174 protein-coding genes, 3 tRNA genes and 3 pseudogenes are annotated in these 216,196 nt (G+C 72.5%); 65 read left to right on the top strand and 115 right to left on the bottom strand.

From position 1 onward, the window contains the following. Positions 1 to 450 precede the first annotated feature (450 nt). Positions 451 to 1,098: an HAD family acid phosphatase gene (locus AB0F01_RS22745; RefSeq protein ID WP_362098644.1), complete on the top strand. Its 648-nt coding sequence runs from the start codon at positions 451 to 453 to the stop codon at positions 1,096 to 1,098. Positions 1,099 to 1,195: 97 nt separating this feature from the next. On the opposite strand, the gene AB0F01_RS22740 is transcribed toward AB0F01_RS22745, so the two are convergent. Further along, the gene (locus tag AB0F01_RS22740) at positions 1,196 to 3,721 is read right to left on the bottom strand and encodes an ATP-dependent Clp protease ATP-binding subunit (RefSeq protein WP_164332939.1); all 2,526 of its coding nucleotides are present in this window, start codon (positions 3,719 to 3,721) and stop codon (positions 1,196 to 1,198) included. 432 nt (positions 3,722 to 4,153) lie between these two features. On the opposite strand from AB0F01_RS22740, the gene AB0F01_RS22735 reads away from it, so the two are divergent. Beyond that, positions 4,154 to 4,786, top strand: a complete 633-nt coding sequence (locus tag AB0F01_RS22735) for an SCO3374 family protein (protein ID WP_362098641.1) — start codon at positions 4,154 to 4,156, stop codon at positions 4,784 to 4,786. A 69-nt stretch (positions 4,787 to 4,855) separates the two neighbouring features. Here the strand turns inward: AB0F01_RS22735 and AB0F01_RS22730 are convergent, their stop codons facing one another. The 10 genes from AB0F01_RS22730 to AB0F01_RS22685 all read right to left on the bottom strand — a co-directional run bounded on the left by AB0F01_RS22730 (position 4,856) and on the right by AB0F01_RS22685 (position 14,231). Then, positions 4,856 to 5,191: an Lsr2 family protein gene (locus tag AB0F01_RS22730; RefSeq protein ID WP_362098639.1), complete on the bottom strand. Its 336-nt coding sequence runs from the start codon at positions 5,189 to 5,191 to the stop codon at positions 4,856 to 4,858. 280 nt (positions 5,192 to 5,471) lie between these two features. Next, positions 5,472 to 6,020 carry an amino-acid N-acetyltransferase gene (locus AB0F01_RS22725; RefSeq protein ID WP_362098636.1) on the bottom strand — a complete coding sequence of 183 codons (549 nt, stop codon included), beginning with the start codon at positions 6,018 to 6,020 and terminating at the stop codon, positions 5,472 to 5,474. Between the two features lie 9 nt (positions 6,021 to 6,029). Continuing rightward, on the bottom strand, positions 6,030 to 6,563 hold the full coding sequence (locus AB0F01_RS22720; protein ID WP_362098633.1) for a BlaI/MecI/CopY family transcriptional regulator: 534 nt from the start codon (positions 6,561 to 6,563) through the stop codon (positions 6,030 to 6,032). A 225-nt stretch (positions 6,564 to 6,788) separates the two neighbouring features. Further along, on the bottom strand, positions 6,789 to 6,968 hold the full coding sequence (locus AB0F01_RS22715; RefSeq protein ID WP_362098630.1) for a hypothetical protein: 180 nt from the start codon (positions 6,966 to 6,968) through the stop codon (positions 6,789 to 6,791). Between the two features lie 64 nt (positions 6,969 to 7,032). Continuing rightward, the gene (locus AB0F01_RS22710; protein WP_362098675.1) at positions 7,033 to 7,677 is read right to left on the bottom strand and encodes a hypothetical protein; all 645 of its coding nucleotides are present in this window, start codon (positions 7,675 to 7,677) and stop codon (positions 7,033 to 7,035) included. 715 nt (positions 7,678 to 8,392) lie between these two features. Beyond that, positions 8,393 to 9,190 (bottom strand): type III pantothenate kinase, encoded by a 798-nt coding sequence (locus tag AB0F01_RS22705; RefSeq protein WP_362098627.1) that lies wholly within the window; start codon positions 9,188 to 9,190, stop codon positions 8,393 to 8,395. Between the two features lie 5 nt (positions 9,191 to 9,195). Further along, positions 9,196 to 10,167 (bottom strand): carboxylating nicotinate-nucleotide diphosphorylase, encoded by a 972-nt coding sequence (gene nadC / locus AB0F01_RS22700; protein ID WP_362098624.1) that lies wholly within the window; start codon positions 10,165 to 10,167, stop codon positions 9,196 to 9,198. A 5-nt stretch (positions 10,168 to 10,172) separates the two neighbouring features. Beyond that, positions 10,173 to 11,873, bottom strand: a complete 1,701-nt coding sequence (locus AB0F01_RS22695; protein WP_362098673.1) for an L-aspartate oxidase — start codon at positions 11,871 to 11,873, stop codon at positions 10,173 to 10,175. Between the two features lie 89 nt (positions 11,874 to 11,962). Continuing rightward, complete coding sequence (gene panC / locus AB0F01_RS22690; protein WP_362098622.1) at positions 11,963 to 12,961, bottom strand: pantoate--beta-alanine ligase; 999 nt, start codon at positions 12,959 to 12,961, stop codon at positions 11,963 to 11,965. 151 nt (positions 12,962 to 13,112) lie between these two features. Continuing rightward, a complete protein-coding gene (locus tag AB0F01_RS22685) occupies positions 13,113 to 14,231 on the bottom strand; it encodes a DUF2520 domain-containing protein (RefSeq protein ID WP_362098619.1) in 1,119 nt (372 codons plus the stop codon). A 427-nt stretch (positions 14,232 to 14,658) separates the two neighbouring features. Here AB0F01_RS22685 and AB0F01_RS22680 point away from each other — a divergent pair. Both AB0F01_RS22680 and AB0F01_RS22675 read left to right on the top strand, forming a co-directional pair. Further along, a pseudogene (locus AB0F01_RS22680) lies at positions 14,659 to 15,786 on the top strand (beta-eliminating lyase-related protein); the annotation flags it as partial. Positions 15,787 to 16,282: 496 nt separating this feature from the next. Beyond that, positions 16,283 to 17,389: a DUF5937 family protein gene (locus AB0F01_RS22675; protein WP_362098616.1), complete on the top strand. Its 1,107-nt coding sequence runs from the start codon at positions 16,283 to 16,285 to the stop codon at positions 17,387 to 17,389. A gap of 125 nt (positions 17,390 to 17,514) precedes the next feature. On the opposite strand, the gene AB0F01_RS22670 is transcribed toward AB0F01_RS22675, so the two are convergent. From AB0F01_RS22670 to AB0F01_RS22660, 3 genes are all read right to left on the bottom strand, one after another. After that, positions 17,515 to 18,147, bottom strand: a complete 633-nt coding sequence (locus AB0F01_RS22670) for an ATP-binding protein (protein ID WP_362098613.1) — start codon at positions 18,145 to 18,147, stop codon at positions 17,515 to 17,517. 115 nt (positions 18,148 to 18,262) lie between these two features. Continuing rightward, positions 18,263 to 18,934: a response regulator transcription factor gene (locus tag AB0F01_RS22665; RefSeq protein ID WP_362098610.1), complete on the bottom strand. Its 672-nt coding sequence runs from the start codon at positions 18,932 to 18,934 to the stop codon at positions 18,263 to 18,265. A gap of 220 nt (positions 18,935 to 19,154) precedes the next feature. Further along, positions 19,155 to 20,354, bottom strand: coding sequence for a sensor histidine kinase (locus AB0F01_RS22660; protein ID WP_362098607.1), 1,200 nt, complete (start codon positions 20,352 to 20,354; stop codon positions 19,155 to 19,157). A 151-nt stretch (positions 20,355 to 20,505) separates the two neighbouring features. On the opposite strand from AB0F01_RS22660, the gene AB0F01_RS22655 reads away from it, so the two are divergent. Beyond that, positions 20,506 to 21,663 (top strand): SAM-dependent methyltransferase, encoded by a 1,158-nt coding sequence (locus AB0F01_RS22655; protein ID WP_362098604.1) that lies wholly within the window; start codon positions 20,506 to 20,508, stop codon positions 21,661 to 21,663. Positions 21,664 to 21,772: 109 nt separating this feature from the next. Here the strand turns inward: AB0F01_RS22655 and AB0F01_RS22650 are convergent, their stop codons facing one another. Continuing rightward, positions 21,773 to 22,924 carry an NADH-quinone oxidoreductase subunit D gene (locus tag AB0F01_RS22650; RefSeq protein ID WP_362098601.1) on the bottom strand — a complete coding sequence of 384 codons (1,152 nt, stop codon included), beginning with the start codon at positions 22,922 to 22,924 and terminating at the stop codon, positions 21,773 to 21,775. A gap of 331 nt (positions 22,925 to 23,255) precedes the next feature. Here AB0F01_RS22650 and AB0F01_RS22645 point away from each other — a divergent pair, with 331 nt between their 5' ends. Together AB0F01_RS22645 and AB0F01_RS22640 are read left to right on the top strand one after the other, a co-directional pair. After that, the gene (locus AB0F01_RS22645; protein WP_362098670.1) at positions 23,256 to 23,756 is read left to right on the top strand and encodes a PH domain-containing protein; all 501 of its coding nucleotides are present in this window, start codon (positions 23,256 to 23,258) and stop codon (positions 23,754 to 23,756) included. Continuing rightward, positions 23,753 to 25,105, top strand: a complete 1,353-nt coding sequence (locus AB0F01_RS22640) for a PH domain-containing protein (RefSeq protein WP_362098599.1) — start codon at positions 23,753 to 23,755, stop codon at positions 25,103 to 25,105. The genes AB0F01_RS22645 and AB0F01_RS22640 overlap by 4 nt, the downstream gene beginning before the upstream one ends. 250 nt (positions 25,106 to 25,355) lie before the next feature. Here AB0F01_RS22640 and AB0F01_RS22635 read toward each other — a convergent pair whose 3' ends face one another. Both AB0F01_RS22635 and AB0F01_RS22630 read right to left on the bottom strand, forming a co-directional pair. Next, complete coding sequence (locus AB0F01_RS22635) at positions 25,356 to 26,888, bottom strand: hypothetical protein (protein WP_362098668.1); 1,533 nt, start codon at positions 26,886 to 26,888, stop codon at positions 25,356 to 25,358. 395 nt (positions 26,889 to 27,283) lie between these two features. Beyond that, positions 27,284 to 28,411 carry an alpha/beta hydrolase-fold protein gene (locus tag AB0F01_RS22630; protein ID WP_362098596.1) on the bottom strand — a complete coding sequence of 376 codons (1,128 nt, stop codon included), beginning with the start codon at positions 28,409 to 28,411 and terminating at the stop codon, positions 27,284 to 27,286. Between the two features lie 237 nt (positions 28,412 to 28,648). On the opposite strand from AB0F01_RS22630, the gene AB0F01_RS22625 reads away from it, so the two are divergent. The 6 genes from AB0F01_RS22625 (at position 28,649) to AB0F01_RS22600 (ending at position 34,271) form a co-directional block, all read left to right on the top strand. Next, the gene (locus tag AB0F01_RS22625; protein ID WP_362098593.1) at positions 28,649 to 30,640 is read left to right on the top strand and encodes a phosphatidylglycerol lysyltransferase domain-containing protein; all 1,992 of its coding nucleotides are present in this window, start codon (positions 28,649 to 28,651) and stop codon (positions 30,638 to 30,640) included. 218 nt (positions 30,641 to 30,858) lie between these two features. Further along, positions 30,859 to 31,767, top strand: a complete 909-nt coding sequence (folP, locus tag AB0F01_RS22620; RefSeq protein ID WP_362098590.1) for a dihydropteroate synthase — start codon at positions 30,859 to 30,861, stop codon at positions 31,765 to 31,767. Beyond that, positions 31,764 to 32,276, top strand: a complete 513-nt coding sequence (locus tag AB0F01_RS22615) for a nuclear transport factor 2 family protein (protein WP_362098587.1) — start codon at positions 31,764 to 31,766, stop codon at positions 32,274 to 32,276. The genes folP and AB0F01_RS22615 overlap by 4 nt, the downstream gene beginning before the upstream one ends. A gap of 474 nt (positions 32,277 to 32,750) precedes the next feature. Further along, complete coding sequence (folB, locus tag AB0F01_RS22610; RefSeq protein WP_362098584.1) at positions 32,751 to 33,110, top strand: dihydroneopterin aldolase; 360 nt, start codon at positions 32,751 to 32,753, stop codon at positions 33,108 to 33,110. Then, positions 33,107 to 33,718, top strand: coding sequence for a 2-amino-4-hydroxy-6-hydroxymethyldihydropteridine diphosphokinase (folK, locus tag AB0F01_RS22605; RefSeq protein WP_362098582.1), 612 nt, complete (start codon positions 33,107 to 33,109; stop codon positions 33,716 to 33,718). Before folB ends, folK begins: the two co-directional genes overlap by 4 nt. A 58-nt stretch (positions 33,719 to 33,776) precedes the next feature. Continuing rightward, complete coding sequence (locus AB0F01_RS22600) at positions 33,777 to 34,271, top strand: DUF3180 domain-containing protein (RefSeq protein ID WP_362098579.1); 495 nt, start codon at positions 33,777 to 33,779, stop codon at positions 34,269 to 34,271. Positions 34,272 to 34,622: 351 nt separating this feature from the next. On the opposite strand, the gene folE is transcribed toward AB0F01_RS22600, so the two are convergent. From folE to dacB, 6 genes are all read right to left on the bottom strand, one after another. After that, positions 34,623 to 35,228, bottom strand: a complete 606-nt coding sequence (gene folE / locus AB0F01_RS22595) for a GTP cyclohydrolase I FolE (protein WP_362098576.1) — start codon at positions 35,226 to 35,228, stop codon at positions 34,623 to 34,625. Positions 35,229 to 35,368: 140 nt separating this feature from the next. Continuing rightward, on the bottom strand, positions 35,369 to 37,408 hold the full coding sequence (gene ftsH / locus AB0F01_RS22590) for an ATP-dependent zinc metalloprotease FtsH (RefSeq protein WP_362098573.1): 2,040 nt from the start codon (positions 37,406 to 37,408) through the stop codon (positions 35,369 to 35,371). 189 nt (positions 37,409 to 37,597) lie between these two features. Beyond that, on the bottom strand, positions 37,598 to 38,158 hold the full coding sequence (hpt, locus tag AB0F01_RS22585; protein WP_362098571.1) for a hypoxanthine phosphoribosyltransferase: 561 nt from the start codon (positions 38,156 to 38,158) through the stop codon (positions 37,598 to 37,600). Positions 38,159 to 38,218: 60 nt separating this feature from the next. Next, a complete protein-coding gene (gene tilS / locus AB0F01_RS22580; protein ID WP_362098568.1) occupies positions 38,219 to 39,364 on the bottom strand; it encodes a tRNA lysidine(34) synthetase TilS in 1,146 nt (381 codons plus the stop codon). A gap of 183 nt (positions 39,365 to 39,547) precedes the next feature. Continuing rightward, positions 39,548 to 40,681: a zinc-dependent metalloprotease gene (locus AB0F01_RS22575; protein WP_362098565.1), complete on the bottom strand. Its 1,134-nt coding sequence runs from the start codon at positions 40,679 to 40,681 to the stop codon at positions 39,548 to 39,550. Positions 40,682 to 40,792: 111 nt separating this feature from the next. Continuing rightward, positions 40,793 to 42,418 carry a D-alanyl-D-alanine carboxypeptidase/D-alanyl-D-alanine-endopeptidase gene (dacB, locus tag AB0F01_RS22570; protein WP_362098562.1) on the bottom strand — a complete coding sequence of 542 codons (1,626 nt, stop codon included), beginning with the start codon at positions 42,416 to 42,418 and terminating at the stop codon, positions 40,793 to 40,795. 79 nt (positions 42,419 to 42,497) lie between these two features. Between dacB and AB0F01_RS22565 the strand changes: the two genes are divergently transcribed. Beyond that, a complete protein-coding gene (locus AB0F01_RS22565; RefSeq protein ID WP_145871991.1) occupies positions 42,498 to 42,989 on the top strand; it encodes an inorganic diphosphatase in 492 nt (163 codons plus the stop codon). 123 nt (positions 42,990 to 43,112) lie between these two features. Further along, positions 43,113 to 44,822, top strand: a complete 1,710-nt coding sequence (locus AB0F01_RS22560; protein ID WP_362098559.1) for a threonine/serine exporter family protein — start codon at positions 43,113 to 43,115, stop codon at positions 44,820 to 44,822. A 33-nt stretch (positions 44,823 to 44,855) separates the two neighbouring features. On the opposite strand, the gene AB0F01_RS22555 is transcribed toward AB0F01_RS22560, so the two are convergent. After that, positions 44,856 to 45,863 carry a VTT domain-containing protein gene (locus tag AB0F01_RS22555; RefSeq protein ID WP_362098557.1) on the bottom strand — a complete coding sequence of 336 codons (1,008 nt, stop codon included), beginning with the start codon at positions 45,861 to 45,863 and terminating at the stop codon, positions 44,856 to 44,858. Between the two features lie 331 nt (positions 45,864 to 46,194). Then, positions 46,195 to 46,953, bottom strand: a complete 759-nt coding sequence (locus AB0F01_RS22550; RefSeq protein WP_362098554.1) for a MerR family transcriptional regulator — start codon at positions 46,951 to 46,953, stop codon at positions 46,195 to 46,197. A 130-nt stretch (positions 46,954 to 47,083) separates the two neighbouring features. On the opposite strand from AB0F01_RS22550, the gene AB0F01_RS22545 reads away from it, so the two are divergent. Further along, entirely contained in the window at positions 47,084 to 48,370 is a 1,287-nt protein-coding gene (locus AB0F01_RS22545) for an ion channel protein (protein ID WP_362098552.1), read from the top strand. A gap of 217 nt (positions 48,371 to 48,587) precedes the next feature. Continuing rightward, the gene (locus AB0F01_RS22540; RefSeq protein WP_362098549.1) at positions 48,588 to 49,997 is read left to right on the top strand and encodes a glutamate decarboxylase; all 1,410 of its coding nucleotides are present in this window, start codon (positions 48,588 to 48,590) and stop codon (positions 49,995 to 49,997) included. A 260-nt stretch (positions 49,998 to 50,257) separates the two neighbouring features. Here the strand turns inward: AB0F01_RS22540 and AB0F01_RS22535 are convergent, their stop codons facing one another. From AB0F01_RS22535 to AB0F01_RS22510, 6 genes are all read right to left on the bottom strand, one after another. Next, positions 50,258 to 51,016: an ABC transporter permease gene (locus tag AB0F01_RS22535; protein WP_362098546.1), complete on the bottom strand. Its 759-nt coding sequence runs from the start codon at positions 51,014 to 51,016 to the stop codon at positions 50,258 to 50,260. Further along, positions 51,013 to 52,008 (bottom strand): ATP-binding cassette domain-containing protein, encoded by a 996-nt coding sequence (locus AB0F01_RS22530; RefSeq protein WP_362098544.1) that lies wholly within the window; start codon positions 52,006 to 52,008, stop codon positions 51,013 to 51,015. Before AB0F01_RS22530 ends, AB0F01_RS22535 begins: the two co-directional genes overlap by 4 nt. A 342-nt stretch (positions 52,009 to 52,350) precedes the next feature. Beyond that, positions 52,351 to 52,992, bottom strand: a complete 642-nt coding sequence (locus AB0F01_RS22525) for a PadR family transcriptional regulator (RefSeq protein WP_362098541.1) — start codon at positions 52,990 to 52,992, stop codon at positions 52,351 to 52,353. Positions 52,993 to 53,162: 170 nt separating this feature from the next. Continuing rightward, positions 53,163 to 53,723 (bottom strand): DinB family protein, encoded by a 561-nt coding sequence (locus AB0F01_RS22520; RefSeq protein WP_362098665.1) that lies wholly within the window; start codon positions 53,721 to 53,723, stop codon positions 53,163 to 53,165. A 280-nt stretch (positions 53,724 to 54,003) separates the two neighbouring features. After that, the gene (locus tag AB0F01_RS22515; RefSeq protein ID WP_362098539.1) at positions 54,004 to 55,464 is read right to left on the bottom strand and encodes an aldehyde dehydrogenase family protein; all 1,461 of its coding nucleotides are present in this window, start codon (positions 55,462 to 55,464) and stop codon (positions 54,004 to 54,006) included. A gap of 79 nt (positions 55,465 to 55,543) precedes the next feature. After that, positions 55,544 to 56,368, bottom strand: a complete 825-nt coding sequence (locus AB0F01_RS22510) for a helix-turn-helix transcriptional regulator (protein ID WP_362098662.1) — start codon at positions 56,366 to 56,368, stop codon at positions 55,544 to 55,546. Between the two features lie 364 nt (positions 56,369 to 56,732). Here AB0F01_RS22510 and AB0F01_RS22505 point away from each other — a divergent pair, with 364 nt between their 5' ends. After that, a complete protein-coding gene (locus AB0F01_RS22505; RefSeq protein WP_362098536.1) occupies positions 56,733 to 57,233 on the top strand; it encodes an ATP-binding protein in 501 nt (166 codons plus the stop codon). A gap of 368 nt (positions 57,234 to 57,601) precedes the next feature. On the opposite strand, the gene AB0F01_RS22500 is transcribed toward AB0F01_RS22505, so the two are convergent. Beyond that, positions 57,602 to 57,886: a DUF397 domain-containing protein gene (locus AB0F01_RS22500; RefSeq protein WP_362098534.1), complete on the bottom strand. Its 285-nt coding sequence runs from the start codon at positions 57,884 to 57,886 to the stop codon at positions 57,602 to 57,604. A gap of 698 nt (positions 57,887 to 58,584) precedes the next feature. Between AB0F01_RS22500 and AB0F01_RS22495 the strand changes: the two genes are divergently transcribed. Together AB0F01_RS22495 and AB0F01_RS22490 are read left to right on the top strand one after the other, a co-directional pair. Further along, a complete protein-coding gene (locus AB0F01_RS22495) occupies positions 58,585 to 59,070 on the top strand; it encodes a hypothetical protein (RefSeq protein ID WP_362098659.1) in 486 nt (161 codons plus the stop codon). Between the two features lie 264 nt (positions 59,071 to 59,334). Then, positions 59,335 to 59,865, top strand: coding sequence for a DUF4232 domain-containing protein (locus AB0F01_RS22490; protein ID WP_362098531.1), 531 nt, complete (start codon positions 59,335 to 59,337; stop codon positions 59,863 to 59,865). 79 nt (positions 59,866 to 59,944) lie between these two features. Here the strand turns inward: AB0F01_RS22490 and AB0F01_RS22485 are convergent, their stop codons facing one another. Continuing rightward, a complete protein-coding gene (locus AB0F01_RS22485) occupies positions 59,945 to 61,084 on the bottom strand; it encodes a DUF2786 domain-containing protein (RefSeq protein WP_362098528.1) in 1,140 nt (379 codons plus the stop codon). Positions 61,085 to 61,171: 87 nt separating this feature from the next. On the opposite strand from AB0F01_RS22485, the gene AB0F01_RS22480 reads away from it, so the two are divergent. Further along, positions 61,172 to 61,927, top strand: a complete 756-nt coding sequence (locus AB0F01_RS22480; RefSeq protein WP_362098525.1) for a Clp protease N-terminal domain-containing protein — start codon at positions 61,172 to 61,174, stop codon at positions 61,925 to 61,927. Between the two features lie 347 nt (positions 61,928 to 62,274). Then, positions 62,275 to 63,966, top strand: a complete 1,692-nt coding sequence (locus tag AB0F01_RS22475) for a bifunctional 3'-5' exonuclease/DNA polymerase (protein WP_362098522.1) — start codon at positions 62,275 to 62,277, stop codon at positions 63,964 to 63,966. Here the strand turns inward: AB0F01_RS22475 and AB0F01_RS22470 are convergent, their stop codons facing one another. Both AB0F01_RS22470 and AB0F01_RS22465 read right to left on the bottom strand, forming a co-directional pair. After that, the gene (locus AB0F01_RS22470) at positions 63,967 to 66,939 is read right to left on the bottom strand and encodes a BTAD domain-containing putative transcriptional regulator (protein WP_362098519.1); all 2,973 of its coding nucleotides are present in this window, start codon (positions 66,937 to 66,939) and stop codon (positions 63,967 to 63,969) included. It abuts the gene before it with no gap. Positions 66,940 to 67,490: 551 nt separating this feature from the next. Then, positions 67,491 to 67,718 (bottom strand): hypothetical protein, encoded by a 228-nt coding sequence (locus AB0F01_RS22465; RefSeq protein ID WP_362098516.1) that lies wholly within the window; start codon positions 67,716 to 67,718, stop codon positions 67,491 to 67,493. Between the two features lie 94 nt (positions 67,719 to 67,812). Here AB0F01_RS22465 and AB0F01_RS22460 point away from each other — a divergent pair, with 94 nt between their 5' ends. Continuing rightward, on the top strand, positions 67,813 to 68,397 hold the full coding sequence (locus tag AB0F01_RS22460) for a GNAT family N-acetyltransferase (protein ID WP_362098513.1): 585 nt from the start codon (positions 67,813 to 67,815) through the stop codon (positions 68,395 to 68,397). Positions 68,398 to 68,412: 15 nt separating this feature from the next. Here AB0F01_RS22460 and AB0F01_RS22455 read toward each other — a convergent pair whose 3' ends face one another. Then, a complete protein-coding gene (locus AB0F01_RS22455) occupies positions 68,413 to 68,778 on the bottom strand; it encodes an excalibur calcium-binding domain-containing protein (protein ID WP_362098510.1) in 366 nt (121 codons plus the stop codon). A gap of 585 nt (positions 68,779 to 69,363) precedes the next feature. On the opposite strand from AB0F01_RS22455, the gene AB0F01_RS22450 reads away from it, so the two are divergent. From AB0F01_RS22450 to AB0F01_RS22420, 7 genes are all read left to right on the top strand, one after another. Next, positions 69,364 to 69,840, top strand: a complete 477-nt coding sequence (locus AB0F01_RS22450; protein ID WP_362098507.1) for a hypothetical protein — start codon at positions 69,364 to 69,366, stop codon at positions 69,838 to 69,840. Between the two features lie 5 nt (positions 69,841 to 69,845). Further along, positions 69,846 to 71,966: a hypothetical protein gene (locus AB0F01_RS22445; protein WP_362098504.1), complete on the top strand. Its 2,121-nt coding sequence runs from the start codon at positions 69,846 to 69,848 to the stop codon at positions 71,964 to 71,966. Next, positions 71,963 to 72,490 carry a hypothetical protein gene (locus AB0F01_RS22440; protein ID WP_362098501.1) on the top strand — a complete coding sequence of 176 codons (528 nt, stop codon included), beginning with the start codon at positions 71,963 to 71,965 and terminating at the stop codon, positions 72,488 to 72,490. The genes AB0F01_RS22445 and AB0F01_RS22440 overlap by 4 nt, the downstream gene beginning before the upstream one ends. 505 nt (positions 72,491 to 72,995) lie before the next feature. Then, a complete protein-coding gene (locus tag AB0F01_RS22435; protein ID WP_362098498.1) occupies positions 72,996 to 73,526 on the top strand; it encodes a hypothetical protein in 531 nt (176 codons plus the stop codon). A 432-nt stretch (positions 73,527 to 73,958) separates the two neighbouring features. Next, positions 73,959 to 74,360 carry a hypothetical protein gene (locus AB0F01_RS22430; RefSeq protein WP_362098496.1) on the top strand — a complete coding sequence of 134 codons (402 nt, stop codon included), beginning with the start codon at positions 73,959 to 73,961 and terminating at the stop codon, positions 74,358 to 74,360. A gap of 55 nt (positions 74,361 to 74,415) precedes the next feature. Next, on the top strand, positions 74,416 to 74,934 hold the full coding sequence (locus AB0F01_RS22425) for a hypothetical protein (protein ID WP_362098494.1): 519 nt from the start codon (positions 74,416 to 74,418) through the stop codon (positions 74,932 to 74,934). Positions 74,935 to 75,018: 84 nt separating this feature from the next. After that, a complete protein-coding gene (locus AB0F01_RS22420) occupies positions 75,019 to 75,597 on the top strand; it encodes a hypothetical protein (RefSeq protein WP_362098491.1) in 579 nt (192 codons plus the stop codon). A 312-nt stretch (positions 75,598 to 75,909) separates the two neighbouring features. On the opposite strand, the gene AB0F01_RS22415 is transcribed toward AB0F01_RS22420, so the two are convergent. From AB0F01_RS22415 to bldG, 11 genes are all read right to left on the bottom strand, one after another. Beyond that, positions 75,910 to 75,986, bottom strand: a tRNA-Thr gene (locus tag AB0F01_RS22415). Between the two features lie 112 nt (positions 75,987 to 76,098). Then, positions 76,099 to 77,802 (bottom strand): alpha/beta hydrolase, encoded by a 1,704-nt coding sequence (locus AB0F01_RS22410; RefSeq protein ID WP_362098488.1) that lies wholly within the window; start codon positions 77,800 to 77,802, stop codon positions 76,099 to 76,101. Between the two features lie 133 nt (positions 77,803 to 77,935). After that, positions 77,936 to 79,141, bottom strand: a complete 1,206-nt coding sequence (locus AB0F01_RS22405) for a DNA polymerase III subunit delta' (protein ID WP_362098485.1) — start codon at positions 79,139 to 79,141, stop codon at positions 77,936 to 77,938. Between the two features lie 382 nt (positions 79,142 to 79,523). Continuing rightward, the gene (tmk, locus tag AB0F01_RS22400; RefSeq protein ID WP_362098482.1) at positions 79,524 to 82,775 is read right to left on the bottom strand and encodes a dTMP kinase; all 3,252 of its coding nucleotides are present in this window, start codon (positions 82,773 to 82,775) and stop codon (positions 79,524 to 79,526) included. A 321-nt stretch (positions 82,776 to 83,096) separates the two neighbouring features. Beyond that, entirely contained in the window at positions 83,097 to 85,955 is a 2,859-nt protein-coding gene (gene topA / locus AB0F01_RS22395; RefSeq protein ID WP_362098479.1) for a type I DNA topoisomerase, read from the bottom strand. 245 nt (positions 85,956 to 86,200) lie between these two features. Beyond that, a complete protein-coding gene (locus tag AB0F01_RS22390; RefSeq protein ID WP_362098476.1) occupies positions 86,201 to 86,398 on the bottom strand; it encodes a hypothetical protein in 198 nt (65 codons plus the stop codon). A gap of 556 nt (positions 86,399 to 86,954) precedes the next feature. After that, positions 86,955 to 88,502 (bottom strand): methyltransferase, encoded by a 1,548-nt coding sequence (locus tag AB0F01_RS22385; RefSeq protein WP_362098473.1) that lies wholly within the window; start codon positions 88,500 to 88,502, stop codon positions 86,955 to 86,957. Positions 88,503 to 89,185: 683 nt separating this feature from the next. Beyond that, positions 89,186 to 89,770 carry a small secreted protein gene (locus AB0F01_RS22380; protein ID WP_362098470.1) on the bottom strand — a complete coding sequence of 195 codons (585 nt, stop codon included), beginning with the start codon at positions 89,768 to 89,770 and terminating at the stop codon, positions 89,186 to 89,188. Positions 89,771 to 89,963: 193 nt separating this feature from the next. Then, a complete protein-coding gene (locus AB0F01_RS22375; protein ID WP_362098468.1) occupies positions 89,964 to 92,369 on the bottom strand; it encodes a sodium-translocating pyrophosphatase in 2,406 nt (801 codons plus the stop codon). A 578-nt stretch (positions 92,370 to 92,947) separates the two neighbouring features. Continuing rightward, on the bottom strand, positions 92,948 to 93,379 hold the full coding sequence (locus tag AB0F01_RS22370) for an ATP-binding protein (protein ID WP_362098465.1): 432 nt from the start codon (positions 93,377 to 93,379) through the stop codon (positions 92,948 to 92,950). 108 nt (positions 93,380 to 93,487) lie between these two features. After that, entirely contained in the window at positions 93,488 to 93,829 is a 342-nt protein-coding gene (gene bldG, locus AB0F01_RS22365; RefSeq protein WP_003991900.1) for an anti-sigma factor antagonist BldG, read from the bottom strand. A gap of 286 nt (positions 93,830 to 94,115) precedes the next feature. On the opposite strand from bldG, the gene AB0F01_RS22360 reads away from it, so the two are divergent. Further along, entirely contained in the window at positions 94,116 to 96,821 is a 2,706-nt protein-coding gene (locus tag AB0F01_RS22360; RefSeq protein WP_362098462.1) for a DEAD/DEAH box helicase, read from the top strand. An 80-nt stretch (positions 96,822 to 96,901) separates the two neighbouring features. On the opposite strand, the pseudogene AB0F01_RS22355 reads toward AB0F01_RS22360, so the two are convergent. The 7 genes and pseudogenes from AB0F01_RS22355 to ssd form a co-directional block, all read right to left on the bottom strand. Then, a pseudogene (locus AB0F01_RS22355) lies at positions 96,902 to 97,216 on the bottom strand (Rv3654c family TadE-like protein); the annotation flags it as partial. Positions 97,217 to 97,568: 352 nt separating this feature from the next. Then, positions 97,569 to 97,958: a TadE family type IV pilus minor pilin gene (locus tag AB0F01_RS22350; RefSeq protein ID WP_362098459.1), complete on the bottom strand. Its 390-nt coding sequence runs from the start codon at positions 97,956 to 97,958 to the stop codon at positions 97,569 to 97,571. Next, positions 97,945 to 98,154 (bottom strand): DUF4244 domain-containing protein, encoded by a 210-nt coding sequence (locus AB0F01_RS22345; protein ID WP_362098456.1) that lies wholly within the window; start codon positions 98,152 to 98,154, stop codon positions 97,945 to 97,947. Before AB0F01_RS22345 ends, AB0F01_RS22350 begins: the two co-directional genes overlap by 14 nt. Positions 98,155 to 98,371: 217 nt before the next feature. After that, positions 98,372 to 99,160 carry a type II secretion system F family protein gene (locus tag AB0F01_RS22340; protein WP_362098453.1) on the bottom strand — a complete coding sequence of 263 codons (789 nt, stop codon included), beginning with the start codon at positions 99,158 to 99,160 and terminating at the stop codon, positions 98,372 to 98,374. Next, positions 99,157 to 100,032, bottom strand: coding sequence for a type II secretion system F family protein (locus AB0F01_RS22335; protein ID WP_362098450.1), 876 nt, complete (start codon positions 100,030 to 100,032; stop codon positions 99,157 to 99,159). The genes AB0F01_RS22340 and AB0F01_RS22335 overlap by 4 nt, the downstream gene beginning before the upstream one ends. Before the next feature lie 388 nt (positions 100,033 to 100,420). Next, on the bottom strand, positions 100,421 to 101,584 hold the full coding sequence (locus AB0F01_RS22330) for a TadA family conjugal transfer-associated ATPase (protein ID WP_362098448.1): 1,164 nt from the start codon (positions 101,582 to 101,584) through the stop codon (positions 100,421 to 100,423). A gap of 530 nt (positions 101,585 to 102,114) precedes the next feature. Then, positions 102,115 to 103,221 (bottom strand): septum site-determining protein Ssd, encoded by a 1,107-nt coding sequence (gene ssd, locus AB0F01_RS22325; protein ID WP_362098445.1) that lies wholly within the window; start codon positions 103,219 to 103,221, stop codon positions 102,115 to 102,117. Between the two features lie 579 nt (positions 103,222 to 103,800). On the opposite strand from ssd, the gene AB0F01_RS22320 reads away from it, so the two are divergent. Next, positions 103,801 to 104,646, top strand: coding sequence for an HAD-IB family hydrolase (locus tag AB0F01_RS22320; RefSeq protein ID WP_362098443.1), 846 nt, complete (start codon positions 103,801 to 103,803; stop codon positions 104,644 to 104,646). A 473-nt stretch (positions 104,647 to 105,119) separates the two neighbouring features. Here the strand turns inward: AB0F01_RS22320 and AB0F01_RS22315 are convergent, their stop codons facing one another. Continuing rightward, positions 105,120 to 105,983, bottom strand: coding sequence for an oxidoreductase (locus AB0F01_RS22315; protein WP_362098441.1), 864 nt, complete (start codon positions 105,981 to 105,983; stop codon positions 105,120 to 105,122). 101 nt (positions 105,984 to 106,084) lie between these two features. On the opposite strand from AB0F01_RS22315, the gene AB0F01_RS22310 reads away from it, so the two are divergent. Continuing rightward, positions 106,085 to 107,065: an ATP-binding protein gene (locus AB0F01_RS22310; RefSeq protein ID WP_362098438.1), complete on the top strand. Its 981-nt coding sequence runs from the start codon at positions 106,085 to 106,087 to the stop codon at positions 107,063 to 107,065. 309 nt (positions 107,066 to 107,374) lie between these two features. Here the strand turns inward: AB0F01_RS22310 and AB0F01_RS22305 are convergent, their stop codons facing one another. Continuing rightward, positions 107,375 to 108,640 (bottom strand): hypothetical protein, encoded by a 1,266-nt coding sequence (locus tag AB0F01_RS22305; RefSeq protein WP_362098437.1) that lies wholly within the window; start codon positions 108,638 to 108,640, stop codon positions 107,375 to 107,377. A 359-nt stretch (positions 108,641 to 108,999) separates the two neighbouring features. On the opposite strand from AB0F01_RS22305, the gene AB0F01_RS22300 reads away from it, so the two are divergent. From AB0F01_RS22300 to AB0F01_RS22275, 6 genes are all read left to right on the top strand, one after another. After that, complete coding sequence (locus AB0F01_RS22300) at positions 109,000 to 111,435, top strand: bifunctional SulP family inorganic anion transporter/carbonic anhydrase (protein ID WP_362098434.1); 2,436 nt, start codon at positions 109,000 to 109,002, stop codon at positions 111,433 to 111,435. Positions 111,436 to 111,678: 243 nt separating this feature from the next. After that, the gene (gene acs / locus AB0F01_RS22295; RefSeq protein ID WP_362098432.1) at positions 111,679 to 113,637 is read left to right on the top strand and encodes an acetate--CoA ligase; all 1,959 of its coding nucleotides are present in this window, start codon (positions 111,679 to 111,681) and stop codon (positions 113,635 to 113,637) included. 761 nt (positions 113,638 to 114,398) lie between these two features. Next, complete coding sequence (gene nhaA, locus AB0F01_RS22290; RefSeq protein WP_362098429.1) at positions 114,399 to 115,835, top strand: Na+/H+ antiporter NhaA; 1,437 nt, start codon at positions 114,399 to 114,401, stop codon at positions 115,833 to 115,835. Between the two features lie 435 nt (positions 115,836 to 116,270). Beyond that, positions 116,271 to 116,759, top strand: a complete 489-nt coding sequence (locus tag AB0F01_RS22285) for a phage holin family protein (protein ID WP_362098427.1) — start codon at positions 116,271 to 116,273, stop codon at positions 116,757 to 116,759. Then, positions 116,756 to 117,721: an alpha/beta hydrolase gene (locus AB0F01_RS22280; RefSeq protein WP_362098424.1), complete on the top strand. Its 966-nt coding sequence runs from the start codon at positions 116,756 to 116,758 to the stop codon at positions 117,719 to 117,721. Before AB0F01_RS22285 ends, AB0F01_RS22280 begins: the two co-directional genes overlap by 4 nt. A gap of 127 nt (positions 117,722 to 117,848) precedes the next feature. After that, positions 117,849 to 118,049, top strand: coding sequence for a hypothetical protein (locus AB0F01_RS22275; RefSeq protein ID WP_362098421.1), 201 nt, complete (start codon positions 117,849 to 117,851; stop codon positions 118,047 to 118,049). Between the two features lie 680 nt (positions 118,050 to 118,729). On the opposite strand, the gene AB0F01_RS22270 is transcribed toward AB0F01_RS22275, so the two are convergent. The 3 genes from AB0F01_RS22270 to nth form a co-directional block, all read right to left on the bottom strand. Further along, the gene (locus AB0F01_RS22270; RefSeq protein ID WP_362098418.1) at positions 118,730 to 119,929 is read right to left on the bottom strand and encodes a MarP family serine protease; all 1,200 of its coding nucleotides are present in this window, start codon (positions 119,927 to 119,929) and stop codon (positions 118,730 to 118,732) included. 120 nt (positions 119,930 to 120,049) lie between these two features. Next, entirely contained in the window at positions 120,050 to 120,742 is a 693-nt protein-coding gene (locus AB0F01_RS22265; protein WP_362098656.1) for a CoA pyrophosphatase, read from the bottom strand. Between the two features lie 525 nt (positions 120,743 to 121,267). After that, a complete protein-coding gene (gene nth / locus AB0F01_RS22260; protein WP_362098415.1) occupies positions 121,268 to 122,299 on the bottom strand; it encodes an endonuclease III in 1,032 nt (343 codons plus the stop codon). A 344-nt stretch (positions 122,300 to 122,643) separates the two neighbouring features. On the opposite strand from nth, the gene AB0F01_RS22255 reads away from it, so the two are divergent. Further along, a complete protein-coding gene (locus AB0F01_RS22255; RefSeq protein ID WP_164334673.1) occupies positions 122,644 to 123,318 on the top strand; it encodes a Crp/Fnr family transcriptional regulator in 675 nt (224 codons plus the stop codon). Positions 123,319 to 123,604: 286 nt separating this feature from the next. Here AB0F01_RS22255 and AB0F01_RS22250 read toward each other — a convergent pair whose 3' ends face one another. The 4 genes from AB0F01_RS22250 to AB0F01_RS22235 all read right to left on the bottom strand — a co-directional run bounded on the left by AB0F01_RS22250 (position 123,605) and on the right by AB0F01_RS22235 (position 126,653). Next, on the bottom strand, positions 123,605 to 124,435 hold the full coding sequence (locus tag AB0F01_RS22250) for an MBL fold metallo-hydrolase (RefSeq protein ID WP_362098412.1): 831 nt from the start codon (positions 124,433 to 124,435) through the stop codon (positions 123,605 to 123,607). Next, the gene (locus tag AB0F01_RS22245; RefSeq protein ID WP_362098410.1) at positions 124,432 to 125,436 is read right to left on the bottom strand and encodes an NUDIX hydrolase; all 1,005 of its coding nucleotides are present in this window, start codon (positions 125,434 to 125,436) and stop codon (positions 124,432 to 124,434) included. The genes AB0F01_RS22250 and AB0F01_RS22245 overlap by 4 nt, the downstream gene beginning before the upstream one ends. Positions 125,437 to 126,027: 591 nt before the next feature. Continuing rightward, the gene (locus AB0F01_RS22240) at positions 126,028 to 126,495 is read right to left on the bottom strand and encodes a RidA family protein (RefSeq protein ID WP_362098407.1); all 468 of its coding nucleotides are present in this window, start codon (positions 126,493 to 126,495) and stop codon (positions 126,028 to 126,030) included. Further along, positions 126,492 to 126,653: a DUF4177 domain-containing protein gene (locus AB0F01_RS22235; protein WP_003975360.1), complete on the bottom strand. Its 162-nt coding sequence runs from the start codon at positions 126,651 to 126,653 to the stop codon at positions 126,492 to 126,494. Before AB0F01_RS22235 ends, AB0F01_RS22240 begins: the two co-directional genes overlap by 4 nt. Before the next feature lie 414 nt (positions 126,654 to 127,067). On the opposite strand from AB0F01_RS22235, the gene AB0F01_RS22230 reads away from it, so the two are divergent. Both AB0F01_RS22230 and AB0F01_RS22225 read left to right on the top strand, forming a co-directional pair. Then, positions 127,068 to 128,045 carry an ArsA-related P-loop ATPase gene (locus AB0F01_RS22230; RefSeq protein ID WP_362098405.1) on the top strand — a complete coding sequence of 326 codons (978 nt, stop codon included), beginning with the start codon at positions 127,068 to 127,070 and terminating at the stop codon, positions 128,043 to 128,045. Between the two features lie 271 nt (positions 128,046 to 128,316). After that, positions 128,317 to 129,900 (top strand): ArsA family ATPase, encoded by a 1,584-nt coding sequence (locus AB0F01_RS22225; RefSeq protein WP_362098403.1) that lies wholly within the window; start codon positions 128,317 to 128,319, stop codon positions 129,898 to 129,900. Between the two features lie 539 nt (positions 129,901 to 130,439). Here the strand turns inward: AB0F01_RS22225 and wblA are convergent. Continuing rightward, complete coding sequence (gene wblA / locus AB0F01_RS22220) at positions 130,440 to 130,778, bottom strand: transcriptional regulator WblA (RefSeq protein ID WP_362098401.1); 339 nt, start codon at positions 130,776 to 130,778, stop codon at positions 130,440 to 130,442. A gap of 746 nt (positions 130,779 to 131,524) precedes the next feature. On the opposite strand from wblA, the gene AB0F01_RS22215 reads away from it, so the two are divergent. Continuing rightward, on the top strand, positions 131,525 to 133,816 hold the full coding sequence (locus AB0F01_RS22215) for a transglycosylase domain-containing protein (RefSeq protein WP_362098398.1): 2,292 nt from the start codon (positions 131,525 to 131,527) through the stop codon (positions 133,814 to 133,816). A 236-nt stretch (positions 133,817 to 134,052) separates the two neighbouring features. Here AB0F01_RS22215 and AB0F01_RS22210 read toward each other — a convergent pair whose 3' ends face one another. Continuing rightward, on the bottom strand, positions 134,053 to 134,517 hold the full coding sequence (locus tag AB0F01_RS22210) for a GatB/YqeY domain-containing protein (protein ID WP_362098396.1): 465 nt from the start codon (positions 134,515 to 134,517) through the stop codon (positions 134,053 to 134,055). Between the two features lie 224 nt (positions 134,518 to 134,741). Between AB0F01_RS22210 and AB0F01_RS22205 the strand changes: the two genes are divergently transcribed. From AB0F01_RS22205 to AB0F01_RS22195, 3 genes are all read left to right on the top strand, one after another. Continuing rightward, complete coding sequence (locus AB0F01_RS22205; protein WP_362098393.1) at positions 134,742 to 135,665, top strand: metallophosphoesterase; 924 nt, start codon at positions 134,742 to 134,744, stop codon at positions 135,663 to 135,665. A gap of 326 nt (positions 135,666 to 135,991) precedes the next feature. Next, complete coding sequence (locus AB0F01_RS22200; protein ID WP_362098390.1) at positions 135,992 to 136,774, top strand: Pr6Pr family membrane protein; 783 nt, start codon at positions 135,992 to 135,994, stop codon at positions 136,772 to 136,774. 32 nt (positions 136,775 to 136,806) lie between these two features. Continuing rightward, positions 136,807 to 136,880, top strand: a tRNA-Pro gene (locus AB0F01_RS22195). A 188-nt stretch (positions 136,881 to 137,068) separates the two neighbouring features. Here the strand turns inward: AB0F01_RS22195 and AB0F01_RS22190 are convergent. Together AB0F01_RS22190 and AB0F01_RS22185 are read right to left on the bottom strand one after the other, a co-directional pair. Further along, a pseudogene (locus tag AB0F01_RS22190) lies at positions 137,069 to 137,726 on the bottom strand (HAD family hydrolase). A gap of 139 nt (positions 137,727 to 137,865) precedes the next feature. Then, positions 137,866 to 139,083: a LysR family transcriptional regulator gene (locus tag AB0F01_RS22185; RefSeq protein ID WP_362098387.1), complete on the bottom strand. Its 1,218-nt coding sequence runs from the start codon at positions 139,081 to 139,083 to the stop codon at positions 137,866 to 137,868. A 70-nt stretch (positions 139,084 to 139,153) separates the two neighbouring features. Between AB0F01_RS22185 and AB0F01_RS22180 the strand changes: the two genes are divergently transcribed. Continuing rightward, positions 139,154 to 140,083 carry a dihydrodipicolinate synthase family protein gene (locus AB0F01_RS22180; protein ID WP_362098384.1) on the top strand — a complete coding sequence of 310 codons (930 nt, stop codon included), beginning with the start codon at positions 139,154 to 139,156 and terminating at the stop codon, positions 140,081 to 140,083. An 88-nt stretch (positions 140,084 to 140,171) separates the two neighbouring features. On the opposite strand, the gene AB0F01_RS22175 is transcribed toward AB0F01_RS22180, so the two are convergent. Then, positions 140,172 to 140,711, bottom strand: coding sequence for a MarR family winged helix-turn-helix transcriptional regulator (locus AB0F01_RS22175; RefSeq protein ID WP_362098382.1), 540 nt, complete (start codon positions 140,709 to 140,711; stop codon positions 140,172 to 140,174). Positions 140,712 to 140,765: 54 nt separating this feature from the next. Between AB0F01_RS22175 and AB0F01_RS22170 the strand changes: the two genes are divergently transcribed. Then, on the top strand, positions 140,766 to 141,719 hold the full coding sequence (locus tag AB0F01_RS22170) for an alpha/beta hydrolase (RefSeq protein ID WP_362098380.1): 954 nt from the start codon (positions 140,766 to 140,768) through the stop codon (positions 141,717 to 141,719). A gap of 164 nt (positions 141,720 to 141,883) precedes the next feature. Here AB0F01_RS22170 and AB0F01_RS22165 read toward each other — a convergent pair whose 3' ends face one another. Continuing rightward, complete coding sequence (locus AB0F01_RS22165; RefSeq protein WP_362098378.1) at positions 141,884 to 143,494, bottom strand: PH domain-containing protein; 1,611 nt, start codon at positions 143,492 to 143,494, stop codon at positions 141,884 to 141,886. 272 nt (positions 143,495 to 143,766) lie between these two features. Between AB0F01_RS22165 and AB0F01_RS22160 the strand changes: the two genes are divergently transcribed. After that, positions 143,767 to 144,075: a zinc-ribbon domain-containing protein gene (locus AB0F01_RS22160; protein WP_362098375.1), complete on the top strand. Its 309-nt coding sequence runs from the start codon at positions 143,767 to 143,769 to the stop codon at positions 144,073 to 144,075. 245 nt (positions 144,076 to 144,320) lie between these two features. Here the strand turns inward: AB0F01_RS22160 and AB0F01_RS22155 are convergent, their stop codons facing one another. Both AB0F01_RS22155 and AB0F01_RS22150 read right to left on the bottom strand, forming a co-directional pair. After that, complete coding sequence (locus tag AB0F01_RS22155) at positions 144,321 to 145,253, bottom strand: M56 family metallopeptidase (RefSeq protein ID WP_362098372.1); 933 nt, start codon at positions 145,251 to 145,253, stop codon at positions 144,321 to 144,323. Between the two features lie 6 nt (positions 145,254 to 145,259). Next, complete coding sequence (locus AB0F01_RS22150) at positions 145,260 to 145,649, bottom strand: BlaI/MecI/CopY family transcriptional regulator (protein ID WP_362098369.1); 390 nt, start codon at positions 145,647 to 145,649, stop codon at positions 145,260 to 145,262. A 266-nt stretch (positions 145,650 to 145,915) separates the two neighbouring features. Between AB0F01_RS22150 and AB0F01_RS22145 the strand changes: the two genes are divergently transcribed. After that, positions 145,916 to 146,191: a twin-arginine translocase TatA/TatE family subunit gene (locus tag AB0F01_RS22145; RefSeq protein WP_362098367.1), complete on the top strand. Its 276-nt coding sequence runs from the start codon at positions 145,916 to 145,918 to the stop codon at positions 146,189 to 146,191. Between the two features lie 75 nt (positions 146,192 to 146,266). Here the strand turns inward: AB0F01_RS22145 and AB0F01_RS22140 are convergent, their stop codons facing one another. Both AB0F01_RS22140 and AB0F01_RS22135 read right to left on the bottom strand, forming a co-directional pair. Continuing rightward, positions 146,267 to 147,136: a TIGR03943 family protein gene (locus AB0F01_RS22140; protein ID WP_362098653.1), complete on the bottom strand. Its 870-nt coding sequence runs from the start codon at positions 147,134 to 147,136 to the stop codon at positions 146,267 to 146,269. Positions 147,137 to 147,282: 146 nt separating this feature from the next. After that, on the bottom strand, positions 147,283 to 148,278 hold the full coding sequence (locus tag AB0F01_RS22135) for a permease (RefSeq protein WP_362098365.1): 996 nt from the start codon (positions 148,276 to 148,278) through the stop codon (positions 147,283 to 147,285). 592 nt (positions 148,279 to 148,870) lie between these two features. Here AB0F01_RS22135 and AB0F01_RS22130 point away from each other — a divergent pair. Beyond that, positions 148,871 to 150,838: an NAD-binding protein gene (locus AB0F01_RS22130; protein ID WP_362098650.1), complete on the top strand. Its 1,968-nt coding sequence runs from the start codon at positions 148,871 to 148,873 to the stop codon at positions 150,836 to 150,838. Positions 150,839 to 151,249: 411 nt separating this feature from the next. On the opposite strand, the gene AB0F01_RS22125 is transcribed toward AB0F01_RS22130, so the two are convergent. After that, positions 151,250 to 153,094 carry a prolyl oligopeptidase family serine peptidase gene (locus AB0F01_RS22125; RefSeq protein ID WP_362098362.1) on the bottom strand — a complete coding sequence of 615 codons (1,845 nt, stop codon included), beginning with the start codon at positions 153,092 to 153,094 and terminating at the stop codon, positions 151,250 to 151,252. A gap of 445 nt (positions 153,095 to 153,539) precedes the next feature. On the opposite strand from AB0F01_RS22125, the gene AB0F01_RS22120 reads away from it, so the two are divergent. Continuing rightward, positions 153,540 to 154,478 carry an SURF1 family protein gene (locus AB0F01_RS22120; RefSeq protein WP_362098359.1) on the top strand — a complete coding sequence of 313 codons (939 nt, stop codon included), beginning with the start codon at positions 153,540 to 153,542 and terminating at the stop codon, positions 154,476 to 154,478. 86 nt (positions 154,479 to 154,564) lie between these two features. On the opposite strand, the gene AB0F01_RS22115 is transcribed toward AB0F01_RS22120, so the two are convergent. From AB0F01_RS22115 to AB0F01_RS22085, 7 genes are all read right to left on the bottom strand, one after another. Beyond that, positions 154,565 to 155,683 carry a hypothetical protein gene (locus AB0F01_RS22115; RefSeq protein WP_362098356.1) on the bottom strand — a complete coding sequence of 373 codons (1,119 nt, stop codon included), beginning with the start codon at positions 155,681 to 155,683 and terminating at the stop codon, positions 154,565 to 154,567. Positions 155,684 to 156,144: 461 nt separating this feature from the next. Then, positions 156,145 to 156,720, bottom strand: coding sequence for a SigE family RNA polymerase sigma factor (locus AB0F01_RS22110; protein WP_362098649.1), 576 nt, complete (start codon positions 156,718 to 156,720; stop codon positions 156,145 to 156,147). A 578-nt stretch (positions 156,721 to 157,298) separates the two neighbouring features. After that, positions 157,299 to 158,372 carry an aspartate-semialdehyde dehydrogenase gene (locus tag AB0F01_RS22105; RefSeq protein ID WP_362098353.1) on the bottom strand — a complete coding sequence of 358 codons (1,074 nt, stop codon included), beginning with the start codon at positions 158,370 to 158,372 and terminating at the stop codon, positions 157,299 to 157,301. Then, the gene (locus tag AB0F01_RS22100) at positions 158,372 to 159,649 is read right to left on the bottom strand and encodes an aspartate kinase (RefSeq protein WP_362098351.1); all 1,278 of its coding nucleotides are present in this window, start codon (positions 159,647 to 159,649) and stop codon (positions 158,372 to 158,374) included. Before AB0F01_RS22100 ends, AB0F01_RS22105 begins: the two co-directional genes overlap by 1 nt. 302 nt (positions 159,650 to 159,951) lie before the next feature. After that, the gene (locus AB0F01_RS22095; protein WP_362098348.1) at positions 159,952 to 160,614 is read right to left on the bottom strand and encodes a DUF5063 domain-containing protein; all 663 of its coding nucleotides are present in this window, start codon (positions 160,612 to 160,614) and stop codon (positions 159,952 to 159,954) included. Then, complete coding sequence (gene recR, locus AB0F01_RS22090; protein WP_362098345.1) at positions 160,607 to 161,206, bottom strand: recombination mediator RecR; 600 nt, start codon at positions 161,204 to 161,206, stop codon at positions 160,607 to 160,609. The genes AB0F01_RS22095 and recR overlap by 8 nt, the downstream gene beginning before the upstream one ends. A 59-nt stretch (positions 161,207 to 161,265) precedes the next feature. Beyond that, positions 161,266 to 161,607, bottom strand: a complete 342-nt coding sequence (locus tag AB0F01_RS22085) for a YbaB/EbfC family nucleoid-associated protein (RefSeq protein ID WP_362098342.1) — start codon at positions 161,605 to 161,607, stop codon at positions 161,266 to 161,268. A gap of 258 nt (positions 161,608 to 161,865) precedes the next feature. Here AB0F01_RS22085 and AB0F01_RS22080 point away from each other — a divergent pair, with 258 nt between their 5' ends. Then, on the top strand, positions 161,866 to 162,612 hold the full coding sequence (locus AB0F01_RS22080) for an SLATT domain-containing protein (RefSeq protein WP_362098340.1): 747 nt from the start codon (positions 161,866 to 161,868) through the stop codon (positions 162,610 to 162,612). A 433-nt stretch (positions 162,613 to 163,045) separates the two neighbouring features. Here AB0F01_RS22080 and AB0F01_RS22075 read toward each other — a convergent pair whose 3' ends face one another. Continuing rightward, positions 163,046 to 165,037, bottom strand: a complete 1,992-nt coding sequence (locus AB0F01_RS22075) for a serine/threonine-protein kinase (RefSeq protein WP_362098337.1) — start codon at positions 165,035 to 165,037, stop codon at positions 163,046 to 163,048. A 344-nt stretch (positions 165,038 to 165,381) separates the two neighbouring features. Between AB0F01_RS22075 and AB0F01_RS22070 the strand changes: the two genes are divergently transcribed. From AB0F01_RS22070 to AB0F01_RS22060, 3 genes are all read left to right on the top strand, one after another. Beyond that, positions 165,382 to 166,737: an aspartate aminotransferase family protein gene (locus AB0F01_RS22070; protein WP_362098334.1), complete on the top strand. Its 1,356-nt coding sequence runs from the start codon at positions 165,382 to 165,384 to the stop codon at positions 166,735 to 166,737. A 270-nt stretch (positions 166,738 to 167,007) separates the two neighbouring features. Next, positions 167,008 to 167,709, top strand: a complete 702-nt coding sequence (locus AB0F01_RS22065) for a GntR family transcriptional regulator (RefSeq protein WP_362098332.1) — start codon at positions 167,008 to 167,010, stop codon at positions 167,707 to 167,709. Positions 167,710 to 167,921: 212 nt separating this feature from the next. Beyond that, positions 167,922 to 168,572, top strand: coding sequence for a hypothetical protein (locus tag AB0F01_RS22060; protein ID WP_362098329.1), 651 nt, complete (start codon positions 167,922 to 167,924; stop codon positions 168,570 to 168,572). A gap of 315 nt (positions 168,573 to 168,887) precedes the next feature. Here the strand turns inward: AB0F01_RS22060 and AB0F01_RS22055 are convergent, their stop codons facing one another. Continuing rightward, on the bottom strand, positions 168,888 to 169,466 hold the full coding sequence (locus tag AB0F01_RS22055; RefSeq protein ID WP_362098327.1) for an isochorismatase family protein: 579 nt from the start codon (positions 169,464 to 169,466) through the stop codon (positions 168,888 to 168,890). A gap of 236 nt (positions 169,467 to 169,702) precedes the next feature. Next, on the bottom strand, positions 169,703 to 170,986 hold the full coding sequence (locus AB0F01_RS22050; RefSeq protein WP_362098325.1) for an adenylosuccinate synthase: 1,284 nt from the start codon (positions 170,984 to 170,986) through the stop codon (positions 169,703 to 169,705). 186 nt (positions 170,987 to 171,172) lie between these two features. On the opposite strand from AB0F01_RS22050, the gene AB0F01_RS22045 reads away from it, so the two are divergent. Together AB0F01_RS22045 and AB0F01_RS22040 are read left to right on the top strand one after the other, a co-directional pair. Then, a complete protein-coding gene (locus AB0F01_RS22045) occupies positions 171,173 to 172,027 on the top strand; it encodes a diacylglycerol kinase (RefSeq protein ID WP_362098322.1) in 855 nt (284 codons plus the stop codon). Positions 172,028 to 172,063: 36 nt separating this feature from the next. Continuing rightward, on the top strand, positions 172,064 to 172,228 hold the full coding sequence (locus tag AB0F01_RS22040) for a hypothetical protein (protein ID WP_362098319.1): 165 nt from the start codon (positions 172,064 to 172,066) through the stop codon (positions 172,226 to 172,228). A gap of 16 nt (positions 172,229 to 172,244) precedes the next feature. On the opposite strand, the gene AB0F01_RS22035 is transcribed toward AB0F01_RS22040, so the two are convergent. The 3 genes from AB0F01_RS22035 to AB0F01_RS22025 form a co-directional block, all read right to left on the bottom strand. Further along, positions 172,245 to 173,465, bottom strand: a complete 1,221-nt coding sequence (locus AB0F01_RS22035) for a cytochrome P450 (RefSeq protein WP_362098316.1) — start codon at positions 173,463 to 173,465, stop codon at positions 172,245 to 172,247. Positions 173,466 to 173,724: 259 nt separating this feature from the next. Beyond that, positions 173,725 to 173,901: a DUF397 domain-containing protein gene (locus AB0F01_RS22030; RefSeq protein WP_362098313.1), complete on the bottom strand. Its 177-nt coding sequence runs from the start codon at positions 173,899 to 173,901 to the stop codon at positions 173,725 to 173,727. Further along, entirely contained in the window at positions 173,901 to 174,752 is an 852-nt protein-coding gene (locus AB0F01_RS22025; RefSeq protein ID WP_362098310.1) for a helix-turn-helix transcriptional regulator, read from the bottom strand. Before AB0F01_RS22025 ends, AB0F01_RS22030 begins: the two co-directional genes overlap by 1 nt. A 236-nt stretch (positions 174,753 to 174,988) precedes the next feature. Between AB0F01_RS22025 and AB0F01_RS22020 the strand changes: the two genes are divergently transcribed. Beyond that, complete coding sequence (locus AB0F01_RS22020; protein ID WP_362098307.1) at positions 174,989 to 175,420, top strand: ATP-binding protein; 432 nt, start codon at positions 174,989 to 174,991, stop codon at positions 175,418 to 175,420. Here the strand turns inward: AB0F01_RS22020 and AB0F01_RS22015 are convergent. The 16 genes from AB0F01_RS22015 to AB0F01_RS21940 all read right to left on the bottom strand — a co-directional run bounded on the left by AB0F01_RS22015 (position 175,390) and on the right by AB0F01_RS21940 (position 192,858). Beyond that, positions 175,390 to 176,055, bottom strand: coding sequence for a response regulator transcription factor (locus AB0F01_RS22015; protein ID WP_362098305.1), 666 nt, complete (start codon positions 176,053 to 176,055; stop codon positions 175,390 to 175,392). The genes AB0F01_RS22020 and AB0F01_RS22015 overlap by 31 nt on opposite strands. Further along, positions 176,052 to 177,425 (bottom strand): histidine kinase, encoded by a 1,374-nt coding sequence (locus AB0F01_RS22010; protein ID WP_362098302.1) that lies wholly within the window; start codon positions 177,423 to 177,425, stop codon positions 176,052 to 176,054. Before AB0F01_RS22010 ends, AB0F01_RS22015 begins: the two co-directional genes overlap by 4 nt. A 123-nt stretch (positions 177,426 to 177,548) precedes the next feature. After that, entirely contained in the window at positions 177,549 to 178,211 is a 663-nt protein-coding gene (locus tag AB0F01_RS22005) for a response regulator transcription factor (protein ID WP_362098299.1), read from the bottom strand. Then, positions 178,208 to 179,551, bottom strand: a complete 1,344-nt coding sequence (locus AB0F01_RS22000; protein ID WP_362098296.1) for a sensor histidine kinase — start codon at positions 179,549 to 179,551, stop codon at positions 178,208 to 178,210. The genes AB0F01_RS22005 and AB0F01_RS22000 overlap by 4 nt, the downstream gene beginning before the upstream one ends. 331 nt (positions 179,552 to 179,882) lie before the next feature. Further along, on the bottom strand, positions 179,883 to 180,761 hold the full coding sequence (locus AB0F01_RS21995; RefSeq protein WP_362098293.1) for an alpha/beta hydrolase: 879 nt from the start codon (positions 180,759 to 180,761) through the stop codon (positions 179,883 to 179,885). 427 nt (positions 180,762 to 181,188) lie between these two features. Then, on the bottom strand, positions 181,189 to 182,433 hold the full coding sequence (kynU, locus tag AB0F01_RS21990; RefSeq protein ID WP_362098290.1) for a kynureninase: 1,245 nt from the start codon (positions 182,431 to 182,433) through the stop codon (positions 181,189 to 181,191). After that, positions 182,426 to 183,256: a tryptophan 2,3-dioxygenase family protein gene (locus AB0F01_RS21985; RefSeq protein WP_362098287.1), complete on the bottom strand. Its 831-nt coding sequence runs from the start codon at positions 183,254 to 183,256 to the stop codon at positions 182,426 to 182,428. Before AB0F01_RS21985 ends, kynU begins: the two co-directional genes overlap by 8 nt. Positions 183,257 to 183,407: 151 nt before the next feature. Continuing rightward, positions 183,408 to 183,821 (bottom strand): DUF3151 domain-containing protein, encoded by a 414-nt coding sequence (locus AB0F01_RS21980; protein WP_362098285.1) that lies wholly within the window; start codon positions 183,819 to 183,821, stop codon positions 183,408 to 183,410. A 187-nt stretch (positions 183,822 to 184,008) separates the two neighbouring features. Further along, positions 184,009 to 185,505, bottom strand: coding sequence for an MFS transporter (locus tag AB0F01_RS21975; RefSeq protein ID WP_362098282.1), 1,497 nt, complete (start codon positions 185,503 to 185,505; stop codon positions 184,009 to 184,011). A gap of 96 nt (positions 185,506 to 185,601) precedes the next feature. Beyond that, positions 185,602 to 186,633 carry a class II fructose-bisphosphate aldolase gene (gene fbaA, locus AB0F01_RS21970; protein ID WP_362098279.1) on the bottom strand — a complete coding sequence of 344 codons (1,032 nt, stop codon included), beginning with the start codon at positions 186,631 to 186,633 and terminating at the stop codon, positions 185,602 to 185,604. 298 nt (positions 186,634 to 186,931) lie between these two features. Next, entirely contained in the window at positions 186,932 to 187,480 is a 549-nt protein-coding gene (pyrE, locus tag AB0F01_RS21965; RefSeq protein WP_362098276.1) for an orotate phosphoribosyltransferase, read from the bottom strand. A 10-nt stretch (positions 187,481 to 187,490) separates the two neighbouring features. After that, positions 187,491 to 188,279, bottom strand: a complete 789-nt coding sequence (locus AB0F01_RS21960) for an aldose 1-epimerase (RefSeq protein ID WP_362098273.1) — start codon at positions 188,277 to 188,279, stop codon at positions 187,491 to 187,493. Positions 188,280 to 188,430: 151 nt separating this feature from the next. Continuing rightward, positions 188,431 to 189,465: an SRPBCC domain-containing protein gene (locus AB0F01_RS21955; protein ID WP_362098271.1), complete on the bottom strand. Its 1,035-nt coding sequence runs from the start codon at positions 189,463 to 189,465 to the stop codon at positions 188,431 to 188,433. A gap of 140 nt (positions 189,466 to 189,605) precedes the next feature. Continuing rightward, positions 189,606 to 191,276: a polyamine aminopropyltransferase gene (locus AB0F01_RS21950; protein WP_362098268.1), complete on the bottom strand. Its 1,671-nt coding sequence runs from the start codon at positions 191,274 to 191,276 to the stop codon at positions 189,606 to 189,608. A 323-nt stretch (positions 191,277 to 191,599) separates the two neighbouring features. Continuing rightward, positions 191,600 to 192,118 carry a DUF2617 family protein gene (locus AB0F01_RS21945; protein ID WP_362098266.1) on the bottom strand — a complete coding sequence of 173 codons (519 nt, stop codon included), beginning with the start codon at positions 192,116 to 192,118 and terminating at the stop codon, positions 191,600 to 191,602. A 482-nt stretch (positions 192,119 to 192,600) separates the two neighbouring features. Further along, the gene (locus tag AB0F01_RS21940; RefSeq protein WP_362098263.1) at positions 192,601 to 192,858 is read right to left on the bottom strand and encodes a hypothetical protein; all 258 of its coding nucleotides are present in this window, start codon (positions 192,856 to 192,858) and stop codon (positions 192,601 to 192,603) included. Between the two features lie 144 nt (positions 192,859 to 193,002). Here AB0F01_RS21940 and AB0F01_RS21935 point away from each other — a divergent pair, with 144 nt between their 5' ends. After that, positions 193,003 to 194,205: a pyridoxal phosphate-dependent aminotransferase gene (locus AB0F01_RS21935; protein ID WP_362098260.1), complete on the top strand. Its 1,203-nt coding sequence runs from the start codon at positions 193,003 to 193,005 to the stop codon at positions 194,203 to 194,205. Positions 194,206 to 194,301: 96 nt separating this feature from the next. On the opposite strand, the gene AB0F01_RS21930 is transcribed toward AB0F01_RS21935, so the two are convergent. The 4 genes from AB0F01_RS21930 to AB0F01_RS21915 form a co-directional block, all read right to left on the bottom strand. Beyond that, entirely contained in the window at positions 194,302 to 194,919 is a 618-nt protein-coding gene (locus AB0F01_RS21930) for a DUF1707 domain-containing protein (RefSeq protein ID WP_362098257.1), read from the bottom strand. Positions 194,920 to 195,131: 212 nt separating this feature from the next. Next, a complete protein-coding gene (locus AB0F01_RS21925; protein ID WP_362098254.1) occupies positions 195,132 to 195,656 on the bottom strand; it encodes a YbjN domain-containing protein in 525 nt (174 codons plus the stop codon). A gap of 259 nt (positions 195,657 to 195,915) precedes the next feature. After that, a complete protein-coding gene (gene clpB, locus AB0F01_RS21920) occupies positions 195,916 to 198,525 on the bottom strand; it encodes an ATP-dependent chaperone ClpB (RefSeq protein ID WP_362098251.1) in 2,610 nt (869 codons plus the stop codon). A 585-nt stretch (positions 198,526 to 199,110) separates the two neighbouring features. After that, on the bottom strand, positions 199,111 to 199,407 hold the full coding sequence (locus AB0F01_RS21915; protein WP_362098648.1) for a (2Fe-2S)-binding protein: 297 nt from the start codon (positions 199,405 to 199,407) through the stop codon (positions 199,111 to 199,113). Positions 199,408 to 199,788: 381 nt separating this feature from the next. Between AB0F01_RS21915 and AB0F01_RS21910 the strand changes: the two genes are divergently transcribed. After that, a complete protein-coding gene (locus AB0F01_RS21910) occupies positions 199,789 to 200,781 on the top strand; it encodes a helix-turn-helix transcriptional regulator (RefSeq protein WP_362098248.1) in 993 nt (330 codons plus the stop codon). After that, complete coding sequence (locus AB0F01_RS21905) at positions 200,778 to 201,767, top strand: LuxR C-terminal-related transcriptional regulator (protein WP_362098245.1); 990 nt, start codon at positions 200,778 to 200,780, stop codon at positions 201,765 to 201,767. Before AB0F01_RS21910 ends, AB0F01_RS21905 begins: the two co-directional genes overlap by 4 nt. Here the strand turns inward: AB0F01_RS21905 and AB0F01_RS21900 are convergent. The 6 genes from AB0F01_RS21900 to dnaK all read right to left on the bottom strand — a co-directional run bounded on the left by AB0F01_RS21900 (position 201,730) and on the right by dnaK (position 209,420). Beyond that, positions 201,730 to 202,764: a LuxR C-terminal-related transcriptional regulator gene (locus AB0F01_RS21900; RefSeq protein ID WP_362098243.1), complete on the bottom strand. Its 1,035-nt coding sequence runs from the start codon at positions 202,762 to 202,764 to the stop codon at positions 201,730 to 201,732. The genes AB0F01_RS21905 and AB0F01_RS21900 overlap by 38 nt on opposite strands. An 876-nt stretch (positions 202,765 to 203,640) precedes the next feature. Beyond that, positions 203,641 to 204,750, bottom strand: a complete 1,110-nt coding sequence (locus AB0F01_RS21895) for a substrate-binding domain-containing protein (protein ID WP_362098240.1) — start codon at positions 204,748 to 204,750, stop codon at positions 203,641 to 203,643. A 463-nt stretch (positions 204,751 to 205,213) separates the two neighbouring features. Further along, entirely contained in the window at positions 205,214 to 205,666 is a 453-nt protein-coding gene (locus AB0F01_RS21890; RefSeq protein ID WP_164345840.1) for a helix-turn-helix domain-containing protein, read from the bottom strand. Positions 205,667 to 205,671: 5 nt separating this feature from the next. After that, positions 205,672 to 206,856 carry a molecular chaperone DnaJ gene (dnaJ, locus tag AB0F01_RS21885; RefSeq protein WP_362098237.1) on the bottom strand — a complete coding sequence of 395 codons (1,185 nt, stop codon included), beginning with the start codon at positions 206,854 to 206,856 and terminating at the stop codon, positions 205,672 to 205,674. A 36-nt stretch (positions 206,857 to 206,892) separates the two neighbouring features. After that, complete coding sequence (gene grpE / locus AB0F01_RS21880; protein ID WP_362098235.1) at positions 206,893 to 207,570, bottom strand: nucleotide exchange factor GrpE; 678 nt, start codon at positions 207,568 to 207,570, stop codon at positions 206,893 to 206,895. Further along, positions 207,567 to 209,420 (bottom strand): molecular chaperone DnaK, encoded by a 1,854-nt coding sequence (dnaK, locus tag AB0F01_RS21875; protein ID WP_362098233.1) that lies wholly within the window; start codon positions 209,418 to 209,420, stop codon positions 207,567 to 207,569. The genes grpE and dnaK overlap by 4 nt, the downstream gene beginning before the upstream one ends. Positions 209,421 to 210,097: 677 nt before the next feature. Between dnaK and AB0F01_RS21870 the strand changes: the two genes are divergently transcribed. Together AB0F01_RS21870 and AB0F01_RS21865 are read left to right on the top strand one after the other, a co-directional pair. Further along, on the top strand, positions 210,098 to 212,380 hold the full coding sequence (locus tag AB0F01_RS21870; protein ID WP_362098230.1) for a heterodisulfide reductase-related iron-sulfur binding cluster: 2,283 nt from the start codon (positions 210,098 to 210,100) through the stop codon (positions 212,378 to 212,380). Between the two features lie 454 nt (positions 212,381 to 212,834). Beyond that, the gene (locus tag AB0F01_RS21865) at positions 212,835 to 213,884 is read left to right on the top strand and encodes a Yip1 family protein (RefSeq protein ID WP_362098226.1); all 1,050 of its coding nucleotides are present in this window, start codon (positions 212,835 to 212,837) and stop codon (positions 213,882 to 213,884) included. A gap of 246 nt (positions 213,885 to 214,130) precedes the next feature. Here the strand turns inward: AB0F01_RS21865 and AB0F01_RS21860 are convergent, their stop codons facing one another. Continuing rightward, complete coding sequence (locus AB0F01_RS21860; protein ID WP_362098647.1) at positions 214,131 to 214,619, bottom strand: phosphoribosyltransferase; 489 nt, start codon at positions 214,617 to 214,619, stop codon at positions 214,131 to 214,133. A gap of 41 nt (positions 214,620 to 214,660) precedes the next feature. Then, positions 214,661 to 215,236, bottom strand: a complete 576-nt coding sequence (gene dcd / locus AB0F01_RS21855; protein ID WP_362098223.1) for a dCTP deaminase — start codon at positions 215,234 to 215,236, stop codon at positions 214,661 to 214,663. A gap of 556 nt (positions 215,237 to 215,792) precedes the next feature. On the opposite strand from dcd, the gene AB0F01_RS21850 reads away from it, so the two are divergent. Then, positions 215,793 to 215,866: transfer RNA gene (locus AB0F01_RS21850), tRNA-Gly, on the top strand. Positions 215,867 to 216,196 lie beyond the last annotated feature (330 nt).

The following is a 216,196-nucleotide window of genomic DNA, read 5'->3' as shown; positions in this document are numbered from 1 at the left end:
CTGGGACATCGAAAACCTCACGGGGTGGGGACAGAGGAGAACCACCCGGAGCAAGGACCGCGCCGTGGTGGCCGTTCCTTGGTAACCGCCCCCGGTCAAAAGCTGCAAAGGTGTGACCTACGACGAAAGGCCGTAGATCCTGCGTGTAACCCACATCTCTTGACGGAGGGGTCAGAGCGGCGCGAAAGCCGCGTTTCAGGCTGATCCACCCCGACAGTGCACCAATTGTCCGATTTGAATTCCTCTGTCGGCTACTATTCCGTGTCGTACCGGCTTCACCCCTTGTGCGGCATGTCACCGGGGGCGCTCCCGCGCCATTTCACAAATGTGGCGCACGCCTCTAGGCACTTACCGTGCGGTAACCCTACGGTTCACCTCGCGTCACCCTCGCACACGAGCATGCACACGACATGTTGGCAGCGTCACGGACGTGAGAGGACCCCCCACCACATGAGAAGCCGACGCCCCTGGCTGCGCCGCGCATCGGTCACCGCCGTCTCCGCGGCCGCCCTGGTGGCCCTGGCCTCCCCGGCCCAGGCCACCGCCCCCGCCGCACCCGCCGCCCCGACGGCCGCCACAGCGGCCACGGCGACCGCAGCGGCGGACGTCGACTACGACACCTGGCAGCGGGACTGCCAGGAGGTCATGGACCAGGCCCTGCCCTATCTGAAGCAGCGGATCGACAACACCCGGCCGGGCGAGAAGCAGGCCCTCGTCCTCGACATCGACAACACCGCGCTGGAGACCGACTTCGGCTTCAGCTTCCCGCAGCCCGCCAACCGGCCCGTCCTGGAGGTCGCCCAGTACGCGGAGGAGCGCGGCGTCGACCTGTTCTTCGTGACGGCTCGCCCCGGCATCATCTGGGCGCCGACCGCGTTCAACCTCGACCACGCCGGCTACGAGTCCTCCGGACTGCACGTCCGCGGGTTCCTCGACCTGTTCAAGAACGTCGCCGACTACAAGACCGCCCAGCGCGTCGCCATCGAGGCGAAGGGCTACACGATCATCGCCAACATCGGCAACAGCGCCACCGACCTCTCCGGCGGCCACGCGGAGAAGACGTTCAAGCTGCCGGACTACGGCGGTCAGCTGTCCTGATCCGGGCGGAGCACCACCGGACGACACACAGGGGTCGGCCCCGGGACGGGAAGTCCCGGGGCCGACCCCTGTGTCGCGTCGCTGCCGAGCGCGAGCGCTACGCTTCCTTGCTCAGGTTCGGGCCGGTGCCGCCGGCCGCCTGCTCGATCGGCGGGACGTCGGGCAGCGCCGACTTCTCCTCACCGCGGAAGGTGAAGGTCTGCGACTCGCCCTCGCCCTCGGTGTCCACAACCACGATGTGACCGGGACGCAGCTCGCCGAAGAGGATCTTCTCCGACAGCGAGTCCTCGATCTCGCGCTGGATGGTCCGGCGCAGCGGCCGGGCGCCCAGCACGGGGTCGTAGCCCTTCTTGGACAGCAGTTCCTTCGCGGACGGGGAGAGCTCGATGCCCATGTCCCGGTCCTTCAGGCGCTCGTCCACCTTGCTGATCATCAGGTCGACGATCTTGAGGATGTCGTCCTGCGTCAGCTGCGGGAAGACCACCACGTCGTCGACACGGTTGAGGAACTCGGGCCGGAAGTGCTGCTTGAGCTCGTCCGAGACCTTGTTCTTCATGCGCTCGTAGTTGGTCTTCGTGTCGCCCTGGGCGGCGAAGCCCAGGTTGAAGCCCTTGGAGATGTCCCGGGTGCCGAGGTTGGTCGTCATGATGATGACCGTGTTCTTGAAGTCCACGACCCGGCCCTGGGAGTCGGTCAGGCGACCGTCCTCCAGGATCTGCAGCAGCGAGTTGAAGATGTCCGGGTGGGCCTTCTCGACCTCGTCGAAGAGGACCACCGAGAACGGCTTGCGCCGCACCTTCTCCGTCAGCTGGCCGCCCTCCTCGTAGCCCACGTAGCCGGGGGGCGAACCGAAGAGGCGGGAGACCGTGTGCTTCTCGCTGAACTCCGACATGTCGAGGGAGATCAGCGCGTCCTCGTCACCGAAGAGGAACTCCGCGAGCGCCTTGGACAGCTCCGTCTTACCGACACCGGACGGGCCGGCGAAGATGAACGAGCCACCGGGGCGCTTCGGGTCCTTCAGACCGGCGCGCGTACGGCGGATCGCCTTGGACAGCGCCTTGACGGCGTCGACCTGGCCGATGACCCGCTTGTGGAGCTCGTCCTCCATGCGCAGCAGGCGGGACGACTCCTCCTCGGTCAGCTTGAAGACCGGGATGCCCGTCGCGGTGGCGAGGACCTCGGCGATCAGGTCGCCGTCGACCTCGGCCACGACGTCCATGTCGCCGGCCTTCCACTCCTTCTCCCGCTTGGCCTTGGCGGCCAGGAGCTGCTTCTCCTTGTCCCGCAGGGAGGCGGCCTTCTCGAAGTCCTGCGAGTCGATCGCGGACTCCTTGTCGCGGCGGACACCGGCGATCTTCTCGTCGAACTCGCGCAGGTCCGGCGGCGCGGTCATCCGACGGATGCGCATCCGGGAACCGGCCTCGTCGATCAGGTCGATCGCCTTGTCCGGCAGGAAGCGGTCCGAGATGTACCGGTCGGCCAGGGTGGCGGCCTGGACCAGCGCCTCGTCGGTGATGGAGACGCGGTGGTGCGCCTCGTACCGGTCGCGCAGGCCCTTGAGGATCTCGATCGTGTGCGGCAGCGACGGCTCCGCGACCTGGATGGGCTGGAAGCGGCGCTCCAGGGCCGCGTCCTTCTCCAGGTGCTTGCGGTACTCGTCCAGCGTGGTCGCACCGATGGTCTGCAGCTCACCGCGGGCCAGCATCGGCTTGAGGATGGAGGCCGCGTCGATGGCGCCCTCGGCCGCTCCGGCACCGACCAGCGTGTGCAGCTCGTCGATGAACAGGATGATGTCGCCCCGGGTGCGGATCTCCTTGAGCACCTTCTTCAGGCGCTCCTCGAAGTCACCGCGGTAGCGGGAGCCGGCCACCAGCGCGCCGAGGTCCAGGGTGTAGAGGTGCTTGTCCTTGAGGGTCTCGGGCACCTCGCCCTTGACGATGGCCTGCGCGAGGCCCTCGACGACGGCCGTCTTGCCGACGCCGGGCTCACCGATCAGCACCGGGTTGTTCTTGGTACGGCGGGACAGCACCTGCATGACCCGCTCGATCTCCTTCTCGCGCCCGATGACCGGGTCGAGCTTGGACTCACGAGCGGCCTGGGTGAGGTTCCGGCCGAACTGGTCGAGGACCAGGGACGTGGAAGGCGTGCCCTCCGCAGGACCGCCGGCGGTGGCGGTCTCCTTGCCCTGGTAACCGGAGAGCAGCTGGATCACCTGCTGCCGCACCCGGTTGAGGTCTGCGCCCAGCTTGACCAGGACCTGGGCGGCGACGCCCTCGCCCTCACGGATCAGGCCGAGCAGGATGTGCTCCGTGCCGATGTAGTTGTGGCCCAGCTGAAGGGCCTCGCGGAGCGACAGCTCCAGGACCTTCTTGGCACGGGGGGTGAAGGGGATGTGCCCGGACGGGGCCTGCTGGCCCTGGCCGATGATCTCCTCCACCTGCTGGCGGACCGCCTCGAGCGAAATCCCGAGGCTCTCAAGGGCCTTGGCGGCGACACCCTCACCCTCGTGGATCAGGCCCAGGAGGATGTGCTCGGTGCCGATGTAGTTGTGGTTGAGCATCCGGGCTTCTTCCTGAGCCAGGACGACAACCCGCCGCGCGCGGTCGGTGAACCTCTCGAACATCGTTAATCGCTCCTCAGAGCGGTCAGGCAGTGGGGGGAACTTCCCCTCCCTGTCCTTCCGCAGCTTAGTCCCGCAAGCGGGGACCGCTCATTCCAACTGCCGTCACCGTCGATGGCCTCCTGACCCCGAACGTTCCGACATCTGCTCCAACCCGATGGTGCGAGACGATGTTCCCGCAGGCCAGGCAGTTACCCCCATCGCCAGTACGCCCGTGGCGAACGGAAGGCGTCCCGTTCTGCGTGTCGCCCTCTCCCACTAGGGATGTCTTACCCGCTGCGACGGACCGTCCATGCCGCGTACACGGGATCCCTCCGCTACGGGCGAACAACGTTGCGCCGCGCCCCACCCCCGTACGCCACCGAATCCGCCACCCGTCGCACTTCCCCGCGCACCGAGCGTAACCCCGGGGCCGCTCGTGCCGTTGCCCGGTACATGGTCGTCACCGTCTCCACCGGGGTGGGACTGCCGGGGCCCCGCCGGCCGCTCGGGTCCGGCGAGAGGATCCGGCACTGGTACGAGAACGAGCTGGGCTGGCCCACCGCGCCCGGCCCCCGGCCACGCCTGGTCGTGGGCGTGCGCTTCGACGTCCTGGACGTGCCGGCCGAGGCGGGGCACGCGGCCCTGGCGCACTTCGGCCGTGCGGGCGACGCCCCGGCGTTCCCGGTGGCCGCCCAGGGCGGCCGACTGCGGCTGCTGGTCGCCGCGGGCAGTGCGCAGGAGCTGCCGGGGCTGCTGGACTGGCTGGAGTGGGGCGGCCTGCCGCTCGGCCTGGCCGCGATCGGTACCGACGGCCTGATGGACGCGCCGCCGCCCCCGGGCCACCGCCCGACCGGTGCCCCGCGGGCCTGTCCGGGCCCCGTGACGTCGCCGGGGGCCGCCGTGTGGCTGCGGCCCCCCGAGCCGGGAGTCGAGGTCGAGTCCTCGCTGCCGACACTGTCGGCGATGGGGGGCCGTCGCCGCTCCGTCGACCTGGCGCGACTGGTGAACACGGTGGCCACCCAGTGCCACCGCGTCCGGCTGCGGCGCGCACGCACCGGGCCCGCCGCGGCCTCGCGGACCCCCTGAAGCCCCCCGACAGCCTCTCCGGAGCCCGTAAGAAGCCGGGGAGGGGTGCGGACCCCGCCGGACCCGACGTCAGCCGTTGGCCTTTTCGTACGCCTCGCGGATGGAGGCGGGAACACGGCCGCGGTCGTTGACCTCGTAGCCGTTCTCCTTCGCCCACGCGCGGATCGCCGCCGTGTCCTGGCTCCCACCGGAGGACGCGCGGGACTTTCCGCGCCCGCCGGAAGCACGGCCACCGGTACGCCGGCCGCCCTTCACGTAGGGCTCGAGAAGGCCGCGGAGCTTGTCCGCATTGGCGGTGGTGAGATCGATCTCGTACGTCTTGCCGTCCAGTGCGAACGTCACCGTCTCGTCCGCTTCGACGCCGTCGAGGTCGTCGACAAGAAGGACCTGAACCTTCTGTGCCACCGTAATTCCTTTCATCGATAACGTGAGGGTCCGGTGAGTCGGCGTCCGCCGTATCGCCGCCCCTTGTTATATGCAGTACTGCAGTACATCGGAAAGCAAACCGCTTTTGGCGAAAAAACACAAACCCCTGGCGCGGACCGATCGCCCTCCCACGGCCCGGAAACATGCGCGTTTCGGACATAGGGCACCGGCCGAAGAGGGCCCGTCCGCCGATCGGAAGGGCGGCGGAACGGGGTGCGGGAACGGGGCGGGGGAACAGTGGATCGGGAATCGGTGGCGATCACAGATGCAGAAGCATCCGGCTGTTGCCCAGGGTGTTCGGTTTCACTCGTTCGAGACCCAGGAACTCCGCGACGCCCTCGTCATAGGAACGCAGCAGCTCGGCGTACACATCGGCGTCGACAGGAGTCTCGCCGATCTCGACGAAGCCGTGCTTGCCGAAGAACTCGACTTCGAAGGTCAGACAGAAAACCCGGCGAACACCGAGCCAGCGGGCGGTCTGCAGCAACTTCTCCAGCACGTGGTGTCCGACACCGGCGCCCTTCAGCCCGGGCTTGACCGCGAGCGTGCGGACTTCGGCGAGGTCCTCCCACATCACGTGCAACGCCCCGCAGCCGACGACTTCGGCGTTGTCGTCCCGTTCGGCCACCCAGAACTCCTGGATGTCCTCGTAAAGGGTCACCGTCGCTTTGTCGAGCAGGATGCCCCCGCGGACGTAGGCGTCGAGGAGACCGCGCACGGCCGGCACATCGCCGGTGCGGGCTCGGCGGACGGTGATGGCTTTAACGGTCGCGGTCACTTCTGGACCATCCGGGCTGTCTGCTGACATGGACGGACGTTATCGCCCGGGACCGTCCCCGGCGGAGTCGGGGTTCTCGTTCCCGGCCGTCCCGGCGGCCGGAGGCCCGGGGGGTTCGGGGGGTTCGGCTTCCGCCCCTTCGCGTTCCGCGGGGGCCCCTTCCCGGGGTTCCGCGGGGGCGGGCTCGGCACTTCCGGACTGTTCCGCGGTATCCGGGATCCTGAGGATACGGACCGCGTCGGTGAGGGCCTGGCGCTGTTCCTCGCTCATCATCCCGAAGAAGGCGACGAGAGCCGCCGCCGGGTTGTCGCTCTGCGACCAGGCCTCGTTCATCAGCGCGGCGGCGTAGGCGGCTCGGTTGGAGACGGCCTCATATCGATAGGCCCGGCCTTCCGCCTCGCGGCGCACCCAGCCCTTCTGGTGGAGATTGTCGAGCACGGTCATCACGGTGGTGTACGCGATGGACCGCTCCTTCTGGAGGTCTTCCAGGACTTCTCGGACGGTCACCGGGCGGTTCCACTTCCACACCCGCGTCATGACCGCGTCTTCGAGTTCTCCCAAGGGGCGAGGCACAGCCAGAACAATAGTGGGAGATCCGGACAATGGCGTGCCGACGTGCTCCTTCACCGGGAAACGGGAGCAAAAAGGGCGGCGGAACGGCAGCATGAAGGGCGCACGGCTCCAGGCGGAGCCGTACGCCCTTCACGCCGGCCGTGAGGTCGGAATCGTGCGACGTCCGCCGCCGCCGATGGGCCCGGCAGGCGGTCCGGGCCCTGCGGCCCGGACGGTGTCCCCGGATCAGCCCTCGGTCGGGCGGGAGGACTGCCGGGCACCCTCGGCCCGGGCGAGCGCCGCGTCCACGGCGGCGTCCTCCTTGGTCTTGTTGGCGCCGCCCTGGGTCTTCACGATCACCCGGATCACGCCGATGAAGAGGGCGGCCATGACGGCCGGGGGCAGCAGCGCGGCAACGTAGTCCATGACTCCAGAGTAGCCAGCGGACGGTGGATCACCGGGCCCGGGTGTCCACGGCGGGTCACCCGGGTCAGCCGGCCGCGAGCCGCCGCCCCGCCGGGGGCGGGACGGGCTTGCGGCGGGGGAAGACCTCGCCGGGGGTGGGGATGGGACGGGACGGCTTCGGGGTGGCGGGGCCGGGTGCCGGGGCGGGTTTCGGCCGGGGAGCGGGGGTCCGCCCCGGGGTCTTCTCGGGCCGGCCCCTGCCGGGCGGCTCCTCGGCCGCCTGGCCGCCCGGCAGGGCGTGCAGGCGGGTGCGGGAGGCGGGCACCGTCGGGCGCCCGGTGGCGCCCGCCTGGACGGGCCGGCCTGCGAGCCGGGCGCGGACGTCCTGTTCCGCGAGCATCCGGCAGTGCTCCAGCAGGGCGGCGGCGACGGGGCTGCCGCGCAGCGCGCGCAGGGCGGCGAGGTCGTCCGGGACGGGACGGTATCCGGCGCCCAGCGCCTCCTCCAGGAGGGTGAGGTACCCGGCGGCCGTGCCGGGCAGGGCGGCGCGGTAGCGGCCGAGGTCGGCCACGAGGAAGGCGCGCAGCCGGGCGCCCTCCCTGGTCGCCTCGTCGACCGCCTCGGCAAGGCGGAGGCAGTCCTGGACGTCGTCGGCCGAGGCGGACGCTGGGTGCAGGGCGAGGGCGAGGGCACGGCGGAGCACACGCAGCTCCTCCGCACCGAACGCCAGACCGCCGCGGGATCCGTAGGGCGTGGGCATGCGGCGACGATACGCGCTAATCAGACAAACAACGCATAGCGGGTGGGTGTGGCGTCCGGGACCCACTCGCGTGGCGCTGGAGCCGGCCGGCCCCGGGCAGCGGCGGGGACCGCGTACGGGAGGGGCGGGCGGGGCGGCGGCCGGCCCGCACGGCGGGGGCAGACCGACGAGGCGGCCGGGGCCGGACACCGCCCCCGGCGCGGCCGGAGCGGGGTGCGGGCCCGGAGGGCATCCACAGCGTGCGGGGCGGAGCCGGGACAGGTCAGGCAGGGCCCGGAGGGCAGGCACGGCGTGCGGGGCGGAGCCGGGACAAGTCACGCAGGCCCGACAGGGGCGCCGGGACAGGTCACGCAGGCCCGGCAAGGGCGCCGGTGCCGCGCGGAGCCCCGTAGGAGCCGCCCGGGTCCGCCCGGACGCTTGACGCCACCGGTCGCCGGCCACGCGCCTCCTGGTACCGGCGGGCCGGCGGGCCGGCGCCGGGAAGCGGCACCCCGCCCGCCCGGCTCCCGGCGGGGCAGGGTCCCCCGCTCCGGGTCCCGACGCAGGACGAACCCCGCGGTACAGGCCCGCCCGGCGTCGCGGTCCGGCCGCTTCCGCCCGGCGCGGCGGAGGGCGGCGGGCGGACGGCGGACGGCCGCCGGCCGAGGGCGGCGGGCGGCGGGCGGAGAGGCCGCGGAGGGGGTGGTCAGCGCCGGGACATGTTCCGTTCGTAGACCAGGCGCAGGCCGATCAGGGTCAGCCAGGGCTCGTGCTCGTCGATGACCGAGGACTCGCCCAGCACCATCGGCGCGAGCCCGCCGGTGGCGATGACGGTGACGTCCTCGGGGTCGTCGGCGAGTTCGCGGGCCATGCGGCTGGCGACGCCGTCGACCTGGCCGGCGAAACCGTAGACGATGCCCGCCTGCATCGCCTCCACCGTGTTCTTGCCGATCACGCTGCGCGGGCGGGCCACCTCGATCTTGCGGAGCTGGGCGCCCCGCACGCCGAGCGCCTCCACGGAGATCTCGATGCCGGGCGCGATGACGCCGCCGATGTACTCGCCGCGCGCGCTGACCGCGTCGAAGGTCGTCGCGGTGCCGAAGTCGACGACGATGGCCGGGCCGCCGTAGAGGTCGACGGCGGCGACCGCGTTGATGATGCGGTCCGCGCCGACCTCCTTGGGGTGGTCGGTGAGGATCGGGACGCCGGTCTTGACGCCGGGTTCGACGAGGATGGCGGGGACGTCGCCGTAGTAGCGGCGGGTGACCTCGCGCAGCTCGTGCAGGACGGAGGGGACGGTCGCGCAGATGGCGATGCCGTCGATGCCGTCTCCCAGCTCCTCGCCGAGCAGCGGGTGCGCGCCCATAAGGCCCTGGAGGAGGACCGCGAGTTCGTCGGCGGTGCGGCGCGCGTCCGTGGAGATCCGCCAGTGCTCGACGATCTCCTCGCCGTCGAAGAGGCCCAGGACGGTGTGGGTGTTGCCCACGTCGATGGTCAGCAGCATGGGAGCTACTCCGCCTCGCGCAGGTCCAGGCCGATGTCCAGGATCGGCGAGGAGTGGGTCAGGGCTCCGACCGCCAGGTAGTCGACGCCGGTCGCGGCGTACGCCTTGGCGTTCTCCAGGGTCAGCCGGCCGGACGCCTCCAGGGCCGCGCGGCCGTCGACGAGGGCGACCGCCTCCTCGCACTCGCCCGGCGTGAAGTTGTCCAGCAGGATCAGGTCGGCGCCCGCGTCCAGCACCTCGCGGAGCTGGTGCAGGGTGTCGACCTCGACCTCGATGGGCACGTCCGGGAAGCGCTCGCGGACGGCGGTGAACGCCTGGGCGACCCCGCCCGCCGCGATCACGTGGTTGTCCTTGACCAGCGCCGCGTCCGAGAGGGACATGCGGTGGTTGACGCCCCCGCCGCAGCGCACCGCGAACTTCTCCAGGGCGCGCAGGCCGGGGGTGGTCTTGCGGGTGTCACGGACCTTGGCGCGGGTGCCGTCGAGGGCGTCCGCCCACCGGCGGGTGGCCGTGGCGATGCCGGACAGGCGGCACAGCAGGTTCAGCGCGCTGCGCTCCGCGGTGAGCAGGTCGCGGGTGCGGGTGGTGACGGACAGCAGCTTCTGGCCGGGTTCGACGCGGTCGCCGTCCTCGGTGTGCCGCTCGACCTCGAACTCGTCGGTGCACACGATCGACAGGACCGCTTCGGCGATCCGCAGGCCCGCGACGACGCCGGCCTCCCGGGCGGTGAAGTCGGCGGTGGCGACGGCGTCCTCGGGGATGGTCGCGACCGTCGTCACGTCCACGCCGTGCGCGAGGTCCTCCTGGAGGGCGACGTTGGCGATGTCCTCGACCTCCACGGGGTCGAGGCCCGCGTCGGCCAGGAGCTGGGCGAGCGCGGGGTCGAGGCCGCACTCCAGGTACTCCTCGTCACCACCGCAGCCGCAGCCGTCGCCGCAGCCGCCGGACGGAACGAGGGGAAGGTCGGGCGTGGTCACTGCTGTCACTGCTCCTGGGGTGCCTGGGGAGGGAGGGTCTCGGGGAAGTCTGTGCCGTCCGTGGGGTGCACGGCCAGTGTGCGGTCGGGGTTCAGCGTGACGACGAGGTGGCGGCGCCACCGGGTGTCGTCCCGCTCGGGGCGGTCCTCGCGCCAGTGGCAGCCGCGGGTCTCCTCGCGGCGGCGGGCGGCGGCGACCAGGACGCGGGCCACGCACAGGAGGTTGGTGGCCTCCCAGGTGTCGACGCCCGGTTCGGCGGTCTTGCCGTTCTCCTCCAGCGCGTCGCGCGCCTCGGTGTGCAGCGCGTCCAGGCCCGCGGCGGCCTGCGCGAGGGAGGCCTCCGAGCGCAGCACGCCCGCCCCCCGGGTCATGATCCGCTGGATGGCGAAGCGGGCCTCGGGGGCCAGCAGGGGGTGCCCGGGGCGGTCGGACTGCGGCAGCGGCCGGGGGACGCGGGTGTGCAGACCCTCCGCGCCGCCGTGCGCGGCGATGTCGGCGGCGATGCGCTCGGCGTAGACCAGGCCCTCCAGGAGGGAGTTGGAGGCCAGCCGGTTGGCGCCGTGCACACCGGTGCAGGCGACCTCGCCGCACGCGTACAGCCCGGGCACGGTGGTGCGGCCGCGGGAGTCGGTGCGGACGCCGCCGGAGGCGTAGTGGGCGGCCGGGGCGACCGGCACCGGCTCGGTGACCGGGTCGATCCCGTGGGCCCGGCAGGCCGCGAGGATGGTGGGGAAACGGCGCTCCCACATGGCGGCGCCGAAGTGCCGGGCGTCGAGGTACATGTGCTCGGCGTCCCGCTCCCGCATGCGGCGCATGATGCCCTTGGCGACGACGTCCCGCGGGGCGAGTTCGGCCAGCTCGTGCTGCCCCTGCATGAAGCGCACCCCGTCGGCGTCCACCAGGTGGGCGCCCTCGCCCCGCACCGCCTCGGAGACGAGCGGCTGCTGGCCCTCCGCGTCCGGCCCGAGGAAGAGGACCGTGGGGTGGAACTGCACGAACTCCAGGTCGGAGACCTCGGCGCCCGCCCGGAGCGCCAGGGCCACGCCGTCGCCGGTGGAGACGGCGGGGTTGGTGGTGGCGCTGAACACCTGGCCCATGCCGCCGGTGGCGAGGACCACCGCCGGGGCGTGGACGGCGCCCACCCCGTCGTGCCGGCCCTCGCCCATGACGTGCAGGGTGACGCCGGCGGCACGGCCCTCGGCGTCCGTGAGGAGGTCCAGGACCAGGGCGTTCTCGACGGTGCGCAGGCCGCGGGCGCGGACCGCGTCGACCAGGGCGCGGGAGATCTCCGCGCCGGTGGCGTCGCCGCCCGCGTGCGCGATGCGGCGGCGGTGGTGGCCGCCCTCGCGGGTGAGGGCCAGGCCGCCCTCGGCGGACTCGTCGAAGTGGGCGCCGGTCGCGATCAGCCGGCGCACCGCGTCGGGGCCCTCGGTGACGAGGATGCGCACGGCCTCCTCGTCGCACAGGCCCGCCCCGGCGACCAGCGTGTCGTCGAGGTGCTGCTCGGGGGTGTCGCCGTCGCCCAGGGCCGCCGCGATGCCGCCCTGCGCCCAGCGGGTGGAGCCGTCGTCGAGGCGGGCCTTGGTGACGACGACCGTGGTCAGGCCGGCCGCCTCGCAGCGCAGGGCGGCGGTGAGCCCGGCGACGCCGGAGCCGACGACCACCACGTCCGCCGCGATGGACCACCCGGGCGCGGGGGCGTGCAGCCTCGGGCGCTCGCGGGGGGAGCCCGTGGCGGGGAGCTGCGCTCCCGATCGAGGGTGGTGGGCGACGGGCGGGCGTATGCCTGTGCTGGTCACGAGGCGGCTCCGAACGTTCCGAAGGTCAGGGGGATGTTGTCGATCAGCCGCGTCGATCCGACCCGGGCCGCCACCGCCAGCACGGCCTCGCCGGTGAAGTCGTCGCCGATGTCGGTGAAGTCGTCGGGGTCGACGAGGGCCAGGTAGTCCAGAGTGAGGGGCGGGTCGAGGCGGGCGGCCTCGTCGAGGACCTGCCGGGCCGCGGCCCTGATGGCGGCCGGGCCGCCGACGGCGGTGGCGACGGCGTGCGCGTCGGCCGCCGCCCGGGACTCCCCCAGCGCGCTGAGCGCCTCGGCACGGGCGCGGCTGGACGGCACCTCGCGGGCCCGCGCGCGCAGCGCTTCTTCGGCGGCGTGCCGGTCACGGCCCGCGAAGAGTGCGGCGGACAGGGCGAGCGCGGTGCGGCGCTCCGTGGGCGAGAGGTAGCGGTTGCGGCTGGACAGGGCGAGCCCGTCCTCCTCGCGGACGGTGGGCACGCCGACGATCTCGATCCCGAAGTTCAGGTCCCGCACCATGCGGCGGATCAGCGCGAGTTGCTGGGCGTCCTTCTGACCGTAGAGGGCGATGTCGGGGCGGGTGAGGTGGAGCAGCTTGGCGACGACGGTGAGCACGCCGTCGAAGTGGCCGGGGCGGGCGGCGCCCTCCAGGCGGGCGCCCATGGGCCCGGCGCTGACGCGGACCTGCGGTTCGCCGCCCGGGTAGACCTCCTCCACCGAGGGGGCGAACACGACGTCGGCGCCCGACTGCCCGGCCAGCTTCAGGTCCGCGTCCAGGGTGCGGGGGTAGCGGTCGAGGTCCTCGCCCTGCCCGAACTGGAGCGGGTTGACGAAGACGGTGACGACGACCTCTCCGTCGGGTCCCGCGATCCTGCGCGCCGCTCGGATCAGGGTGGCGTGGCCCTCGTGGAGGGCGCCCATGGTCATCACGACGGCACGGCGGCCGGTCCGCGCGCGGGCCTGCAGTTCCCCGGCGGTGCGCAGCAGGGCGGTGGTCATCGGAGGGCTCCGTTCCGGGGCGCGCGCTCGGAGGTGCGGGAGGCGGGGATGCGGGGGGCTGGGGTGCGGCGGGTGGGGGTGCCGGTGCCGCCGGGGGCGGGCCCCGGGACGCTCGCCGCTGCCGTGCGGCGGGTGGTGGGGCCCGTGGACGTCATCGGGCGTCCCCCTCGGGGCCGGACGGGTCCGAGTCGGAGGGATCGGGACCGGACGGGTCCGAGTCGGAGGGGTCCGGGGCGGAGGAATCCGGGGCGGAGGGATCCGACTCTGAGGGGCCGGACGGGCCGGACGGGTCCGGCGACCCCGACGGTCCTGCCGGCCCTACCGGTCCTGCCGGCCCCGACGGCCCCTGTCCGCCGCCGGCCGGGCCGGTCCCGTCGGCGAGGACGCCGAGGAGGTCCTCGGCCAGTTCCGGCTTGAGCAGGCCGCCGGCCAGGGCGCGGTCGGCGGTCGCGCGGGCCATGGCCAGGTAGCCGGCGACGGTCGCGGGGGCGTGCCGGCGCAGCTCGGCGATGTGGGTGGCCACGGTGCCCGCGTCGCCGCGCGCCACCGGGCCGGTGAGGGCCGCGTCGCCGGACCGCAGGGCGTTGTCCAGGGCGGCGCCGAGCAGCGGGCCCAGCATCCGGTCGGGCGCCCCGACACCGGCGGCGCCCAGCAGTTCCAGGGACTGGGCGACCAGTGTGACCAGGTGGTTGGCGCCCAGGGCGAGGGCCGCGTGGTAGAGCGGGCGGTTCTCCTCGGCGATCCACTCCGGCTCGCCGCCCATCTCGATCACGAGGGCCTCGGCGGCCAGCCGCAGCTCCTCGGGCGCCGTGACGCCGAAGGAGCACCCGGCGAGGCGCTGCACGTCGACGGGCGTGCCGGTGAACGTCATCGCCGGGTGCAGGGCCAGCGGCAGGGCACCGGCCCGCAGGGCGGGATCCAGCACCCTGGCCCCGTACCGCCCGGAGGTGTGCACCAGCAGCTGCCCGGGGCGCACGGCACCGGTCTCGGCGAGGCCGGCCACCAGCTCCGGCAGGGCGTCGTCGGGGACGGTCAGCAGCACCAGCTCGGCGCGTGCCAGGACCTCGGCGGGCGGGACGACCGGCACGTCGGGGAGCATCTCGCCGGCGCGCCTGCGGGAGGCGTCGGAGACGGCGGAGACGGCCACCGGACGGTGTCCGGCCAGTTGCAGGGACGCGGCGAGCGCGGGGCCCACGCGTCCGGCGCCGACGACGCCTACGGTGAGCCGCGCGGGGCGGTCCCGGGGATCCGGCTGTGGGGTTGTGTTCACGCGACGGGGGCCTTCCCGTTCCAGTCCGCTCGGGGTACCGGACGATTTCTCGTCATGTTAACGCGATCGGTTCCGGCGGCGTCCGGTCGTCCACAGGCTGTGGGTTTCCGTGCGCCCGCGTGCCCCCGCGCGTGCGGACGTGCCGGTGTCCGCGCGATCCGCCGCGCGGGATGATCCCGCCATGAACGGTCCCGGCAAGAACGGTCGCGGCACGAACGGTCGCGGCGCAAGTGATCCCGGCACGAACGAATGCCGCGTGAACGGTCGCGGCTCGAGCGATCCCGACGCCGGCGATCCCGGCACGAACGATTCCCGCACGAACCCTTCCCGCACCAACGATCCCGACAGCAGCCCCCGCACCGGCGCGCCGCCCGAGGCGTCCGGCCCGTCGGCCGGTGCCTCGGATCCGTCCGACGGGCGTCCGGACCTCCGTGAACGGCGCGTCGCGGCCCACCGCAGGGCACCGCGCGTGCTCGCCCGCCCGGGTCACGTCCTGACCCTCCGCGAGCGGCTCGCCCTGCTGGACGGGGCGGACCGGTTCCACGACCTCGACGAACCGGCGGACACCTACGGCAGCGGGGTGGTGGAGACCCTGGAGGACCGGGTGGCCGCACTGCTCGGCCACGAGGCCGCCGTCTTCTTCCCGACCGGCACGATGGCCCAGCAGGTGGCCCTGCGCTGCTGGGCGGGGCGCGTCGGCGACCCGGCCGTCGCCCTGCACGGCCTCAGCCACCCCGAACTGCACGAGCGGAACGCCTTCAGCCAGGTCAGCGGCCTCCGCCCGGTCCGCGTCACGAGCGCGCCCCGGCAGCCGACCGCGGCCGAGGTGCGGGACCTGGAGGAGCCGTTCGGCACGCTGATGCTGGAACTCCCGCTGCGGGAGGCCGGTTTCCTGCTGCCCACCTGGGACGAGCTCACCGGACTCGTCGAGGCCGCGCGGGAGCGGGACGCGGTGGTCCACTTCGACGGCGCCCGGCTGTGGGAGTCGACCGTCCACTTCGGGCGGCCCCTGGACGAGATCGCGGGCCTGGCGGACAGCGTCTACGTGTCGTTCTACAAGTCCCTCAAGGGCTACGGCGGTGCGGCGCTCGCCGGCCCCCGGCAGCTGGTGGAGGAGGCGCGCGTCTGGCGGCACCGGTACGGCGGCACCGTCTTCCAGCAGTTCCCCACGGTGCTGTCGGCCCTGGCCGGGCTGGAGCGGGAGCTGCCCCGGCTGCCGGACTGCGTCATCCACGCGCGGACCGTCGCCGCCGCGCTGCGCGAGGGCCTGGCGGCGGCCGGGGTGCCGTGGGCCCGGGTCCACCCGCAGGTGCCGCACACCCACCAGTTCCACGTCTGGCTGCCCTGCGACGCCGATCTCGCCGCCGAGGCCGCGGTGCGGCAGGGCGAGGAGACCGGGACCCTGCTGTTCGCCCAGTCCTGGCAGGCGCCGGGCCCGGAGCTGGCGGTCACCGAGGTGACCGTGGAGGAGGCGGGTCTGGCGTGGACGGCACAGGACGTCCGGGCGGCGGCGGCCGGGTTCGCCGGCCGGGTCGCGGCGGCGGCCGGGTGGTGACCTCGCGCGCACCGTGCGGCGCCGGGGCCGACCGTGGCCCGGGACGGGCCGGGCGACCACCGTGGACCGGCTCCCGGAACGGGCCGGGGCCCACCGCGGACCAACGCCCGCAATGGACCGGGCCCCACCGCGGACCAACGCCCGGAACGGACCAGGACCCGCGGCCGACCGGGATCGGACCCCGGAGCCACCGTCCCGTACCGGACGCATGCCCACCGACCGGCGCGGGCCGCGGGGCCACCGACCCACGCCGGACACCGGAGCCACCGACCCGCGCCGGGCACCGGAGCCACCGACTCGCGCGGGACGTCGGGTGCCCGGCCCGCCCCGGACTCCGGTCCGCCCGGCAAGGCCCTCCCTGTCCGCAGAACGCCCGTCCCCCGTACCCGCGCCCCCTCTGCCCCGTGGACGGGGCGGGTGCCGCCGTGGTGCCGCCGTTTGACGGGCCTCGTCAATCGGCGGCGGCGCTGTCGGTGGGCCGGTGCACCATGTGGGCATGAGTGTGCGCATCGACATCGCCGGGCTGCGGCCGGAGAGGATCACCGCCGTGGTCTCCCCCCTGGCCGAACTCGGCATGGCGCTGCACGCGCTCGCCGAACCGGCCCACCACCCCGGGCTGCAGGGCTGGGTGACGGCGGTGACCGCCCGCCTCGACCCGCACCTGGCGGACCGGATGTGCGAGGCGGACTTCCTGTGGCGGACGACATTCTCCGACCTGTTCCTGCCGTGTGCGGCCTTCCCGGGCGAGGCCGGGCTGCCCGGGGCCACGCTCGCCGAGGAGCTGGACCTGCTGGACACGTTCTCCGACGAGCTGTTCGTCGACGCCGCCCTGGAGTTCACCTGCGCCCTGCCCTACGGCACGCCGGGGCCGGGCCCGCTCGCCGACCCGGAGCTGCGCCGCCGCGCGCTGGAGCTGGCCGCCGCACGCGGGCCGCAGCAGGTGAGGTTCGCCGAGCGGCTGCTGGCCGACCCGCCCCGCATCCGGGCCTGGCTGCGGCGGTTCCTGGAGGACTGCGACGAGGCGTTCTTCGCCGAGGCGTGGACCCGGCTGCGCCACCAGCTCGCCGCCGACACCCGGCACAAGACCGACCTGCTGCGCCACAAGGGCCTCGCCGAGGCGCTGGCCGCCGTCTCCCCGGCGATCACGCTGGACGAGGCGGCCGAGCGGATCACCGTGGACAAGCTGGGGGACGGCCGCACCGCCACCGCCGAGGGCGGTCTGCTGCTGATCCCCACCGGCCTGGGCCGGCCGCACCTGATCGTCCTGCACCGCCACGGCTGGCAGCCGGTGCTCCAGTACCCGGTCGGCTCGGCCGAGCTCGGCGCCCCGCCGACGGTCGACCAGCTGGTCCTGCGGATGACCGCGCTGTCCCACCCGGCGCGCATGCGCCTGTGCCGCCACCTCGCGCGCAGCACGTACACGACCAGTGAGCTGGCGCAGATGCACGGTCTGACGGCGCCGGAGGTCTCCCGGCACCTGGGCGTGCTGAAGAAGGCGGGCCTGGTCACCACCCGCCGGCGCGGACGGTACGTGCTGCACCAGCTGGACGTGACGGTGGTGGCCCGCCTCGGCAGCGACTTCCTGGAGGCCGTGCTGCGCTGAGCCCCCGCCGGGCCGCCGGGGCACGCTCCGGGACCGGCTCCGGCCCCGCCTGCGCCCCGGGCCTGCCCGCTCCGGGACGAACTCCTCCACAACGGGTCCCGGGCGCGACGCAGCGGGCGGTCCCGTCAGTCGAAGCGAATGTGCCGGAGCCCCACGCCCGCCTGACGCAGCCGGGTCCGCAGGGGACCGCCGCGGTGCGGGGTGAGGGTCAGTCCGGCGAGGACGGCGATGCGGTCGGCCGTCCTCGGGACGGTGGTGCGGTCGGTCCACAGGTGCTCGGCGAACTCCGGTCGGGCGAGCCGTTCGAGACAGTGGTCGAGCCGCTGCACCGCCCAGCTCTCCCGGCGCGGCATCCCCGTCCGGCGGCCCGCACCGGGCAGCAGGTGGAACGGGCCGCGCTCCCGCAGCCTGCGCAGCACGGTCGAACGCTCCGCCAGCAGCGTGAAGTGGCGTACGTCATGGCCGAGTTCGCCGAGCCGTCCGACGGTCTCGGCGAAGTACCCGGAGTCGGTGACCGTCATGGGGGCGATCACCACCCCGTCGTGCCGGGTGAGGGCGAGGTCGAGCACCTCCACGACGCCCCGGCGCCAGGCGGCCAGGTCCTGGAAGTCGCCGCGCAGACCGGGCGGGAGCATCCGGTTCAGGCCGAACCCGACGTGCTCCGGGTCGCAGACCACGCTGCCGGGCAGGCGGCTCCGTAGCTCGTACGCGGTCTGTGTCTTGCCGCCGCCGAAGGGGCCGTTGATCCACAGGAGCATGCGCGGCACCCTATCGGCGGCCCGCCCGCCACCGGGCCGGATCGGCGTCGTCCGCGACGGTCCCGCCGTGCCCCCGGCTCGGGACGGCTCAGCCGTGCCCCCGGCGCCGGACGGCTCAGCCGTGGCCCCCGGCCCGCACCAGGCCGGTCTCGTAGGCGAGGACGACGACCTGGACCCGGTCCCGCAGCCCCAGCTTGGTGAGGATGCGGCCCACGTGGGTCTTCACCGTCGCCTCGGACAGCACCAGCCGGGCCGCGATCTCCCCGTTGGACAGGCCCTGGGCGACCAGCACCATGACCTCGCGCTCCCGCTCGGTGAGCCGCTCCAGCGCCGCGTGCCGGGGCTGGTTGCCCGCGCTCGGCAGCATCGGCGCGAACCGGTCCAGAAGCCGCCGGGTGGTGGACGGGGCGACCACCGCGTCGCCGCTGTGGACGGACCGGATGGCGTTGAGCAGTTCGCCCGGCGGCACGTCCTTGAGCATGAAGCCCGAGGCGCCGGCCTTCAGACCGGAGAAGGCGTACTCGTCCAGGTCGAAGGTGGTCAGGATGAGCACCTTGGGCGGGTCGGCGTCCATGCAGATCCGCCGGGTCGTCTCCACCCCGTCCAGCTTCGGCATGCGGACGTCCATGAGCACCACGTCCACGGCGGTGGACCGCAGCGCCTCCAGCGCCTCCACGCCGTCGCCCGCCTCCGCCACGACCTCCATGTCCGGCTGGGCGGCGAGCACCATCCGGAACCCGGTGCGCAGCAGCACCTGGTCGTCGACGAGCATCACGCGGATCGTCATCGGTCCCTACTTCCGTCGTCCGTCGCTGGGCCTGGTCCCCGCCGGTGCGCGACTCGGTCGCCGGCGGGTCGTTGCGGGGCGGCCGCGGGGGTGCGGCCGGGTCCGCGGAGGCCGGCTGCCGGTGCCGGCGCTCCGTGCGCGGCTCCCCGTGCCGGTGCCGGCGGTGGTGCGCCGACGGCCGGTGCCGGGGAGCAGTGAGCGGGTCGCGGCGGGCGCGGGCTCAGTGCGCGGGTTTGAGGGGCAGCAGGGCGCTGATCCGGAATCCTCCGCCGGGCCGGGGCCCCGCGTCCAGGGTGCCGCCGACCATCCCGACCCGCTCGCGCATCCCGATCAGTCCGTGGCCCTGCCCGTCCAGACCGCCCTCCTCGTACAGCTCGTGCGGGGCGCCCTTGCCGTCGTCCTCCACGAGCAGGCCGAGCCCGTCGTCGAAGTAGACCAGGCGCACGCTGGCCCCGGTGTTGGGCCCCCCGTGCTTGCGGGTGTTGGTCAGCGCCTCCTGCACGATGCGGTACGCGGTCAGCTCGACCCCGCTGGGCAGCGGGCGCGGGGTGCCCTCGACCCGGAAGTCCACGGGCAGTCCGGAGGTGCGGCACTCCTCCACCAGGTCCTCTATCTGCCGCACGTCCGGCTGCGGCACGTACTCGCCGGCCTCCTGGTGCTCGCCGGTGCGCAGCACGCCGAGCAGGCGGCGCATCTCGGCGAGCGCCTGCCGACCGGTGGACGAGATCGTCTCCAGCGCCTTCTTGGCCTGGTCCGGCGCCGTTTCCAGGACGTAGGCGGCGCCGTCGGCCTGGACCACCATCACCGACACGTTGTGCGCGACGACGTCGTGCAGTTCGCGGGCGATGCGGGCGCGTTCGGCGGCGACCGCGACCTTCGCCTGCGCCTCCCGCTCCTTCTCCAGCCGGGCGGCGCGCTCCTCCAGCTGCGCGAAGTACGCGCGCCGGGTGCGGATGGAGTCGCCCAGCACCCAGGCGAGGGCGAAGGGCACGGTCTGGAATATCACCAGCGCGATGTTGCCCGCCGTGCTCGTCTCCGGGTTGGGCCAGCGCAGCTGCGCCAGCGGCGCCGCGCACAGGCCGGCGGTGAGCGCGAAACGGGACGCCCAGCGGGCCCCGACGGCGGCGACCGTGTAGACGATCACCAGCATGGCGAAGTTCGCGGGCATCGTCGGAACGTCCGTGACCAGCTGGAACGCGCCCACCACGGCCGCGAGGACCAGCATCTGCTCCGGCATCCGGCGCCGCAGCGCGACGACCAGGCTCAGCAGCGCCATGACCAGGACCAGCAGGCCCTCGTGAACCGGCCTCCGCGCCGGTTCGACGGCTCCGCCCACGACGGAGACCCCGAACAGGACCACGGCCCAGAAACCGTCGACCCAGGCCGGGTGTCTGCGGAGGAAGTCATAGAGACGCTGCACGTGACCCAGCGTAGGGAAGCAGAATGCGTGCATGGGTCAACCGGAGGGCCGATCCCCGGGCGGCGGGCATACTCCGCAAGGTGGAGGCCGGGCCGGCGTCCCCGTGTGGACCGGCCCGGTGACGGACGGGACGACGGACGAGGGAGCGCACGTGGAGGCCGCGGCACAGGCGGATCCGGGCACGAGCGGGCGGAACCGGCGGGGCTGGCGGGCGGCGGCGCAGGAGGCGCTGTACGGGCCGGACGGCTTCTACCGGCGCCCCGAGGGACCCGCGGGACACTTCCGCACCTCGGTGCACGCCTCCCCGCTGTTCGCGCGGGCGGTGGCCCGGCTGCTGTGCCGGGTCGACGAGGCTCTGGGCCGGCCCGGGGTGCTCGACTTCGTCGACCTGGGCGCCGGGCGCGGTGAGCTGGTCACCGGGGTGCTCGCGGCGCTGCCCGCCGAGGTCGCGGACCGCACCCGCGCGCACGCGGTCGAGATCGCCGACCGTCCCGCCGGGCTGGACGAGCGGATCGTCTGGCGTGACGGGCCGCCGCCCGGGATCACGGGGCTGCTGTTCGCCAACGAGTGGCTGGACAACGTGCCGCTGGACGTCGCCGAGGTGGACGGTGACGGCGTCCCGCGGCTGGTCCTGGTCGCCGAGGACGGCACGGAGCGGCTCGGGCCGCCGGTCACCGGGCCCCAGGCGCGGTGGCTCGCCCGGTGGTGGCCGCTGGGCGCCGGCGCGGGTCCCGCCGGGACGGAGGGCACCGGCGGGACGGACGGAACCTCCGCGTCGCCCGCCGGGACGGGAGAGGCGTCCGCGCCGCCCCCCGGCAGGGCCGGCTCGCCGGGCCCGGCGTCGGTGCGGGCGGAGGAGGGGTTGCGCGCCGAGATCGGGCTGCCCCGGGACCGGGCCTGGGCGTCGGCGGTGCGCACGGTCGCGCGCGGGCTCGCCGTGGCCGTGGACTACGGCCACACCCTCGGCAGCCGGCCGCCGTTCGGCACGCTCACCGGGTTCCGGGAGGGGCGGGAGACGGCCCCGGTGCCGGACGGCTCCTGCGACCTCACCGCGCACGTCGCCCTGGACGCGTGCGCGGCGGCCGTCCCCGGCCCGGGCGGGCGCCTGCTCACCCAGCGGGAGGCCCTGCGCGCCCTGGGGGTGTCGGCCGGACGCCCGCCGCTCTCCCTGGCCTCCACCGACCCCGCGGGCTACGTACGCGCTCTCGCGGGCGCGGGTCAGGCCGCGGAACTCCTCGCACCGGACGGGCTCGGCGCCTTCGGCTGGCTGGTGCACCCGGTGGACGTGCCGGACGTCCTCGCGGCCTGAGTCACCGGCCGCGCGCGGACGCCTCCGGCTCGCTCGCGCGGTGAGTCACTGGCCGCGCCCGGAGCCTCCGGCTCGCTCGCTCCCGGGGGCGGGCGGGCGACGCGGGCGGCTACTTGTCGATGTCGCCCACCACGAAGAACATCGACCCCAGGATCGCCACCATGTCCGAGACGAGGGTGCCCGGCAGCAGCTCGGTGAGCGCCTGGATGTTGTTGTACGACGCCGAGCGCAGCTTCAGCCGGTACGGCGTCTTCTCCCCCTTGCTGACCAGGTAGTAGCCATTGATGCCGAGCGGGTTCTCGGTCCAGGCGTAGGTGTGTCCCTCGGGCGCCTTCAGGACCTTGGGGAGCCGCTGGTTGACCGGCCCCGGCGGGAGCTCCGCCAGCCGGTCGAGGCAGGCGTCGGCGAGGTCCAGGGCGTTGTAGGTCTGCTCCAGGAGGCACTCGAAGCGGGCCAGGCAGTCGCCCTCCTCGCGCGTCACCACCTTCAGGACGTCGCCCAGTTCGCCGTAGGCGAGGTAGGGCTCGTCGCGGCGCAGGTCGAAGTCGACGCCGGAGGCTCGGGCGATCGGCCCGCTCACCCCGTAGGCGTGCACGGCCTCGGGCGACAGCACGCCCACGTCGCGGGTACGGCCCCGGAAGATCTCGTTGCCGAGGACCAGGTCGTCGAAGCGGCCCATGCGGGAGCGCACGTCGGCGACGGCGGCCCTCGCGCGCGTGGTCCAGCCGGCCGGGAGGTCCTCCTTGAGGCCGCCCACCCGGTTGAACATGTAGTGCATCCGCCCGCCGGAGACCTCCTCCATGACGTGCTGGAGCTCCTCCCGCTCCCGGAACGCGTAGAAGATCGGCGTGATGCCGCCGAGCTCCAGCGGATAGGAGCCGAGGAACATCAGGTGGTTGAGCACCCGGTTCAGCTCGGCCAGCAGCGTGCGCAGCCACACCGCGCGCTCGGGGACCTCCATGCCCAGCATGCGCTCCACGGCCAGCACCACGCCCAGCTCGTTGGAGAACGCCGACAGCCAGTCGTGGCGGTTGGCGAGCACGATGATCTGGCGGTAGTCCCGCGCCTCGAACAGCTTCTCCGCACCCCGGTGCATGTAGCCGATCACCGGCTCGGCGCGGGAGATGAGTTCGCCGTCCAGCACCAGCCTCAGACGCAGCACACCGTGCGTCGACGGGTGCTGGGGCCCGATGTTCAGCACCATGTCGGTGCTCTCCGCGGCGCCGCCGATACCGACCATGGTCTCCGTGGTGGGCGTCATGGTCCCAGTCTCCCCTACGTACGCTGGCTGCATGGAGACGGGGAGCCCCCACGAACAGGGGACGACGGGTACGACGGCGGACGCGCACGCGGTGACCGCCCCCCAGGGCGCGGACGCCCACGGCACCGACGGCACCGAGCGCACCGACGGCCCGGGCGGCACGGGGAGCGCGGGCGCCGCCGAGACGCACGCGGCGGCCGGCACGGCTGATGCCGGTACGGCCGACGCCGGTGCGCCCGATGCCGGTGCGCCCGATGCCGGTTCGGCCGCAGTGGACGCCGGCACGGCGCACGCGACCGGCGCCGGCGGCGAGGCAGGAACCGCGGCCGGGGTGGGGGCCGGAACCGGGGCCGGGGCCGGGGTGGGGGCCGACGCCGTGTGGATCGCGCTGCCGCCCGGACTGCTCAAGGTGCGGCGGCTGTTGCTGGTGGTGTGGCTGGGGCTGCTGACCCTGGCCACCGGGCTGGTCCCTGGTCTGCTGGCCGGTCCCGGCTGGGCCGCCTTCGCCGTGCTGCCGCTGGCCCTGCTGGTGTGGGGGTGGGTGATGCTGGAGCGCAACTGGCGTTCCTGGCGGTACGCCGAGCGCTCCGACGACCTGCTGATCAGCCGGGGTGTCCTGTGGCGGCAGGAGACGGTCGTGCCCTACGGCCGGATGCAACTCGTCGAGGTCACCTCGGGCCCGCTGGAACGGCACTTCGGCCTCGCCAGCGTGCAGCTCCACACCGCCGCGGCGGCCACCGACGCGACCATCCCCGGCCTCGACCCGGCCGAGGCGGAGCGGCTGCGCGACCGGCTCACCGAGCTGGGCGAGGCACGATCGGCGGGACTGTGACGGCCCCCGACGTCCAGCGGGACGTGACCGGACAGCGCCCGGTGATCGAGCGGCGGCTGCACCCCGTCACGCCGCTCCGGCGGGCCTGGGCGCCCGTCGCCGTGTTCATCGGGTGGGCGGTGCACGACCCCGACCAGGCCCAGCGCCAGCTCACCCGGCTGACCACCGGCACCCTGCTCATCGGCCTCGCCGTGCTCCTGCCGGCCGCCGCCCTCTACGGCTTCCTGAGCTGGTGGTTCACCCACTTCGCGGTGACCGACAGCGAGTTGCGCATCCGCACCGGGCTGCTGTTCCGCCGCACCGCGCACATCCGGCTGGAACGGGTCCAGGCCATCGACGTCACCCAGCCGCTGCTCGCCCGGGTGGTCGGCGTGGCGAAACTGAGACTGGACGTCATCGGCACCGACAAGAAGGACGAACTCGCCTTCCTGGGCGCCGACCACGCCCGTGCCCTGCGCGCCGAACTGCTCGCCCGCGCGGCCGGTTTCGCCCCGGAGACCGCGCACGAGGTCGGTGAGGCGCCGTCCCGGCAGCTGCTGCGGGTGCCGCCGGGGGTGCTCGCCGTCTCCCTGCTGCTGACCGGCGCGACCTGGGGCTGGCTGATCGCCGCGGTGGTCGTGGTGCCCCTGCTGTGGATGGCCACCCACAGCCTGTGGACGGTCCTCGCCGCCGCCCTGCCGCTGTTCGGCGCGGCGGGCGCGAGCAGCATCGGCCGGTTCGTCACCGAGTACGACTGGACGCTGGGCGAGTCGCCCGACGGGCTGCGCATCGACCACGGCCTGCTGGACCGGGCCCACGAGACGGTGCCGCCGGGGCGGGTCCAGACCGTACGGATCGTGGAGCCCCTGCTGTGGCGGCGGCGGGGCTGGGTCCGCGTGGAGCTCGACGTGGCCGGCTCCTCCAACTCCCTGCTGCTGCCGGTCGCGCCGCGCGAGATGGCCGAGTCGGTCGTCGCCCGCGTGCTGCCCGGCGTGCGCGTGCCGCCGCCGTCGGCGCTGTCCCGGCCGCCGCTCCGCGCCCGGTGGTGCCTGCCGGTGTGGTGGCGCGGCCACGGACTCGCCGTGACCGACACGGTCTTCGTGGCCCGCCGCGGCCTGCTGCGGCGCAGCACCGCCCTGGTGCCGCACGCGAAGGTGCAGAGCGTGCGGCTGGTCCAGGGGCCGTGGCAGCGCGTGCACGGTGTCGCCGACGTCCATGTGGACAACGGGGCGAACAGGTCGGTGTCGGCGCGCCTGCGGGACGCCGACGAGGCGGCCGAGCTGCTGCGGGCGCAGGCCGAACGCTCCCGCACGGGCCGCCGCGACGCCCGCCCGGACCGCTGGATGGCCGGGGCCGCGCAGCAGCGGTGACCTCCCGTGACCGTCCCCCGCCGCCGCCCCGCTGACGACGGGGGCCGACGGCACGGGGCGGTCACGGACCTGAGGCCGTCGCGGACACGAGGCCTCACGAACAGGTCGAAGGGTCCCGCACACCACGGTGTGCGGGACCCTTCCCGTCCTGCCTCGCGGGGGTCGGCGTACGACGTCCGGTACGAGGTGGCGTGACGGGACGTGACATGACGTGAGGCGTCGCGTCGAGTCGTGTCGCGTCAGCCGCCGTTCAGGACACCGCGCTGCGCAGGCCCTCGACGTCGATGTGCTCCGTCTCGTCGTGCTCCGTCAGGTCGATGACCTGTCCGACGGCGCGGGCCTCGTCGCCTGCCGCTTTGAATCCGGCTTCCGCCTCCGCCTTGTGCAGCGCGAGCGCCTCCGGTCCGACGACGTCGGCGAGGTCCTCGTTCTGCACGTCCTCCAGGGCGGATTCCTCCGAGCCCTTCTTGGTGCCGAAGAAGTCGAACCCGTCCCCGGAGACCGGGCGCCGGACCGGCACCGTCGGAGGGACGACCGCGACCGCCGTGGGCACCGTGAAGTGCCCCGAGGGCTGCCGCGCGGACGGGGAGCCGGACGGGGCCGGGGAGTCGGCGGGCCCGGTCGTCGGGGCGGGGGCGGCGGTCGCCCGGTCGTGCTCGGCCGCCGCCACGGGCTTCCCCTCGGCGTCGTCCTCCTGCGGGTCCTCGGGCCTGCGCCGCGCGGCGCCTTCGGGGCCGTCGTCCCGGGGGGAGCCGCCCAGCTTGCGGAAACCGTTTCCCTTGAGCCCTGTCCGGAGCGTGCGGGGCGTCACTCCGCCCTGCCCGCCCTGCGCGGGGCCCGTGGCTCCCTCAGCCGCCGTGGCCGCTCCTCCGGGCTTGTCCCCGGCGTGCACGCCGGGGTGCGTGTCACCGGGCTGCTCGGCCGTTCCGCCGACGGAGGTGTCGTCCGGCCCGGCGCCGGAGGGGCCGGGCGTCCCCCCGTCCGTGACGGCGTCCGTCCTCTCGGCGTCCGTCGTACCCGCCTTTGCCGTCTCTGCGTCCGCCTTCTCTGCGTCCGACTTCTCTGCGTCCGTGCCGGTGGCGGCGTCCGTGCCGGTGTCGGCGTCCGTGGCGGCTGCCGCTCGCTGCTTCTCGAAGCGGGCCAGCGCCGCCCCGGCGCGCAGGAACAGCCGGGAACCCTCCGGGGAGAACAGCCGGGTCTCGGTGGCCTCCTCGCTCCCCCGGGCGTCGTCCCCGGTCCGCGGGCCGGGCACGGTCCCCGCCGAGGCCCCGGCGTCCGCCGTCTCCGGCGCCCCGGCCGTTCCGCTGTGCTCCGCACGCTCGGTGCCGGCCGCCCCCGACGCGCCGGCGGGCAGCGCCCGGGCGGGCACCGCGGCCTCGATCTCCAGCACCCGGCGGTCCTCCAGGACACTCGCGCGGTCCGCCTCCGCCGCCGCGTAGCGGCGCAGCAGGGCCGCGTGCTCGTTGCGCAGGCCGGCCAGCTCCGCGCGCTTGGCCCGCAGCCGCTGCTCCAGCTTGACGCGCAGCTCGCGCGACTCCTCCAGGTCGGACTCCAGTTCGGCGGTCCGTTCCTCGTAACGCCACTCGTCGCTCGCCCGCGCGCGCGTCAGGTCGGCGACGCGCTTGCCCGCCTGGGCGTCCCAGCGCCTCATGACGACCGAACCGGCGATCGCCGTCGCCGCCGCGACCGCGGCCAGCAGGCGCAGTGCGGTCGGTTGCGTGAACACCCATGGCCCCAGGGCGCAGACGAGCGAGACGCCTGCGATCGCCGACGGGGGCAGCATCCTGTGCAAGGGCGGTGAATGGCGGTGACGTCCACGTGGCATGGCCAGAAACTTACCGCGCGTAGGGGAATGATGGGCCCCCGCCCCGTAAAAACAAAGCGATAACAAGGGTTTCACAGGGCGTCGGAGAACTCGCGTCGGCCGTGAATGGGCACAACTCCCGGAATTCGCCCGGAGATCGTTCCGCCGGACCACCCCGGCGGCCTCCCTCCCGCCCCGCTTCCCGCCCCGCTTCCCGCGCCCTTCCCGCGCCCATCCGCGGGCCGGACGGGCCACGGACGGCGTCCGTTTCCGGGCCGGCACGGTGTTCGTCCGCCCTTATTACCGCGCACCGCCGGCCCGATTTACGAGGCCCTCGCCAAGGGGCCGTGGCCGCGCACGGAGCGCGCGCCCGCTCAGCGGGCGGCCAAGCGCCCGCTCATCCACTCCAGGGTCGGCGGAATCTCCCGCCGCCAGGTGTTGAAGTTGTGTCCTCCGCTTTCCAGGATGATCGAGGAGACGCGTGTCCGGCGGGTGTCCTTCACCCGCTCGATGAAGCGGAGGGTGTCCCGGTAGTTGGTCTCGCCCGACTCACTGCTGGAGACGAGCAGCGACGTGTCGGCGGCCGGCCCGTGCCGGAGGTACCACCACAGGTTCGCGTGGTTCTGGCGCTCCACGTCGCCGTGGAAGAGATCCCCCGTCGTGGCGTCGACCGGCGCCTCGTAGTACGCCGACAGTCCCGCCCCGGCACCGAACACCTCCGGGTGGTGCAGGGCGAGTTTGAGGGCGCAGTAGCCGCCCGTGGAGTTGCCGACCACACCCCAGGCGCCCCGGCCGCCGGTCACCCGGTAGTGCGCGCCGACGGCCTCGGGCAGGTCCCGGGCGAAGAACGTCTCGGTCCGCGGCCCGTCCGGGACGTCCACGCACTCGGTGTCCCGGGGCGGCGCCACCGTGGGCCGCAGCATGACCAGGATCATCGGCTCCATCCGGCCCCGGGCGGCCAGGTCCCGTGCGGTGCGCGGGTAGTGCAGCTTGTCCACCAGCGCCCGCGCGGTGCCCGGATAGCCGGTGAGCACCACCGCCGCGCGGAAGCGGTGGGTGCGGTACTCGGGCCGGTGGTACTCCGGGGGCAGGTACACGTACGCGGGCGAGGCGATGCGGCTGGTCCGGCCCACCACCCGCACCTCCTCGACGGTTCCGCCGGCCGCACGGGCCCCGGGCGCACCGGCCAGGCGCTCACTGCCGACGACCTCCAGCCGGGCGCCGCCCGCTCCCCCGCCCGCCGCGTGGTCGACGACGACGCCCTGGTCCTTCTCCCGGCCGAACAGGTCGTCCCAGCTCGCGTAGAAGCCGAAGGACCGGTTCGCCGCGAGGCCGGCCGCGGCGAACAGGGCCAGTTGGACGGCGAGCAGCAGGCCCACCCGTCCGCACACCGCCCACAGGCCGCGCCGGGCCAGCCGCGGCCACAGCAGCACGGTGCCGACGAACAGCAGCACGGCGGCCGACACCGCCGCCCACAGCACCTTGTCGCTCGTCAGACCCATCGGGGACACCTGCCTGCACTCGTGGCCGGGACCGCCGGCACCCCGCCTCCACAGTGCGTCAGGAGGGCGGCGCCGGCCGGTCGTCGGCCGGGGGAACGGTTCGGGCGGGCGGAGTGAACCTCCCCGCCCGAGACACCGTCCTAGAGGGCGCAATGTCGCCGGATGCCCGAATCGGGACCGGATCCAGAGTCTCTCGCAGAACCACGGGATGCGATGTCTGTCAGGACAGATGAGGAAATGTCGGGCGAGGTTCCGCGACCCACGGGCCGCGGGGACGCCACGGACCGCCGCACGGTCCAGGAACCCGGGACCGACCGCACGGTCCAGGACCCCGGGGCGAGCCCCGCCGGCCCGGCCCGGTCGCCGCGCCGCACGCGCCTCGTGGGCGCCGTACGGCGGACGGCGGGCACCGCGCGCCGCCTGCTGCGGGGGCCGCGCCCCGAGGCCGTTCCCCTCCTGGTCGGCCGCGGGTGCGCCCTGGTCGGCCTCCTGGACGTCGCGGCGGGCGTCTTCCCCCGCTTCCGGCACAGCCGCATGCACGCCCTCGCGGAAGTACTCCCGGGCGCCCTCGGCCCGTTCGCCGCCGCGCTCGCCCTCAGCGCGGGCGTGCTGTTGCTGCTGCTCGCCCACGGACTCAAGCGGGGCAAGCGCCGCGCCTGGCGCGCCGCCGTCGCCCTGCTGCCGGCCGGCGCGGTCGCGCAGTTCGCCTACCGCCACTCCGTCCTGGGCGTCGTGCTCTCCCTCGCGCTGCTCGCGGTACTGTTGCGCCACCGCGCCCAGTTCGCCGCGCTGCCCGACCCGCGCAGCAGATGGCGGGCGCTCGCCAACTTCGTGCTGATGGGCACCGGTTCGCTGCTGCTGGGCCTGGTCGTCGTCAACGCCCACCCCCGCCTGCTGGTCGGCGACCCGAGCCTCGCCGACCGCCTCACCCACGTCGTGTACGGCCTGTTCGGCTTCGAGGGCCCGCTCGACTACCGGGGCGAGACCTCCTGGACGGTCGCCTTCTCCCTCGGCGCCCTCGGCCTGCTCACCGCCGTCACCACGCTCTACCTCGCTTTCCGCCCCGAGCATCCGGCCGCTCGCCTCACCGAGGACGACGAGGTACGACTGCGTGCCCTGCTCGCCCGGCACGGCGGGCGCGACTCCCTCGGCCACTTCGCGCTGCGCCGCGACAAGGCCGTGGTCTTCTCCCCGAGCGGCAAGGCGGCGGTCACCTATCGCGTGGTGTGCGGGGTGATGCTCGCCAGCGGCGACCCGATCGGTGACGTGGAGGCCTGGCCCGGCGCCATCGAGCGCTTCATGGACGAGGCCAGGGCCCACTCCTGGACGCCCGCCGTCATGGGCTGCTCGGAGACCGGCGGTCACGTCTGGACCCGGGAGACCGGCCTCGACGCCCTCGAACTCGGCGACGAGGCGGTGGTGGACGTCAAGGATTTCTCCCTGGCCGGGCGCGCGATGCGCAACGTGCGCCAGATGGTCAAGCGCATCGAGCGCGCCGGTTACGAGACCCGGGTCCGGCGCGTGGGTGACCTCGGGGAGGCCGAACTGGACCGCATCCGCCGCGCCGCCGACGCCTGGCGCGGCACGGACACCGAGCGCGGCTTCTCCATGGCCCTCGGCCGGGTCGGCGACCCGGCGGACGGCGACTGCCTGATCGCCACCGCGCACAAGGCGGACGACGACGCCGGCGGCCCCGGCTCACCGGGCGGGCACGGCGACCTCAAGGCGGTCCTGCACTTCGTGCCCTGGGGTGCCGACGGCGTCTCCCTCGACCTGATGCGCCGGGACCGCTCGGCCGACCCCGGCATGAACGAGATGCTGATCGTGGCCGCCCTCCAGGCCGCACCTGCCCTCGGCATCACGCGCGTCTCCCTCAACTTCGCGATGTTCCGGGCAGCCCTGGCCCGGGGCGAGCGGATCGGCGCCGGCCCGGTGCTGCGCGCCTGGCGGGGGCTGCTGGTCTTCCTCTCCCGGTGGTTCCAGATCGAGTCCCTGTACAAGTTCAACGCCAAGTTCCGGCCCCGCTGGGAGCCCCGGTTCGTGGTGTACCGGGCCCCGGGCGACCTGCCCCGCATCGGCGTCGCCGCCCTCCAGGCGGAAGGTTTCGTCAACCTCTCCCTGCCCCTGCCGCGCGCCCTGCGCCGCCGCAGACCCGCCCCGCTCCCCTGCGTCCACCGGACGCCCGAGCACACCCCGGCCACCGCGGACACCGCCGTCCGCGCCGCCTGACCGGCCGACGGTCCCGCCACCCCCGCCCCGGGGCGGCGCCCCTTCCGGCCGGCCACCGCTCCCGCCCGGGCGCACCGCACCCCGCCCGGGCGCGCACCGCTCCCCCGCCGCGCGCCCGGTCCGGGCCCGGGCGGAAGCCGTCCCGCCGCACGGTTTCCGCCCGGGCCACACCCTCCCCGCGCTCTCCCGGGCCCCCGCCCTGGGCCTACGCTGACCATATGAGCAATCGCAGCGGACGCCCTCACGTCGCGGGACTTCCACACTGGGACCGCTGTGCGGTCATGGGAGTCGTCAACGTGACGCCCGACTCCTTCTCCGACGGCGGCCGCTGGTTCGACACGAGTACCGCCGTCAAGCACGGCCTCGACCTGGTCGCCCAGGGTGCCGACCTCATCGACGTCGGCGGCGAGTCCACCCGCCCCGGTGCCACCCGGGTCGACGAGGCCGAGGAACTGCGGCGGGTCATCCCCGTGGTCCGCGGTCTCGCCTCGGAGGGCGTCACGATCTCCGTCGACACCATGCGCGCCTCCGTCGCCGAGCGGTCGCTCGCCGCCGGGGCCGCCCTCGTCAACGACGTCAGCGGCGGGCTCGCCGACCCGGCCATGATCCCCGTGGTCGCCGACTCCGGCGCGCCCTTCGTGGTGATGCACTGGCGCGGCCTGCTGGAGGGCGCCAACGTGCGCGGCACCTACGACGACGTGGTCACCGAGGTCGTCGACGAACTGCGGGCGCGCGTCGCGGCCGTCCTGGAGGGCGGGATCGCCGCCGACCGCGTGATCGTCGACCCGGGCCTCGGCTTCTCCAAGGGCGCCGACCACGACCTGGCCCTGCTGGCCCACCTGGACCGCGTCCTCGCCCTCGGGCACCCGCTGCTCGTCGCCGCGTCCCGCAAGCGGTTCCTCGGCCACGTCCTCGCCGGACCCGACGGCGCGCCACCGCCCGCCCGGGAGCGCGACGCGGCCACCGCCGCCGTCTCCGCCCTCGCCGCGCAGGCCGGCGCCTGGGCGGTCCGCGTCCACGAGGTGCGCGCCACCGCCGACGCCGTGCGCGTCGCCCACGCCGTCGCCCGGGCACACACCCCCGACGCCGCCCCGTCCGGCGCGCACGGCGCAGAAGGCACCCGGTGAGCGCACCCCACACCGACGTCGAGCAGGTGGAGGCCGCCAACACCGCCTACTACGAGGCGGTCGAGCGGGGCGACTTCGAAGCGGTGGCCTCGCTCTGGCTCACCCCGGCCGACCTCGGCGTCGACGAGAGCTACCACGATCCCGCCGACAGCGGCGTCGTCTCCTGCGTGCACCCCGGCTGGCCGGTGCTCACCGGACGCGCCGAGGTCCTGCGCTCCTACGCCCTGATCATGGCGAACACCGACTACATCCAGTTCTTCCTCACCGACGTGCACGTCTCCGTCACCGGCGACACCGCCGTGGTGACCTGCACCGAGAACATCCTCAGCGGCGGCCCCGCGCCCGCCGCGGGGGAGGAACTGGGCCCGCTCGTCGGCCAGCTCGTCGTCGCCTCGAACGTCTTCCGGCGCACCCCGGCCGGGTGGAAGATCTGGGCGCACCACGCCTCCCCGGTGCTCGCCGAGGCCGAGGACGACGACGAGGGCGAGGGCGACGACACCCCCGCGTGAGCGAGCCCCCGCCCCGCGTACGGGCCGCCGCCGCCCCGCCTGAACCGGCCACCGTCCGACGCCCGGGCGCGCCACGCCGACCGGACGCCCGGCGAGCACGGCCGGGCACGGGCAGGGCACGGCCGGGCACGGGCAGGGCACGGCCGGGCACGGGCAGGGCGGGCACCGGTGCGGGGCACGGGCATGGGCATGGGCATGAGCATGGGCGTGGGCGTGGGCCTGGGCGTGGGCATGACAGAACACGACCACGGCCGGGCACGTGGCGGGAATCACGACGGTGCGACGACGACGGCCCGCGACCCGTGAGGCCGGGCCCTCCGCTGGGCAGACGGTGGGTGAACCTTCCGCGCACCCGGCGGGGAGCGCCCCCGGCCGCCGGGGCCGGCCCGGGTCCGCGGGTAGATTCGACCGAGGCCGGCGTGCCGTCCGCACGCGACACCACCGGCCGGACCGACGACTGCAGGAGTGATTCGCGTGGATCGTGTCGCGCTGCGCGGCCTGAGGGCCCGTGGGCACCACGGTGTGTTCCCCGAGGAACGCGAGCAGGGCCAGACCTTCGTCGTGGACCTCGTCCTCGGGCTGGACACCCGGCCGGCCGCGGCCGACGACGACCTGACGAAGACCGTGCACTACGGCGTCGTGGCGGAGGAGGTCGTGGCCGTCGTCCGGGGCGAGCCCGTCGACCTCGTCGAGACCCTCGCCGAGCGGATCGCCCAGGTCTGCCTGAAGCACGAGGTGGTACGGGAGGTCGAGGTCTGCGTCCACAAGCCGGAAGCGCCGATCACCGTGCCCTTCGACGACGTGACCGTCACCATCAACCGGAGCCGCGCATGACCAGGCCGTCCAGCACGGGCCACACCGACCCGACCGTCCAGCCCGTCCCGGCCTCCGTGGTCGAACGGGTCGACGCCGCCGACACCACCCTGCAGAACCCGAAGCAGGCCGTCGTGTCCCTCGGCGCCAACCTGGGCAACCGCCTGGAGACCCTCCAGGGCGCCGTCGACGCGCTGGAGGACACCCCCGGCATCCGGGTCAAGGCCGTCTCCCCGGTGTACGAGACGCAGCCGTGGGGCGTCGAGCCGGGCAGCCAGCCCGCCTACTTCAACGCGGTCGTCGTCCTGCGGACCACGCTGCCGCCGTCCTCGCTGCTGGAGCGGGCGCACGCCGTCGAGGAGGCCTTCCACCGGGTCCGCGACGAGCGCTGGGGCCCGCGCACCCTGGACGTCGACATCGTCGCCTACGCGGACCGGCTCTCCGACGACCCGGTGCTCACCCTGCCCCACCCGCGGGCCCACGAGCGCGCCTTCGTCCTCGCCCCCTGGCACGACGTCGACCCCCACGCGGAGCTTCCCGGGCGCGGCCCGGTGACGGCCCTGCTCGACGCGGTCACCCGCGAGGGCGTGACACCGCGCCCGGACCTGGAACTCCGGCTGCCCGAGTAGCCGTTAAGGTCGACAGGACCCGTTCCGGGGCCACCACCGGGCACATCGAAGGGACACCGTGAGAGAGCTGCGCATCAGGGTGCTGGCCGGCGTGTTCGTCGTCGCCGGCATCCTGTCCTGGGCGGGCGCCCGCCTGTGGAACTCCTTCGGGACCCTGCCGAGCGTGCCGGTGGCCGCCCCCATCGTCCTGGCCCTGATCGCCGTGGTCCTCGCGGCCACGGCGCTCTCGCTCCGGTCCCGCCTGATCGCCCAGCGCGAGCGCCGTCCCGAGGCCAAGGGCGTCGACCCGATGATGGCGGCCCGGGCCGTCGTGTTCGGCCAGGCCAGCGCCCTGGTCGCCGCGCTCGTCGCGGGGATGTACGGGGGGACGGGCGTCTTCCTGCTGGAGTACCTCGACGTCCCGGCCCGCCGGGACCAGGCCATCTACGCCGGGGCCTCGGTCCTGGCGGGCATCGGCGTGATAGCGGCCGCCCTCTTCCTGGAGCGCGTCTGCAAGCTGCCGGAGGACGACGAGGACAACGGCGGCGGCCCGGGAGCCGCCCCGGCCGCCTGACCCGCGCCGCAGGGGCCCCGGCCAACGGGCGCCCCGCGCCGCCGGGCCGTGCGTCCCGCTCCGGCGTCACGGAACGGGACGGGACACCGCCGCAGAGCGGAACGGCGTCACGGAACGCGACGGGACCGCGTCACGCAACGGGACGACAGCACGGAACGGCGTGACGCAACGGGACAGGAAGCCTCAGCCCGGCCCGGCCCGCCCCACGCGGTACGCGCGGGCCCCCGCCCCACGCGATACGCGCCGACCCGGCCGGTGGTGCTGCGCCGGCACCCCGTAGCGGTCCGGGCGGCGCGGAGCCTGCCGTCGCGGCCGGCAGCGCGTGCGCCGTCCGGCTCCACGGGGCCTGCGTCAGCGCGCCATGATCAGGCTCATCGCCTCGTTACGGGTGGCGGGATCACGCAGCTGCCCCCGCACGGCCGAGGTGATGGTCTTCGCCCCCGGCTTCCGCACGCCCCGCATCGACATGCACATGTGCTCGCACTCGACGACGACGATCACTCCACGCGGCTCCAGGATCTCCATCAGGGAGTCGGCGACCTGGGTGGTGAGTCGTTCCTGCACCTGCGGGCGCCGTGCGTAGACGTCCACGAGACGGGCCAGCTTCGACAGGCCCGTGATCTTGCCGTCGACCGACGGGATGTAACCGACGTGGGCGACACCGACGAACGGCACCAGGTGGTGTTCGCAGCTGCTGAGCACCTCGATGTCCTTGACCAGCACCATCTCGTCGTGACCGAGGTCGAAGGTGGTCGTCAGCACGTCCTCGGGCTTCTGCCGCAGCCCCGCGAATATCTCCTTGTAGGACCGCGCCACCCGTGCCGGGGTCTCTCGCAGCCCCTCCCGGTCGGGGTCCTCGCCGACCGCGATCAACAGCTCGCGGATCGCGTTCTCGGCTCGCTTCTCGTCGAACTCGCCGATCGGGGCCTCGGTGCCCAGCGTCACGGGGTCGGTCATGGAGTGCCTCGTTCCTGTGCTTGCACGCGCGCCCGGCACGCGTCTCAACTGCGGGTACGCACAACACCGCGCCCCCCAGGCTAGAACCTGGGGGGCGCGGCATCCATTCCGGGCCCGGCGGGGAGCCGCCGGGGAGCGGGTCAGCTCTCGGGGCGTTCCTCGGGGGTCCGCTCCTGCGCCGGGGCGGGCTCCGCCACGGTGCTCTTGGCGGTCGAGATGGCCGGCGTCACGCCGTTCGCGCCGTTCGTCAGGGCCAGCTCCTTGGGGGAGAGGACCGGCGGACGGGTGGACGGCGTACGGCGGGAGGAACCGGTCCAGGCGGGCCGGGGCGGGCGCTTGACGATGGGGGCGAAGATCTCGGCGATCTCCTCCTTGCCCAGCGTCTCCCGCTCCAGCAGGGCCAGCACCAGGTTGTCGAGGACGTCGCGGTTCTCGACCAGGATCTCCCAGGCCTCGTTGTGCGCGGCCTCGATGAGCTTCTTGACCTCTTCGTCGACCAGCGCGGCGACCTCTTCCGAGTAGTCGCGCTGGTGATTCATCTCACGCCCGAGGAAGGGCTCGGTGTTGTCGCCGCCGAACTTGATCGCACCCAGGCGCTCGGTCATGCCGTACTGCGTGACCATCGCGCGGGCCAGACCGGTGGCCTTCTCGATGTCGTTGGCGGCACCCGTGGTCGGGTCGTGGAAGACGAGCTCCTCGGCCGCGCGGCCGCCCAGCATGTACGCCAGCTGGTCCAGCATCTCGTTGCGCGTGGTGGAGTACTTGTCCTCGTCCGGCAGCACCATCGTGTAGCCCAGCGCCCGGCCTCTGGAGAGGATGGTGATCTTGTGCACCGGGTCGGAGTTGGGTGAGGCCGCCGCGACCAGGGCGTGTCCGCCCTCGTGGTACGCGGTGATCTTCTTCTCCTTGTCCGACATGATCCGGGTCCGCTTCTGCGGGCCCGCGACCACCCGGTCGATCGCCTCGTCCAGCATGTGGTTGTCGATCAGCTTCTGATCGCTGCGGGCGGTCAGCAGCGCCGCCTCGTTGAGCACGTTCGCCAGGTCGGCGCCGGTCATGCCGGGGGTGCGGCGGGCCACGGCCGACAGGTCGACGTCCGGGGCGACCGGCTTGCCCTTTTGGTGGACCTTGAGGATCTCCAGACGGCCCTGCATGTCCGGGCGGTCGACCGCGATCTGCCGGTCGAAACGGCCGGGGCGCAGCAGCGCCGGGTCGAGGATGTCCGGGCGGTTCGTCGCGGCGATGAGGATCACGCCGCCCTTGACGTCGAAGCCGTCCATCTCGACGAGGAGCTGGTTCAGGGTCTGCTCGCGCTCGTCGTGCCCGCCGCCGAGGCCGGCGCCGCGGTGGCGGCCGACCGCGTCGATCTCGTCGACGAAGACGATCGCCGGCGCGTTGGCCTTGGCCTGCTCGAAGAGGTCACGGACCCGGGAGGCACCGACACCGACGAACATCTCGACGAAGTCGGAACCCGAGATCGAGTAGAAGGGGACGCCCGCCTCGCCCGCGACGGCCCGCGCGAGCAGGGTCTTGCCCGTACCGGGCGGGCCGTAGAGCAGGACGCCCTTGGGGATCTTGGCGCCGACGGCCTGGAACTTCGCCGGTTCCTGCAGGAACTCCTTGATCTCGTGGAGCTCCTCGACGGCCTCCTCGGAGCCCGCGACGTCGGAGAACGTCGTCTTCGGGGTGTCCTTGGTGATGAGCTTCGCCTTGGACTTGCCGAAGTTCATGACGCGGGAGCCGCCGCCCTGCATCTGATTCATCAGGAACAGGAAGACGACCACGATGAGGACGAAGGGCAGCAGCGACAGCAGAATGCTGACGAAGGGGTTCTGCTTCGACGGCGAGACCGTGTAGCCCTTCGGGATCTGCTTGTTCTGGAACTTGTCCTGCAGCGTGTTGGCGATGGTGACGCCCTGGTCACCGATGTAGCTCGCCTGGATCTTCGAGCTGCCCTTGATCTCGACGCCGTCCTTGAGCTCGGCCTTGATGGTCTGCTCGTCGCCCGTCGTCAGCTTGACCTGTTCGACCTTGTTCTCGTTGATCGCCTGGACGACCTGGCCCGTGTCCACCGTCTTGTAGCCGCCGGACGAACCGACGACCTGCATCAACACGACCACGGCAAGGACGGCCAGCACGATCCACATGACCGGCCCACGGAAGTATCGCTTCACGTCCATCCATACGGAGCGGTGCCGCCCCGTCCCTCCTGCCATAGTGAGTTTGATAAAGACTGTTCTTCGGACGGTACCCCAGCATTGTCCCCCGAAGCTGCGCGGGACGGCTGACAAACGCGTCTACGCATGCTCCAACGGCGCGGACACCGCCGGGGTTCCCGATCTTCTGTACGGCAACCCGCTCCGCGCGGTTCAGCCGCCGTAGACGTGGGGCGCGAGCGTACCGACGAACGGGAGGTTGCGGTACTTCTCGGCGTAGTCGAGGCCGTATCCGACGACGAATTCGTTGGGGATGTCGAATCCCACCCATTCGACGTCGATGGCGACCTTGGCGGCCTCGGGCTTGCGCAGCAGCGTGCACACCTTGAGGGAGGCGGGCTCGCGCGAACCGAGGTTGGAGATCAGCCAGGACAGCGTCAGCCCGGAGTCGATGATGTCCTCGACGATCAGGACGTGCTTGCCCTTGATGTCGGTGTCCAGGTCCTTCAGGATCCGCACCACGCCGGAGGACTGGGTGCCCGCCCCGTACGAGGACACGGCCATCCAGTCCATGGTGACGGGGGTGGACAGCGCCCGGGCGAGGTCGGCCATGACCATGACCGCGCCCTTGAGGACGCCGACGATCAACAGGTCCTTCCCCGCGTACTCCGCGTCGATCTTCGCCGCCAGTTCCGTCAGCTTGGCGTCGATCTCTTCCTTGCTGAGGAGCACCTTCTCGAGGTCGGCACCCATGTCTTTCGCGTCCACCCGCATCACTTTCGGTCGTCCCAGCGGCTGCTCCTCACCGTCGGCGGCGCTGCCGGGGGGAGGGATTCAGCCTTGCCGAATCACCAGTCTGCCACCCTGCCGGGTGGCGACGACCCGGCCGGGCAGGTTGATGGCTCCCTGGCCGCGCCAGCCGGTGATGAGCCGGTCGACCTCCTCGATGTGCCGCGCGAAGAGCGATCCGGCCGGCGCGCCCGCCTCGATCGCGGCCCGGCGCAGCACGCGGCGGCGCACGGCGGGCGGCAGGGCGTGCAGTCCGGCGCATTCCAGGCGGCCTTCGGGGTCCCGCACGCCGTCCTCGGCGCGGGAGGCCCAGGCGTCGAGGGCGTCGGCGTCGTCGCGGGAGAGCTGGGCCGTCCGGGCGAGGGCCTCGACGACGCCCTTGCCGAGTGCCTTCTCCAGCGCGGGCAGGCCCTCGTGGCGCAGCCGGGAGCGGGTGTAGGCGGGGTCGGCGTTGTGCGGGTCGTCCCAGACGGGCAGGGACTGGACCATGCAGGCCCGGCGGGCGGTCTGCCGGTCGAGCTGGAGGAAGGGGCGGCGGTAGCGGCCGTCGGCCCCCGAGACCGCGGCCATACCGGACAGGGAGCGGATGCCGGAGCCCCGGGCGAGGCCCAGCAGGACGGTCTCGGCCTGGTCGTCGCGGGTGTGGCCGAGCAGGACGGCGGCGGCGCCGTGCCGTTCGGCGGCGGCGTCGAGGGCGGCGTAGCGCGCGTCGCGGGCGGCGGCTTCGGGCCCGCCGTCGCGGCCGACGCGCACGGCGACCGACTCGGCGGGGTCGAGGCCGAGTTCGCGCATCCGGAGGACGACCTCGGCGGCGCGCCGGTCGGACCCGTCCTGCAGGCCGTGGTCGACGGTGATGCCGCCGGCGCGGACGCCGAGGCGGGGGGCTTCGAAGACGAGGGCGGAGGCGAGCGCCATGGAGTCGGCGCCGCCGGAGCAGGCCACCAGGACGAGGGGGGCGTCCGATGACGGGGACGCCGAGGGGGACGGGGACGGCGGGGGTGCCGAGGAGGAAGAGGAAGGGGAGGGAAGCGAGGAAGACGAGGAGGCCGAGGAAGACGAGGAGGCCGAGGAGGGGGCGTGCGCGGGCGCGTGCGCGGGTCGGCCGGACGCGCGGCCGTGCTCGGCGAGGACGTCGTTCAGGACGCGGCGGACCGCCAGGCGTATCGCCGCGACCGCAGGATGGGGACCCATGTCCGGTTCCCTTCAGGAAGGTTCGGGGGTGACCCCCGAGATCGGTCACTCAGAGTGTGTAGATGGTGACAGAACCGGGGCGTTCCCCGAGCATTGCACGCCTACGCATGACAGACGGTCCCTCGGACGGGTGATTGGACCGGCGTCCCCCTGCCGTCACCGTCGCCCCCGGTCGAACGGAACTCAGGCTTCCGGCTTGCGGTGCACCCGGGCGATCCAGTCCGCCGGGGCGGCGATCTCCGCTTTGGTCGGCAGGGTGTTGGGCGAGGTCCACACGTGGTTGAAGCCGTCCATGCCCACCTCCTCGACGACGGCGCGCACGAACCGCTCGCCGTCGCGGTACTGACGCAGCTTGGCGTCCAGGCCGAGCAGCTTGCGCAGCGCCAGGTCCAGGCGCGAGGCACCCTTGGCACGGCGCTGCTGGAACTTCTCCCGGATCTCCGCGACGCTCGGCACGACGTCGGGTCCGACGCCGTCCATCACGAAGTCGGCGTGCCCCTCCAGCAGGGACATCACCGCGGTGAGGCGCCCGAGGATCTCGCGCTGGGCCGGCGTCTGCACGATCTCGACCAGGGAGCGCCCGCCGTCGTCCTCCTCGCCCTCGGGCCGGCCGCCGACGAGGGTCTGGGCCGCGTCGCGCAGGCGCTCCAGCACGGTCATGGGGTCGACGTCGGTCTCCCCCAGGAACGACTGGATCTCGCCCTCCAGGTGGTCGCGCAGCCAGGGCACGGCGGTGAACTGGGTGCGGTGGGTCTCCTCGTGCAGGCACACCCAGAGGCGGAAGTCGTGCGGATCCACGTCGAGTTCGCGCTCCACGTGGACGACGTTGGGCGCGACGAGCAGCAGCCTGCCGCCGCCGTTCTCACCCGCCGGGAGGTCGCGGGAGGCGGGGGCGAAGGTCTCGTACTGGCCGAGGACGCGGGAGGCGAGGAACGACAGCAGCACGCCCAGCTCGACCCCGGTGACCTTGCCGCCGACGGCACCGAGCACCGCGTTGCCCGGGCTGGAGCCGCGCCGCTCCTCCATCTTGTCCAGGAGGGGCTTGAGCAGTTCGCGGAAGCCCGCCACGTTGGCCCGGACCCAGCCGGGCCGGTCGACGACGAGGACGGGGGTGTCGTGGGTCTCCTCCGTGCCGAGCCGGGTGAAGCCCCGGACGTGTTCCTCGGAGGACTTCGCGTGCCGGCGCAGCTCGGCGACGACGGCCCGGGCCTCGTCGCGGCTCACGTCGGGACCGGGCCGCATGAGCCTGGTCGCCGTCGCGACCGCGAGATTCCAGTCGACCATCCCGGAAGAGGCAGCACCACCGATGCTCGTCATGCGTCAACGGTACGTGAGGGGCGTCACGGACGGCAGGGCGGCGGGTCGGCGGGACGGCCGCCGCCGGGCGGACGAAGGGCGGGCGAAGGTCGGGCTAAGGGCGCGTGGCGGTCACCGGCAGCCGCAGGACGCCAGCACCGTGGCCGCCTTGTCGAGGGCCTCCTCGGCCGCGGCCTGGCCGGTGGTGCCGTCGGCCAGGAAGGCGAAGGCCAGCAGCCGCCCGTCGCGGTCCACGACGGTGCCCGCCAGCGCGTTCACGCCGGTCAGGGTGCCCGTCTTGGCGCGGACGACGCCGGCCGCACCGTCGGCGTAGCGGCTGGAGAGGGTGCCGGTGAAACCGGCCACGGGCAGCCCGGTGAGGGCGGGGCGCAGGTCGGGGTGGGCGGGGTCGCCCGCCTTCACCAGCAGGGCGGTCAGCAGGTCGGCGGTGAGCCGGTTGCGGCGGTCGAGTCCGCTGCCGTCCTTGATGGCGGCGCCCTTCACCGGCAGGCCCAGTTCCTTCAGCTGCGCGGTGATGGCCGCGCCGGCGCCCGCGAAGTCGGCGGGGCGGCCGGCGGCGATCGCGGTGTGGCGGGCGAGGGCCTCGGCGATGTCGTTGTCGCTCCGCGTCAGCATGCGCTCGACCAGGACGGACAGCGGGGGCGAGGAGACGGTGGCGAGGGTGGTGGCCCGGGTCGTCGCCTTCGAGGGGCCGGGCGGTGAGGCCTTGACGCCGTGGTCCGCGAGAAAGCCGCCGAACGTCCGCGCGGCGTCCGGGGCCGGGTCCGGGACGCGGCGCACCGGGCCGCTGGTGGAGTCGTCGGTGCGGGCCTCGTCGGCCATCAGCGGGGTCACCTCGGCGAGGTTGCCGTTGACGCCGATCGGGTGCCGCCCGGATCCGCGGTACAGGGTGGTGTCGTAGGAGAGGGTCACCTCGCGCACGCCGCGCTTGGCGAGGGCGGCGGCGGTGCGGGCGGCGAGGTCGCGCAGGCTCGCCGACCCCTTGGCGTCCTTGCGCGCGGTGAGGGTGGGGTCGCCGCCGCCGACCAGGACGACCTCTTTCGTGTCGGGTTCGTAGGCGGCGCGGGTGGTGAGGCGGTGGTCGGCGCCGAGCGCGGAGAGCGCGGCGACCGCGGTGGCGATCTTGGTCGTGGAGGCGGGTGTCAGGGCGTCGCCGGCGGCGGTGCCGTACAGGCGCTTGCCGGTGGCGGCGTCGACGACGGAGGCCGACTGCCGCCCGAGGACGGGGGACCGGAGGATCGGGTCGAGGAGGGCGGTCAGCGCCTTCCCGGTGGGCGCCGGGCGTCCGGTGGTGGCGGTGCCGCCGAGACCGGCGAGCACGGAGGCGGCACCGGGCGGCGCGTCGGGCCCGCGGGGCGGGGTGCCTGCGTTGCCGCGCGGGGCACCGTGATCTGTGCCACGCGCGGCTTCCAGGGCCACGGCCCGGTCCCGCTCCGCCGTACGCTGACCGGTGGAGTCCCAGGGACCGGCGGCGGTCACCACCCCGGCGGCCAGCGCCAGACCGGCGGTGGCGGCGGTCGCGGTGAACTGCCAGGTCTTCGGCCGGTTGACCCGTGTGACCTGCGGTGATTCCGGCCGGTCCGAGCGCGCCAGGCGTGATGTGGCGGCGGCGACGGCACGCGTGAGACGCGGTCGTACGGCGGCCGTCGCCCGTGCCGCCCGCGGTCGTACGGCGTCCGCGATCCGCACGACGTGCGGTCTCGCGGCCCGCCAAGGCCTCAGCTCTGGCACGACCACCAGCCCCTTTCGCGATCACACACCTGCGTGAGGGACACTTAACCACCAGAACTATGTGTTGATCATGGAGGAGCCACCGGTGGAGTTCGACGTCACGATCGAGATCCCGAAGGGTTCGCGGAACAAGTACGAGGTGGACCACGAGACGGGTCGGATCCGCCTGGACCGTCGACTCTTCACCTCGACCGCCTACCCGACCGACTACGGTTTCGTCGAGAACACCCTCGGCGAGGACGGCGACCCGCTGGACGCGCTGGTCATCCTGGACGAGCCGACGTTCCCGGGCTGCCTGATCCGCTGCCGCGCGATCGGCATGTTCCGGATGACGGACGAGGCGGGCGGCGACGACAAGCTGCTGTGCGTGCCGTCGACGGACCCGCGGGTGGAGCACCTGCGCGACATCCACCACGTCTCCGAATTCGACCGCCTGGAGATCCAGCACTTCTTCGAGGTCTACAAGGACCTGGAGCCCGGCAAGTCGGTCGAGGGGGCCAACTGGGTGGGCCGCGTCGACGCCGAGGCCGAGATCGAGCGGTCCTACAAGCGCTTCGAGGAGCAGGGCGGCCACTGAGTCCGCCCCACCCCTCCGACGGGCCGCACGCGCACGCGTGCGGCCCGTCGTGCTTCTCGGTGCGCATACTGAGGATCTACGGGGCAGGCTGAGGGACGGTGTCGTACAGGGAGCGCTGCACAGGTGAGGGACGCGGAGGACCGCAAACCGCAGTCGGACGAGGCGAGGAGTGGATTCGTCCCTCCCGCCGGGCGGGGGGTGCCGGCCGAACCGGAGTCGTCGACGACCTCCGAGTTCGCCCTCCCCGAGGGGCTGGCGGTCCCGAAGGCCGGCCGGACCGGGACCGAGTCGGAGACCACCTCCGAGTTCGCCCTGCCGTCCGGTCTGGACGTGACGCCGCAGCCGCCGCCGGACACCGAGGGGTCGGCGTTCAACCCGCCGAGCACCTACCAGGCCCGGCAGGCGCCGCCGGCCTTCACCCCGCCCGCCGGGATCCCGTCCGTCCGCCTCACCACGGACGTCCCCTGGCAGGACCGGATGCGCACCATGCTGCGCATGCCGGTGACCGAGCGTCCGGCCCCCGAGACCGCGCAGCGGCACGACGACGAGACCGGCCCGGCCGTGCCGCGCGTGCTCGACCTGACCCTGCGGATCGGGGAACTGCTGCTCGCCGGCGGTGAGGGCGCCGAGGACGTGGAGGCGGCGATGTTCGCCGTGTGCCGCTCCTACGGCCTGGACCGCTGCGAGCCGAACGTCACCTTCACGCTGTTGTCGATCTCCCACCAGCCGTCCCTGGTGGACGACCCGGTGACCGCCTCCCGCACGGTGCGCCGCCGGGGCACCGACTACACCCGGCTGGCCGCCGTCTACCAGCTGGTGGACGACCTCAGCGACGACGAGACGCACGTGTCGCTGGAGGAGGCCTACCGGCGGCTGGCGGAGATCCGACGCAACCGGCACCCCTACCCCGGCTGGGCCCTGACCGGGGCGAGCGGGCTGCTCGCGGGCTCCGCGTCGGTGCTCGTCGGCGGTGGGCTTCCGGTGTTCGTGGCCGCCGCCATCGGCGCGATGCTCGGCGACCGGCTGGCCTGGCTGTGCGCGGGGCGCGGGCTGCCGGAGTTCTACCAGTTCACCGTGGCCGCGATGCCCCCGGCCGCGATCGGGGTCGCGCTCACGCTCGCCCACGCGAACCTCAAGGCGTCCGCGGTGATCACCGGTGGGCTGTTCGCGCTGCTGCCCGGACGGGCGCTGGTGGCCGGCGTGCAGGACGGCCTGACCGGCTTCTACATCACGGCCTCCGCCCGGCTCCTGGAGGTCCTGTACTTCTTCGTCGGCATCGTCGCCGGGGTGCTGGTGGTGCTGTACTTCGGCGTCCAGCTGGGCGCCGAGCTGAATCCGGACGCGGCCCTGGGCCAGGAGGAACGGCCGCTGATCCAGATCGCCGCGTCGATGATGCTGTCGCTGGCCTTCGCCGTGCTGCTCCAGCAGGAGCGGGCGACGGTGCTGATGGTGACCCTCAACGGCGGGGTGGCCTGGGTGGTGTACGGCGCGATGCACTACGCGGGCGACATCTCCCCGGTGGCGTCCACGGCCGTGGCGGCGGGGGTGGTGGGGCTGTTCGGGCAGTTGCTGTCCCGGTACCGGTTCGCCTCCGCGCTGCCCTACACCACGGCGGCGATCGGCCCCCTGCTGCCCGGTTCCGCGACCTACTTCGGTCTGCTGAACATCGCGCAGAACGAGGTCGACACCGGGCTGGCGTACCTGACCAAGGCGGTGGCGCTCGCCATGGCCATCGCCATCGGGGTGAACCTCGGTGCCGAGATCTCCCGGATCACCCTGAAGATCGGCTCGGCCGAGAAGCGCCGTGCGGCGAAGCGGACGCGGGGTTTCTGACCCGGAACCCCGTGCCCGCGTCCCGTCACGGCCTCAGTAGCCCTGGTTGTACGGCTGCTGCGGGCGCTGTCCGTCGCCCGGCCAGGGCGCCTGGCCCGGGTGGCCCTGCGGCGGGTACGGCCCGTTGCCGTAGGGCTGCTGCGGCTGCTGCGGCTGCCGGCCGGGTCCGCCGCCGTTGCCGTGGGGCGGCTGGTTCCCGTAGGGGCCACCGCCGTACGGGTACGGGTCGCCGTGGGCCGGGCTCCCCTGGGCCGGGCCGCCGTACGGCTGGGGGGCGGCCTGCTGGGGACGCGGGGCCTGCGGGGCCATCGGGGCGGGGCCGCGGTCGTCGGGGGCGATGCGGCGCAGCTGGGTGGTCGCGTCGTCCATGAGCGGAGCGTGGGGCTGCTGCGGGGCGGCCGGGACGTCCTCGGCCTCGCCGCGCTTCTTCTTGGCCCGCTCGCGCAGGTACTCGATGATGATCGGGAGCACGGAGAGGAAGACGATCAGGAGGAGGATCGTCTCCAGGTTCTCCTTGATCAGGCCGATCTGGCCCAGCCAGTAGCCCGCCACGGTGACGCCGCATCCCCAGGCGATGCCGCCGACGATGTTGTACGTCAGGAAGGTGCGGTACCGCATGCGGCCGGCGCCGGCCACGATCGGGGCGAAGGTCCGCACGATCGGCACGAAGCGGGCCAGCACGATCGCCTTGGGGCCGTACTTCTCCATGAAGTCGTGTGCCTTCTCCAGGTTCTCCTGTTTGAAGAGCTTGGAGTTGGGGCGGTTGAACAGCTTCGGGCCGAAGGTCTTGCCGATCATGTAGCCGACCTGGTCACCGATGACCGCGGCCAGCACGATCAGGACGCAGACGAGCCACAGCGGCTGACTGATGTAGGTGCCCTCGGCTACGAAGAGGCCCGCCGTGAACAGCAGGGAGTCACCGGGCAGGAAGGCGAAGAGACCGGACTCGGCGAAGACGATCAGCAGGATGCCGGGCAGGCTGAACGTGCTGATCAGGTAGTCCGGGCTCAGCCACTCGGGGCCGAGCGCAAGGGTCGTCACGGGGCTGGGGCTCCTGGCTTATGGGATGAGGGGGCCGGGCGGCGCGCCCAAAGTACCAACGTTGTCTCAACGCGGGCGCCCTGCCCCGGGTTCCAGGAGCCCTCCCGCCCGTCCGACCCCGGGGCGTGCGGGACTTCCGCACGCCTGCCCGGCCGTGCCCGGGGCGGGTTCCGGCGCCCGGACCCGGGCCCCCCGGGAGAGATGCCGGGAAGCCGTTCGCCGGGCCCCGGAATCCGACCGCCGGCCCCCTCGGCCGGACCCGCCGCCCCGGCCCCGGCCCCCGCACCCCGTGTGTCCGCGCCAGGGCGTCCCGTGCGCCCGCGCCCCGCGGTCAGGAGTGCCGGACGGCGTTGGCGAGGATGGCGTCCCGCTCGTAGGCGGCGAGGCCGGGCCGCGCCTGGTCGATGGAGCGCGTGAACCGCTCGTCCGAGACGTACATCTCGCCGATGCAGGCGTGCATCTCGTGGTCGCAGTCGTAGTGGTTGCGCGACATCCACCGGCGGTGGTCCTCGGCCACGTCCATCGCGGCCTCGGAGTCCGCCGGTTCACCGGCCTCCATCAGAGCGACGAAGCGCCGGGTGAGCTCGTCGCCCTCGCGCTGGATGCGCTGCCAGTCCTCCTTGGTGTAGGACGCGGCCCGCTCCTTGGACTGGCGGTAGGCGTCGGTGGTGCCCCAGCGCTCGCGCACCTCCTCCTCGTACTGCTCCGGGTCGTGCTCCCCGAAGACCTCGAACTTCTCCTCCGGCGTCAGGTTGATGCCCATGCTGCGTGCCTCCATGGCGTGCTCCACGGCCGCCGCCATCTTCTGCAGCCTCTCGATCCGGGCGGTCAGCAGGTCGTGCTGACGGCGCAGGTGCGCGCGCGGGTCCGCGTCCGGGTCGTCGAGCAGGGTGGCGACCTCGTCGAGCGGGAAGCCCAGCTCCCGGTAGAACAGGATCTGCTGCAGCCGGTCGAGGTCGGCGTCGCTGTAGCGCCGGTGGCCCGCGTGGCTGCGCTCGCTCGGGGCGAGCAGGCCGATCTCGTCGTAGTGGTGCAGCGTGCGCACCGTGACTCCGGCGAATCCGGCGACCTGTCCCACGGAGTAGCTCACTTCCGCTCCCTTCTCGGTACGCACTCCACCCTGGGCCCTCACGTCACGTGAGGTGCAAGCCGGTACGTCCCCGCCTCACTGCCGACCGTTTCAGCACGTTTTGCCGCTTTCGCCCGTCTATCGTGTGCGCGTGGCCCAGGACAGCGCCCCCCGCACCCCCTCCACCGCCCCGGCGACGCCCGCACGCGCCCTGCTGCCGTCCGTCCTCCCGGCGCTGCTGGTCGGTGTGACGGCCAGTCTGCTCCTGGTCGGGGTCGACACCGGCGCCGAGGAACTCCAGGACGTGCTGTGGCGGACGGTGCCCGACGCGCTCGGCGTCGGACGGTACTCCGTGCTGTGGATGTCCGTCATGCTCGTCTCCACCGGCGTCGCCGTGGGCCTGGTGGTGTGGAAGGCCCCCGGTCACGCGGGCCCCGACCCCGCCACCACCGGACTCGACGCCCCCGTCCTGCCGCCGGCCGCCCTGCCGGGACTGCTGCTCGCGACCGCCCTGATGCTGGCGGGCGGCCCGAGCCTGGGCCCCGAGAACCCGATCATCGCTGTGAACGTCTCCCTGGCCGTCTGGGCCGGTGTGCGGGCGTTCCCGAGGGCACCGGAACGAAGCTGGGCGGCGCTGGCCGAGGCGGCGACGATCGGGGCGCTGTTCGGCACGCCGGTGGCCGCCGCGCTGATCATCTCCGAGGCACTGGCCGGGCAGCGGCTCAAGGGGCAGCTCTGGGACGGCGTCTTCGCACCGCTGACCGCGGCGGGCGCCGGCGCGCTCACCGTCACCCTGGTCTCCCGGCCCAACTTCGACCTGCACCTGCCGTCGTTCGGCCATCCGGGGTGGCCCGACCTGCTCGCGGCCCTCGTCATCGCCCCGGTGGCCGCGCTGCTCGGCATGGCCGCGGTGCGGGCCTTCCCGTACGTCCACCGCGCCTTCGGAAAACTGCGGCACCCGATGCTGATGCTGCCCGCGGGCGGTGTCGTCCTGGCCGCCCTGGCGGCGGTGGGCGGCCATCTGACGCTGTTCAAGGGACTGCACGAGATCGCGGAGCTGGCGGGCGACCCCGACGGCTGGACTGCCGGCGAGTTCGCCGTCATGGCGGTGGTGAAGCTGGCGGCCCTGTTGGTGGCCGCGTCCTGCGGTTTCCGGGGCGGGCGGATCTTCCCGGCGGTGTTCGTCGGCACCGCGCTCGGACTGTGCGCGCACGCCCTGGTGTCCGCCGTCCACCCGGCGGTGGGGGTCTCGGCAGCGGTCCTGGGCCTGCTGCTGGCCATCACCCGGCAGGGCTGGGTGAGCCTGTTCGTCGCCGCCGTCCTGGTCGCCTCACCGGGGATCCTCGCACTGCTGTGCATCGCCTCGCTGCCGGCCTGGCTGCTGGTGACGGGCCGTCCGCAGATGCAGCTCCGGCCGGACGGGACGGCGGTGCGGTGACCGTGCCCGTGGGTGCGAGCCGCATCGCGGGCGCGAGCCGCGGCCGGGACGTGGCCGGGCCCGTCCGGTGGCGGCCCCGTCCCCCCTGTCATTTCTCGTCCCCCTGTCCTTTCTCATCCCTTCTCGTCGCTTCTCGTCGCTTCTCATCCTTTCTCGCCCCTTCTCGTCGCTTCTCCTTCTTTCTCGTCCCCGTAGGCCCCACGCCCCGGAGGTGTTCATGCCGCTCCACGACCACCCGCAGCACGACGACCGCCCCCTGTCCGTCAACCCGTTCCTGGGGCCGGCGAACCCGGTGGGCGACATGACCCAGGCGCCGCCCAAGCACCGGCTGCCCGAGACCCCCATGGCCCCCAAGACGGCGTACCAGCTCGTGCACGACGAGCTGATGCTGGACGGCAACGCGCGGCTCAACCTGGCCACCTTCGTCACCACCTGGATGGAGCCCGAGGCCGGGCTGCTGATGGCGGAGTGCCGGGACAAGAACATGATCGACAAGGACGAGTACCCGCGCACCGCCGAGCTGGAACGGCGCTGTGTGTCGATGCTCGCCGACCTGTGGAACGCGCCCGATCCCTCGGCGGCCGTGGGCTGTTCGACGACCGGGTCGAGCGAGGCGTGCATGCTCGCGGGGATGGCCATGAAGCGCCGCTGGGCCCGGCGCAACACCGACCGCTACCCCTCCCGCGAGGCCCGCCCGAACCTCGTCATGGGCGTCAACGTCCAGGTCTGCTGGGAGAAGTTCTGCACGTTCTGGGAGGTGGAGGCCCGTCAGGTGCCCATGGAGGGCGACCGCTTCCACCTGGACCCGCAGGCGGCGGCCGAGCTGTGCGACGAGAACACCATCGGCGTCGTCGGCGTCATGGGATCCACCTTCGACGGGTCCTACGAGCCGATCGCGGACCTGTGCGCGGCGCTGGACGGCCTCCAGGAGCGCACCGGCCTGGACATCCCGGTGCACGTCGACGGGGCGTCCGGGGGGATGGTAGCGCCGTTCGTCGACGAGGACCTGGTGTGGGACTTCCGCCTGCCGCGCGTGGCGTCGATCAACACCTCCGGGCACAAGTACGGGCTGGTCTACCCCGGCGTCGGCTGGGCGCTGTGGAGGGACGCGGACGCCCTGCCGGAGGAGCTGGTGTTCCGGGTGAACTACCTGGGCGGCGACATGCCGACCTTCGCCCTGAACTTCTCCCGGCCCGGCGCCCAGGTCGTCGCGCAGTACTACACGTTCCTGCGGCTCGGCCGGAACGGCTACCGCGCGGTGCAGCAGGCCGCGCGGGACGTGGCCACGCGGCTCGCCGGGCGGATCGAGGCGTTCGGCGACTTCCGGCTGCTCACCCGGGGCGACGAGCTGCCCGTCTTCGCGTTCACCACCGCGCCGGACGTCACGGCGTTCGACGTCTTCGACGTGTCCCGGCGGATGCGGGAGAACGGTTGGCTGGTGCCCGCGTACACCTTCCCGGCGAACCGCCAGGACCTGTCGGTGCTGCGGGTGGTGTGCCGCAACGGCTTCTCCGAGGACCTCGCCGACCTGTTCGCCGACGATCTCGACCGACTGCTCCCGCAGTTGCGCCGGCAGCCGCAGCCCCTGGTGCAGGACAAGAACGAGGCCACCGGGTTCCACCACTAGAGGCGGTGCCGTCACATGCCCGTCGTCCGACCGAACGGCGGACGGGAAGGTGACGGCAGGACCCGGAACGGCCTGTCAGGCGGATCCTGCCGGACAGGCCCTGGCCGAGACGGGGCCGGAGGACCGTGCCGGACAGGCCGTGGCCGAGACGGGGCCGGAGGCCGGGGACCTGCCCGGCCTTCTCCTGCCCGGCCGCCTCCTGCCCGGGCGCCCCTCCCCGGGCAGGACGGCGAGGACCGCCACCCCCACGACAGCGCCCGTCAGCGGCTGAGCCGCGTGAACTTCCGTACCGCGAGCGGGAAGAAGACCGCGAGCAGGACGAGCGGCCAGAGGACCGCGGTCCCCACGTGGCCGGACTCCCCGGCCGGGCCGAACAGGTCCCGGGCGGCTTCGGCGGTGTGGGAGATCGGGTTCCACTGCACGACCGTGCCGAGCCAGTCGGGCATGGAGCGGGGGGACGCGAAGGCCGTGGAGAGGAACCCGACCGGCCACACCAGGATCTGCACGGCCTGCACCAGTTCGGGCTTCCCGGCCACCAGGGCCAGGTGGATGCCGATCCACAGCATGGCGAAGCGGAGCAGCAGGAGCAGCCCCACGGCGGTCAGGAAGGCCGCCGGGCCGCCCTGGGGGCGCCAGCCGAGCGCGGCGGCGACGGCCAGGAGGACGCCCAGACCGAGCACCGACTGGAGCATGTCGGCGGCCGAACGGCCCACCAGGACGGCCCCGTCGGTCATCGGCAGCGAGCGGAACCGGTCGACCACGCCCTTGTCGAGGTCCTGGGTGACGGCGACCATCGTGCCCTCCAGACCGAAGGCCATGGTGAGGGCGAGCATGCCGGGCAGCAGGAAGTCGAGGTAGCTGCCGCCGACGCCCCGGCCGCCGCCGACCAGATAGCCGAACATCAGGAGCAGCATCACCGGGAAGACCAGGTTCACCACGACCGTCACCGGCCGGCGTCCCCAACGGGCGAGTTCCCGGCGGGTCATGGTCCAGGAGTCGGTCAGTGCGTAGGTGATCACGCGGTCTCCTCCACTCGGTCGGCGGGCCCGGTCAGGTGCAGGAACACCTCGTCCAGCGTGGGCCTGCGCAGGGCGATGTCCTCGGCCTCGACACCCGCCTCCTCCAGGGCGCGGACGACTGCCGTCAGGGCCTCCATCCGGTCGGTGACGGGGGCGCTCAGCAGGCGACGGTCGGGGTCCACCGCGACCGCGCCCCGGGCCGCGGGGAGCAGGGCGGCGGCCGTGCCCAGTTGTCCGGCGTCGCGCAGGACGACGTCGATGCGGTCGCCGCCGACGGCCGCCTTCAGCTCGTCGGCCGTACCGTCGGCGATGACCCGCCCGGCGTCGACGACCGAGATGCGGTCCGCGAGCTGGTCGGCCTCCTCCAGGTACTGGGTGGTGAGCAGCACCGTGGTGCCCCCGCCCACCAGGGAGCGGACCGACTGCCACACCTCGGCCCGCCCGCGGGGGTCCAGCCCGGTCGTCGGCTCGTCCAGGAACAGCACCTCCGGCTCGGTGATCAGGGACGCGGCGAGGTCCAGGCGGCGCCGCATGCCCCCGCTGTACTGCCCTACCGCCTTGCGGCCGGTGCGGGTCAGGTCGAAGCGTTCGAGGAGTTCGTCGGCGCGGGCGCGGGCGCGGCGGGCGCCGAGGTGGTGCAGTCGGCCGAACATCTCCAGGTTCTGCCGTCCGCCGAGTTCCTCGTCCAGCGCCGCGTGCTGCCCGAGCAGCCCGATCCGCCGGCGCACGGCGTACGCGTCGCGCACCACGTCGTGTCCCGCCACCTCGACGCGGCCCGCGTCGGGACGCAGCAGGGTGGCCAGGATCCGCACCAGGGTGGTCTTGCCCGCGCCGTTCGGACCCAGCACGCCGTGCACCGTGCCCCGCGCCACCGTGAGGTCGAGGCCGTCCAGGGCGGGAACGGCGCTCCCCCGTCCGCTCCCGCCACCTCCCCTCCCGCTCCTGCCGTACGTCTTGCGCGCCTGTTCGACGGTGATCACCGCGTCGGCCACTGTCACTTTCCTTCCACTAGTCAAGTTTGACCATTGCGACTGAGCCGCCGACGGTAACTCGGGACCGAGCTACTGGTCAAAGTTGATTAGCTGTCTCGGTTGCTTCTGTTTCCGGTCCCGGCGATGCCGGGTGGCTGGTGATGGCGGGTGTCTGGCGATGGCGGGTGGCTGGCGATGCCGGGTGTCTGGTGATGGCGGGGTGCGGCACCGAGAGCCGCGGTTACTCAGCGGCGCCGGCTGCCGCCACGGCTCCGACGGCGGGTGCTGCTCCGGCGGCGGGCGCGACTCCGACGGCGGGTGCGGCGGCGGTGCGGCCGACGGTGCCGACCGGTGCCGGCTACGTCAGCGCGTGTCGCCCGGGTGCCGTTCCCCCGTCGCGTACGGGTTCTCCTCGCCGTCGGCCAGGACGCCTACGAACGGTTCGCCCTCCCCGCGGAACGTGTAGGCGCCGGACTCGATCTGCTCGATCAGCTCGCGGGTCCACACGGCCTCGGCGTCGGCCGTACGGTCCCAGAGCCGCATGATCTGGCCGATGTGGCCCAGCGCCTCGGGCCCGCCCTCCAGCAGGTAGTCCCCGGCGATCCTCGCCCGCCACTCCTCGATCCGCCGGATCCGCTCCCTCAGCAGCTCCGCGGCCTCCTGGCGCGGCAGGTCGACGATGAAGCCGACGGCGGCCGACTTCACGTCCATCTTCTGGTCGTAGTCGACCAGGGCCGCGCGCAGCAGCGCGTAGTACTCGGCGTCGCCCGCCTCGGTGATCTCGTACTCGGTGCGCGGCGGACCACCTGCCGTCGACGGGGCGATCTCGTGCGCGTACAGCAGCCCCTGCTTCGCCATCTGCTTGAGGGCGTGGTAGATCGAGCCCGGCTTGGCGTTGGACCACTCGTGCGCGCCCCAGTACTCGAGGTCGTTGCGGACCTGGTAGCCGTGGGCCCTCCCGTGCTGGCGCACCGCGCCGAGCACGAGGAGACGGATCGCTGACATGCGCCCAGCGTAGGACGCCCGGGCGTGCTCCCGGCCGCTGCCCCGGTCCCCGCGCCGCGGGCCCGGGGACCGGCACGGGGACCGGCACGGGGACCGGCGCGGGGACCGGCGCGGGGCTGCCGGACCCGCCGCCGGGGCTCACCCCCGGCCGTCACCTCCGCGCCCGCGCTTCACCCCTGCTCGCCACCCTGCTCACCGCCCTGCTCCCGCGCGACCAGCTCGAAGGCCGTCGCGCCGTCCAGGGACTCGCGGATGATGTCGGCGTGGCCCGCGTGCCGGGCCGTCTCGCGGATCAGGTGCAGACACAGCCACCGCATCGACAGCCACTCGTCCCTCGGGTTCCACGACGCCTTCGCCACCAGGAACGTGTCGTCGAGACTCGGGACCGAGCGGATGAACGCCTCCGTCTCCGCGGCCACCTTCTCGTAGTACGCGAGTTGGTCCGCCACCGTCTCGTCGCCGACCAGCCGGAAGCACTCGTGCCAGTTCGACTCGTCCCTGTGGACCGCCGGCGGCTCGGCCTTCGCCCGGGCGATCCACCCCTGTTCGACCTCGGCGACGTGCTTGAGCAGCCCCGCCAGGGACAGTTCGCTCGCGCTGGGCCGGGACGACGCCTGCTCGTCGGTCAGCCCCAGCAGGGCGCGCCGGATGCTGCCGCGCTGTTCGGCGAGGAAGGCCAGCAGTGCCCCTCGCTCGTCACCGGGCTCCTCGGGTCCCACATGCGTGACCATGACCGTCCGCCTTCCGTCGTTGGGGGGCAGGAGTTCCTGCAGGAGTTCCCTGCCGCCTGACACGAAGGACGCTACGGGCCATCGAGGTCAGTTTCTGTCCTCGATGGCCCGTGCGGGAAGAAGCGGTCCGGTCCGAGTCCGGTCGGGTCCGGTCGGTGTCCGGTCCGGTCCGGTTGCCCGGGCATCGGTATCCGGCATTCCGTATCCCGGTATGCGGTCCTCGGGGTTCGGTGTCGGGCGGTCGGTGTCCGGTGGGACGCCGGGACGGCCCGTCCGGCCGTCAGAACGGGAAGCCGCTCCGGCCGTGCTGCACCGAGATCCACTTCATGGTGGTGAAGGCGTCCAGCATGGTGTCGCCGTTGAGGCGGCCGATGCCCGAGTGCTTCTCGCCGCCGAAGGGGACGATCGGCTCGTCGTGCACGGTGCCGTCGTTCACGTGGAACATGCCGGTGTCGATCTGCTTGGCGAAGTTCACGCCCCGCTCGGTGTCCCCGGTGTGCACGGCACCGCTCAGGCCGTACGGGGAGTCGTTGACCAGGCGTACGGCCTCCTCCTCGCCGTCGAAGGGGACGAGGAAGACCACCGGGCCGAACACCTCCTGGCGCAGCAGCGCCGAGTCCGCCGGGACGTCGGTGAGCACGGACGGCTCGACGAGGTTGTCGGTCCGCCCGCCCCGCACGAGCGCCGTCGCGCCCTCGGCGAGCGCCTGCTCGACCACGCCCGACAGGGCGTCCGCCTGCTGGGAGTTGATCACCGGGCCGATGACGGTCGCGGGGTCGCTAGGGTCGCCGGCCTTCAGGGACTTCACCTTGGCGACGAACTTCTCGGTGAACTCGTCGGCCACCGCACGGTCCACCAGCACCCGGTTCGCGGCCATGCAGACCTGCCCCTGGTGCACGTACCGGCTGAAGACGGCCGCGTCCACCGCGTAGTCCACGTCGGCGTCGTCGAGGACCACCAGGGCGCTGTTCCCGCCCAGTTCGAGCACCGAGCGCTTGAAGAGGGAGGCACAGACGGTGGCGACGTGACGGCCGACCTTGTCGGAGCCGGTGAAGGAGATGACCTTCGGGACCGGGTGCTCCAGGAAGGCGTCACCGATCTCCGCGATGTCCGTGATGACGACGTTCAGCAGCCCGCCGGGCAGACCGGCGTCCTCGAAGATCTTCGCGATCAGGGAGCCGCCCACGATCGGCGTGTTCTGGTGCGGCTTGAGCACCACTCCGTTGCCGAGCGCCAGCGCCGGGGCGACCGACTTCAGCGACAGCAGGAAGGGGAAGTTGAACGGGCTGATCACACCGACCACGCCGACCGGCACGCGGTAGACGCGGTTCTCCTTGCCGTCCACGGGCGACGGGATGATCCGGCCCTCCGGACGCAGCGCCAGGTGCACCGCCTCCCGCAGGAACTCCTTGGCCAGGTGCAGTTCGAACGCGGCCTTCAGCCGCGTCCCGCCGAGCTCGGCGACGATCGCCTCGGAGATCTCCTCCTCGCGCTCCTCGACCAGCCGCAGCGCCTTCTCGAAGACCGCCCGGCGGGCGTACGGGTTGGTGGCCGCCCACTCCTTCTGCGCGCGCGCCGCCGACCGGTACGCCTGATCCACCTCGTCGACCGTGGCTATCGTGATCGAGGCCAGCTTCTCGTCGTCGTACGGATTGAAGTCGATGATGTCCCAGGAACCCGTGCCCGGGCGCCACTCACCGTCGATGTACTGCTGGGCCAGGTCGGTGAAGTACGACGACATGTGATCCCTCAATCCCTCGCTGCCGGAGCCGGCACCGGACCGACCCGCTGGTCTGATCGCACGTCATCGTACTTACGTTTCAAGAGAGTTGGAGCAGTCCTCGCAGAAGGTCCCGGCTCTCCGACGGGCCCGGGCAGTCGTGCTGGAGCTCCTTGAGCGCCGTCTCGTACTGCGCGACGTCCTCGGCCTTGTCCAGGTACAGGGCGCTGGTCAGCTGCTCCAGGTACACCACGTCCGAGAGGTCGGACTCGGGGAAGCTGAGGATCGTGAACGCGCCCGACTCCCCGGAGTGCCCGCCCATGCTGAACGGCATGACCTGCAACCGCACGTTGGGGTGCTCGGACACGTCGATCAGGTGCTGGAGCTGGCCGCGCATCACCTCGCGGTCGCCGTACGGCCGGCGCAGGGCGGCCTCGTCGAGGATCACGTGGAAGTCCGGGGCGTTCTCGGAGACCAGGTACTTCTGCCGCTCCAGCCGCAGCGCCACCCGGCGGTCCACGTCGGCCTCGCTCGCCCCCTTCATCCCGCGCCGGACGACGGCACGGGCGTACTGCTCCGTCTGCAGCAGGCCGTGGACGAACTGCACCTCGTACGCCCGGATCAGCGACGCCGCGCCCTCCAGACCCACGTAGGTCGGGAACCAGGTCGGCAGCACGTCCGAGTAACTGTGCCACCAGCCCGCGACGTTGGCCTCCTTGGCGAGGGAGAGCAACGAGGTGCGCTCCTGCTCGTCCGTGATGCCGTACAACGTCAACAGGTCCTCGACGTCCCTGGTCTTGAAGCTCACCCGGCCCAACTCCATCCGGCTGATCTTCGATTCGGAGGCGCGGATCGAGTAGCCCGCCGCCTCACGCGTGATCCCCCGAGCCTCACGCAGTCGCCTGAGTTGTGATCCGAGCAGCATGCGCCGCACCACCGATCCCGGCTCTCCCGCGCTCACGTTCGCCAGCCTCCCCAACGTCTTCAGACGCCGCAGTCTGCCACTAAAACACTCCGAGCTGTACTCGCCCGGTTACGGAAATGGATTCAAGCCAAGGAATCCGTTCAGGAAGGATCAACCGGGGGGCAAGAGGACAGCCGGAAGTGGACAGCGAGATGACGGAAAAATTGGCCAACAAGCGGTACGGGCAGGGCGATTTCGGTCAGCTGCACGTGCATCTGCCCTTGCATCTGCTGTTCGCATCCGAAACCATGGTCCCGCACCACCGCCGCCTCGCTTGGACCGCGAATTTCCGGGAGTGCCTCGCATGGGGACGAATGGATCGACCATGCTCGAGCCGTTACGGCAGGGCCTTCCGCCACTGGACCCCGCGGCCGTTTCCGACGCCGCCTCCTGCGCCCTCCCCGCCCGCTACGAAGCGGTGGGTGACGCCCGGAGGTTCACGCGGACGACCTTGGACCAGTGGGAGCTCGGCGACCGGTTCGACGACGTGTGCCTCGTGGTGTCCGAACTGGTCACCAACGCCCTGCGGCACGCCCTGCCGGCCGACGTGTCACGGCTCTGCGGCCAGGAGCCGCCGGTCCGGCTGCACCTGATGCGGTGGACCGAACGCCTGGTGTGCGCGGTGCGCGATCCCAGCCACGCCAGCCCCGTCGCCCGCGACTCGGAGGACTTCTCGGCCGAATCGGGGCGCGGACTGTTCCTGGTCGAGTCCTTCAGCGACGGCTGGGGCTGGCACCCCATGGCGGGCGCGCTGCACGGCAAGGTGGTCTGGGCCCTGTTCCGCCTGCCCTGTCCTGGCGGCGACCCGCGCGCCCTCCCCGGATGACGAACGCCCCCGCATCACGGCGTCGCGCTTCTACGCGCGTCACCGGCTCCTGGGCAACGGGATCAACGGGTGCGGCAGGGGCCACAGGGGCAAGCGGGGCAACAGGGGCATCGTCAGGCGGGTCCGTGGCACCAGGTGACGGCACCACGTGATCGCAGCAGACGACCGCAGCAGATGACCGCGTCAAGGGCTGGACGCGGGATCCGCCGTGGCGGACGACGACCGCCTGCTCCTGCCTCGCGCCTCGCGTGACTGCTTGCCGCCGACTCCGCCGGGCGGATGGTCGGCCGGGCGGGCGGACGGGTGGTCGACCGGACGAACGGGCGGCCATGTCGGCGTCGGGCGGTCGGCCGGGCGCGCGGTTCGGGTCAGCCCACGACCAGGTGGTCGAACTCGCCGTCCTTCACACCGAGGAGCATCGCCTCGATCTCCGCGCGGGTGTAGACGAGCGCGGGGCCGTCGGGGAAACGGGAGTTGCGCACCGCCACGTCACCGCCCGGCAACCGGGCGAACTCCACGCAGGAACCCTGCGAGTTGCTGTGCCGGCTCTTCTGCCAGGCCACGCCGTCCAGCGTGGTGGCCGCCATGCCGTTGTACGCGCCGGACGCGTCGGCACCGTCGTACACGTCACCGTCGTACACGTCGTGGTCCACAGGTCGCTCCCCGGTGGTGCACTGGCTGAAGTGGCCATTGATGCATCGGTCAACTGACCCGGATCATAGCTGTGTTTCACGTGCAGGTGCATGGGCAGATGCACGTGCACGGCGGGTGTTCCTGTGGTTACAGGCGCGACGGACCCGGTTCGAGCGTCTCCCGCGCCGGGCCGCTCCGTCCTCCGGACTCCCGCTTCCCCTGTGAGACGCATCCAAGGGCTCGCATGTTCCCTCGTGTTTCCTTATGTTCCGTCCTCACGCCTGTGCACGTGCCCAATTTTCCTTTCCGTGCGTTCCCGGCGGTCGGCGCGCGTGACAAGGCCCACTCGTGTCATGCGACCTGCGTCACTGCCTCTGGTGGGGTCCGGCGCGGGTCCTGTTAGCTGACTGCGTCGTGTCCGGCCGCACAGGCCACTACAGCTCAGGCCACTACAGCTAGGGGGCTCGCAGTGACGTCGGTGGCACCCGTGACAGCGTCCACATCAGCGGCCCCAGGGCCGGCGTCCCCGTCGACGACGGGGACGTCCGAGGTGTCGACGGGGATTTCGGCAACGGCAGCGGGGGTGTCGGCGGTGCCGGGAGTACCGCCGGTACCGGAGCCGGACACCGGTCCCCGTACGGCGGGCACCCGCCCCGCCACCACCGGCCGCGCCACCGGCACCCGGCGGCGCACGCGTCTCGCAGCGGCCGGCAGCGGCCTGGCGGCCGTACTCCTCCTCACCGCGTGCAGTTCCGACGGGGACTCCGGTGACGCCACCGGGCCCGACGCCACTGCGTCGGTGACCGCGAGCGCCGGCTCGGGCGCCGGCTCGGGCGGTGCGGACGCACCGGACGGCTCGGACAGCGCGAGCAGCGCCCCGGCCGGTGCGCTGGAGGGCAGTTGGTTCACCACGGCCGGGGGCAAGGCCGTCGCCCTCGTCGTCACCGGGGAGCAGGCGGGACTCTTCGCGACCGGCGGCACCGTCTGCAGCGGCACCGCACAGGAGGCCGACGGGACGTACACCGTCTCGCTGGACTGCGGCGACGGCAACGACGACCGGGCCGAGGGCACCGTCGACTCCGTGACCGGGTCGACCCTGAAGGTCACCTGGGACGGGCCGCTCGGCACCGAGACGTACACCAAGGCCGAAGGCGACAACCTGCCGACGGGGCTGCCGACGGAGGGGCTGGGGCTGGGCTCGTAGGCGGTGGGCGAGTCGGGGCCCGTAGGCGGGGCGGGGGCCTGTTGACGGGCGGGGCCTGTCGGCACGCGGGGGCCTGTTGGCGCGCGGGGCCCTGGGCGTGCGGGGCTCGCTCGTCCTACGGAGGCCCCGGTCCCGGGCAGTCGCGTCCGGATCCGCCCGCGGGGGCGGGACGCCGGTGGGGTGAGTTCGCCGGGTCGGGCGGCACACCGGGGACCGTATGCGTGATGATCGGTGCGCACCGCCACTGATCCCCGGGGGACCCTCATGCGCGCCATGCCCGTCACCGCCACCGCCGTCGCCGCTCTCCTCCTGCTGACCGCCTGCGGCGGCGACAGTGGTGAGGGGGCCGACAGCGGGGGCGACAGCAAGAGCACGGGGCGTGCCGCAGCCCCCTGCACGATCGGTCAGGTGCGCGTGGAGGCCGGTGCCGCGAGCGTCGCTCCGGTCGACGGCGACACCGGCGAGGTGCCCGTCACGGTCCTGAACCAGGGCGACCCCTGTGTCCTGCCCGGCACCCCCCAGGTGTTCCTGGCGGGCGCCGGCGACTCCGAGAGGACCGACGTGCCCTTGGTCGAGGGGGCCAAGCCCCGGGACGTCACCCTGGCCCGCGACGGGACGGCCTCCTTCGTCGTCACCTATGTGCGCGGGCCCTCCTTCGACCCCGGCGATCTGCACTTCGGCCTCTCCCCCGAGACGGCCACCGAGAAGGTCTCCTGGACCTACGGCAGGATCGCGGCCACCGAGGACGGCGAGCACCAGGTCTCGGTGAGCACGTACCAGCAGACGGGCGACTGACGGCCGTACGAAGCGGAGGCGGCCCCGGGACAACCTCGCGACCTGCCCGAAGCCGACGCCGTACGAAGCGGAGGCGGCCTCAGGGGAGCCGCGGGCGGGACCCGACCCGGGCGTCGTCCGCCGCCCGCACGCCCTCCTCCCAGCCCGCCGCGTCGTCCACTCCGCGCAGCCGGGTGGTCGTGGTCTCGGGGAAGAGGTCGTCCAACCGCTCGGTGACCGCAGCCTCCCGGGAGGCGAGCACCGGCAGCAGGTCGTCGGTGACCTGCGTGCCGGCGGCCTCCGTGAGGCGAGCGCCCACGCGGTGGACGTAGGCGGCGAGGAAGGACTGCCTGAACGTCTTGGTCCGCTTCCGTCCGCCCGCACGCTGGGCGGCCTCGGCCTTCGTCATGGCGGTGGTGGCCTGCACGAGCAGGGAGGTGTGGAGGAGCTCCACGGCCTCCAGGTCGGAGGCGAAGCCGACCACGGTGCTGAACCCGAGGGCCTCGTTCCACACCGCCCGGCAGTGGTTCGCGGTGGCCACCGCGTCCAGCAGGACCGCCTTGGTCTGCTCGTAGGGCGCCTCCACCCCGATGCGCCAGCCCACCGGCGCCTCCACCGCCGGCGCACCGGCCGCCAGCAGCGCCTCGTCGACGCTGTGGCGCGCCATCAGCTCCTGCGCCTTGGCGCTCAGCGCCTCCGCCTCCTCCGGGTAAGCGGTCGCCTCCGCCTTGGCCAGCAGCGCCCGGATGCGGGTGAGCATGCGGGACTCCGGCGCCGCCGCCGTGCCTCCCGCCCCACCCCGTGACGGGACGGTGCCCGCCGGGGGTGGCTCGTCGAGCGCCTCCAACGCCGGAAGCCGCAGCAACAGGCGGTAGAGCTCCAGTACGGCCGTGGCGTGCGAGAAGCGGTCGGTGCGGGGCGCGGGCTCGGCGGGCAGACCGTCGAGCTGGGCCTGCCAGCGCGGGCCGCGGGCCCGGTCCTGTGACGCCTGGTCGCGGATGAGGGCCGCCACCAGCCGCACGCACCGCTCGTCCAGCTCGCGCCGCACGATCCGTACGACATCGGCGGGCTGCCAGTTCCGCCGCCACGCCGTCGCCACGAACTCCTGGCCACGCCGGGCGAGTTCGACGTCCGCCGCGGGATCGGCGGCGAGCAGGGAGGCACCGGTGTCGAGCGCGGTTTCGGCCGGGTCGTAGAGGGCGGCGCGGAAGGCGCGGTCGACGGTGCTGGACGTACTCACGCTCCGATCGTGCCACGCCCCGCGCACCACCCGGCGAACTGTCAACTGACGGTTGACACCCCACCCCTGTCAACCTACAGTTGACACATGACGACGAACCCCACCATCAGGGCATCCGTGCGGCTCGACGACCTCATCTCGGCCATCAAGGAGGTGCACGAAGAGCCCCTCCAGCAGCTCCAGGACGCGGTGCTCGCGGGTGAGCACCTCGGTGACGTGGCCGACCATCTGATCGGGCACTTCGTGGACCAGGCACGACGGTCCGGCGCCTCCTGGACCGACATCGGCCGGAGCATGGGCGTCACGCGGCAGGCGGCGCAGAAGCGCTTCGTGCCGAAGGAGAGCGTCGACCTCGATCCGAACGAGGGCTTCAGCCGCTTCACGCCCCGCGCCCGTCGGACCGTCATGGCCGCGCACGAGGAGGCCCGGGCCCTGCACCACTCCGAGAGCCTGCCCGAGCACCTGGTCCTCGGCCTGCTCGCCGAGCCCGGGGGACTGGCCGCCAAGGCGCTCACCGAGCAGGGCGTCACCCTGGACGCGGTCCGCGAGGCCGCCCTGGCTGCGCTTCCCCCCGCCGCCGAGGAGGGGCCCGAGCTGATCCCGTACGGTCCGGCGGCCAAGAAGGTCCTGGAGCTCACGTTCCGCGAAGCCCTGCGGCTCGGCCACAACTACGTCGGCACCGAGCACGTGCTGCTCGCGCTGCTGGAACACGAGAACGGGACGGGCCCGCTCAGCGGCCTCGGCATCGAGAAGGCCACCGTCGAACGGTACGTCGTCGAACTGCTCGCCCAGTTCGTCGAGACGCGCGAGGAAGGAGTGGAAGAGGCAGGAGAGGGAGCGTAGGGAACGGGCGCGAGCAGGAGGCGGTCGAGCCCGGAGGCGTCCCGCCCCGGAGGCGGTCGAGCCCGGAAGCGCCCCGACCCGGAGGCGCTCTGCCCCGGAGACGATCGGACCCGGAGGCGATCGCCCCGGAGGCGCTTGGATCCCGAGGTGGTCGAGCCCAGAGGCGGTCGTGGCCGCGCACGTTCGTGGCCGCGCACGTTGGTGGCCGCGCACGGCCGGCGTCCCGGGATCAGTCCCGGCGCCGAAGGGCGTACCAGACGGCGGGGCAGCCCGCGCCCGGGTCCGCACTTCAGCACGCGATGCCGCCCGCATCCTCATTGTCAGACCCCCCTGTCAGACTGCGCAGCATGACCGGCCACTGGGCGCTCGCCCCGGCCGAGGACGGTGGCGTCGACGTCGCCCGCCTCGGTCCGGACGGGCTGCCCGACGGGCCGGTGCTGCGGGAGCCCGGTCCCGCCGAGGCCGTGCGGAGCCGTCCCGGTGTCACGCGGTGGGTGTGGCGGTCCACCGCAGAGGTCTACCCGCGCCTGCTCGCCACGGGGGTGCGAGTGGAGCGGTGCCACGACCTCGAGGTCGCCGAGACGCTGCTGCTCGGTCACGAGGGCCGGTACGGGGAACCCCGCTCCGCCGCGGCCGCCCTGGCCCGGCTGCGCGGTGGCCCCGTACCGCCCGACCCGCCGCAGCGCACGGCCGAGCCGGGCGCGCAGTCCTCACTGTTCGAGCCGCACGGCGTCCACGTCCCGCTGACCGACCTCCTCGCGGTGCACGCGGAGCAGCTGCGCCGCGCGGGGGCGACGGCGCACCCGGACCGGATGCGCCTGCTGGTGGCCGCCGAATCGGCGGGGACGCTCGTCGCGGCCGAGATGAACCAGGCCGGTCTGCCCTGGCGGGCGGATGTGCACCGCGCCCTGCTGCACGACCTGCTCGGCGACCGGTACGCGGGCGGCGGCGAGCCCCGCCGCCTCGCCGAACTGGCGCAGGAGGTGTCCGACGCCTTCGGCCACCGGGTCCGCCCCGACCTGCCGGCCGACGTGATCAAGGCGTTCTCCCGCGCCGGCGTCAAGGTCACCTCCACCCGGCGCTGGGAGCTGGAGTCCGTCGACCACCCGGCGGTGGAACCGCTGATCGCGTACAAGAAGCTGTACCGCATCTGGGTCGCCCATGGCTGGTCCTGGCTTCAGGACTGGGTACGGGACGGCCGGTTCCGGCCCGAGTTCCTCGCCGGCGGCACCGTCAGCGGACGCTGGGTGACCAACGGCGGGGGCGGCCTCCAGATCCCCAAGGTCATCCGCCGCGCCGTCGTCGCCGACCCCGGGTGGCGGCTCGTGGTCGCCGACGCCGACCAGATGGAGCCGCGCGTCCTCGCCGCGATCTCCCGCGACCCCGGGCTGATGGACGTCGCCGGCCGCGCGACCGACCTCTACCAGGAGGTGTCCGACCGGGCCTTCTCCGGAAACCGGGACCAGGCCAAGCTGGCCGTCCTCGGCGCGGTGTACGGCCAGACCTCCGGCGACGGCCTGAAGAACCTCGCCGCCCTCAGACGCCGCTTCCCGCGTGCCGTCGCCTACGTCGACGAGGCGGCCCGCGCCGGTGAGGAGGGCAGACTCGTGCGGACGTGGCTGGGCCGCACCTGCCCACCCGCGGCCCGTACGTCCGAGGACGCGGTGGAGGAGGCCGGCATCCCGGTCGCGGAGGACGAACCTGCCTCCGAGGCCCGCCCCTGGGTGCCCGGCTACGCCTCGACCGACGCCCGCGCCCGGGGCCGCTTCACCCGCAACTTCGTCGTCCAGGGCAGCGCCGCCGACTGGGCCCTGCTGCTCCTCGCCGCACTGCGGAAGGCCCTGACGGACAAGGCGGCCGAGCTGGTCTTCTTCCAGCACGACGAGGTGATCGTCCACTGCCCGGCCGAGGAGGCGGAGGCGGTGGTGGCCGCCATCCGGGAGGCGGCCGACCTGGCCGGCCGCCTGACCTTCGGGGAGACACCGGTGCGGTTCCCCTTCAGCACCGCCGTGGTGGAGTGCTACGCCGACGCCAAGTGATCAGCGGGAGCGGGGCCGGTCCCCGTCGCCGGCCTCGGGTGCGGAGGCGCCCGGCGCCCGGTCGGTGACGGCGCGGGAGGGGGCTCGACGCCCCCTGGGCGAGCGCGGATGGAGACGAACACGTCGCCCGGCCCGCTCCCCCGGCGCCGCGGGCGCCCGTCCGCAGTCGTCGTGATCGTGGTCATGACGTTGATCGGGGTCGTGGTCGTGGCGTTGGTCGGGGTCGTGGTCCTGGGCGCAAGGGCGCTCCGGGTCGCAGTGGGCGGTGCCCCGGGCCAGCTCTCGGGTGAAGTCGCGGACCAGGTCGTACGGCACGTACCGTCCGTACGCGGTCTCCTCCAGCAGTGCCACGTCGACGAGCCGTGCCAACGCGGCCTCGGCCCGCAGGGCGTCGGTGCCGAGGAGACGGGCCACCAGGGGCACGCCGTAGTCGGGCAGGTCGAGCGCCCCGATGCGGTACAGCACGAGCGCCGCGTCCCGGTCGGCTTCCCGCTCGGAGGCGGCGAGCGCGTCGTGGGCGACGGCAAGGGAGCGGCGGACGCTCAGGTCGTCGTGCTCGAGGTACGGCAACCGGCTCGAACCGCGCGCCAGTCGACCCGCCAGGGTGCCGGGTGTGAGCGCCTCACCGGCCCTCAGCCGGCCCGCGGCGATGCGCAGCGCCAGGGGCAGCCGACCGGTGAGTGCCACGAGAGGATGTCCGGCGTCGAACTCGTCCCGGCCGGAGACCTCGCGCAGCAGGGCCGCACCGTCCTCGTCCGACAGGGGGCCGAGGGGGAAGCGCGCGACCCCGTCGAGCGCGGTGAGCGGCGACCGGCTGGTGACGATCACCGCACACCCGGGGCCGACCGGAAGCAGGGGTCGGACCTGGGCGGCGTGCGCGGCATCGTCCAGGATCAGCAGCGTGCGGGTCGGTGCGAGCAACGAACGCAGCAACGCGGCGGCGGCCTCCGGGTGTTGGGGGACGTCACAGGGAGCGCATCCGAAGTCGCGGAGCAGGGCGGAGAGCGCCTCTGCCGGGGCGAGCGGTGCCGCGCCCGGGGTGTTCCCGCGCAGGTTGATGTAGAGCCGACCGCCGGGAAAACGTTTTTTCAGATCCTGCGCCACCCGCACCGCGAGTGCGCTCTTCCCGACCCCCGCCGTCCCGCTGACGACCGCCACCCGGGAGGCGTTCCAGGACGTCGGCGGGCCCACGGTCGTCCTTGCCGGAGGGGCAAGGACACGGCACAGCTCGTCCCGCGGCTCCACGCGCCCGACGAAGGGCACGGGTGCGGCCGGAAGGGGAACGGGCCGCGTCACGACCGGCACCGCCCCGAAGTCTGCGGCGGGGCGGCGTACGCCCTCGGCCGGGGAGGAGTCCGGGCGCGGAACACCGGACGGCGGTGGCACAGGCGGCACGGACGGCACGGACGGGGCCGAGGTCACGGGCACGGACGGCGAGGACGACGACCGCACAGGTGCCCCGCCCCGCCCGACGGTCCGGGACCCCGGCGCCACCTCAGTCCCGTTCTCCGGGCGAGTCGTCGCGCACAGCCCCGTCGACGCCGACGCCGACGCCGACGGGAAAGCTGACGCGGTCAGATGAACCGGAACGGCCGACCCTGCCGATCCTGCCGACCCGGCCGACTCGGCCGACCTTGTCGAAGAGGCCACGGCACCCGCCGACCCGGCACCGCCCGAAGTGGCCGAGGAACCGGCAGCGTCCGAGGCAGCCGAAGGAGCCGCGGCAGCCGACGCCTCGGCGACACCCGAGGTCGCGGAGAAACCGCCGGCACCCGACCCGGCCGGAAGAACCACCGCGCCCGCCACACCGGCAGCGTCCGAGGTTGCCGAGCGACCGGCAGCATCCGAGCCGACCGACGCACCGGAGGCACCCGCCCCTGCCACCGAACCGCACGCACCCGCCCCACCCACTGAACCGGCAGCGCCCGACCCCGCCGCCGAAGCTTCGGTGGGCCGGGCGGCCGACGAGGAGCGCGCGGTGGCCGGGGACGAGGCCAGGAAGGAGGCGACGAGCGGGGCGAGCGACGACCGACGCCGGGGAGCCGTCGTCGAGGCCGCAACTGCGGACGGCGGCCGGCCTCCACCGCCGGTCCCCGCGGCCTCGGCCCCCGGCCGCGCCCGGTCACCGGACCCGAGCCGGTCACCGGACCCAAGCCGGTCACCGCGGCTGTGACCGGACGGCGGTCGTCCTCCCCTGGTAGCCCCCCGGAGCGGCGGAGACACGTCCGCCGCCGGCGAAGCAGCCGCGGCGCCGGGCCGCCCTCCGGTCCGAACGGCGTCCGTCCCCTGCAACACCTCCACGTGGGCCTGGCGCACCCCCGGCCCCGGCTCGATGCCCAACTCCTCCACCAGGCGGGCCCGCAGGTCCCGGTGCACGGCCAGCGCCTCGGCCCGGCGGCCGGTGCGCTGCAGGGCGAGCATGAGCTGACGGTGGTACGTCTCGCGCAACGGGTACTCGGCGACCAGCGCGGTCAACTCCGGTACGAGGTCCGCCAGTCGGTCCCGGTCGTCCCCGAGGCCCAGCTCGGCGTCGTAACGCCACTCCAGGAGCAGCAGCCGCGCCTCGCTCAGCCGCCGGGCCAGGGCGTGGCCGCCCACCTCGGGCGGCAGCCCGGCCAGGGGGGCGCCCCGCCACAGCGCCAGGGCGTCGGTGCACGCGCGGACGACCTCGTCCCAGTGCCCCGCGGTGTGCGCGGCGCGGGCCGTGTCCGTGAGGGCGTCGAAGAGGTGGACGTCCAGTTCGCCCTCGCCGACCCGCAGCAGGTAACCGGTCGGCTCGGTGACCAGCCGGTCCGGCGCGTCCAGCATCCGCCGCAGCCGGGCCACGTGATTGTGGAGGGAGGGGTGTGCGGAGGGCGGCGGGGCCCCTCCCCACAGGGTGTCCTTCAGCGCGTCGACGGACACGACCCGGCCGGCGCCGAGCAACAGCGCGGCGAGCAGGATCCGCAGTTTGGGACTGCCGACCTCCCGCATGCTCGGCCCGGTCGCACCGGGGGCCGGACGGTGGAGCACCGGCGTCCCCAGGAGTCCGAACCGGAGTTCACGCCGCACCACCCCCTCGCACCCCTGCCTTCCCGCCCCGGCCACCGGGGCCCGTTCGCCTGCCCCGTCCCCTTCCGTGCCGGCCGACCGGCGCGGGATGGTGAGACGGTGTGCCCGACGCTGAACCATTGGCCTCATGTTAGCGATCCGTTGGCAAGATCTGATGTGATCACATCATCGGATCCCGGCCCAGGGGTGCGCGCGTAGTACGCGCAACTCGGGGGAGTGTCGCCGCTGCGGCCCGGTCCGGTCGCGAGGGTCCCCGGTCGGCAGAGGTGAACGACCGGGCCCCTCGTCCCCCGGCGTTCCACGCTCTCCGCCGACTCCGAAGCCTCCCCCCACACGCACCAGGCGTCCCACACGCCCCACGCGGCCCCGCCCGGCGTACCCTCCGGCACCGCACCGTCCCGGCCCGCCCGACCCCGCGACGACGGACTTCCTTCAGGGCGTCCGGGCCCGCGCCTCCCGTCGGACGCGACCGGTCACGCCCCGGAGGGCGTCCCCCAGCTCCCGGCGTCCCCGCCCCGCCACTCGATCACGGCGCTCTGCCGCACCCAGTCGTCGTCCACGTTCTCCAGTCCCGCGAGCCGCAGGAACTCGACGACGTCCAGCAGCCCGTACGCCATGCCCAGGAACCGCCCGCCCGCGCGGACCCGCCGCCCGCCGTCGGAGGCCGGGGGGTAGATCACGATCGTCGGTGCATCGGCCATGGGACCAGAGTGCGGCGTGATCAGCGGGTGCGCACGCGGGACGCCTGCGACGGAACCACCTGCCGCCGCGCCCGGACCGTGCCAAGCTGGTGCCATGACCACCGAGACGATCGAGGTGCGCCCGGCATCGGTGTTCGAGGACGTACGGGCCGTACTCGGCCCCAAGTCGCCGACGGCCAACGTCTGCTGGTGCCTGAGCTACCGCATCCCGTCCCGGCTCAACAACGCCCTGCGCGGTCCGGACCGCGGCGCGTACGTGGCCGACCTGTGCCGTGCCGATCCCCCGCCCGGAGTCATCGCCTACGCAGGTGACGAGCCGGTCGGCTGGGCGGCGGTCGCCCCGCGCGCGGACACCTCCTTCGCCCGCAACCGCAAGATCCCCCACGTCGACGACCTGCCCGTCTGGTCCCTGTGGTGCATCCGGGTCCGGCCCGGCCACCGCAAGCAGGGCATCTCCCACGCCCTCATCGACGGCGCCGTCGACTTCGCCCGCGCCCACGGCGCCCCCGTCGTCGAGGCGTACCCCCTGGACAACGGCGACGCCCGGGTCGACCTGACCATGGCCTACGCCGGCCTCCGCAGGAACTTCGAACGCGCCGGCTTCGTCCACACCGCCGACACCACCTCGGTCCTCGCCGGCCACCCCCGCATCCTCATGCGCCGGGACCTGCGGATCTGAGCCGACCGCCCCTGCTCACGGTCCCGCGTACGGCTCGCACCCCACGCCGTCCCCGTCCCGGTCGAGATGCGAGCCGTAGCCGGGCTCCCCCGCGTGCACGGGAGCCGCCCCGGCGTCCCGGGCCGCGTCGCAGTTCTCGTAGTACACCCCGGAGGCGTCGTCGTCCGGTGCCGGCGCCGTCGCCTCGTCCCTGGTACGCGTCCTCGTCTCGGTGACCTCCACGGTCTCCGTGGCCGTCACCGTGGGAGCCTCCGTCACCCGGACCTCGGCCGTCGGCCGCACCGAGCCGGCGGGCGACTCGGAGGCCGGGTCGTTGCTCGCCGCGGCAGGTGCGGACGGTGCGGGCTCGGAGGACTCGCCGACCCTGCCGGTCTCACGCACCGGCTCACGACTCCGCGACGGTGCCCGATCGGGCTCCCTCTCACTCCCACCGGGCCCCACGGTTTCCAGCACTGCGCCCACCAGACCGAAGAGCAAGAACACCCCCAGCACCCCCACCAGCAACGCCCCCGCACGCGCCGCACACCCCCCTCCCGCCCACCACCGCCGCACCCGCCACACAAGCCCGCGCCGTCTTCTGCCGTCGGTCATGGACATCACCTCAAGGGATCGACCAGCCCTGCTCCTCAGTGCAGCACCGCCCACTCCAAGCCGCACGTCCGGCGCGGCAGCCCCCGGAGGTCACACGCCTCGCCTCAGCCCCACGACGTGGCTCCCCACTCTCAACGGCCCCCGGAAGTCCTCCTCCGCGGGACTCCCGGACCCTCTCCCTCCGACGCGTCGCGCCTCCCGCCCGGAACGACCGTCTCCCGGACCGACTGACCCCTCCGAGCTGTGGAGATGCCGTGACCGAAGACCGCAAACAGGTGACCGTCCGCGCCACATGACAGAGTGTTCGAAGCCGGCTGGGGGCGCGCAGGCCCTCACCCGATGGAGTTGACACGCACGGGGAGGGGGTTCGTCCGCATGGCGTGGGACGAATGGGAACAGATCAAGGCCGAGGTCGCCCAGAAGCAGGCGACGTCCATGCAGTTGAACCGGGTCGCTCCCGATCCGGGCCAGGGCAGCGGGGGCGCAGCACCCGATCTCGTGGTGCACGACGACCAGTTGGGCAAGCTGGGCAACATGGCCTACGACCTGCGCGAGAGGTTGACGGTCGACGGCGACCTCGCGCGGCCGAGCACGTTCAAGGCCTCCATCGATCTCTTCAACGACGGCCTGGACATGGGCTCCGCGCTCACCGCACTGCACGACGCCTGGAACACCAAGTCGGGCACCCTCAAGGAAGCGTGCGCCCACATCTCGAACCACCTGGACTTCACGCGGGCCCAGCACGCCAAGGACGAGGAACACGTCGTCACCGGCATGCGCAACGCCACGGGTGACCTGATGACGGTGTCGCGGATCAACGACTACTACGCCCCCAAGTCCGCGGAGGCCTGATACAGGTGGCAACCGACATGCTGACGGTCGAAGAACTCAACAGCCTGCGCCTGGGCACCCTGAAGACCGCCGTGGACGACTGGCGGACCATGCTCGACCGACTGGAAAAGCTCGCCACGGGCGGCGACGGCCAGGTCAGCGCCAAGGACCTGCAGAAGAAGGCGGTCGCGGCGGACTGGGTGGGCGTCAACGCCACCGTCTCCCGGCAGTTCGTGACCAGGACGGCAGCGCAGTTCAGCGACGCGGCCGCCGAGGCGAAGAGCGTGCTGGGCATCCTGAGTGACGCCCACGCCGCGCTGACGCAGCACAAGCTGGACCTCCAGACCGCGCTCGACGATCTGGGGAAGCGGTACATCTACGTCGACGGCACGGGCCGGGCCGTAGCCTCGGTACCTCCTCCCATGGTCTCGGGAAAGAGCGACATCCCCAGGCCGTCGGATCAGGACCTGGAGATCGCGCAGCGCCGAGTCAAGAAGATCCTCTGGGCGGCGACGGAAACCGACCGGATCGCCGCCCGTGCCCTGCGCCAACTCGCCAAGGACAAGTACGACTTCACCGACCAGGGGTCGACCGGCCTGAAGGACGCCGACCAGGACCAGGGGAGGGCGGACGCCGAGTACTGGCGCAAGGAGATCGCCAAGGGCAACGTCCAGGACTGGAGCGAGGAAAAGCTGGCCCGCTTCAACGAGACGCTGAAGAACCACCGGGACAATCCCGCCTTCACCAACAACCTCGTCCTCGACCTGGGCCCCGACGGCACGCTCCAGTTCTGGCGCGACCTGGCCGACCCCAAGGAGACACCCGAGGGCGAGCGCGCGAAGCTCCTCGGCGACGTCCAGAAGAACCTCAGCATGTCCCTCGCCACCGCCTCCCACAGCACCTCACCGGAGATGGAGGCGTGGAAGAAGGACCTCATCGCCGCAGGTGGCAAGACGTACGGGCACGAAGGCATCATGACCAAGGCCTACGGCTTCCAGATCATGAGCAATCTCATGGTCAAGGGGAAGTTCGACGAGGGCTTCCTCGACGACTACTACAAGGGCCTGCGCGCCTTCGAGGAGAAGAAGGGGTTCAATCCCGCGTCGCTCTGGGGCAACCCCGGTATGGGAGGGACCCACCTCGACTACACGACCAAGGGCCCCGACGGTGAGTACGGAACGACCAGCAGCGACCCGATGGCCGGCTTCCTCCGCGCCGTGTCGCACAACCCCGACTACGCCACCGAGCTGTTCGGCCGCGAGGACGCGGCCGACTACCTCCTCAACGAACGCGAGTACTACGACGAGGACAGCCCGTACCACGAGGGCGACGGCACGATCCAGTCCCGCAACGCCCTCGGCAAGGCCCTGCTGGCAGCAGGCACCGGCCTGAACCCGGACCAGCCGCACATCATCACGTCCTACGACCACACGGACGAGCAGCGGCAGGCCTTCGACGGCATCCTGAGCCGCCTGGCCGCCAAGGGCGACGACTTCCCACCGGAACTACGGGACGACATGGCGGTCCTCCTGGGCAACTGGGGGGCAGACGTGCACCAGACCGCCAGTTCCATAGGTCCTGGCGACGGGCCACTCGACTACAAGGAGTTGTTGGGGGTGTCCAAGCAGATTTCGCGCGATCAGAATTCCTACGGCGCTTTGATGGAGCATATGAACCAGGCCATCATCGCTGACATCCACGCGGAACATGAGGGCGATCCGAGGGAGGAGCTCATCCGAGCCGGAAGCACCGTTGGTTTTATGGAGTCTGCCCGCTACCAAGCACTCGTGACGGATAAGGAAGACGCCTCTTGGCCTGCGAAGTGGGCCTATCACGGATTCGGTGGTGCAGCCAACTTCATACCAGTGGTCGGCGATGCGGTGCAGCGAGGAGTGGACGCGGCAGCCTACGCCTGGCAACAGGAAGAAGAAAGGCGAATCGACGACGAAATCAGGCTGGACGCGAGCGAGACCTTCTCCATACGCCAGACGCATTTGCAAGCGCTCAGCAAGGAGTGGGCTCAAGCCAACCCCGATCACGAGCTTTCTGCAGAGGCAGACGAACGAATTCTGCATGAGGCGATCGGAACTAGCGCTTCCAATGCAAACAAAACCGCCAACGGGGTGGCAGGTGTTATCCCGCAGTGAGTAACAAGATGTTGCGGGCGTCGCTTCTGCTGACGTCGACCCTTACCCTGCTCCTGACTACCACCGCCGGGTGCAACTCCTCCTCCGGGTACCAGATTCCCACAACCATCTGCGGAAGGAAAATCGATCAGTCTGCACTGCAGCCTCTACTACCCTCCGGGAAAACCTTCGAAGCCCGCCCGCAGATTTCCGACGACGACCAGTCGTCGTGCCTCGTACTCGTTGACAAGTCCCGCACGTTCCTCATAAGCGAAATTCGGGACCAGAACAGATTCGATGTCATGAAATTCGCGATGGAGAACCGTTCCTCCCAAAATCCGGAAAAATCTGAGGTCGGCGACGACACCGTGACATCCGACCGCTGGCTCATGTCCATGAACGCCTGCACAGGACACGGCAGAGGGGACTACTACATTCTGGATCTGGACATCCTTGACGAAGGACAGTCGAAACCCAAGGAACTCGCGCGATTTGCCCAGTCCTACTTGCCGGATGCGATGAAGGCGATGGGTTGCACAGAATGACCGGCAGGTAGGCCAGAGAGCCACAAGGCGAGGAGTTCCTCAGCGCTAACCGGTTTGGGGAATAGCAGCGCAGATTCGTCATACAGCCAGTCGCGGCTGGTCTGCTCCTGGCCGAGCCGTTCGGCCCTGTGGATCTCGACTTGGCTGGGACGACATGGCGATCCTCCTATCGGGCTCTATCGACCGACAAGGAAGACCCCCCTAGGAAGCAAAGTGCGCTTATCACCTGATCGGCGGTACTGTCAACTTCATCCCACTTCATCCCCGTGGCTGGACATGCGGCGTAGCGTTAAGTGGATACCGCAACCTACGCCCGGCAACAGGAAGAAGGGGGCCGCATCGATGCACCTGCGACACCTTAACGCATTGGGTGAGGAATGGTGCCGCGTGAACCCCGATCACGAATCTAGCCGAGAAGAAATCGAAAAGATCTGGAAGCACGAAATCGGCAGCAGCGTTTCAGCGGCAACCTCACTGCAAACAGAGTAGCAGGATTCACACCGGAATGAAGAACAAGACGGCCAATTCGACACTCATTCTGACATCGAGCCTCGCTCTCTTGTCACTCACCATCTCCGGGTGCAGTGCAGCTGGGTACGAAATCCCTTCCGAGATCTGCGGCCGGAAGATCGACCCCCCTTCACTCGGGCCTTTGCTGCCTTCGGGGGCGAAATTCGAGGCGGAGCACACGATAGATGACGATCTTGAGTCTGCGTGCCACATCTTCGTGGACAAGTCCGACACACTCGCCATCAGCGAGCTTCGCAACCAGAACAGATTCGACGTCATGGAATTTGTTATGGCGGATGCCCGTCTTTTCAATAACCCCAGAAAGTCAGCCGTGGGGGACGATACCGTAACTTCCGACGACTGGCTGATATCAATGAACGCATGCACGGGGCATGGAAAAATGGACTATTACGTCGTGGACGTGACCTTGGCAACAAAGGCCAGCGAGGAAACGTCAAGGCACCTTGAGCAGTTCATTCGATCATACCTTCCTGAAGGCATGAAGAAGATGGGTTGCACGGAGTGAGCCAGAACATCTGACCGGTCACTCTACTAGGAGCTCGCAACACCATTATGATCGGGCCTTCTGAGGCGTCGTCGGCAGATCAGACCGCAGGCAGGGAGAAAAACGCGACGTGCAGTTCGGTGCAGCGTTCGTTCCAGCGGCCAGCGAGGCATGTGAGCTGGTGGAGCAGGGCGGAGGTCTGCTCCACCAGCTCACACGCGCTTGCCAATGCCCTTTATGTTCGGTGGGCCTTGCGGGAGATAAGCGGCGGGGCCGGGCAACTGCGGAGTTCAGCGCGGTTGGGGGTTCCAGTCGTAGCCCTTGCCGCAGACGTGCACCAGACCGCCAGTGATGCGGACACCGACGAAGGGCCACTCAACTACGAAGACCTGCTGAAAGTATCCAAGCAGATTTCACGTGACCAACATGCCTACGGCATGCTGATGGAGAGCGTTGCTCAAGCCATTATTGCTGACATTCACGCCGAGCACCAAGGCAATCCAAAAGAGGAACTTGTCCGAGCCGGCGAAATGGGCCTATCACGGCTTCGGGGGCGCGGCCAACTTCATCCCGGTGGTCGGTGACGCCGTACAGCGAGGAGCGGATGCGGCGGCCTACGCCTGGCAACAAGACGAAGAAGAGCGCATCGAAGGCAAACGGGAACTGGACAATAGGAGCAACTTCAGCGTACGCGTAGAACAACTCAACGAGTTCTGCGCGGAATGGGCTCGCGCGAACCCCGATCACGAGTTGGCATTGGAGGGCGATTGGCGTTCACTGCAGGGCGAGATCGGGAACAGCGCCTTCAATGGGAATGACACCGCCAACAGAGTGGCCGGAATCACTCCCAAGTAAGTGCGACCGAGACGAGATCCGAAAACTGAGAGCACCCAACGGGAACGATTCACGAATGAAATGTGATGAACTAAGGACACCGATTCTGCTGACGTTGGGTCTCGCACCTCTCCTCGTCTTCCTCACCGGATGCGAAGCGGCCACCAATTACACGATCCCCGACGCCGTCTGCGGCAGGAAAGTAGACCCGTCCCTCCTGGCCCCCCTACTGCCCTCAGGTCAAAAGTTCGAGGCTCGCCAGGAGTCAACCAAGGAGAACGCATCAGAGTGCGTCATCTACGTGGACGACGCCATGGCACTCAGGATCAACGAGATGCGTGACCAGAATAAATTTGACATATGGAAATACTCCAGGAGATACAACAACCCGGTGAAGTCCGACGCCGGCGAGGTCGCCTTGAACTCTGACGACTGGCTCATTGCGATGAACCCCTGCCCCAGGCGGGGAAAGTATCACATTCTGGACGTCATCATATCCGCCGGTGCAGTCGACGAAGCGAAAACTCGCGAACTGGAGCGATTCGCCAAGGCCTACCTGCCGGAAGGAATGCTGAATATGGGATGCACGAAATGACATTCTCCGACGGCGGCACACATTGCACACATTTCACTGGACCAGCACAATGACGTGGGGGGCGCCCACCCACGGGGGAACAGCATGAAAAATACGCGTCAAGCAGACCAGCGTAGTCACGTCAGAACGCACACCAGATCCCGACGTTCCGCTTTTCTGCTGTCGCCGACTCTCGCATTGTCGCTCCTTTCCATAGCCGGATGCAGCAACTCTACCGCATACGAACTCCCCCATGAGATCTGCGGCAGACAAATTGATCCTGTCGCACTGCAACCACTGTTGCCTTCCGGTCAGCAATTCGAGGCCGTAGCCGGAAATGACGATCACGTGCAGTCCATGTGCCGCATATCCGTGGACAACGATACATCTCTCATACTCCAGGAGCACCGACGCCAGAATCGATTCGACGTCTGGGATTTCGTTGTCGATGACGATCCCGACAGCGCAAAAAACCCAAAGAAGGCTGCGGTCGGCGACGACACCGTAACCACCGATGACTGGCTCATCTCCATGAACGCCTGCACCGGATACGGAAAGCAAGATTACTACATCCTGGATGTGATCTTGGGCGTGAAAACGGACGAGCCAATGCATCAGGAACTCGAAGACTTTGCCAAGTCGTATCTACCGGAAGGAATGAAGAAAGCAGGATGCACGCTGTGAGTGCAAGCCAATAACGACTCGTCGGCCGAGTTTCACGCAGTTTGGGACGACGATCGACGCCGCCCCTCCCTGCTGTCCGGCTCAGCTTCTGCATCCGCCCGCTCTGTCGGTGGTCTGAACGACACGGCATCGGCAGGCACGGGTCGGCCGACAACACGGGAGCAACCTGTACCGGGAGCGCCAGCCGTGGCTCACGCCTCAGACTCTCCCCGCCGAGGAGGGGGCGCGTACCGTGCACCCGGTGAGGATGGCGTTGCCCGCTCCCCTCAACGAAGAAGCCCAGCTCAGAGATAATCCGAGCCGGGCTTCCGATGGAGCCGCCTTCGGGATTCGAACCCGAGACCTACGCATTACGAGTGCGTTGCTCTGGCCATCTGAGCTAAGGCGGCGCGCTGTCGGCACCATGGTGCGATCGACAACGACGGTAAGTCTACACAGTTCCGAGGGGTGCTTCGCACACGCCCTGGCGACGGGGTCAGGGCCCCCAGGGCGCAGGCGCGGCTACCGGCAGCGCTTGCCGTCGGCCGGCGGGGTGCCGTCGACGAGGTGGGCGTTGATCGCGGCGTCGATGCAGGCGCTGCCCCGGCCGTAGGCGGTGTGGCCGTCGCCGTCGTAGGTGAGGAGGCGGGCGGTGTCGAGCTGGGCGGCCAGGGCCTCGGACCAGCGGTAGGGAGTGGCCGGGTCGCGGGTGGTGCCGACGACGACGATGGGGGCGGCGCCCTTGGCCTCGATCCGCTGCGGCTGCCCGGTGGGCGCCACCGGCCAGTAGGCGCAGTTCAGGGCGGCCCAGGCGAAGCCCTCGCCGAAGACCGGGGACGCCTTTTCGAAGTCCGGCACCGCCTCGCGCACCTGCTCCGGGGTCTCGAAGGCCGGCGGGAGGTCCAGGCAGTTCACGGCCGCGTTGGCGAACATCAGGTTGGAGTACTTTCCGTCGGCGTCGCGCTCGTAGTAGCTGTCGGACAGGAAGAGGAGTCCGGCGCCGTCGTTCTCCTTCATGGCCGAGGTCAGCGATTCGCGCAGTTGCTGCCAGGCGCCCTCGTCGTACATCGCGGCGATCACGCCCATCGTGGCCAGCGACTCGGTGAGCCGGCGGCCGTCGGCGTCGCCGGTGGGCAGCGGCTTGGTGTCCAGCTCGTCGAAGAAGGCCTTGAGGTTCTTGCCGGCCTGCTCGGGGGTGGTGCCCCGGTCACCGAGCGGGCAGTCGGTCTGCCGGACGCAGTCCTCGGCGAAGGCGGTGAAGGCCGTGTCGAAGCCGGCCGTCTGCTCCTTGTTGAGCTGCCGGGCTGGTAGGGACGGGTCCATCGCGCCGTCGAGGACCAGGCGGCCCGTCCGGTGCGGGTACAACCCGGCGTACGTCGCGCCGAGGAAGGTCCCGTACGAGGCGCCGACGTAGTTCAGCTTCTCGTCGCCCAGCGCGGCGCGGACGATGTCCATGTCACGGGCCGCCTCCACGGTGGACAGGTGGCGCAGCAGCTTCGGGGCGTCCGCTCCGCAGCCCTCGGCGAACTTCTTGAAGGCCGTGACCAGGGCCTCCGTCTCCTTGTCGTCGTCGGGCGTCAGGTCGGTCTGCGTGTACGCGTCCATGCCGGGCCCGTCCAGGCACTCGACGGGTTCGCTGCGGGCGACGCCACGGGGGTCGACGGCGACCATGTCGTAGCGGGCGCGGACCTCGGCCGGGTAGCCGATGCCCGCGTACGCCTGGAGGTAGCCGATCGCCGAGCCGCCCGGTCCGCCGGGGTTCACCAGGAGGGAGCCGAGCCGCTCCCCCGGTCCGGTGGCCTTCTTGCGGGCGACGGCGAGGCGGATGTCACCGTCGGCCGGTTCGGCGTAGTCCCGCGGGGCCCGGACGGTGGCGCACTGGAAGCCGGGGACGCCACAGTCACGCCAGGCCGGCTTCTGCGCGTAGTACCGGGTGAGCGAGGCGGGAACGCTGCGCGGCAGCGGGGCCAGGGTGGGCGCCTCCTCCGCCGCCGACGCGCCGGCGCTCGTCGACGTCGCCCCGGCGGAACAGCCGGCCAGCAGCAGGGCGACGGCCGCGAGCACGGTCGCCCCGGTGCGCAGGCGGGCTCCGCCGGTGCGCCGGTCTTCGGGGGACCTGCCGGTCCTCCCCGTGCGGGGGCCGGGGCCGCGGCGGCCGGTCCGTCCGGTGTCGCCGCTGGTGCTGGGGGTCGGGCCGGTCGTGCGGGGGGTGCGCCGTGGGTCCATGCCGCGAGGGTAACGGTGTGCGACGGCGTGAGTGCTGTGTGTACGCGTCGTGCCTCGTACGAGTTACTGCCTGCCCGCCCCGGTGGGGTGGTGTGCGGTGCGTGCGCGGAGCTCCCCGGGGGGCGCCGCCTCGTCAGCCGGCTCTGAGGGCCATGGTCATCGCCTCCACCGCCAGCAGCGGCGCCACGTTGCGGTCGAGCGCCTCGCCGCAGGCGGCGATCGCCTCGATGCGGCGCAGGGTGGACTCCGGGGTGCTGGAGCGGGCGAGGCGTTGCAGGGCGTCCTCGCTGTCCGTGTTGGCGAGGGCGACGCGGGAGCCGAGCTGCAGGGCGAGCACGTCGCGGTAGAAACTCGTCAGGTCGGTCAGGGCGAGGTCGAGGCTGTCGCGCTGCGTCCGCGTTCTGCGGCGCTTCTGCATGTCCTCCAGTTCCTTGACGACACCGGCCGTACCCCGCGGGAGCCGGCCGCCCTGGGCCGCGCCGAGGGCGGCCTTCAGCTCGTCCGTCTCCTTGGTGTCCATCTCCTCGGCGAGCTGCTTCGCGTCCTCCGCCGCGGCGTCCACGAGTTCCTGGGCGGCCTTCAGCGCGCCGCCGACGTCCTCCACGCGCAGCGGCAGCTTCAGGACGGCGGCGCGGCGGGCGCGGGCCGCGGGGTCGGTGGCCAGGCGACGGGCCCGGTCGACGTGTCCCTGGGTGGCCCGGGCCGCCGCCGCGGCGACCTCCGGTTCGACGCCCTCCCGGCGCACGAGCATGTCGGCGACCGCGTCGACGGAAGGGGTGGTGAGGTTGAGGTGGCGGCAGCGGGAGCGGATGGTCGGCAGGACGTCCTCGACGGAGGGGGCGCAGAGCAGCCAGACCGTGCGGGGCGCGGGCTCCTCGACCGCCTTCAGGACGGCGTTGGCGGACTTCTCGTTCAGCCGCTCCGCGTCCTCGACGAGGATGACCTGCCAGCGGCCGTTCGCCGGGGCGGTGAAGGACTTCCGCACGGTGTCGCGCATGTCCTTGACCAGGATCTCCGAGCCGACGGCGGCCACCGTGCTCACGTCGGCGTGGGTGCCGACCAGCGCGGTGTGGCAGCCGTCGCAGAAGCCGCAGCCGGGAGACCCGCCGAGCGCGCGGTCGGGGCTGACGCACTGCAGGGCGGCGGCGAAGGCCCGCGCCGCCTGGTTGCGTCCGGCGCCGGGAGGGCCGGTGAACAGCCAGGCGTGCGTCATCTTCGACGCCTCGGGCGGCGGGGCGTCGGCCGCGGCGGCGGTGACGAGCGCGTCGGCGTCGCGGGCGGCCGCGTCGAGCTGTGCGCCGACCCGTTCCTGCCCGACGAGGTCGTCCCACACGGTCATGGGGTCACGCCGTCCTTCCGTTCCGACGCGTCACACCGCGTCCCTGCGTCTTCTGCAACTCGTGCGTCCACCGCATCCACGACGTCCGCTGCGTCCCCTGCGTGTACTGAGGGAACCCCGGCCACGCGCACGGTACGGCTGCTGCCTCGCACCGGCCGCACGGTCTACGGGGTCCATTGTGCGGGGCGGCACCGACAGCGAGGGCACGGGCAGCAACAGCGCAGGCACGGGCAGCGCAGGCACGGGCAGGGGGCCGCCCGCTTCGGGTGGCGTCCGACGCCCGTCGTGGCATGGTGCTCCGTGCTCCGTACCCCGTGGTCCGTGGTCCGTGCTCCGTGCTCCGTGCCGCGACGGGTGCCGTCGGCCGGCCGCCGCCACGCGCTCAGCGGCGTCGCCCGCGCCCTCTGCCGCCCTCGCCCTCGTCACCGGGGCCGTCGTCGTGCGGGCCCAGCAGTTCGTCGGCCAGCGTGGGGAGGTCGTCCAGCGGGGTCTCCTCGGCCCAGTCCGAACGCTTCCGTCGCCGCCTGGATGCCTTCTCGGCCTCCACCCGCGGCAGCTCGCGCGTGCTGTCGACGGCGCCGGCGGACGCATCGGGACCGTCCTGGGCGCGCTCGTCGCGGAAGCGGCCCAAAGGCGTCCGGTCGTCGCCGCCCGCACCACGCGCCGCCGGGCCGTCACCGGGCACCGGCGGCAGCACGGCCGTCTCGTCCGCGGCACCGGGCGGTACGGCGGGCAGGACCTCCGTCTCGTCGGCGGCGCCGGGCGGGGTCGGCGGGACCGGCGGCTTCGGCAGCTCGGCCGTCACCTCGGCCTCCCGCACCCCGGCACCGGGGCCCTCGTCGTCCCGCACACGGGGCAGCACCGCCGTCTCGTCGACCGGCCCGCCCGGGGTGTGCGCCGGTGCCGTCGGTGAGACCACCGGCGTCGGCACGGTCATCGCGTCCGCTCCCGCGTCGCGCGGCCAAGCGCCGGGGGTCTGCGGATCCGGAGCGGCGTCCGGCACCTGCTTCCTCGGGCCCGCCTCGGCCGCCGCAGCCGCCTGCTCGGCGAGCCGCCGGGCCTCCTCGGCGCGGCGCAGCGCCTCCTCGGCCTTGCGCTGCTTCTCCAGGCGCAGGGCCTCGGCCTCGGCGCGCAGCCGGGCCTCCTCCTCGGCCTCCTTGCGGCGGCGTTCCTCCTCGGCCTTGCGGCGGGCCTCCTCCTCGGCGCGCGCCTTCTCCTCCGCGAGGAGCCGCCGCCGCTCCTCCTCGGCGCGCCGCGCGGCTTCCTCGGCCCGGCGCCGGGCCTCCTCGGCCTGCCGCTCGGCCTCGCGCCGCTGGGCCTCCTCGAGTTCGCGCCGCTTGCGCTCCTCTTCCTCGGCGCGCAGCCGGGCGAGCTGCTCCTGGCGCTCGCGTTCGAGGCGCTCCTCCTCGGCCTTGCGCGCCGCTTCCTCCTCCGCCTTGCGGCGGGCCTCCTCCTCGGCCTTGCGCCGGGCCTCCTCGCGGGCCCGGATCTCCGCCTCGGACAGCGGCAGCACCTGGTCCAGCCGGTGCCGGACGACCGTGGTGACCGCCTCCGGCTCCTGACCGGCGTCGACCACCAGGTAGCGGCCGGGGTCGGCGGCGGCCAGGGTGAGGAACCCGGCGCGGACCCGGGCGTGGAACTCGGCGGGCTCCGACTCCAGCCGGTCCGGGGCCTCCGTGAACCGCTCGCGCGCGGTCTCCGGAGCCACGTCCAGCAGCACCGTGAGGTGGGGGACGAGCCCGTCGGTCGCCCAGCGGTTGATGCGGGCGATCTCGGTCGGGGAGAGGTCCCGTCCGGCGCCCTGGTAGGCCACCGACGAGTCGATGTAGCGGTCCGAGATGACGACCGCGCCGCGCTCCAGGGCGGGCCGTACGACGGTGTCGATGTGCTCGGCGCGGTCCGCCGCGTACAGCAGGGCCTCCGCGCGGTGGGAGAGTCCGGCGCTGGAGACGTCCAGGAGGATCGACCGCAGCCGCTTGCCGACCGGCGTCGCTCCCGGTTCGCGGGTGAGGACGACCTCGTGGCCCTTGCTCCTGATCCAGTCGGCGAGGGCTTCGGCCTGCGTGGACTTCCCGGCGCCGTCGCCGCCCTCCAGGGCGATGAAGAAGCCGCTCGTGGCGGGGGTCGGCGCGGGGTCGTCGCCGCCGAGCAGCGCGTCGCGCAGGTCCTGCCGCAGCGGCACGCCGGAGCGGTCGTCGACCTTGGCCAGGACCAGTGCGGCCACCGGCAGCAACAGCGCGCCCACCAGCATGAGGGTGAACGCGGCGCCGCCGTGGGCGAAGACGAAGCGGCCGTTCTCCAGACGGTGGGGGCCGATGAGGGCGGCCGTCACCGGGGCGACGACCGCGCCGAGCGCAAGGAGGACCCGGACCACCGCGTGCAGGTGCTCCGTCGTACGGGCTCGGCGCTGCTCCTCGGTCTCCTGGTCGAGCAGGGTGTGTCCGACGTTGGCCGCGGTGCCCGCGCCGGCCCCGGCGAGGACGAGGATCAGCAGCACCGTGGTGACGTCCGGCACGAGTCCGGCGGCCAGCAGGGCCAGGCCGGTGAAGGCGAGGGCCAGGGCGAGCAGCCGGCGCCGGGACAGCGACGGCAGGAGTGAGGGCGCCGTGCGGATGCCGGCCACCACACCGCCGGTCAGCGCGGCCACCATCAGGCCGAAGAGCACGGGGCCGCCGCCCAGGTCGACGGCGTGCAGCACGGCCACGGCGACGGCGGCCGACACGGCCGCGGCGACGGACCCGGAGGCGAGCACCAGCAGGGGCATCGCACCCGTGCGGCCCCTCTCGGAGCCGGCGGCGCTCTTCGGACGGCGGAGGCCTTCGAGCGGCGACCGCGGGCGCGGGGTGCGGCTCGCGGGCAGTTCGAGGAACGTCAGGACGGACAGCGACGCGGCGAACAGGCCGGCCGCGACGTACGAGGCGAGGGCCGCCTGGTGGGTGTCGAACCAGGCGATGCCGGTGCCCAGCAGGTTGTTGAACAGGCCGGCGACGACGAGCGCGACGGCCGCCAGCGGGACGGCGAGGAAGCCCGTGCGCAGCGACAGCCTGCGCAGGGCGTCCAGGTGGTCGGGGAGCGGTCGTATCGACGCGCCCTCGGGGGGCGGGGCGGGCAGCAGGGAGGGCGCGGCGCTCTCCCGGCACACGGTCCAGAACCGCTCGGCGACCCCGGTCACGAAGACGGTGACGAGGAGGGCGGCCAGGGCCTCGTCGGGCGTCCAGTCGATCCACAGGGGAGCCACGATGAGCGCCAGGGCCCTCAGGCCGTCCGCGCCGACCATGGTCCACCGGCGGTCCAGCGGGCCGTCCGGTGCGGTGAGCGACGTCAGCGGGCCCAGGAGGACGGCGCCGAACAGCAGCGTCGCGAGGATCCGCACGCCGAAAACGGTCGCCACTGCGAACGCCACGCCGCGGTAGCCGCCTCCGAAGGAGCCCTCGGCCACGGCTGCTTGGACGGCGAGGAGCACCAGCACCAGGAGGGCGAGGGTGTCGCCGACACCGCCCACGAGTTGCGCGCTCCAGAGGCGCTTCAACTGCGGTCGGCGCAGCAGGGCACGGACGGCGCGCTCGCGGGAGTCCGCGACCAGGGCGTCGTCGGGGGCCGGTTGAGGGGCCGTGGGCTGCTCGGCTCGCGTCATGCGTTCAGCCTATCGGCCCGCACCGACAGCCCGGAGGGCCCTCGTGACATGCGCACGCCCCGATGTCGCGGTGATGCCGGGGCGTTCGCATTCCGAACTCCACGGAGCGGTTTCCGTGGGACGGGACCCCGTTCCACACGGCGGAGGACTCGGACGACGCCCAGGGGACCACGCGCGACGCCGGGAGGACCTCGGGCGCCCCCGGACGACCACGAGCAGCGCCCGGAGGAGCAGGAGCGGCCCCCGGACGACCACGAGCGGCGCCCGGAGAAGCAGGAGCGGCGCGGGCCGGTGCGCCGCGCCGGCGCCCGCGCGCCCGCGTCAGTCCTCCGTCGTGGCCTTCTTCGCCGCCGCCGTCTTGGCGGTGGCGGTCGTCTTCTTCGCCGCCGTCTTCTTGGCGGTGGCGGTGGTCTTCTTCGCCGCGGTCTTCTTGGCGGCCGTGGCCTTCTTCGCCGGCGCCTTCTTGGCCGCCGTCTTCTTGGTGGTCTTCTTCGCCGCCTTCTTGGCGGGGCCCTTGGCCCGCTTCTCGGCGAGCAGTTCGAAACCGCGCTCGGGGGTGATCTCCTCGACGCTGTCGCCGGAGCGCAGGGTCGCGTTGGTCTCCCCGTCGGTGACGTACGGGCCGAAGCGGCCGTCCTTGACCACCACCGGCTTCTCGCTGACGGGGTCGGTGCCGAGCTCCTTCAGCGGCGGCTTGGCGGCCGCCCGGCCACGCTGCTTGGGCTGGGCGTAGATCGCCAGGGCCTCCTCCAGCGTGATCGTGAAGATCTGCTCCTCGCTCTGCAGCGACCGGGAGTCCGTGCCCTTCTTCAGGTACGGCCCGTAGCGGCCGTTCTGCGCGGTGATCTCCTGACCCTCGGGATCCGTGCCTACCACGCGGGGCAGCGACATCAGCTTGAGGGCGTCGTCGAGGGTCACCGTGTCCAGGGACATCGACTTGAACAGCGACGCCGTCCGCGGCTTCACCGCGTTCTTGCCGGTCTTCGGCGTGCCCTCGGGAAGGACCTCCGTCACGTACGGGCCGTAGCGGCCGTCCTTGGCGACGATGGTGCGGCCGGTCGCCGGGTCGGTGCCCAGCTCGAAGTCCCCGCTCGGCTTGGCGAGCAGTTCCTCGGCCAGCTCGACGGTCAGCTCGTCGGGCGCCAGGTCCTCGGGGATGTCGGCGCGCTGGTGCTGCTCGCTGTCCTTCTCCCCGCGCTCGATGTACGGGCCGTAGCGTCCGACCCGCAGCACGATGCCGTTGCCCACCGGGAACGACGACACCTCGCGTGCGTCGATCGCGCCCAGGTCGGTCACCAGCTCCTTGAGACCGCCGAGGTGGTCGCCGTCGCCGTTCCCGGCGTCGGCAGCGCCGCCCCCGCCGGTGCCCTCGCCGAAGTAGAAACGCCTCAGCCACGGCACCGCCTGGGCCTCACCGCGTGCGATGCGGTCGAGGTCGTCCTCCATCCGGGCGGTGAAGTCGTAGTCGACGAGCCGGCCGAAGTGCTTCTCCAGCAGGTTGACCACGGCGAAGGAGAGGAAGGACGGCACGAGCGCCGTGCCCTTCTTGAACACGTAGCCGCGGTCGAGGATCGTGCCGATGATCGACGCGTACGTCGACGGGCGGCCGATCTCCCGCTCCTCCAGCTCCTTGACCAGCGAGGCCTCGGTGTAGCGGGCCGGGGGCTTGGTGGCGTGACCGTCGACCGTGATCTGCTCGGCGGTCAGGGCGTCGCCCTCGCGCACCTCGGGCAGGCGGCGCTCGCGGTCGTCCAGCTCGGCGTTCGGGTCGTCCGCGCCCTCGACGTACGCCTTCAGGAAGCCGTGGAACGTGATCGTCTTGCCGGACGCGCTGAACTCGGCGTCCCGGCCGTCGGCCGCCGTGCCGCCGATCTTCACGGTGACGGAGTTGCCCGTCGCGTCCTTCATCTGGGAGGCGACGGTCCGCTTCCAGATCAGCTCGTACAGGCGGAACTGGTCGCCGGTCAGCCCGGTCTCGGCCGGCGTACGGAAACGGTCGCCCGACGGGCGGATCGCCTCGTGCGCCTCCTGCGCGTTCTTGACCTTGCCCGCGTAGGTGCGCGGCTGCGGGGGCAGGTAGTCGGCGCCGTACAGCTGCGTGACCTGGGCGCGGGCGGCGGCGACCGCCGTCTCGCTCAGCGTCGTCGAGTCCGTACGCATGTAGGTGATGTAGCCGTTCTCGTACAGCTTCTGCGCGATCTGCATGGTGGCCTTCGCGCCGAAGCCCAGCTTGCGGCTCGCCTCCTGCTGCAGCGTCGTCGTACGGAACGGCGCGTACGGCGAGCGGCGGTACGGCTTGGACTCGACGGAGCGCACGGCGAACCGCGTGTTCTCCAGGGCGGCGGCCAGCGCGCGGGCGTTCGCCTCGTCGAGGTGGAGCGTGTTGGCGTTCTTCAGCTGTCCCAGCGAGTCGAAGTCGCGCCCCTGTGCGACCCGTCGTCCGTCGACGCTCTGCAGGCGTGCGACCAGCGACGACGGGTCGGAGACGTCACCCGCGCGACCGGCCGGGCCCGCCCCCGCCGGGGAGAAGGTGCCGGTCAGGTCCCAGTACTCGGCCGAGCGGAACGCGATGCGCTCGCGCTCCCGCTCCACCACGAGCCGGGTGGCGACGGACTGCACGCGGCCGGCCGACAGCCGGGGCATGACCTTCTTCCACAGGACCGGCGAGACCTCGTAGCCGTAGAGGCGGTCGAGGATGCGCCGGGTCTCCTGGGCGTCGACCAGGCGCTGGTTCAGCTGGCGCGGGTTGGCCACGGCGGCCCGGATCGCGTCCTTGGTGATCTCGTGGAACACCATGCGCTTGACCGGGATCTTCGGCTTCAGCACTTCCTGCAGGTGCCAGGCGATGGCCTCGCCCTCGCGGTCCTCATCGGTGGCGAGGAAGAGTTCGTCCGACTCCTTCAGCAGGTCCTTGAGCTTCTTGACCTGAGCCCGCTTGTCCGCGTTGACCACATAGATCGGCTGGAAGTCGTGGTCGACGTCCACACCGAGCCGACGGACTTCACCGGTGTACTTCTCGGGGACCTCGGCAGCGCCGTTGGGAAGGTCACGGATGTGCCCGACGCTCGCCTCGACGGTGTAGCCAGGGCCGAGATAGCTCTTGATCGTCTTCGCCTTGGCAGGCGACTCGACGATGACGAGTCGGCGGCCGCCGTTCGCGGTCTCGCTGGTCGGGGACAACTTCGCTCTTCTCTCCGGTCGACGCTCAGCCTTCCCCAGGCGGTCTCCCGGGGGATCTGGTCATGGTGACGCTGCGGAGTGTGACGGTACATCCCGCCCCCGTGTCAAACGGGAAAAGCCCGCAACGGCCACTCGAACGGTAACCCGACTACCACCGTTCCTGCCGCCCGGACCGTTCAGAGCCCGCCGATCCCCATGCGGAGCGCCACCTGCCGGTTACTCGCGGCCACGGCCGGTTCCGGCCCTCAGAGGCGCGTGAGACACCATGCGCCGAGGGCCAGACAGACCACGGCGACGGTGGTGGCGACGGCGACCGAGGCCAGCGGACCGGCCCCGTGGGCCACCGGCCGGTGCTGCCGGGCGCGGGTCGCCGTCCACACCAGCAGGGCGGCTCCGAACAGGCAGAACACCAGTCCCGCGAAGATCGCCGGTCCGCTCTCCATGTTTCCCCGAGTCCCTCGTCCACGTCCGCCGAAGCCTGCCTCGGAGGGAGGCTGACACGCACGGACGGCGGACAGACGAACCCGAGATGAACGCGCGGCCGAGGCCAGGGAACGCCGACGGTCCGGGCCGGTTCTCGGCCGGCCGGCACGTGCGAAATTCGCCACGGGGTCGGCGGGAACCGTGGGTGACACAGGCAACTCCCACCCGACGGCACGGCAGGGCACGGCAGGGGGCGGCACGGCGCGGCACGGCGCGGCACGGCAGGGGGCGGCACGGCAGGGGGCGGCACGGCAGGGCGCGCCGCTCCCTCCCGGCCGGCCTCCCGGGGAGCCGCACCTCTGGAGAGCCGCGCTCCCGGACCTTCGGGATCTCGCTGAGCCGGGATCCCGGCAACGGGCATCTGCGGGAGACGGCACCGCAGTGAGCCGGCGCCTCAGGGAGCAGGCGCCTCAGGGAGCCGACGACCGATCGGGGCCGCCCCTCGACGGCCACCTGGTCGGGGCCGACGTCCGGGCACACCGGCCGGAGGCGCCACCGAAGCCACCGACCCTCCGGCTAACCCACCGGCTCCAGGAACCCCTGTTCCACCAGCAGCCGGATCTGCGCGGGCGTACGGTCCCGGAGCACGACCGGGTCCTCCCCCAGCAGCTGGGCGATGGCGTCCAGGATGCGGCCCGCGCTCATCGTGCCGTCGCACACCCCCGCGAAGCCGGCGCCGATCGTGTCCACCCGGGTGGCACGGCGCATGCCCCGGTTCTGGCGCAGCACGACGTGCTCGGGGTCCTCGGCGCCGGGCAGACCCACCTGCTCCTGCACCACCTCGGCGGCGAGCCGGAAGCGGTCCTCCAGCAGCGCCGCGTCGTCGTGCGATCGCAGGTAGTCGAGCCGGTCGAAATGGCCCAGGACCGTGTCGCCGAGCGGTTGCTCGACCGGGTGCGGCCACTCCTCCACCGTGATCGCGGGCACCGCCGATGCCGACTTCCGCAGGGTGATCCAGCCGAAGCCGACGGCCTTCACCTTGCGCGCCTCGAACTCGTCCAGCCACGCGTCGTACCGCGCCCGGTACTCCGCGCCGTCGCCCCGATGGTCGCCCGCGTCGCGCAGCCACAGCTCGGCGTACTGGGTGATGTCCTGCACCTCGCGCTGCACGATCCAGGCGTCGCACCCGCGGGGCACCCATGACCTGAGTCTGTCCTGCCAGTCCTCCCCCTCGACGTGCTGCCAGTTGGCGAGGAACTGCGCGAACCCTCCGTCGTTGAGCCGTTCCCCCGCCTGCTGAACGAGCGTGCGGCACAGATCGTCCCCGCCCATCCCGCCGTCCCGGTACGTCAGCCGGGCGCCCGGTGAGATGACGAACGGCGGGTTGGAGACGATCAGGTCGTACCTCTCGTCGTCACGGACCGGCGTGAACAGCGACCCCTCCCGCAGATCGGCCGCCGGCACACCGGAGAGGGCCAGGGTGAGGGCGGTGATGTGCAGCGCGCGCGGGTTGACGTCGGTGGCCGTCACCCGGGTGGCGTGCCGGGCGGTGTGCAGCGCCTGGATGCCGGATCCGGTGCCGAGGTCGAGCGCGGAGCCGACCGGCGTACGGACGGTGATGCCGGCCAGGGTCGTCGACGCGCCGCCGACGCCGAGGACGACGCCCTCGTCCCTGCTGCCGATGCCTCCGGCGCCGCCGACCGCGCAGCCGAGGTCGGACACGATGAACCAGTCCTCACCGTCCGGCCCGCCGTACGGCCGGATGTCGACGGTCGCGGCCAGCTCGTCCGCGGCGGCCGGTGCCTGCGCGTCCGTCCGCCGCAGCCAGCCGTTCTCCAGGCACAGGTCGACGGGCAGGACGGAGGCAACACGCGCGTGCGGGACGGGCTGTTGCAGCAGGAACAGCCGGACGAGCGTCTCCAGCGGGGTGTCCCCGCGGGTCGCCCGGAGAGCGGGCACGGTCTCGCTGCGGGCCAGGGCGGCGTAGGCGGGGGCGCCGAGCAGGTCGAGCAGGCCGTCCGCGGTGAAGGAGGCACCGAGGAGGGCGTCGCGCAGCCGTGCGGCGGCGTCGGGTCGGTCGGACGGGGGCAGGGGCGGCAGGCCGGCGTTAATCACGCACCCCATTGTGGCCGCCGCCCCGGCCCTGTCACCGCCGCCCGGCGCCAGTACGCCCCCGCGCGGCGGAGGAGGCGCGACGGACGACGCGGTTCCGCGCCGCGGAGGGCGGGGGCGCACCACGGGAGACGCGTTCCGGGAGGCGCATCCCAGGAGGCGCGCACCACAGGAGGCGCGTTCCCGAGGGCATCCCTGTGGCCCGTCCGCGCCTACCGGGAGGGTCGGCCGGGAGGTCGTCCGAGGAGGAACTCCCGGGCCCCGTTCGGCGATGCCCCTTCCCTCACCGGCGGGACGTGTCCTCCCGTCGCACGGGCCCGTCACCGTCCACAGTCGACCGCTCCCGGGCGGTCCGGCAGGGACCGCCCGCCGCACCACTCGCCGAAGGGCAACCCTTGCGATCGTCGGCTCGCCCTCCGGCAGAAGGGCCGACGCTCACCGGTCAGCTCACACCCGAAGGAGGGGCAACCCGGGCGCGGTCGTCGCCTCACCCGTCACCGGAGAGGCATGCTGCCGGTCCCCGGACCGCGGGAGAGCGACACGGTCATGACCGTGGCCGTGGCCGTGGCCATGACCCGGGCCAGGATCCCGACCCCGTACCCGGGCCACGGTCCCGACCCGGTCCCGGCCCCGGTCCCGATCCCGGTCGCGCGATCGACCGTCCGCCGCCGGGTCCCGGCCGAGCCGTCCGCAGGTCAGCTCTTCGCTGCGGGCGCGGTGGCCGTCTTGCAGCTGGGCTGGCGGGACATGGCCTCGCCAACCTCGCCCTCCTCCAGCGTCCGCAGGGCGTCGTTCCCGCTCTTGCTGAGCTTGTCCAGCTCGGTGGCGATGTCCTTCAGGCCGTCGGCGAACTTGGCCTGGTCGTCGGTGTCGAGCCCGTCCACCTGCTTCTTCAGGTCGGCGTAGGAGGTCGAGATGCCGTTCAGCTCCTTGACCGCGTCCTGCTGCTTCTTCTCGCCGTTCTCCACGTCCGGAGCACCGGCCTTGTTCACGGCGGAGCCGATGGCCTTGTAGGCGTCGGACATGTCCTGGAACGCCTTGGAGTCGGTCTTCTGGACCTCCTCGGGCGTGCTGTTGTCCGAGGTCTCCTTCTGGATCGCGGCGTTGGCGGACTCGATCTTCTTGGCCTGCGGCTGCACGGCGTCGCAGACCTCCTTCGCCCAGGCGTCCAGCTTCTCGTTGCCGTCGTCGCCGCCGCACCCCGTCAGCGCCAGTACCAGTACCGCACCGCCGGACAGTGCGGCCGCGAGCTTCTTGTTCACCGGATTGGTCCCTTCCATGGCTCTCGGCCCCGGAACATACACGCCATATGGACGACACCCACCCGCCGGGCGACCGGTACGACACTTTTGAAGCCGTTTGCACCAAGCGAGAGAAGGCTCACGACCCCGGCGCCCTCCGCACGGCGCGGGCGGGCGGCGCGTCAACGCGCGCCACCCGCCCGCACCTTGGGATCAGGACCGGCTGCAGCCCCTACGAAACCACCGCCGGGTCCGCCGACTTGGGTTCCGGTTCGGAGTCGTCCCCGTCCCCCATGGCGATCCCGCGCCGCTTCGACACGTAGACCGCGCCGACGATCACGGCCGCGGCGAGGACCGCGATCAACACCCGCACGCCGACGCTGCGGTCGGCTCCGTAGGAGAACTTGATGACCGCGGGCGCGATGAGCAGCGCGACGAGGTTCATCACCTTCAGCAGGGGGTTGATCGCGGGGCCGGCGGTGTCCTTGAAGGGATCGCCGACGGTGTCGCCGATGACCGTGGCCTCGTGCGCCTCGCTCCCCTTCCCGCCGTGGTGGCCGTCCTCGACGAGTTTCTTCGCGTTGTCCCACGCGCCACCGGAGTTGGCGAGGAAGACGGCCATCAGCGTGCCGGTGCCGATGGCGCCCGCGAGGAAGGCGCCGAGGGCCCCGACCCCGAGGGTGAAGCCGACGAGGATCGGCGCCATCACCGCCAGCAGGCCGGGGGTGGCGAGTTCCCGCAGGGCGTCCTTGGTGCAGATGTCGACGACCTTGCCGTATTCCGGTTTCTCCGTGTAGTCCATGATCCCGGGCTTCTCGCGGAACTGCCGCCGCACCTCGAAGACCACCGCGCCCGCCGACCGCGAGACCGCGTTGATCGCCAGTCCGGAGAAGAGGAAGACGACCGCCGCGCCCACGATCAGGCCGACGAGGTTGTTCGGCTGGGAGATGTCCATCATCAGACTCATCGGCGCGCCCTCGCCGCTGAGTCTCTCGCCCACGTCCCGGGCGCCGGTGGTGATGGCGTCACGGTACGAGCCGAAGAGTGCAGCCGCCGCGAGCACCGCCGTGGCGATGGCGATGCCCTTGGTGATGGCCTTGGTGGTGTTGCCGACCGCGTCCAGGTCGGTGAGGACCTGGGCGCCCGCGCCCTGGACGTCGCCCGACATCTCGGCGATGCCCTGGGCGTTGTCCGAGACCGGGCCGAAGGTGTCCATCGCGACGATCACACCGACCGTGGTGAGCAGTCCGGTACCGGCGAGCGCCACCGCGAACAGCGCCAGCATGATCGACGTACCGCCCAGCAGGAACGCCCCGTACACCCCGAGGCCGATCAGCAGTGCGGTGTAGACGGCGGACTCCAGGCCGAGGGAGATGCCGGCGAGCACCACGGTGGCCGGGCCGGTGAGCGAGGTCTTGCCGATGTCCCGCACGGGTCGCCGGGTGGTCTCCGTGAAGTACCCGGTGAGCTGCTGGATCAGGGCGGCGAGCACGATGCCGATCGCCACGGCGACCAGGGCGAGCACCCGGGGGTCGCCGTCCTTGCCCTGGATCGCGGTGTCGGTGACGCCGTCGAGGTCGGCGTAGGACGACGGGAGGTAGGTGTACACCGCGATCGCGACGAGCACGAGGGAGATCACCGCGGAGATGAAGAAGCCGCGGTTGATCGCGCTCATGCCGCTGCGGTCCGACCTCCGGGGAGCCACCGCGAAGACACCGATCATCGCGGTGAGCACGCCGATCGCCGGGACCATGAGCGGGAAGGCGAGCCCGGCGTCACCGAACGCGGCCGAGCCGAGGATCAGCGCGGCGACGAGGGTGACGGCATAGGACTCGAAGAGGTCGGCCGCCATGCCCGCGCAGTCGCCGACGTTGTCGCCCACGTTGTCGGCGATGGTCGCGGCATTGCGCGGATCGTCCTCCGGAATGCCCTGCTCGACCTTGCCGACCAGGTCGGCGCCGACGTCGGCGGCCTTGGTGAAGATGCCACCGCCGACCCTCATGAACATGGCGATGAGGGCGGCGCCGAGGCCGAACCCCTCGAGCACCTTCGGCGCGTCGGCCGCGTACACCAGCACCACGCAGGACGCGCCGAGCAGGCCGAGTCCGACGGTGAACATGCCGACGACGCCACCCGTACGAAAAGCGATCTTCATCGCTTTGTGGGAGACGGCGGTGAGGTCCTTTTCCGGTTCGCCTTCCGCCGGTGTCGCCTCCCGGGCCGCCGCGGCGACCCGCACATTACTGCGCACGGCGAGCCACATGCCGATGTATCCGGTGGCCGCCGAGAACGCCGCTCCGATCAAGAAGAACACCGACCGTCCGGCACGCTGATTCCAGTCGTCCGCGGGCAGCAGCATGAGCAGGAAGAACACGACCACGGCGAATACGCCCAGCGTGCGCAACTGGCGTCCCAGATAGGCGTTGGCGCCCTCCTGGACCGCTGCCGCGATCTTCTTCATGCTGTCGGTGCCCTCGCCGGCCGCGAGCACCTGGCGCACCAGGACTCCCGCGACCACGAGCGCTGCCAGGGCCACGAGCCCGATGACGACCACGAGCACGCGGTTGTCGTCGGTCAGCACGGCGGCCGCGAGGGATGTGGGTCGGCCCGACTGATATGAGATGGAAAGCCCCGCCATTCGTCCTCCTTGACGCTTGGGCTGAGCTCAAGATGTGGACGGGATTCTAGGTACCGGAACCTGATCAAAACAGAGTGCGTTAAATGTAAATGGCCGGTGCGCACTCTCACCTGAAGATCGAGAAACGGCCTGGGACCTGAAATCGGTAATGCCCTTGAGGCATTCGGTCGATCGTTTGTGCATTTCAGCCTGTGCCGCAGCCGGTCGTGAAGGAATTCACGCGATCAACGGCACAGGGATCACTGTAGGCGCGGGTACCGGCACCCGCACACGCTGAAGGGCCCCACGAGGGGGCCCTTCAGGAGCAACGATCACCCGGACGAGTGAAGCAGCGAGGCTGCGACGACAGTGGCCCGGCGGGCAGGTGCCCGAGGGGCACGGCCCGGTGGGACCAGACCGGCGGAAACAGCTTGGTGGGCGGCGGCCCGGCGGGCAGGTGCCCGATGGGCACGGCTCGGCGGACACGGCTTGGTGGGCGGCGGCCCGGCGGGCAGGTGCCCGATGGGCACGGCTCGGCGGACACGGCTTGGTGGGCGGCAGCCCGGCGGGCAGGTGCCCGATAGCCAGCGGCCCGGTGGTCAGCCGAGGTGGGTGGCCGGCGGCGCGGTGGGCCACCTCATGCGGATCGATCCGCCGTGCTCCCCGGCGCTGACCTCGACATCGTCGACGAGACCGCTGATGACCGCGAGGCCCATCTCGTCCTCCCCGGTCTCCACGCCCCCGTCACCGCCGTCGGCGAGCTCCTCGCCAGGAGCGGCATGGGGGATCTCGTCGCCGACCTCGATGGAGAACTGCTTCTCCTCCTCGATCAGCAGGACCTTCACGGGCGCGGAGATGCCCCCGTTCCGGTGGAGTCCCACAGCACGTGAGCACGCCTCGCCGACGGCCAGGCGCACCTCGTCGAGGACGGCCTCGTCCACCCCGGCCCTGCGCGCCACCGCCGCCGCCACCAGACGGGCGGTCCTGACGTGCTCGGGCAGCGCGCTGAAGCGGAGTTCAACGGTGGCCATGCATCCCCCTCGCGACTTCGGGCGTGCTGTGGAGAGACCGGACCGCCGAAGAGCCCGGTCCTCTCGGACTTCACTCCTGCCGCCCGGGCACGGGGCCCGGGCGGTCGGTCAGTCGGTCGCCGCCACCGCTTCCTCGACCGAGGTGTGGATGGGGAACACCTTGGTGAGACCGGTGATGCGGAAGATCTTGAGAATGCGCTCCTGGTTGCAGACCAGGCGCAGCGAGCCCTCATGGGCACGCACACGCTTCAGGCCGCCGACCAGCACGCCGAGTCCGGTGGAGTCGAGGAAGTCCACACCTTCCATGTCGACGACAAGGTGGAAACTGCCGTCGTTCACCAGCTCGACCAGCTGCTCGCGCAGCTTTGGCGCGGTATATACGTCGATTTCGCCACCGACCCTGACGATCGTGCGATCGCCCATGGTCTCGGTCGACAGGGACAGGTCCACGGATCCTCCAGCACCTAGCTATCGAGCGGTCGCCCTTGGGGCATCTCGGCTCAGCCCCCGGGACGGTTCGCCAGCCGCGATGGCATTCAATCACTTACCGGCAGGCGTGCACGACGCCTTGGCCCCATTGTCCGTCACGCCAGTGACACACTCGGTGCCGATGGCCAAGAATCACCGATCCGATCGACCCCCCGTGGACACCGCGTCCCGGCCCGCGCCGGACGCGGTCCTCGACCGGCTCGCGTCCGGTCCGAGCCGGGCTTCGCGCATTACTCATACGGAGCACTTGCCCCCGCGTGAGGGTCGCCATGCCGTCTGGCCGGACCGGATCCGCGCGGAGGTCGTCGCCGCCGTGCAGGCCGCGGGCATCGAGCATCCCTGGGCCCACCAGGCACGGGCCGCAGAGCACGCCCTGGACGGCGAGTCGGTCGTGGTCGCCACCGGCACGGCCTCCGGGAAGTCGCTCGCCTACCTCACCCCGGTCCTGTCGACCCTGCTGGACGGTGCCGAGGCCCCGAACGGCCGCGGTGCCACCGCCCTGTACCTCGCCCCCACCAAGGCGCTCGCCGCCGACCAGTGCCGGGCTGTGAAGGAACTTTCACGTCCGCTGGGCCATTCGGTGCGCGCCGTGGTGCACGACGGCGACACGCCGTTCGAGGAACGCGAGTGGATCCGCCAGTACGCGAACTACGTCCTGACCAACCCGGACATGCTGCACCGCGGCATCCTCCCGTCCCACTCCCGCTGGTCCTCCTTCCTGAAGGCCCTGAAGTACGTCGTCATCGACGAGTGCCACACCTACCGGGGCGTCTTCGGCTCCCACGTGGCCCAGGTGCTGCGCCGGCTGCGCCGCCTGTGCGCCCGCTACGGCGCCGCGCCGGTGTTCCTGCTCGCCTCCGCGACCGCCGCCGAGCCCGCCGTCGCGGCCCGCCGCCTCACCGGCCTGCCGGTGGTCGAGGTGGCCGACGACGCGTCACCGCGCGGTGAACTGGTGTTCGCGCTCTGGGAGCCTCCGCTGACCGAGCTGCACGGCGAGAAGGGCGCCCCCGTCCGCCGCACGGCCACCGCGGAGGCCGCCGACCTGCTGACCGACCTCACGGTGCAGGGCGTCCGTTCGGTCACCTTCGTGCGCAGCCGGCGGGGCGCGGAACTGATCTCCGTGATCGCGCAGGAACGCCTCGCCGAGGTCGACCGCTCCCTGACCGGGCGGGTCGCCGCCTACCGGGGCGGCTACCTCCCGGAGGAACGCCGCGCCCTGGAGCGTGCCCTGCACTCGGGCGAACTCCTCGGCCTCGCCGCCACCAACGCCCTGGAACTGGGCGTCGACGTCTCCGGCCTGGACGCCGTCGTCATCGCCGGATACCCCGGCACCCGGGCGTCCCTGTGGCAGCAGGCGGGACGCGCGGGACGGTCCGGGCAGGGCGCCCTCGCCGTGCTGGTCGCCCGCGACGACCCCCTGGACACCTTCCTGGTGCACCATCCCGAGGCGCTCTTCGACCAACCGGTGGAGTCCACCGTCCTCGACCCCGACAACCCCTACGTGCTCGCCCCGCACCTGTGCGCCGCGGCCGAGGAACACCCCCTGACGGACGACGACATCGACCTGTTCGGCCCGGCCACCACGGACCTCCTGCCGCAACTGGAGGCTGCCAAGCTGCTCCGCCGCCGGACACGGGCCTGGCACTGGACCCGCCGGGAGCGGGCCGCCGACCTGACCGACATCCGCGGGGCGGGCGGGCGGCCGGTCCAGGTCGTCGAGGCCGATACCGGCCGTCTGCTCGGCACCGTCGACGCGGGCGCCGCGCACACCACGGTGCACGAGGGCGCGGTCCATCTGCACCAGGGCCGGACCTACCTGGTCCGCTCCCTGGACCTGGAGGACTCCGTCGCCCTGGTGGAACAGGCGAGCCCTCCGTACACGACGGTCGCCCGTGACACGACGTCGATCTCCGTACTGGAGACCGACACCGAGATCCCCTGGGGCGAGGGACGCCTCTGCTTCGGCTCGGTCGAGGTCACCAACCAGGTGGTCTCCTTCCTGCGCCGGCGGGTGATGACCGGGGAGGTATTGGGCGAGACGAAGCTGGACCTGCCTCCCCGGACGCTGCGCACCCGGGCCGTCTGGTGGACCGTCACCGAGGACCAACTCGACCGGGCGCGGATCAACCCCGAGATCCTCGGCGGCGCCCTGCACGCCGCCGAGCACGCCTCGATCGGCATGCTGCCGCTCTTCGCGACCTGCGACCGCTGGGACATCGGCGGCGTCTCGGTGCCCCTCCACCCCGACACCCTGTTGCCGACCGTCTTCGTGTACGACGGCCACCCGGGCGGTGCCGGCTTCGCCGAGCGGGCCTTCCACACCGCCCGCTCCTGGCTGACGGCCACCCGGCAGGCCATCGCGTCCTGCGAGTGCGACGCCGGTTGCCCGTCCTGCATCCAGTCCCCCAAGTGCGGCAACGGCAACGAGCCCCTGCACAAGCGCGGTGCGGTGCGTCTCCTCACCGTCCTGCTGGCTGAGGCTCCGGGCGAGACGGATGCGGTGACGGCGGATCCGGGGACGACCGATCCGGGCGGGACCGATCCGGGCGGGACCGGGGAGACGGCTACGGCGGTGAGGGTGGGTGAGACGGCTATGGCGGCGGGGACCGGGGAGACGGCTGCTGCGGTGAGGGCGGTCGAGACAACCAGGACGGCCGGAACGGCCGGAACGGCTGGAACGGCTGGAACGGTGGGGCCGGCGGGGTTGGCGGAGCCTGCGTCGGCGCAAGCCCTGGAGTCGGCCGCTGCGGGTGACGCTGACCCGGAGGAGGCCGCTTCAGGGGAGGCTGTTCCACAGGACTCGGGGGCAAGGTCGGCGGGGGCAGAGGCGGCGGAGACGGCGGAGGCAGGGGCGAAGGTGTCGGAGGCGCCGGCGCCGGCGGGCGAGCAGAGCGGGCGGGTGTCTGCCGAAGAGCAGCCTGAACGCCTGCCTGCCGAGGAGGAGCGGGAGTAGGCCGAGCCCGTGCCCGGCGAGGATCGGGCCGGTTGCTGCCGAGAGGCAGAGTGCGCCGGTGGCGCCGACACCGGATCGGCGGGAGGTCCGGCGCGTGCCCTGACTTCCGCCGTCAACGGCCCCCTCCCCGATGCCACCGACACGTCGGCGACATCACCGTCGAGCACGCAGCGCGTCAGCCGGGTGCCCTGGGCCCTGGCCACCCGGTCCGCCCGGGCGCACGCTCCGGCGGCGCCGGCCGTCCAGTGGTCGGCGGCGGCGAGGGCCGCGAGATCGGCGCCTCCGGCCGCCCTGTGCCGCACCGCGACGGCCTCCCCGAGCCCGAGGACCACCCCCGACACCACACACAGCACGGCGATGGCCCCGACGCTCCAGACGGTGGCGGAGCCTCGGTCGCCTGCCTCGCGGCCACTCCGGCCGGGCGGACGGGCGCTGCCGTCGGCACCGCGGCCACCCCGGCCGGGCGGACGGGCGCTGCCATCGGCCCTGCGGCCACCCCGCCCCGTGAGCTTTCCGCTGCCCTCAGCGAGGAGTCGCCGGCCGTTGCCCCTGCCACGGGTCGGCTGTCGGATGCCACCTCCCCGACCCGGGGCCCACAGTCGCCCTTCGCGCCGTCCACCGCCATGGGCCCGGTGCCGCTGCCGCCGCTCATCCCCTTCGGTCCGGGGCAGTTGCGGCCGCCTCCCTCGGCGCACCGTGACGCGTTCGGCCGCCGCGCCCGGTCGAGCCGACGACGGCCCCCGCCTCTCACCCCTCAGACGCGACCTCACGTCCCCTCCCCACCGACTCCTCCACGGCCGCCACGGCCTCCTCCCGGATGTCGAAGGGCAACCCGTGCAGCAGCGGTGGCCGGGCCTCCACCACCACCCGGACGTGTTCCGGCTCCCGGCTGACCGTGACCTTCGCGTCGGCCGGTGCCGCCTCACGCGCCACCTCGACGACCTTTCCGGGAGGCTCCTGCCGGGCGGCAGCACGGGCACCCGCCCGAGCCGCGTCGACGCACTCGATCTGGGCCGCGACCACCAGCAACGCCCAGACCAGGGCCGTCACGAACAACACCAGCACCGGCAGCACCACGGCCGCCTCCGCCGTCACGAACCCGCGGTCCCGGTGCCTCCGCCGCTCACATCCGGCCATCGAGGGCCTGCTTCACGATCTTCGACAACGCCGAGGCCACCGGCCCACTCGTGACCACCTTGTAGAGCACCACGGCGAACGCCACCGCCGCCACGATGCCCATCGCGTACTCGGACGTGACCATTCCGGCGTCCTTGCGCACGGCGTGGATCCTGCGCACCACGGCACGCAGCCGCGCCTTCACCATCTGATACATCTCAACTCCCTTGAAGGTCTGGATGGGTGGGTCGTTCTCTCACTGGTCGGTCGTTCCTGCCGGTCGACATGCGGCTGTGCCCTTGCCGGGCTCACCGGCCGCTGTGGCGGCGCCGACCTGTCGCCGTCTCCACAGCCCGTACTCCGCGGTCCGCACGCCCGGTCCAGTCCGCACTCCCGGTCCGGTCCGCACTCCCGGTCCGGTCCGCACCGGTCCGCTATGCGCCGCCCCCTCCCAGGACTCCGCCCGCGAGCCCGATCACCACGGGGAGAACCCCCACGGCCACGAACGCGGGCAGGAAGCACAGCCCGACCGGGGCGGTGACCAGCACGGCCGCTCTGCGCGCCCGCGCCGTGCCGGCGCGGGCCCATTCCGCGCGAGTCCCGGCTGCGATGCGGGCGACCGGCCCGGCCATGGGGAGTCCCGAGACGTCGGCCCGTTCCAGGAGCCGTGCCAGCGCTCCGGCGCCCGGCAGAGCAGCCAGCCTCTGCCAGGCCACACCCGGTTCGCCGCCGAGCCGGATCTCCGCCGCGCCGTGGGCGAGGGCCTCGCCCACCGGGCCGCCCAGGGTTTCCCCGACCGCCCGGGCGGCCGTCACCGGTCCGGCGCCGGCCTCGATGCAGGCCGCCAGCAGGTCGGCGGCCAACGGAAGTTGCCGGGCCGCCACCGCCGTTTCGCGGGCCTTCGCCGGATCGAGGGAAACCGCCCGCCGACGATGCCACCACCAGAGCGCGAACCCGCCCGTCCCCCCGACGCCGACTCCGACGAGGCCTCCCACCAGCACCCAGCCGGCGCCCGCCACCGCGACGCAGGAAAGCCACCCCGGGGCCCGCTTCGGCACTGTGAACCCCCTACGGCCCGGTGACGCTTCCACGGCCAGCACCCCGGGCAGGCGCCTGCGTGTTCCGCGCGCGGCCCGGGCGTGCCCGAGGGACCGCGCCCAGCAGCCGGCGACCGTCACGACCCCCAGGGCCATCCCCAGCCTGTGGATGACGTCGCCGCTCATACGGCCGCCTCCTCGGCTCCGCGCGTGATCCGCAGCACCCACCACAGGCCCACGCCCTCCAGGAGCGCGCCCACCGCCAGGCAGCCCAGTCCTGACGCGGTGTGCAGCAGAACGTGCAGCGGGTCGGTTCCGAGGGCCGCTCCCAGACCCAGGCCGAGCACCGGGAGCCCTGCCAGCATCACCGCTGTGGCCCGGGCACCGGCCAACTGGGCGCGCAGGTCGGCACGCTGGTCCCGCTCGTTCCGCAGGGCGGCCTCCAGCCGGTCGAGTCCGGCCGCGAGCCCTGCTCCCTGGTCGACGGCCACCCGCCAGCACGCGGCCAGCCCACGCAGCCCTTCGGCACCGGGGCTGCGGGCGGCCACCGCGAGCGCGTCCGGTACGTCGCCGCCGAAGCGGGCGGCCGCGAGCACCGTGGCCCGGGCCGCACCGAGCCCGCACGAGTCCCGCGCGGCCCACTGCAGCGCCTCACCCGGCTGGCGTCCGGCTCGGACCTCCCCGGCGAGCGCCCCGCACAGTGCGATCACCGCGTCCCCGCGCCGCTCGTTCTCCCGGCGCTGCTCCGCGGCCAGCCTCGTGCGGCGCAGCAGCGGCACCCCGGCAGCCCCCACCACGGCGGGGAGCACGGACGCGCCGAGCGCCGCCACCACCAGGCCCGCGGCCAAGGACCACCACTCGTGGCGCAGGCGCCCACGGATCCGCCGCAGTTCCCCGAGGGCCCGCGACCACCCGGGCGGCCCGCACCCCACCGGTACCGCGTCACCGCCCGGCAGCCACGCGCCCCTGCTCCGAGTCCGTCCGGTGCCCAGCAGCCACAGTGCAGTACCCAGACAGGCGGTGGCCGCTCCCGCCGCGACCTCGGTCGAGTCGTACATCCTCACTTCCTCCTCACTCCCGTGTTCGCTTCACACCCAGTGGTTTTCGGGGACCGACCGCCGTGCCGCGCGACCGGAGCCCACGGCCCGGCGGCGGCCACCGCGAGACCGCATCCGACGGCCGGCCCGCGGGACTCAGCGCCCCCGTGTCCCGGCCCACATGCCCCAGCGACCCGCACGTCTCCGGCACTCGGCTTCTCTGCTTCCGGCCGTTCCCTCGTCAGCGGCCGCCTGGCCCCGCGCGGAGCGCCGGGGCACCGGCCGCCGAGCCACGCGCGGAGCGCCGGGGCACCGGCCGCCGGGCACTGCGCCTGACGCCGGCGTCAGGCCGACGACTCCGTCCGTCGAACCGTCCGCCCACACGCCGCGCCCGTACCGGCCGCCCGCCTCAGAGACAGAGGTCGGCATACGCGGCGCGGAGCAGCCCCCGCAGCCGCTCCCAGCCCTCCTCGCGGATGAAGGCCTCCGGCCCCCACCGCAGTGCCGGTACCGTCCGGACGAGCCCCGACGGGTCCCGCTGCAGCACATGCACCTCCGCGATCCGCCGCCGCCCGGCGCGGTCACGCACCAGGTGCAGCACCACCGACAGCGCGGCAGCCACCTGACTGTGCAGAGCCAGCCGGTCGAGCCCGGCCGCCGTACCGAGGGCTTCCAGACGGGCCGGCACATCGGCCGCGGCGTTGGCGTGCACCGTGCCCGAGCCGTCATGACCGGTGTTCAGGGCCGCCAGCAGATGGACCACTTCCGGGCCGCGCACCTCGCCCACCACCAGCCGGTCCGGCCGCATCCGCAGGGCCTGCCGCACCAGGTCCTCGAGGGTCACGAGGCCCGCACCCTCCTGGTTGGCGGGCCTGGTCTCCAGACGGACGACGTGCGGATGGTCGGGCCGCAGTTCCGCGGAGTCTTCGGCCAGGACGATCCGCTCGTGCGGCCCCGCGAGCCCGAGCAGGGCGCTGAGCAGCGTTGTCTTCCCCGAGCCCGTGCCCCCGCTCACCAGGAACGACAGCCGTGCCTCCAGCAGGGCCCGCAGGATCCGGTCACCGCCGGGCGGAACCGTCCCCGCCGCCACCAGCTCGTCGAGTGTGAAGGCCCGGGGGCGCGCCACCCGCAGGGACAGGCACGCACAGCCCACGGCGACGGGAGGCAGCACGGCGTGCAGGCGCGTGCCGTCGGGCAGCCGGGCGTCGACCCAGGGGCGGGCGTCGTCCAGGCGGCGGCCGGCCACGGCGGCGAGGCGTTGGGCCAGGCGCCGTACGCCCGTCGCGTCGGGGAAGCGGACTCCGGTCAGTTCCAGCCCCCCGCCCCGGTCCACCCAGACCCGGTCCGGTGCCGACACCAGCACGTCGGTCACCGACGGGTCGGCGAGCAGCGGTTCCAGCGGCCCGCTGCCGACCAGCTCGGACCGCAGCTGCTGTGCGGTCCGGAGCACTTCGGCATCGCCCAGGACCCGTCCCTGTTCGCGCAGTGCCTGCGCCACCCTTGCGGGCGTCGGCTCGGCCCCGCGCTCGGCCAGCCATCGCCGGACCCCGTCGAGCAGCCCGGGGACCAGCACCGTGTCGCCGTCCCGTCCGTCGTTCGCCCGGTGGACGGGCGTCCGTCCGTCGTCCGGCGGCGGTCCGGCCGGCCGACGCGGATGTGCCGTGGCCGGCGGTGGAGGCAGATGCGGTGCGGGCTGCCGCGGCGGGACCTGCGGCTGGGGTGACCGGCCGGACGCGAACCAGGCGGCCCACGGCCCGCGGCCGGTGGGCGGCTCGCCCCGTGCCTCGTCGTGCCGACGGGCGGCCGGACCCTTCCCTGCCGAGCTGTCCACGGACGCGGGGCCGACGCCCTCGGCCAACGTCCTCACGTGGACGACGCCTGCTGCTCGTTCCCCCTCCGCCGCCCCGGCCCGCGCAGCACCTCCGTCAGGAACCCGTGCCGCACGATCCGGTGTCGGCGGGAGCCTCACGTCACCCGTCCGCCCACCCGGCCCCCACGCCCTCGCGTCATCCCCCGGCCCGCCCTGTCCCCACGGCTGCCCACCCCGCGCACCGGGCTGCGTCGCAGCCGCGCCGCACGCCTCCGTACCCCGTTCCCGGTTCGTCACGACGCCCTCGCCTCCACCAGCGCCCGCTCCCAGAACTCCTTGCAGAAGCGGGCCAGCGGTCCGCGGGCCGATGCGGCGGGCGGGCGGCCCGCCGCGTGTCCGTGCCGCAGATCCGGGTCGACGGGCACGTCTCCCGCCAGGGGCAGCCCGAGCAGCCGGGCCACCTCGCGGTCGTTCAGGCCGGGCGCGTACGGTCCGCGGACCGCCACGCGGAGGTCGCGCACCACCATGCCGACGGCGGAGGCCACCCGCCCCGCCGCGGCGACGGCGCGCAGTTCGGCGGGGACCACGAGGACCCCGAGGTCGACCTGGGCGAGGGCCTCGGCGACCCCGTCGTCGACACGTCGCGGCAGGTCGACCACCACCGCGCCCCCGCCGCGGCGGGCGGCGGCGAGCACCGCGCGGACCGCCTGCGGCGGCACGGCCACGCAGTCGCCACGGTCCCAGCTGAGGACCCGCAGCGAGTGCAGTTCCGGCAAGGACTCCTCCAGGGCGCCGCCCCCGACCCGTCCGCGCGAGGCGGCGAACGCGGGCCAGCGCAGACCGTCGGCCGACTCGCCGCCCAGGACCACGTCGAGCCCGCCACCCAGCGGATCCGCGTCCACGAGCAGGGTGCGCAGCCCTTCCCGGGCGGCGGTGACGGCGAGGGCGCACGCGAGGGTGGACGCACCGGCCCCGCCCCGGCCGCCGATGACGCCCACGGTCAGGGCGGGGCGGCCGACGCCTTCGGCGACGTCGGCGATGCGGTCGACCAGCCACTGTTCCCCGTCGGGCAGCATCAGTACGTGGTCGGCGCCGATCTCGACGGCCCGCCGCCACACACCGGAGTCGTCCTGGTCGCGCCCCACCAGCACCACCCCCCGGCGACGCGCCGCACCCCGTACCCTCCGCGAGGCGTCGTCCCCGACGATGACGAGGGGGGCCGCCTCCCAGCGGCCCCGGCGTTCCGGCAGGCCGTGGTGGACCTCGGGCGTGGCACCTGCCGCCGCGCACAGGCGCAGCAGGTCGTCCAGGAGGCCGGCGTCCTCGGTGACGATCAGCGGGCGGCCCTGCCGGCCTCCCCCGGTCCTCGGCGGCGGGTCGTGCGCGACGGTTCCAGCCATGGTGGTACCCCTTGCTGCACAGGGCGCGCGGCCTGTCCGGCTGCGCGGTGTACGGACGTGTGGAGTGCCGGAAAGCGTCTTCTCATGCGGAGATCCGACGGAATCCGGCCAAACGCGACGCGACTTACCCGTCGGGCCGTGAACTCGCCTCGGACGGGTCGCGTCGGAAACACGGTGCAGCGCCGCGAGAAATAAAGTGGATCTTGCTTGAAAACTGTGGACAAAACGGAGGCTGTGAATACAGCCGTCACCCGAACCAGTGAGAACCGGCGGGCGGGGCGCACCGACTGTGCGACTTTCCACAGGGCGACCCGACGACTACACAGCGTATTAAGTCATAGCCATGACAAAAGACGTCCACTCCACGGCAGGCGGCACACAGGCTGCTGGGAGGGCGGGCCCCAAAAAGTATCCGGACATGCGACGACCCCCGCCGGGGGGGAGAGCGGGGGTCGTCCCCACGGCCGACTCGGGGGGGGAGGAGTCGGGCCGGGTTAGCACGGTCGCGAACGATCCGTGACTTCCATGGTGTACCCGAGGGCCCTCTCAAGCAAACCCACGCGCCGCACCTTACGCCGAATGGGCTGCGCCTATGCTCGGGGCGTGGAAAACCACTCCTTGCCCCGCACAGCGGCCTTCTTTGATCTGGACAAGACGGTCATTGCGAAGTCGAGCACGCTCACCTTCAGCAAGTCCTTCTACCAAGGCGGTCTGATCAACCGCCGGGCGGTCTTGCGCACCGCATATGCCCAGTTCGTCTTCCTGGCCGGCGGCGCCGATCACGATCAGATGGAACGCATGCGCAAGTACCTGTCCGCGCTGTGCCGCGGCTGGAACGTGCAGCAGGTCAAGGAGATCGTCGCGGAGACGCTGCACGATCTCATCGACCCGATCATCTACGACGAGGCCGCCACCCTCATCGAGCAGCACCACTCCGCGGGCCGGGACGTCGTGATCGTGTCCACCTCGGGCGCCGAGGTCGTCGAGCCGATCGGGGACATGCTGGGCGCGGACCGGGTCGTGGCCACCCGCATGGTCGTCGGCGACGACGGGTGCTTCACCGGGGAGGTGGAGTACTACGCCTACGGTCCGACGAAGGCGGAGGCCGTCCGGGAGCTGGCCGAGTCCGAGGGATACGACCTCGACCGCTGCTACGCCTACAGCGACTCGGTGACCGACGTCCCGATGTTGGAGTCCGTCGGCCACCCGCACGCCGTGAACCCCGACCGGGCCCTGCGCCGGGAAGCCCTCGCACGGGAGTGGCCGATCCTGGACTTCCACCGGCCCGTGCGGCTGAAGCAGCGTCTGCCCACCCTGTCCGTACCGCCGCGCCCCGCGCTCGTGGCCGCCGCAGCCATCGGGGCGGCAGCCGCCACCGCAGGACTGGTCTGGTACGCCAGCCGACGACGGACGTCCGTGGCCTGACCGCGGACCGGGCCACGCCCGCACCGCCGGGAAACGCACGCCCGTTTACTGCACCTTTGAACCCAAAAGTAAAGAAGCACGGCCGGGCCTTCCGCTTCCCCCGCACCTGGAGTACAAAGGATTTACGGCCCGCGAGACCAGGGACATCCGAGAGGATCCCCCGACAGACGCATCCAGGCCCCACGGACCGAGCATGGCCACCAGGCACCCACGCGACGTCGACCCGTCGATTACGGGCCAGCCACACCAGGTGACGGGCAAAGTCCCCGACCTGATGGGTACATATCGAGGACGCTTGGTAACCGGGTGGACATGCCAGCGGCGGTACGAATCCTCGTACCGCCGCATTTCCGTGCCGCCGCATTCTCGTGCCGCGCACCCTCACCTCTGGCCGCCGACCTCACCTCGGCCGCCCGCCCGGACCGCCGCCCACCAGGCGCCGCTCGTGCGACGGTCCGCAGGTCCGGCCGGCGTCAGGCCGCTCCGCGCTGCAGGGCCTCGCACACCGCCGTGGACTCGCGCGCCCCCAGCTCGACCGCCCGTCCGCAGTGGGCGATCCACGCGGCCACGCCCTCCGGGGTGCCCGACATGTAGCCCTCCAGGGCTGTCAGGTACGCCTCGTGGCCCAGCTCGGCATGCCCCACCTCGGCCGGACACACCGACTTCGGGTCCAGGCCGCTGCCGACCAGGACGATGCGTTCCGCGGTGCGGGCGACCAGGCCGTTGTGCGAGACGAACGGGCGCAGCGCGAGGAGTTCGCCGTGCACCACGGCGGCGGTGACCAGCGCCGGCGCGGACCCACCCGCGATGATCAGGTCGGACAGCCCCTCCAGGCGTCCGTGCGCCTCGGCGGCACCGGGCACGGGCAGCCCGATCCCCGGTTCGTCGACCCGTTCGCCCTGCTTGCGGGGGCGGCCGACGAACTCCGCCTTGTCCGCCGCGGCGACCAGGTGCAGCCGGGCCAGCACCCGAAGGGGTGACTGCCGCCAGATGGACAGCAACTGCCCCGCCTCGGCGGTCAGCCGCAGGGCCGCGCCCACGGTGCGCGCCTCGTCGTCACCGCTGAAGTCGGTACGCCGCCGCACCTCCTCCAGGGCCCAGTCGGCGCCGCCGAGCGCCGCCGAACCCCGCGCGCCGCGCAGGGCCGCCTCGGACGTGATCTCGTTGCTGCGCCGCCGCATGACCCGGTGCCCGTAGACCCGGTCCACTGCCTTGCGCACCGACTCCACGGAGTCGGCCACGCCGGGCAGCGAACCGAGGGCCGCCAAGGGATCTCCGCCACTCGGCGCCGGACGGGGGCCGGGCGGAGGGCCCGCGGACGCACCAGTCGTACTCATGGGTACGACCCTAGCCACCCCGGGGACCCCACCCACGGAGGAGTGGTCTTCTTCACGTCGGATTGCCACACACAGCCACCGCACCACTACGCTTGGTGAACATGAAAATTGCTTTCGTTGGGAAGGGAGGCAGCGGCAAGACGACGCTGTCATCCCTGTTCATCCGGCATCTCGCGGCCGAGGGAGCTCCGGTCCTGGCGGTCGACGCGGACATCAACCAGCATCTGGGGGCCGCCCTCGGGCTGGCCGAGGAGGAGGCCGCGGCGCTGCCCGCGATGGGTGAGCACCTGCCGCTCATCAAGGACTACCTGCGCGGCACCAACCCGCGCATCCCGTCGGCCGCCGCGATGATCAAGACGACGCCGCCCGGCGAGGGCTCCCGGCTGCTGCGGGTGTGCGAGGAGAACCCCGTCTACGACGCCTGCGCCCGCCCCGTGGAACTCGACGACGGTGCCGTCCGTTTGATGGCCACCGGCCCCTTCACCGACGCCGACCTGGGGGTCGCCTGCTACCACTCCAAGACGGGAGCGGTGGAGCTGTGCCTGAACCACCTCGTCGACGGCCCGGACGAGTACGTCGTGGTCGACATGACGGCGGGTTCGGACTCCTTCGCCTCCGGCATGTTCACCCGCTTCGACCTCACGTTCCTCGTGGCCGAGCCGACCCGGAAGGGGGTGTCCGTCTACCGGCAGTACAAGGAGTACGCCCGTGACTTCGGCATCGCCCTGAAGGTGATCGGCAACAAGGTGCAGGGCCCGGACGACCTCGACTTCCTGCGCGCCGAGACGGGGGACGACCTGCTGGTGACCGTCGGGCACTCCGACTGGGTCCGCGCACTGGAGAAGGGCCGCCCGCCCCGCTTCGAGCTCCTGGAGGAGTCCAACCGCGGAGCGTTGCGCCTGCTGCGCGAGGCCGTCGACGCCTCGTACCAACGGCGGGACCGGGAGCGCTACATGCGCCAGATGGTGCACTTCCACCTCAAGAACGCCCAGGCGTGGGGCAACGAGCGCACGGGCGCCGACCTCGCGGCGCAGGTCGACCCCTCCTTCGTCCTCGGGGAGGGCGTCACGACCACGGCGTGACGCCCTCCCCGGCCGCTCCGGCGGGAGGCAGTACGGACGCCCCTGGGGATGCGCCGTGCGGGTGTCTTGGGGAGCGCCGGTGGGGTTCCCGGGATCCGCTGGGCTGGACGCCCCCGAGCATGTGCCGCGTGGGGCGCCGGCGCAGGTGGTCGTTCGGCACCCCACGTCGCCGGCGCCCACGTCGTCGGCACCCACGTCATCGTTGCCCGCCACCGCCCCGTCACCCGGCGGGCCGCCGGCAGCGCCGACCGCCCGCCCTGCCACCCCGTCGGCGCAGGGCGGGCGGCTCCACGGCCCTCCGCAGGCCGGTCAGTCCTTGGCGGCCGGCGCCCCGGGGACGCCCTTGGGCGCCGGGGCCGGGGCGGCTGCCGCCAAGTAGGACTTCCAGTCCTTCTTCGGGGCCTCACCTACCCCGAGGCCGCGCAGCTTCTCCAGCGTCTTCGGGTCCTGCGCGTCCAGCCAGTCCACGAGTTGGCGGAAGGAGACGCAGCGCACCTCGGACTTGGTGCACACCGTCTCGACGACCTCCTCCACGGCCCGCATGTAGGTGCCGCCGTTCCAGGACTCGAAGTGGTTGCCGATGATCAGCGGGGCGCGGTTGCCGTTGTAGGCGCGGTCGAAGCCCTGCAGCAGGGAGTCCCGCATCTCGTCGCCCCACTGCTCGTGCTTGGCGGGGTCGCCCTGGGTGGTCGTGCCGGACTGGTTGACCATGTAGTTGTAGTCCATGCTCAGCGTCTCGAAGGACCGCCCGGGAAAGGGCACCAGCTGGAGCGAGAGGTCCCACAGGCCGTTCTTCTTCTTCGGCCAGACCTGGTTGTTGACGCCGCTGGTGTCGTAGCGGAAGCCCAGGTCCCGGGCCGCCTTCATGAAGTTCTCCTGGCCCTCCAGACACGGGGTCCGGGCACCGATGAGCTCCTTGTCGTAGTCGAAGGGGAGCGGGGCCGCGTTCTTGACCCCGGTGTTGGTCTTCCAGGTCTTGACGAACCACTTGGCCTGGGAGATCTCGTCCTTCCACTCCTCGGCCGACCACTCGCCGACGCCGCCGCCGTTGCCGCAGAAGTGGCCGTTGAAGTGGGTGCCGATCTCGTTGCCCTCGAGCCAGGCCAGGCGCAGTTGCTCGACGGTGTCGGTGATGCCCTGACGGTCGTTGAAGCCGATGTCGGAGCGGCCCGGCGAGTGCTGCGGCGGGCGGTAGAGGTCGCGCTTCTCCTCCGGCAGCATGTACACGCCGCTCAGGAAGTACGTCATGGTCGCGTTGTTGTCCTTGGCGACCTTGCGGAAGTGCGAGAAGAGCTTCTGGCTGTCCTCTCCCGCGCCGTCCCAGGAGAAGACGACGAACTGCGGGGGCTTCTCGCCCGGCTTCAGCCGCTCGGGCTCGGGCAGGTGCGGCTGGGCCCCGGTGTAGGCGGTCGAGCCGTCGCCGATCAGCTGCACCACGTTCTTCGGCGCCGGAGCCGGCTTGGCCTTCTCCCGCTCCTTCGCGGAGTTCTCGGTGTCGGTCCCGCAAGCGGCGAGTGAGGCGGCGCAGACCGCGACGATCACGGCGCCCGCTGCGATCCTGTGGGTGGCGGCCATCTTCCGCCCACCTTCTTCCTTCTCTCGGACGAACCCTGGCGAGGGCGATGTCAGGTGCTGCCGCAGCACGCCGACAGCGCCGCCAACGTCGCACGGCACAGAAGACCGGATTAGTACGACAAGCCGACGGAATGGGCACTTCACCCCCCTGGGTGATTCCTTGACCTGTATGCCGGGAAAGTCACGATCTGCCTTTTACTCCGAATTACGATTCGTTTACCGCCAGTTGGGAGTGCGTGCGCCTGCATCCCACCGTGGTGACGCCGTGCCGGCGCCGCGCCCCACCGCCGCGACCAGCCCGCCGCAGCGCGGAGCCCCACCCGTTCCGCGACCGCGCAGACCCGGAGGAGACGGGAAACATGTCAGCCTGCGTCCCCGCCCGCGCCGCCGACCTGAATCGGACCGAGCGCGCCCATCCGCCCCACAGTCCGCCGCCGACCGGACCGTGGCGCCCTCGCATCGCGGGCGCCGACGTGTCCGCCTCGGTGGCCGTCTTCCTGATCGCCCTCCCCCTGTCCCTGGGCATCGCCCTCGCCACCGGCGCCCCGCTCCAGGCCGGCCTGGTGGCCGCCGCCGTGGGCGGTCTCGTCGCCGGAATGCTCGGCGGATCCCCCCTCCAGGTCAGCGGCCCGGCTGCCGGCCTCACCGTGGTCACCGCCGACCTCATCCAGCGCTACGGCTGGCGTACGACCTGCGCCATCACCGTCCTGGCCGGTCTCGCCCAGCTCGGCCTGGGCTGTCTGCGGGTGGCCCGCGGCGCACTCGCCGTGAGCCCCGCGATCGTGCACGGCATGCTCGCCGGCATCGGGGTCACCATCGCCGTCGCCCAGGTGCACATCGTCCTCGGGGGCACCCCACAGAGCTCGGTGCCCGACAACCTGCGCGCCCTGCCCGCCCAGTTGGCCGACTTCGACCCCGCAGCGGTGTCCGCGAGCCTGCTGACCCTGGTGCTGCTGATGTTCTGGCCACGGCTTCCCGGCCGCGTCGGCCGCTTCCTGCGCAAGGTCCCGGCCGCCCTCGTCGCCGTCACCGGCGCCACCGCCGTGGCGTCCGCCGCGGGACTCGCCCTGGCCCAGGTCGACCTGCCGTCCTGGCGCAGCCACGCGCTGGCCGGGCTGCCCGAAGGCCCCGTACTCGGACTCGTCGCCGCCGTGCTGACGACCACGCTGGTGTGCAGTGTGCAGTCCCTGCTCGGCGCCGTCGCGGTCGACAAGCTGGCGTCGGCCCGCCCCGGCCCCCAGCACGTCACCCGCTCCGACCTGGATCGTGAGCTGCTCGGCCAGGGGGCCGCCAACATCGTCTCCGGCAGCCTCGGCGGCCTGCCCGTCGCCGGGGTCGCCGTGCGCAGTTCCGCGAATGTGCGCGCGGGTGCCGTGAGCCGGAACTCCACGATGCTGCACGGCGTTCTCGTAGTGATCGCCGCACTGCTGATGGTCCCTCTCCTCGAGCTCATCCCGCTCGCCTCGCTCGCCGCCCTGGTGATGGCCGTCGGCATCCAGATGGTGTCCCTGCACCACATCCGCACGGTGACCCGCCACCGTGAGGTCCTCGTCTACGCCGTCACCACCCTCGGGGTGGTGTCCCTGGGCGTTCTCGAGGGCGTCGTCCTCGGCATCGCCGTGGCCGTCGCCGTGGCTCTGCACCGTCTGACCCGCACCCGCATCACGCACACGGAGAAAGTAGGCACCCATCGGATCCACGTGAGAGGACAGTTGACGTTCCTCGCCGTACCGCGGCTCAGCCGGGCCCTGCACCTGGTACCCCCGGGCGCCGACACCGTCGTGACGCTGGACGGGTCGTTCATGGACCACGCGGCGTACGAGGCGCTGCACGACTGGCAGAGCACCCATCGCGCACGGGGCGGCACGGTGGAGATCACCGGCCGTCGCGCCGGCCTCCGACTCGCGGAGCCGGGGCACCTCACCGGGCAGCCCCCGGCCGACGAGGAGAGCGGCGCGCAGGCCGGCGGCTGCCGCTGCAAGCCCTGGACCGCCTGGCGCAACCACCAGTGCGAGCGTCCGTCCGCACCACCCCCGACCGGCGCTCCTCCCCCTGGGGAGGCCGGGACAGCACGCGTCGAGCCGCCGCGCGAGATCGGACGGGAGCTCGTACGGGGCATCAGCGCGTTCCAGCGGGACACCGCCCCGCTGGTGCGCGAGGAACTGGCCCGGCTGGCGCGCGACGGACAGCGACCGTCACAACTGTTCCTGACCTGCGCCGACTCGCGACTGGTCACCTCGATGATCACGTCCAGTGGTCCGGGAGACCTGTTCGTGGTGCGCAACGTGGGCAACCTCGTCCCGCCGCCCGGTGAGGAGAGCGGCGACGACTCGGTGGCGGCCGCCCTCGAGTACGCCGTGGAGGTCCTGGCGGTGCGGTCCATCACCGTGTGCGGCCATTCGGGCTGCGGTGCGATGCAGGCACTGCTCGACGCGCCCCCGGCGGACGCCTGCACCCCGCTGAGCCGCTGGCTGCGGCACGGCCGGCCCGCCCTGACGCGCTTGGAGGGCACGGACGCTCCGGCCGAGCGACTCGCCGGGGGCCCGCCCCGTGACGCCGTCGAGCGGCTCTGCCTGAGCAACGTGGTCCAGCAGTTGGACCACCTCAGGGCCCACACGTCGGTCGCCCGCGCCGTCCGGGAGGGGCGGCTCGACCTGCACGGGATGTACTTCGACGTGGCCGACGCGCAGGCGTACCTGCTGACGGAGAGGGAGGAGACACGGACCTTCGACCGCGTCCGCGCGGAGGAGCTGCCGACAGCGGACGTCCCAGGTGAGGGATCCGTTCCGGTGTGAAGGCGTTACACGATCTGAACCAGGAGCCGCCGGCGTCCGTGGGTACCGGTGACCCCTCGGCCGCGCAGCCGTCCGACACCGATCCGACACCGCGACAGGTCTAAACCACTTTGCCGTCACCCCTTGTCACGGCACCCTCGGTTCTGATGAGCTGTGGCCTGGGACACAACGGACACACCTGGGAAAGGCAGATGCCGTGAGCAACGAAAGCCTGGCCAACCTTTTGACGGAGGGGACGGGACGATGAGCGAGAGTTCTTCCCTCTCCAACCTGTTGAAGGAGGAGCGTCGCTTCGCGCCGCCCGCTGACCTGGCCGCCAACGCCAACGTCACGGCCGAGGCGTACGAGAGTGCCAAGGCTGACAGGGTTGGCTTCTGGGCCGAGCAGGCCCGTCGGCTGACCTGGGCCAAGGAGCCCACCGAGACGCTCGACTGGTCCAACCCGCCGTTCGCCAAGTGGTTCCAGGACGGCGAGCTGAACGTCGCCTACAACTGCGTCGACCGCCACGTGGAGGCCGGGCACGGCGACCGCGTCGCCATCCACTTCGAGGGCGAGCCCGGCGACAGCCGCACGATCACCTACGCCCAGCTCAAGGACGAGGTGTCCCAGGCCGCCAACGCCCTGACGGAACTGGGCGTGCAGAAGGGCGACCGGGTCGCCGTCTACCTGCCGATGATCCCCGAGGCCGTCGTGGCGATGCTGGCCTGCGCCCGCATCGGCGCCGCGCACTCCGTGGTCTTCGGCGGCTTCTCGTCGGATGCCCTCGCCACCCGCATCAAGGACGCGGACGCCCGAGTGGTCATCACGGCCGACGGCGGCTACCGGCGCGGCAAGCCGTCCGCCCTCAAGCCGGCGGTGGACGAGGCCGTCGGCCGTGCGGACATCGTGGAACACGTCCTCGTCGTCCGCCGCACCGGCCAGGACGTCGCCTGGACCGAGGGCCGCGACGTGTGGTGGCACGACCTCGTCGGCAGGCAGAGCAGCGAGCACACGCCGGAGGCCTTCGGCGCCGAGCACCCGCTGTTCATCCTGTACACGTCCGGCACCACGGGGAAGCCGAAGGGCATCCTGCACACCTCCGGCGGCTTCCTCACCCAGACGGCGTACACCCACTGGTCGGTCTTCGACCTCAAGCCGGAGACGGACGTGTTCTGGTGCACGGCCGACATCGGCTGGGTGACCGGCCACTCGTACATCGTCTACGGCCCGCTCGCCAACGGCGCGACCCAGGTCATGTACGAGGGCACCCCCGACACACCGCACCAGGGCCGCTTCTGGGAGATCGTCCAGAAGTACGGCGTCACCATCCTCTACACCGCGCCCACCGCGATCCGGACGTTCATGAAGTGGGGCGACGACATCCCCGCCAAGTTCGACCTGTCGTCGCTGCGCCTCCTCGGCTCCGTCGGTGAGCCGATCAACCCCGAGGCATGGGTCTGGTACCGCAAGAACATCGGCGGGGACCGCACCCCGGTGGTGGACACCTGGTGGCAGACGGAGACCGGCGGCATCATGATCTCGCCCCTGCCCGGCGTGACCGACGCCAAGCCCGGCTCCGCCCAGACGCCGCTGCCGGGCGTGGCCGCGACCGTCGTCGACGACGAGGGCAACGAGGTGCCCAGCGGAGGCGGCGGGTACCTGGTCGTCACCGAGCCCTGGCCGTCGATGCTGCGCACCATCTGGGGCGACGACCAGCGCTACATCGACACGTACTGGTCCCGGTTCGAGGGCAAGTACTTCGCGGGCGACGGCGCCAAGCGCGACGACGACGGCGACATCTGGCTGCTCGGCCGGGTCGACGACGTGATGCTGGTCTCGGGGCACAACATCTCCACCACCGAGGTCGAGTCGGCCCTCGTCTCCCACCCGTCGGTCGCCGAGGCGGCCGTCGTCGGCGCCGCCGACGAGACGACCGGCCAGGCGATCGTCGCCTTCGTCATCCTGCGCGGCACGGCGGCGGAGACCGAGGACCTGGTCGCCGAGCTGCGCAACCACGTCGGCGCCACCCTCGGTCCGATCGCCAAGCCCAAGCGGATCCTGCCGGTGGCCGAGCTGCCGAAGACCCGCTCGGGCAAGATCATGCGCCGTCTCCTCAGGGACGTCGCGGAGAACCGCCAGCTCGGCGACGTCACCACCCTGACCGACTCCACCGTCATGGACCTCATCCAGGCCAAGCTGCCGCAGTCGCCCAGCGAGGACTGAGCAAGGACTGACAGGGGCGTCCAGTACGACCGGCCCGCGACGCGCTGCCGGCACGGCTGACGCGACCGGCACGGCCGGCACGACCGGCAGGGGCACCCGGGATTCACCGCACCTGGTGCCCCTGCCGCGTTCGGCGAGCCTCGCCCCGCGTGGGCGTCGCTGCGTGGCGCCCACGCCGGGGCGCTGGCGGCGTCGCGCCCACGCCGGGGCGCAGGTGGCATCGCGCCCGCGCTGGGGACTGGTGCGTGGGGCACCCCTGTGTCGGGGCGTTGTTGTCGCGGGACGCCGGCGCCGGCGTGCCGGACGCTGCCGTCGGCGTGCGCGGGCCGCACTCGGTGCGCGCGGGCCGCAACCGGTGCGTGCGGGCCGCAACCGGCACGCGGACGCTCGTCAGTACGCGCGGACGCTTCTCGTCGCGCTCGGTGTACGGGCGCCCGCATCGAGTCCGGTGTCGGGCGAAAGGCGCCGGGGACGGGCGGATGCCCCGTGTCGGCCGGACCGCGCGTGGGTCCGCATCAGCCGCCTTGGAGACACGCCACCGGCCCGGGCAACCGGGGCTCCTCACCCCGCGGGACCTGCGACGGGACCCTGGCGGGAGCCCCCCAGGCCGGGCCGGGCCAGGCGCCCCACCACCCGCCGGTGCACCCGGTCGGCGCGTTGGTTACAGTAGCCAAAAAACCGCGCCAGAAGCGGTTCCATGGAGCGCCGGGAAGTCTGGTCGGCACACGATTCGTGCTGCCCATCAACCAGAGGACCACCCCGTGAACGCGCCCCGCACCCCCCGCCCCGGCAAGGCCTTCGGACGCCTCTCCCTGCCCGAGCGGACCTTCATCACGGACGCGCTGCGGACCGAGACCGTCGGCGGGGTCCTGCTGCTCCTCGCCGCCGTCGCCGCCCTGATCTGGGCGAACGTTCCGGCACTGAGTGACAGCTACACGAGCGTCAGCGACTTCCACTTCGGCCCGGAGGCGCTGGGTCTCGACCTCTCCGTCGCCCACTGGGCCGCCGACGGACTGCTCGCGATCTTCTTCTTCGTCGCCGGCGTCGAACTCAAACGGGAACTCGTCGCGGGCGACCTGCGCGACCCCCGGGCCGCCGCGCTCCCGGTCGTCGCCGCCCTCTGCGGCATGGCCGCACCGGCGATCGTCTACACGATCACCAGCTCGGCCGGCGGCGGATCGCTCGCCGGCTGGGCCGTGCCGACCGCCACCGACATCGCCTTCGCCCTCGCCGTCCTCGCGGTCATCGGCACGTCCCTGCCGAGCGCCCTGCGCGCCTTCCTGCTCACGCTCGCCGTCGTGGACGACCTGTTCGCGATCCTCATCATCGCGGTCTTCTTCACCGAGAGCCTCAACTTCGCCGCGCTCGGCGGCGCCGCCGTGAGCCTGGGCCTCTTCTGGTTCCTGCTCCGCAAGGGCGTGCGCGGGTGGTACGTGTACGTGCCCCTCGCGTTGGTCGTCTGGGGGCTGATGTACAACAGCGGCATCCACGCGACCATCGCCGGTGTCGCCATGGGTCTGATGCTGCGCTGTCACCGTCGCGAGGGTGAGGAGAGCTCTCCGGGGGAGCGCGTGGAGCACCTCGTCCGTCCCGTCTCGGCGGGCCTGGCGGTGCCGTTGTTCGCCCTGTTCAGCGCCGGAGTGACGGTCTCCGGCAGTGCGCTCGCCGAGGTGTTCACCACCCCGGAGACGCTCGGCGTGGTGCTCGGGCTCGTCGTCGGAAAGACGGTCGGCATCTTCGGCGGCACGTGGCTGACGGCCCGCTTCACCCGGGCCTCCCTCAGCGACGACCTCGCCTGGCCCGACGTCTTCGCCGTGGCCGCCCTGGCCGGGATCGGCTTCACCGTCTCCCTGCTCATCGGCGAACTCGCCTTCTCCGGCGACGCGTCCATGACGGACCGGGTCAAGGCCGCCGTCCTGACGGGCTCGCTCATCGCGACCGTCCTCGCCACCGTGCTGCTGAAGCTGCGCAACGCCAAGTACCGCAGGCTGGAGGAGGCGGAGAACCGCGACGACGACCTGAGCGGTGTACCGGACATCTACGAGGAGGACGATCCGGAGTACCACGTGCGCATGGCGGAGATCCACGAGCGGAAGGCCGCGGAGCACCGGCGACTCGCCGAGGAGAAGGCCGCGGCGCGCCACGGGCTTGCCGAAGTAGCGGGCGGGGCAGGCGAGGAGGACGACCGTCCGGCATGATCTGACGAGACGGTACAAAAGTCGGACGCACCTCGGTGCGGCAGCAAGCGGTCGGCCCTCGGGCCAGAACGCTCGCCGCCGGACAGGAACGGTCGGGGTGCGACGGACGCCGAACCGGTGGAACCGGGAACGCCCGGCCGCCCGGGACCGGAAGGCCCGGACCGGACAGACCGGACCGGAAGGACCAGACGGACTGGAAGGACCGGAAGGACCAGACGGACTGGAAGGACCGGAAGGACCACCGGGACGATCGGGCCGGACGGACTCACCGGTGCTGCGGCCCGGCGGGTCGGACGGACGACCGGTTCGCGGTGGCGGGCCGGACGGACGACCGGCCGACGTCGACCGGCTCGGCTCCACCCGGCACGGACCGTCGGACGGCAGACTGCACCGTGGCCACGGCACGCAGTACGTACGCAGGAGAGGGAGACCGCGATGAGCGCACCCGACGGCAGCCCGGTCGGCGCCGAACGCAGCGTCGGCCAGCTGTTCGCCTCGGCGACGGCGGAAATGTCGGCGCTGGTGCACGACGAGATCGCGCTGGCGAAGGCGCAGCTCAAGCAGGACGTGAAGCGGGGAGCAGCCAGCGGCGGGGCGATGTCGCTGGCCGGACTGATCCTCGTGTTCTCCCTGCCGATGCTGAATTTCGCACTGGCGTACGGCATCCACACCTGGAGCAAGTGGAACCTCGCTCTCTGCTTCCTGCTGTCGTTCGCGGCGAACGTGCTGGTCGCCCTGGTACTCGTCCTGATCGGCGTGGTCTTCGCGAAGAAGGCGAAAAAGGGCCGCGGACCGCAGAAGGTCGCCGCTTCGGTGAAGGAGACGGCAGGCGTGCTGCAGAAGGCCAAGCCGCACCCGCGTCCCGCCCTCCCCGAGAACCGGGGCCCCGAAGCCATCGAGGCTGTGGCACGCTCGTCCTCATGACGGGCCCTTCCACGCCACCGGCGCAGTCCCCCTCGACGCAACCCGCCTCGGTCGTCCGCATGGACGTTCCCGGCGGCCCCCGGGTGACCCACCGGGACGTCGCGGCCAACGGCGCGCGCTTCCACATCGCGGAAGTGGGTGACGGGCCGCTGGTGCTGCTGTTGCACGGCTTCCCCCAGTTCTGGTGGACCTGGCGGCACCAGTTGCCGGCGCTCGCTGACGCCGGCTTCCGGGCCGTCGCCATGGACCTGCGGGGCGTCGGCGGCAGCGACCGCACCCCGCGCGGCTACGACCCGGCCAACTTGGCGCTGGACATCACCGGGGTGATCCGTTCCCTGGGCGAGCCGGACGCCGCCCTGGTGGGGCACGACCTGGGCGGCTTCCTGGCGTGGACGGCGGCCGCGATGCGGCCCAAGCTGGTCCGGCGGCTCGCGGTCGCGTCCATGCCCCATCCACGGCGGTGGCGCTCGGCGCTGGTGGCCGACGTACGCCAGTCGGCCGCGCTGTCTCACATCTGGGGGTTCCAGCGGCCCTGGGTCCCCGAACGGCAGCTCACCGCCGACGACGGGGCCCTCGTCGCCCGGCTCATCCGCGAGTGGTCCGGACCGCGCCCGGCCGACGAGGAGGCGCTGGAGGTCTACCGCCGCGCCATGTGCATCCCCTCCACGGCGCACTGCTCCGTCGAGCCGTACCGCTGGATGGTGCGGTCGCTGGCCCGCCCGGACGGCATCCAGTTCAACCGCAGGATGAAGCGTCCGGTGCGGGTGCCCACCCTGCATCTCCACGGCTCGCTCGACCCGGTGGTGCGCACCAGGAGCGCGGCCGGTTCCGGGCAGTACGTCGAAGCTCCGTACCGATGGAGGTTGTTCGACGGGCTCGGACACTTCCCGCACGAAGAGGATCCGGTCGCCTTCTCCACCGAACTGATCAATTGGCTGAAGGATCCGGAACCGGATCGGTGACCGTACGGGCACTCCCCGCTCGTTTTCTTCAACACCTGCCCCACGGATGGCCACTTGCCCGGCGCATAGGCCAATTGGGCACGCGGGAAGCGGTTATCGACCATGGGGCGGGGGCAGACGTCCGGGTATGGGCTGGACGCACGACTACAGTGACGCAAGCCGCAAGCGCCGTTCGGCGAGCGGTGTGGGCTCTCACCAGCGAGGCGGTGCACCGCAGATGGCAGGTATGGCAGGTGTGGCAGGAACCGACCCTCAAGTGGGCATTCCACGCATCCTGCGCCGCCGGGCCCGCTGGGTCTCCGTCCGCCTCCGCCAACCACGCGGCTGACCGGCACCTCGATCGCCTGGATGCTCACACGTCACCCACCGCTGCGGGTTCCCTGAAGCGGGCGTCCAAGCGTTCAGGCGCCCGGGAGTACACGCACGGGGCCACACGCGGCCGGACGGCTCCGGGGCCTGACTCCCGCACACCCGCGGACAGCGCCCGGACGCGTTGGCCGTGTGCGCTAAACGGAATGCTCGGAACGCCCCACTGAAGGCCACGGCTCGCAAGGAGTCGTGGCGGGGCGCTTCCTCCTGGCTTCCGTCGCGGCATGATGCGGGACCGTGAGCAGGAGTCGGCCTGAGGGCGGGTCAGGAACCCCGGTACGCGCTGGATGTGGGCCCCGACCGCACGTCCGTCCCGGCAGGATGATCGCCGCGGGACGAGGCTCCGGGAGTCACTGTCCGAGCGAGCCCGGGCCCGGGCCGTCCGGTTCGAGCCCTCCCGATTCGAGTCGTCCCGGTCGAGTCATCCCGGTTCGGGTCGTCCCGGTTCGAGTCATCCCGGTTCGGGGCATGCGGCCCCCATCGGTCAGCCGGCCGTCAGGACGTCGAGACGTCGAGGAGTCGGTGCACCGTGGCGTCGAGACGGCGGGCCGTCAGGGCACGGGGCCGTCAGGGCGCCGGGCATCGAGCAGGCAGTCGGGGCATCGGGCAGTCAGGGCGCCGATACGTCCCTCCGGGAGGTCAGAGCGCGCAGTTGTCGCTGTCGACCTGCTGGTTCGCGGTGCGCCCCTTGGCGATGTCTTCCTCTATCTCGTCCACCGTCAGCGCGTAACCCGTCTCTGCGTCGTCCAGCGACTTCGCGAAGATCACGCCGTAGACCTCGCCCTCGGGCGTCAGCAGGGGACCGCCGGAGTTGCCCTGGCGCACGGTCGCGTACAGGGAGTAGACGTCGCGGCGCACGGTGCCCCGGTGGTAGATGTCCGGGCCGTTGGCCGTGATCCGGCCGCGCACCCGGGCCGACCGGACGTCGTACGCACCGTTCTCGGGGAACCCGGCGACGATCGCGCTGTCGCCGCTAGTCGCGTCCTCGGTCGTGAACCGCAGCGCGGGCGCCTTCAGATCGGGCACGTCGAGGACGGCGATGTCGCGCTCCCAGTCGTAGAGGACGACCGTCGCGTCGTACTTGCGGCCCTCGCCGCCTATCTGGACGGTGGGTTCGTCGACTCCCCCGACGACGTGCGCGTTGGTCATGACGCGGCGCTCGTCGAAGACGAAACCGGTGCCCTCCAGCACTTTGCCGCAACGCTCGGCGGTGCCCATGACCTTGACGATGGACCGCTGCGCGCGCTGCGCCACCGGACTGCCCGCGAGCGCCGGGTCGGGCGGACGGACGTTCTTGATCGGCTCGTTGGCGAACGGGCTGAAGACCTGCGGGAAGCCGTTCTGCGCGAGGACGGAGGAGAAGTCGGCGAACCAGGTGTCGGCCTGGTCGGGCAGCGCCCGTGAGACGCCGAGCAGCACCTTGGAGCTGCGGACCTCCTTGCCGAGCGTCGGCAGCGTGGTCCCCGCGAGGGCCGAGCCGATCAGCCAGGCCACCAGCAGCATCGCCACCACGTTGACCAGGGCGCCGCCGGTGGCGTCCAGCGCGCGGGCCGGGGACCAGGTGATGTAGCGGCGCAGCTTGTTGCCGAGATGGGTCGTCAGGGCCTGGCCGACGGAGGCGCAGACTATGACGACGACGATCGCCACGACGGCGGCCGTGGTGCTGACTTCGGCGTTGTCCGTCAGCGCGTCCCAGATGACCGGCAGGGCGTAGACGGCGACGAGACCGCCGCCCAGGAAACCGATCACCGACAGGATGCCGACGACGAACCCCTGGCGGTAGCCGACGACGGCGAACCACACGGCGGCGACCAGCAGCAGGATGTCCAGCACGTTCACCGATTCAAGCCTCGCCTCGTCATTCCGGTCGCTTCGGCACGGCCGGAATCCGGAAGCGAGGGCGGGGCGGACACACCACCGTCGCAGGCCCCCGAAGAGCACGGCACGGCGAACAGCCTGTCATGACCGCCAGTCCAGCGGGACCTGCTTCTCCCGGTTCCACGGGCGCTCCCACCCGGCGAAATGCAGCAGTCGGTCGATGATCCCGGCCGTGAAGCCCCACACCAGAGCCGATTCGACCAGAAATGCCGGACCGGTGTAGCCGCTGGGGTGGACCGTGGTGGCCCGGTTGTCCGGATCCGTGAGATCCGCCACGGGGACCGTGAAGACGCGTGCCGTCTCGTTCGGGTCGACGACGCCCACCGGGCTCGGGGACCGCCACCAGCCCAGCACGGGGGTGACCACGAAGCCGCTGACGGGGATGTACAGCTTCGGCAGCGCACCGAACAGCTGCACGCCGGCCGGGTCCAGCCCGGTCTCCTCCTCGGCCTCGCGCAGCGCGGCCCGCAACGGACCGTCGGCCTGCGGATCGCCGTCCTCGGGGTCGAGGGCACCGCCGGGGAAGGCGGGCTGGCCCGCATGGGACCGCAGAGAACTCGCACGTTCCATCAACAGCAGCTCGGGGCCGCGACGCCCCTCACCGAACAGGACCAGCACGGCGGACTGGCGGCCGGCGCCGTCCTCGGGCGGCAGGAATCGGCTGAGCTGTCTCGGCGCCACCGTCTCGGCCGCCCGCGCCACCGGGTCGAGCCAAGAAGGCAGCCCTGCCCTACGGAGCCCCACCCGGTCGTCCCGTGCCCCGCTCACCTGCATCTTCGCCACCCCCGTCGTCCGGGCCCGATCCGGTCCGGGCGTGCCCTCACCTGCGCTTCGCCGTGGGCGTACGACACCGAGCACCCTCGCGGGTGCGGTCGGCCGTACCGACGCGCGTGCTCCGGTACGGCTGCCTCGACGTGCCCGCGGTCGCATGGCCGTCGTGACCGTGACCCTTGTGGCCGTGACCCTCCTGAGCGTGCCGGGCCGAGCAGCGAGCCCGACGCGGGCCGCCGCGCGGCGGCCCGTGGCTGAGCGGGCTGCAACCACCCGAAGGCTTGCAAGTGGCCGGCGCCCGACGGGACCGGTCGCCGTCCCGGCGCGGCCGCCGGTCTGTGCTCCCGTGGGCGCCCGTCGCCGCCCACGTCGTCCACATCGTCCACGTCGCTCACGTCCACCTCCGTACCGATGCCCGCGTACGGCTCAGCGGCCGAGCCCGCGTCCGCGTCCGCGTTCCACGGGGTCAACGCCCGGCGCCCCCGCTTTCGTTCCTCGGACCACCCACCTGCCCACCCGGCTGCCACGTCACCCGGCGCCCAGCGGCGGAGCGGGACGGCCTCCCGCGTCCAGGTACGCCTGCGGTGGGTTCAGCCGTTGGCCCGGCAGGCCCGCCTTCTCGTACTTCAACAGCTTCCTGGCCTTCTCCGGGTCCGTCTCCCCCTCGCCGTACGCCGGGCAGAGCGGTGCGATCGGGCATGCCCCGCAGGCCGGCTTGCGGGCGTGGCAGATCCGGCGGCCGTGCCAGATCACGTGGTGGGAGAGGTTCGTCCAGTCGCTCTTGGGGAAGAGCGCGCCGACGGCCGCCTCGATCTTGTCCGGGTCCGTCTCGTCGGTCCACCGCCAGCGGCGCACCAGGCGCTGGAAGTGGGTGTCCACGGTGATGCCCGGGCGCCCGAAGGCGTTGCCGAGCACGACGAAAGCGGTCTTGCGGCCGACACCGGGCAGTTTGACCAGGTCCTCCAGCCGGCCCGGCACCTCCCCGCCGAACTCCTCCGCCAGGGCCTTCGACAGCCCTATGACCGACTTCGTCTTGGCACGGAAGAAGCCCGTGGGGCGCAGGATCTCCTCCACCTCCTCGGGATTGGCCGCGGCCAGGTCCTCGGGGGTGGGGTACTTCGCGAACAGCGCCGGGGTCGTCTGGTTGACGCGCAGGTCGGTGGTCTGGGCCGACAGCACCGTGGCGACGACGAGTTGGAAGGGGTTCTCGAAGTCCAGCTCCGGGTGGGCGTACGGGTAGACCTCGGCGAGCTCGCGGTTGATCCGCCGGGCGCGGCGGACCAGGGCGGTACGGGACTCGCCCCGGGGAGCGCCGGCGACGGTTCTGGTCTGCGCGCCCTTCACCGCCACGGCCGCCTTCTTCGGCGCCACGGCCGGCTTCTTCACGGCCGACGCCTTCTTCACGGGCGGTGCCTTCGCGGCGGGTGCCTTTTTGGCCGTGGGTGCCCTCTTGGCGGGTGCCTTCTTGGCCGCGGGTGCCGTTTTCGCGGCGGGTGCCTTCTTCTTCGCGGAAGGCGTCTTCTTCGGCGCCGGTGCCTTCCGGGCGCCGGAATTCTTCACCGGCGCGTTGCTGGTCGCTTCGACCGGTTCTGTGGATTTCCTTCCGCCATCGGGGCCCTGTTCGCCCACAGCGGAATCACGACGTTCCTCCACCCGCGCAGCCCCCTCGGCCTGTGCTCTCACCGGCTGTTTGGACACCCGGCCAGCCTACGACCCGGCACCGACATCCGCCCCGGACACCGAAGATCGGCGCCCAATCGGACCCCTGCCGCGTACCCCGACAGCACGGTGCGGCATCCTTGTGACAGATCACACTGTTTGGACTGTCCGGCAAAATGGGCACCACGGTCCCCTGGTACAAGGGGGAACATGATCCCCTGAGCAGGTCGACAAGGAGAGAACTCGTGGACGACGTTCTGCGGCGGAACCCGCTCTTCGCGGCGCTCGATGACGAGCAGGCCGCGGAGCTTCGCGCCTCCATGAGTGAGGTGACCCTGGCGAGGGGTGACTCACTGTTCCACGAAGGCGACCCGGGCGACCGCCTCTACGTGGTCACCGAGGGCAAGGTCAAGCTCCACCGCACCTCGCCCGACGGCCGCGAGAACATGCTGGCCGTCGTCGGCCCCGGCGAGCTGATCGGCGAGCTGTCGCTGTTCGATCCGGGACCGCGCACCGCTACGGCGACGGCACTGACCGAGGTCAAGCTGCTCGGCCTCGGTCACAACGACCTGACGCCCTGGCTGAGCGCCCGCCCCGAGGTCGCCACGGCACTGCTGCGGGCCGTCGCCCGTCGCCTGCGCAAGACCAACGACGCCATGTCGGACCTGGTCTTCTCGGACGTCCCGGGCCGTGTGGCGCGCGCCCTGCTGGACCTCTCCCGCCGCTTCGGCGTGCAGTCCGAGGAGGGCATCCACGTCGTGCACGACCTGACGCAGGAGGAGCTGGCCCAGCTGGTCGGCGCCTCGCGCGAGACGGTCAACAAGGCACTGGCGGACTTCGCCCAGCGCGGCTGGCTCCGTCTGGAGGCCCGTGCGGTGATCCTCCTGGACGTCGAGCGCCTCGCCAAGCGCTCGCGCTGACGTCTTCCGGGCGCTCGGCGGCCCCTGCTGCCCCAGCAGCTGCGGCCGCTGAGGCCGATGAGGCTCCGTCCGACGGGGCCAAGCCCGTCACCGTCGCGTCAGCGGCCACCGGCCACCGGCCACCGGCCACCGTCACGTCACCCGTCCGGCCTACAGGCCCGCCTCGGTTTCCCACGCGCCGCCCGACCACCGCGGTCGGGCGGCGCGTGTGCCGTTGTGCGCCCACCGCTCAGCTCCCCGGGGCCGCGACCTGCCGGTCCGTCCCGGTGGGGATCGGGTCCGGCCCTCAGATCAGACCGTGCTCCTGGAGGTACTCCAGCTGCGCCCGTACGGAGAGCTCCGCCGCGGGCCACAGCGAGCGGTCCACGTCGGCGTACACGTGGGCGACGACCTCGGACGGGGTGCGGTGGCCGTTCTCGACGGCCGTCTCCACCTGGGCGAGGCGGTTGGCGCGGTGCGCCAGGTAGAACTCCACGGCCCCCTGGGCGTCCTCCAGGACGGGGCCGTGCCCCGGCAGGACCGTGTGGACGCCGTCGTCCACGGTCAGTGAGCGCAGCCGGCGCAGCGAGTCCAGGTAGTCGCCGAGACGGCCGTCCGGATGGGCCACAACGGTCGTACCGCGGCCCAGGACGGTGTCGCCGGTCAGGACCGCGCGGTCGGCGGGCAGGTGGAAGCAGAGGGAGTCAGAGGTGTGCCCGGGCGTGGGGACGACGCGCAGTTCCAGGCCCCCCACCGTCACGACGTCCCCGGCGGCCAGGCCCTCGTCGCCCAGCCGCAGCGCCGGATCCAGCGCCCGCACGTCGGTGCCGGTCAGCTCGGCGAAGCGGGCGGCGCCCTCGGCGTGGTCGGGGTGGCCGTGCGTCAGCAGGGTGAGCGCGACGCGCTTGCCGGCCCGCTCGGCCGTACCGACGACGTGCCGCAGGTGGCCGTCGTCCAGCGGACCGGGGTCGACCACGACCGCCAGGTCGGAGTCGGGTTCGGACAGGATCCAGGTGTTGGTGCCGTCCAGCGTCATGGCCGAGGCGTTGGGGGCGAGCACGTTGACCGCGCGTGCGGTCGCCGGTCCGGAGAGGACTCCGCCGCGCGGCTGTCCGGGAAGGGCTGCGGCGTCCGTCATACGGCGGCTCCACCGTTCGGAACGTTCGAATCGTCAGGGACGTCCGGGACGACGGGACTGACCGCAGCGCTCGGAGTGCTGGGAGCGCTCGGAGTGCTGGGAGTGCTCGCAGCGCTGGGAGCGCTCGGAGTGTTCGGGATGTGCTGGGTGAACTCGTCGTGCCCGGGCCAGGAGAGCACGATCCGCCCCTCCTCCAGGCGCGCGGTGGCCAGCACCGGCGTGAGATCCCGTTCGGGCGCCCCCGCGAGCGCCTGCGCGACCGTGTCGTACTCCATGAGCTGGCGCAGGGTGGCGATGGTGGGGGGCATCATCAGCAGCTCGCCCCGGTCGTAACCGGCCGCCGCCTCCCGCGGGGTGATCCACACCGTGCGGTCGGCCTCCGTCGAGGCGTTGCGGGTCCGCTGGCCCTCGGGCAGCGCGGCCACGAAGAACCAGGTGTCGTAGCGGCGCGACTCGAACTCGGGGGTGATCCAGCGCGTCCAGGCGCCGAGCAGGTCCGAGCGGAGCACCAGCCCGCGGCGGTCCAGGAACTCCGCGAAGGACGTCTCCCTCGCGACCAGCGCCGCCCGGTCCGCCTCCCAGTCGTCGCCCGTGGTGTCCCCCACCACCGAGTCCGGAGTGGGACCGGCCAGCAGCACGCCGGCCTCCTCGTACGTCTCCCGCACGGCCGCGCACACGATCGCCTGGGCCACCGTCTCGTCGACGCCGAGCCGCTCCGCCCACCAGGTGCGCGACGGTCCGGCCCAGCTGACGTGACGGTCGTCGTCCCGCGGGTCGACCCCGCCGCCGGGGTAGGCGTAGGCGCCGCCCGCGAACGCCATGGAGGTGCGTCGGCGCAGCATGTGGACCACCGGGCCCGCGCCGGTGTCGGTGTCCTTGAGGAGCATGACGGTGGCCGCCCGCTTGGGCACGACCGGCGTGAGACTGCCGTCCGTGAGCGCACGGATCCGGTCCGGCCACTCAGGGGGGTACCACTGCCCGTCGGCCTGCACATTCGCCATGGGCGGAGGCTATCCCGTGGCGGGCGGATGTTCGAGTGCCTCTCGGGGCGGGGGTGCCTCGGGGGCCCGGCGCACCGGGGCGGCAGCGCGGCAGGAGCGCGGAACTCGGGTGCGAGGGGTTCGGGTGCGCGCAGCTCGGGTGCGAGGGGAGCGGGTACACGGGCAGGCGTCACATGGGCACGGACCAGGCGGGTCGGCAACGGGCAAGGACCAGCCCGGAAACGGGCAGCGCGCGGGCTGGGAGGGAGAAGCCCTCCCGGTGCGTTCCGGAGCGACGTGCCGGCCCGGGCACCGTGAGGGGACGGGCAGCCGTAGTACGGCGACGGGGGCGACGGCTCCGCCCTGCGGAGGCGGGCCGGGCCGGGCCGGTGACAACCGGGCCCGGTGGTCAGCCAGACACCACCGGAAGTAGCCCGGCTCGCGGACCGCCCGGCTCGCGGACCCGGCTCCGTGGGCCACCCAGCGCCATGGGCCACCCGGCTCCGTCATACGGGTCGCGCACCGGCGGCCACCACAGCCGCACCGAGGTGCGGGCGATGCGGCGGCCCTGGTGCCGCGGGCCGGCGCGGAGCCGGGCTTCCGGGGAGGGGTCTACGCCTCCGTCAGCTCCACCTGGACCTCGACCTCGACGGGCGCGTCCAGCGGCAGCACGGCGACGCCCACGGCGCTGCGGGCGTGCACGCCCTTGTCGCCGAGGACCTCGGCCAGCAGCTCGCTGGCACCGTTGATGACGCCGGGCTGGCCCGTGAAGTCCGGGGCGGAGGCGACGAAGCCCACCAGCTTCACCACCCGGGCGACGCGGTCCAGGTCACCGGCGACGGACTTCACGGCGGCGAGGGCGTTGAGCGCACAGGTGCGGGCCAGGCCCTTCGCCTCCTCCGGCGTCACCTCTCCGCCGACCTTGCCGGTGAGCGGGAGCTCACCGGCCACGATGGGGAGCTGGCCGGACGTGAAGACGTACCGTCCGGACACCACGGCAGGCTGGTACGCGGCGAGCGGAGGAACGACCTCCGGCAGGCTCAGGCCGAGCTCGGCCAGCTTGGCCTCGACCGCGCTCATGCCTGCTTCTCCCGCTTCAGATAGGCCACCAGCTGCTCGGGGTTGTTCGGCCCGGGCACGACCTGGACGAGCTCCCAGCCGTCCTCGCCCCAGGTGTCCAGAATCTGCTTCGTGGCATGGACGAGCAGCGGCACAGTCGCGTATTCCCACTTGGTCATGGCGCCGACTCTAGCCCCTGCCGCGTGCGCCCTCGCAGCGACGGGAGGGCGCACGCGGCAGCCGGCCTCCGGACACCACGGCCCGGACGGTGCCGGTCCGTGGTGTCCGAAGGCCGGTCCCTACGCCGAGCCGCCCCCGGGCCGACCCTGAGCCGACGCCGAACGCCGGGCCGACCCCGAGCCGGCATCCCGCCGACGCCGGACACCGATCGCGCCCGGCGATCGAGCGGCTGCTCGACGGAAACGCCCGCTGGCCGCGGCACCGCGCCCGACAGGTGCCCAGGGAGAACGCCCGGGCGGGCGCCCGGGCGGGCACTCAGCGAGGGCACCCGGGAGAGGCGAGGGAGGACGCATGGTGTGGCAACTGCCACCCGGAGCCGCCGGGGCGCGCGCGGAGCAATTAGGCTCGAAGGCGTGAGCAGGCTCCAGGTCGTCAGTGGCAAGGGCGGTACCGGCAAGACCACGGTGGCCGCGGCCCTCGCGCTGGCCCTGGCCACGGAGGGGAAGCGAACGCTCCTCGTCGAGGTCGAGGGCCGCCAGGGCATCGCACAGCTCTTCGAAACGGAGGCGTTGCCGTACGAGGAGCGGAAGATCGCCGTCGCACCCGGGGGCGGGGAGGTGTACGCACTCGCCATCGACGCGGAACGGGCCCTCCTGGACTACCTCCAGATGTTCTACAAGATGGGCAGCGCCGGGAGAGCCCTGAAGAAGCTCGGCGCGATCGACTTCGCGACCACCATCGCGCCCGGCGTGCGGGACGTGCTGCTGACCGGCAAGGCCTGTGAGGCGGTGCGGCGCAAGGACCGTGCCGGACGGTTCGTCTATGACTACGTCGTGATGGACGCTCCGCCGACCGGTCGCATCACCCGCTTCCTCAACGTCAACGACGAGGTGGCCGGGCTCGCCAAGATCGGACCGATACACCATCAGGCGCAGGCCGTGATGCGGGTGCTGAAGTCCTCCGAGACGGCCGTGCACCTGGTGACGCTGCTCGAGGAGATGCCGGTCCAGGAGACCGCGGACGGCATCGCAGAACTGCGGGCGGCGCGGCTGCCCGTGGGGCGGGTCATCGTGAACATGGTCCGGCCGCGGGTGCTGGAGGAGGCGGACCTGGAACTCGTCGAGACGGTCCCGCGTTCTTCCCTCGCACGGTCGTTGTCGTCCGCCGGCCTCGGCGGTGCGCGGCGCGGGGGACACGCCGAGCGGCTGGTGGACCCCCTGCTCGCCCAGGCGGAGGAGTACGCCGAGCGGTTCGCGCTGGAGACGGAACAGCGCGCCGTCCTGGCCGACCTCGGCCTGCCGCTGCACGAACTGCCTCTTCTCGCGGAGGGGATGGACCTGGCGGGCCTGTACCAGCTGGCCCGGAACCTGCGCGGACAGGGCGTGTCATGAGGCGTGCCCTCGGGAACGCGTGCCCGGCCGACGCGGGGTGCCCGGGTGCGGGCCGGAAGCGTGCCCTCGGGTACGTGTGCCCGGCCGGCGCGGGACGCCCGGATGCAGGGGATCCGAGTGCAGGGCACCCGGTACCGGGGCACCCGCGTGCGGGCCTCAGCGGCAGGTCGAAGGCGAGGGGTGCCCGAGGGGCCCGGGGCGCTGCCGGGCTGGGGAGAGGAACGGCGCCGGGACCGCAGTCAGCCGTACGTACCGGGAAGCAGAGGATGTCATGAGCCGTAGTCCGGAGCCGCCGCCCGGTCGCGCGGACGCGCACGCGCCCGATGCGGCCCGCCGCCACCTGTCGCCCACACGCACCCTCGACATCGATCCCCTGCTCGAGGACCCGGGCACGCGGATCGTGGTCTGCTGCGGTTCGGGCGGTGTCGGCAAGACGACGACGGCTGCCGCACTCGGTCTGCGCGCGGCGGAGCGGGGGCGCAAGGTCGTGGTGCTCACCATCGACCCGGCCCGTCGGCTCGCGCAGTCCATGGGCATCGACTCGCTCGACAACACCCCGCGCCGGGTCAAGGGGATCGACGACTCGGCCGGCGGCGAACTGCACGCGATGATGCTCGACATGAAGCGCACCTTCGACGAGATCGTCGAGGCGCACGCGGATCCGGAGCGGGCCGCCGCGATCCTGGGCAACCCCTTCTACCAGTCGCTCTCCGCAGGCTTCGCCGGCACGCAGGAGTACATGGCGATGGAGAAGCTGGGACAGCTGCGGTCCCGCGACGAGTGGGACCTGATCATCGTCGACACCCCGCCCTCCCGCTCCGCGCTGGACTTCCTGGACGCGCCGAAGCGGCTCGGGTCCTTCCTGGACGGCCGGCTCATCCGGGTGCTGCTGGCCCCGGCGAAGGTCGGCGGCCGGGCGGGCATGAAGTTCCTCAACGTCGGCATGTCGATGATGACCGGCGTGCTGGGCAAGCTGCTCGGCGGTCAGCTGCTGAAGGACGTCCAGACGTTCATCGCGGCCATGGACTCCATGTTCGGCGGGTTCCGCACGCGGGCGGACGCCACGTACAAGCTGCTCCAGGCACCTGGCACGGCCTTCCTGGTGGTGGCCGCGCCGGAGCGGGACGCGCTGCGCGAAGCCGCGTACTTCGTCGAACGGCTCGCCGCGGAGGACATGCCGCTCGCCGGTCTGGTCCTCAACCGGGTGCACGGCAGCGGCGCCGACACGCTGTCCGCGGAGCGGGCGCTGGCCGCCGCGGAAAATCTTGTGGACTCCGGCATTGTGGATCAGGAGGACGGGAAAGCCTCTCTTCGTAACTCCCCCGACCCGTACGACAGTTCAGCACACCCAGACCAATCGGCCAGTCCAGGGGCTCCGGTTTCCTCTCCCGCTACCGGAGCCGCAGCAGTGGATGCCGACCGCGCCTCAGGCTCCCCCGCCGACGCGGACGACACCCCGAACCACGCCGCACAGGACGAGGCGTTCGCCGCCGACGGCGGAGACGTGCGGACGACCGAGGAGCAGACGTCTCAGGGGCAGGACCCTGAGGAGCTGACTCCTGAGGAGCGGATCACTGACGAGCAGGCCTCAGGCCAGCAGGTGGCAGGCGAGCAGACATCCGGCGAGCAATCAGTCGACCGGCTCGCCGCCGGACTGCTGAGGCTGCACGCCGAGCGCATGCAGCTGCTCTCGCGTGAGCAGCGGACGCGTGACCGCTTCACCGCGCTCCACCCGGAAGTGGCGGTGACGGAGGTGGCCGCGCTGCCCGGCGACGTGCACGATCTCGCGGGGCTGCGGGACATCGGTGACCGCCTGGCGGCCGACCGGCCGGAGCTGCCCGGGACCCCGGCCTGACGTGCCCACACCCGACGAGTGAACGACCGAGTGAACGACCGAGCAACCGAGCGACCCGGCAGACTGCGGCCGACGACAGGCGTTCCGCGTGCTCCCGGGAGCAGAGAACCTGAAGGCCGTCCTGGCAGCCCGCCGAGAACGGCGCAACGGCACCTGACGGCCCCGCCGCACGCGGGCGGTCCATTGAGTGACGTCGACGGCGGCGGGCACGCCTACGGCCGCCGGGTCGGCGAACCCCCGTGCTCCCAGGGACGACCACCCTCCACCTACACGCAGAAGCGCCACCTGGACCCGCCCACAGGACCGCCCCCGCCCCGCAGGACCGACGTGTCGTACCGGCCCGCACGACCGGTGAAGGACGACCGGCGAGCGCGCCCCGACGGTCACCGTGCTCAACGGGAACCGGGGCCGGGGACCGGGGCCTGGGACGCGGGACCTGGGACCTGAAACCGCACTCTGTGCCACTCCCGCGATCGGCCCCGTCCGGGACCGCGACCGGGACGTACCGGGACCGAGAACCCCCCGAGGGTCCTCGTCCGTCAGCCCACCGCCGCGTAGTTCTCGTACACCTCTTCCTCACCGAGCGCCACGACGCCTGCGCCGCGCTCGTACTCCGTGCGCGCGGTCTCCAGCAGGCGGCGCCAGGAGGTCACGGTCGGACGCCGGCGCAGCAGCGCGCGGCGCTCACGTTCCGTCATGCCTCCCCACACGCCGAACTCGACGCGGTTGTCCAGCGCGTCGGCGAGGCACTCCGTGCGCACCGGACATCCGGTGCACACAGCCTTGGCCCTGTTCTGCGCTGCTCCCTGAACGAACAGTTCATCCGGATCAGTAGTGCGGCAGGCGGCCTGCGCACTCCAGTCGGTAACCCAGCCCATACCGGCGCCGTCCTCTCCCGAATCGAGGCTCCCCCACGGCGGCAGCGGCATATTCACCGCCGCCAGTTGAGGACGTTACGGAAGGCGGGCACAGCGCAACACCCCCAGCGGGCCCAATCTTGAATGGTCCGAACGGACTATGGGTAAGCGGCAGATCACCCGGGGGAGTGAGCTGGCGACATGCGCGGCATTCCAGGCAAACCAGGGCGGTTGTGGGGCGCCACAACGGGCACCAAGTGACACACGAGGCGGATCCGGACACACGCTCAACACGCCTCGACAGAGAAAGTCGAGCAGATCCGGAACGATTCGGGGTCGCCGGACGTATTGATACATGGCCTCACTGCTGTGACAGTTGAGAGCAGCTTAGGCCAACGCCTGTCCGGTTGTCCGGCGAATCAGAACGTAGACGCCTGACGTCGTCCTGCCGTCGAGCCGTCTGGCGCCGAACCGCGCGCCGAACGACGAGCACAGAGCCACGGGCAGGGGCCAGGGGCAGGGGCCACGGACAGTGAGCCACGGGCAGGGAGCAATCCCCACACGTACTCCTCACCACCTCGCCACGGCCAGCACACAAACCCGGCACACAAATCCGGCACCCGTCCCGTATGCCGGTCCGTCCGCGGACCCCGCGCCAGGTCACACGGTCCCCGCCACCCCAGCCGGATGTCACGGTCCGGTACGCGAACGCTCCGACGGACCCCAGCTCCTGCGGAATGCTTATCACTACGGATTAGGCTGCACTCATGCCAAAGAAGCGCTCGGGCGGTGGCCTGTCACCCACACAGCAGGCCGCCAAGTTCGTCGGTGTCAGTGTCCTCGCGGGAGCGGTCCTGGCCGGACTCGCGCTGCCCGCCGTCGGCGCACTCGGCCTCGCCGCCAAGGGATCGGTCGAGAGCTTCGACGAGCTCCCGGCCAACCTGAAGACGCCACCGCTGAGCCAGCGCACCACGATCCTCGACGCCAAGGGCGGCCAGATCGCGACCGTCTTCGAGCGTGACCGCACGGTGGTCGACCTCAAGGACATCTCGCCGTACATGCAGAAGGCGATCATCGCGATCGAGGACTCACGCTTCTACGAGCACGGCGCGGTCGACCTGAAGGGCGTGCTGCGCGCGCTCAACCGCAACGCGCAGACCGGCGGTGTCGCCGAGGGTGCGTCCACGCTGACGCAGCAGTACGTGAAGAACGTGTTCGTCGAGGAGGCCGGCGACGACCCGACGAAGGTCGCGCAGGCCACCCAGCAGACCCTGGGCCGCAAGATCCGCGAGCTGAAGTTCGCGATCCAGGTCGAGGAGGAGCTGGGCAAGAAGAAGATCCTCGAGAACTACCTGAACATCACCTTCTTCGGCCAGCAGGCCTACGGCGTGGAGGCCGCCAGCCAGCGGTACTTCTCGAAGTCCGCCAAGGACCTGGAACTGCACGAGGCCGCGCTGCTGGCCGGCATCGTCCAGTCGCCGAGCCGCTACGACCCGGTCAACGACGAGGCGGAGGCCACGAAGCGGCGCAACGTCGTCCTGCAGCGGATGGCCGAGGTCGGCGACGTCTCCCAGGAGGAGGCCGACAAGGCCGCCGAGGCCCCGCTGGGGCTCAAGGTCAGCAAGCCGAACAACGGCTGCATCACCGCGACCAAGGGCGCCGGCTTCTTCTGCGACTACGTGCGCGAGGTGTTCCTCAACGACCCGGTCTTCGGCAAGACCAAGGAGGACCGGGCCAAGATCTGGAACCGCGGCGGCCTGACCATCCGCACGACGATGGACCCGCAGGCGCAGGAGTCCGTCCAGGCGTCGGTCAAGAACCACGTCAACCAGAAGGACGAGGTGGCGACCGCCGCCACGATCGTCGAACCCGGCACCGGCAAGATCCTCGCGATGGGCCAGTCCCGGCCGTACGGCATCGACGTCAAGAAGAACGAGACGACGATCAACCTGTCGGTGGACGCTGCCATGGGCGGCGGCGCGGGCTACCAGCCCGGTTCGACGTTCAAGCCGATCGTGGCCGCGGCCGCGATCGAAGGCGGGATGGCCCCCACGAAGTCGTACGCCTCGCCGTACCAGATGGACTACCCGACGCCGGTCGCGGCGTGCGACGGCCGGACGTGGAACGAGAAGGGCGTCCCGGTCGAGAACGAGAACGAGTCGGAGGTCGGCCCCTACAGCATGAAGGAGGCCACCGCCAAGTCGGTCAACACGTACTACATCGAGTTGATCAGCGAGATCGGCATCTGCCCGGTCACGGAGATGTCCAAGAAGATGGGCGTCGAGCGCGCCGACGGCGGAAAGATGCAGCAGGCACCGTCGATCGCCCTCGGCACCCAGGAGATGTCCCCCCTGACCATGGCGAACGGCTACGCCACCTTCGCCTCCCGCGGTATGCACTGCACGCCGATCGCCATCGAGGCGATCAGCCAGCGGGTCGGCGAGAAGAGCAAGTCGCTTCCCGTCCCGAAGTCGACCTGCTCGCGCGCGATGTCGGAGAAGACGGCCGACACCATCAACACGCTGCTGCGCGGCGTCGTCGAGGACGGTACGGGTACGCAGGCCGGCCTCGGCAGCCGTCCCAGCGCGGGCAAGACCGGTACCACGGACTTCCGCTATGCCGCCTGGTTCGTGGGATACACCCCGAACATGGCCGGCGCCGTCTGGGTCGGCGACCCGGCGCACAAGCGCAAGATGGTCAACATCTCCATCGGCGGCACCTGGCACAGCAAGGTCTTCGGCGGCCAGGTCCCCGGCCCGATCTGGCGCGACATGATGAATGGCGCCCTGGAGGGCAAGGAGGCCCCCGACTTCACCGTCGTGGACATCCCGGACGACCGCAAGGACGACCGCGACCGGGACCGCGACGAGGACGACGACCGCCGGGACCGCGACGACGGCAACAACGGTGACAACGGCGGCTTCCTCGGCGGCCTGATCGGCGGCGACAACGGGGGGAACGGCGGCCCCAGGGGCAACGGCGGCGAGCCGGACCCGACCTTCTCCATCCCGGAGGGCTTCATCCAGGGCCCGGGCCAGGGCCCGGGAGGCCGACGCTGACCCTGCCGTGACCGGACCACGGATCCGGTGCGGACCTGTGCGGCCCGTCGCGCTCGAGCGCGGCGGGCCGCGGTGCTGGGACTGCGGTGGTAGAGCCGGTGCCGGCCGGTTGCCGGCGGCCTCCCACCCGCGCGGGCCGGCTCACCCCGCCGAGCCGACGGGCACCGGGCGGGGGTGAGACGGATATGCCGGGTCACCGAGCGGGCACCTGGCGGGAGGGAGAGGGAGACGCCCGGTCAGCCGGCGAGCAGCTTCTTCACCGCGGCCGCGACCCGTCCGCCCTCGGCCTGCCCGGCCACCTTCGGGTTCACGATCTTCATGACCGCGCCCATGGCCCGCGGCCCCTCGACACCCGCCGCCCTGGCCTCCTCGACGGCCTGGGCGACGATCGCGTTCAGCTCGTCGTCGGACAGCTGCTTCGGCAGGTACTGGGCCAGCACCTCGCCCTCCGCCCGCTCCCGCTCGGCCTGCTCGGCGCGACCACCCTGCGCGAAGGCCTCGGCCGCCTCGCGGCGCTTCTTCGCCTCGCGGGTGATCACCTTCTGCACCTCGTCGTCGGAGAGCTCGCGCTTCTCCTTGCCCGCGACCTCTTCCTTGGTGATCGCGGCGAGCGTCAGCCGGAGCGTCGAGGAGCGCAGCTCGTCGCGCCCCCTGATCGCGGCGTTGAGGTCTTCCTGCAGCTTCGACTTGAGCGTGGTCATGACCTGATTCTCGCAGGTACCCATGGGCACCCGCTCCCCGATTTCGGCCCGCCGACCGGAGCCTTGGCCACCGGCCGCTCGACCGGACCGCGCCACCCGGCACGGAACGGTCCTCCTCCAGCGTTATGGAGCAGCGGAGTCGGCTGCGGGGCCCAGGAGTTGGCAGGGCGGGCCGGGACGACCGGGCGGACGGGCGGCATCCGGCGTCTGACACGATGGGAGGCATGCGCGCGCGATACGGAATCCCCCTGGGAATCACGGCGGCCGGTGCCGCCGGGCTGGTGTACGCGGCGGGCTTCGAGGCCCGCTCGTTCCGCCTGCGGCGGGTGACGATCCCCGTCCTGCCGTCCGGGATGCGCCCGCTGCGCGTGCTGCAGGTCTCCGACATCCACCTGGTCAGCGGCCAACGCAAGAAGCAGCGGTGGCTACGGTCCCTGGCGGGCCTGCGCCCCGACTTCGTGATCAACACCGGCGACAACCTCTCCGACACCGAGGGCGTACCGGAGGTCCTGGACGCCCTCGGGCCGCTGATGGAGTTCCCGGGCGCCTACGTCTTCGGCTCCAACGACTACTACGGCCCGAAGCTGCGCAACCCCGCCCGCTACCTCATCGAGAGGGTCCAGGGACGCCACGGCCTCAACGGCAACGCCCCCGCCGTCGGCGCCATCCACAACCCGTGGGAAGACATGCGGGACGGCTTCGACGCCGCGGGCTGGCTCAACCTCACCAACACCCGGGGCACGCTGAAGATCGAGGGCATGTCGATCGAGCTGACCGGCCTGGACGACCCCCACATCAAACGGGACCGCTACGAGGAGGTCGCGGGCGGCCCGTCGGCCGGCGTGGACTTCTCGATGGGGGTCGTCCACGCCCCCTACCTGCGCGTCCTTGACTCCTTCACCGCCGACGGCTACCCCCTGATCCTGGCCGGCCACACCCACGGCGGCCAGCTCTGCATCCCCTTCTACGGCGCCCTGGTCACCAACTGCGACCTGGACACCGACCGCGTCAAGGGCCTGTGCACCCACACCTCCGGCGGCCACACCTCCTACCTGCACGTCTCGGCGGGCTGCGGCACCAACCGCTACACACCGGTCCGCGTCGCCTGCCCGCCGGAAGCGACGCTGATGACGCTGGTCGCCCGCTGACGCTGGTGACGCCGGTCGCACGGTGACCCCTCATGACGCCGGTCGCACGGTGACCCACCACGACGCCTGTCGCTCGTTGAGGCTCACGCAGCTGGTCGCGCGGTGGCGCTGACGACGACGGTCGCGCGGTGGCGCTGATGATGCCGGTCGCACGGTGACGCTCCCGACGACGGTCGCCCGCTGAGGCCGGGCGGCGGCGATCACAGGCGCCCGCCCGGCCGGCGCCGACCGCGCTCGCCCGGTGACCAGTCCCGCTCCCGCACACCCTTAACCCGACCGGTCCACCCCATATCGCCCCGACCGGACGATATGTCCACGCTGGGTGCATGACCGCACCGATACCCCGGGAGATACCGGGCCTCCCCGCCGTCCCCGTCAAGAGGCCCGCGCTCCTCCCCTCCCCGGTCCCGGCACGTGCCGTCATGGCTCCGGTCCGCCGTCCGTGGGCAGCGGCGTACCGCCTCACCCTGGCACTGGCGGCCACCGCGTCGGTGACCGTGCTGGTGCTCCTCGGCAGCCCCGCCCTGGCGCTCAGCCACTTCGCCACCCAGAGTGCCGCCCTGCTGGCCCTGGTCAGCTTCGCCTCCGCCCGCCGCTCCTGGACAGGCCGCCAGCCCCTCCCCGGCGCGGTGACCGGCGCGGCCCTGCTCTACGCGCTGATCACGGGGCTGGTACACCACCTGCTCCTGGCGGACACGAACCCGGCCTTCGCCTTCGCCCTTCCGGACAGCACCTCGGTTCCGGCCGTGATCGCCGCCCACACCCTGCACACCGCCCTGCCCGTGGCGGCACTCCTGGACTGGCTGATCCTCACCCCGCCGGCCCGCACCCACCTCCGCCAGACGGCCACCTGGATGCTCTACCCCCTGGCCTACCTCACCTTCTCCCTGGCCCGGGGCGAGCTCCTCCCCACCCACCCGGCCCGCTACCTCTACCCCTTCCTCGACGTCACCCAGCACGGCTACAAGGGCGTCCTCGGCAACGCCCTCCTCCTCGGCCTGGCCTTCTACGCCCTGGCCGTCCTCCTGGTCGCCGTGGACCACACCCGCCCGAACCCCGTCCGCCGCCGCCCCAAAACCGGATTTCGCCTCCGGGCACCAGTGGGCTAAAGTAAACGTCGTCGCCGCGACAGCAGCGACATCGGGGTGTGGCGCAGCTTGGCAGCGCGCTTCGTTCGGGACGAAGAGGTCGTGGGTTCAAATCCCGCCACCCCGACGCTGGTCAGAGGGCCTGGTGTGCAAGTGACACCAGGCCCTCTGCCATGATCGGGAGCCAAACAGGGGCCAAACGAAGTTGATCAGGCCACTGCGTCCCCCTCTGGCTTGCCGCTGTCTCCCCTTCCTGATCTCCGGCGAAGATGTCGTCCATCGCTTCGGCACCCATCGTGATCACGGGCCGAAGTGTCAACGCCCATCAGCGTTGAACTTGGCGATCTTCTCCGGCAGCTCCGCGAGTGAGTCGATGCGCATCGTCGTGATCGTGTCCGCGTCCGGGTCACGCTGCTGAATCGTCCCCCAGGGACCGCGCCGGATCAGGGCGGTCAGGAGCCCCGCCCGCACGGCCGGGCGGATGTCGTTGTCGAGCCGGTCGCCGACGTAGAGGATCTCGCCCGGCTCGGCGGGCGTCGCCTCGATGACGCTCTCAAAAAACTTCACATCCGGCTTCGACACCCCCAGTCATCGCTGGTGGCGATCATGTCGGAAGGGAGATCCAACCCCCGTAGCAAGCCGCCGGCCCGCACGGTCTGGTTCCCGGCGATGCCCACCCACAGCCCCGCCGCACGCAGGGCAGCCAGCGTGGGCCGCACGTCCGGGTACAGGTCATCCTCGCCAAACCACTCCGGTTGTCCGGCAGCCGCCCGCTTCTCTCGCTCCTCGGTCAGATCGAACCCGGGCCGGAACTCCTGAAACGTCTCGTGATAGTCGCGGCCCTGTGCGATGACCGCCCCGAACATGGCCGCGAAGGTGTGCCGTGGCACCCCCAGCCAGTCAGCCCACGCCCTTACTCCTGGGTCTCGTCAACAAGGCACTCACCCACGTCGAATACCACCGCACGCATCACGTTCCGTACGTTAGGCGGTCCGGCACGACGGGCGAAGCGGCCCTCTCGGACAACACAGACCTCGTACGCGGGGCGGAGGGATCACCCAGCGGCGGCCTACGGCAATGGGTGCCAGGCGGTCTGCGGCGGGGCAGGGCGCTCAACGGCCGTGTCTCGGGGGCGTTGCCGCCTGGTCGGTTGTCCTCACTGCCGTCCCTACCGCCGTCCGTGCCGCCGTCACGAAGGCTGCGATGGCCGGGTGGGCGCCGCCGCCGGCGCGGAAGGCGACCTTGGAGCGGCGGTAGAGGGGGAGTCGGGTCAGGACGACGCCCTCGGGGGGCTGTGCGGTGGCCATCTCGGGGACGAATCCGGCACCTTGCCCGTGGGCGGCCAGGGCCAGGACGGTGCGGAAGTCGTTGACCTGGTGACGGATGCGCGGCTGGAAGCCGGCCGCTTGGCAGGCCCGTACGGCCATGGCGTGGCCGGTCGTGCCGTCCCGGGCCGTGATCCAGGGGGCCGTGGCCCAGGGGCCGAGCAGGTCCGCGAGTGTGTGGCCGCGGGCGTCGACGTGTTGTGCGGCGATGTCCTGTGTGGCGCCGCCTCGAAGGGGCGCGGGCGCGGGACCAACACCTTCGACCCCGCCCTGGTCGTCCGGAGGCGCGGGCGTGGGGGCGGGAGGCGGAGTGTCGGCGGGGGAAGCTCCTGTGGAGGTTCCGGTCTGGGTGCCGATTCCCGGAGTCATGCCGGTTCCCGGGGTGGTACCGGCTCCGAGAGTGATGCCGGTTCCCGCGGTGGTACCGGCTCCCGGAGTGATGCCGGCTCCCAAGGTGCTGCCGGTGGCGGTGGTGGTGCCCGTGGCCAGGTACATGGGTTCTTCGAGCAGGGGGACCTGGTCGACTGCCGTGTCGGGGGGCGCCGGGACAAAGTCGTAGTCGTGGACGAGGGCCACGTCGAGTTCGCCGGCGCGCAGGCCGTCGGAGACGCGGGCCGAGTCGATCTCCTGAACCATCGGTTCCAGGGCGGGGTGCTGCCGGGCCAGTTCGGCCAGCGTGGCGGGGACGATCGCCGGGCCGCCCGAGGGGAAGGTGCCGATGCGCAGTGGGCCGCCGATGCCCTCGCGTGCGCCGGCGAGTTCGGCGACCGCCAGTTCGAGGCGTTCGAGGACGGCGTCGGCGTGGGTGACGAGGGTGCGTCCCGCGGGGGTGAGCGTGACCCGTCGTCCGCTGCGTTCGAGCAGGGGGACGCCCGCCTCCCGTTCCAGCACGCCGAGCTGCTGGGAGACGGCCGAGGCGGTGAAGGTCAGGGCCTCGGCGACGGCGGCGATGGTGCCCCGCCGGTGCAGTTCACGCAGCAGGCGGAGACGTCGGAGATCGAGCATAAGCTCAGCTTACGGAAGGGGGAAGAAACGTGAACTGGATCTACCGGGTGGGCTCGGTCAAGGTGGAGGCATGAAGCCCGATGTGAGCCTCAGCGGTCTGTTCGTCCCCCTGGTCACTCCGTTCACCGACGACTTGCGTCTCGCTCCGGACGCCCTGGCCCGCCTCGCCGACGAGGCGCTGACGGCCGGCGGGGCTCGCGGCCTCGTCGCCCTGGGCACCACGGCGGAGGCGGCGACGCTGACCGCCGAGGAGCGGCAGACCGTGGTCCGCATCTGCGCGGCGGCCTGCCGGGCGCACCGGGCTCCGCTGATCGTCGGGGTCGGAACGAACGACACCGCTTCCGCGCTGGCCACGGTGCGGGAGCTGGCCGGGCGGGGCGACGTCACCGCGGCGCTGGTGCCCGCGCCGCCCTACACCCGGCCCGGCGAGGCGGGGACTTTGGCGCACTTCACGGCGCTCGCCGAGCACGGAGGGCTGCCGCTGGTGGTCTACGACATCCCGTACCGGACGGGTCAGCCGATCGGTACCGGCCTGATGAACGCCCTCAGGCGCCTGCCGCAGGTCGTCGGGGTCAAGTACGCGACCGGTGCGATCGACGCGGCGGCGATGGAACTGCTCGGCTCGCCGACCCCCGGCTTCGCGGTGCTCGGCGGTGACGACGCCGTCATCTCCCCGTTGCTCGCGGCCGGTGCCGACGGCGGCATCCTGGCGTCGGCCAACGTCCGCACCGCCGACTACGCCGAGCTGATCGCACTGTGGCGGCGCGACGCCGCCGGGCCGGCGCGCCGGCTGGGGGCCGAGCTGGCCCGGATGTCCGCCGCGCTCTTCGCCGAGCCGAACCCCACCGTGATCAAGGGGGTACTGCACGCCCAGGGCCGCATTCCCAGCCCCGCCGTCCGGCTGCCCCTGCTGGCAGCCTCCGCCGAGTCGGTCCGGCGAGCAGTGGACCTGGCCGCCGTCCGCATGCAGGGCACCGCTCACGGCGCCGCGGCAGCCTGAACCGCGAGACCCCCGTGCCGACCCGGGGAACGAGTCCTCTCCTCGCCCGCGGCGCCCCGCGTACTCTGCGCCGCAGGTCCGCCGGAATCTACGCGGGCGGGGCTTCCCGGTTGACGTCGACGTCGTCGAAAAGGGCGAGCATCCGGGCGAGGACGCGCAGGCAGGCGTCGACGTCCTCGGCGGTGAGGTCGCCGCCCACCCCGCGGAGCGCGGCGTGTTCCCGGGCGTGCACCGCCTCGATGGCGGCCGTGCCGGTCGCGGTGAGCCGGATCAGCCGGGACCTGCGGTGGGCGGGGTTGGGCGCCGTGTCCACGAGGCCCTGTACCGCCGCGTCGTTGACCATGCGCTGCACGAACTGCCGGCTCAGGTCCTGGGCGCGCCCCAGCTGGGGCACCGTCATCGGGCCGTGCTTGTACAGCAGGTCGAGCACCGCCCGCACCCCCACCGACAGCCCCTCCAGCGGTGCGGTCAGTTCCACCTTGCGGTGCACCCGCCGGTACAGCGGGCCCACCAGGTCGAACACCTCGGTCAGCCGCCCGGCCAGCTGGTCCGGCGGCAAGGGGGCGGAAGGCGGTACGGGGGCCGGCCCGGTGCCGGACGGGGAGGGACTGTCGGGTGTCGTCACCATCCCAGGATGACACCTTGGTTGTCATAGCTTGGGCGACATGACACCTTGGTTGTCATGTCGGAATCCACGGACACATCCGCGACGCTGTCCTTCCGGTCGGCCGACGGCCCGCTCGCCTACGTCGAACAGGGCAGCGGACCGCCTCTGGTCTTCCTGCACGGCGGCTTCGTCGACCACACCATGTGGGACCCCCAGATCCCCGTGTTCGCCCGCGACTACCGGGTGATCGCGCCCGACGCACGCGGGCACGGCGCGTCCGCCAACGCGACACGGCCGTTCCGGTCCGCCGACGATCTCGCCGCGCTGCTGCGTCATCTGGACGCCGCGCCCGCGATCCTCGTCGGACTGTCCATGGGCGGCGGGATCGCCGTCGACACCGTGCTGGAGCACCCGGAGGTGGTCCGGGCGGTGGTAGTGAGCGGCGTGGGCACCAGCGAGCCGGTGTTCGAGGATCCGTGGACCCTCGACGCGTTCGCCGCGCAGCAACGGGCACTGGCCGCCGGTGACGTCGAGGGGTGGCTCGCCGCCTTCGCTCGGTTCGCCGTGGGGCCCCGGCGGGCAGCCGGCGACGTCGATCCGGACGTGATCCGCCGGCTGCGCGACATGGCGCTGCGGACCCTCTCCAAGCACACCGCAGACGAGCCGAACCACCTCGTTCCGGTCCGGAACACCTGGGAGCGCGCCCAGGACATCCGCGTCCCGGTTGTCGCGGTCAACGGCGAGGCGGACTCGCCGGATCACCTGCGGATGGCCGAGCGCCTGGTGAACGGGGTCCCCGGAGGCCGTGTCACGACGGTCGGCGGCGGCCACTACCCCAACATGGAGGATCCGCAGGGATTCAACGCCGCGTTGACGGCGTTCCTGAACTCCTTGGACTCCTTGGACTCCTTGGACTCCTTGGACGCCTTGGGCCCCATGAATCCCCTGGATCCCGCGGAGTCCTCGGAGTCCTCGGAGTCCTCGGAGTCCTCGGAGTGCTCGGAGTGCTCCGAGTCCGCGGATTCCTGAGGTTTTTCTGGGTTCCCGGGATTCCCTGGGTTCCCCAGGACGGCGGGGCCGCGACCGGGAGGCAGGCGGGAGGACCAGGGCCACCGCCGCCTCGGCGTACGGACGCGATGCCGTAGGAGCGCGTGCCCGGCCCCCGCGTCCGCGGCGTGAACCGGACGACAGGCCTACGTCCGGCGCGGGGCCTCGCCCGCAGCGTCGGGGCCGGCGGCGGTCGCAGCCGGGGCAGCGTGGCCGTCGGGCGGGGTCGCCGCCGAGGCCTCGGCCGGGGTCAGGTGGCGGAGGATGCGGGGCAGGTCAGCGGGGGCCGCCGTCAGGTGGACGGGGGTGCCGGCGTCGTCGAGTTCCGCGACGTGCCAGTTCTTGGGCACCGTCTCGCCGTCACCGCCGCGCGCCCTGCGGACGGTCTTCACGGTGAGGCGGTGGACCGGGATGGGGCGCGCCGCGAAGCGGCCGGGGCCGGGGTGCGGAGTGACGGCCGGGGGTTCTCCGCCGCCGATGACGACGTGGGTGCCGAAGTGGTGGGGGTTGTAGTCGGTGGCCTCCAGGAAGCGGGCTTGGAGGAACTCCTCCCGGTCCGCGTCCGGCGTCACGGGGGCTCCCGGCGTGCGGGCCCGGGTGGCTCGCCAAGCCCAGGTGAGGAGGGCCAGGGAGATGAGGCCGCCCGCACCGGCCCAGGCGAGCGCGGCCGGGGTGGTGATCATCGCCATGGTGCGGACGTAGCTGAGCGGGAGCAGCCACACGCCCGTCACCAGCAGGGCGACGACGAACGGGGTGGCCGACGGGAGCACCTCGTCGTCGGGACGGTGCCGGGCGCGCAGGCGGAGGACGATCCGGGCGGCGGGGTAGCCCGCGGCGAGGGCGAGGGCGCTCGCGAGAACCGCGACGTCACCGCCGCCGGTCACATGGCTCTGCCACACGTGGCGCTCGCCGGCGACCTTCATCACCGTGCCGCGCCACAGCGTCACTTCGACCCGGTCCCCGGCCCGGAACTCCTCGGCGGCCGTCTCCGACACCTGGACCCGGTCCGCCGGCCGGTCGTCGGCGAAGTAGAGGTAGCTGCCCTTCTTCGGGCGGTTGGGGTCGGTGCGCTCGATCACGGAGGTCAGCGTGTGCAGGCAGTCGTCGCCGTCCCGGGGCGTGTCCGCGGCGGCCGGGCAGGGGGCGGCCGACTGCCGGTCCCGGTGGTGCGACTGGGCCTGCGGCACGGCCCACACCGCCACTGCGGCCCCCGCGAGCAGCAGGACGCACAGGACGAGGGAGCCGACCCAGCCGCGGCCCGCGGTGCGGTAGGTGACGACGGGCAGGTGGTCCGGACCGGGCGGGCCGTAACGGCGGCGCAGAGCGCGGAGGGCGTCCAGGGTGTCGTCGAAGTACGGGTCCTGCTCCGACAGCCCGATGGGCAACGGGAGCACCCGGGTGCGGCCGTTCCGGTGGACCAGGACGGTGCGGCGCACGTCCTGCGTGCGGGGGTCCCTGGCGTACTTCAGGCGGACCCGCAGGTCGGCCACTTCGCTCCACGGGACGGTCCGGCCGCGCAGCAGACTGCCGACGTACAGGCCCCGGGCGTCGGCACGGACCTGCCCGGTGGCCCGGTGCACCGCCGAGACGCCCCCCGCCGCGCAGAGCAGGGCGGCGACCAGCCACGGCACCGTGGCCGTGCCGCCGGCCACCGCGAGGACCACGCCCGCCACCGTCCCGGCCGCGCCCAGCGCGGCCAGGAACCACAGCGCACCCGCCCAGCGGGGACGGCAGATCACTTCCCGCGGCTCGCTCATGCACCGCATAGTGTCAGGAGCCTGCCGACCGGCGCCGGGGTGCGGTACGGCAGTGTTCCGGCCCCGCACTTGCCGACCGCGGGCATGGGGGACGGACGGAGAAACGGACGGAGAAGGCCGGCGACCGGGGGCTTGTGCCCTGCGGGCGGTCCGGACCGGGGGCTCGTGCCCTGCGGGCGGTCCGGGTGGTTGCTCGGTCGACTTCACGGGATCCACAGCGGTGGCAGTGGCAGCATCGGGGTACGCGCAAGGGCGAGCGAAGGAGCGGTTCCATGATCATTTTCGGCACCAAGGGGTACCTGTACCAGCTCGCGATACTGACACTGGTGTGCGGGCAGTGCGGCAACCCCTCCGCGCACACGCTCAGGAAGCGGGTCACGAAGTTCACCCTGTTCTTCGTGCCGCTGTTCCCCGTCTCGACGAAGTACGCGACCCAGTGCACGTTCTGCGGGGCCGAGCAGCGGGTGAGCGGCGAACAGGCCGAGCAGCTCCAGGCACAGGCGCACGACGGCCGGGGTGGACCGGGCGGCCCGGGCGGGCAGGGGTACGGGCAGCCGCAGCAGCAGGGTTACCAGGGCTGACAGCGCTGGCCGGCGTTCCAGCGAGCCGGCATGCCGGGGCCGGGCGCTGAGGATCGACAGGGCGACAGGGGACAGGGTCGAGAGGCGCGGGGCGAACGCTGAGGGACGTGGGTCGAGCGCTAAAGGCCGTGGGCCGGGGGTTGCGGGCCGCGGGCCGCGGGCGAGCGGACTCGGTGGAGTCGGCGGAGTCGGCGCTACCGGGTCACCCGTGCCCGATCACGACAAGGTCAGCCACCGCCGTCCGATCACAACGGGGTCGCCGCGCGGAGCAGGGAGATGAGGATCAGGGCCGCGTTGGCGGAGGACATCGCCGACAGCGCGGTCCCGGCGGCGGCTCCCCAGGTGGCCAGACCCGCGGAGGTGAACACCGCCGGCCAGCGGGCCGGGGCCGGGGGCGGAGCCAGCAGGGCCGCGACCCGGCGGGGCACCGGGCCGGGCGCGGCGAAGGCCGGGAGCGGGGAACCGGACCGGGAGGCGAGGGCCGCCTTGCCGATGGCGGTGGCGACGGTGCGGCGGCTGCCGACGCGCTGCGCCGCCACCTCGTCGGCCCAGCGTTCCGTCGTGTAGGACACCGCGGTCTGCAAGGGGCGCAGGAACGGGTTCGCCCGGGCGGCCAGCCGCACGGCCAGCAGCAGCCGGTGGTGACCGTCGGACAGATGGGCCCGCTCGTGCGCGAACAGGGCACGGCGCTCGGCCGACGTCAGCCGCTCCAGCAGCTCGGTGGTGACCACCACCCGGCCGCGGCGCCGCCCGGTGCCCGGCAGCGCGTACGCGTACGGGGAGCCGTCGGGGAGCACCACCACCTCGGTGTCCGGCAGCCCGGCCAGCGCGCGGTGGGCCCGACGGCGGGTGCGGCCGTGCCGCCAGAGGGTCTGCGTGCAGGCCACCAGCACGGCGCACAGGGCAGGAATGGCCGCTTTCCCCACCACCTCGTCGTAGGGGACCGCCGCCCGCACCTCCGGGTCCGACCAGCCGTCGGGCAGCGGGTTGCCGGGCAGCTGCGCCGTGCCGACGACCATCACCAGCGCCAGGCAGACGGTGCTGCACACCGCCATCACCGCCGCGACGCCGGTCAGCATGCGGGTCGCGGTGCGCGGATGCAGATGCTGTGCCGCGAGGCGCGCGATCGGCCACGCGGTCAAGGGCAGCACGAGCGGCAGGAAGACGAACACCCCCATGAGGTTTCAGTCTTCCCCGTCGCTCCGCGGCTGGTCCAGCAGTTCGCGCAGCAGCCGTTCGTCGTCCGGGGCGAGTCCGGTGACGAAACTGGCCAGCACGGCCTCCCGGTCGCTCTCGGCGTCCAGCACCTTGCGCATCTTGTGCGCGGCGAGCCCGGCGTGGTCCGAGGCGGGCGTCCAGACGAACGACCGGCCCGCCCGCTCCCGGGTGACCGCGCCCTTCGCCAGCAGCCTGGTCAGGATCGTGATGACGGTGGTGTACGCGAGGTCCTCACCGAGTCGTTGCTGCACCCGGCCGGCCGTCGCCGGGCCCTCCGCCTCCCGCAGGGCCGACAGCACCAGCGACTCCAGTTCGCCCTGCCCCCGCCGCCGGGGACGCTGCCCGTGCTCCGACACGGCCTGTCTCCCTTCCGCCGTTCACCGTTCTCCCGGCGGACATCGTATAGATGAGCGGACGCCGTCAAATTATCTACATTGCTGTAGATTCTACGGGTCCCCGCTGCACCCGCGGCACTCGCAGCACCCCGCGACACCCCGAAGAACCCCCCGTGGCACCCCCGCCGCTCCCGCGCAAACGACCCGACGCCGCACCCGCACCCGCCCACGCACCGGCAGCCGCACCGGCAGCCGTCCGGTGCCGGCCCACGAGAGGAACGGACCCCATGTTCGGACTGAGCGAGCTCGCGATCATCCTCATCGTCGTCATCGCCGTCCTGGCCGCCAAGAAGCTGCCGGACCTGGCCCGTTCCGCCGGCAAGTCGGCCCGCATCCTCAAGGCCGAGGCCCGCGCCATCAAGGAGGCGGAGAACGCCGAGAAGGCCGCCGGCGACGGGAAGGGCGACGGGGGCGGGGAAGCCCCGGCGCCCAGGGTCATCCGGGGCGAGGCGGTCGTGCGGGACACCACCGGCGGCGGCGAGAGCGGCGGGCAGCGGGCCTGAGGCCCGGCCCTCCCGCCGTCTCCCCCGCGCCGGCGACCGCCGGGGGCTCCGGCACACCGCTGCTCGCGGGCCGGATCAGCCGTTCCAGGCGTCGTCGTACGGGTCGGCCGGCGGCTGCACCGGGCGGGAGGCGGTGACCTCCACGTACGGGACCGGGCCGTCGTTGACGGGGTCCTTGGTCCGGCGGGGCGTGTAGGTGCCGGTGATCTCCAGCCAGCTGTCCGGGCGGAGCACCGGCGGGACGTTCCCGGTGAGCGCGATCTTGACCGGCTGGGCGTCGGCGGCGCAGCAGTTGAGGGTCATGCGGACCAGGTGGGGAGCGCCGTCGCGGCCCAGGGTCACGAAACCGGTGATCCGCAGCGGGCGGTCGCGCAGGTGACGGCCGTCGTCGTAGACCGCGCGGGCCGCGTACTCGCCCACGCTGAGCCGGAGCGGCCCCCGGCCCTCCGGGACCTCCGGGAAGCCGAAGGGCTTCTGCAGGGCGGTGCCGGTGTGCGCGGCGGTGTACGAACCGAGGGCGGGCGGGGCGACCAGGATCAGGGCGACGAGCGGGAGCGCCAGCAGCCAGAAGACACGGGGTTCGCGGTGGTGACCCCCCGCGCCCGTGCCGGGGCCAACATCAGAGCCGGTGTCAGGGCCGGTCTCAGGGCCGGTGTCGGGGCCGCCGTACAGGTCACGGCCCGGTGCCTCCCCGGGCTCCGCCTCCGTGTCCCGGGTTCCGGGCTCACGGGGGCCACGGTGCCCGCGCTCCGGGTCCCCTTCCGGGACCGTCGGACGACTGCCCGGCCGGGTGCGGCGGCGCTCGTACAGCAGGGTGGCCGCCGCCGTCGCGATCAGTACGGCGCCGGCCAGCAGGAGCAGCGGGCGCAGACCCGCCTTGACGTAGCGCAGGTGCAGGTCGGTCAGACCCGCGTGCAGCACGGTCGCACCGAGCAGGAACAACAGGGCCGCCTGCGCATGGCTGTTGAGGTCGGTGAGGCTCCGGGAGGTGGCGGTGCGCCGGGAGGTGGCGGCGCTCCGGGGCGTGGCGGCGCTCCGGGAGGAGTCTGTGGTCCGGGCCGGGCCCGTGGTCCGCCGGAGGTTCCGGTCCGTCACAGCAGCACCGCTCCCGTCAGGACCGAGGCGAGCACCGCGAGGGCGAAGGTCGCCGGCGCGAAACGCAGCGCGAAGGCCCGGCCGAAGGTGCCCGCCTGCATGGCGAACAGCTTGAGGTCGATCATCGGACCGACGACCAGGAAGGTCAGCCGGGCCGTCAGCGAGAACTGGGTCAGCGACGCCGCCACGAACGCGTCCGCCTCCGAGCAGATCGACAACAGGACGGCCAGCGCGGCGAGTGCCAGCACCGACAGCACCGGGTCGTCGGCCGCCGCCCTCAGCCACTCGGCGGGCACCACGGCCTTCAGGGTGGCCGCCGCCATCGCGCCGATGACCAGGAACCCGCCCGCGTGCATCACGTCGTGCCGCACCGAACCCCAGAAGGCCGCGCCCCTGCCGAGCCCTTCGAAGGCCGAACGGGCGGGCGGGCGCAGCCAGTCGGCGCGGCCGAGACGGTGCCACAGCCAGCCCATCGCGCACGCGACGAACAGGCTCGCCACGAACCGGGCCAGGACCATCTCCGGGTTGCCGGGGAAGGCGACCGCGGTCGCCGTCAGGACGATCGGGTTGATCGCCGGCGCGGACAGCAGGAACGCCAGGGCCGCCGCGGGTGCCACTCCCCTGCGCACCAGCGCGCCCGCCACCGGTACGGACGCGCACTCGCAGCCGGGCAGCACCGCGCCCGCGGCACCCGCTACCGGCACCGCCAGCGCGGGGCGCCCGGGCAGGGCGCGGGCGAAGAAGGACGGCGGGACGAACACCGCGATCGCCGCGGACAGCAGGACGCCCAGGACCAGGAAGGGCAACGCCTGGAGCATCACGGCCACGAACACCGTCATCCAGCTCTGCATCACCGGGGCGGCCAGCGCACCGCGGATCGCGTCCTGGAACAGCAGGGCCGTCAGCAGGGACAGGGTGAGCAGGAGCGGGGCGTTGAGGTGGCGGGACTCGTCGACGTCGGGCGCCCGCGGGCCGTGGTCGACGCCGCGCACCCGCCCGCCGTGACCCGCGTCGGGCGTCCGCCCACCGGGGTCGGCGAGTGGTGGACGCCCGCCGTGGCCGGCGACTGGTGCCCGCCCGCCGCGGTCGGGTTCGCCGGGCTCCCTCTCGGAGAGGGACGGGGCGGACCTCGAGGAGACCGTCGAGGGCATCTCGGAAGAGGAGATCGCGGAAGAGGAGATCGCGGGAGCCGGACCGTCCGCAGTCCCCTGGCGCTCCACGGGCGCCGGGGATCCCGCGTCGCGGGACTCGTCGGAGTCCCGCGATGCTGACTCGGTGAGGGCCACGGGCCGGGTACCTCCGGTGCACGCCGGTTGTGATGGACGTACGGCTGAGCAGTTGGACAGGCGGACGGAACGGACACGAAACCGGGCGCCGGGCCGGGTTCCGGTGCGCGCGCGTGCACCGGACCGCGGGCACCGCACCCGCTTCTCCCTGGGGTACGCGACGCGGGGCCGTCCCGTTCAGGTGGGCACCGGCGAACCCGGCGTGATCATGTCTGGAACCGGCCGTCGCAATGAGGCAGTCTCATCCCCTGTGGTGAGCCTTCCGAATCAGGCCCTGTCGGGCGACCCCTCAGGGCACATGGTGGTCTGCGGCGACGACGGGCTGGCCCACCGCCTCGCCGCCGAACTGCGGGGCGTGTACGGCGAGCAGGTCGTCCTCGTCGTCCCGCCGTCCGAGACGCAGGCCAGGCAACCGGTCGTCGGGCGGGCGCGCGCGGCCTCCGCGGCCCTGCTCGACCGGGTGGTGAACGCGACCGTCAACCGGGGCGGCGGCGCCGGTACCGTGGGCGGCTCCGACACCGGATCCCACGCTCGCGAGGTGGAGGCCGCCGAACCCACCGAGAGCGTGCTGGCGGGAGTCGGCGTGGACCGGGCCGCCGCGCTGGCCCTGGTGTACGACGACGACGAGACCAACATCCGGGCCGCCCTCACCGCCCGCCGCCTCAATCCGCGACTGCGGCTCGTGCTGCGCCTCTACAACCGGCGGCTCGGTCGGCACATCGAGGAACTCCTCGACCAGGCCGCCGAGCTGGCGCTCGGTGACCGGCCGCACGGACGCCCGGGCCGGCTCGACGACCACTCCACCACCGTGCTTTCCGACGCCGACACCACCGCACCGGCGCTGGTCGCCACCGCGCTCGTCGGCACCAGCAAGGTCGTAGACGCCGACGGCCTGCTCCTGCGCGCGGTGGAACGGCAGCCGCCGGCCGCGGGCGAGGTGGCCGATCCGGGGCTGTGCACCCTGGCGTTGCTCTCCGCCACCAGCAACGACCCGGCCGGGGCGGAGGGTTCGGAGGACAGCGGCGAGCGGGGGCCCCAGCTCCTGCCCGACGGCGACGCGGTGTCGGCGGCCACGGGACGCGGCACCGTGGTGCTGGAGCAGGTCTCGTACTCCGGTCCGCCGCTGCCGCCGGTACGGGCGCGGGTGCCGCCCTTCGCCTCGCTGTTCTCCCGGCGGCTGCGCTGGTCGCTCGCCGGTCTCGTCGCGGCCACCGTCGCCCTCGCCGTGGCCCTGACCCTGGTGACCGGGGACAACGCGCTGCACGCCACCTACGTCACCCTGCTCGACCTCTTCGCCATCAACGAGCCCGCCCACAACGCGGCCATGGGCCGCCAGATACTGCAATTGCTGTCCGGGCTGGTCGGGTTGCTGCTGCTGCCGGTGCTGCTGGCCGCCGTCCTGGAAGCGCTGGGACTGTTCCGCAGCGCCTCCTCCCTGCGGAAGCCTCCCCGCGGGCTGAGCGGGCACGTGGTCCTGCTCGGGCTCGGCAAGATCGGCACCCGGGTGCTGACCCGGCTGCGCGAACTGCACATCCCGGTGGTGTGCGTGGAGGCGGACCCCGAGGCGCGGGGCATGGCGACGGCGCGGCGGCTCAGGGTGCCGGTGGTGCTCGGGGACGTCACCGAGGAGGGGGTACTGGAGGCCGCGAAGATCCACCGGGCGGACGCCCTGCTCGCGCTGACCAGTGTGGACACCACCAACCTGGAGGCCACCCTGTACGCGCGCTCGCTGCGGTCCGACCTGCGGACGGTCCTGCGGCTGTACGACGACGACTTCGCCCAGGCCGTGTACCGCACGCTGCGAGCCGCGCACCCCGATGCCGTGACGCGCAGTCGCAGCGTGTCCCACCTGGCGGCGCCCGCGTTCGCGGGGGCGATGATGGGCCGGCAGATCCTGGGCGCGATCCCGGTGGAGCGGCGGGTGCTGCTCTTCGCGGCGATCGAGGTGGGCGGGCACCCGCAGTTGGAGGGGAAGACGGTCGGCGAGGCGTTCCGGGCCGGCGCGTGGCGGGTGCTGGCCCTGGACACGGCGTCCACCGGAGGCGCCGCCGGGACCGGACCCGGCACGGGAGGCGTGACGGGAGCGGGCCCCGGACAGCACTCGGGAACACCCGCCGTCCGGGATTCGGGGCTGGTGTGGGACCTGCCCGACACGTATGTGCTCCGGCGCGAGGACCGGGTCGTCCTGGCGGCCACCCGGCGGGGCCTCGCCGAACTGCTCGGACGCCGGGGCCGGGAGCGGCGGGGCACCCCGGGCGGACGCTGAGACCGCCGAGACCGCATCAGGGCTCCCCGACAGGCCGCCGGGGCCGACGCCCGTGCCACGACGGCGCCGAGACCGACGCCCGCCCCGCGACGGCGCTGGGATCGATGCGGACCTCGCGAGAACGCCGGGACCGCCCCCACCGACGTCATCCCGCGCGAGGTCGCCGGGCCGACGCCCCTCCCGGCAGGTCGCCGAGACCGGCGCCGGCCCGGCCGCCGGGAGTGACCCTGCCCGGGAGTGGCCCCCGCGCGCCCGGGACGCCCCGGCCGGGACGCGTTCCGGCCGGGATGGTCGGCCCGGGACCGTCGGCCGGGGGCAGTCGGCCGGGGGCGGCGAGAAGGGCGGGGACAGCCGGCCCGTGCCGGGCTCGCGCTTCCCCGGCCCTCCCCCTCCCCCGGCTCCGCTTCCCCCTCAGCGGCCGATGTGGCGTTCCGCGAAGTCCAGCTCCAGCCGGACCTGCTTGATCCGCTCGTCCACCACCAGGGAGCCGTGCCCCGCGTCGTAGCGGTAGACCTCGTGGACGGCCCCGCGGGCCTCCAGCCGCTTGACGTAGTTCTCGATCTGGCGGATGGGACAACGCGGGTCGTTGACCCCGGCGGAGATGTAGACGGGGGCCTTGACCTCGTCGACGTACGTGATCGGCGAGGACACCTCGAAGCGGTCCGGGACCTCCTCGGGGGTGCCGCCGAACAACGTGCGGTCCATCGCCTTCAGCGCCTCCATCTCGTCGTGGTACGCCGTGACGTAGTCCGCGACCGGGACCGCCGCGATGCCCAGCGCCCAGGCGTCGGGCTGGGTGCCCAGGCCGAGCAGGGTGAGGTAGCCGCCCCAGGAGCCGCCGGTGAGGATCAGCCGGGCCGGGTCCGCCAGGCCCGAGGTGATCGCCCACTCGCGCACCGCGGCGATGTCCTCCAGCTCGATCAGCCCCACCCGGTGCTTCAACGCGTCGGTCCAGGCGCGCCCGTAGCCGGTCGAGCCGCGGTAGTTGACCCGGACCACCGCGTAGCCGTGGTCGATCCAGGCGGCCGGGCCGGCCGCGAAGGAGTCGCTGTCGTGCCAGGTCGGGCCGCCGTGGATGTCGAAGACGGTGGGGAGCGGACCGGTGGCCCCCGCGGGCCGCTGCACCAGCGCGTGGATGCGGCCTCCCGGGCCCTCCACCCACACGTCCTCCACCGGCACCGAACCGGGCGACTTCATGCCCGGCGGGTCCAGCACGACCCCGCCCGTCGTGGACCGGACGACCGGCGGTTCGGCCGCCGACGACCACAGGTACTCCACGCTGCCGTCGGGCCGGACCGTGGCGCCCGAGACCGCGCCGCGCGGGGTGGGGATCTTCTCCAGCCGGCCTTCGGTGAGGTCGTAGCGGAACAGCTCGCCGCGCGCCTCGAAGCCGTGCGCGATGAGCAGGCCCGAGCCGTCCGGGTACCACTCGGCGCTCACGTCGCCGGGGAGGTCCAGCGCGAGGTCGCTCTGCTCCCCCGTCGCCACGTCCCACACCAGGGGCTCCCACCGGCCACGGCGCTGGTGGCCGATCAGCAGCCGGGTGTCGCCGGCGACGGGGGCGAAGCCCAGCACGTCGAGGCCCAGCTCGCGGGTGCCGCCCTCGGTGTCGTCGAGCTCCGCGACCGTGCTGCCGTCGGGCCGCACCACGCGGAGCGCGGAGTGCATCGCGTCGCCGTGCTCGGTGTGCTCCACGGCGATCAGCGAACCGTCGTGGGAGAGGTCGCCGACGCCCGCCGACTCGCGGTGGCGGTAGATCTCCACCGGCTGCTCCCCGGTGCGCACCAGGTGGAGGGTGGTGCCGTCCTCGTCCGTGGAGCGGCCGACGACCGCCGTGCGGCCGTCCCGGCCCAGGGCGAGTCCCGCGGGGTAGGAGGGGTCGAGGCCCGGCGTGGCGAGCTCGTCCTCGCCGCCCTCGAAGCGCTGACGGCGCCAGACACCGAACTCGTCGCCGTCCTTGTCGTCGAACCACCAGATCCACTCACCGTCCGGCGAGAGCACGCCGTCCGTGGTGCCGTTGGGCCGATGGGTCACCTGTCGTTGCTCACCGGTCGCCCGGTCCCAGGCATACAGCTCGTACGTCCCCGTCGCGTTGGACACGAACAGGGAGCGGTCGGGTGCGTCCTCCGCCCAGTCGGGGAGGGACACGCGGGGCGCCCGGAAGCGCTTCTCCCAGGCAGGCATGTCCTCGCCCTGTTGCACACGCTCGGTCTGGTCCGCGCGATTCGGCACGTCGGACCCGTTGCTCTCAGTCATGGATCCATACTGCCCGTCCTGGCGGCCATCGTGCTCCCGAGGTCCCCAGCCTGTGGAAAACCTCGACCGGAACGTTCACCGGATGTCCCCGGACGACCCGGCGGGGACCGTTCCCGAAGGCCGTTGTCAGTGGCGGGGTGCAGACTGCCCGGCATGACCGATCTCCGACGGACCGCTACGAGCCCCCGGCGGGCCGCGAGCACCTCGCCGAGCGGTACGGGAGACAGGGGTGGGTGACGGGAGAAGGGGCTGAGTGAGGGCTGGGTGAGGGCTGAGTGACGGGACCCGCGCCGGGCTCCGTGCCCGCGTGCCGCCCGGCCCGTCCCCCTGCCGCCCGGCCAGTCCCGTCCCCCTGCCGCCCGGCCCTCCTCCGGCCCGCGACCGGGTGCGGCGGTCGTCCACCCCGCGCACGGGGACGGGCCGCGAGCCCCGTACCGTTGGGGGCGTGTACCGGTTTCTGCTGACGCCCCGATGGTGGGGGATCAACGTCTTCGTGCTGCTCTCCATCCCCTTCTGCATCTACATGGGCTCGTGGCAGCTGGGCCGGTTCGAGGACCGGGTGGAGAGCCATGAGGGCGCCCGGCAGCAGGCCGATTCCGCACAGCGCGAGGCCGCCGAACCGTTGGACGACCTGCTGCCGGTGACCAAGGCGACCTCCGGCAGACAGGCCACCGCGAGCGGGCGGTACGCCGAGCAGTTGCTCGTGCCCGAACGGGACCTGGACGGCAGGACCGGCACCTACGTGCTGACGCTGCTGCGCACCGACTCCGGCAAGGTCCTGCCCGTCGTGCGGGGATGGCTGCCCGGGTCGCCCGACCCGGCCGCGGTGCCCGCGCCGCCGTCCGGCGAGGTCACCGTGACCGGCGCGCTCCAGGCGTCCGAGACGCCCGGCAGCAACGGCGTCCCCACGCTCGTCGGCCTGCCCGAGGGCCGGACGGGCGCGATCAGTGCGGCTTCCCTGGTGAACCTGGTGCCGCACGACGTGTACGACGCCTGGATCACGCTCAACCGCGGGGACTCCGGGATGAAGGCGGTGCCGGCGACCGCGCCGAGCGGTACCGGGCTGGACCTCAAGGCGTTCCAGAACCTCGGCTACACCGCCGAATGGTTCGCCTTCGTGGGCTTCGTGATCTTCATGTGGTTCCGCCTGCTGCGCCGGGAGGCGGAGTCCGCCCGGGACGCGGAGCTGGGCCTCCTGCCCGACGAGAACGGAAGCGGGACCGGGGCCGGGGCCGGGGCCGGGGCCGGGGTGGGGGTCGAAACCGGCGGCACGCCCGGCAGCGCGACGGGAAGCGGGACCGAGGGCCGGGACGGGGACCAGGACGCGGACCAGGTGCGGGAACGGGAGCAGGACCCCGGGCGGCCCAGCCCGTCCGGGGTCTGAGGGCCCAGCCCCTCCTGGACCTCCCGGGTGTGAGGCACGGACCTCCCCGGAGTGACGCCCCGACCCGTCGGGCCCTCACCAGCCCCCTACGAGGCCGTCAGCACGCCCGTCCAGTAGACGGTGCCCGCGCAGGCATTGGGCACCGTCGCGCCCGCCTCGCCGGTCCCGGTCGCCGCCGTGTAGGTCACCGTCACGCTTCCCTCGACGGTGCCGTCCGCCCGCAGCGTCTGGGCGGTCGTGTCGCCGTCGCCCGTGGCGGCTCCCGTGGTGCTCGTACCGCCGGTGGGCGTCGGGTCGGGTGCGGGCTCACCGGTCCCACCGGTACCTCCGCCGGTCGTCGGGCAGGTCTCGCTCGGCACCCAGGCGAACTTCACCTCGTAGGCCGCGCCCGGCTTGAGCACCAGCCCCGAAGCGGCCTCCAGCGACGGGTCGGGCAGGCCGGCCGCGGCATCTCCGGCCGCGTGCCGCATCGTGCCCACCTTGGCCGGGTCGGCCGCGCCCTGCGTGGTGACGCGGATGGTGCCGGGAGCGCCGACCGTGCAGGTGTCGCCCGAGACGTTGGTGACCCGGAACGAGCCGTAGACGGCGCCCGAGGAGTCGGGGGCCGCGGTGCTCGCCACGGCCGGACCGAGCTGGTCGGCGCTGCACGCGGGCGCGCCCGCGTCGGCGCTGGACGAGGGTCCGGCCCCTTCCGTGGCACCGGCGCCGGTGCTGTCACCGGCGTCCTCGTCCTCGCCCCGCACGCCGCCCCCGCCGGTTCCCGGGACCTCGTCGGAGGAGCTTCCCGCGGTGCTCGCGTCGCTGTCCGGGCCCCTGCCCTGGCTGGTGCCGCCCTGCGCCTGCGAGGCGTGGCCGACGGCGGAGGGGTTGGCACCGGACCCCGAGGAGCTGGAGACGTGCACGACGGCAGGGACGGCGGTGCCGACGAACAGGGCGGCGGCGGCAACCCCGACCAGTGCCTGACGTTTGCGCGCCCGGCGGGCCGGAACGGCCCGGCGCAGGTGGTCCAGCGTGCCGTCGCTCGGTTGCACCTCGCGCACCGCCTGGTGCAGCAGGGCGCGCAGGGCGCGTTCCTCCGGGTCGAGGCCCTCGGTGCCCTGGCTCGCGGGGGCGGCGGAGGCGGCGAGGTGGTGCAGCGTTCCGTTCCTGGCGTGCGGAGGTGTCGGATCCTGACCGTCCGGCCCGGCCGGTGCACGCAGCGGCACGGCCGCCTCGCCCGGTGGCGACGACTCCTCCGCTGTGGGGTGGTCCGCGGGGTCCGTGGCATCGGCAGGGTCGGTGCGGTCCGCGGGTGCCGGGGCCGTGGCCCCGGTGGTGGCCCCCGCCGCTTCGGAGGGGTCGGACGCGAGGTCGGACGCGAGGTCGGTCCCGGAGTCGGACGCGAGGTCGGCCGCGGGGTCCGACGCAGGCTCGAAGGGCTCGCCGGACGGTGCGGACCCAGCAGTCCGTGATGCCTCGGCAGACCGTGCGGGCTCAGCAGACCCCGAAGGCTCAGCAGACCCCGAAGGCTCGGCGTCCGTCACGTCCGCGGCCTCCTGCCGGGGGGTCCCCTGGGTAGAGGCGGACCCCTCCGTCCCGCCGGACCGCCCCGCGTGGGCGGCGCCCTCCGTCGGCGCCGCCCCGTCGACGCCGCTCGGGCGGTCGTCGTGCGTCCCCGAACCGTTGCTCATGCCGGGGCCTCCATGGCCACCCGCAGCGCCGCGATGCCGCGCGAGCCGTAGGCCTTCACGGAGCCCAGCGATATGCCGAGCGATTCGGCGACCTGGGCCTCCGTCATGTCGGCGAAGTAGCGCAGCACCAGTACCTCGCGCTGGCGGCGCTGCAAGCCCTTCATCGCCTGGATGAGGGAGTCGCGTTCGAGCTGGTCGTAGGCGCCCTCCTCCGCGCTGGCCATGTCGGGCATCGGCTTGGACAGCAGCTTCAGTCCGAGGATGCGGCGGCGCAGCGCCGAGCGGGAAAGGTTGACCACGGTCTGACGCAGGTAGGCCAGGGTCTTCTCGGGGTCGCGGACGCGTTTGCGGGCCGAGTGGACGCGGATGAACGCCTCCTGGACTACGTCCTCGCAGGAGGCGGTGTCGTCGAGGAGGAGCGCGGCGAGGCCCAGCAGGGAACGGTAGTGGGCGCGGTAGGTCTCGGTGAGATGGTCGACGGTGGTACCGGCCGCGACGGCGTCGTCGGTGCCGTCGCGCTGATCGGGTATGCGGACCGGCCGCGCTGCGGGCATCGGCGCGATCACCGGCATGCCACCGGGCACACCGGCCATGCGCGGTCGGAGAGCCTGGCGGGGGGAACGGGGACGGAGTGCCGCCGTACCGCGCGCCGCTGTGAAGTCGAGTACCTCAGCCACGCCAGTTGGACACGCGTCCCCCCGGGAGGGTTGTACGCGCCGGGCATCACGTTTGCGCCGGCGGCCGTGGCGGGACGTGGTCCGGCGGGCGGTGTGGTGGCCCGCACGGCGGATCGCGCCCCGGGCGTCACCGCCTCGGCTCCGCTGGCGCGACTCCACGCGTCCGACCACGCACTCCATGACCTCATGCGTCCCGCTCTTCCCCTGTGTGCCATATGAACGGGCGTCCCCACCGCCCGGTTCCAGACGTCCCCACGTCTGCAGGACCCCGCCCTCACGCACCGGAAAGGGTGACCGCAAAGACGCTCCCCGCCCGCCGCACGGTTGCGGCGGGCGGGGAGGTGAATCCTGGGTTCCATCCTCGGCTCCCGGACCGGCCGGTTCAAGTGCTCCGGATCATCGACCCGAGCCGCTCGTCCGGGACATATCCCACGAACGGAACCTTCCGGACCCTCGGGGGGTTTCCCGTCCCGTCAGCTCTCGGCCGCGACCAGTTCGGCGATCTGGGCGGTGTTGAGCGCGGCGCCCTTGCGCAGGTTGTCGCCGCAGACGAACAGTTCGAGGGCGGTGGGATCGTCCAGGGCGCGGCGGACCCGGCCGACCCACGTCGGGTCGGTGCCGACGACGTCCGCCGGTGTGGGGAACTCGCCGGCGGCCGGGTTGTCGAAGAGCACCACACCGGGGGCGGTCGCGAGGATCTCGCGGGCCCGGTCCACGGTGACCTCGTCCTCGAAGCGGGCGTGCACGGTCAGGGAGTGCGTGGTGACGACGGGGACCCGGACGCAGGTCACGGCGACCGGCAGCCGGGGCAGGCCGAGGATCTTGCGGGACTCGTCGCGGACCTTCATCTCCTCCGACGACCAGCCGTCCTCCCGCAGCGAGCCGGCCCACGGCACGACGTTCAGCGCGACCGGTTCGGGGAACGGACCGGTGTGGTCCCCGACGGCGCGGCGGAGGTCGCCCGGGTGGGTGCCCAGTTCCGTGCCGGCGACCAGGGACAGCTGCTCGCGCAGCGTCCGCACGCCCGCGTGCCCGGCGCCGGAGACCGCCTGGTAGGAGGAGGCGACCAGTTCCCGCAGTCCGAACTCGGCGTGCAGCGCGCCCAGCGCGACGATCATCGACAGGGTGGTGCAGTTGGGGTTGGCGATGATGCCGCGCGGCCGCATCCTGGCGGCGTGCGGGTTGACCTCGGGGACGACCAGCGGCACCTCCGGGTCCATGCGGAAGGCGCCGGAGTTGTCGATCACCACCGCGCCCCGGGCGACGGCGAGCGGCGCCCACGCTGCGGACACCTCGTCGGGGACGTCGAACAGGGCGATGTCGACGCCGTCGAAGGCCTCCTCGGTGAGCGCGACGACCTCGACCTCCTCGCCGCGCACGGCCAGCTTGCGGCCGGCCGAGCGCGGGGAGGCGATCAGTCGGATCTCGCCCCAGACGTCCGCCCGTTGGGACAGGATCTGGAGCAGGACCGTGCCGACGGCGCCGGTGGCTCCGACGACGGCCAGTGTCGGCCGCCCGGAGCGGCCGGACCCTGTGGTGGCGGCCATCAGCGGCCGGTGCCTCCGTAGACGACGGCCTCGTCGCTGTCGGAGTCCAGCCCGAAGGCGGAGTGCACGGCGCGCACGGCCTCGTCCACGTCGTCCTTGCGGGTGACGACCGAGATGCGGATCTCGGAGGTCGAGATCAGCTCGATGTTCACCCCGGCGTCGCTGAGCGCGGTGAAGAAGTCGGCCGTGACGCCCGGGTTGGTCTTCATGCCCGCGCCGACCAGGGAGATCTTGCCGATCTGGTCGTCGTAGCGCAGGGACTCGAAGCCGATGGCGCCCTTGTTGCGCTCCAGGGCTTCGATGGCCTTGTGGCCCTCGCTCTCGGGGAGCGTGAAGGAGATGTCCGTCAGGCCCGTGGACGCGGCGGACACGTTCTGCACGACCATGTCGATGTTGATCTCGGCGTCGGCGATCGTGCGGAAGATCGAGGCCGCCTCGCCCGGCTTGTCCGGCACACCGACGACCGTGACCTTGGCCTCGGAGGTGTCGTGCGCGACACCGGAGATGAGAGCCTGCTCCACCTGCTTGTCCCCTTGCTTGATCGGCTCGCTGCTGACCCACGTGCCCTGCAGGCCGCTGAACGACGAGCGGACGTGGATCGGGATGTTGTACCGGCGGGCGTACTCCACGCAGCGGTGGAGCAGCACCTTGGAACCGGAGGCCGCCAGTTCGAGCATGTCCTCGAACGAGATCCAGTCGATCTTCTTGGCCTTGGTCACCACGCGCGGGTCGGCGGTGAACACGCCGTCCACGTCGGTGTAGATCTCGCACACCTCGGCGTCGAGCGCCGCGGCCAGCGCGACGGCGGTGGTGTCGGAGCCGCCCCGGCCGAGCGTGGTGATGTTCTTGCCCTGCTGGCTGACGCCCTGGAACCCGGCGACGATGGCGATGTTGCCCTCGTCCACCGAGGCCTGGATGCGGCCCGGCGTGACATCGATGATGCGGGCTTTGTTGTGGACGGAGTCGGTGATGACACCTGCCTGGCTGCCGGTGAAGCTCTGGGCGTTGTGGCCCAGGTTCTTGATCGCCATGGCCAGCAGGGCCATGGAGATCCGCTCTCCGGCGGTCAGCAGCATGTCGAGCTCGCGCCCGGCAGGAAGGGGGGATACCTGCTCGGCGAGATCGATCAACTCGTCCGTCGTGTCGCCCATCGCGGAAACCACGACGACCACCTGGTGGCCGTTCTGCTTGGCTTCCACGACCCTCTTGGCGACGCGCTTGATGCCTTCGGCATCGGCTACGGAGGAGCCTCCGTACTTCTGCACGACAAGGCCCACGTGCGCTCCTCGCTCAGTCCGTTGTTGTCCCACGATGTACACACATGTGTGTGATGCGTGGCGGGCTCATTCTATCGAGCGTCCGAAAATCCCCTCGGCGATATCGCATGGTGAGACCTCCGGGACGCCTGCGCAGGGGCTCATGCCCAGCCCGGCGCCGAGCACTCGGAAAAGCGACCCGCGTCACATGCGTGCGCGGATTCGTGACCGTCCGGAAGGTCACCCGACAACGTTCGTCCTCCGCGGCCGGCCGGGACCGTGCCCGGCCGGCCGCGGGGCCCGGGTGTGCCGTCCCGGCACGCCTAGGTGACGGGTGAGCGCAGGCCCAGGGGGGCGGCGATCTCCTCCGCCATCACCTTGCCCGCCTCGAACTCCAGGGTCTCGTCGCCCATGCCCTGGTCGGTGTCGAGGCCGTCGAGCGCGGCGAGCGGCTGGTTGAGGCGGACGTGGGCGACCACCGACTGCAGGGCGCGCAGGGTGGCGGACGCCGTGGAGCCCCAGTTGGAGAAGTAGGAGAACTGCCACCACCACAGGGCCTCGGTGGTGCGGCCGGCCCGGTAGTGGACCATGCCGTGGCGCAGGTCGGTGACGACGTCGGTGAGATCGTCGGAGATCCGGGCGGGCACCGGCGCCGTGCGGGGCTCGTAGGGGTCGAAGACCTCGGAGTAGACGTCGATGGGCTCCAGCAGCCGCGCGAGGTTCTCGCGCAGCTCGTCCACGTCCGGCTCCGGGCCCGGGTCCGGCTCGTAGCGCTCGTCGGGGACGATGTCCTCGTGCGCGCCGAGCCGGCCGCCGGCCAGCATCAGCTGGGAGACCTGCAGCAGCAGGAAGGGCACCGCCGAGTCCGGCTCGTCGCCCTTCGCGACCTCGGTGACGGCGACCAGGAAGCTCTCGATCTGGTCCGCGATCTGCACCGCGAAGTCGTCGGGGTCCTGGTCGGTGACGTGGAGCGTGGCATCAGACATCTAGGAGTCGTCTCCCCTCGAAGGCGCGTCCGAGGGTGACCTCGTCCGCGTATTCCAGGTCTCCGCCCACCGGGAGGCCGCTGGCCAGGCGGGTGACCTTCAGGCCCATGGGCTTGATCATCCGGGCGAGGTACGTCGCCGTGGCCTCGCCCTCCAGGTTGGGGTCCGTGGCGAGGATCAGCTCGGTGACCGTGCCGTCGGCCAGCCGCGCCAGGAGTTCCCTGATCCGCAGGTCGTCCGGACCCACCCCGTCGATCGGACTGATCGCGCCGCCCAGCACGTGGTAGCGCCCCCGGAACTCGCGGGTGCGCTCGATGGCCACGACGTCCTTGGGCTCCTCCACCACGCAGATCACCGCGGGGTCGCGGCGGGTGTCGCGGCAGATGCCGCAGAGGTCCTCCTGCGCCACGTTGCCGCAGGTGGCGCAGAACCGGACCTTCGTCTTGACCTCCATCAGCGCGTGGGCGAGACGGCGGACGTCGGTCGGCTCGGCCTGGAGGATGTGGAAGGCGATCCGCTGGGCGCTCTTGGGACCGACGCCGGGCAGCCTGCCCAGTTCGTCGATGAGGTCCTGAACCACGCCTTCGTACAACGGACTGCCGTCCTTCCTGAGGTCACGTCACTAGGTACCGTAGAGGTCCGCGGGCTGTCTTAGAAGGGCAGTCCGGGGATGCCGCCGCCGCCCAGTCCCTGGGCCAGCGGGCCCAGCTTCTGCTGCTGCAGGTTCTGGGCGTTCTCGTTGGCCGCGTGGACGGCCGCGAGGATCAGGTCGGCCAGGGTCTCGGTGTCCTCGGGGTCCACCGCCTTCGGGTCGATCCGCAGGGCGCGCAGTTCGCCGGAGCCGGTGACGGTGGCCTGCACCAGCCCGCCGCCCGCCTGGCCCTCGACCTCCGTGCGCGCCAGTTCCTCCTGGGCCTTGGCCAGGTCCTGCTGCATCTTCTGGGCCTGCTGCAGCAGCTGCTGCATGTTGGGCTGGCCACCACCGGGGATCACGATTCAGCTCCTTGGTAGGTGCGTCGGGCCGTCGGGTTCGACGTGCCGTCCGGGCGTTCTTGCCGTTCGGCACGAGCCTACGTGGTCGGGGCAGCCGTCGCCCCAGCACTCTTTCGAGTGAGCCGCGCCGAGCGCCTATACCTGATCACGGCCCTCCATCGGGCGGAAAAGGCGCCGAACCCGCCACCGGGCCACCCATTGGGCGGTAGGAAGGGTCCGGCAGGTCGCGGATCAGTCACGGTCAGTAGGGAGTACCGGGTGGGTCAGCCGGAGATGCAGCCCGAGGGACGGCCTCAGGACCGGCACGGCGAGGGGGTCGCACCGCGGCCGGATGATCTGACCGGGCGGGTGTTCCCGCTCGGCGACTGGGGCGAACCGGCGGCCCGGCTGGACGAGTTGTACCGGTGGGTGGAGCGCGGGGCGCTGGACACGGCCGCCTGGTACCTCACGGACCGGGTGTGGAAGCGGCGGTGCGGGCAGGCGCTGCGCGGCGGGGCCGCGGTGGGCGCGGTGACCGGGGCGGCGCTGCCGCTGCTGGACCTGGCGGGCGCGCTGGGCGGGGTTGCCGCCTGGGGGTACCTGGCCCTGCTGCTGGCGGTGGCGTGCGTGGCCGGGGACCGGTACTTCGGGGTGACCTCCGGCTGGATGCGGGACCTGGCGACGGCCCAGGCGGTGCACCGCCGGCTGCAGGTCCTCCAGTTCGACTGGGCGTCGGAGTGCGTGCGCGAGGTGCTGGGCCCGGCGGACGGCACGGCCAGCGAGGCGGCGGAACGGTGCCTGTCGGTGCTGCGGCGGTTCTCCGAGGACGTCGCGGAGCTGGTGCGGGTGGAGACGGCGGACTGGATGGTGGAGTTCCGCACCGGGGGTGCTCCGCTGGGCCTCCAGGGGGCCATGCCGGGCGGCAGCCGCCCCGAACCGGTCGTCCCCCCGCACGGCCGGTTCGCCGCCCCGCCCGGCTCCGCCCGCCCGAACATGCCGAGGCAACGCCCGCCCGAACCGCGATGAGCCGCGGGCCGCGGCTCGCGGCCGACGGTCGGTCGCGCCTCCGGAGCGGGAGCCCACCGGCCGCACTGCCGGAACGGAGGCCCACCGACCGCGCTCGGGAACGCGATGAGGGCGGCGACGCCATGGGGTGGCTGCCGAAGCGGAGGCCCGCCGGCCGCCCTCGGGAACGCGATAGGGGCGACGACGCAGGGGACGGCTGCCGTGGCACGAAGGGGGCGGCTGCCGTGACGCGACGCAGGCTGCCGCCGGACCGGGCGACGGGGTGGCTGCCGTGACGCCACGCAGGCTGCCGCCGGCACGGGCCGCGCAAGCTGCCGCCGGCACAGGCCACGGGGCGGCTGTCGGAACGACGGAGGGCGGCTGCGAGGCGGCGTCCCTCGTCCGCTCCGGCGCTCCGGGCCCCGTCCTGCCCCTCCCCCTGCCTGCCCGGGGCTCAGTCGCGGGTGTAGGTGAGCTGTTCGCCGCTGCTGGTGTTCACGCGCTGGAGGGTCCCGCCGGGCAGCAGCCGGACCTGTGTCGCGGCGCCCGGGGTGCAGGCGCTGCGCGGCCGGCCGCTGGTGACGCTCGACGGGCCGAGTTCCAGCCCGCCGGTACCGGACGCCGAGGACAGCCGGGCTTCGAACACGCAGCGGTAGGTGCCGTTGCCCGTGGGGCCCTCGGCGAGGAGGGACATGACCGTCTCGCCGACGTCGCCCTGCTGGAGGGTGAGCCGGCGGGTGTGCACCCCGCTCGCGTTGTCGATGGTCGTGGACCAGCTGCCCAGGTACTCGGCCGGGACGGTGCCGTCGGGCGGGGACGTGGTGTCCGGGTCGTCCGTGCCGGGCCGCTTGTCGTCGGACGGGCTCCCGGTGTTCCCCCCGTCGCTCTCGGTGGTGGTGTCGCCGGACGGGGACGGCGAGGCGGAGGAGTCGCCGCCCGCGCTGTTGTCGCCGCCGTTGCTCATCAGCGCGTACACGGTGCCGCCCGCGGCCAGCGCGACGACCAGGGCGATGACGACGAGCAGCGCGGTGGACCGTGCGGTGCGCCGCGGGTCCTGGGGCGGCCCGTACGGCGGGGTCCCGGTGAAGGGGGGCGGCCCGTAGGGCGGGGTGGCTCCGCCGCCGTAGCCGTTGTAGGGGTAGCCGTAGCCCGGGTGTTGCTGGGGATGGCCGTACCCCGACGGGTTCTGCGGGCCGGCGGGGAGGGCCGGGGTGCCCGGTGCGGGGGCGGGGGGCGGGGTGGCCTGTTGTCCCGCGACGAGGGTGGGCAGGTGGTTCAGCGCGGCGCCGTCGCCCGGCCGGCCGGGGGCGGGCGGGGCGCCACCGGACGCGGGACCCGCGGGGCCGCCCGGGTCGTCGGTGGCGGGGGCGTGCTCGGGGGTGGCGGCGGGCGCCGGGAGCGCACGCGCCGCCCCGTGCGCCCCGGCGGGCGTCTCCGCCGGGCCGTCCGGACCCGCCGGTGCCGCCGGGCCGGGCGCCTCGCCCGGTCCGCCGGACCCGCCCGGCCCGTCCTGGCCGTCGGGCCCTTCCGGGTTCTCCGTGTCGAGCAGCTGGACCGCGTGGCGGCCGAGCTGGGCGACCAGGGCGCCCGGCAGCCAGGGGTCGCGGGACCGGCCGTCGGTGACGGTGTCCCCGGCTCCGGTGCGCCGCAGGATCTCATCGAGCGTGGGCCGCGCGGACGGGTCCTTCTTGAGGCAGTCGCGGACGAGGTCGGCGACGCCCTCGGGCACGGCGTCGAGGTTCGGCTCCTCCTGCGCGATGCGGAACATCAGGGCGTGGACCCCGCTGTTGGCGGTGCCGAAGGGCAGCTCACCGGTGGCGGCGTAGGCGAGCACCGAGCCCAGGCAGAACACGTCGCACGCGGGCGTGATCCGGTCGCCGCGCACCTGCTCGGGCGCCATGAAGCCGGGCGAACCGACCAGCGCGCCGGTCCGGGTGAGCCCGCCGTCGGTCACCGTCTCCAGGGCCCGCGCGATGCCGAAGTCGATGACCCGCGGCCCGTCGATGGTGACGAGCACGTTGGACGGCTTGAGGTCGCGGTGCACGATGCCCGCGGCGTGGATGTCCTTCAGCGCGTGGGCGAGACCGGCGGCGAGGATGCGGACCGACCGCTCGGGCAGCGCCCCGTGGTGGTGGCCGACGACCTGCTGGAGGCTGGGCCCGGCGACGTATCCGGTGGCGACCCAGGGCACCGGCGCCTCGGTGTCCGCGTCGAGCACCGGAGCGGTCCACGCCCCGCCGACCTGCCGGGCCGCCTGCACCTCCTGCCGGAAACGCGCCCGGAACTCCTCCTGCTGGGCCAGTTCCTCGCGCACCAGTTTCACGGCGACGGTGCGCCCCCGGTCGGAACGGGCCAGGTAGACGAATCCCATGCCGCCCGCGCCGAGCCGTGCGAGCAGCCGGTACGCGCCGATCCTCGGCGGGTCCCCGGGACCGAGCTTCTCCATCGTCGCGCCGCCTTCCCCCCAGTGAGCAACATCATGAGGATAGTGCGGGGGACGTGTGAGGACCGGCTGACGACGTCTACGGTTCCGTAACAGGAACCGCCCCCGCCGACCCGCGCACCGAGCCCGTCCGCGCACCCGGCCCACCGGCCCACCGGCCGGCCGACCCGTCGGCCCGCCGGATCATGGACGGCGAGGCCGGAAGCCGGAGTCGGGAGTCGAGTCGGAGGCGGAGGCGGGAGCAACCGGTACCGGCCGGGAGCATTCGACAACCTGTCGTGGAAAGCCTCCGACCGCAGACAGGCCGCCGATGTCGCCCGGGCCGCGGGCCGCCTACCCTCGGCGGCATGACCGCTCAGCCGAACCCCGAGGCCGGCGCCGCAGTGAAGGCCGCCGACCGTGCCCATGTGTTCCACTCCTGGTCCGCGCAGGACCTCATCGACCCGCTCGCCGTCGCCGGGGCCCAGGGGTCGTACTTCTGGGACTACGACGGCCGGCGCTATCTCGACTTCGCCAGCGCGCTCGTCTACACGAACATCGGCTACCAGCACCCCGAGGTGGTCGCGGCGATCCAGGAGCAGGCCGGGCGGCTGGCGACGTTCGCCCCCGCCTTCGCCGTCGAGGCGCGTTCGGAGGCGGCACGGCTGATCGCCGAGCGGACCCCGGGCGACCTGGACAAGATCTTCTTCACCAACGGCGGCGCCGACGCCGTCGAGCACGCCGTCCGCATGGCCCGGCTGCACACCGGCCGCCCCAAGGTGCTCTCCGCGTACCGCTCCTACCACGGCGGCACCCAGCAGGCGGTGAACCTCACCGGTGACCCGCGCCGTTGGGCCTCCGACAGCGGGACCGCCGGTGTCGTGCACTTCTGGGCGCCCTTCCTCTACCGCTCCCGGTTCTACGCCGAGACCGAGGAGCAGGAGTGCGCGCGGGCGCTGGAGCACCTGGAGACGACGATCGCCTTCGAGGGGCCGTCGACGATCGCCGCGATCATCCTGGAGACCATCCCGGGGACCGCGGGCATCATGATGCCGCCGGCCGGCTACCTCGCGGGCGTGCGGGAGCTGTGCGACAAGTACGGCATCGTCTTCGTGCTGGACGAGGTGATGGCCGGGTTCGGCCGGACCGGCGAGTGGTTCGCGGCCGACCTGTACGACGTCGTCCCGGACCTGCTGACCTTCGCCAAGGGCGTGAACTCCGGCTACGTGCCGCTGGGCGGCGTCGCCATCTCCGGGGCGATCGCCGAGACCTTCGGCAAGCGGCCCTACCCGGGCGGGCTGACCTACTCCGGGCATCCGCTGGCCTGTGCGGCGGCCGTCGCGACGATCGGCGTGATGGCGGAGGAGGGCATCGTGGAGAACGCGGCCCGGCTCGGCTCGACCGTCCTCGAACCCGCCCTGCGCGACCTGGCCGCCCGCCACCCCAGCGTCGGCGACGTCCGCGGCACCGGCATGTTCTGGGCCCTGGAGCTGGTGCGCGACCGCGAGACCCGTGAGCCCCTGGTCCCGTACAACGCGGCCGGTGAGGCGAACGCCCCGATGGCCGCGTTCGCCGCCGCGGTGAAGGAGGGCGGGGTGTGGCCCTTCGTGAACATGAACCGCACTCACGTGGTCCCGCCGTGCACCGTCACCGAGGCCGAGCTGAAGGAGGGCCTGGCGGTGCTGGACTCCGCGCTGTCGGTGGCGGACGAGTACGTGGCGTAGTCGGCCCCCGGGCGCGGGCGGGAGGCCCGGCCGCCTCCCGCCCGCGCCCCGTCGCGCGCCCTCCGCTCCTCCCGCCCGGTCCCTGCCCGCGCCCTCCGCTCCTCCTGCCCTCTCCGTCTCCCCGCCCGCCTCCGGTCGAACAGGCATGCCGTACCCGAACGCGTAAGGTGTCGTGCCCGTAGTACACAGGTGTCCGCACGGCACACGGGTGTCCGCAGACACCCAGGTGCCCGCGCGGCACGTGAACGCGACGAGGGAGCGCCCCCGACCATGCCCGGCAGCAGCGGCCACGCCGCGGTGACCCGCAGCACCCTGCGGCAGCAGATCGCCGACGCGCTCCGCGACGAGGTGCTGGCCGGACGGCTCCAGCCGGGACGGGAGTTCACCGTCAAGGAGATCGCCGAGCAGTACGGGGTGTCCGCGACCCCGGTGCGGGAGGCCCTGGTCGACCTGTCCGCGCAGGGCCTGCTCGACGCCGACCACCACCGCGGCTTCCGGGTGCACGCGTTCACGCTCCCCGACTTCCGCGACATGATCGAGGCCCGCGGCCTGGTCCTCGACGGCATGTTCCACTCCCTGGTCCGCCACCACCCGGACCGGTACCGGCCGGACGACCCCCGGACGTCCGCCGCGCTGGCCGGTGTCCGGCGGCGCGGCGAGGAGGCCCGGCGGGCCGCCCTGGCCGGGGACCTGACCGTCCTCATCGGCTACGACCTGCGGTTCTGGCGCGAGCTCTCGTCGGTCTTCGGCAACCCGTACCTCACCGACTTCCTGCACCGGTTGCGCGTCCAGACGTGGGTGGGCATGGTGCAGCACCTGCGGCGACTGCCGGATCTGCGGGGCCGCCTGTGGGCCCGGCACACCGAACTGGTCGACGCCCTGTCGCAGCGTGACACCGACACGGCCCGCGCGATCATCGCCTCCTACAACGCCCATTCGCTCGCCCTGATCGAGCGCATGGCGGACGGGTGAGCGTTTGCCGCGGCCCCGGTCGCGTCGTCCGGGCACGCCTGGGTATAGGGGGTGCACGGGGAAACCCTCTCCTCGCACCGCGCCGTTACCCTTCGAGGACCGGGTGCTCGCGGTGACCGCCGCGAACACGGCCACCGTGACCGCCGCGACCGCGCGACCGCTGTGACCGCCCCGACAGCCCTGACCGTCGTCCTATCCGCGAGGAGCCCTCTTTGGCCTGTGATCTGTGGCTGGTACCGCTCGTCGACGTCCTGTGCCACACGCCCGACAATCCGTTCGCCGAGGAACTCGCGCAGTACAACAGGGTGCTCGCGGACGGCGGGCTGCCACCGGTGCCGGTGTACCAGTACATGCCGGGGTTGTCCGGCGAGGTCGCCCCGGTCGCGGGCTTCGACTACGACGCGCTGCACTTCCTGCGCCGCGCCCACCTGCTCCACCTGTCCGGTCTCCCCGTCACTCCGGTGGGGGAACTGGGCAGTGACTACGAGCAGTTGCTGGAGATGTTCGAGACGACGGCCCAGCAGTCCCACCTGGTCTGGCACTACGACCACGCGGGCGCGTACGTCCCCGTCGACTTCCCGCACCCCCTCTCCAGCGACGAACTCCTCGCGGGCGGCGGCCCGCTGGGCTCCTCGCACGCCCTGCTGCGGGAACTGGAGTCCGTGGCTCCCGTGCTGGGCATCGATCCGGCCAACCCTCCGGCGGCCCCCGAGCCCCCGCGCGGCCCGACGGAGCTGGAGGAACCGGCGGTCCCCGCTCCCTACGACCCGAGCCCCTTCGCCCGCGAACGCCACGTCTGGCTGGGCCTGCACGCGGCGGCGACCCGGAGCCTGGCGCAGGGATCGATGATCGTCTTCAGCTGAGGCGTACCGGCGGGCCGTCGAGGGCCGCGCGCGACGGCCCGGCCCGCCGCTACGCCCGGCCGCCGCCGTCCCGGGTGAGGGAGCGCTTCGGCGCGGTGCGCACGGTCGGGCGGGGTCCTCACGGACGGATTCGTCGGTGACGGTGTACTCAGGGACGGGGTCGTCAGGGGCGGGGTCCTCCGGGACGGGGCCCTCCGGGACGGGGTCGTCGCGGTGCCCGGCAGCCCGTTGCGAACCGGTACGGCGCGGGGGTGGGGCACGGCAGGCGACGGCCCTCCCTCACGCGGCGCCGGCGCGGCGGGCGGCGGGCGGCCCTCACGCGGCGTCGTCGGCGGCGTCCGGCTCGGGCTCCTCGGGGGCGACGAAGTCGACCTCGGCGGCCGACTGGAGCCGGATCTCGTACGGGCGGCGGTCGATGTAGACGCCGTAGCCGTCGAGGATGCGGTGGTGGTGGTCGATGATCGCCCCGACCGGCAGGTGGTCGGCCGGCGTCGAGTGCCCGTCGGACACGAGGGTCACGTCGTAGCCGAGCGTCACCGCCTTGCGGCAGGTGGAGTCGACGCACAGTTCGGTGGTGAGGCCGGCGACGACCAGGTGCCGGACCCCGCGCGAGCGCAGCAGCCCGTCCAGTTCGGTCTCGTGGAAGGCGTCGCACTCCGCCTTGCGCACCCGGAGGTCTTCGTCCCGCGCTCCGAGCCGGGGGTCGATGAGCCACTCCGCGGAGCCGACGTCACCGAGGTCGTCGTCCTGCACGTGGATCACCGGGATGCCGAGGGCCCGAGCGCGCTCGGCGAGCGGACGCAGCCGGCCCAGCAGTGCCTCGGCCTCGGGAACCGCGTCCTCCCCGGTCAGCAGGCCGACTTGGAGATCCATCAGGACGAGGGCCGTCGTCATGCGGCTGCTCTTTCTGCTCGGGAGTGGGGAGCGCGGCCGGGCGGCTGTCGCCCGCGTGGCGCTTCGGTGCCGAACACCGACCCCGGCAGGTAATCACACCGAGCCCTCTCCCGTGCATCCAATAAACGCCCTCCGCCCGACCGACCAACGGCCATCGACCGACGAACGGGACGGCCCGTGCGAGGTGGTCGCACCGGCCGTCCCGTCGTGTGCCCCGGCCCGCGGGGCGGGCTGACTCAGAGGAACGAGTTGATCTGGATCGTCTCGTCGCGGCCCGGTCCCACGCCGATGGCGGAGATCGGGGCGCCGGACATCTCCTCCAGCGCCTTCACGTAGCCCTGCGCGTTCTTCGGCAGGTCGGAGAAGGACTTCGCGCCGGTGATGTCCTCGGACCAGCCCGGCAGCATCTCGTAGACGGGCTTCGCGTGGTGGAAGTCGGTCTGCGAATAGGGGAGTTCCTCCACGCGCCGGCCGTCGATCTCGTAGGCGACGCAGACCGGGATCTGCTCCCAGCCGGTGAGGACGTCCAGCTTGGTCAGGAAGAAGTCGGTGAGGCCGTTGACGCGGGTGGCGTAGCGGGCGATGACCGCGTCGAACCAGCCGCAGCGGCGGTCCCGGCCGGTGGTCACACCGCGCTCGCCGCCGATGCGGCGCAGCGCCTCGCCGTCCTCGTCGAACAGTTCCGTCGGGAACGGTCCGGCGCCGACCCGGGTGGTGTACGCCTTGAGGATGCCGATGACCCGGCCGATCTTCGTCGGCCCCACGCCCGCGCCGGTGCAGGCGCCGCCCGCGGTCGGGTTGGAGGAGGTGACGAAGGGGTACGTGCCGTGGTCGATGTCGAGCAGGGTGCCCTGGCCGCCCTCGAAGAGGACCACCTTGTCCTGCTCCAGCGCCTCGTTCAGCACCAGGACGGTGTCGGCGACGTACGGCGCGAGCTTGTCCGCGTAGCCCAGCAGCTCCTCGACCACCTGGTCGACGGCGATCGCCCGCCGGTTGTAGAGCTTGGTGAGCATCTGGTTCTTGACGTCGAGGGCCGCCTCGACCTTCTGCGTCAGGATCGACTCGTCGTACAGGTCCTGGACGCGGATGCCGACCCGGTTGATCTTGTCGGCGTAGGTGGGGCCGATGCCGCGGCCGGTGGTCCCGATCTTGCGCTTGCCGAGGAAGCGCTCGGTGACCTTGTCGACCGTCACGTTGTACGGCGTGATGATGTGGGCGTTGCCGCTGAGCAGCAGCTTCGAGGTGTCGACGCCACGGTCGTTCAGCCCGCTCAGCTCGGAGAGCAGGACCGAGGGGTCGACGACGACGCCGTTGCCGATCACCGGCGTGCAGCCGGGGGAGAGGATTCCGGACGGCAGGAGGTGCAGGGCGTACTTCTGATCGCCCACCACCACCGTGTGGCCGGCGTTGTTGCCGCCCTGGTAGCGGACCACATAGTCGACGGAGCCACCGAGCAGGTCCGTCGCCTTCCCCTTGCCTTCGTCACCCCACTGAGCACCGAGCAGCACAAGTGCGGGCACGCGCGTACACCCCTTCCGGGCGGGGCATGTCCAGGGTCAGGGGCGTACGCGGAGGTTCTCCGCCGCGTGCACCGCGACCATCGTTGGCCGCCGACCGTCGGACCGGGTGCCCCGGAATAGACGAAGCCCCTGGCGCAATAGCGCAAAGGGGCTCTTGCACAAAGATGCTACCCGAGGAAGCGAGGCATGGCCGAGGTGGCGACTTCCGCGACGTCCGATCAGCTCCTGGTGGTCATCGATCCGGTCGCGCGGCGAACGGACGGCGAATCCGTCCGGATCGCGAAAGACGTGCTCAGCGGCGGTGCGGTGAGCACGAAGGTGTGCCTGCCGGACGGCCCGGAGGAGTTCGCCCGGGCGCTGGCCCGGCGCGGCTCCCGGCGCCCGGTGGTGATCGGCGACGACCGGGCCCTGATACGGGCGGTGAGCGTGCTGCACCGCCGCCGGGAGCTGGCCGGATGTGTGCTGTCCCTGGTGCCGGTGGGCGGCTCGCTGTCCCTCGCCCGGTCGCTGGGCGTGCCGACCGGGGCGGTGGACGCGGCGCGGGCCGTCCTGGAGGGGGCGGAGCGGCGCCGGGACCTGCTGGTCGACGACAGCGACGGCGTGGTCCTCGGCAGCCTGCGCATCCCGCCGGCCGGGGCGTCGGCGCGGGAGGCGGCCGGCACCGGCCACCCCTGGCTGCGGACCTGCCACTCCCTGGTCCGGACCCTGGTCCCCACCCTGCCGACGCGCGCCGTCGCCGTCCCCGAGACGCGGCACGCACGGCTGCGGGTGGAGGTCGACGGGGAGACCCTGGTGGACCTGCACCAGCCGGTGGAGGCCGTGTCGATCTCCCCCACCGCCCCGGGCAGGGCCCGCGTGGAGGTGCGCCCGCTGTCCGTGGGCGCGGAGGCGTCCCCGCTGCTCGCCGAGGGCCGCACGGTGACCGTCTCGGGCGCCCACTTCCGTTACCGCGCGGACGCGGTGGTGTCGGGCCCGGTCCGCACGCGGACGTGGGAGGTGCGGGAGGGGGCGTGGGGGCTGACGGTGCCGGCGGTCCCGTAGGTGCCGTGGGTGCCGTGGGTGCCGTAGGCCCCGTATGTGCCGTCGGCGCTGCCGGGCACCGTGGTCCTGGTCGTCCTGACGGTCATGGCGGCGGGGTACGTCGTCCTGGCGGCGCTGGTCGCCGGAAGGCGTGGTGCCTCCTCCGCAGGCAGACACCGGTTCGACGAGCCCCTGACGTCCAGCGCCCGCAACCGCCGGTGATCACCCGGACGGGGGATCACCGCACCTCGACGGCCAGCCCCTCCAGCCCCCTGATCACGAAGTTCGGCTTCCGCAGCGGCTCCGCCGCGAGGCGGAGTCCGGGGGCCTTCTCCAGCAGGGCCGTCATCGACGCGGCGAGTTCGATGCGGGCCAGCGGGGCGCCGATGCAGTAGTGGATGCCGGCGCTGAAGGAGATGTGGGGGTTGTCGGCGCGGGTCAGGTCCAGGCGGTCCGGGTCGGTGAAGACGGCCGGGTCGTGGTTGGCGGAGCCGAACAGCATGGCGATCTCGGCGCCCCGGGGGATCACCTGCCCGTCGATCTCGATCTCGTCCAGCACCCAGCGTTCGAACAGCTGGAGCGGGGTGTCGTAGCGCATCAGCTCCTCGACTGCCCGCGGCACCAGGGAGTGGTCCGCGCGCAGGGCGGCGAGCTGGCCGGGGTTGCGGAACAGCGCCCACCAGCCGTTGACCGTGGAGTTCACGGTGGCCTCGTGGCCGGCGTTCAACAGCAGGACGCAGGTGGAGATCATCTCCTGCTCGGTGAGGCGGTCGTCCTCGTCGTGGGCCGCGATCAGCCCCGAGACCAGGTCGTCGCCGGGGTTCTTGCGGCGCTCGGCGATCAGCTCCCGCAGGTACTCCGAGAACTCCACCGACGCCCGCACCGCCTTGTCGGCCGCCTCCCCGGACGGGTTCAGCTCGTACATCCCGCAGATGTCCGCCGACCAGGGGCGCAGCGGTGCCCGGTCGGCCTCGGGGATGCCCAGCATCTCGGCGATCACGGCGACGGGCAGCGGCTCGGCCACGTCCCGCAGCAGGTCGCCGCCGCCCGCGTCGACGAGCGAAGTGACCAGGTCCGCCGCGAGACCCTCCACGTACGGCTTCAGGCGCTCCACCGTGCGCGGGGTGAACGCCTTCGACACCAGCCGCCGGATGCGGGTGTGGTCCGGCGGCTCCAGGTCGAGCATGCCGTGGTCGTTGAGCGTGTGGAAGGGCTCCTGCTCGGGCGGGGGCGGGATCCGGCCGAACTCCTCGTGGGTGAAGCGGTGCAGGTAGGTCCGGCCCAGGCGGCGGTCGCGCAGCAGCGCCGACACGTCCGCGTGGTGCGGGACGAGCCACTGGTTCGTCGGCTCGAACCAGTGCACCCGGCCGCGTTCCCGCAGCTCGGCGTAGGCGGGGTACGGGTCGGCGACGAAGGCCGGGTCCCACGGATCGAACACGAGGTCGGGCTGAGCCATCATGCCCGGACCTTAGAACGCCCACCTGCCGTGTGCCAGTGCCCGGCTCCTGCGGACCCCGGTCGCGGCGGTGTGCCGGTGCCCGGCCGCTGCGGACTCCGGTCGCGGCCGTTCGCCGGTGCTCGGCCGCTGCGGGTAGCGGTAGTGGCCCGACGGTCGTGAGCGGAGGAGGGCTCGGTGTGAGGGGCGCGCTCGGATGAGGGGGGTGCGGGCAAGGGAGGGCGATGTGCTCACGTGCGCGGACGGGACGTGTCGTTCGCGGTCAGGGGTGATGCTTCAGGTGCTCGATGAAAAGGGTGAAGGAGGGGGCCGGGATGGAGAGGGTGCCTCGGGCCGGGGCCTTGGAGTCGCGTATGGCTATGCGCGTGGTGAGAGCGGCGATCTCGACGCAGGTGTTGCCTTCGCCGCCGCCGGAGTAGGTGGACTTTCGCCAGTTCATCAAAGCTCCTTCGTCATGCGGTGAACGAGGTCCCGTGACTCGGAGGGGGCCAGCGCCGACTTCTTCACCGTGCAGAAGAGTGTTCGGAGCCGATTCAAGTGATCTGCCGCGTCGATGAACAGAGTGCCGGTGGGTGAGTCGAGGAGTGCCGTGTCCAACTTGGGCACCGGTCCGCCCACGTACAGCATGGATGCGTCGGCACCAGCGAAGCCGTCCCTGTCGACCGGGACGATGCGCACGGTGGCATGGCCGGCTTCGATCTCGTCCAGGATGAGCCGGAGTTGGGACACGGCCGTCTGTCGGTCGGCGACCCGTATACGCAGGGCGAACTCGTGGATCACTGTCTCGTACGGGGTCGGACTGTCACCCTCGATCGCCTCGCGGCGCCTCATCCTGAGTTCCACGCGCGGTTCCAGTTCGCCCTCGGACAGATCAGGCCGCATGTACCTGAAGACCGCACGGGCGTAGTCCGGAGTCTGGAGTAGCCCCGGGACGTGAGTGATCACGACCTCCCGCAGAAAGGTCGCGTGATGCTCCGCCTCCGCGACGTCCATGTTCACCTGCGGCAGGATCCCTCGGTATTCGTCCCACCAGCCATGTGACCGCTCACTGGCCATGGATGCCAGAGCGTCGATGAACGCCTCGTCCTCACAGCCGTAATGGGCTGCCAGCCGACGAACGCGCTCGGCGCTGACGCCCGAGATGCCTAACTCCACTTGACTCATCTGCGCCGAGGTCGAGTTGAGGAACGCAGCCACCTCACGCGCCCTCATACCGGTAGCCTCGCGCAGCTTGCGCAACTCGGCACCCAGCCGCACCTGTCGAGCGGTGGGATTGCTTCTCGGCGCCATACGTACTCCGTCCCGACACCCTGCGTGCGTGCCACGTTCGAGTGCTGAATTATGGCAACAGGTTGCAGCGGGAGAAATTACTCCTCTACCGTCGGTGACGCGACGCACACACTGCGAAACCCCGGGGCACCGGAAGCGCACCGCTTCGTCCTGCAATGACGGCTGCGGCAATGACACCGCCCGGAGGTCGCGACGTCCGCCGTGTCGCCCAACACCTCACCGAACGGAGTGGCCGCATGCCCGAGGACGAGTCCTGGGAGTACTCCCTGTACATCCCGCACGACCCGCGCGCCGTCACCGTCAGCCGCCGTACCCTCCGGCTCATTCTCACGATGCACGGGCTGATCCGCCTGGTCGACGTCGCCGAACTGCTGGCGACGGAACTGATCACCAACGCGGTGCGGCACGCCGGAGGACCCGCCGCGCTGCGGGTGCGGTGGGCGGCCGGCGTACTGCGGATCGGCGCGTGGGACGCCGACCCCGGGCCACCGCTGCCGCCCCCCGCGTCGGACGGCTGCCCCACCGACGAGGACGGCCGGGGACTCACCCTGGTCAGGGCCTGCTCCGACCTGTGGGGCTGGCACCCGCTGTCCTCGTTCGGCAACCGGGGCAAGTACGTCTGGTGCGAGCTGTCCGGTCAGCCCGGGGTCACCAGCCGGGCCTCGTAGGCGAAGACGGCCGCCTGGGTGCGATCCCTGAGGCCCAGCTTCACCAGGATGCGGCTGACGTGGGTCTTGATCGTCGACTCGGCCACCACCAGCCGGCCGGCGATCTCCGCGTTCGACAGGCCCTGCGCGATCAGCACCAGCACCTCCGTCTCCCGCTCGGTGAGGTCCCCGTACGCCGCGTGCGCGGCCGGCATCAGGCGGGGGGCCTCGGACAGCTTGGAGAACTCGGTGATCAACCGCCGGGTCACCGTCGGGGCGAGCAGGGCCTCGCCGGACGCGACCACTCGTACCCCGTCGGCCAGTTGGCGGGCCGAGGCGTCCTTGAGCAGGAAGCCGGAGGCGCCCGCCCGCAGGGCCTGGTACACGTACTCGTCGAGGTCGAAGGTGGTGAGCACCAGCACCTTCGCGGTGCCGTCGGCGGCGACGATCTCCCGGGTCGCCTCGATGCCGTTGAGTTCCGGCATGCGGATGTCCATCAGGACGACGTCGGGACGCAGCTCCCGCACCCGCTCCACCGCCTGCCGCCCGTTGACGGCCTCGCCGACGACCTCGATGTCGGGCATCGCGTTCAGCAGGACCGAGAAGCCCTCGCGCACCATCATCTGGTCGTCCGCGATCAGCACGCGGATGGTCATGCCGTTTCCCCGCTCGTCTCGTGGGCCACGGCGACCGGCAGGAACACCGCCACCTCGTAGCCGCCGTCGTCGGTCGGCCCGGCCGTCATCTCGCCGTTCAGCATGGAGACCCGCTCCCGCATGCCGGTGATGCCGTGGCCGGTGCCGGGCGAGGGCTTGATCAGGTTGGGGGAAGGCGCGGGGCCGTTGACCACGCGGACGCCGAGCCCGCCGAGGACGTAGCCGATCTCCACGCGGGCGCTCGCCCCGGGCGCGTGCCGCAGGCTGTTGCTCAGCGCCTCCTGCACGATGCGGTACGCCGACAGCTCCACGCCCTGCGGCAGCTCCCGCACCGCGCCGGTCACCACCTTCTCCACCTCCAGGCCGGCGTCGCGGACATTGGCGAGCAGGGCGTCCAGGTCGGCCAGCGTGGGCTGCGGGGCGTCCGGGGCCTCGTAGTCCTCAGCCCGCACCACACCGAGGACCCGGCGCAGCTCGGTGAGGGCGGCCACCGCGTTCTCCCGGATGGTGGCGAAGGCGCGCTCCAGCTCCGGCGGCGGGTTCTCCACCCGGTACGGCGCGGCCTCGGCCTGGATGGCGACCACCGACATGTGGTGGGCGACCACGTCGTGCAACTCGCGGGCGATGGTGGTGCGCTCCTCCAGCAGCGTGCGCCGGGACCGCTCCTGCGCGGTGACCGTCTGCTGCGCGGTCACCTCCTGCTGCGCCGCGTGGCGGACGTGCCACAGGGACACCACGAGCAGGGCGAACGCGGAGGTCACCATCATGGGCCCGCTGTTCGTGTAGTAGTAGGCGCCGCCGATGACCACGTCCGAGAGGAACGCGTAGCAGGCGGTCAGCACCCACATCCAGGCCGCCGTCCGCGGCCGGGTCCGCAGCGCCACGACCACCAGCACCGTCAGGTGGCTGATGAACGCACCGGGAATCCACGGCCAGTCGACCCCGCCGCCGTTGAGGATCGCCACCACCGGCGTCACCGCCAGCGACAGCCAGAACGCCCCGACCGGCCGGACCAGCGTGGCGAGCACCGGCAGCGCGCACAGCAGACCGCTCAGCAGCGCCGGGACGTCACCGCCGGGCATGCTGCCCGACACCGCCCCGACGAACAGGGAGAACAGCGCGATGCCGCCGACCACCGCGTGCGGGAGGTTCCGCGCGGACGTCCGCAGCCGGCCGGGCAGCCGGCGGACGAACGGGCCGTCGGTGCGCCGGGGCGGCAGCGGACGGTAGGCGAAGGGGTCGTGGAACAGGTCCTGGCGCAGGCCCCGCAGGACGTTCTGGGCCAGCCGGTACTCCGGGCTGCGGGATTCCGCCCCGTCCCCGGCACGGCGCGGGCCGCTCGGGGGCTGCGTGTGGGTCGTCTCGGTCACGCTCACACGGTAGGCCGACCGGGTGACCGCGGTCGTCCCCGTGGAGAGGGGTTCCGCGAGGTCCGTCTCAGGTACTACCCGGAGGCCAGGGAGGCCGCCGGCACCGCGCCCCGCCGGCCCCGCTCAGTACCCGGTGGGGCGGACCAGTCCGGACTCGTAGGCGAAGATCGCCGCCTGGGTGCGGTCCCGCAGGCCCAGCTTCACCAGGATCCGGCCGACGTGCGTCTTCACGGTCTGCTCGGCCACCACGAGCCGTACGGCTATCTCCGCGTTGGACAGGCCCTGCGCGATCAGCACCAGCACCTCCGTCTCCCGGTCGGTCAGCTCGGCGACCCGCTGTGCGGGCGGGGTGCGGGGCCGGGGGTCCAGCCGGGAGAACTCCGCGATCAGCCGCCGGGTGATGCCCGGCGCGAGCAGGGCGTCCCCGGCCGCGACGACCCGGACCGCCTCGGCGAGCTGCTCGGCGGAGGCGTCCTTCAGCAGGAAGCCGGACGCCCCGGCGCGCAGCGCCTCGTACACGTACTCGTCGAGGTCGAAGGTGGTCAGGACGAGGACCCTGATCCTCGGGGTGGCCGCGGTGATGCGGGCGGTGGCCTCGATGCCGTCGAGTTCGGGCATGCGGATGTCCATGAGGACGACGTCCGGGGCGAGGCCGGCGGTCTGCCGGACCGCGTCCAGCCCGTCGACCGCCTGCCCCACCACCTCGATGTCGGGCTGCGTGTCGAGCAGCACGGTGAAGCCCTGCCGGACCATCTGCTGGTCGTCGGCGACGAGTACACGGATCATGCGGTGCCGTTCAGGAGAGGGAGGGGCGAGGCGTGCTCCGCGGGCGCGGGGAGGTAGGCGTCGACCCGGTAGCCGCCTCCCGACCAGGGGCCGGCCGTCAGCCCGCCGCCCAGCATGACGGCCCGTTCCCGCATGCCGAGCAGCCCGTGCCCGGCCCCGGCCGACGGCGGCGCCTCCCGGGACGGGCTGGTGTTGACGACCTCCACCCGCAGCCCGCCCGGGTCGTAGGCCAGGACGACGCGCGCGGTCGCTCCGGGCGCGTGCCGCAGGACGTTGCTCAGCGCCTCCTGCACGATCCGGTACGCCGACAGCTCCACGCCGGGCGGCAGCGGGCGCCGCCCGCCGCTCACCTCGGTGGTGACGGCGAGCCCGGCGGCGCGGGTGTTCTCCACCAGCGCCTCCAACCGGTCCAGGGTGGGCTGCGGGGCGTACCGGGAGGTCTCCGGGCCGTCCGGCCCGTCGCCGGGAACGGGGTGCTCGGAGCGCAGCACGTCGAGGACGCGGCGCAGTTCGGTGAGGGCGTCGACCGCGTTCTGCCGGATGCCGGCGAGGTTCTCCCTCAGTTCGCCGGGCGGGTCCTCGACGAGGTGCGGGGCGACCTGCGCCTGGATGGAGATCACCGACATGTGGTGGGCCACCACGTCGTGCAGTTCCCGCGCGATGCGGCTGCGCTCCTCCAGGAGAGTGCGGCGGGCGCGTTCCTCGGCGGTGAGCGTGGTCTGTTCCACGAGTTCGGCGCGGGCCTCGCGGCGCCCGCGCAGGGCGCTGCCGAGCACGACCGCGACAGCGGACAGCAGCACGGCGGCCTGACCTGTCGGCGAGTGGTACCAGGCGCCCCACACGCCCTGGAGGACGTAGGTGAGCAGCGCGGTCAGGGCCAGCGCCGCGGCGGAGACCCGGGTCGGCACCCGCAGGGCGAGTAGCAGCAGCACGAGCAGGTGGGCGGCGATGCCCCACGGGTTCCAGGGCCAGGGGAAGCCGAGGATCTGGTACCCCATCAGCAGGGGGCGCAGCAGGACGGCTCCGGTCAGCGTCGCGGTGAGCGACAGCCACAGCGCCGGCACCGGGCGATGCAGCGCGAGGACGACCGCCCCGCACTGTCCGGCCGCGACCAGCAGGGAAGTGGCCGTGCCCAGCTTCCCGTCCCCCTGGAGCTGGTTGACATCGCCGAGGAGGAGGGCGACCGCCACCAGGCACACCAGCCCGTGCGGCACCCAGCGCAGCCCCACCGACGGGGGCATCGGGTCGGCCCGCAGCGTCAGCAGGTCGTGCCGCAGCATCAGCAGCAACCGCAGTCCGCGTCGTCCCCCCGTGCCCGTCACGTGCTTCAGCCTGGACATGGCGTACTCCTTTCGAGGTCGGTCGGCGGGCCGTCCGGTGCCGGAGGAGTACGGCCGTCACGGAGGGGTCGATGAGCGCGGCGAGCAGGCCACTCCCCCGCGCGGCGCGCCCCCTCCCACACCCGCCCCGGCCCGGGCCACGCTCCCCGCCGCGTCGCCCTTCCGCCTCCGTACGGCGCCCGGACATCGGGCCCGCCGGGCAAGGAAGTTACGCGGTCACAGGGGTGATCCGCGTCCCGCCGTGGGACTCACCCGCGGGTAGCTCCCAGGTATGAGGGGTACGACGGGCGACCGGCCCGACGGCGGGCGCAGTGGCCCGGAACTCGGCCCGTCACCAGGCCAGTTGGGCGATCTCCTCCGCCACCACCGCGCAGGCGTCCGCCGACGGGTCGATCAGGGGGAAGTGGCCGACGTCCTCCAGCAGGGTCAGGCCGACCACCTCGCCGGCCTTGGCCGCGGCGTCCGCGTACGCCTCGGCGACCGCCTGCGGGACGTCCAGGTCGGTGCGGCCCTGGACGATGGTGGTGGCGATCCCGGTGGGAAGCAGCTCCGCGGGGTCGGCGTACGGCCGACGTGCGGCGAAGTGCTCGTCGTCGCCGAGGAGTTGACGCACGGCTCCGTCGCAGACGGCCAGCTTGTCGGCGACCTCGAAGTCGGCGACGGGGGCGAGGGCGACCACCCCGCGCAGCGGGGCCGGCCGGTCGGTGCGCCACGGAGCGTCGGCGGGCAGCAGGTGCCGGGCGGCGGCCCACAGGGCCAGGTGGCCGCCCGCGGAGTGCCCGGTGACGACCGTGCGGCGGGGGTCGGCCCGCGGCAGGTGCCGCCGGGCCAGCGCTGGCAGGGCGTCAAGGGCGGCGGCCACGTCGTCGAACGTCTCCGGCCAGCGGCCCGCACGGGGCCGCCCGGCGGCGTCCCGGCCGGACCCACGCCGGTACTCGACGCTCGCCACGGCGAACCCGCGCCGGGCGAGGAAGGCGGCGAACGGGCTGACGTGCCGCCGGTCGTAGGGGTCCCGCCAGGCCCCGCCGTGCAGGACCACGACGAGCGGGACGGGGCCTTCCGGGCCGTCCGCCGCGCGGGGGGCGTAGAAGTCGACCACCTGGTCGGGGTCGTCGCCGTAGGCGGCGCTCGTGTCCGGGTCGACGGGCGCGTGGGACAGGGCCGCCTCCTCCTCGGCGGTGGCCCGGGCGGCTGCGGCGGCGTCCGTCATGCTCGACCTCTCAGCGGTGACACGTGGATGGCGGACCGGGGAAGAGGTCCGGCTGTTTGGCCGGGACGGTATCAGGACGAGGACCCGCGTGGACATGGGGATATCACGCACGGTGAACCCCTGCGGGTCCGCACCTCCCGGCCCACTCCCCACCGGGGCGCGGGGCGGGCCGGGCGACGCTTCTCCGGTGCGGCACGGAGTGCCGTTCCACGCCGCCCGCCGGGTGGTGCACCGGCCCGCGCCGCCCGCCGCGCGAGGCACCAGTCGGCGCCGCCCGCCGACCCCTCGGCCAGCACCTCCGCGTACACCCGCGCCGCCCGGCGGATGGTGCGCTGGTGCCCTGGCCCGCGCCGCCCGGCGGATGGTCCACCGGCCCGCGCCGTCCATCGGGCACGGCGTCAGCCCACACCACCCGCCGGGCACGGCATCAGCCGGCGTCGCCCGCCGGCCCCTCGGCCAGCACCTCCGCCAGCACCCGCGCCGCCCGCTCCACGTCCGCGAAGCCGACGTAGAGCGGGGTGAAGCCGAAGCGCAGCACGTCCGGGTGGCGGAAGTCGCCGACCACCCCGCGCTCGATCAGCCGCCGCATCACGCGATCGGCGTCCGGGCAGCGCAGGGCGATCTGGCTGCCCCGCTCCCCGTGCGCGAGCGGGGTCAGGCACTCGACCCGGCCGTCCGGGACGTACGCGGCCACGCACTCCAGGAAGAAGTCCGTCAGCGCGAGGGACTTGGCCCGCACCTGTTCGACGGACACCCCGTCCCAGACCTCCAGTGCCGCCTCCAGGGCGAGCATCGACAGGATGTCGGGGGTGCCGACCCGCCCGCGCAGGGCGCCCGGCGCCGGCTCGTACTCCGGGCGCATCCCGAAGGGCTCCGCGTGGGAGTTCCAGCCGGGCAGCGGGGAGTCGAAGCGGTCCTGCAGGTCCGCGCGGACGTACAGGAAGGCGGGCGAACCGGGGCCGCCGTTCAGGTACTTGTAGGTGCAGCCGACCGCGAGGTCCACGCCGTGCTCGTCCAGCCCCACCGGCAGCGCGCCCGCGCTGTGGCACAGGTCCCACACCACCGGGGCGCCCGCCGCGTGCACGGCGGCCGTGAGGCCGGGCAGGTCGTGCAGCCGGCCGGAGCGGTAGTCGGCGTGGTTGAGCAGCACGGCGGCCGTCCGCTCCCCCACCGCGCCCGGCACCTCGTCCGGGGTCACCGGGCGCAGCGTGCAGCCGGTCATCCGGGCCGCCGACCCGGCGATGTAGCCGTCCGTGGGGAAGGTGGTCGCGTCCACCAGGACCTCGTCCCGGGCGGGGTCGCCGAGCCGCGCGAGGCGCACCGCGCCGACGACGGCCTTGAACACGTTGACGCTGGTCGAGTCGCCCACGACGATCTGCCCGGCCGCCGCGCCCACCAGCGGGGCGATCCGGTCGCCGATCCGCTCGGGCGCCGTCCACCAGCCGCCCTCCGTCCAGGACCGGATGCGCAGCTCGCCCCACTGCCGGGCCACCACGTCCGCCACCCGGGCAGGCACGGCGGCGGGCAGCGCGCCGAGCGAGTTGCCGTCCAGGTAGACGCCCTCGGTGCCGGCGTCCGGCCCGGACGCGGGGTCCAGTACGAACTCGGCGCGCTTGGCCGCCAGTTCGTCGACCCTGTCCAGCTCCTTGGCCCGTATCCTCAGCTCAGACATAGGACCGCGCCGTCCACAGCTCGGGGAACACGCTCTTCTGCGCCCGCTTCTCCAGCCAGGCCACCCCGGCGGAGCCGCCCGTGCCGGTCTTGGCGCCCATCGCGCGGCGGGTGGCGACGAGGTGGTCGTTGCGCCAGCGCCACACCAGCTCGGCGACATCGGTCAGCGCCTCGCCCAGGCGCGCCACCTCGTCCCGCTCGTCCCCCGCGTACACGGCCGTCCAGACGGCCTCCACCTGCGGGGACGGCGTGTAGCGCTGCGAGACGTCGCGGCCGAGCACCTCGTCGGGGACGGCGTGGCCGCGCCGCGCGAGGAACCGCAGCACCTCGTCGTACAGGCTCGGCTCGTGCAGGGCCTTCTCCAGCTCGGCGTGCACCCGCGGCGCGCCCCGGTGCGGGACCAGCATGGACGCGGACTTGTCGCCGAGCAGGAACTCCATCCGCCGGTACATCGCCGACTGGAAGCCGGACCCCTCGCCGAGGGCGCCGCGGTAGGAGTTGAACTGCGCCGGGGTGAGCCCGCTCAGGGGCCTCCAGGAGGCGTTCAGCGCCTCCAGTTCGCGCACGGACCGCTTCAGCGCGTCGATCGCGGTCGGTACGTCGTCCCGCCTCAGCGCCTGCGCGGCCGTCTCCCACTCGTGGACGATCACGGTGAACCACAGCTCCATCACCTGGGTGGTGACCAGGAAGACCATCTCTCCGGGATCGTCGGAGAGGGTGTGCTGGAGGTGGGTGAGGACGTCGGCCTTGACGTAGTCCTCGTACGGCGTCGTGCCCTGGAAGTCGAGATGCGGGGTCTCGGGCTCGTGAGCCTCGTGGGACATCGCTGTCTCCTGAAATGTGCTCCGGGTAGCGGTCCGCCCCTGCCGTTACCGGCACGGGGGCCCCGGTCCCCATACCGCATCCTGCGCATGGGCCCCACTGATCCGCAAGGCCCGCCCGCTCACGGGCGGGCCTCGACGCGGTCACGACCGTTCAGCCGAGCACCTCGGCCGCCGTGGGGGAGGAGTCCTTGAGGAACTGCGAGCAGCGCTCGTACTCCTCCTTCTCGCCGATGGCCTGGGCGGCCCGGGCGAGGGCGTGCAGGGCACGCAGGAAGCCGCGGTTCGGCTCGTGCTCCCACGGCACCGGTCCGTGGCCCTTCCAGCCGTTGCGGCGCAGGGCGTCCAGCCCGCGGTGGTAACCGGTGCGGGCGTAGGCGTACGACTCGACGACGCTGCCCCGCTCGAACGCCTCGTCGGCCAGCCGGGCCCAGGCCAGCGAGGAGGTGGGGTGCTGCGCGGCGACGTCGGTCGGGGTGGTACCCGACGCGAGCAGCTCACGCGGCCCGGGGTCGTCGGGGAGGTGCGTGGGGGGCGGGCCCCCGAGGAGGTTCTCGTGAATCGACATGCCTCCAGTCTCGTACATCGGGCGCGGGCCGCGTCACGGTGCGTGGCTGAACCCGGGAGGCGGCAAGGCGTCACCGTGCGCGGGTCAGCCCGGGGGGCGGCGCCTTCTCAGCCCGGGGGGCGGCGCCCCCTCAGCCCGGCGCCGCGCCATGCGCTCCTCAGCCCGGTGCCGCGCGCCGTACCGCGCCTCAGCCTGGCGCCGCACCGCCCCCGCCCTCCTCCCGCAGCCGCCCGGCGGAGGTGCGGGGTTCCAGCGGCGGCACGGCCACGCTGCCGTGGGTGCGGCACTCGGGGCGGCGGCAGTCCGGGGCGGGACGGCGCACGGTCGCGAAGGCGAGCACCGCGCCGGCCACCAGCAGGCCCGCGCACCAGAGCATCGCCCGCCCGAACGCGTCGTCGAAGGCGTCCGGCCGCCGGTACGCCTCCGGCCCCATCCCGGCCAGCAGCGGCAGCGCCGCCACGGCCAGCAGCCCGGCCGCGCGGGCGGCGGCGTTGTTGATGCCGCTGGCCAGCCCGGCCCGCCCGACGTCCACCGAGGCGAGCACGGTCGCCGTCAGCGGCGCCACCAGGGCGACCATGCCGAGGCCGAGCACCAGCAGCGCGGGCAGCACGTCGGCCGCGTAGGAGGCGCCCGGCCCGACGCGCAGCATCAGCACCATGCCCGCCGCCGCCAGCAGCGGGCCCACGGTGAGCGGGAGGCGGGGTCCGATGCGGTCGGCCAGCTCGCCGGAGCGGGCGGAGAGCAGCAGCATCAGCGCGGTGGTCGGCAGCAGGGCCGCGCCGGCGGCGAGCGCCGAGTAGCCGACGACGACCTGGAGCTGGAGCGCGGCGAGGAAGAAGAAGCCGCCGAAGGCCGCGTAGACGCAGAGCGTGAGCAGGTTGACCGAGGTGAACTGGCGGGAGGCGAAGATGTCCGGCGGCATCATCGGGTCCGGGTGCCGGCGCTCCACCCACACGAAGGCCACCGCGGCGGCCAGTCCCGCGGCCCCGGCGACGACCACCGCGCCGGACGCCTCCTCCGCCCCGATCAGCGCGTACGTCACCAGCGCCAGCGCCAGTGCGCCGAGCCCGGCCCCGAGGACGTCGAAGCGGCCGTGCGTGCCGCCGCCGGAGGACTCCGGCACGTGGCGCACGGCGATCGGGACGCACACCAGGGCGACCGGCACGTTGATCAGGAACACCCAGCGCCAGCCGGGCCCGTCCACCAGCCAGCCGCCGAGGAACGGGCCGATCGCCGCGCCGATCCCCCCGAAGCCGGACCACAGACCCACCGCGCGTGCCCGGTCGTCCCGGTGGAACGACGCCTGGATCAGGGCGAGCGAACCGGGTGTGAGCAGGGCCCCGCCGACGCCCTGGAGCGCGCGGGCGGCGATCAGCGTCCCGGCGCCGGGGGCGAGCCCGCACAGCAGGGAGGCCGCCGCGAACCACACCACGCCGACGACGAACACCCGCCGCCGCCCGAACCGGTCCCCCAGCGCCCCGCCCAGCAGGATCAGCCCGGCCAGCGTGACCATGTACGCGTTGACCGTCCACTGCAGGACGGCGAGGTCGGCGTCGAGGTCCCGGCCGATGCGCGGCAGGGCGACGTTGACGACGGTGGAGTCCAGCATCGCCATGCCGGAACCGAGCACCGTGGTGAGCAGGATCCACCTGCCCTGCGGGGAGGCCAGCCGGACATCGGGCATCTTCGGAGCATACGGAAGAACCTGGCACCGCGGAGGGTGCCGGGTCCGTCGCGTGCGGCGCGCGGGCCCGTCCGGCGGACGGGTCCCGCCGGGCCGTTACTTGATGCGGGTGCCGGTGGAGCGCAGGTGGCGGCATGCCTCGACGACGCGGGCGGCCATCGACGCCTCGGCGACCTTGCCCCAGGTGCGCGGGTCGTAGGTCTTCTTGGAGCCGACCTCGCCGTCGACCTTCAGGACGCCGTCGTAGTTCTTGAACATGTGGTCGGCGACGGGCCGGGTGAAGGCGTACTGGGTGTCGGTGTCGATGTTCATCTTGACCACGCCGTTCTCCAGGGCGGTCAGGATCTCCTGCTCGCTGGAGCCGGAGCCGCCGTGGAAGACGAAGTCGAACGGGCCGGGGGAGGCCGGCTTGCCGTACTTGGCGGCGACGCCCTCGTTCAGCTCCTTCAGCAGCTCGGGGCGCAGGCGGACGTTGCCCGGCTTGTAGACGCCGTGCACGTTGCCGAAGGACGCGGCCAGCAGGTAGCGGCCCTTTTCGCCGAGGCCGAGGGCCTCCGCGGTGCGGATCGCGTCGTCGACGGTGGTGTAGAGGGAGTCGTTGATCTCGTGCGAGACGCCGTCCTCCTCGCCACCGGTCGGGGTGATCTCGACCTCGAGGATGATCTTCGCGGCGCGGGCGCGCTCCAGCAGCTCCTGCGCGATGCTCAGGTTGTCCGACAGGGTCTCCGCGGAGCCGTCCCACATGTGGGACTGGAACAGCGGGTTGCGGCCGGCCTTGACGCGCTCCTCGGAGACGGCGAGCAGCGGGCGGACGTACCCGTCCAGCTTGTCCTTCGGGCAGTGGTCGGTGTGCAGCGCGATGTTGACGTCGTACTTCTCGGCCACGATGTGCGCGAACTCGGCCAGGGCGACCGCGCCGGTCACCATGTCCTTGCTGTGCTGGCCGCCCAGGAACTCGGCACCGCCGGTGGAGATCTGGACGATGCCGTCGCTCTCCGCCTCGGCGAAGCCGCGCAGTGCCGCGTGCAGGGTCTGGGACGAGGTGACGTTGATGGCCGGGTAGGCGAACTGTCCTGCCTTCGCCCGGTCCAGCATCTCGTTGTAGACCTCGGGAGTTGCGATGGGCATCTGTCCGCTCCTCTTAGCTGTGCGGGTTGGCGTACTGCGTACTGTCGGCCCTGACCTGGAACCTTGGAAGCGACGTCGTTGTCGGCCCCATCTTCCCAGACTTGTCCGCCAGGTCCACGGCGCAGGTCAAGTCGTGATGTGGCGGGATCCCGGGGGCCCGCCGCGCCACCGTGCCGCGGCACCCTCCGGACGTACGGCCGGCGGCCGGGGCAGCCGGCCGGGCCGGTACAGCCTGTACGGCCGGTGCGACCGGTACGTCCGGTGCCGCCGGTGCCGCAGGTGCCGCCGGTCCCGCCGGTCAGTCGAGCCCGAGCTCGTCCTTGGAGAAAGCGAACAGGTACGGCACGCCCGCGCCCTCCCGGATCTTCTCCGCGGCGCCGGTCGCCCGGTCCACGATGGTGGCGACGGCCACCACCTCGGCACCCGCCTCCCGCACGGCCTCGACCGCGGTCAGCGGTGAGCCGCCGGTGGTGGAGGTGTCCTCGACGACCAGGACACGGCGGCCGGCGATGTCCGGACCCTCGACCCGGCGCTGCAGACCGTGCGCCTTGGCGGCCTTGCGGACGACGAACGCGTCCAGCCTGCGGCCACGCGCGGCGGCGGCGTGCAGCATGGCGGCGGCCACCGGGTCGGCACCCATGGTCAGGCCGCCCACCGCGTCGAACTCCAGCTCCCCGGTCAGGTCGAGCAGCACCTGGCCGACCAGCGGCGCGGCCTCGCCGTCGAGGGTGACGCGGCGCAGGTCGACGTAGTAGTCGGCCTCCAGCCCCGAGGAGAGCGTCACCTTGCCGTGCACCACGGCCTTGTCCTTGATCTGCTGCAGCAGCGCGCCGCGCGTGTCCGTCATGGCAGCCAGCTTAGAGGCGGGTCCACGTCCAGGTCGTCGTGGCCTCCAGCGGCTCCAGCGGTGTGACCAGGCGCGGGGTGCTGTTCAGCCCGTCGGGCGGCCCGGTCTGCGGCTCCACGCACACCGCCTCCCGCTGCTCGTCGTAGACCACCACCCACTGCTCGCGGCTGGTGACCCGCAGGCTCAGGCGGCCGGGCCAGGTCACGGTGACGTCGACGCCGTCGGGCATGCCGAAGCAGTCGTCCCACGGCCCGGGCCGGGGATCGATGCGGCGGCCGGTGGGCAGGTGGTCCTCGCCCCGCTCCTCCTGCCAGGCGGGCGTGAAGTCCAGGGCGGCCTCCGCACCGTCGACGGTGCGGTTCAACCACGGGTGCCAGCCGATCTGCGCCGGGAAGGACGACTCGTAGGTCTCCACCGCCATGCTCAGGGTGAGGGAGTCCTCGGCGAGCTCGATTTGCTGGGTCACCCGCCCCGAGTAGGGCCACGGCTCGGCGAGGTCGAAGGTGAGGACGGCGGCGCCGTCGTCCACCCGGGCGGTGCACCAGGCGGCGTCCCGGGCGGTGCCGTGGATGGCGTTGGGCGGCGCGTTCAGCGGCATCTGGTGGACGGTGGCGCCGTCCCGGAACCGGCCGTCACGGAGCCGTCCGCACCAGGGGACCATCGGGAAGCACCCGAACCGCTCGCCCTGCCGCAGCAGCTCCGTGCCGCCGATCCGCAGCCCTGCGACCCGCCCGCCGTTGCCCGGCCGCACGGTCACCTCCGCGTCGCCCGCGGTCAGCGTGATGTCGTCGTTGGTCACGGGACGACCCTACTGCGCTGATCACCACCGGCCGGGGGCACGACCGGCCGGGGGTCACTGCGGCCACAGGTCACCGCGACCGGGGGGCACAGCGGCCAGGGGGCCGAGCGGCCAGGGGCCACCGGCGACCCGGGGCCATCGACGGCCGGGATCACCGGCGGCGGCGCAGGACCCGGACGGCGACGACGGCGGAGGCCACGGCGAGGGCCGCTGCCGGGGCGGCCCAGCGCAACGGGGCCGGCGTCGAGACGGTCTGGGGCGCCGGCACGGGGGCGTACCGGCCGCGCGGCGGGGCGTGGTCCACCTCCTCGGCGCTGCGGCCGATCATCGTGCGCCGTGCGTGGGCGGCCTCCGCGACGGCGTCACCGTCCTCCCCCGCCTCCCCCGCGTCTGCCGCCTCTCCCGCCTCTGCCGCTTCCATGGCCGCTGCCGCCTCTGCCGCTTCCATGGCCGCTGCCGCCTCCTCGGCCGCCGCGTTGCGGCCGTCCGCCACGGGGTCGGGAGCGGACGGGGAGGCGTCGTCGGCGCCGACGCGGCGGGCGGGGTCCGGGGGCGGGGCGTCGCCCGCGCCCGGCGTGGCCTCGAAGTCGCCGGTGGCCCCCGGCTGGAAGTCCTCGGTCGCCGCCTCCTGGACCGTCTGGGGCGGCGCGTCGACCGACTCCTGCGGCGCGTCGGAGGACGTGGAGGCGCCGTCCGAGGGGGCGTCGGTGTGTGCGTCCGTGGGTGCCCCGGGGGCCGGGGGTCCCTCCGCGGGGGCGTCCTGCCGGGCCGCGGTCCCCAGGTTCTCCACGAACCGGGTCAGCAGCCGGGTGACCGCGGCGGCCACCGCGTCCGGCGCGAGGCCGGTGACCCGGCCGTCGGCGCGCGCCGTGCCCTCGGTGGTGAGCGTCGTACCCCCCTCCGCCTCCCGCAGGGCGAGCCGCAGGGTCAGCTTCACCGAGCCGGTGCCGCGGGTCTCCGCCGCCTCGCCCTCCACGACGTAGGAACCGTCGTCCTGCCCGGTGACGCGCACGGCGCCGCCGTAGGTGATGGAGTGACTGCCGATACGGACCTTCAGCCGCCCGGCGACCGGCTCCGCGCCGGCGTCGTGCTGGAGCCCGGGCACCGCCCGGGCGACCCGCGCGGGGTCGTCCAGCACTGCTCTGAGCCGATCGACCGGAACCGGAACGAACACCTCGTGCTCCATGCCTGCCGAGCCTACCCAGGCGACCCCGGGCTGTACCCCCGTCGGCGCGAAGTCACGGCGCGTCGGCGCGCGGCCGGGCGCCCGGCCGGGGCCCCGCGGGGTCACGACGCGGCGTCGGGTCACGGCCGGGCCCCGCGGCCTCAGCGGGCGTAGCGCGGGTGGACCAGGGTGGACGGCGGCAGGCCGGGCGGGCGCCGGTGCTCGGCGCGGCGCGCGGCGGCGTCGAGCAGGGCGTCGGTGAGGGTGTGCGGGCGCGGGCCGGACGGGTCGAGGCGCACCTCGGGCGTGGTCCGGGAGGCCAGGACGAACCCCCGGTCCTGTCCGGCCGCCCCGCTCCGGGGCGTGCGGTCCGGCCCGGCGCCGGCGGACCGCAGCCCGGGTACGCGGTACGGGGCGGTGCGCAAGCCGGCCGCGCGCAGGGTCGACTCCACGGTGCCCAGGACCCGGGCGCGGCCGGTGACCGGCCCGGTGTGCACGACGAGGCGCCCGCCGGGCGCCAGCGCCCGCCGGGCCAGCCCGTAGAACTCCAGCGAGTACAGCTTGGTGCTCTCGGTGATCGCGGGGTGCGGAAGGTCGGACACGACGACGTCGTACGCGGCCCGGGGCCCGCCGCGCAGCCAGGTGAACGGGTCGTCGGCCGTGACCCGCACCCGGGGATCGTCGAACGCCCGCCCGTTCAGCGCCGTGAGCGCCGGGTCGGTGCGCGCCAGCCGCACCACCTCCGGGTCGCGGGTGACGACGTCCACCCGGTGCACCCCCTCGAACCGCAGCACCTCCCGGAGGGCCAGCCCGTCCCCGCTGCCGAGGACGAGCACCCGGGCCCGCGGCCCGTTCATCGCGGGGTGCACCAGGGCCTCGGCGGGGCGGGGCCCGTCCCGTCCGCTGACCCGCAGCCGCCCGTCGAGGAACAGGTCGGCGGGACGGCCGTCCCGGCCGCCGGTGAGCACCACCTCCTGCTTCCCGGTGTGCAGGGCGACGCGGACGTCGGAGCCGTACATCGCCTTCCGGGCGGCCCGCTCGAAGTCGTCGACCAGGACCGCGGCCGAGGCGAGCAGGGCCAGCACGCAGAGGTTGGCCACCACCAGCAGGCGGCAGTCGCGGCGGCTGAGGTCCTGCCGGAACAGGCCGAGCACCAGCGCCGCGCCCACCACCGCGTTGACGGCGCCGGTGATCAGCGCCCCGGTCAACTGCCCGAGGAACGGCAGGAGGAGGAACGGGAAGGCCAGCCCGCCGACCAGGGCCCCGACGTAGTCGGCGGCGAACAGGTCGGCCACCGCGCCGCCCGCGTCCTGCCGACGGATCCGCTGGATCAGCTCCATCAGCAGCGGCACCTCGGCACCGATGAGCAGGCCGGTGGCCAGGGAGAACCCCACGAGCAGCCAGCGCGGCCCGCTCTCCCAGGCGCCGCCCCAGGCGCCCGTGAAGGCGTAGACCGCGTACAGGGCCATGGCGCTGCACCCGCCGGTGAGGGCGAGGGCCGCCTCGACGGCCCCGAAGCCGGCCGCGGCTCTCCCGCGCAGCCGCTTGGCGGCCAGGGAGCCGATGCCCATCGCGAACACCATGACGGACAGCACGACCGACGCGTGGGTGACCGAGTCGCCCATCAAGTACGTGGCCAGGGCGAGCAGTTCGAGTTCGTACACGAGCCCGCAGGCCGCACAGACGAACACACCGGCCAGAACCAGGAACCGCCCGGTGCCCTGCCGGACCGGCAGCGGTGGCGGGCCGCCGACCGGACCGCCACCGGAGCCGTCCGGCCCGCCACCGGGTGCGGTGGAACGGGGCGGAGCGGGGGCCTGCGGTTCGATCACCCTGCGACGTTACGTCACACCTCCGGTGCGGATCGTCACCCACACGTGTGGTGCTTGTTTACTCCTGACCGATATTGGTACGAGCGGAATCCCGCCCGGGCAGGCTCGCCGGCCCGCGCGACGCCCCGGCCCGCCGCCCGGACGGCCGGGTGCCCCGGGCCGGGTGCCCCGCCTCCCGCCGCCGACCGCCGCCCGGCCGGGCCCGTGCGCTCGCCGCCTGCGCCGCCGGGACGAACCCGCGCCCCGCAGCTCAGGCCGCCGCCCGGACGGTCCTTCGCCCCGCACCTCAAGGCCGCCGCCCGGCGGCCCCGCGTCCCCGCGCCTCAGGCCGCCGCCCGGACCCGCGTCCCCACCCGGGTGCGGGTCGCCACCAACTGGCCCTCCTGCGGGTACGCGTGCCAGGTGCGCCAGTGCACCTGGTCCTCGTGGCGCTGGGCCAGCAGGGCGGTGAACGCGTGCGGGCTGCCGGGGAACACCCCCGCCAGCCCCTGCGGGTGGTCGGCCACCAGGGCCAGCAACTCCTGGGCGCGGCCCGCGAACGCGCCCGGCGAGAGCACTTCCACCCGGGCGGCGAACTCGTACTCCCAGTCACCCACCCGCTTGGCGACGCCCAGGGGAAGGGGCGTGCTGCTGCCCGGAAGGCACGCCACGGTCTCCGAGCACAGACCGCGCTTCTCCTCCACGAGCACCTGGTGCGACGCGCCGAGCAGACGCATCTGCAGCTTCGCACCGGTCAGTTCGAGGTCGAGGGTGGCCAGCGCGGGCAACGGCTCGCGGCCCAGGGCCCAGGCGAGGTCGGCCGCGCACGTGTCGGTGTAGGCGGTGTTCAGGGTCGTGAGCATGGATCGGCTCCGCAAGCGCGCAAGGAGGAAAAGATGGGGGGGAGTCCGGCGCACCTCCCTCACACCGGGTTCGGCCCGTCAGCCCGGTCGGCCGGTCGGGACGGGCTCCCGCTGTAAGTCCGAGGGCTGCGTGGGTGGTTGAGAGGCAATCATGAACCGTGGCGCCGATACAGCGTTTTTACCCAAGTTCAGGCGGTTTCCATCCCCTAGAGGGCTCCACAGCTCAACTGTTCAATCACCGCGCGCACCCCGCGCGTCCGGGACACGCCCGTGCGAACGTCCGGCCACGCACCCTCCGGAACCGCATGCCCGGCCACCGTGCCGACGGCGACCGCGACGGGATACGGGCGTGGAAACGGTGACGGGGACCCCGTGACCGTGCGGTCACGGCGTCCCCACCCGACGGCAGCGGGGCCCACCCCCCACGCGGACCCCACCGTCCTCCCCCGGAGGCGCAAGCCGACGGCCGGCGGCCCGGCGGCTCAGCTCCCTCCGCCGCCGCAGCCGCCCCCGCCGCCTCCCCCGCACGACGACGACCCGCCGCAGGAGGAGGACCCACCGCACGACAAGCCGGCGGAACCGCTGCCGCTGTCACCTGACGTCCACCAGCTCTCCCGGCGCCCGCGCCGCCCGGACGCGGACACCGCGCGCCCGCCCCCGCGGCCCACCATGACCCCGATCAGCACGACGGCCCCGATGAACACGAACAGGACGACCAGCCAGTACAGGAAATCCCCCATGACGTCCGCTCCTTCCGTTCCCCCGTGATCCGCTGAAGCAGCCCCCGTGGGCGCCCCGCTCACGCGTGTGAGCGGGAGATGCCCGATGCCCGCACGGCCCAAAGCAGAGTTGAGCAAAGCCAGAGCTTCGGCGCAGGATGACCCATGACCTCCAGCGCGCGCCCCCTCCTCAACCGCCGCCTCGCAGAGTTCGGGACGACGGTCTTCGCCGAGATGTCCGCCCTGGCCCTGAGCACCGGGTCGATCAACCTCGGCCAGGGCTTCCCCGACACCGACGGCCCCGAGGAGGTCCGGGAGGCCGCCGTGCGCGCCCTGCGGGACGGCCGCGGCAACCAGTACCCGCCGGGCCCCGGCATCTCCGAACTGCGCACCGCCGTAGCCGCCCACCAGCAGCGCCGCTACGGCCTGTCCGTCGACCCCGACACGGAGGTGCTGGTCACCGCCGGCGCCACCGAGGCCATCGCCGCCGCCCTGCTCGCCCTGGTGGAGCCCGGCGACGAGGTGATCGCCCTGGAGCCGTACTACGACTCCTACGCCGCCTCCATCGCCATGGCGGGCGGCACCCGCGTCCCCGTCACGCTCCGCCCCGGCGACGGCCGCTTCCGGCTCGACCTCGACGAACTGCGCGACGCCGTCACCGACCGCACCCGCCTCCTGCTGATCAACACCCCGCACAACCCCACCGGCACCGTCCTCACCCGCGAGGAACTGGCGCAGATCGCCGCCCTGGCCGTGGAGCGGGACCTGCTGGTGGTCACCGACGAGGTCTACGAACACCTCGTCTTCGACGACGCCGAGCACATCCCGCTGGCCACCTTCCCCGGCATGCGGGAGCGCACGGTCACCATCTCCAGCGCCGGCAAGACCTTCTCGTTCACCGGCTGGAAGGTCGGCTGGGTGACCGCCTCACCGGAGCTGGTGACAGCGGTCCGCTCGGCCAAGCAGTACCTGACCTACGTCTCCGCGGGCCCGTTCCAGTACGCGGTCGCGGAGGCGCTCGCGCTGCCGGAGTCGTACTTCACGGGGCTGCGGGACGACCTGCGCGGCAAGCGGGACCTCCTCGCCGCCGGGCTGGAGAAGGCGGGTTTCTCGGTCTACCGCCCCACCGGCACCTACTTCATCACCGCCGACATCCGCCCCCTGGGCGAGACCGACGGCATCGCCTTCTGCCGGGCCCTGCCGGAACGCGCGGGCGTCGTCGCTGTTCCGACCGCGGTCTTCTACGACCACCGGGAGACGGGGGCGCCGTTCGTACGGTTCGCGTTCTGCAAGCGCACCGAGGTACTGACCGAGGCGTCCGCCCGCCTCTCGTCGATGGCCGCGCCGGGCAGCGAACGCCCGGAGTGAGCGGCCCGGCGAGCAGCAGGGCTCCGGGCCCCGCCGAGCCGCGGTACACGGTGCGCCCTCGGCCTGGGTGGGGCAGGACAACGGTCCCGGCGGTACCTAACGCCGCGCCGGGTTGCTGTTCAGCTTGCGCCGCTCCCAGCGGTTGGGGTGGCGGACGACCACGCCCGCCATGCCACCGGACCCGGTGAGCCGGATCAGAGGGGTGCCGGGGAGGCGGTCGGGGGTGGTGGTGTCCTTCAGGCCGCCGATGCCCGGGTCCAGGGCGCCGGTGTCCGCGGCCCAGCCGTCGGGGATGACGACGGTGACGCCGGCCGCCTCCCCGTACGCCTCCACGGTCACCTCGGGCAGGCGGCACTCGACCCGGGTGAAGTCCAGCTTGACGCCGCCCAGGCCACCACGGGCGATCACGTGCCCGGGGACGTCCCAGCTCCCGGGGCCCCGGGACGCCCCGTGCAGGCCGCCCTTGAGCACCAGGGGCGGCTGGTCGGCCGGGGACGGCGGCTGGGGGAGGTCGGCGGTCAGGACGTCCAGCTCGGCGTACGTCTTGGCCGTCAGCGCCTGCTCCAGGCGCGCGTCCAGCTCGTCGAGGCCGATGCGGCCCTCGGCGGCCGCGTCGCGCAGTCGCTCCACCACCGCTTCCCGGTCGTCGTGGGAGGCGCGGAGACCGCCCGGGGGGACGGCGGGCGGCAGGTGCTCCGGAGGCTGGGCTGTCATGGCCACAAGAATAGGCGGACCCCGGGCGCCCTGAGCGGGCATGTGCGGGCGGGGAGGCGAAGCCGGACGGAGCGGAGTGGCCGCCGCGGTCCCGACACGACAGAGCCCGGCCCCGCAGCCGGCCGGGTCGGCCGGCCTCCGGGCCGGGCTGTGCTGTGCTTGCTCCCGCGCGACGCCACCTGGCCGGTGCCGCTCCCGCGGTGGGCGGCGGACTACTCGTCGTCCGGCTTGTCCGCCTCGGTGATGTCCTGCTCCAGGCCGAGCTGCTCCACGAGCCACTTGTCGAACTCGATCGCGGCCCGCACCCAGCTGACCGTGGAGGAGACGAAGTGCTCCAGGCTGACGCCCATGCCGATGAGCATCTGCGCCTCACCGATCAGCCGGACGGTGCCGTCGTCGTGGGTGTGCGTGTAGACCTTCGGCCACAGGGTGCGGCGGTTCCAGTCGTCGACGGACTCCAGCAGCTGCGGCTTCTCGTCGATCTGGTGCGGGCGGTCGTAGAACGTCCGCACGGAGAAGATCTGCTGGTCCTCCTCACCGCGGAACATGAAGTAGGTACGGAACTGCTCCCACGGCGCCGCGAGGTCACCCTCGTCGTCGACGACGTACTTCAGCTCCATCTGGTCGAGGAGCTGCTTCACGAGGTCCTGATCCGGGACGACGGGGCCCGCCGGTCCTTGGGGCTGCGGCTCGGGCTGGCCCCCGAAACTTGGAATCGAGGACGGGTCGATGCTCACCGTGATTTTCCCTTCGTACGGATCCCGCCATCCTCTCCCATGCGGGGAGGGGCGTGGCAAGCCCCGACGGGGCCTGTCAGCCCTCGGCTGACTCGATCCGGTCAATGATCCGGTCAGTGGTCCTGCCGGGGCCCGGGTACCCCCTGAGGGGACGGCCCACCGTACACGGGGACACGGCGTCGAGAACGGGTCGGGCGGGGTCCCGCGGCGGGTGCCGTCGCGGGACCCGACCCCGTGTTCCGGGCGGGCGGCCCGGCGCCTACAGGGTCTTGCCGGTGGCCGGACCCACGATCAGCTCGTCGCCGAAGCGGTCGACGCGCACCGTGTCGCCGTCCCGGATCTCCCCGGAGAGGATCTCCTTGGCGAGCCGGTCGCCGATCGCGGTCTGGACGAGCCGGCGCAGCGGCCGGGCGCCGTAGGCCGGATCGTTGCCCTCGTCGGCGAGCCACGCCAGGGCTTCGTCGGTGACGTCCAGGGTGAGCCGGCGCTCGGCGAGCCGTCGGGCCAGGCGGTCGATCTGGAGGGCGGCGATCCGCTCCAGCTCGGGCTTGGTGAGCGCCGAGAAGACCACCAGGTCGTCGAGGCGGTTGAGGAACTCCGGCTTGAAGGAGGCCCGGACCACCTCCAGCACCTGTTCCTTCTTCTCCGTCTCGCTGGTCAGCGGGTCCACCAGGAACTGGCTGCCCAGGTTGGAGGTCAGCACCAGGATGGTGTTGCGGAAGTCGACGGTGCGGCCCTGGCCGTCGGTGAGGCGGCCGTCGTCCAGCACCTGGAGCAGGATGTCGAAGACCTCCGGGTGAGCCTTCTCCACCTCGTCCAGCAGCACCACGCTGTACGGGCGGCGCCGCACGGCCTCGGTGAGCTGGCCGCCCTCCTCGTAGCCGACGTAGCCGGGCGGGGCGCCGACCAGCCGGGCCACGCTGTGCTTCTCGCTGTACTCGGACATGTCGACGCGGACCATCGCCCGCTCGTCGTCGAAGAGGAAGTCGGCGAGCGCCTTGGCCAGTTCGGTCTTGCCGACGCCCGTCGGGCCGAGGAAGAGGAAGGAACCGGTGGGGCGGTCGGGGTCGGCGACGCCGGCCCGGGAGCGCCGGACCGCGTCCGACACCGCCCGCACGGCCTCGGTCTGGCCGATGAGGCGCCTGCCCAGCTCCTCCTCCATGCGCAGCAGCTTCTGCGTCTCGCCCTCCATCAGGCGGCCGGCCGGGATGCCGGTCCAGGAGGCGACGACGTCGGCGATGTCGTCGGAGCCGACCTCCTCCTTGACCATGGTGTCCCGGGCGACCTCCTCCTCGGCCTCCGAGGCCGCCTCCAGGTCGCGTTCCAGGGACGGGATCTCGCCGTAGAGCAGCTTGGACGCGGTGTCGAAGTCGCCGTCGCGCTGGGCCCGTTCGGCCTGGCCGCGCAGCTCGTCCAGCTTCTCCTTCAGCTCACCGACCCGGTTGAGGGACTGCTTCTCCTTCTCCCAGCGGGCGGTCAGGCCCCGCAGCTCCTCCTCCTTGTCGGCGAGGTCGCGGCGCAGCTTCTCCAGGCGTTCGCGGGAGGCCGGGTCGGTCTCCTTGCCGATGGCCAGCTCCTCCATCTTCAGCCGGTCGACGGAGCGCTGGAGTTCGTCGATCTCGACGGGCGAGGAGTCGATCTCCATGCGCAGCCGGGACGCGGCCTCGTCGACGAGGTCGATGGCCTTGTCGGGCAGGAAGCGGGAGGTGATGTAGCGGTCGGAGAGGGAGGCGGCGGCGACCAGCGCGCTGTCGGCGATCTGGACCTTGTGGTGGGCCTCGTAGCGTCCCTTGAGTCCGCGCAGGATGGCGATGGAGTCCTCGACGGACGGTTCGGCGACCAGCACCTGCTGGAAGCGCCGCTCCAGCGCGGGGTCCTTCTCGATCCGCTCGCGGTACTCGTCCAGCGTGGTCGCGCCGACCATGCGCAGCTCGCCGCGGGCCAGCATCGGCTTGAGCATGTTGCCCGCGTCCATCGCGGAGTCGCCGCCGGCGCCCGCACCGACGACGGTGTGCAGCTCGTCGATGAAGGTGACGACCTGCCCGTCGGACTCCTTGATCTCCGCCAGGACGGTCTTCAGCCGCTCCTCGAACTCGCCCCGGTACTTGGCGCCGGCGACCATGGCGCCGAGGTCGAGGGCGACCAGCCGCTTGTCCTTGAGCGACTCGGGGACGTCGCCCTTGACGATCCGCTGGGCGAGCCCCTCGACGACGGCGGTCTTGCCGACGCCGGGCTCACCGATGAGGACGGGGTTGTTCTTGGTGCGCCGGGACAGCACCTGCACGACGCGCCGGATCTCCTGGTCGCGGCCGATCACGGGGTCGAGCCTGCCCTCCCGGGCGGCGGCGGTGAGGTCGGTGCCGAACTTCTCCAGCGCCTTGTACTGGCCCTCGGGGTCGGGGGTGGTCACCCGGCGGGTCCCCCGCGTCTTCTGGAAGGCGTCCTGCAGCTTCTTCGCGGTGGCGCCCTGCTGGGACAGCACCTCACCGGCGGCCCCGCCCTTGGCGGCGATGCCGATCAGCAGGTGCTCGGTGGACAGGTACTCGTCGCCGAGGTCGCGGGCGCGGGCCTGGGCGTCCGCGATGACGGCGAGCAGCTCGCGGTTGGGCTGGGGCGGGGCGACCGTGGACCCGGCGACGCTCGGCAGGCCGGCGAGCACCCGCTCGGCGCCGGAGCGCACGGCCGCCTGGTCGGCGTCGACCGCGGCGAGCAGGTCCGTGATGTTCTCGTTGTTCTGCGGGCGGCCTTGCCCCTGGAGCAGCGCGAGCAGCAGGTGGGCGGGGGTGAGGTCCGGGTGTCCCTCGGTCACGGCGCGGTTGCCGGCGGCGTTGATCGCGTCCCGGCTCCGGTTGGTCAGCTCGGCGTCCACGTGTCCGTTCTCCTCCTTGCGGTGACCCTTCAGCGGCCTTCGTGGCTGACTCGGTCAACGTACATAAACTTGAGTCTATTCCACTCAACGTGGAACGAGGAGCACCTCGGACGAGTTCCCCGGACGAGCGGCGCCATGACGGCACCTGGGCGGGTGACGCCATGACGGCACCCAGTGACCAATCAAGCACGAAGGCCCGGCACGCGCAGGGCGTACGGGCCTTGGAAGTCGACGCGGGGTCGATGCGGGGTCGATGCGGGGCCGACGCGGGGTCGACGCGGGGTCGATGCGAGTTTGACCAGAGGCCGATCAGAGGCCGATCAGAGGCCGATCGGAGGCTGATCAGAGGTCGGCCGGAACGAACCCGGCAGAGGGGGACGGAACAGGCCCGACGGCCCCGCGTCCGCCCGGACGGTCCGACGGAGCGGCCGAGGGCGCGCCGACCACTCATTCCCGGCCATCGCACGATCCGCCGGACAGGCGGACATGTCGGCACAAACTGCAGCGGCGTCACCGTGTTCAGGTCACGGTGACGCCGCTGCGGGGGGAAGCACCTGAGCGATCTTTTACGACGGGGGAATCGCGTCAGGCACTGCGGGGGGTGGCCGAAATGGTCCGGATCGCGGGGGAGTCGGACTCCACCCGCTGATGGTCACGCTGGTCAAGATTCACAAAGATCATTCCGTACCGGATGGCACACCGCACGGGCTGCGGCGCCCCGCGGGGACGCCGCAGGCACCGGTACGCCCGCACGTCACCGTCCTCGTCCCGCGTGACCACCACCGGCTCGCCGAACACCGTCACCATCAACGAGTCACCACTGTGGGGGATGGCGGTGACCAGGTCGATGAAGTGCCAGCCGGACCGGTAGGCGGTGGCCATCTCTCTGCGGAAGGAGCGGTCGTCGGGTGGAGTGGTCACGTCAGCTCCCAGCTCCGTCGCGCGGAGGTGCGACCGGTTTGGGCGCCGGCCACGCACTGTCCGCGAGCAGCACCTCACTCGACACACTCGCCGGCCAGGCGCTGTCGGCCTGCACCTCACCGCTCGCCTCGGACAGGCCGACCAGGATCCCGGCAGCCATGACGGCGGAGAAGGCGGCACCAAGCACCGAGCGAAGCATTCTGTTACGCATAGTCGGCTTCGTCCTCACTTGAAGGTCCCCTCTTCCCCCGTCGCATACGACGATGGCTCATTCGGGCACGTTATGGCCACAGGACCGATGCATCATGTTCCTGCACGTTCAGGACCCTGGGGGGTGGAGATTTGACAACAAATCAGACCAACGAGACACATCCCCATGCGGTGACCGAGTTGTGTCAGGAAGGGGCACGGCTCTACACCGCTGCACTGCGTGCCGGTCGCATCGCGCGCGCGGACGTCCGGGCGGCCCCCTGCCTCATCGAGTTCGCCCTGCTCCACCCCGACGCGGACGATCCGGACTGGCTGCGCCCCGTCCCGCCGGCCCTGGTGCTGGCCCAGCGCCTCAACCCACTCGAACACGAGATCGCCGAACGGCGGCGCCAGACGCTGCACCTGTCGGAGACCTTCACACCGTTCATGGCACTCAGTGCCCAAGCGGCCGTGCCCAGCGACTCGATCACCGTGCTGGAGGGCGGCCAGCAGATCAACGCGGCACTCAACCTCGCCACGTCCGAGTGCAGGACCGAGATGCTCACGGTCCAGCCCAGCGGCAACCGGGACGAGCGGAGCCTGATCCAGGGCCTGGAACGCGACCGGCCCCTGATCGAACGCGGTGTGCGCATCCGCACCCTGTACCAGCACACCGCCCGGTACAGCCCCGAGAAGCTGGCCTACGCAGAGAAACTCGCCGACGGCAAGGTGGAACACCGGACGATCGACGAACTGGTCGAGCGCCTCATCATCTGCGACGAGACGGTGGCCTTCATTCCCAGCCGCGACGACCAGCAGGTCGCCCTGGAGCTGCGCAACCCCGGCCTCGTGCGCTACCTCCGCAAGGTGTTCGAGTTCATGTGGAGCCGTGCGGTGCCCCTCCGCGTGGGCGCTCCCTACGAGGCCGCCCTCGACGGCATCACCGAGATCCAGCACTCCATCGCCAAGCTGCTGGTGGAGGGCCACGTGGACGAGGCCATCGCACGGCGGCTGGGCATGAACGTCCGTACCTGCCGCGCCCACATAGCCAAGCTGGCCTCCGCTCTCGGCAGCGGCAGCCGGGCCCAGCTCGGCTACCTGATCGCCCGGTCCGGAATCCTCGACCAGGAGGACACGGTCACGTGACGACCGCGCCGCACCCCGAGCACGGTCCGGGCGAGCTCTGCCCGGCCGGTAAGGCCCTGTACGAACGCGCTTTGCGCGAGGGTCACGTGGCGGCCCGGGACACGGCCGCGGCGCCGTGCCTCGTGGACGGCGGCCTGCTGCACCCGGCCGTCGACGACATGCTGCGCCTCCTGCCCGTGGCCCCCGCCGTGGCCCTGCAACGACTGCTGCGTGCCTCCGCCGAGCACCTCGCACGGGTGCGCCGCCAGGAGGAGCGGCTGACCCAGGACTTCGAGCCGCTGCTGCGACTCGGCGGCGGCCGGGCCGCACTCACCGAGCCCCCGGCCGTCCGGGTCCTCAGCGGCACCGCACGGATCAACGAAGCCATCACGGACGCCATGGAGGGGGCGACCCGGGAAGTACTGACCGTGCAGCCGCGCGCCGGGCTGACCGGCCGTCGGGGGGAGGTCGCCGACGTCGTCTCCTTCGCCCGGGACCAGAGCCTGCTCGACCGCGGCGGCCGGATCCGCACGCTGTACCAGACCACCGTCCGCCACTTCCCCGTCGTGACGGCCCGGCACGAGCGACTGCGGGGCGACGTCGAGGTCCGCGCACTGGACGAGGTTATGGACCGCCTCATCCTCATCGACCGGGAAGTCGCCTTCCTCCCCGCCGACAAGGACGGTTCCGTGGCCGTCGAGACCCGTCACCCGGCGATCGTCACCTACCTCTGCACCGCCTTCGACCGGTTCTGGCGCCTGGCCGCGCCCCTGTACCTGAGCCCCTCCGACCTGCGCAGCGTCGACGGCGTCACCCCCCGGCAACGCGCCATCGCCGAACTCCTCACCGAGGGACACACCGACGCCGTCATCGCCGAACGCCTCGGCATGAACATCCGCACCGCCCGCGTCCACATCGCCAAACTGGCCGCGACACTGGGCAGCAGCAGCCGGGCCCAGCTCGGCTACCTCATCGCACGCTCGGGGATCCTCGATCCGCAGCCGTGAGTGGCGACGGGCGGCCCCGTGAACCGTCCAGGCCGGCCTGGGCGATGCGGACCCCCAACTGGGTTCGGCTGACCGCCCCCAAGGTCTCCGAGAGCCGCGCGATGTGGGCGCGGCAGGTCCGCACGCTGATACCGAGACGCTCGGCGATCACCGCGTCCTGGTGACCCTCCGCCAGCAGCGCCGCGATGGACTGCTCACGGTGGGAGATGCCCTCGATGCCGGTGTCGGGCAGCGGCGCGGTCAACGGGATGGCGAGCCGCCACAACCGCTCGAAGACCGTGCCCAGATACTCCACCAGCGCCGGGTGCCGCAGCTCCAACGCCATCGTGCGCTCGGCGTTGGCGGGGATGAAGGCGACCGTGCGGTCGAAGAGGATCAACCGCTCGATCACCTCGTCCAGGGTGCGCGCCTCCACCGCGTCGCCCATCAACTCCAGGTAGGAGAGCAGGCCGTGGCCGTGCCGCGCCACGTGCGTGTACAGGTCCCGCATGCGCACGCCCCGGCCCCGCAGCGCCATCGCCCGGTGCATGCCCTCCGACAGCTCCGCCTCCCGCCGGATGCCGCCGGGCTGCACGGTCAGCACCTCCCGGGTGCACGCCTGGGTCGCCTCGTCCATCGCGGCCTGGATGCGGGCCAGGCCGTCCAGCACCCGGATCGCGGGCCCCTCGGCGGACGGGGAGGCCGGCACGTGGCGGCCCAGGCCGGCGTACCGCTCGAACGCCTCGACGGCCGCCCCGACCCGGCGCCGGCTGGCGTTCACCTCGTCGTACATGCCGCGCAGCAGGCGGGTCATGACCTCCTGCGGCGAGGTCGGCACCAGCCAGTCCATGTCGTCGGGGTCCGGGTGCAGCAGGGCCAGTTCGAGCAGGCACGGCACGGGCTCCGCCTCCCGGCGCGGCACGCGTCCGCGGCGTACGGCACGGGAGTACACCCGGTCCCCGGCCTCGCACAGCCGGTCGGCACCGTGCGGGTGCCCGTCCGTCCCGTGACCGGCCATCGCCCGTCCCACCCCCGGTTGCGCCGCCTTCCGAAGCGCAACTATGCGCGGACGGAGCGTGATCCGCAACACGACTCCTACGGCGTGGAGTTGGGGTACACACCCATCTGCCCGATACGCCCACCTCCAGCGTTGACGCGCCGCAACAAGATGGGGGTGGCGGGCGCGGAGCCGTGCTGCCAGGGTCGGTGACCGGGGGAACGGCCCCGCGCGGGACTGTTCGGTGGTCGAGCGTCCGGACGCGTCGTGCTCGGGGGAGACGACGCGTGACGGGGGAAGGGACGCGCCACTGTGACCAGGTGGGACACCGAGCAGCCCGGCGACCGGGCGGCGGCTCCGGCCGCTCTGCCGCCGCGACCGGACGCGGCCGGACACACCGCTGCCGCTCCCGGTCCGCGACGCCTCACGGACCGGGAACGGCAGTGGCTACGGCTGTTGGGCGAGAGATGCCCACCCGATCCGGGACTCCCCTCTCCGCCGGACGCGCGGACTTCCCCTCATGCCCGTCCGAGCGCGTGCTCTCCGCCGTACGACCGGTCGAGCCAGGACCCCCCGCTCCACGACCGCCCAAGCCAGAACTCCTCGCCTCACAAGCCTCCGAGCCCGGACTCCCCGCTGTAGGGCCCTTGAGCCCGGACCCCCGGCTGTAGAACCCCCGAGCCCGGACTCCCGGCCGCAGGACGCCCCGAGCGCGAACTCTCCGCTGCACGAGCGTCCGAGCGCCGACTTCCCCTCATGCCCGTCCGCGCGCGGACTTCCCCTCATGCCCGTCCGCGCGCGGACTTCCCCCTCATGCCCGTCCGAGCGCGGGCTGCCCCCTCATGACGGCGCGGCCCCGGCCGTCCCCCCGGCCGGGGCCGCGCTGCACGGCTGCGGTTACTTCAGACCGATCGCGTCGCACGCTTCCTTGTACTCGGCGGTGCAGATGTCCGACTTGGTGTAGATGCCGTCGGCGATGACGGTGTCCTTGATGTTCTCCTGCGTCAGCGCGACCACCGGCACCAGCTGGGCCGGGATGTTCTTGTCGGTGGGGCTGTCCACCCGCTCACGGGTCAGCGCGTCGAACTGGATGTCCCGGCCCTGGACCTTCGCCACCGCCATCTCGGCCGCGGCCTCCGCCTCCGCCGGGTAGGACTTGTACACGCTCATGTACTGCTCGCCCGAGATGATCCGCTGCACCCCGGCGAGCTCCGCGTCCTGGCCCGTGATCGGGGGCATCTCGGTCACCCCGGCGGCCTTGAGGGCCTTGATGATGCCGCCGGCCATGCCGTCGTTGGCGGAGTAGACCGCGGCGATGTCGTCCTTGCCGATCGCGTTGATCGCCTCGGCCATGTTGGCCTCGGCGTTCTCCGGCTTCCACTCCTTGGTGTCGTAGGACTTGGCGATCGTCACCTTGCCCTTGAGCTCGGACAGCGCGCCCGCCTTGAACTGCTTGGCGTTGGGGTCCGTCGACGAGCCGTTCATCATCACGATCTTGTCGGTGAGGTCGCCCTCCCCGCCGAGCGACTCCAGCAGGGAACGGCCCTGGACCTCGCCGACCAGCTCGTTGTCGAACGAGATGTAGGCGTCGATCGGGCCCTCGGCCAGCCGGTCGTAGGCGATGACGGGGATGCCCGCCTCCTTCGCCCGCTTGACGTTCTCGGCGATCGCCTTGGAGTCCACCGCGTCGAGCACGATGACGTCGACCTTCTCGTCGATCATCCGCTGCATCTGCCCGGCCTGCTTGTCCGCGCTGGCGTCCGCGTTGGCGTAGTCGACCTTGCCCTCGCCCTGGGTGAGCGCGTCCACCTTCTTCTTGAAGATGGGGTAGTCGAACTGCTCGTACCGGGTGTTGGCCTTCTCCGGGAGCAGCAGACCGACCTTGATGTCGTTGCCCTTGGCCGGACTCGCTTCGTCGCTGGTGCCCGTCGCGTCGAGCATGCCGCAGCCGGCGAGCACGACGGACAACGAGGTGACAGCCACGACGGATATGGCGATGCGACGCATGCGACAGCTCACTTCAGGGTGCGATCGGGACGTGGGCACAACTTTGCGACCCATGTGACTGAAAGCCAACGCTTTGGCCACCACCGCAGTCAAGTGGAACCACTTAACGAGATGGACACATCACGGTCCGCTGAACTCGTAAGGGCCTCGCGAAGGGCCCATGGAGGTTCGCCGGACGGCCCTGCATGCGTCCCGCACAGCCGTGAGCGGAATGCGCGCGGACGGTCGAGAAGGCCCCGTCGGGCCCTTCACACGCACCGGACGAGGGGTCACCGCCGAGCCCCTCACACACGGCGGACGAGGGGTCGCCGTCGAACCCCTCACACACGGCGGACGAGGGGTCGCCGTCGAACCCCTCACACACGGCGGACGACAGGCCGCCACCGAACCCCTCACCACACGGCGGAGCCCGGAGGTCGTCGCGACCTCCGGGCTCCCCACGTGCCGTCACCGGCCGCCGGTGTCAGTCGGCCTGCTGCTGCCGCTTCGGCCGCCACACCACCAGCGCGCTGGTCTGCTGGACCTCCTGGTAGGGCACCAGGTCACGCCGGTAGGAGGCGTGCACCGCCGCCTCCCGCTGACGCATCGCCGCGGCGGCGCCGTCCACGGCGTCCTCCAGCTCGGCCACCCGGGCCTGGAGCGCGGCGACCTGGTTCTCCAGTTCGATGATGCGCTTGATACCGGCCAGGTTGATGCCCTCGGTCTGCGACAACTGCTGCACCTGGCGGAGCAGTTCGATGTCGCGGGCCGAGTAGCGCCGGCCCCGGCCGGCCGTGCGGTCCGGGGACACCAGCCCCAGACGGTCGTACTGACGCAGGGTCTGCGGGTGCAGACCGGAGAGCTGGGCCGCCACCGAGATGACGTAGACCGGAGTGTCCTGGGTCAGTTCATACGGATTGCGTCGACGGCCGTCCATCTGCATCAAGCTCCCTTCGCGGCCTGGAACAGATCCGCCCGCGGATCCTCGTCCGCGGTCGCCTCGCGATACGCCTCCAGCGCGTCGCGAGCCTTCCCCGACAGGTCCTTCGGAACACTCACCTCGACGGTGACCAGCAGATCACCGCGGGTGCCGTCCTTGCGGACCGCGCCCTTGCCCCGCGCCCGCATGGTGCGGCCGTTGGGCGTGCCCGGCGGCAGCTTCAGCGTGACCGGGGGGCCTCCCAGGGTCGGGACCCGGACCTCGCCGCCGAGCGCCGCCTCCGGATAGGTGACCGGCACGGTGACGGTGAGGTTGTCGCCCTTGCGGCCGAACACCGGGTGGCTGCCGACGTGCACGACGACGTACAGGTCGCCCGCCGGACCGCCGCGCTCGCCCGGGGCGCCCTTGCCGCGCAGCCGGATGCGCTGCCCGTCGCTGACGCCCGCGGGGATGCGCACCTGCATGGTCCGCGAGGACTTGGCCCGGCCGCTGCCCTTGCAGACGTCGCAGGGGTGCTCCGCCATCAGCCCGCGGCCCTTGCAGTCGGGGCACGGGTCGGTCAGGGAGAAGCCGCCCCCGCTGCCCCGCGCGACCTGTCCGGTGCCGACGCAGGTCGGGCACACCCGCGGTGTGCCGTTCTTGTCGCCGGTGCCGGAACAGGCCTTGCAGGGCTGCTGGGAGGACATGCGCAGCGGGACCGTCGCGCCCTCGATCGCCTCGGTGAAGCTGAGGGTGACCTCGGACTCGATGTCCTGCCCGCGCCGCGGCTGGGTGCGCGTGGTGCCCGCGCCACCGCGGTTGAACAGGCCGCCGAAGACGTCACCGAGGCCGCCGCCGAAACCGCCGGCCCCGGCCTGGCCGCCGCCCTGGGCGCCCCCGAAGAGGTCACCCAGGTCGAAGTTGAAGTTGCCGCCGCCGCCCGCGCCGGGACCCGGGCGGAACCCGCCGCTGCCGAACAGCGCGCGGGCCTCGTCGTACTCCTTGCGCTTCTTGGGGTCGCCGAGGACGTCGTTCGCCTCGGAGATCTCCTTGAAGCGCTCCTCCGCCTTCGTGTTGCCCTTGTTGGCGTCCGGGTGGAACTCGCGGGCGAGCTTCCGGTACGCCTTCTTGATCTCGGCCTCGGTGGCGTCCTTGGGGACGCCGAGGACCTTGTAGTAGTCCTTCTCGATGAAGTCCTTCGTGCTCATCCCCGACGTCCCTCCTTCCGCGTGCCCTTCGTGACGTCAGCCCTCCTCCGGGCCACCTGTCTCCTTGTCGTCCTCGGCGTCGGCCTGCTGCTCCTCGGCCGGCTTGACCGCCTGCGCGCCCGGCTGGGGCTCGGCCACGGCCACCCGCGCCGGGCGGATGGTGCGTTCGCCGATGCGGTACCCGGGCTGCAGGATCGCCACGCACGTCGTCTCGGTGACGTCCGGGGCGTAGGAGTGCATCAGGGCCTCGTGGATCGTCGGGTCGAAGGGCTCGCCCTCCTTGCCGAACTGCTGCAGCCCCATCTTGGCGAGCGTGCCCTCCAGCGACTCGGCGACGGACTTGAAGCCGCCCACCAGTTCGCCGTGGTCCCGCGCGCGGCCGATGTCGTCCACGACGGGCAGCAGTTCGCCGAGGATGTTCGCGACCGCGGTCTCCTTGACGGCGACCCGGTCCCGCTCGACCCGGCGGCGGTAGTTCTGGTACTCGGCCTGGAGGCGCTGGAGGTCCGCGGTGCGCTCGTTGAGCGCGGTCCGCGCCTGGTCCAGCTGGGCCACCAGGCCCGCGTCCTGACCCGCGTCCCCGACCTGGGCCGACCCCTCCTCGGTGGAGGAGGGAGTGGCGGCGGCCGTCGGCTCGGTGTCGTCGGAGGAGGCGGGAACGTCGGGCTGCTGCGGCTGCTGCTGCTCGTCGAAGCCCGGGGTCTCCTCCGTCACGCCGCACCGTCCTTGCGTTCGTCGTCCACGATCTCGGCATCGACCACATCGTCGTCCGCCTTGGCGTCACCGGCACCCGCACCGGCTCCGGCGGAGGCACCCGCGGCCTGCGCGCCCTGGGCGTCGGCGTACATGGCCTGGCCCAGCTTCTGCGAGACGGCGGCGACCTTCTCGGTGGCGGTGCGGATCTCGGCGGTGTCCTCGCCCTTGAGCTTCTCCTTCAACTCGGCGACGGCGGACTCCACCTCGGTCTTGATCTCGCCGGGCACCTTGTCCGCGTTGTCCGCCAGGAACTTCTCCGTCTGGTAGACGAGCTGCTCGCCCTGGTTGCGGGACTCGGCGGCCTCGCGGCGGGCGTGGTCCTCCTCCGCGTACTTCTCGGCCTCCTGGCGCATCCGGTCGACCTCGTCCTTCGGCAGCGAGGAGCCGCCGGTGACGGTCATCTTCTGCTCCTTGCCGGTGCCGAGGTCCTTCGCCGTGACGTGCATGATGCCGTTGGCGTCGATGTCGAAGGAGACCTCGATCTGCGGGACGCCACGGGGCGCCGGCGGCAGACCGGTCAGCTCGAACATGCCCAGCTTCTTGTTGTACGCGGCGATCTCGCGCTCGCCCTGGTACACCTGGATCTGCACGGACGGCTGGTTGTCCTCGGCCGTCGTAAAGATCTCGGAGCGCTTGGTCGGGATCGTGGTGTTGCGCTCGATCAGCTTGGTCATGATGCCGCCCTTGGTCTCGATACCGAGGGACAGCGGGGTGACGTCGAGCAGCAGGACGTCCTTGACCTCGCCCTTGAGCACACCGGCCTGGAGCGCGGCACCGATCGAGACGACCTCGTCCGGGTTCACACCCTTGTTGGCCTCCTTGCCGCCGGTCATCTCCTTGACGAGCTCGGCGACGGCGGGCATACGGGTGGAGCCACCGACGAGAACGACGTGGTCGATCTCGCTGAGCTGGATGCCGGCGTCCTTGACGACGTTGTTGAACGGCGTCTTGCAGCGCTCCAGCAGGTCCGCGGTCAGCTGCTGGAACTGGGCGCGGGTGAGCTTCTCGTCGAGGTGCAGGGGGCCCTCGGCGGACGCGGTGATGTAGGGCAGGTTGATCGTGGTCTCGGTGGACGAGGACAGCTCGATCTTGGCCTTCTCCGCGGCCTCACGCAGGCGCTGCAGCGCCATCTTGTCCTTGGACAGGTCCACGCCGTGGCCGGACTGGAACTGCTTCACCAGGTAGTCGACGACGCGCTGGTCCCAGTCGTCACCACCGAGGTGGTTGTCGCCGTTCGTCGCCTTGACCTCGACGACACCGTCGCCGATCTCCAGCAGCGAGACGTCGAACGTACCGCCACCGAGGTCGAAGACCAGGATGACCTGCTCGTCCTTGTCCAGGCCGTAGGCCAGGGCGGCGGCCGTCGGCTCGTTGACGATCCGCAGCACGTTCAGACCGGCGATCTCACCGGCCTCCTTGGTGGCCTGGCGCTCGGCGTCGTTGAAGTACGCCGGGACGGTGATGACCGCGTCGGTCACCTTCTCGCCCAGGTACGCCTCGGCGTCCCGCTTCAGCTTCTGCAGCACGAAGGCGCTCATCTGCTGCGGGTTGAAGTCCTTGCCGTCCAGGTTGATCTTCCAGTCGGTGCCCATGTGGCGCTTGACCGACCGGATGGTCCTGTCGACGTTCGTGACCGCCTGACGCTTGGCCACCTCGCCGACCAGCACCTCACCGTTCTTGGCGAAGGCGACGACGGACGGCGTGGTCCTGGCGCCCTCGGCGTTGGTGATGACGGTGGGCTCGCCGCCCTCCAGAACGCTGACGACGGAGTTAGTCGTGCCCAGGTCGATGCCGACCGCACGTGCCATTTCGATTCCTCCAGCTGACTTGAGTGGATCAGACTCAAGCATGCCTGACACGCGGCGAAGAATCAACAGACCTGAGCCGAGAAGACTCAACTCTTATCTGTTCCTTACGCGCAACCGGGGCGGGGCGGAGCCGACATCGGCCTGGCGCCGGGCCGGACGGGCGGGCCCTGTGGACCCGGCGAGCCGGGGGGCCGCCCGGGCTGACGCGAGGGCCGGGCGCCGGAGCACACGCCCGCCTTCAGGACCGGCCAGGCAGCCGAGGCGACCCAGGGCCGTCGGGGCGATCGGGGGCCGAGACCGGGTCCCACGCGCTAGGCGAACCAACACCCGAGCGAGGGAGAGCCGACGGGTGAACCGACAGACGAACCGGCGAACGAGCGGACACCGACAGGCGAACCGATATCGGAACGCGCGCGCGAGGCGGCCTGTCGACCTCCGAAGATAGGTTAGACGGCGATGCCCCTCTTTGCGACGATCTGGCCGCCGGTGCACACCGTGCCATCTGAGGCAACCCTCAGCGACTCAGATCACCCCGCACCCGGCTACAGTGCGGCTGAAGATAGGGGTAGTCTCAGACGGACTGCATAAGTTACCGCTTAGTAATCCCGGGGAAGCCGTAGTGGAGCCCCCGAGGACGACGACCCTCTCCAAACCCCTCGCAGGCCCGAGGAGCCCCCATGCAACTCGCCGCGATCATCGTGTCGCTGGTCCTGACCGTGGTCGGCGTTGCGCTGCTCGCACGCGCGATCGGCCAGTTCGTCCGGTACTTCAGGCTGGGCCAGCCGGTCCCGGCCGGCAGCCGGACCGACAACCCCTACCAGCGCAGCGTGACGCTGGTGAAGGAGTTCCTCGGCCACACCCGCATGAACCGCTGGGGCATCGTCGGTGTCGCCCACTGGTTCGTCGCGATCGGCTTCCTGACGCTGCCGCCCACCCTCGCGCAGGCCTACGGCCAGCTCTTCGAGGCCGACTGGGTGCTCCCGGTCCTCGGCGGCTTCCTGCCGTTCGAGATGTACATCGAGTTCATCGGTGTCATGACGGTGATCGGCATCGCCGTGCTGATGGTGATCCGGCTGCTCAACCTGCCCTCCCGGGCCGGCCGCAAGTCCCGCTTCACGGGCTCCACCGCCTGGCAGGCCTACTTCGTCGAGTACGTCATCCTCACCATCGGCCTCGCGATCTACGTCCTGCGCGGCCTCGAGGGCGCCCTGCACGACGTCGACAGCTACCAGGCCGCGTACTTCGCCTCGTACCCGCTGGTGATGGCCTTCGACGGCCTCTCCGTGGGCGTGCTGCAGAACCTGGTCTACTTCGTCGCCATGATCAAGATCAGCACCTCGCTGATCTGGATGATCACCGTGTCGGTCAACATCGACATGGGTGTGGCCTGGCACCGCTTCCTGGCGTTCCCCAACATCTGGTTCAAGCGCGAGTCCGACGGCGGCACCGCCCTGGGCGCCCTGCAGCCGATGACCTCCGGCGGCAAGCCGATCGACTTCACCGACCCCGGTGACGACGACGTCTTCGGCGTCTCCCAGGTCGAGCAGTTCTCCTGGAAGGGCCTGCTGGACTTCTCCACCTGCACCGAGTGCGGCCGCTGCCAGTCGCAGTGCCCCGCCTGGAACACCGGCAAGCCCCTCTCCCCCAAGCTCCTGATCATGTCGCTGCGCGACCACGCGCACGCCAAGGCCCCCTACCTGCTGGCCGGCGGCGGCAAGACCATGGAGGGCGAGGAGAAGGCGTCCGAGGAGCAGCTGGCCGGCGTGCCCGCCGCGGCCCTCGCCGAGGCCGAGCGCCCGCTGATCGGCACCGCCGAGGAGAACGGCGTCATCGACCCGGACGTCCTGTGGTCCTGCACCACCTGCGGGGCCTGCGTCGAGCAGTGCCCGGTCGACATCGAGCACGTCGACCACATCGTCGACATGCGCCGCTACCAGGTCATGATCGAGTCGGCGTTCCCGTCCGAGGCGGGCACGATGCTCAAGAACCTGGAGAAGAAGGGCAACCCCTGGGGCCTGGCGAAGAAGCAGCGCCTGGAATGGCTCAAGGAGGTCGACTTCGAGGTCCCGGTCGTCGGCAAGGACATCGAGGACCTTTCCGAGGTCGAGTACCTCTACTGGGTCGGTTGCGCCGGCGCCCTGGAGGACCGCGCCAAGAAGACCACCAAGGCCTTCGCCGAGCTGCTGCACATCGCGGGCGTGAAGTTCGCGATCATGGGCGGCGACGAGAAGTGCACCGGTGACTCCGCCCGCCGCCTCGGCAACGAGCCCCTCTTCCAGGAGCTCGGCATGGAGAACGTCATGGCCCTGAACATGGCGTTCGGCGAGGAGATGGACGACGAGGGCAAGGTCACGCCCGAGTCGAAGAAGCCCAAGTCGGCGAAGAAGATCGTCGCCACCTGCCCGCACTGCCTCAACACCCTCGGCAACGAGTACCCGCAGCTCGGCGGCGACTACGAGGTCATCCACCACACCCAGCTGCTCCAGCACCTGGTGGACGAGGGCAAGCTCATCCCGGTCACCCCGGTCGAGGGCCTCATCACCTACCACGACCCGTGCTACCTCGGCCGCCACAACAAGATCTACACGCCCCCGCGCGAGATCATCGGCAAGGTTCCCGGCCTGCGCAACGAGGAGATGCACCGCCACAAGGAGCGCGGCTTCTGCTGCGGCGCCGGCGGCGCCCGGATGTGGATGGAGGAGCGGATCGGCAAGCGCATCAACAACGAGCGCGTCGACGAGGCCCTCGCCCTCAACCCGGACATCGTCTCCACCGCCTGCCCCTTCTGCCTCGTCATGCTCACCGACTCGGTGAACGGCAAGAAGAACGACGGCCAGGCCAAGGAGTCCATCCAGGTCGTCGACGTCTCCCAGCTCCTCCTGGAGTCCGTCAAGACCCCCCTGGACCCCACCGGGGACGCGGAGACCGAGGACGCCCCGGAGCCGGAGCCGGTCAAGTAGACCGAGCGGCCGAGCACCCCACGGCACGCACCCGGATCCTTTGAAGGGCCGCCCGTCTCGGGTGGCCCTTCGGCCTGTGCGGGCGGGGACGGGCGGCCCGGAAGGCGCCGGCCCCGGAAGCCCCCTGCCCGTCCGCCCCGCCCTCTCCCCGTCCGGCCCTTCCCTCCCTCGGCCTCCCTCGGCCTCCCTCGGCCCTCCCTTCCCCTCCCCCGTCCGTCCCTTCCCGCCCGTCCGTCCCTTCCCCTCCGCCGTCCCTCTCCCCGTGCGGGGGCGCCGCTCTCACCGTCCCTCTCTTCATCGGGGCGCACCGCTCTCCCCGGCCCCTCCCCGGCCCTCTCCCCGTCCGGGCGCACGGCTCCCCTCCCGTGCCGCGCGGGCCGTCCGTCGCCCGGAGGAGGACGCCGGGCACGCCCCCTACGCAGGACGGACCCCGGAGCTGACTGCCCCTTAGGGGATGTCACAGCTCGGCCGCAAAGGCCCTCCCGAACACCGGGCCCCGCCACGCCCCGCGCCGGGACCAGGTACGTTCGAAGGCGTGGCTGGATTCAGGATCGGACGCGGCCGGGACAACAACGGCGCTCCTCACGCGCGACCGCAACACCCCCCGTACGGACAGCAGGCACCGCAGGGGCCGTCGTACGGCTACCCGCAGGCTGCCCCGCAGCCTCCGTACCCGCAGCAGCCGTCCCCCGGCGGCAGAGGCGGCGGTGGGGGCGGCAGCCCGTGGCCCGACCCGCACGCGGGACGCCGCGGGTACCCGGGCGGCGCCCCCGGCGGCGGCTACGGCGGACACGGCGAGCCCGAGTACTTCGGCGACGGCGGCCACCCGCACGGCCACGGCCCCCAGGGCGCGTACGACCCGTACGCGGCCAACAACCCCGGTCACACCCAGGCGTTCGCCGTCGGCGACCCGTACCACCAGGGCGACCCCCACCACGGGGGCGCGGCTCCCGGCCCGATCGGCCCCCGCCTGCACTGGAAGGACCTGCTGAAGGGCATCGTCACCGCCCCGAACCGCACGTTCTACCAGATGCGCGACTACGCGATGTGGGGCCCGGCCCTCGTCGTGACCTTCCTCTACGGCCTGCTCGCCGTCTTCGGGTTCGACGGCGCCCGCGAGGAGGCGATCAACGCCACCCTGTCGAGCGCGATCCCGATCGTGCTGATGACGGGCGTGGCGATGGTCCTCAGCTTCTTCATCCTGGGCGTGGTCACCCACACCATGGCGCGCCAGCTCGGCGGCAACGGGGCCTGGCAGCCGACGGTCGGCCTCTCCATGCTGATCACGTCGATCACGGACGCCCCCCGGCTCCTGCTGGCCATGTTCGCCGGCGGTGACGCGACCTTCGTCCAGATCGTCGGCTGGGCCACCTGGGTGGCGGGCGGCGTGCTGCTCACCCTCATGGTCAGCCGCTCCCACGACCTGCCCTGGCCCAAGGCCCTGGGCGCGTCCGCGATCCAGCTGATCGCCCTGCTGTCGCTGATCAAGCTCGGCACCCTGTGACCACCCGCACGGCGGTCAGCGGTCCCACAGCACACACGTGAGGGGCTCCTCCCACCCGGGAGGAGCCCCTCACGCATGCTCATGCCGGGTGCTGCGGCCCGGTCGCGCCCCGCGCCGTGTGGCGCGCGACCCTGCCCTGTGACGCGGGGCCCCTGCCCTGCAACCGGCCCGGGCCTGCTCAGGCCTGCCCGGGCCTGCCCGGCCCGGCCTTCCCGCCCGTCTCCGTCACCCGTCTCCACGCCGCTCTCAGGCGTCGAGCACCTGCCCGTCCCGCTTCACGACCGGCTGCTGAACGCTCCACGGGAAGTTGATCCAGTCATCGGTCCGCTTCCACACGTACTCGCACTTCACCAGCGACTGCGTCTTCTCGTAGATGACGGCGCTGCGCACCTCCGCGACCGCGTCCAGGCAGAAGTCGCGGACCAGCTTCAGCGTCTTGCCGGTGTCGGCGACGTCGTCCGCGATCAGCACCTTCTTGTCGGTGAAGTCGATGGTGTCGGGCACCGGTGCGAGCATGACCGGCATCTCCAGGGTGGTGCCGACCCCGGTGTAGAACTCGACGTTCACGAGGTGGATGTTCTTGCAGTCGAGGGCGTAGGCCAGCCCGCCGGCCACGAAGACACCCCCACGCGCGATGCTGAGCACCACGTCGGGCCGGTAGCCGTCGTCGGCGATGGTCTGCGCGAGCTCGCGCACCGCCACCCCGAACTGCTCGTAGCTCAGGTTCTCCCGCACCTCGCCGCTCTCCGTGCCCGCGTCCACGCCACTCACGCCGCTCACACCTGCGTCCGGTGGAAGTTGAGGAAGGCCCGCGAGGCCGTGGGCCCCCGCTGGTCCTGGTACCGGGACCCGTACCGCTCGCTGCCGTACGGCGCCTCGGCGGGCGAGGTGAGGCGGAACATGCACAGCTGGCCGATCTTCATCCCGGGCCACAGCTTGATCGGCAGCGTGGCCAGGTTGGACAGCTCCAGGGTGACGTGGCCGGAGAACCCGGGGTCGATGAAACCGGCGGTGGAGTGCGTGACGAGGCCGAGCCGCCCGAGCGAGCTCTTGCCCTCCAACCGCGAGGCGAGGTCGTCCGGCAGCGAGATGACCTCGAACGTACTGGCCAGCACGAACTCACCGGGGTGGAGGATGAACGGTTCGTCCCCCTGGGGCTCCACGAGCCGCGTCAGGTCCGGCTGCTCGACGGAGGGGTCGATGTGGGGGTACCGGTGATTCTCGAACACCCGGAAGAAGCGGTCGAGACGCACGTCGATGCTGGACGGCTGCACCATGGATTCGTCGAAGGGATCGATGCGCACCCGCCCGGCGTCGATCTCGGCCCGGAGGTCCTTGTCAGAGAGAAGCACGCACCGAGAATACGCAAGGCGCGCGGACCGGCCACAATCGCCGTCCCACGCGCCCACGCCCCGGCTCTGCCTCGACCGGTTTGTACCGTTCCTACCGCTTCTGCAACGTCACCGGCACGACATTGCGAAGCCGCGCACAGCGCGGACAGCGCAGGAGCCGACCAGGACCGAGCCGCTCGGCCTGCTGCATCGGAAACGAGGCTGCGGTGAACACGTGCCCATCGGCACAGCGGACGACGGTGCGCTCCATCAAGTCCCAGAGTCCCTTCCCCAAGAGGCGCGTCCGGCTTGCTGCCCAGGACGCCAAAAGCCACGTTACGGGATCAAAGGGACCACCCTCCAGGCGGCACTCCGCACCCCCGGCGACGCCTCCCGGCACTCCCCGGCGACACCTCCCCGGCCCCTCCACCGTACGCCCCACCGTGTGCCCACCGCAGCCACATCCATCCCCTGAAACACCATCAGGCCCCCGGGGCTCGAACACCGGGGGCCTTGCATGGGGTACAGTGAGCAAGCGTCCGGACACCGGTCGGTTCGACGGGGTTCGGCGGCTTACGCGGGTGTAGTTTAATGGTAGAACATCAGCTTCCCAAGCTGAGAGCGCGAGTTCGATTCTCGTCACCCGCTCCACATGAAACCCCCTGGTCCGAGACCCGGGGGTTCTTTGTTGTCTAGACCATTTCCAGGGCTCCGTGCCCTCTGCGTGCCCTTAGTGCAGGCCAGCCGCTCCCTCCAGGGGCCCTCGGGAGCAGTTTGGATCGACGAAACACCAGACCTTCTCGAATAGCGAGACGGTATTTCGGTGACCCGGGTCACAAGATGGGCAAATGGTGGATTAGTCGCCGAAGCAAAGGGCCTCGCCCTCGCTAGGAGTTGTCGTCAAATGTCACGCCCACATCAGCAGCGATGCGAGGGTGACGGCTGCTTGGTAGGACTCGGCGGTCTTGTCGTAGCGGGTGG

It is taken from the genome of Streptomyces sp. NPDC029526 (assembly GCF_040637405.1).
In the GTDB taxonomy this organism is placed as follows: domain Bacteria; phylum Actinomycetota; class Actinomycetes; order Streptomycetales; family Streptomycetaceae; genus Streptomyces.
This window is presented reverse-complemented; position numbering and strand designations above follow the sequence as displayed.

Excerpts from the sequence above, each read along its gene's own strand:
- AB0F01_RS21940 (WP_362098263.1), bottom strand. The coding sequence starts at position 192,858 with ATGGGGGATTTCCTGTACTGGCTGGTCGTCCTGTTCGTGTTCATCGGG.
- AB0F01_RS22070 (WP_362098334.1), top strand. The coding sequence starts at position 165,382 with ATGACCGCTCAGCCGAACCCCGAGGCCGGCGCCGCAGTGAAGGCCGCC.
- AB0F01_RS22385 (WP_362098473.1), bottom strand. The coding sequence starts at position 88,502 with ATGGGGTGCGTGATTAACGCCGGCCTGCCGCCCCTGCCCCCGTCCGAC.
- AB0F01_RS22000 (WP_362098296.1), bottom strand. The coding sequence starts at position 179,551 with ATGTCCAGGCTGAAGCACGTGACGGGCACGGGGGGACGACGCGGACTG.
- AB0F01_RS21895 (WP_362098240.1), bottom strand. The coding sequence starts at position 204,750 with ATGCGTCGCATCGCCATATCCGTCGTGGCTGTCACCTCGTTGTCCGTC.
- AB0F01_RS22170 (WP_362098380.1), top strand. The coding sequence starts at position 140,766 with ATGTCGGAATCCACGGACACATCCGCGACGCTGTCCTTCCGGTCGGCC.
- AB0F01_RS22715 (WP_362098630.1), bottom strand. The coding sequence starts at position 6,968 with ATGGACTACGTTGCCGCGCTGCTGCCCCCGGCCGTCATGGCCGCCCTC.
- AB0F01_RS21890 (WP_164345840.1), bottom strand. The coding sequence starts at position 205,666 with ATGGACGGCCGTCGACGCAATCCGTATGAACTGACCCAGGACACTCCG.
- AB0F01_RS22075 (WP_362098337.1), bottom strand. The coding sequence starts at position 165,037 with ATGGAGAAGCTCGGTCCCGGGGACCCGCCGAGGATCGGCGCGTACCGG.
- AB0F01_RS22030 (WP_362098313.1), bottom strand. The coding sequence starts at position 173,901 with ATGAACTGGCGAAAGTCCACCTACTCCGGCGGCGGCGAAGGCAACACC.
- kynU (WP_362098290.1), bottom strand. The coding sequence starts at position 182,433 with ATGTCTGAGCTGAGGATACGGGCCAAGGAGCTGGACAGGGTCGACGAA.
- AB0F01_RS22320 (WP_362098443.1), top strand. The coding sequence starts at position 103,801 with ATGGGCTGCGCCTATGCTCGGGGCGTGGAAAACCACTCCTTGCCCCGC.
- AB0F01_RS22335 (WP_362098450.1), bottom strand. The coding sequence starts at position 100,032 with ATGTACGACTCGACCGAGGTCGCGGCGGGAGCGGCCACCGCCTGTCTG.
- AB0F01_RS22245 (WP_362098410.1), bottom strand. The coding sequence starts at position 125,436 with ATGGCGAATGTGCAGGCCGACGGGCAGTGGTACCCCCCTGAGTGGCCG.
- AB0F01_RS22055 (WP_362098327.1), bottom strand. The coding sequence starts at position 169,466 with ATGACGACGGCCCTCGTCCTGATGGATCTCCAAGTCGGCCTGCTGACC.
- AB0F01_RS22405 (WP_362098485.1), bottom strand. The coding sequence starts at position 79,141 with ATGACCGTGTGGGACGACCTCGTCGGGCAGGAACGGGTCGGCGCACAG.
- AB0F01_RS22210 (WP_362098396.1), bottom strand. The coding sequence starts at position 134,517 with ATGACCACGCTCAAGTCGAAGCTGCAGGAAGACCTCAACGCCGCGATC.
- AB0F01_RS22125 (WP_362098362.1), bottom strand. The coding sequence starts at position 153,094 with ATGACTGAGAGCAACGGGTCCGACGTGCCGAATCGCGCGGACCAGACC.
- AB0F01_RS22180 (WP_362098384.1), top strand. The coding sequence starts at position 139,154 with ATGAAGCCCGATGTGAGCCTCAGCGGTCTGTTCGTCCCCCTGGTCACT.
- AB0F01_RS22305 (WP_362098437.1), bottom strand. The coding sequence starts at position 108,640 with ATGGCCGCCACCCACAGGATCGCAGCGGGCGCCGTGATCGTCGCGGTC.
- AB0F01_RS22105 (WP_362098353.1), bottom strand. The coding sequence starts at position 158,372 with ATGGCCGCCACCACAGGGTCCGGCCGCTCCGGGCGGCCGACACTGGCC.
- AB0F01_RS22670 (WP_362098613.1), bottom strand. The coding sequence starts at position 18,147 with ATGCTCCTGTGGATCAACGGCCCCTTCGGCGGCGGCAAGACACAGACC.
- ssd (WP_362098445.1), bottom strand. The coding sequence starts at position 103,221 with ATGGCTGGAACCGTCGCGCACGACCCGCCGCCGAGGACCGGGGGAGGC.
- AB0F01_RS21945 (WP_362098266.1), bottom strand. The coding sequence starts at position 192,118 with ATGCTCACGACCCTGAACACCGCCTACACCGACACGTGCGCGGCCGAC.
- AB0F01_RS22145 (WP_362098367.1), top strand. The coding sequence starts at position 145,916 with ATGTTCGGACTGAGCGAGCTCGCGATCATCCTCATCGTCGTCATCGCC.
- AB0F01_RS22625 (WP_362098593.1), top strand. The coding sequence starts at position 28,649 with ATGTCGGGCGAGGTTCCGCGACCCACGGGCCGCGGGGACGCCACGGAC.
- pyrE (WP_362098276.1), bottom strand. The coding sequence starts at position 187,480 with ATGACGGACACGCGCGGCGCGCTGCTGCAGCAGATCAAGGACAAGGCC.
- AB0F01_RS22035 (WP_362098316.1), bottom strand. The coding sequence starts at position 173,465 with ATGATGGCTCAGCCCGACCTCGTGTTCGATCCGTGGGACCCGGCCTTC.
- AB0F01_RS22650 (WP_362098601.1), bottom strand. The coding sequence starts at position 22,924 with ATGACGCCCACCACGGAGACCATGGTCGGTATCGGCGGCGCCGCGGAG.
- panC (WP_362098622.1), bottom strand. The coding sequence starts at position 12,961 with ATGACCACCGCCCTGCTGCGCACCGCCGGGGAACTGCAGGCCCGCGCG.
- AB0F01_RS22110 (WP_362098649.1), bottom strand. The coding sequence starts at position 156,720 with ATGCCGGTGATCGCGCCGATGCCCGCAGCGCGGCCGGTCCGCATACCC.
- AB0F01_RS22435 (WP_362098498.1), top strand. The coding sequence starts at position 72,996 with ATGAAGAACAAGACGGCCAATTCGACACTCATTCTGACATCGAGCCTC.
- folP (WP_362098590.1), top strand. The coding sequence starts at position 30,859 with ATGAGCAATCGCAGCGGACGCCCTCACGTCGCGGGACTTCCACACTGG.
- AB0F01_RS22705 (WP_362098627.1), bottom strand. The coding sequence starts at position 9,190 with ATGCTGCTGACCATCGACGTGGGCAACACCCACACCGTCCTGGGCCTC.
- AB0F01_RS22470 (WP_362098519.1), bottom strand. The coding sequence starts at position 66,939 with ATGCGGGAGGTCGGCAGTCCCAAACTGCGGATCCTGCTCGCCGCGCTG.
- AB0F01_RS21975 (WP_362098282.1), bottom strand. The coding sequence starts at position 185,505 with ATGCCCGATGTCCGGCTGGCCTCCCCGCAGGGCAGGTGGATCCTGCTC.
- AB0F01_RS22725 (WP_362098636.1), bottom strand. The coding sequence starts at position 6,020 with ATGTCAGCAGACAGCCCGGATGGTCCAGAAGTGACCGCGACCGTTAAA.
- AB0F01_RS22370 (WP_362098465.1), bottom strand. The coding sequence starts at position 93,379 with ATGGCCACCGTTGAACTCCGCTTCAGCGCGCTGCCCGAGCACGTCAGG.
- AB0F01_RS21995 (WP_362098293.1), bottom strand. The coding sequence starts at position 180,761 with ATGACGGACGCCGCCGCAGCCGCCCGGGCCACCGCCGAGGAGGAGGCG.
- AB0F01_RS22275 (WP_362098421.1), top strand. The coding sequence starts at position 117,849 with ATGGGCTGGACGCACGACTACAGTGACGCAAGCCGCAAGCGCCGTTCG.
- AB0F01_RS22250 (WP_362098412.1), bottom strand. The coding sequence starts at position 124,435 with ATGACGGACGCCGCAGCCCTTCCCGGACAGCCGCGCGGCGGAGTCCTC.
- AB0F01_RS22450 (WP_362098507.1), top strand. The coding sequence starts at position 69,364 with ATGGCGTGGGACGAATGGGAACAGATCAAGGCCGAGGTCGCCCAGAAG.
- AB0F01_RS22025 (WP_362098310.1), bottom strand. The coding sequence starts at position 174,752 with ATGGCGCCGAGAAGCAATCCCACCGCTCGACAGGTGCGGCTGGGTGCC.
- AB0F01_RS22410 (WP_362098488.1), bottom strand. The coding sequence starts at position 77,802 with ATGGACCCACGGCGCACCCCCCGCACGACCGGCCCGACCCCCAGCACC.
- AB0F01_RS22515 (WP_362098539.1), bottom strand. The coding sequence starts at position 55,464 with ATGTCGTCGTACTTCACCGACCTGGCCCAGCAGTACATCGACGGTGAG.
- AB0F01_RS22200 (WP_362098390.1), top strand. The coding sequence starts at position 135,992 with ATGACCGCACCGATACCCCGGGAGATACCGGGCCTCCCCGCCGTCCCC.
- AB0F01_RS22225 (WP_362098403.1), top strand. The coding sequence starts at position 128,317 with ATGAGCCGTAGTCCGGAGCCGCCGCCCGGTCGCGCGGACGCGCACGCG.
- AB0F01_RS22130 (WP_362098650.1), top strand. The coding sequence starts at position 148,871 with ATGGTGGTCTGCGGCGACGACGGGCTGGCCCACCGCCTCGCCGCCGAA.
- AB0F01_RS22420 (WP_362098491.1), top strand. The coding sequence starts at position 75,019 with ATGAAAAATACGCGTCAAGCAGACCAGCGTAGTCACGTCAGAACGCAC.
- AB0F01_RS21935 (WP_362098260.1), top strand. The coding sequence starts at position 193,003 with ATGACCTCCAGCGCGCGCCCCCTCCTCAACCGCCGCCTCGCAGAGTTC.
- AB0F01_RS22740 (WP_164332939.1), bottom strand. The coding sequence starts at position 3,721 with ATGTTCGAGAGGTTCACCGACCGCGCGCGGCGGGTTGTCGTCCTGGCT.
- AB0F01_RS22280 (WP_362098424.1), top strand. The coding sequence starts at position 116,756 with ATGACGGGCCCTTCCACGCCACCGGCGCAGTCCCCCTCGACGCAACCC.
- AB0F01_RS22635 (WP_362098668.1), bottom strand. The coding sequence starts at position 26,888 with ATGCTGCCCCCGTCGGCGATCGCAGGCGTCTCGCTCGTCTGCGCCCTG.
- AB0F01_RS22175 (WP_362098382.1), bottom strand. The coding sequence starts at position 140,711 with ATGGTGACGACACCCGACAGTCCCTCCCCGTCCGGCACCGGGCCGGCC.
- AB0F01_RS22005 (WP_362098299.1), bottom strand. The coding sequence starts at position 178,211 with ATGATCCGTGTACTCGTCGCCGACGACCAGCAGATGGTCCGGCAGGGC.
- AB0F01_RS22480 (WP_362098525.1), top strand. The coding sequence starts at position 61,172 with ATGACGACGAACCCCACCATCAGGGCATCCGTGCGGCTCGACGACCTC.
- AB0F01_RS22300 (WP_362098434.1), top strand. The coding sequence starts at position 109,000 with ATGTCAGCCTGCGTCCCCGCCCGCGCCGCCGACCTGAATCGGACCGAG.
- AB0F01_RS22665 (WP_362098610.1), bottom strand. The coding sequence starts at position 18,934 with ATGACGATCCGCGTGATGCTCGTCGACGACCAGGTGCTGCTGCGCACC.
- AB0F01_RS22745 (WP_362098644.1), top strand. The coding sequence starts at position 451 with ATGAGAAGCCGACGCCCCTGGCTGCGCCGCGCATCGGTCACCGCCGTC.
- AB0F01_RS22505 (WP_362098536.1), top strand. The coding sequence starts at position 56,733 with ATGCTCGAGCCGTTACGGCAGGGCCTTCCGCCACTGGACCCCGCGGCC.
- AB0F01_RS21985 (WP_362098287.1), bottom strand. The coding sequence starts at position 183,256 with ATGTCCCACGAGGCTCACGAGCCCGAGACCCCGCATCTCGACTTCCAG.
- AB0F01_RS22510 (WP_362098662.1), bottom strand. The coding sequence starts at position 56,368 with ATGCTGCTCGGATCACAACTCAGGCGACTGCGTGAGGCTCGGGGGATC.
- AB0F01_RS22240 (WP_362098407.1), bottom strand. The coding sequence starts at position 126,495 with ATGAGCGCGGTCGAGGCCAAGCTGGCCGAGCTCGGCCTGAGCCTGCCG.
- AB0F01_RS22380 (WP_362098470.1), bottom strand. The coding sequence starts at position 89,770 with ATGGAAGGGACCAATCCGGTGAACAAGAAGCTCGCGGCCGCACTGTCC.
- AB0F01_RS21915 (WP_362098648.1), bottom strand. The coding sequence starts at position 199,407 with ATGGCCACCGCCTACCGGTCCGGCTGGCACTTCATCGACCTGGTCACC.
- AB0F01_RS22490 (WP_362098531.1), top strand. The coding sequence starts at position 59,335 with ATGCGCGCCATGCCCGTCACCGCCACCGCCGTCGCCGCTCTCCTCCTG.
- AB0F01_RS22095 (WP_362098348.1), bottom strand. The coding sequence starts at position 160,614 with ATGTCTGATGCCACGCTCCACGTCACCGACCAGGACCCCGACGACTTC.
- AB0F01_RS22020 (WP_362098307.1), top strand. The coding sequence starts at position 174,989 with ATGCCCGAGGACGAGTCCTGGGAGTACTCCCTGTACATCCCGCACGAC.
- AB0F01_RS22015 (WP_362098305.1), bottom strand. The coding sequence starts at position 176,055 with ATGACCATCCGCGTGCTGATCGCGGACGACCAGATGATGGTGCGCGAG.
- AB0F01_RS22390 (WP_362098476.1), bottom strand. The coding sequence starts at position 86,398 with ATGGAGAGCGGACCGGCGATCTTCGCGGGACTGGTGTTCTGCCTGTTC.
- AB0F01_RS22265 (WP_362098656.1), bottom strand. The coding sequence starts at position 120,742 with ATGCAGGTGAGCGGGGCACGGGACGACCGGGTGGGGCTCCGTAGGGCA.
- fbaA (WP_362098279.1), bottom strand. The coding sequence starts at position 186,633 with ATGCCCATCGCAACTCCCGAGGTCTACAACGAGATGCTGGACCGGGCG.
- AB0F01_RS22525 (WP_362098541.1), bottom strand. The coding sequence starts at position 52,992 with ATGTCAGCGATCCGTCTCCTCGTGCTCGGCGCGGTGCGCCAGCACGGG.
- AB0F01_RS22215 (WP_362098398.1), top strand. The coding sequence starts at position 131,525 with ATGCCAAAGAAGCGCTCGGGCGGTGGCCTGTCACCCACACAGCAGGCC.
- AB0F01_RS22575 (WP_362098565.1), bottom strand. The coding sequence starts at position 40,681 with ATGACGAGCATCGGTGGTGCTGCCTCTTCCGGGATGGTCGACTGGAAT.
- AB0F01_RS22315 (WP_362098441.1), bottom strand. The coding sequence starts at position 105,983 with ATGAGTACGACTGGTGCGTCCGCGGGCCCTCCGCCCGGCCCCCGTCCG.
- AB0F01_RS21865 (WP_362098226.1), top strand. The coding sequence starts at position 212,835 with ATGTCACAGCTCGGCCGCAAAGGCCCTCCCGAACACCGGGCCCCGCCA.
- wblA (WP_362098401.1), bottom strand. The coding sequence starts at position 130,778 with ATGGGCTGGGTTACCGACTGGAGTGCGCAGGCCGCCTGCCGCACTACT.
- hpt (WP_362098571.1), bottom strand. The coding sequence starts at position 38,158 with ATGCGGGTGGACGCGAAAGACATGGGTGCCGACCTCGAGAAGGTGCTC.
- ftsH (WP_362098573.1), bottom strand. The coding sequence starts at position 37,408 with ATGGACGTGAAGCGATACTTCCGTGGGCCGGTCATGTGGATCGTGCTG.
- AB0F01_RS22160 (WP_362098375.1), top strand. The coding sequence starts at position 143,767 with ATGATCATTTTCGGCACCAAGGGGTACCTGTACCAGCTCGCGATACTG.
- folE (WP_362098576.1), bottom strand. The coding sequence starts at position 35,228 with ATGACCGACCCCGTGACGCTGGGCACCGAGGCCCCGATCGGCGAGTTC.
- AB0F01_RS22465 (WP_362098516.1), bottom strand. The coding sequence starts at position 67,718 with ATGGCCGATGCACCGACGATCGTGATCTACCCCCCGGCCTCCGACGGC.
- dnaJ (WP_362098237.1), bottom strand. The coding sequence starts at position 206,856 with ATGAGCACGAAGGACTTCATCGAGAAGGACTACTACAAGGTCCTCGGC.
- AB0F01_RS22350 (WP_362098459.1), bottom strand. The coding sequence starts at position 97,958 with ATGGCCGGATGTGAGCGGCGGAGGCACCGGGACCGCGGGTTCGTGACG.
- dnaK (WP_362098233.1), bottom strand. The coding sequence starts at position 209,420 with ATGGCACGTGCGGTCGGCATCGACCTGGGCACGACTAACTCCGTCGTC.
- AB0F01_RS22375 (WP_362098468.1), bottom strand. The coding sequence starts at position 92,369 with ATGGCGGGGCTTTCCATCTCATATCAGTCGGGCCGACCCACATCCCTC.
- AB0F01_RS22735 (WP_362098641.1), top strand. The coding sequence starts at position 4,154 with ATGGTCGTCACCGTCTCCACCGGGGTGGGACTGCCGGGGCCCCGCCGG.
- tmk (WP_362098482.1), bottom strand. The coding sequence starts at position 82,775 with ATGACGCGAGCCGAGCAGCCCACGGCCCCTCAACCGGCCCCCGACGAC.
- AB0F01_RS21930 (WP_362098257.1), bottom strand. The coding sequence starts at position 194,919 with ATGACAGCCCAGCCTCCGGAGCACCTGCCGCCCGCCGTCCCCCCGGGC.
- acs (WP_362098432.1), top strand. The coding sequence starts at position 111,679 with ATGAGCGAGAGTTCTTCCCTCTCCAACCTGTTGAAGGAGGAGCGTCGC.
- AB0F01_RS21980 (WP_362098285.1), bottom strand. The coding sequence starts at position 183,821 with ATGTCGATTCACGAGAACCTCCTCGGGGGCCCGCCCCCCACGCACCTC.
- AB0F01_RS22185 (WP_362098387.1), bottom strand. The coding sequence starts at position 139,083 with ATGCTCGATCTCCGACGTCTCCGCCTGCTGCGTGAACTGCACCGGCGG.
- AB0F01_RS22475 (WP_362098522.1), top strand. The coding sequence starts at position 62,275 with ATGACCGGCCACTGGGCGCTCGCCCCGGCCGAGGACGGTGGCGTCGAC.
- AB0F01_RS22345 (WP_362098456.1), bottom strand. The coding sequence starts at position 98,154 with ATGTATCAGATGGTGAAGGCGCGGCTGCGTGCCGTGGTGCGCAGGATC.
- AB0F01_RS22425 (WP_362098494.1), top strand. The coding sequence starts at position 74,416 with ATGAAATGTGATGAACTAAGGACACCGATTCTGCTGACGTTGGGTCTC.
- AB0F01_RS22285 (WP_362098427.1), top strand. The coding sequence starts at position 116,271 with ATGAGCGCACCCGACGGCAGCCCGGTCGGCGCCGAACGCAGCGTCGGC.
- tilS (WP_362098568.1), bottom strand. The coding sequence starts at position 39,364 with ATGGGTCCCCATCCTGCGGTCGCGGCGATACGCCTGGCGGTCCGCCGC.
- AB0F01_RS22155 (WP_362098372.1), bottom strand. The coding sequence starts at position 145,253 with ATGGGGGTGTTCGTCTTCCTGCCGCTCGTGCTGCCCTTGACCGCGTGG.
- AB0F01_RS22460 (WP_362098513.1), top strand. The coding sequence starts at position 67,813 with ATGACCACCGAGACGATCGAGGTGCGCCCGGCATCGGTGTTCGAGGAC.
- AB0F01_RS22540 (WP_362098549.1), top strand. The coding sequence starts at position 48,588 with ATGCCGCTCCACGACCACCCGCAGCACGACGACCGCCCCCTGTCCGTC.
- AB0F01_RS22065 (WP_362098332.1), top strand. The coding sequence starts at position 167,008 with ATGCCCGGCAGCAGCGGCCACGCCGCGGTGACCCGCAGCACCCTGCGG.
- AB0F01_RS22165 (WP_362098378.1), bottom strand. The coding sequence starts at position 143,494 with ATGAGCGAGCCGCGGGAAGTGATCTGCCGTCCCCGCTGGGCGGGTGCG.
- AB0F01_RS22630 (WP_362098596.1), bottom strand. The coding sequence starts at position 28,411 with ATGGGTCTGACGAGCGACAAGGTGCTGTGGGCGGCGGTGTCGGCCGCC.
- AB0F01_RS21900 (WP_362098243.1), bottom strand. The coding sequence starts at position 202,764 with ATGGCCGGTCACGGGACGGACGGGCACCCGCACGGTGCCGACCGGCTG.
- AB0F01_RS22675 (WP_362098616.1), top strand. The coding sequence starts at position 16,283 with ATGAGTGTGCGCATCGACATCGCCGGGCTGCGGCCGGAGAGGATCACC.
- AB0F01_RS22205 (WP_362098393.1), top strand. The coding sequence starts at position 134,742 with ATGCGCGCGCGATACGGAATCCCCCTGGGAATCACGGCGGCCGGTGCC.
- folK (WP_362098582.1), top strand. The coding sequence starts at position 33,107 with ATGACCAGGCCGTCCAGCACGGGCCACACCGACCCGACCGTCCAGCCC.
- AB0F01_RS22235 (WP_003975360.1), bottom strand. The coding sequence starts at position 126,653 with ATGACCAAGTGGGAATACGCGACTGTGCCGCTGCTCGTCCATGCCACG.
- AB0F01_RS22520 (WP_362098665.1), bottom strand. The coding sequence starts at position 53,723 with ATGGTCACGCATGTGGGACCCGAGGAGCCCGGTGACGAGCGAGGGGCA.
- AB0F01_RS21870 (WP_362098230.1), top strand. The coding sequence starts at position 210,098 with ATGCAACTCGCCGCGATCATCGTGTCGCTGGTCCTGACCGTGGTCGGC.
- AB0F01_RS22340 (WP_362098453.1), bottom strand. The coding sequence starts at position 99,160 with ATGAGCGGCGACGTCATCCACAGGCTGGGGATGGCCCTGGGGGTCGTG.
- AB0F01_RS22310 (WP_362098438.1), top strand. The coding sequence starts at position 106,085 with ATGAAAATTGCTTTCGTTGGGAAGGGAGGCAGCGGCAAGACGACGCTG.
- AB0F01_RS22045 (WP_362098322.1), top strand. The coding sequence starts at position 171,173 with ATGGCCGAGGTGGCGACTTCCGCGACGTCCGATCAGCTCCTGGTGGTC.
- AB0F01_RS21955 (WP_362098271.1), bottom strand. The coding sequence starts at position 189,465 with ATGGAGCACGAGGTGTTCGTTCCGGTTCCGGTCGATCGGCTCAGAGCA.